Source organism: Amycolatopsis sp. WAC 01375, assembly GCF_003947325.1.
In the GTDB taxonomy this organism is placed as follows: domain Bacteria; phylum Actinomycetota; class Actinomycetes; order Mycobacteriales; family Pseudonocardiaceae; genus Amycolatopsis.
In genome coordinates this window covers 1-230,072 of sequence record NZ_QHHW01000011.1, presented here as the reverse complement: position 1 = coordinate 230,072, position 230,072 = coordinate 1, and the positions used below count along the sequence as shown (strand labels likewise).

Annotated in this window: 212 protein-coding genes and 1 other RNA gene (1 of these 213 running past the window's edge); 86 read left to right on the top strand and 127 right to left on the bottom strand. The window is 68.8% G+C overall.

The features are described from left to right. Nucleotides 1–1,357, bottom strand: the start of a protein-coding gene (lysX, locus tag DL991_RS04365) for a bifunctional lysylphosphatidylglycerol synthetase/lysine--tRNA ligase LysX (protein ID WP_125781148.1). Its footprint begins 1,961 nt before the window's first position; only the first 1,357 of its 3,318 coding nucleotides appear in the window; its start codon is at nt 1,355–1,357; the stop codon falls past the left edge of the window. A 243-nt stretch (nt 1,358–1,600) separates the two neighbouring features. Here lysX and panB point away from each other — a divergent pair, with 243 nt between their 5' ends. The 3 genes from panB (at nt 1,601) to pip (ending at nt 4,906) form a co-directional block, all read left to right on the top strand. After that, entirely contained in the window at nt 1,601–2,476 is an 876-nt protein-coding gene (panB, locus tag DL991_RS04360) for a 3-methyl-2-oxobutanoate hydroxymethyltransferase (protein WP_125781146.1), read from the top strand. Nucleotides 2,477–2,882: 406 nt separating this feature from the next. Then, nucleotides 2,883–3,857 (top strand): right-handed parallel beta-helix repeat-containing protein, encoded by a 975-nt coding sequence (locus tag DL991_RS04355; protein WP_125781144.1) that lies wholly within the window; start codon nt 2,883–2,885, stop codon nt 3,855–3,857. A gap of 89 nt (nt 3,858–3,946) precedes the next feature. Then, nucleotides 3,947–4,906 carry a prolyl aminopeptidase gene (gene pip, locus DL991_RS04350; RefSeq protein ID WP_125781142.1) on the top strand — a complete coding sequence of 320 codons (960 nt, stop codon included), beginning with the start codon at nt 3,947–3,949 and terminating at the stop codon, nt 4,904–4,906. On the opposite strand, the gene DL991_RS04345 is transcribed toward pip, so the two are convergent. Both DL991_RS04345 and DL991_RS04340 read right to left on the bottom strand, forming a co-directional pair. Further along, on the bottom strand, nt 4,903–5,202 hold the full coding sequence (locus DL991_RS04345; RefSeq protein ID WP_125781140.1) for a hypothetical protein: 300 nt from the start codon (nt 5,200–5,202) through the stop codon (nt 4,903–4,905). The genes pip and DL991_RS04345 overlap by 4 nt on opposite strands. Then, nucleotides 5,199–14,666 (bottom strand): RHS repeat-associated core domain-containing protein, encoded by a 9,468-nt coding sequence (locus DL991_RS04340; RefSeq protein ID WP_158634383.1) that lies wholly within the window; start codon nt 14,664–14,666, stop codon nt 5,199–5,201. Before DL991_RS04340 ends, DL991_RS04345 begins: the two co-directional genes overlap by 4 nt. Before the next feature lie 482 nt (nt 14,667–15,148). On the opposite strand from DL991_RS04340, the gene DL991_RS04335 reads away from it, so the two are divergent. Next, the gene (locus DL991_RS04335) at nt 15,149–18,136 is read left to right on the top strand and encodes a PQQ-dependent sugar dehydrogenase (RefSeq protein WP_125781136.1); all 2,988 of its coding nucleotides are present in this window, start codon (nt 15,149–15,151) and stop codon (nt 18,134–18,136) included. Nucleotides 18,137–18,184: 48 nt separating this feature from the next. Here DL991_RS04335 and DL991_RS04330 read toward each other — a convergent pair whose 3' ends face one another. The 5 genes from DL991_RS04330 to DL991_RS04310 all read right to left on the bottom strand — a co-directional run bounded on the left by DL991_RS04330 (nt 18,185) and on the right by DL991_RS04310 (nt 23,730). Then, the gene (locus DL991_RS04330; RefSeq protein WP_125781134.1) at nt 18,185–18,991 is read right to left on the bottom strand and encodes an ABC transporter permease; all 807 of its coding nucleotides are present in this window, start codon (nt 18,989–18,991) and stop codon (nt 18,185–18,187) included. A 9-nt stretch (nt 18,992–19,000) separates the two neighbouring features. After that, nucleotides 19,001–19,885 (bottom strand): ABC transporter permease, encoded by an 885-nt coding sequence (locus tag DL991_RS04325; protein ID WP_125781132.1) that lies wholly within the window; start codon nt 19,883–19,885, stop codon nt 19,001–19,003. Nucleotides 19,886–19,960: 75 nt separating this feature from the next. Beyond that, entirely contained in the window at nt 19,961–21,166 is a 1,206-nt protein-coding gene (locus DL991_RS04320; protein WP_125781130.1) for an ABC transporter substrate-binding protein, read from the bottom strand. Between the two features lie 27 nt (nt 21,167–21,193). Continuing rightward, nucleotides 21,194–22,288 (bottom strand): ABC transporter ATP-binding protein, encoded by a 1,095-nt coding sequence (locus tag DL991_RS04315; RefSeq protein WP_370305550.1) that lies wholly within the window; start codon nt 22,286–22,288, stop codon nt 21,194–21,196. Between the two features lie 20 nt (nt 22,289–22,308). Further along, nucleotides 22,309–23,730 (bottom strand): gamma-aminobutyraldehyde dehydrogenase, encoded by a 1,422-nt coding sequence (locus tag DL991_RS04310; RefSeq protein WP_125781126.1) that lies wholly within the window; start codon nt 23,728–23,730, stop codon nt 22,309–22,311. A 164-nt stretch (nt 23,731–23,894) separates the two neighbouring features. Between DL991_RS04310 and DL991_RS04305 the strand changes: the two genes are divergently transcribed. Both DL991_RS04305 and DL991_RS04300 read left to right on the top strand, forming a co-directional pair. Then, complete coding sequence (locus DL991_RS04305; protein ID WP_125781124.1) at nt 23,895–24,638, top strand: FadR/GntR family transcriptional regulator; 744 nt, start codon at nt 23,895–23,897, stop codon at nt 24,636–24,638. 32 nt (nt 24,639–24,670) lie between these two features. Then, the gene (locus tag DL991_RS04300; protein ID WP_125781122.1) at nt 24,671–25,405 is read left to right on the top strand and encodes a cache domain-containing protein; all 735 of its coding nucleotides are present in this window, start codon (nt 24,671–24,673) and stop codon (nt 25,403–25,405) included. Here DL991_RS04300 and DL991_RS04295 read toward each other — a convergent pair. Then, a complete protein-coding gene (locus DL991_RS04295; RefSeq protein WP_199753811.1) occupies nt 25,389–26,858 on the bottom strand; it encodes a PucR family transcriptional regulator in 1,470 nt (489 codons plus the stop codon). The two genes, DL991_RS04300 and DL991_RS04295, sit on opposite strands and share 17 nt — an antisense overlap. Before the next feature lie 109 nt (nt 26,859–26,967). Between DL991_RS04295 and gabT the strand changes: the two genes are divergently transcribed. Beyond that, nucleotides 26,968–28,299, top strand: a complete 1,332-nt coding sequence (gabT, locus tag DL991_RS04290; protein WP_199753809.1) for a 4-aminobutyrate--2-oxoglutarate transaminase — start codon at nt 26,968–26,970, stop codon at nt 28,297–28,299. After that, nucleotides 28,296–29,726, top strand: a complete 1,431-nt coding sequence (locus tag DL991_RS04285) for an aldehyde dehydrogenase family protein (RefSeq protein WP_125781118.1) — start codon at nt 28,296–28,298, stop codon at nt 29,724–29,726. Before gabT ends, DL991_RS04285 begins: the two co-directional genes overlap by 4 nt. Before the next feature lie 46 nt (nt 29,727–29,772). On the opposite strand, the gene DL991_RS04280 is transcribed toward DL991_RS04285, so the two are convergent. Together DL991_RS04280 and DL991_RS04275 are read right to left on the bottom strand one after the other, a co-directional pair. Continuing rightward, the gene (locus DL991_RS04280) at nt 29,773–30,543 is read right to left on the bottom strand and encodes a helical backbone metal receptor (RefSeq protein ID WP_125781116.1); all 771 of its coding nucleotides are present in this window, start codon (nt 30,541–30,543) and stop codon (nt 29,773–29,775) included. Next, nucleotides 30,540–31,949: an RNB domain-containing ribonuclease gene (locus DL991_RS04275; RefSeq protein ID WP_125781211.1), complete on the bottom strand. Its 1,410-nt coding sequence runs from the start codon at nt 31,947–31,949 to the stop codon at nt 30,540–30,542. Before DL991_RS04275 ends, DL991_RS04280 begins: the two co-directional genes overlap by 4 nt. Nucleotides 31,950–32,083: 134 nt before the next feature. On the opposite strand from DL991_RS04275, the gene DL991_RS04270 reads away from it, so the two are divergent. Beyond that, the gene (locus DL991_RS04270; protein WP_125781114.1) at nt 32,084–33,049 is read left to right on the top strand and encodes an AAA family ATPase; all 966 of its coding nucleotides are present in this window, start codon (nt 32,084–32,086) and stop codon (nt 33,047–33,049) included. A gap of 263 nt (nt 33,050–33,312) precedes the next feature. Here the strand turns inward: DL991_RS04270 and DL991_RS04265 are convergent, their stop codons facing one another. The 14 genes from DL991_RS04265 to DL991_RS04200 all read right to left on the bottom strand — a co-directional run bounded on the left by DL991_RS04265 (nt 33,313) and on the right by DL991_RS04200 (nt 47,606). Then, nucleotides 33,313–33,510 (bottom strand): hypothetical protein, encoded by a 198-nt coding sequence (locus tag DL991_RS04265; RefSeq protein WP_076163388.1) that lies wholly within the window; start codon nt 33,508–33,510, stop codon nt 33,313–33,315. A gap of 34 nt (nt 33,511–33,544) precedes the next feature. Continuing rightward, nucleotides 33,545–34,696 carry a hypothetical protein gene (locus DL991_RS04260; protein ID WP_370305525.1) on the bottom strand — a complete coding sequence of 384 codons (1,152 nt, stop codon included), beginning with the start codon at nt 34,694–34,696 and terminating at the stop codon, nt 33,545–33,547. A gap of 93 nt (nt 34,697–34,789) precedes the next feature. Beyond that, on the bottom strand, nt 34,790–35,788 hold the full coding sequence (locus tag DL991_RS04255; RefSeq protein ID WP_125781110.1) for a C40 family peptidase: 999 nt from the start codon (nt 35,786–35,788) through the stop codon (nt 34,790–34,792). 4 nt (nt 35,789–35,792) lie between these two features. After that, nucleotides 35,793–36,389 carry a hypothetical protein gene (locus DL991_RS04250; protein WP_125781108.1) on the bottom strand — a complete coding sequence of 199 codons (597 nt, stop codon included), beginning with the start codon at nt 36,387–36,389 and terminating at the stop codon, nt 35,793–35,795. Between the two features lie 3 nt (nt 36,390–36,392). Next, nucleotides 36,393–38,558, bottom strand: a complete 2,166-nt coding sequence (locus DL991_RS04245) for a magnesium transporter (RefSeq protein WP_125781107.1) — start codon at nt 38,556–38,558, stop codon at nt 36,393–36,395. Beyond that, nucleotides 38,555–41,515: an ATP-binding protein gene (locus DL991_RS04240; RefSeq protein ID WP_125781105.1), complete on the bottom strand. Its 2,961-nt coding sequence runs from the start codon at nt 41,513–41,515 to the stop codon at nt 38,555–38,557. The genes DL991_RS04245 and DL991_RS04240 overlap by 4 nt, the downstream gene beginning before the upstream one ends. Before the next feature lie 3 nt (nt 41,516–41,518). Then, nucleotides 41,519–41,995 (bottom strand): hypothetical protein, encoded by a 477-nt coding sequence (locus tag DL991_RS04235; RefSeq protein ID WP_125781103.1) that lies wholly within the window; start codon nt 41,993–41,995, stop codon nt 41,519–41,521. Nucleotides 41,996–42,008: 13 nt separating this feature from the next. After that, nucleotides 42,009–42,275, bottom strand: a complete 267-nt coding sequence (locus DL991_RS04230) for a hypothetical protein (RefSeq protein WP_007035338.1) — start codon at nt 42,273–42,275, stop codon at nt 42,009–42,011. Nucleotides 42,276–42,718: 443 nt separating this feature from the next. After that, the gene (locus DL991_RS04225; RefSeq protein WP_125781101.1) at nt 42,719–43,582 is read right to left on the bottom strand and encodes a hypothetical protein; all 864 of its coding nucleotides are present in this window, start codon (nt 43,580–43,582) and stop codon (nt 42,719–42,721) included. Between the two features lie 391 nt (nt 43,583–43,973). After that, nucleotides 43,974–44,374: RNase P RNA component class A (gene rnpB / locus DL991_RS04220), an RNA gene on the bottom strand. A gap of 14 nt (nt 44,375–44,388) precedes the next feature. Beyond that, a complete protein-coding gene (locus DL991_RS04215) occupies nt 44,389–44,949 on the bottom strand; it encodes a hypothetical protein (RefSeq protein WP_233598657.1) in 561 nt (186 codons plus the stop codon). After that, a complete protein-coding gene (locus tag DL991_RS04210; protein ID WP_125781099.1) occupies nt 44,870–46,153 on the bottom strand; it encodes an NAD(P)/FAD-dependent oxidoreductase in 1,284 nt (427 codons plus the stop codon). Before DL991_RS04210 ends, DL991_RS04215 begins: the two co-directional genes overlap by 80 nt. Next, a complete protein-coding gene (locus tag DL991_RS04205; protein ID WP_125781097.1) occupies nt 46,150–46,959 on the bottom strand; it encodes a ferredoxin in 810 nt (269 codons plus the stop codon). Before DL991_RS04205 ends, DL991_RS04210 begins: the two co-directional genes overlap by 4 nt. After that, entirely contained in the window at nt 46,956–47,606 is a 651-nt protein-coding gene (locus DL991_RS04200; protein WP_125781095.1) for a DUF4142 domain-containing protein, read from the bottom strand. Before DL991_RS04200 ends, DL991_RS04205 begins: the two co-directional genes overlap by 4 nt. A 246-nt stretch (nt 47,607–47,852) precedes the next feature. On the opposite strand from DL991_RS04200, the gene DL991_RS04195 reads away from it, so the two are divergent. From DL991_RS04195 to sfnG, 4 genes are read left to right on the top strand one after another with little or no spacing between them, the layout of a single operon-like run. Further along, a complete protein-coding gene (locus tag DL991_RS04195; protein ID WP_125781207.1) occupies nt 47,853–48,407 on the top strand; it encodes a sigma-70 family RNA polymerase sigma factor in 555 nt (184 codons plus the stop codon). Nucleotides 48,408–48,418: 11 nt separating this feature from the next. After that, the gene (locus DL991_RS04190; RefSeq protein WP_233598656.1) at nt 48,419–48,778 is read left to right on the top strand and encodes a zf-HC2 domain-containing protein; all 360 of its coding nucleotides are present in this window, start codon (nt 48,419–48,421) and stop codon (nt 48,776–48,778) included. 31 nt (nt 48,779–48,809) lie between these two features. Beyond that, a complete protein-coding gene (locus tag DL991_RS04185) occupies nt 48,810–51,641 on the top strand; it encodes an AAA family ATPase (RefSeq protein WP_125781091.1) in 2,832 nt (943 codons plus the stop codon). A 33-nt stretch (nt 51,642–51,674) separates the two neighbouring features. Further along, nucleotides 51,675–52,802 (top strand): dimethylsulfone monooxygenase SfnG, encoded by a 1,128-nt coding sequence (gene sfnG / locus DL991_RS04180; RefSeq protein WP_125781090.1) that lies wholly within the window; start codon nt 51,675–51,677, stop codon nt 52,800–52,802. Nucleotides 52,803–52,884: 82 nt separating this feature from the next. Here sfnG and DL991_RS04175 read toward each other — a convergent pair whose 3' ends face one another. The 4 genes from DL991_RS04175 to DL991_RS04160 form a co-directional block, all read right to left on the bottom strand. Beyond that, on the bottom strand, nt 52,885–54,621 hold the full coding sequence (locus tag DL991_RS04175; protein ID WP_125781088.1) for a hypothetical protein: 1,737 nt from the start codon (nt 54,619–54,621) through the stop codon (nt 52,885–52,887). 111 nt (nt 54,622–54,732) lie between these two features. Continuing rightward, nucleotides 54,733–55,851, bottom strand: coding sequence for a bifunctional RNase H/acid phosphatase (locus tag DL991_RS04170; protein ID WP_125781086.1), 1,119 nt, complete (start codon nt 55,849–55,851; stop codon nt 54,733–54,735). After that, entirely contained in the window at nt 55,848–56,585 is a 738-nt protein-coding gene (locus DL991_RS04165) for a zinc ribbon domain-containing protein (protein WP_125781084.1), read from the bottom strand. The genes DL991_RS04170 and DL991_RS04165 overlap by 4 nt, the downstream gene beginning before the upstream one ends. Before the next feature lie 16 nt (nt 56,586–56,601). Further along, nucleotides 56,602–57,423: a Nif3-like dinuclear metal center hexameric protein gene (locus DL991_RS04160; RefSeq protein ID WP_125781082.1), complete on the bottom strand. Its 822-nt coding sequence runs from the start codon at nt 57,421–57,423 to the stop codon at nt 56,602–56,604. 31 nt (nt 57,424–57,454) lie between these two features. On the opposite strand from DL991_RS04160, the gene DL991_RS04155 reads away from it, so the two are divergent. Continuing rightward, complete coding sequence (locus DL991_RS04155; protein WP_125781080.1) at nt 57,455–58,009, top strand: chorismate mutase; 555 nt, start codon at nt 57,455–57,457, stop codon at nt 58,007–58,009. Between the two features lie 185 nt (nt 58,010–58,194). Here DL991_RS04155 and DL991_RS04150 read toward each other — a convergent pair whose 3' ends face one another. After that, nucleotides 58,195–58,515 (bottom strand): hypothetical protein, encoded by a 321-nt coding sequence (locus DL991_RS04150; protein ID WP_125781079.1) that lies wholly within the window; start codon nt 58,513–58,515, stop codon nt 58,195–58,197. A gap of 130 nt (nt 58,516–58,645) precedes the next feature. Between DL991_RS04150 and DL991_RS04145 the strand changes: the two genes are divergently transcribed. From DL991_RS04145 to DL991_RS04135, 3 genes are read left to right on the top strand one after another with little or no spacing between them, the layout of a single operon-like run. Next, nucleotides 58,646–59,107, top strand: a complete 462-nt coding sequence (locus DL991_RS04145) for a low molecular weight protein-tyrosine-phosphatase (RefSeq protein WP_125781077.1) — start codon at nt 58,646–58,648, stop codon at nt 59,105–59,107. 23 nt (nt 59,108–59,130) lie between these two features. Next, nucleotides 59,131–59,952: an SURF1 family protein gene (locus DL991_RS04140; protein WP_125781075.1), complete on the top strand. Its 822-nt coding sequence runs from the start codon at nt 59,131–59,133 to the stop codon at nt 59,950–59,952. Between the two features lie 54 nt (nt 59,953–60,006). Continuing rightward, on the top strand, nt 60,007–60,627 hold the full coding sequence (locus DL991_RS04135; RefSeq protein WP_125781072.1) for an FMN-binding negative transcriptional regulator: 621 nt from the start codon (nt 60,007–60,009) through the stop codon (nt 60,625–60,627). Nucleotides 60,628–60,711: 84 nt separating this feature from the next. On the opposite strand, the gene DL991_RS04130 is transcribed toward DL991_RS04135, so the two are convergent. Then, the gene (locus DL991_RS04130; protein ID WP_199746277.1) at nt 60,712–61,668 is read right to left on the bottom strand and encodes a CobD/CbiB family cobalamin biosynthesis protein; all 957 of its coding nucleotides are present in this window, start codon (nt 61,666–61,668) and stop codon (nt 60,712–60,714) included. A gap of 38 nt (nt 61,669–61,706) precedes the next feature. Beyond that, nucleotides 61,707–62,402 carry a FadR/GntR family transcriptional regulator gene (locus tag DL991_RS04125; RefSeq protein ID WP_125781070.1) on the bottom strand — a complete coding sequence of 232 codons (696 nt, stop codon included), beginning with the start codon at nt 62,400–62,402 and terminating at the stop codon, nt 61,707–61,709. 103 nt (nt 62,403–62,505) lie between these two features. Between DL991_RS04125 and DL991_RS04120 the strand changes: the two genes are divergently transcribed. From DL991_RS04120 to DL991_RS04105, 4 genes are read left to right on the top strand one after another with little or no spacing between them, the layout of a single operon-like run. Next, nucleotides 62,506–63,000 (top strand): gluconokinase, encoded by a 495-nt coding sequence (locus DL991_RS04120; protein ID WP_125781069.1) that lies wholly within the window; start codon nt 62,506–62,508, stop codon nt 62,998–63,000. Next, nucleotides 62,997–64,364, top strand: coding sequence for a gluconate:H+ symporter (locus DL991_RS04115; RefSeq protein WP_125781067.1), 1,368 nt, complete (start codon nt 62,997–62,999; stop codon nt 64,362–64,364). Before DL991_RS04120 ends, DL991_RS04115 begins: the two co-directional genes overlap by 4 nt. Nucleotides 64,365–64,423: 59 nt before the next feature. After that, on the top strand, nt 64,424–64,765 hold the full coding sequence (locus DL991_RS04110) for a helix-turn-helix transcriptional regulator (RefSeq protein WP_125781065.1): 342 nt from the start codon (nt 64,424–64,426) through the stop codon (nt 64,763–64,765). Continuing rightward, on the top strand, nt 64,762–65,286 hold the full coding sequence (locus DL991_RS04105; protein WP_125781063.1) for an SRPBCC family protein: 525 nt from the start codon (nt 64,762–64,764) through the stop codon (nt 65,284–65,286). Before DL991_RS04110 ends, DL991_RS04105 begins: the two co-directional genes overlap by 4 nt. Before the next feature lie 70 nt (nt 65,287–65,356). Here DL991_RS04105 and DL991_RS04100 read toward each other — a convergent pair whose 3' ends face one another. The 11 genes from DL991_RS04100 to DL991_RS04050 all read right to left on the bottom strand — a co-directional run bounded on the left by DL991_RS04100 (nt 65,357) and on the right by DL991_RS04050 (nt 79,720). Further along, nucleotides 65,357–66,361 carry an N-acetylglucosamine kinase gene (locus tag DL991_RS04100; RefSeq protein ID WP_199753807.1) on the bottom strand — a complete coding sequence of 335 codons (1,005 nt, stop codon included), beginning with the start codon at nt 66,359–66,361 and terminating at the stop codon, nt 65,357–65,359. After that, nucleotides 66,346–67,611 carry a 6-phospho-beta-glucosidase gene (locus DL991_RS04095; protein WP_125781059.1) on the bottom strand — a complete coding sequence of 422 codons (1,266 nt, stop codon included), beginning with the start codon at nt 67,609–67,611 and terminating at the stop codon, nt 66,346–66,348. Before DL991_RS04095 ends, DL991_RS04100 begins: the two co-directional genes overlap by 16 nt. After that, nucleotides 67,608–68,501: a carbohydrate ABC transporter permease gene (locus tag DL991_RS04090; RefSeq protein WP_125781057.1), complete on the bottom strand. Its 894-nt coding sequence runs from the start codon at nt 68,499–68,501 to the stop codon at nt 67,608–67,610. The genes DL991_RS04095 and DL991_RS04090 overlap by 4 nt, the downstream gene beginning before the upstream one ends. Continuing rightward, nucleotides 68,498–69,487, bottom strand: a complete 990-nt coding sequence (locus DL991_RS04085; protein WP_199746275.1) for a carbohydrate ABC transporter permease — start codon at nt 69,485–69,487, stop codon at nt 68,498–68,500. The genes DL991_RS04090 and DL991_RS04085 overlap by 4 nt, the downstream gene beginning before the upstream one ends. 4 nt (nt 69,488–69,491) lie before the next feature. Then, nucleotides 69,492–70,874 (bottom strand): extracellular solute-binding protein, encoded by a 1,383-nt coding sequence (locus tag DL991_RS04080; protein ID WP_125781054.1) that lies wholly within the window; start codon nt 70,872–70,874, stop codon nt 69,492–69,494. A gap of 10 nt (nt 70,875–70,884) precedes the next feature. After that, nucleotides 70,885–72,135: an ROK family transcriptional regulator gene (locus DL991_RS04075; protein ID WP_125781201.1), complete on the bottom strand. Its 1,251-nt coding sequence runs from the start codon at nt 72,133–72,135 to the stop codon at nt 70,885–70,887. 484 nt (nt 72,136–72,619) lie between these two features. After that, on the bottom strand, nt 72,620–73,633 hold the full coding sequence (nudC, locus tag DL991_RS04070; protein ID WP_125781052.1) for an NAD(+) diphosphatase: 1,014 nt from the start codon (nt 73,631–73,633) through the stop codon (nt 72,620–72,622). Continuing rightward, a complete protein-coding gene (locus tag DL991_RS04065) occupies nt 73,633–75,009 on the bottom strand; it encodes a pitrilysin family protein (protein ID WP_125781050.1) in 1,377 nt (458 codons plus the stop codon). The genes nudC and DL991_RS04065 overlap by 1 nt, the downstream gene beginning before the upstream one ends. Continuing rightward, entirely contained in the window at nt 75,006–76,310 is a 1,305-nt protein-coding gene (locus tag DL991_RS04060) for a pitrilysin family protein (protein WP_125781048.1), read from the bottom strand. Before DL991_RS04060 ends, DL991_RS04065 begins: the two co-directional genes overlap by 4 nt. Before the next feature lie 21 nt (nt 76,311–76,331). Then, a complete protein-coding gene (locus DL991_RS04055) occupies nt 76,332–77,942 on the bottom strand; it encodes a DUF2207 domain-containing protein (protein ID WP_125781046.1) in 1,611 nt (536 codons plus the stop codon). 62 nt (nt 77,943–78,004) lie between these two features. Continuing rightward, complete coding sequence (locus tag DL991_RS04050; protein ID WP_370305545.1) at nt 78,005–79,720, bottom strand: DUF2207 domain-containing protein; 1,716 nt, start codon at nt 79,718–79,720, stop codon at nt 78,005–78,007. A 155-nt stretch (nt 79,721–79,875) separates the two neighbouring features. Between DL991_RS04050 and DL991_RS04045 the strand changes: the two genes are divergently transcribed. After that, nucleotides 79,876–81,282, top strand: a complete 1,407-nt coding sequence (locus DL991_RS04045) for a neutral zinc metallopeptidase (protein WP_233598655.1) — start codon at nt 79,876–79,878, stop codon at nt 81,280–81,282. A gap of 136 nt (nt 81,283–81,418) precedes the next feature. On the opposite strand, the gene DL991_RS04040 is transcribed toward DL991_RS04045, so the two are convergent. Beyond that, the gene (locus DL991_RS04040) at nt 81,419–82,405 is read right to left on the bottom strand and encodes an RDD family protein (RefSeq protein ID WP_125781044.1); all 987 of its coding nucleotides are present in this window, start codon (nt 82,403–82,405) and stop codon (nt 81,419–81,421) included. Between the two features lie 61 nt (nt 82,406–82,466). Between DL991_RS04040 and DL991_RS04035 the strand changes: the two genes are divergently transcribed. Together DL991_RS04035 and DL991_RS04030 are read left to right on the top strand one after the other, a co-directional pair. After that, complete coding sequence (locus DL991_RS04035; protein WP_125781043.1) at nt 82,467–83,474, top strand: stage II sporulation protein M; 1,008 nt, start codon at nt 82,467–82,469, stop codon at nt 83,472–83,474. 17 nt (nt 83,475–83,491) lie between these two features. Continuing rightward, entirely contained in the window at nt 83,492–84,565 is a 1,074-nt protein-coding gene (locus tag DL991_RS04030; protein WP_125781041.1) for a hypothetical protein, read from the top strand. A gap of 86 nt (nt 84,566–84,651) precedes the next feature. On the opposite strand, the gene DL991_RS04025 is transcribed toward DL991_RS04030, so the two are convergent. The 7 genes from DL991_RS04025 to DL991_RS03995 all read right to left on the bottom strand — a co-directional run bounded on the left by DL991_RS04025 (nt 84,652) and on the right by DL991_RS03995 (nt 91,517). Then, nucleotides 84,652–85,434 carry a hypothetical protein gene (locus tag DL991_RS04025; RefSeq protein WP_125781039.1) on the bottom strand — a complete coding sequence of 261 codons (783 nt, stop codon included), beginning with the start codon at nt 85,432–85,434 and terminating at the stop codon, nt 84,652–84,654. A gap of 86 nt (nt 85,435–85,520) precedes the next feature. Next, the gene (locus DL991_RS04020) at nt 85,521–86,267 is read right to left on the bottom strand and encodes a maleylpyruvate isomerase family mycothiol-dependent enzyme (protein WP_125781037.1); all 747 of its coding nucleotides are present in this window, start codon (nt 86,265–86,267) and stop codon (nt 85,521–85,523) included. A gap of 58 nt (nt 86,268–86,325) precedes the next feature. Beyond that, nucleotides 86,326–87,612 carry a DUF58 domain-containing protein gene (locus tag DL991_RS04015; protein ID WP_125781035.1) on the bottom strand — a complete coding sequence of 429 codons (1,287 nt, stop codon included), beginning with the start codon at nt 87,610–87,612 and terminating at the stop codon, nt 86,326–86,328. Beyond that, a complete protein-coding gene (locus DL991_RS04010) occupies nt 87,612–88,571 on the bottom strand; it encodes a MoxR family ATPase (RefSeq protein WP_125781195.1) in 960 nt (319 codons plus the stop codon). Before DL991_RS04010 ends, DL991_RS04015 begins: the two co-directional genes overlap by 1 nt. 26 nt (nt 88,572–88,597) lie before the next feature. Next, complete coding sequence (locus DL991_RS04005) at nt 88,598–89,722, bottom strand: DUF4350 domain-containing protein (protein ID WP_125781033.1); 1,125 nt, start codon at nt 89,720–89,722, stop codon at nt 88,598–88,600. Next, nucleotides 89,719–90,360, bottom strand: coding sequence for a DUF4129 domain-containing protein (locus tag DL991_RS04000; RefSeq protein WP_125781031.1), 642 nt, complete (start codon nt 90,358–90,360; stop codon nt 89,719–89,721). The genes DL991_RS04005 and DL991_RS04000 overlap by 4 nt, the downstream gene beginning before the upstream one ends. Beyond that, nucleotides 90,354–91,517: a hypothetical protein gene (locus tag DL991_RS03995; protein WP_125781029.1), complete on the bottom strand. Its 1,164-nt coding sequence runs from the start codon at nt 91,515–91,517 to the stop codon at nt 90,354–90,356. Before DL991_RS03995 ends, DL991_RS04000 begins: the two co-directional genes overlap by 7 nt. A 217-nt stretch (nt 91,518–91,734) precedes the next feature. Here DL991_RS03995 and DL991_RS03990 point away from each other — a divergent pair, with 217 nt between their 5' ends. Continuing rightward, nucleotides 91,735–92,823, top strand: a complete 1,089-nt coding sequence (locus DL991_RS03990) for a neutral zinc metallopeptidase (RefSeq protein ID WP_370305503.1) — start codon at nt 91,735–91,737, stop codon at nt 92,821–92,823. Nucleotides 92,824–93,479: 656 nt separating this feature from the next. Here the strand turns inward: DL991_RS03990 and DL991_RS03985 are convergent. Next, entirely contained in the window at nt 93,480–93,887 is a 408-nt protein-coding gene (locus DL991_RS03985; RefSeq protein ID WP_125781191.1) for a hypothetical protein, read from the bottom strand. A 179-nt stretch (nt 93,888–94,066) separates the two neighbouring features. Beyond that, nucleotides 94,067–95,143, bottom strand: a complete 1,077-nt coding sequence (locus DL991_RS03980) for a TrkA family potassium uptake protein (protein WP_125781027.1) — start codon at nt 95,141–95,143, stop codon at nt 94,067–94,069. Nucleotides 95,144–95,231: 88 nt separating this feature from the next. On the opposite strand from DL991_RS03980, the gene DL991_RS03975 reads away from it, so the two are divergent. Then, on the top strand, nt 95,232–95,618 hold the full coding sequence (locus DL991_RS03975; protein WP_125781025.1) for a MauE/DoxX family redox-associated membrane protein: 387 nt from the start codon (nt 95,232–95,234) through the stop codon (nt 95,616–95,618). 266 nt (nt 95,619–95,884) lie between these two features. On the opposite strand, the gene DL991_RS03970 is transcribed toward DL991_RS03975, so the two are convergent. Continuing rightward, a complete protein-coding gene (locus DL991_RS03970; protein ID WP_125781023.1) occupies nt 95,885–99,145 on the bottom strand; it encodes an ATP-dependent DNA helicase in 3,261 nt (1,086 codons plus the stop codon). Further along, complete coding sequence (locus DL991_RS03965; protein ID WP_199753806.1) at nt 99,142–102,357, bottom strand: ATP-dependent DNA helicase; 3,216 nt, start codon at nt 102,355–102,357, stop codon at nt 99,142–99,144. The genes DL991_RS03970 and DL991_RS03965 overlap by 4 nt, the downstream gene beginning before the upstream one ends. Before the next feature lie 54 nt (nt 102,358–102,411). Here DL991_RS03965 and DL991_RS03960 point away from each other — a divergent pair, with 54 nt between their 5' ends. Both DL991_RS03960 and DL991_RS03955 read left to right on the top strand, forming a co-directional pair. Continuing rightward, on the top strand, nt 102,412–102,735 hold the full coding sequence (locus DL991_RS03960) for an MGMT family protein (RefSeq protein WP_125781021.1): 324 nt from the start codon (nt 102,412–102,414) through the stop codon (nt 102,733–102,735). Between the two features lie 14 nt (nt 102,736–102,749). Continuing rightward, nucleotides 102,750–103,580, top strand: coding sequence for a siderophore-interacting protein (locus DL991_RS03955; RefSeq protein ID WP_125781019.1), 831 nt, complete (start codon nt 102,750–102,752; stop codon nt 103,578–103,580). Between the two features lie 366 nt (nt 103,581–103,946). On the opposite strand, the gene DL991_RS03950 is transcribed toward DL991_RS03955, so the two are convergent. The 3 genes from DL991_RS03950 to DL991_RS03940 are packed head-to-tail and all read right to left on the bottom strand — an operon-like array spanning nt 103,947 to nt 107,061. Beyond that, complete coding sequence (locus DL991_RS03950) at nt 103,947–105,236, bottom strand: sensor histidine kinase (RefSeq protein ID WP_125781017.1); 1,290 nt, start codon at nt 105,234–105,236, stop codon at nt 103,947–103,949. Between the two features lie 54 nt (nt 105,237–105,290). Beyond that, nucleotides 105,291–106,100 carry a uroporphyrinogen-III synthase gene (locus DL991_RS03945; RefSeq protein WP_125781015.1) on the bottom strand — a complete coding sequence of 270 codons (810 nt, stop codon included), beginning with the start codon at nt 106,098–106,100 and terminating at the stop codon, nt 105,291–105,293. Beyond that, entirely contained in the window at nt 106,093–107,061 is a 969-nt protein-coding gene (locus tag DL991_RS03940; RefSeq protein WP_125781013.1) for a YafY family protein, read from the bottom strand. The genes DL991_RS03945 and DL991_RS03940 overlap by 8 nt, the downstream gene beginning before the upstream one ends. Nucleotides 107,062–107,121: 60 nt before the next feature. Between DL991_RS03940 and DL991_RS03935 the strand changes: the two genes are divergently transcribed. The 4 genes from DL991_RS03935 (at nt 107,122) to DL991_RS03920 (ending at nt 110,949) form a co-directional block, all read left to right on the top strand. Further along, nucleotides 107,122–107,517, top strand: coding sequence for a DUF3224 domain-containing protein (locus tag DL991_RS03935; RefSeq protein WP_125781011.1), 396 nt, complete (start codon nt 107,122–107,124; stop codon nt 107,515–107,517). A 9-nt stretch (nt 107,518–107,526) separates the two neighbouring features. After that, nucleotides 107,527–108,645 carry a DNA glycosylase AlkZ-like family protein gene (locus DL991_RS03930; protein ID WP_125781009.1) on the top strand — a complete coding sequence of 373 codons (1,119 nt, stop codon included), beginning with the start codon at nt 107,527–107,529 and terminating at the stop codon, nt 108,643–108,645. Between the two features lie 242 nt (nt 108,646–108,887). After that, nucleotides 108,888–110,051 carry a hypothetical protein gene (locus DL991_RS03925; RefSeq protein WP_199746273.1) on the top strand — a complete coding sequence of 388 codons (1,164 nt, stop codon included), beginning with the start codon at nt 108,888–108,890 and terminating at the stop codon, nt 110,049–110,051. 43 nt (nt 110,052–110,094) lie between these two features. Then, nucleotides 110,095–110,949, top strand: a complete 855-nt coding sequence (locus DL991_RS03920; protein ID WP_125781007.1) for a hypothetical protein — start codon at nt 110,095–110,097, stop codon at nt 110,947–110,949. Between the two features lie 77 nt (nt 110,950–111,026). Here the strand turns inward: DL991_RS03920 and DL991_RS03915 are convergent, their stop codons facing one another. Genes DL991_RS03915 through DL991_RS03890 form a run of 6 tightly spaced genes read right to left on the bottom strand, consistent with a single transcriptional unit; the run spans nt 111,027 to nt 119,856 of the window. Then, complete coding sequence (locus DL991_RS03915; RefSeq protein WP_125781005.1) at nt 111,027–112,130, bottom strand: uroporphyrinogen-III synthase; 1,104 nt, start codon at nt 112,128–112,130, stop codon at nt 111,027–111,029. Beyond that, a complete protein-coding gene (nirD, locus tag DL991_RS03910) occupies nt 112,127–112,474 on the bottom strand; it encodes a nitrite reductase small subunit NirD (RefSeq protein WP_125781003.1) in 348 nt (115 codons plus the stop codon). Before nirD ends, DL991_RS03915 begins: the two co-directional genes overlap by 4 nt. After that, entirely contained in the window at nt 112,471–114,975 is a 2,505-nt protein-coding gene (gene nirB / locus DL991_RS03905; RefSeq protein ID WP_125781001.1) for a nitrite reductase large subunit NirB, read from the bottom strand. Before nirB ends, nirD begins: the two co-directional genes overlap by 4 nt. After that, nucleotides 114,975–116,333 (bottom strand): NarK/NasA family nitrate transporter, encoded by a 1,359-nt coding sequence (locus tag DL991_RS03900; RefSeq protein WP_125780998.1) that lies wholly within the window; start codon nt 116,331–116,333, stop codon nt 114,975–114,977. Before DL991_RS03900 ends, nirB begins: the two co-directional genes overlap by 1 nt. Before the next feature lie 29 nt (nt 116,334–116,362). Next, nucleotides 116,363–117,790, bottom strand: a complete 1,428-nt coding sequence (locus DL991_RS03895) for an FAD-dependent oxidoreductase (RefSeq protein WP_125780996.1) — start codon at nt 117,788–117,790, stop codon at nt 116,363–116,365. Continuing rightward, nucleotides 117,787–119,856: a molybdopterin oxidoreductase family protein gene (locus DL991_RS03890; RefSeq protein WP_199753805.1), complete on the bottom strand. Its 2,070-nt coding sequence runs from the start codon at nt 119,854–119,856 to the stop codon at nt 117,787–117,789. Before DL991_RS03890 ends, DL991_RS03895 begins: the two co-directional genes overlap by 4 nt. 247 nt (nt 119,857–120,103) lie before the next feature. Here DL991_RS03890 and DL991_RS03885 point away from each other — a divergent pair, with 247 nt between their 5' ends. From DL991_RS03885 to DL991_RS03875, 3 genes are read left to right on the top strand one after another with little or no spacing between them, the layout of a single operon-like run. Further along, nucleotides 120,104–120,628, top strand: coding sequence for a PadR family transcriptional regulator (locus DL991_RS03885; protein ID WP_125780994.1), 525 nt, complete (start codon nt 120,104–120,106; stop codon nt 120,626–120,628). A 15-nt stretch (nt 120,629–120,643) separates the two neighbouring features. Then, the gene (locus tag DL991_RS03880) at nt 120,644–121,324 is read left to right on the top strand and encodes an ABC transporter ATP-binding protein (RefSeq protein ID WP_125780992.1); all 681 of its coding nucleotides are present in this window, start codon (nt 120,644–120,646) and stop codon (nt 121,322–121,324) included. Further along, nucleotides 121,321–123,555: an ABC transporter permease gene (locus tag DL991_RS03875; RefSeq protein ID WP_125780990.1), complete on the top strand. Its 2,235-nt coding sequence runs from the start codon at nt 121,321–121,323 to the stop codon at nt 123,553–123,555. Before DL991_RS03880 ends, DL991_RS03875 begins: the two co-directional genes overlap by 4 nt. Nucleotides 123,556–123,594: 39 nt before the next feature. On the opposite strand, the gene DL991_RS03870 is transcribed toward DL991_RS03875, so the two are convergent. Beyond that, nucleotides 123,595–124,392, bottom strand: a complete 798-nt coding sequence (locus tag DL991_RS03870) for a TIGR02569 family protein (RefSeq protein ID WP_125780988.1) — start codon at nt 124,390–124,392, stop codon at nt 123,595–123,597. A 105-nt stretch (nt 124,393–124,497) separates the two neighbouring features. Between DL991_RS03870 and DL991_RS03865 the strand changes: the two genes are divergently transcribed. Next, nucleotides 124,498–125,463: a hypothetical protein gene (locus tag DL991_RS03865; protein ID WP_125780986.1), complete on the top strand. Its 966-nt coding sequence runs from the start codon at nt 124,498–124,500 to the stop codon at nt 125,461–125,463. Between the two features lie 322 nt (nt 125,464–125,785). Here DL991_RS03865 and moeZ read toward each other — a convergent pair whose 3' ends face one another. The 3 genes from moeZ to DL991_RS03850 all read right to left on the bottom strand — a co-directional run bounded on the left by moeZ (nt 125,786) and on the right by DL991_RS03850 (nt 129,195). Beyond that, nucleotides 125,786–126,964, bottom strand: a complete 1,179-nt coding sequence (gene moeZ / locus DL991_RS03860) for an adenylyltransferase/sulfurtransferase MoeZ (RefSeq protein WP_125780984.1) — start codon at nt 126,962–126,964, stop codon at nt 125,786–125,788. 116 nt (nt 126,965–127,080) lie between these two features. Beyond that, the gene (locus DL991_RS03855; RefSeq protein WP_125780982.1) at nt 127,081–128,256 is read right to left on the bottom strand and encodes a DUF3152 domain-containing protein; all 1,176 of its coding nucleotides are present in this window, start codon (nt 128,254–128,256) and stop codon (nt 127,081–127,083) included. An 81-nt stretch (nt 128,257–128,337) separates the two neighbouring features. Then, the gene (locus DL991_RS03850) at nt 128,338–129,195 is read right to left on the bottom strand and encodes an alpha/beta fold hydrolase (protein WP_199746271.1); all 858 of its coding nucleotides are present in this window, start codon (nt 129,193–129,195) and stop codon (nt 128,338–128,340) included. A 321-nt stretch (nt 129,196–129,516) separates the two neighbouring features. On the opposite strand from DL991_RS03850, the gene DL991_RS03845 reads away from it, so the two are divergent. Further along, the gene (locus tag DL991_RS03845; RefSeq protein WP_039922912.1) at nt 129,517–130,140 is read left to right on the top strand and encodes a TetR/AcrR family transcriptional regulator; all 624 of its coding nucleotides are present in this window, start codon (nt 129,517–129,519) and stop codon (nt 130,138–130,140) included. A 61-nt stretch (nt 130,141–130,201) separates the two neighbouring features. On the opposite strand, the gene DL991_RS03840 is transcribed toward DL991_RS03845, so the two are convergent. Further along, nucleotides 130,202–130,417: a hypothetical protein gene (locus DL991_RS03840; RefSeq protein ID WP_233598653.1), complete on the bottom strand. Its 216-nt coding sequence runs from the start codon at nt 130,415–130,417 to the stop codon at nt 130,202–130,204. A 122-nt stretch (nt 130,418–130,539) separates the two neighbouring features. On the opposite strand from DL991_RS03840, the gene DL991_RS03835 reads away from it, so the two are divergent. Beyond that, entirely contained in the window at nt 130,540–131,076 is a 537-nt protein-coding gene (locus DL991_RS03835; RefSeq protein WP_125780980.1) for a carboxymuconolactone decarboxylase family protein, read from the top strand. Between the two features lie 77 nt (nt 131,077–131,153). Here DL991_RS03835 and DL991_RS03830 read toward each other — a convergent pair whose 3' ends face one another. Beyond that, entirely contained in the window at nt 131,154–132,077 is a 924-nt protein-coding gene (locus tag DL991_RS03830) for an alpha/beta fold hydrolase (RefSeq protein ID WP_125780978.1), read from the bottom strand. Further along, nucleotides 132,074–132,982: a diiron oxygenase gene (locus tag DL991_RS03825; protein ID WP_199746270.1), complete on the bottom strand. Its 909-nt coding sequence runs from the start codon at nt 132,980–132,982 to the stop codon at nt 132,074–132,076. The genes DL991_RS03830 and DL991_RS03825 overlap by 4 nt, the downstream gene beginning before the upstream one ends. A gap of 50 nt (nt 132,983–133,032) precedes the next feature. Between DL991_RS03825 and DL991_RS03820 the strand changes: the two genes are divergently transcribed. Next, nucleotides 133,033–133,812 (top strand): TetR/AcrR family transcriptional regulator, encoded by a 780-nt coding sequence (locus DL991_RS03820; protein WP_125780974.1) that lies wholly within the window; start codon nt 133,033–133,035, stop codon nt 133,810–133,812. Continuing rightward, complete coding sequence (locus tag DL991_RS03815) at nt 133,809–134,135, top strand: DUF4873 domain-containing protein (protein WP_005167612.1); 327 nt, start codon at nt 133,809–133,811, stop codon at nt 134,133–134,135. The genes DL991_RS03820 and DL991_RS03815 overlap by 4 nt, the downstream gene beginning before the upstream one ends. Before the next feature lie 232 nt (nt 134,136–134,367). On the opposite strand, the gene DL991_RS03810 is transcribed toward DL991_RS03815, so the two are convergent. The 3 genes from DL991_RS03810 to DL991_RS03800 all read right to left on the bottom strand — a co-directional run bounded on the left by DL991_RS03810 (nt 134,368) and on the right by DL991_RS03800 (nt 136,703). Further along, complete coding sequence (locus DL991_RS03810) at nt 134,368–135,645, bottom strand: heparan-alpha-glucosaminide N-acetyltransferase domain-containing protein (RefSeq protein WP_125780972.1); 1,278 nt, start codon at nt 135,643–135,645, stop codon at nt 134,368–134,370. Nucleotides 135,646–135,759: 114 nt separating this feature from the next. Beyond that, a complete protein-coding gene (locus DL991_RS03805; protein WP_005167610.1) occupies nt 135,760–135,990 on the bottom strand; it encodes a DUF3107 domain-containing protein in 231 nt (76 codons plus the stop codon). A gap of 59 nt (nt 135,991–136,049) precedes the next feature. Beyond that, the gene (locus DL991_RS03800) at nt 136,050–136,703 is read right to left on the bottom strand and encodes a ferritin-like fold-containing protein (RefSeq protein ID WP_125780970.1); all 654 of its coding nucleotides are present in this window, start codon (nt 136,701–136,703) and stop codon (nt 136,050–136,052) included. A gap of 548 nt (nt 136,704–137,251) precedes the next feature. Between DL991_RS03800 and DL991_RS03795 the strand changes: the two genes are divergently transcribed. Next, complete coding sequence (locus DL991_RS03795) at nt 137,252–138,859, top strand: DEAD/DEAH box helicase (protein ID WP_125781182.1); 1,608 nt, start codon at nt 137,252–137,254, stop codon at nt 138,857–138,859. A gap of 35 nt (nt 138,860–138,894) precedes the next feature. Continuing rightward, a complete protein-coding gene (locus DL991_RS03790; RefSeq protein WP_125780968.1) occupies nt 138,895–140,292 on the top strand; it encodes a hypothetical protein in 1,398 nt (465 codons plus the stop codon). Nucleotides 140,293–140,332: 40 nt separating this feature from the next. On the opposite strand, the gene DL991_RS03785 is transcribed toward DL991_RS03790, so the two are convergent. From DL991_RS03785 to DL991_RS03755, 7 genes are all read right to left on the bottom strand, one after another. Continuing rightward, the gene (locus tag DL991_RS03785; protein WP_125780966.1) at nt 140,333–140,992 is read right to left on the bottom strand and encodes a hypothetical protein; all 660 of its coding nucleotides are present in this window, start codon (nt 140,990–140,992) and stop codon (nt 140,333–140,335) included. Between the two features lie 117 nt (nt 140,993–141,109). Beyond that, nucleotides 141,110–141,454 carry a hypothetical protein gene (locus DL991_RS03780; RefSeq protein ID WP_125780964.1) on the bottom strand — a complete coding sequence of 115 codons (345 nt, stop codon included), beginning with the start codon at nt 141,452–141,454 and terminating at the stop codon, nt 141,110–141,112. 34 nt (nt 141,455–141,488) lie between these two features. After that, the gene (locus DL991_RS03775) at nt 141,489–142,349 is read right to left on the bottom strand and encodes a PD-(D/E)XK nuclease family protein (protein WP_125780963.1); all 861 of its coding nucleotides are present in this window, start codon (nt 142,347–142,349) and stop codon (nt 141,489–141,491) included. 240 nt (nt 142,350–142,589) lie between these two features. Then, nucleotides 142,590–143,219: a MarC family protein gene (locus DL991_RS03770; protein ID WP_125780961.1), complete on the bottom strand. Its 630-nt coding sequence runs from the start codon at nt 143,217–143,219 to the stop codon at nt 142,590–142,592. Next, nucleotides 143,216–144,079, bottom strand: a complete 864-nt coding sequence (locus tag DL991_RS03765; RefSeq protein WP_199746269.1) for a PHP domain-containing protein — start codon at nt 144,077–144,079, stop codon at nt 143,216–143,218. Before DL991_RS03765 ends, DL991_RS03770 begins: the two co-directional genes overlap by 4 nt. A 177-nt stretch (nt 144,080–144,256) precedes the next feature. Next, the gene (locus DL991_RS03760) at nt 144,257–144,817 is read right to left on the bottom strand and encodes a PH domain-containing protein (RefSeq protein WP_034313292.1); all 561 of its coding nucleotides are present in this window, start codon (nt 144,815–144,817) and stop codon (nt 144,257–144,259) included. Nucleotides 144,818–144,841: 24 nt separating this feature from the next. Beyond that, nucleotides 144,842–145,003 (bottom strand): hypothetical protein, encoded by a 162-nt coding sequence (locus DL991_RS03755; RefSeq protein WP_005167589.1) that lies wholly within the window; start codon nt 145,001–145,003, stop codon nt 144,842–144,844. 186 nt (nt 145,004–145,189) lie between these two features. Here DL991_RS03755 and DL991_RS03750 point away from each other — a divergent pair, with 186 nt between their 5' ends. Beyond that, the gene (locus tag DL991_RS03750; protein ID WP_125780957.1) at nt 145,190–145,618 is read left to right on the top strand and encodes an NUDIX hydrolase; all 429 of its coding nucleotides are present in this window, start codon (nt 145,190–145,192) and stop codon (nt 145,616–145,618) included. Between the two features lie 303 nt (nt 145,619–145,921). Here DL991_RS03750 and DL991_RS03745 read toward each other — a convergent pair whose 3' ends face one another. Together DL991_RS03745 and DL991_RS03740 are read right to left on the bottom strand one after the other, a co-directional pair. Then, complete coding sequence (locus DL991_RS03745; protein WP_199753804.1) at nt 145,922–147,025, bottom strand: DUF2332 domain-containing protein; 1,104 nt, start codon at nt 147,023–147,025, stop codon at nt 145,922–145,924. Nucleotides 147,026–147,058: 33 nt separating this feature from the next. Further along, nucleotides 147,059–147,637, bottom strand: coding sequence for a MaoC family dehydratase (locus DL991_RS03740; protein ID WP_370305480.1), 579 nt, complete (start codon nt 147,635–147,637; stop codon nt 147,059–147,061). A gap of 250 nt (nt 147,638–147,887) precedes the next feature. On the opposite strand from DL991_RS03740, the gene corA reads away from it, so the two are divergent. From corA to DL991_RS03725, 3 genes are all read left to right on the top strand, one after another. Beyond that, nucleotides 147,888–148,976: a magnesium/cobalt transporter CorA gene (gene corA / locus DL991_RS03735; RefSeq protein WP_125780955.1), complete on the top strand. Its 1,089-nt coding sequence runs from the start codon at nt 147,888–147,890 to the stop codon at nt 148,974–148,976. Between the two features lie 178 nt (nt 148,977–149,154). Beyond that, nucleotides 149,155–149,808: a metallophosphoesterase gene (locus tag DL991_RS03730; RefSeq protein WP_125780953.1), complete on the top strand. Its 654-nt coding sequence runs from the start codon at nt 149,155–149,157 to the stop codon at nt 149,806–149,808. Then, on the top strand, nt 149,805–150,644 hold the full coding sequence (locus DL991_RS03725) for a ParB N-terminal domain-containing protein (RefSeq protein ID WP_125780951.1): 840 nt from the start codon (nt 149,805–149,807) through the stop codon (nt 150,642–150,644). Before DL991_RS03730 ends, DL991_RS03725 begins: the two co-directional genes overlap by 4 nt. Before the next feature lie 230 nt (nt 150,645–150,874). Here DL991_RS03725 and DL991_RS03720 read toward each other — a convergent pair whose 3' ends face one another. Next, nucleotides 150,875–152,398, bottom strand: a complete 1,524-nt coding sequence (locus DL991_RS03720; RefSeq protein ID WP_125780949.1) for an MFS transporter — start codon at nt 152,396–152,398, stop codon at nt 150,875–150,877. A gap of 122 nt (nt 152,399–152,520) precedes the next feature. Between DL991_RS03720 and DL991_RS03715 the strand changes: the two genes are divergently transcribed. Next, the gene (locus DL991_RS03715) at nt 152,521–153,198 is read left to right on the top strand and encodes a TetR/AcrR family transcriptional regulator (RefSeq protein ID WP_125780947.1); all 678 of its coding nucleotides are present in this window, start codon (nt 152,521–152,523) and stop codon (nt 153,196–153,198) included. A gap of 72 nt (nt 153,199–153,270) precedes the next feature. On the opposite strand, the gene DL991_RS03710 is transcribed toward DL991_RS03715, so the two are convergent. Further along, nucleotides 153,271–154,194: a hypothetical protein gene (locus tag DL991_RS03710; protein ID WP_125780945.1), complete on the bottom strand. Its 924-nt coding sequence runs from the start codon at nt 154,192–154,194 to the stop codon at nt 153,271–153,273. A 199-nt stretch (nt 154,195–154,393) separates the two neighbouring features. Between DL991_RS03710 and DL991_RS03705 the strand changes: the two genes are divergently transcribed. Beyond that, nucleotides 154,394–154,594, top strand: coding sequence for a PspC domain-containing protein (locus DL991_RS03705; RefSeq protein ID WP_034313416.1), 201 nt, complete (start codon nt 154,394–154,396; stop codon nt 154,592–154,594). A 7-nt stretch (nt 154,595–154,601) separates the two neighbouring features. On the opposite strand, the gene DL991_RS03700 is transcribed toward DL991_RS03705, so the two are convergent. The 8 genes from DL991_RS03700 to DL991_RS03665 form a co-directional block, all read right to left on the bottom strand. Next, nucleotides 154,602–155,363 (bottom strand): NPP1 family protein, encoded by a 762-nt coding sequence (locus DL991_RS03700; protein WP_125780941.1) that lies wholly within the window; start codon nt 155,361–155,363, stop codon nt 154,602–154,604. Between the two features lie 116 nt (nt 155,364–155,479). Beyond that, nucleotides 155,480–156,451 carry a nitronate monooxygenase family protein gene (locus DL991_RS03695; protein WP_125780939.1) on the bottom strand — a complete coding sequence of 324 codons (972 nt, stop codon included), beginning with the start codon at nt 156,449–156,451 and terminating at the stop codon, nt 155,480–155,482. Next, a complete protein-coding gene (locus DL991_RS03690; RefSeq protein ID WP_125780937.1) occupies nt 156,451–158,049 on the bottom strand; it encodes an AMP-binding protein in 1,599 nt (532 codons plus the stop codon). The genes DL991_RS03695 and DL991_RS03690 overlap by 1 nt, the downstream gene beginning before the upstream one ends. After that, nucleotides 158,049–158,816 (bottom strand): enoyl-CoA hydratase/isomerase family protein, encoded by a 768-nt coding sequence (locus DL991_RS03685; protein WP_125780935.1) that lies wholly within the window; start codon nt 158,814–158,816, stop codon nt 158,049–158,051. Before DL991_RS03685 ends, DL991_RS03690 begins: the two co-directional genes overlap by 1 nt. Next, nucleotides 158,817–160,004 (bottom strand): CaiB/BaiF CoA-transferase family protein, encoded by a 1,188-nt coding sequence (locus DL991_RS03680; protein ID WP_125780933.1) that lies wholly within the window; start codon nt 160,002–160,004, stop codon nt 158,817–158,819. Then, nucleotides 160,001–160,726: an enoyl-CoA hydratase/isomerase family protein gene (locus tag DL991_RS03675; protein ID WP_125780931.1), complete on the bottom strand. Its 726-nt coding sequence runs from the start codon at nt 160,724–160,726 to the stop codon at nt 160,001–160,003. The genes DL991_RS03680 and DL991_RS03675 overlap by 4 nt, the downstream gene beginning before the upstream one ends. Next, a complete protein-coding gene (locus DL991_RS03670; protein WP_125780929.1) occupies nt 160,723–161,661 on the bottom strand; it encodes a hydroxymethylglutaryl-CoA lyase in 939 nt (312 codons plus the stop codon). Before DL991_RS03670 ends, DL991_RS03675 begins: the two co-directional genes overlap by 4 nt. A gap of 58 nt (nt 161,662–161,719) precedes the next feature. Beyond that, a complete protein-coding gene (locus DL991_RS03665) occupies nt 161,720–162,205 on the bottom strand; it encodes a MarR family winged helix-turn-helix transcriptional regulator (RefSeq protein WP_125780927.1) in 486 nt (161 codons plus the stop codon). A gap of 118 nt (nt 162,206–162,323) precedes the next feature. On the opposite strand from DL991_RS03665, the gene DL991_RS03660 reads away from it, so the two are divergent. Then, a complete protein-coding gene (locus DL991_RS03660) occupies nt 162,324–163,673 on the top strand; it encodes an MFS transporter (protein ID WP_125780925.1) in 1,350 nt (449 codons plus the stop codon). An 81-nt stretch (nt 163,674–163,754) separates the two neighbouring features. Here the strand turns inward: DL991_RS03660 and DL991_RS03655 are convergent, their stop codons facing one another. The 6 genes from DL991_RS03655 to DL991_RS03630 form a co-directional block, all read right to left on the bottom strand. Further along, nucleotides 163,755–164,933, bottom strand: a complete 1,179-nt coding sequence (locus tag DL991_RS03655; RefSeq protein WP_125780923.1) for an ABC transporter ATP-binding protein — start codon at nt 164,931–164,933, stop codon at nt 163,755–163,757. A 3-nt stretch (nt 164,934–164,936) separates the two neighbouring features. Then, nucleotides 164,937–165,779: a carbohydrate ABC transporter permease gene (locus DL991_RS03650; RefSeq protein ID WP_034313318.1), complete on the bottom strand. Its 843-nt coding sequence runs from the start codon at nt 165,777–165,779 to the stop codon at nt 164,937–164,939. Beyond that, entirely contained in the window at nt 165,779–166,729 is a 951-nt protein-coding gene (locus DL991_RS03645) for a carbohydrate ABC transporter permease (protein ID WP_125780921.1), read from the bottom strand. Before DL991_RS03645 ends, DL991_RS03650 begins: the two co-directional genes overlap by 1 nt. Then, complete coding sequence (locus tag DL991_RS03640; protein WP_125780919.1) at nt 166,726–168,048, bottom strand: ABC transporter substrate-binding protein; 1,323 nt, start codon at nt 168,046–168,048, stop codon at nt 166,726–166,728. Before DL991_RS03640 ends, DL991_RS03645 begins: the two co-directional genes overlap by 4 nt. A 225-nt stretch (nt 168,049–168,273) precedes the next feature. Further along, nucleotides 168,274–168,789 carry a general stress protein gene (locus DL991_RS03635; protein ID WP_125780917.1) on the bottom strand — a complete coding sequence of 172 codons (516 nt, stop codon included), beginning with the start codon at nt 168,787–168,789 and terminating at the stop codon, nt 168,274–168,276. A 60-nt stretch (nt 168,790–168,849) separates the two neighbouring features. Further along, entirely contained in the window at nt 168,850–170,046 is a 1,197-nt protein-coding gene (locus DL991_RS03630) for an acyl-CoA dehydrogenase family protein (RefSeq protein WP_125780915.1), read from the bottom strand. A gap of 157 nt (nt 170,047–170,203) precedes the next feature. On the opposite strand from DL991_RS03630, the gene DL991_RS03625 reads away from it, so the two are divergent. Genes DL991_RS03625 through DL991_RS03615 form a run of 3 tightly spaced genes read left to right on the top strand, consistent with a single transcriptional unit; the run spans nt 170,204 to nt 171,613 of the window. Beyond that, nucleotides 170,204–170,521: a DUF4190 domain-containing protein gene (locus DL991_RS03625; protein WP_125780913.1), complete on the top strand. Its 318-nt coding sequence runs from the start codon at nt 170,204–170,206 to the stop codon at nt 170,519–170,521. 32 nt (nt 170,522–170,553) lie between these two features. Next, nucleotides 170,554–170,910, top strand: a complete 357-nt coding sequence (locus tag DL991_RS03620; protein ID WP_125780911.1) for a DUF4190 domain-containing protein — start codon at nt 170,554–170,556, stop codon at nt 170,908–170,910. Between the two features lie 49 nt (nt 170,911–170,959). Next, a complete protein-coding gene (locus DL991_RS03615; RefSeq protein WP_125780909.1) occupies nt 170,960–171,613 on the top strand; it encodes a DUF4190 domain-containing protein in 654 nt (217 codons plus the stop codon). A 239-nt stretch (nt 171,614–171,852) separates the two neighbouring features. On the opposite strand, the gene DL991_RS03610 is transcribed toward DL991_RS03615, so the two are convergent. After that, nucleotides 171,853–172,692 (bottom strand): slipin family protein, encoded by an 840-nt coding sequence (locus DL991_RS03610; RefSeq protein ID WP_125780907.1) that lies wholly within the window; start codon nt 172,690–172,692, stop codon nt 171,853–171,855. 88 nt (nt 172,693–172,780) lie between these two features. Between DL991_RS03610 and DL991_RS03605 the strand changes: the two genes are divergently transcribed. Genes DL991_RS03605 through DL991_RS03590 form a run of 4 tightly spaced genes read left to right on the top strand, consistent with a single transcriptional unit; the run spans nt 172,781 to nt 176,701 of the window. Next, nucleotides 172,781–173,692, top strand: coding sequence for an aminoglycoside phosphotransferase family protein (locus tag DL991_RS03605; RefSeq protein ID WP_125780905.1), 912 nt, complete (start codon nt 172,781–172,783; stop codon nt 173,690–173,692). A 44-nt stretch (nt 173,693–173,736) separates the two neighbouring features. Then, nucleotides 173,737–175,044: a magnesium transporter MgtE N-terminal domain-containing protein gene (locus tag DL991_RS03600; RefSeq protein ID WP_125780903.1), complete on the top strand. Its 1,308-nt coding sequence runs from the start codon at nt 173,737–173,739 to the stop codon at nt 175,042–175,044. After that, on the top strand, nt 175,037–175,546 hold the full coding sequence (locus DL991_RS03595) for a DUF1003 domain-containing protein (protein WP_125780901.1): 510 nt from the start codon (nt 175,037–175,039) through the stop codon (nt 175,544–175,546). Before DL991_RS03600 ends, DL991_RS03595 begins: the two co-directional genes overlap by 8 nt. Before the next feature lie 9 nt (nt 175,547–175,555). Then, nucleotides 175,556–176,701, top strand: a complete 1,146-nt coding sequence (locus tag DL991_RS03590) for an Mrp/NBP35 family ATP-binding protein (protein ID WP_125780899.1) — start codon at nt 175,556–175,558, stop codon at nt 176,699–176,701. Between the two features lie 72 nt (nt 176,702–176,773). Here the strand turns inward: DL991_RS03590 and tatB are convergent, their stop codons facing one another. Then, the gene (gene tatB, locus DL991_RS03585) at nt 176,774–177,205 is read right to left on the bottom strand and encodes a Sec-independent protein translocase protein TatB (RefSeq protein WP_125780897.1); all 432 of its coding nucleotides are present in this window, start codon (nt 177,203–177,205) and stop codon (nt 176,774–176,776) included. Between the two features lie 56 nt (nt 177,206–177,261). Next, nucleotides 177,262–178,803 (bottom strand): S1C family serine protease, encoded by a 1,542-nt coding sequence (locus DL991_RS03580; protein WP_125780895.1) that lies wholly within the window; start codon nt 178,801–178,803, stop codon nt 177,262–177,264. A 161-nt stretch (nt 178,804–178,964) separates the two neighbouring features. Between DL991_RS03580 and DL991_RS03575 the strand changes: the two genes are divergently transcribed. Then, nucleotides 178,965–179,621: a hypothetical protein gene (locus DL991_RS03575; RefSeq protein ID WP_125780893.1), complete on the top strand. Its 657-nt coding sequence runs from the start codon at nt 178,965–178,967 to the stop codon at nt 179,619–179,621. 9 nt (nt 179,622–179,630) lie between these two features. Here DL991_RS03575 and DL991_RS03570 read toward each other — a convergent pair whose 3' ends face one another. Both DL991_RS03570 and sigE read right to left on the bottom strand, forming a co-directional pair. Then, nucleotides 179,631–180,308, bottom strand: a complete 678-nt coding sequence (locus DL991_RS03570; RefSeq protein ID WP_125780891.1) for an anti-sigma factor — start codon at nt 180,306–180,308, stop codon at nt 179,631–179,633. Next, a complete protein-coding gene (gene sigE, locus DL991_RS03565; RefSeq protein WP_034313360.1) occupies nt 180,305–180,925 on the bottom strand; it encodes an RNA polymerase sigma factor SigE in 621 nt (206 codons plus the stop codon). The genes DL991_RS03570 and sigE overlap by 4 nt, the downstream gene beginning before the upstream one ends. Before the next feature lie 178 nt (nt 180,926–181,103). Between sigE and DL991_RS03560 the strand changes: the two genes are divergently transcribed. Next, nucleotides 181,104–181,754, top strand: a complete 651-nt coding sequence (locus DL991_RS03560; protein ID WP_125780889.1) for an O-methyltransferase — start codon at nt 181,104–181,106, stop codon at nt 181,752–181,754. Between the two features lie 13 nt (nt 181,755–181,767). Here the strand turns inward: DL991_RS03560 and DL991_RS03555 are convergent, their stop codons facing one another. Continuing rightward, nucleotides 181,768–183,012, bottom strand: a complete 1,245-nt coding sequence (locus DL991_RS03555) for an MFS transporter (protein ID WP_125781178.1) — start codon at nt 183,010–183,012, stop codon at nt 181,768–181,770. A 105-nt stretch (nt 183,013–183,117) separates the two neighbouring features. Between DL991_RS03555 and DL991_RS03550 the strand changes: the two genes are divergently transcribed. Continuing rightward, complete coding sequence (locus tag DL991_RS03550) at nt 183,118–184,002, top strand: LysR family transcriptional regulator (protein ID WP_199746291.1); 885 nt, start codon at nt 183,118–183,120, stop codon at nt 184,000–184,002. Between the two features lie 69 nt (nt 184,003–184,071). Continuing rightward, nucleotides 184,072–184,683, top strand: coding sequence for a phosphatase PAP2 family protein (locus tag DL991_RS03545; protein ID WP_125780885.1), 612 nt, complete (start codon nt 184,072–184,074; stop codon nt 184,681–184,683). 7 nt (nt 184,684–184,690) lie between these two features. Here the strand turns inward: DL991_RS03545 and DL991_RS03540 are convergent, their stop codons facing one another. Beyond that, nucleotides 184,691–186,154 carry a M17 family metallopeptidase gene (locus DL991_RS03540; RefSeq protein ID WP_125780883.1) on the bottom strand — a complete coding sequence of 488 codons (1,464 nt, stop codon included), beginning with the start codon at nt 186,152–186,154 and terminating at the stop codon, nt 184,691–184,693. A 90-nt stretch (nt 186,155–186,244) separates the two neighbouring features. Continuing rightward, a complete protein-coding gene (locus DL991_RS03535; RefSeq protein ID WP_005155393.1) occupies nt 186,245–186,412 on the bottom strand; it encodes a DUF3117 domain-containing protein in 168 nt (55 codons plus the stop codon). A 195-nt stretch (nt 186,413–186,607) separates the two neighbouring features. Here DL991_RS03535 and DL991_RS03530 point away from each other — a divergent pair, with 195 nt between their 5' ends. Continuing rightward, nucleotides 186,608–187,402, top strand: a complete 795-nt coding sequence (locus tag DL991_RS03530; RefSeq protein ID WP_125780881.1) for an enoyl-CoA hydratase-related protein — start codon at nt 186,608–186,610, stop codon at nt 187,400–187,402. A gap of 109 nt (nt 187,403–187,511) precedes the next feature. Beyond that, nucleotides 187,512–188,000, top strand: a complete 489-nt coding sequence (locus DL991_RS03525) for a hypothetical protein (RefSeq protein ID WP_125780879.1) — start codon at nt 187,512–187,514, stop codon at nt 187,998–188,000. Nucleotides 188,001–188,107: 107 nt separating this feature from the next. On the opposite strand, the gene DL991_RS03520 is transcribed toward DL991_RS03525, so the two are convergent. The 7 genes from DL991_RS03520 to DL991_RS03490 are packed head-to-tail and all read right to left on the bottom strand — an operon-like array spanning nt 188,108 to nt 191,721. Then, nucleotides 188,108–188,677, bottom strand: a complete 570-nt coding sequence (locus DL991_RS03520; RefSeq protein ID WP_125780877.1) for a DNA-3-methyladenine glycosylase I — start codon at nt 188,675–188,677, stop codon at nt 188,108–188,110. Then, nucleotides 188,670–189,119, bottom strand: a complete 450-nt coding sequence (locus DL991_RS03515; RefSeq protein ID WP_125780875.1) for an SRPBCC family protein — start codon at nt 189,117–189,119, stop codon at nt 188,670–188,672. Before DL991_RS03515 ends, DL991_RS03520 begins: the two co-directional genes overlap by 8 nt. After that, nucleotides 189,116–189,418: a DivIVA domain-containing protein gene (locus DL991_RS03510; protein WP_125780873.1), complete on the bottom strand. Its 303-nt coding sequence runs from the start codon at nt 189,416–189,418 to the stop codon at nt 189,116–189,118. The genes DL991_RS03515 and DL991_RS03510 overlap by 4 nt, the downstream gene beginning before the upstream one ends. Continuing rightward, entirely contained in the window at nt 189,415–190,086 is a 672-nt protein-coding gene (locus tag DL991_RS03505) for a permease prefix domain 1-containing protein (RefSeq protein WP_125780871.1), read from the bottom strand. The genes DL991_RS03510 and DL991_RS03505 overlap by 4 nt, the downstream gene beginning before the upstream one ends. Continuing rightward, nucleotides 190,083–190,736 (bottom strand): permease prefix domain 1-containing protein, encoded by a 654-nt coding sequence (locus DL991_RS03500; RefSeq protein WP_125780869.1) that lies wholly within the window; start codon nt 190,734–190,736, stop codon nt 190,083–190,085. Before DL991_RS03500 ends, DL991_RS03505 begins: the two co-directional genes overlap by 4 nt. Next, nucleotides 190,733–191,398, bottom strand: coding sequence for a permease prefix domain 1-containing protein (locus tag DL991_RS03495; protein WP_125780867.1), 666 nt, complete (start codon nt 191,396–191,398; stop codon nt 190,733–190,735). The genes DL991_RS03500 and DL991_RS03495 overlap by 4 nt, the downstream gene beginning before the upstream one ends. Next, nucleotides 191,395–191,721 (bottom strand): helix-turn-helix transcriptional regulator, encoded by a 327-nt coding sequence (locus DL991_RS03490; protein ID WP_016331437.1) that lies wholly within the window; start codon nt 191,719–191,721, stop codon nt 191,395–191,397. The genes DL991_RS03495 and DL991_RS03490 overlap by 4 nt, the downstream gene beginning before the upstream one ends. A 140-nt stretch (nt 191,722–191,861) precedes the next feature. Here DL991_RS03490 and DL991_RS03485 point away from each other — a divergent pair, with 140 nt between their 5' ends. Genes DL991_RS03485 through cydC form a run of 4 tightly spaced genes read left to right on the top strand, consistent with a single transcriptional unit; the run spans nt 191,862 to nt 197,191 of the window. Beyond that, the gene (locus DL991_RS03485) at nt 191,862–193,040 is read left to right on the top strand and encodes a cytochrome ubiquinol oxidase subunit I (protein ID WP_125780865.1); all 1,179 of its coding nucleotides are present in this window, start codon (nt 191,862–191,864) and stop codon (nt 193,038–193,040) included. Between the two features lie 3 nt (nt 193,041–193,043). Beyond that, nucleotides 193,044–194,036, top strand: coding sequence for a cytochrome d ubiquinol oxidase subunit II (locus DL991_RS03480; RefSeq protein WP_125780863.1), 993 nt, complete (start codon nt 193,044–193,046; stop codon nt 194,034–194,036). Nucleotides 194,037–194,045: 9 nt separating this feature from the next. After that, nucleotides 194,046–195,638 carry a thiol reductant ABC exporter subunit CydD gene (cydD, locus tag DL991_RS03475; protein WP_125780861.1) on the top strand — a complete coding sequence of 531 codons (1,593 nt, stop codon included), beginning with the start codon at nt 194,046–194,048 and terminating at the stop codon, nt 195,636–195,638. Further along, nucleotides 195,635–197,191 (top strand): thiol reductant ABC exporter subunit CydC, encoded by a 1,557-nt coding sequence (cydC, locus tag DL991_RS03470; protein ID WP_125780859.1) that lies wholly within the window; start codon nt 195,635–195,637, stop codon nt 197,189–197,191. The genes cydD and cydC overlap by 4 nt, the downstream gene beginning before the upstream one ends. A gap of 120 nt (nt 197,192–197,311) precedes the next feature. Here the strand turns inward: cydC and DL991_RS03465 are convergent, their stop codons facing one another. Then, nucleotides 197,312–198,211 carry a glucosyl-3-phosphoglycerate synthase gene (locus DL991_RS03465; protein ID WP_125780857.1) on the bottom strand — a complete coding sequence of 300 codons (900 nt, stop codon included), beginning with the start codon at nt 198,209–198,211 and terminating at the stop codon, nt 197,312–197,314. A gap of 52 nt (nt 198,212–198,263) precedes the next feature. Here DL991_RS03465 and DL991_RS03460 point away from each other — a divergent pair, with 52 nt between their 5' ends. After that, entirely contained in the window at nt 198,264–198,938 is a 675-nt protein-coding gene (locus DL991_RS03460) for a 1-acyl-sn-glycerol-3-phosphate acyltransferase (RefSeq protein WP_125781176.1), read from the top strand. 515 nt (nt 198,939–199,453) lie between these two features. On the opposite strand, the gene DL991_RS03455 is transcribed toward DL991_RS03460, so the two are convergent. From DL991_RS03455 to DL991_RS03445, 3 genes are all read right to left on the bottom strand, one after another. Continuing rightward, entirely contained in the window at nt 199,454–200,032 is a 579-nt protein-coding gene (locus DL991_RS03455; protein WP_125781174.1) for a TIGR00730 family Rossman fold protein, read from the bottom strand. Beyond that, nucleotides 200,032–200,817: a TIGR00730 family Rossman fold protein gene (locus DL991_RS03450; protein WP_125780855.1), complete on the bottom strand. Its 786-nt coding sequence runs from the start codon at nt 200,815–200,817 to the stop codon at nt 200,032–200,034. The genes DL991_RS03455 and DL991_RS03450 overlap by 1 nt, the downstream gene beginning before the upstream one ends. Nucleotides 200,818–200,929: 112 nt before the next feature. Continuing rightward, the gene (locus tag DL991_RS03445; protein ID WP_125780853.1) at nt 200,930–202,792 is read right to left on the bottom strand and encodes a glycoside hydrolase family 9 protein; all 1,863 of its coding nucleotides are present in this window, start codon (nt 202,790–202,792) and stop codon (nt 200,930–200,932) included. Nucleotides 202,793–202,975: 183 nt separating this feature from the next. On the opposite strand from DL991_RS03445, the gene DL991_RS03440 reads away from it, so the two are divergent. The 6 genes from DL991_RS03440 to DL991_RS03415 all read left to right on the top strand — a co-directional run bounded on the left by DL991_RS03440 (nt 202,976) and on the right by DL991_RS03415 (nt 212,077). Next, nucleotides 202,976–204,289 carry a tetratricopeptide repeat protein gene (locus DL991_RS03440; protein WP_125780851.1) on the top strand — a complete coding sequence of 438 codons (1,314 nt, stop codon included), beginning with the start codon at nt 202,976–202,978 and terminating at the stop codon, nt 204,287–204,289. A 278-nt stretch (nt 204,290–204,567) separates the two neighbouring features. Then, on the top strand, nt 204,568–206,832 hold the full coding sequence (locus DL991_RS03435; protein WP_125780849.1) for a M4 family metallopeptidase: 2,265 nt from the start codon (nt 204,568–204,570) through the stop codon (nt 206,830–206,832). Nucleotides 206,833–206,916: 84 nt separating this feature from the next. Then, nucleotides 206,917–208,506: a M28 family peptidase gene (locus DL991_RS03430; protein WP_125780847.1), complete on the top strand. Its 1,590-nt coding sequence runs from the start codon at nt 206,917–206,919 to the stop codon at nt 208,504–208,506. Nucleotides 208,507–208,709: 203 nt separating this feature from the next. Beyond that, the gene (locus tag DL991_RS03425) at nt 208,710–209,765 is read left to right on the top strand and encodes a chitinase (protein ID WP_125780845.1); all 1,056 of its coding nucleotides are present in this window, start codon (nt 208,710–208,712) and stop codon (nt 209,763–209,765) included. 174 nt (nt 209,766–209,939) lie between these two features. Further along, nucleotides 209,940–211,193: a helix-turn-helix transcriptional regulator gene (locus DL991_RS03420; RefSeq protein ID WP_125780843.1), complete on the top strand. Its 1,254-nt coding sequence runs from the start codon at nt 209,940–209,942 to the stop codon at nt 211,191–211,193. Further along, complete coding sequence (locus tag DL991_RS03415) at nt 211,190–212,077, top strand: aminoglycoside phosphotransferase family protein (protein WP_199746267.1); 888 nt, start codon at nt 211,190–211,192, stop codon at nt 212,075–212,077. Before DL991_RS03420 ends, DL991_RS03415 begins: the two co-directional genes overlap by 4 nt. Here the strand turns inward: DL991_RS03415 and dapE are convergent. After that, nucleotides 212,070–213,143 carry a succinyl-diaminopimelate desuccinylase gene (gene dapE, locus DL991_RS03410; RefSeq protein ID WP_125780841.1) on the bottom strand — a complete coding sequence of 358 codons (1,074 nt, stop codon included), beginning with the start codon at nt 213,141–213,143 and terminating at the stop codon, nt 212,070–212,072. The genes DL991_RS03415 and dapE overlap by 8 nt on opposite strands. Before the next feature lie 48 nt (nt 213,144–213,191). On the opposite strand from dapE, the gene DL991_RS03405 reads away from it, so the two are divergent. The 3 genes from DL991_RS03405 (at nt 213,192) to DL991_RS03395 (ending at nt 215,851) form a co-directional block, all read left to right on the top strand. Continuing rightward, entirely contained in the window at nt 213,192–213,581 is a 390-nt protein-coding gene (locus DL991_RS03405; RefSeq protein ID WP_233598652.1) for a hypothetical protein, read from the top strand. Between the two features lie 28 nt (nt 213,582–213,609). Further along, nucleotides 213,610–214,596, top strand: a complete 987-nt coding sequence (dapD, locus tag DL991_RS03400) for a 2,3,4,5-tetrahydropyridine-2,6-dicarboxylate N-succinyltransferase (RefSeq protein WP_125780837.1) — start codon at nt 213,610–213,612, stop codon at nt 214,594–214,596. 283 nt (nt 214,597–214,879) lie between these two features. Further along, nucleotides 214,880–215,851 carry a CHAD domain-containing protein gene (locus DL991_RS03395; RefSeq protein WP_125780835.1) on the top strand — a complete coding sequence of 324 codons (972 nt, stop codon included), beginning with the start codon at nt 214,880–214,882 and terminating at the stop codon, nt 215,849–215,851. On the opposite strand, the gene DL991_RS03390 is transcribed toward DL991_RS03395, so the two are convergent. Beyond that, nucleotides 215,827–217,230, bottom strand: coding sequence for an FAD-dependent monooxygenase (locus tag DL991_RS03390; protein WP_125780833.1), 1,404 nt, complete (start codon nt 217,228–217,230; stop codon nt 215,827–215,829). The genes DL991_RS03395 and DL991_RS03390 overlap by 25 nt on opposite strands. 80 nt (nt 217,231–217,310) lie before the next feature. Here DL991_RS03390 and DL991_RS03385 point away from each other — a divergent pair, with 80 nt between their 5' ends. Beyond that, nucleotides 217,311–217,919 (top strand): TetR/AcrR family transcriptional regulator, encoded by a 609-nt coding sequence (locus DL991_RS03385; protein WP_125780831.1) that lies wholly within the window; start codon nt 217,311–217,313, stop codon nt 217,917–217,919. A 108-nt stretch (nt 217,920–218,027) separates the two neighbouring features. On the opposite strand, the gene dapC is transcribed toward DL991_RS03385, so the two are convergent. The 3 genes from dapC to DL991_RS03370 all read right to left on the bottom strand — a co-directional run bounded on the left by dapC (nt 218,028) and on the right by DL991_RS03370 (nt 219,738). Then, complete coding sequence (gene dapC / locus DL991_RS03380; protein ID WP_125780829.1) at nt 218,028–219,119, bottom strand: succinyldiaminopimelate transaminase; 1,092 nt, start codon at nt 219,117–219,119, stop codon at nt 218,028–218,030. Beyond that, on the bottom strand, nt 219,116–219,436 hold the full coding sequence (fdxA, locus tag DL991_RS03375) for a ferredoxin (protein WP_125780827.1): 321 nt from the start codon (nt 219,434–219,436) through the stop codon (nt 219,116–219,118). The genes dapC and fdxA overlap by 4 nt, the downstream gene beginning before the upstream one ends. Nucleotides 219,437–219,546: 110 nt before the next feature. After that, complete coding sequence (locus tag DL991_RS03370) at nt 219,547–219,738, bottom strand: hypothetical protein (protein ID WP_125780825.1); 192 nt, start codon at nt 219,736–219,738, stop codon at nt 219,547–219,549. Nucleotides 219,739–219,791: 53 nt separating this feature from the next. Here DL991_RS03370 and DL991_RS03365 point away from each other — a divergent pair, with 53 nt between their 5' ends. From DL991_RS03365 to DL991_RS03335, 7 genes are read left to right on the top strand one after another with little or no spacing between them, the layout of a single operon-like run. Beyond that, the gene (locus tag DL991_RS03365) at nt 219,792–220,526 is read left to right on the top strand and encodes an N-acetyltransferase (RefSeq protein WP_125781169.1); all 735 of its coding nucleotides are present in this window, start codon (nt 219,792–219,794) and stop codon (nt 220,524–220,526) included. Next, on the top strand, nt 220,523–221,521 hold the full coding sequence (gene cofD, locus DL991_RS03360) for a 2-phospho-L-lactate transferase (RefSeq protein WP_125780823.1): 999 nt from the start codon (nt 220,523–220,525) through the stop codon (nt 221,519–221,521). Before DL991_RS03365 ends, cofD begins: the two co-directional genes overlap by 4 nt. Nucleotides 221,522–221,558: 37 nt before the next feature. After that, entirely contained in the window at nt 221,559–222,896 is a 1,338-nt protein-coding gene (locus tag DL991_RS03355) for a coenzyme F420-0:L-glutamate ligase (RefSeq protein ID WP_125781170.1), read from the top strand. Continuing rightward, nucleotides 222,893–223,438 carry an NUDIX hydrolase gene (locus DL991_RS03350; protein WP_125780821.1) on the top strand — a complete coding sequence of 182 codons (546 nt, stop codon included), beginning with the start codon at nt 222,893–222,895 and terminating at the stop codon, nt 223,436–223,438. The genes DL991_RS03355 and DL991_RS03350 overlap by 4 nt, the downstream gene beginning before the upstream one ends. Nucleotides 223,439–223,468: 30 nt before the next feature. Next, nucleotides 223,469–224,167: a hypothetical protein gene (locus tag DL991_RS03345; protein WP_125798336.1), complete on the top strand. Its 699-nt coding sequence runs from the start codon at nt 223,469–223,471 to the stop codon at nt 224,165–224,167. 22 nt (nt 224,168–224,189) lie between these two features. Beyond that, the gene (locus tag DL991_RS03340; RefSeq protein ID WP_125780817.1) at nt 224,190–224,540 is read left to right on the top strand and encodes a GntR family transcriptional regulator; all 351 of its coding nucleotides are present in this window, start codon (nt 224,190–224,192) and stop codon (nt 224,538–224,540) included. A 51-nt stretch (nt 224,541–224,591) separates the two neighbouring features. Beyond that, complete coding sequence (locus DL991_RS03335; protein WP_125780815.1) at nt 224,592–224,816, top strand: hypothetical protein; 225 nt, start codon at nt 224,592–224,594, stop codon at nt 224,814–224,816. 13 nt (nt 224,817–224,829) lie between these two features. On the opposite strand, the gene DL991_RS03330 is transcribed toward DL991_RS03335, so the two are convergent. After that, a complete protein-coding gene (locus DL991_RS03330; RefSeq protein ID WP_125780813.1) occupies nt 224,830–225,726 on the bottom strand; it encodes a DNA-3-methyladenine glycosylase in 897 nt (298 codons plus the stop codon). A gap of 74 nt (nt 225,727–225,800) precedes the next feature. Between DL991_RS03330 and DL991_RS03325 the strand changes: the two genes are divergently transcribed. Together DL991_RS03325 and DL991_RS03320 are read left to right on the top strand one after the other, a co-directional pair. Then, nucleotides 225,801–226,253, top strand: coding sequence for an adenylyltransferase/cytidyltransferase family protein (locus DL991_RS03325; protein WP_125780810.1), 453 nt, complete (start codon nt 225,801–225,803; stop codon nt 226,251–226,253). 149 nt (nt 226,254–226,402) lie between these two features. After that, nucleotides 226,403–226,900 (top strand): hypothetical protein, encoded by a 498-nt coding sequence (locus tag DL991_RS03320; RefSeq protein ID WP_199753803.1) that lies wholly within the window; start codon nt 226,403–226,405, stop codon nt 226,898–226,900. Nucleotides 226,901–226,926: 26 nt separating this feature from the next. Here DL991_RS03320 and DL991_RS03315 read toward each other — a convergent pair whose 3' ends face one another. The 3 genes from DL991_RS03315 to DL991_RS03305 all read right to left on the bottom strand — a co-directional run bounded on the left by DL991_RS03315 (nt 226,927) and on the right by DL991_RS03305 (nt 229,854). Continuing rightward, nucleotides 226,927–227,709 carry a transposase family protein gene (locus DL991_RS03315; RefSeq protein WP_125780807.1) on the bottom strand — a complete coding sequence of 261 codons (783 nt, stop codon included), beginning with the start codon at nt 227,707–227,709 and terminating at the stop codon, nt 226,927–226,929. Between the two features lie 182 nt (nt 227,710–227,891). Beyond that, entirely contained in the window at nt 227,892–228,932 is a 1,041-nt protein-coding gene (locus DL991_RS03310) for a serine hydrolase (protein WP_125780805.1), read from the bottom strand. A 58-nt stretch (nt 228,933–228,990) separates the two neighbouring features. Next, the gene (locus DL991_RS03305) at nt 228,991–229,854 is read right to left on the bottom strand and encodes a glycosyltransferase family 2 protein (protein ID WP_199749161.1); all 864 of its coding nucleotides are present in this window, start codon (nt 229,852–229,854) and stop codon (nt 228,991–228,993) included. Nucleotides 229,855–230,072: the final 218 nt, after the last annotated feature.

Here is a 230,072-nt window from a genome sequence, read left to right as displayed (position 1 = left end):
ACAGCATGCCGCGAAGCTCGCCCTTGGCGTCGTACGCCTCCACCATCACGCTGCGGCCGTCGCTCGGATCGCCGAGCCTGCCGAGCGCCATCGAGAACCCGCGTTCGGTCTCCGCACCCCGCCACTGCTGCGCTTGCAGCAACAGCCTCGCCATTTCGTCGGCCGGGATTTCGCTGTGGCGCCGGACTTTCGTGGTGTATCCGGCCCGTTCGATCCGTTTGACCGCTTGGCGGACCGAGCGGCGCTCCGGCCCGGCGAGGCTGAAGTCACGCACGTCGAGGACCGCTTCGTCACCGATCTCCAGCGCGCGCAGGCCCGCGTCGGCATAGACCTTCGCGCCGCGTTCGCTCGCGCCGAGCACGCCGGGGGTCCAGCCGTAGGTGCGCGCCTCGTTCAGCCAGGCGCGGACCGCGTCGGGCCAGGCGTCGGGATCACCGATGGGATCCGCGCTCGCGACGCTGGTGCCCGCGAGCACGCGATAGGCCACGGCGGCGCGGCCGTTCGGCGAGAAGACGACACTCTTCTCGCGCCTCGTGGCGAAATAGCCCAGAGAGTCGTCTTCGCCGTGTTCAGCCAGAAGGCGACGAACGCGCAGTTCTTCCTCGTCCGTCCTCAAGCGACGGCTGCGCACGCCGCGGAACAGCGTGTACAACGCCGCCGTGGCGACGGCCGTCGCGCTGAGGTCGAGCACGAGGTCGAGCCAAGCCGGTCCTTCGCCGATGCCGACCCGGCGCAGCTGGATGTTCTCACCGGTCGTGTGGTTGACGACCCAGGCGAACCGCGCCCAGGTGTCGGCGAGCCGGCCGGGAAAGGCTTCGCTCAAGCCCCAGCCGACGAGAATGACCGCGGCCAAACCGCCGAAAAGCACCGTGAAGCCGTCGCGCCAAGCGCCCGGCGCGAGCCTGGCGGGGAACGCGGGACGCAGAATCCAGAGGAAAACGATCATGCCGACCGAGATCAGATCGGCGATGGCCAGCACCCACACCTGGTGCGGAATGTGCCGGACCTGCCACGGCCCCAGTTTCAGCAGCTCGGGCCACCACAGCAGGGCGGCCTGGAAGGCCAGCGTCACCGCCAGTCCGCCGACCTGGAACAGCAGGAGCGTGTAGAGGGCCGCGCGTTTGCGGCGGCGGAGCGCTGCGCCGAGGACGACAAGCAGCAGGACGATCACGAGGCTCGCGTTCGTCGGGATGCTCAAGGCCGAGAAGGCGACGTCACCCGTCCTGAGCACCGGGCCCTTCACGCCGCCGGCGAGCAGGAGGATCACCGAGAACACGGCCGCGAGCTGCACGAGGGTGGCGACGATTCCGCCGGCCCTCGCCTTCCACGGCGAGACTCGGCTCACTGGGTTTCCCATTCTGGCCCTTCGCGCTACACACAGGTGATCGACAGCTGTTCTTACTTGACGTCACACAACCCTGTGTGGTTGTCAACGATCATCATCCTCTGGTCTGAATTTCCTCATCCGGGGGCGTGACGCCGTGGTGTGAAGCTGGTCGCAGGGCCTTGGGACGGCCATATCCGCATGTCACGCTTGGCCTGTTCAGCTCCACGACCCGGGGACCTCTTCGAGGCCTCGAGGGAAGGACGGTCGACAAGGATGTCTGCCACCGAAAAGGATTCCGGCGAGCTCGTCGCTCCGTACGGGACCGGCGCGGCGCCCCAGCCCACATCTGGGAAGAAAGTCCGCGTACATCACCTTCGCGACATGAAGGAGCGCGGCGAAACCTGGCCGATGCTCACCGCCTACGACATGTACACCGCCGCGCTGTTCGACGAAGTGGGCATTCCCGTGCTGCTGGTCGGGGATTCCGCGGCGAACAATGTCTTCGGTTACGACACTTCGCTTCCGGTGACCGTGGAGGAACTGCTTCCGCTGGTCCGCGCGGTGACCCGGTCGGTGAAGCGGGCGCTGGTCGTCGCCGATCTGCCGTTCGGCTCGTACCAGCTTTCGCCGCAGCAGGCGCTGGAGACGTCGGTGCGGTTCATGAAGGAAGGCCGCGCGCACGCGGTGAAACTCGAAGGCGGGCGGAAATTCGCTCCGCACGTCGAGGCACTGACGTCGGCCGGTGTCCCCGTGATGGGACATATCGGATTCACACCGCAGAGTGAACACAATCTGGGCGGCTACCGGGTCCAGGGACGCGGCGAAGCGGCCGAAGCGCTGCTCGCCGACGCGCTGGCTCTGGAGGAGGCCGGCGCCTTCGCGGTCGTCATGGAGATGGTGCCCGCCGAAGCGGCGAAGCGGATCACGCACGAACTGAAGATCCCGACCGTCGGCATCGGCGCGGGGCCGGACTGCGACGCACAGGTGCTCGTCTGGCAGGACATGGCCGGGCTTCGACGCGGGAAGACCCCTCGCTTCGTGAAGAAGTATGCGGACCTCGCCGGCGTGCTGGCCGGGGCCGCGTCAGCGTTCGCGGAGGACGTCCGGCGAGGCGAGTTCCCCGCTCCGGAGCACTCGTTCCACGACTGAGCCGCCTCTGACCTGCGAAAAGAGAGCAAGGGACCTTTGCTATCACTCCCGTTGAGGACGGGCGATAGCAAAGGTCCCTTGCTCTCCTCGGCGGCGACTGTGTGGATTTCGGGGGATCCAACACACCAAAATCCACACAGTCAGTCAGCACCGCTACGCGGCGTACAGGGTGTGTGGATATAGGGACACTCAACGTCCCTATATCCACACACCCCCGCCCGCCGAGGGGCGCGGTAGCAAAGGTCCCTTGCTCTCTCTTCGGGTGGGCCGTGCACGACAACCCTCCTTTAGTCGTTCACGTATATGAACTTCAATCATGTCCTTGACTAGCATTCGTAAAGAGGCTTAACGTCTAGCCCGTCGCCGCCACGACCGAGCTTCGATCCCTCGACGAGGAGGACCACGGATGCGTGTTCGTGAGCGGGTTCTGGCCATCGCGACCGGTGCCGCCTTGCTGTCGACGCTGGCGGCGTACCCCGCACAGGCCGCGACGGTCCGCGTAGGGACTTCGGAGCAGCTGACGGCGGCGCTTGCTTCGGTCACTCCGGGCACCGTCATCGAACTCGCGGCCGACACGACCTTCGCGGGCAACTTCAAGGCGGCGAAGAGCGGGACTTCCAGCAGCCGCATCACGCTGAAGGGGCCGCGAAGCGCGGTCATCAAGGCCTCGGCGGGACGCACGCTCGAACTCACCGGCAGCTACTGGAACCTGACCGGCTTCACCCTTACCGGTGGACAGAAGGGCCTGATGGCGACGGGTGTCAAGAACACCGTCGTCGACGGCATCAGGGTCACCGGCGTCGGCCACGAAGGCATCCATTTCCAGTACACGAGCACCGACAACGTCGTGAAGAACTCCGAGGTGACCGACACCGGCCGCGAGTACGCGGGCTATGGCGAAGGCATCTACTTCGGTTCCGCGAAGGGCAACTGGCCGGGCGGGACGCCCGACCGGAGCGACCGCAACAAAGCGCTGAACAACAAGATCGGCCCGAACGTGCGGGCCGAGTCGATCGACATCAAGGAAGGCACCACCGGCGGCGAACTGCGCGGCAACGTCTTCGACGGGACCGGGCAGAGCGGCGAGCACTTCGCCGACAGCTGGGTGGACATGAAGGGCAACAACTACGTGGTCGCGGACAACCGGGGCAGCAAGGTCTTCGTGCACGACGCGACCTACGGCGGCTTCGAGGTCCATGTCCAGCTGGACGGCTGGGGCCGCGGCAACACCTTCTCCGGCAACACCGCGGACGTGCGGTCCCCCTACGCGTACGGCTTCTATCTCGTGAAGGCCGCGACGGGGAACAAGGTCTGCGCGAGCAACAAGGTGATCGGTGCCGGGAAGGGATTCGCGAACGTGGCCGCCACGGCGGGCTGCTGACGCGACCGAAGACCGGGGGCCCGCTCAGCCCGGCGGCGGGGGCGGGCCCCCACCCTTCGGACACTCGCCGATTCGGGCAGAGTGTCCTTATGGATGACCTGTACCCGCCGATCCACGTGCGCGCCGAGGGCATGCTCGACGTCGGCGACGGGCACCGGATCTACTGCCAGGAAGCCGGGAACCCGGACGGCAAACCCGTGGTCGTCCTGCACGGAGGCCCTGGTAGCGGCATCTCCTCCATGGCCCGGCGGCATTTCGACCCCGATGCCTACCGGATCATCCTGTTCGACCAGCGCGGTGCCGGCCGAAGCACTCCGCATATCGGCAAGCCGGACGTCGACCTGTCGGTCAACACCCTCTGGCACCTCGTCTCGGACATGGAAAAGCTGCGCGAACGGCTGAATCTCGACCAGTGGCAGCTCTTCGGCGGCTCGTGGGGCGCGACCCTCGCCCTTGCCTACGCCGAAACGCACCCGAGCCGCGTCAGCGAGATCATCCTGCGCGGCGTCTTCACCGTCCGCGGCAGCGAGCTCGACTGGATCTACAACGGCGGCGCCGCGAACCTCTTCCCCCGCGAGTGGGAAGCTTTCCTCGCCCCGATCCCTGAAGATCGCCGCGACGACCCGCTGTCGGCGTACCGCGAACTCGTCTATCACCCCGATCAGGCGATTCGGGAGCGCGCCGCCCTCGCCTGGAGTATTTGGGAAGGCGCGATCGTCTGCCTGCGCCCGGATCCGGCCTTTCACCACCAGTACGCGTCGCCGGAGTTCGCGGTCACGTTCGCTCGGCTGGCGCTGCACTACTTCTGCCATGGCGCGTGGCTTGAGGAAGGGCAGCTGATCCGGGAGGCCGGGAAGCTCTCCGGGATTCCCGGCGTGATCGTGCAGGGGCGGTACGACGCGGTGTGCCCGCCTGCGACCGCGTACGAGCTGCACCGGGCTTGGCCCGACTCGAAGCTGGAGCTGGTGGAGGCGGCCGGGCACGCGGTGACGGATCCGGGGATGTTGGCCGCGCTTCGGGAAGCCACGGACTCTTTCCTGTCAATCTAAGACGATGCCTGCTCACCCCGGCCATCCTGGCGCGCTTTAGCCAGCGCCAAGTCTGAATGACACGCACTAAGCCGTAATTGACTGCCCGAAGAGGTATACCCTGCCGAAACGGCGGTCAACTTTTGACCCGGCATAGGCCAGTCAGCCACCTCGACAGGCTCGTCACTGATCTTGACCCGATCGATAACGCCGATCTCACCTGACGGAACCCGAACACGTAGACCGTACGGCATTTGCTTGACCACCTCGACAGTGACAATTTCCCATTTTTCCAATCGCGGAAATCCTTCGATCATCTTCTACCACTCCATGGCGACCTTGGAAACTTGTTCAGCTCCCCGAAGAGCTCCTTATATACGACGTATTCTACCTGCCCTGGCATAAAGTCGCCCATTTCTTCAACCAGACCATCGTCGATGTTCTTTCGCAGCCAAGCATTTGGCACTTCGACCTTGAACCCCACACCATGAGTGCTCGACGAACCCCTGGCCCACAAGGTTGCTGTCAGCTCGTTGCCGAAGTGCGCGGCACCGTCGAATTCGCCGTCGCTGGACCGCGGGAAGTGAGCCTCGTTCAGTCCTTCATCCAACTCAGAGCGACCTCTTTCGATCGGTGACGTCCGGTAAAGAGTGGTGGTCTCACCGCAGTTATGCGTCAAGACGGGTGTCTGGCCTGCGAGGACGTAGTACGTGTGGTCGGTGTCGACGGTCAGGTTGTAGACCCGTCGCGTCTCGGACCAGGACCGGGTGCCGGTGACCGTGGCGTCCCGATGATCCCCGGTCTCCAACCGATGACCAGGCTTCAGATCGACAGCGTTCGACCAGCGTTTCTCCGAAGCCACCCAGAACGGATGCTCATCCGTCGCCACCACAGACCCACGACCGGCCCCACTCGCGACACCGACCTCGACCAACGTCCGCTTACTCGCATGCGACCGCGCATCCGTCACCACCCGAACCGCAGTGCGACCCGTCGTCGGATCCTTCGCCAGGACCTTGTCCCCGACCTTCACATCCTTGATCGGCTTCCGAGACCCGTCACCCATCACCACCAGCGTGTTCGGATCAAAACTGTTGCTGGTAGCACAACTCCCGGCCGCCCCACCAGACGACTCGTCGTGATGCTTACCCCGGCCCTTGTTCCGCCCAGACAAACCACCCAAGCCAGACAGAAGATCATCAGGAGAAGCCCCCGACTGAGCAACCTCCGACACCGCCGACACCGTCTCCGCGACGTTCTGGACGACAGCCCCGTCCCCCACCACCTGCTTCTTGAAAAAGTCCGCCACCTGGCCGGCATCCTGCACATTCGCCTTGAACGACTGCACAATCCGAGCAGGCATCAACGGCGACGACGACACCAGATCCGTACCCTTGAACACCGGCTTCAACGCCGCCTTCAACGACGGAATCGGATTCCGCTTCGCCGTCCGCTCCGCAGCACCCCGCGCAGCCGCAGCTGCAGCCTTCTTCTTCGCCAGGATCGCCGCAGCCCGCCGAGCCGCAGCCGCGGCGGCCGCAGCAGCCGCCTTGCGAGCAGCCGCTACCGCGGAAGCCTTACGAGCGGCGGACGCGGCAGCGTCACCAGCGGTTCGCCGAGCCGCACCGGCGACATCATCGCCATAGCGACGACCGACACCGATCGCATCGTCAGCATGACGGCCCGCTCGCCGGCCATTGCCGATGAAGTCGCCCGCCTTCCGGGCCCACTTCGCCGCGGTCGCGGCGTTGCCACCGAACGGAATCGCGCCCGCCGCCGACCAGGCGGCGTTCTCCCAGTCACCCTCGGCCGCGTAGATCGCGGCGTTCGCGAGGTCGGCGATCTCACCGATACCGGGGATCATGCCCGCCACGTCCAGCGCGGTGTGCACGATGGTGCCCGCCTTGTCCCACAGGTCACTGAACCAACCGTGACCATCCGGGTCGAAGTAGTTCAGCGGGGAACCCAGCACGTACGAGTACCTGTTCGCGCTGATCGACGGCGAGAACGGAAGATCGATGCTGTCGCGAGAGGCGAAGGTGCCGGAACCCGGCTGGTACCACCGCGCCCCCATGTTGACGTTCCCGTTGTCGGGATCCGTCCAGTCGCCCTGGAAGCCGACAGAACGCTGCACACCTGTCGACGCGATCCGCTTGCCGTACGGGTCGTACGCCGTCGAATCGACGACGCCACCCGATGCGGGCGCCAGCGCGCCGACGACATCGCCGTGCCGGTCGGAAAGCGTGAGCCGGGAGTCGGTTCCCTGCGAGAGCGACACCAAGGAACCGTCGGGACCGCGTCCGAAGCGCGAGACACCGTCGCTGACAGCGTCTCGTTCCATGCCCGCGTACGAGAACTTCTGTCCGCCTCGGGTCGCGAGCCGGTCGAAGTCGTCGTAGGTGTACTCGGTCGTGCCGAACTTGGTCAGCCGATCGAAGGCGTCGAAGGAGTACTTCTCCTCCAAGCCGGACGACGTGCGTGAACTCAGTGAACCGCGCGGCGAGTACGCGTAGGTGTAGTCACCATCGGCGAGGACACGGTTCCGCTCGTCGTAGCTCGCGTTCTTGTCGCCGGCTTTGACGCGGTTGCCCGAGTCGTCCCAGCCGTACTCGGTCGCCTTACCCGCCGGATCGGTCCAGGAGAGCATGCGTCCCTGGAAGTCGTACGAGTAGCTGTTCTGACCGGAGCCTGCCAGCCCCGCGGTGCTCTTCGTCTTGACCCGGTCATTCGGATCGTAGGTGTAGGCGATCGAAGAGAGGACCGATCCATTGGCCTCCTTCAGGACATCCGACTTCGGCCGTGCGAGGTTGTCGTAGTCGTAGGTCCGGACCCGACCGGCGCCGTAGTCGACCGTCTTGACCTTGCCGGCTTCGTTGTAGCCGTAGGTCAGTTTGCCGCCGGTCGCGCCGTCGGTGACGGAGTCCAGCCGTCCCTTGAGATAGCCGTAATTGGTGGTACCGGCGGCGTCCTTCCGGGTGATGACGCGCCCGGCGGTGTCGTACTCGAACGACGACGCGCCGGAGGCACCGGTCGCGGTCAGCAGACCACCGCGGTCGTTGTAGGTGTACGCGTTGTTCCCCGCCACCCGCAGACGGCCGTCGGCGTCGTAGGTCCTTGCCTTGCCGACGGTCTGTGCCTCGGCGCCGGAACCGGTCTCCGTGAGCATCCGGTTCAGCGCGTCGAACGTCCGGTCCCGGGTCACGTTTCCGGGCGCGGTCAGCCTGGTCGCGTTGCCCGACGCGTCATAGGACTGCGTCCAAGTCCGATCGGCCTCCGCGGGGTGTGCGGCGGTGGACGGTTCGACCACCGACTCCGGCAGGTTCAAACTGTTGTAGGTGAAGACGGTCTTGTTCGATCGGCCGTCGGTGAACCTGGTGCGGTTTCCTGCCGCGTCGTAGCCGAACGACGTCGTGATCGTCTTCCCGTCCGCGACAGGCTCGATCTGGCCCGACAGCCGGTTCGCCGCGTCGTAGCCGAACGTGGTGACGCGCCTTTCCCAGTCCTCCGCGGTGCGCATGTTGCCGGCGAGGTCATAGGTGAACTTGCGCTCCCGCAGTGCGGGCTGGCTGCCCGTCCACTGTGCGTCAACGTCGAACTCGGCGACCATGCGGCCCGCCAGGTCGTAGTTGAGCCGCTTTGTGACGCCCGCACCGTCGCTTGCCCGGACCAGACGACCCTGCCGGTCATACCCGCGCTGGGTGGTGATCTCCGCCGGGTCGACCACGGCGATCAGCTGGTTCAGCTTGTCGTAGGTGCTCTTGGTCTTCTCACCCGCGGGGTTTTCGACCAGAACGATGTTGCCTGCGTCGTCGTACCGGTACTTCGTGGTGTACGAGGTCAGGTCCGGGAACCGCTCCACCGCGGTCGACGTGACCTTGCGACCCAACTCGTCGTAGGTCGCCTTGACCTCCGCACCGGTCGGCGAAGTGGCCGACAGCGGCAGACCGGTCAGTGTGTACGAGTACTTCCAGACGCCACTGGCCGTGCCCTCGGCCTGCGGGTCCTGCCGCTCCAGCAGCCTTCCCAACTGGTCGTAGCGCAACTCGGTGGCGTGGGTCCGGGCGTCGATCTGCTTGATCACGCGCCCCATCGAGTCGTACCGGATCTCCTTGCTCGGAGTGACCGGCGTCGTGCTCCCGGGTGGCGTGTACGACGGCAGGCTCGATTTGACGAGCTGGCCGAGCCGGTCGTACTGCGCCGTGGTGATCCGGCCGACCGGATCCTTCGTATGCGTGACCGATCCGAAGGTGTCGTACCCGGTGACCATGGTCGCCTGAGTGTCGGTGGCCGCGCCGCCACCGGATTCGGTACGGACTCGCGGCCCGGTGGCCCGGATGGGCCTGGCCAACTCGTCGTACTCCATCTTCGTGGTGAAGGCGTCCAGGGGCGTCTGGTCGGCGTTACCCCGAGGATCGGTCACCGCGATCGGCATCCCGCGCTCGTCGTACCGCCACCGGGTGATCAGCTTCTCTTGACCATTGTGGACAGTCTGTTGGAGCCGCTTCCCCGTGGAGTCGTAGAGGAAATCCGTGGTTTCGGTGACATTCGTCTGTCCGGTGCCGGTATTCGAGGGGTTTCCGGATTTCTCCGATCGGACGACGTTACCGCCGCGGTCGTAGGTGAACTGCGTACGCCGTTCGAGCCCGCCCGAGTCCTCGTTCGTCAGGATGAGCCTGCTGACGGCGTCGTACTCGTAGGTCGTGGCCCGGTTGCCGGCGGTGGTCTGCTTGGTCAGGTTTCCGGCACCGTCGTAGGTGTTGTGCTCCAGCAGGACGTCGCGGACGTTCCCGGTGACCGGATCGCGGTACCCCTCGGCCACCACCTGCGCGATGAGATCGTTGGCGTAGTAGTTGTTCCGTGTCGTCCTGCCCATCGCGTCGACATGCAGGATCTGCCTGCCCGATTCGTCGTACCGGAAGGACTCGAGCACTGTCGGCTCGGAATTCCCGGGATCGGGATCACCCTCACCGTCACCGGGCCTGCCGTCGCCGTCGGCCGGGTCGACCACACCACCGTGCCAGCCGTGAAGCCGGATCTCCGCGACCTCGTTCCGCGCCGTGTACGCGTACGACCTCTTCACACCGCTCGCGTCGATCACGAACGTCCGGTTGCCGAAGACGTCGAAGCCGTACCGGGTTTCCTTGCCTTCGGGGTTCACGACATGGACGAGCCTGCCGTGATCGTCGTATCCGCGTTTCGTGACCCGCGTCTGATCACCGCCGGTGAGGTCCGAGACCTCCTCCTGCTCGACGTTCCCGTCCTTGTCGTAGAGCGTCGTGGTCCGGGCGGTGTGCTTCACACCGGTGACGGGGTTCGTCGTCCCCGGCCCGGTCTCCGCGATCACCCGCGACAGCTCGTCGTACTCGTACGTGGTCTTGATGCCGTCGGGGTGTTCCGGCGTGTAGACCGTGGCCGACGTCTTGCGCCCGCCCGCGTCGTAGCCGAAGCGGGTGCGCATCCCGGCCTGTTCCTGGATCTCGCCGAGGTCGCCTGTGGCGTAGTACCGGTAAACCGTGTTGTCACCGAGTGCGCCACGCGTCAAGGACAGCAGGTCGGCGGGGACAGGACGGAGCGGGTTGTCGAGTGATTGCTCGGTACCGTCGGTGTAGGTGTGCGTGACGGTGCCGCCGTCGGGCATCCGCTGGGTGAGGAGATCTCCCTTGACGGTGTAGGAGTAGGTCGTCAGGTACCGGTTGTCGGTGGCGTCCGTCGACCTGCCGTCCCTGCTCCACGCGACCTTGTCGTTACTCGGGTCCAGCGGATTGTTCGGGTTGAGGAAGTAGCCGAAGTACTCGGTCTGGCACTTCGCCGCCATCAGGCACGTTCGCTTGCTGGTCACGTTGCCGCGCTTGTCGAAACCGAGCACGACCTCGTTGAGGTTCTCGGAAACGATGGTGCTCTGGTTGCCGTCGTCGTCGTAGTCGTAGCTACGGATCCCGTAACCGACCGGCTCACCGGGCTTGTCTTCCGGACGTACGCCGAGTCCCAGCGGCGTGACCATCCGCAGGATGCGACCACGGACGGGGTCGTAGTCGAAGGTGTGGTCGCGGTTCCCCGGATCCGTGAACTTCACGGTCCGGATCAGGTTGTTCTCCTCCCCGGTGATCACCGGGGCACCGAGCCGCCACACCCCGCCGTTGCGGTCGGTGTAGGTCTTCACCCGCTCGTTGACCGTGTCGTACCCGACCTCCGCGGCCGTCTTTCCGCTGGGCAGGACGATCTTGCTCAGCCCTTCCGACGGCTGCGCGGCTTGGAAATGTTCACGGACCACGGTGTCGCTGAGGGGCTTGCCGTAGACCGCGATCTCGTCGATCGCGCCGTTGAAGTACCCGTGGTCGTTGGCTGGCTTCGCCGGCCAGTTGCCCGCGATGAACCCGGCCCCCGCGTACACCTTGGTCTGGTTGCCGTGGTCGATCACGCCCTGCTTCGTCCCGGCCTGGACACCGTCCAGGTAGAGCCACTGTGTCGCCAACGCCCCGGAAAGCACGACATGGTGCCATTTACCGTCGTTGACCGAGGCGGCGGTGCGGATCGGATTGGTCGTGCCGTCGGAGAACTGGCCGTACAGCTTGCCGTCCGTACCGACGTAGAGTGCCGGCGTATAGGCGTTCTGCAGTGCGCCGGTGATCTCGTTCTGCTGGTAGCCCAGCAGTACGCCGGATCCGGTGGTCTTGAACCACAGTTCGACAGCGAGGTCCCTGCTCTTCTTGACCGCCCCGTCTTGAAGCTGCAGTACCGAACTCGAGCCGTTGAACGTCGCGGCGGTGTCGCCCGAGCCCGGCAGCGCGCCGGGGGCGCCGAGGACGACGTTCTTGTACTTCCCGTTGTCCTTGCCCCGGTTGAACGCCACCTGACTGACCGCGACGTCCCCGGTCAGGTCACCGAGCCGCCAGTACGCGTCTGGCGACGCGTCGTTCACGACCGTGCGGAACCTGGACTGGTCCGTGTACTCGTACTGGGTGGCGTTCCCCCGGGGGTCTTCGACCCGCCGCAGCCGGTTTCCTTCGTAGAAGTACCTCCAGTTCCGCACCTGGCCGTTGATCTCGGTCGCGAAGACGCTGGCGACCTTGCCGTCCTGTACCAGGAAGACCAGTTGCCGTTCGCTGGCGATGTCCTGCACGCGGGACAGGTTGTTCCCGTCCCACTTCACGATCGCACCACGTCCGACGCCGTCCGTGTAACCGGTCAGCTTGCCCGACGGGTCGAAGCGGTAGGTGGTCGCGGACTTGTCGATGAGCCGCCAGCCGCCGTCCGGTGTGGACGCGAAATCCGCGAATCGGCCTTGAGGAGGGGCATAACTGCCGTCCGGGTTGAGACCGAAGCGCAGTTGCTGCCCGTCGGGATAGGTGACGAGGGTGTTCCCCGCGTAGTCGCGGACCACCTTCATGTCGAATTTCGTCGCCCAGCCCGTGCCGAACCAGTGGTCGCGTCGCGGGTCCAGCGAGTTGTACGTGCGGGTCACACTCAGTTCGGGGCCGGCCGTCGGAAGCTGGACGTCGACCGCGCTGGAGTAGTAGTTGCCCACCATCGGATCGAAGTCACGGTCGGATCCGCTGTGCGGCGTCATCGCCATATGCGAGGTGATCGCCGGCTGCGGGACCGCGCTGAGGATCGCGCTGAACGGGAGCGGTTCGCTCTCGTTGGCACCGTCGAACGCGAACGACCGCCAGAGATAGATCTTGTTCCAGAACAGTTTCTTGTCCGGCACCGTCCACGTGGGATTCGACTGGTACGCGGAACTGAAGCATTCGACCGGATTGTCGTCGTCGCCCTTCCGGCACACCTCGAACCGGTACTTCAAGGTGCTGCCGGGCGGCGGATCGACGTCGATACCGTTGGCCCACAGTTGCGGCGTCAGCGTCTGGACGGACGCGCCGTTGGGCGGATACTGATGCTTGATGAACGGCGGCACGTCGTAGACGTCGAGCCCGATCCGAGCCGGTGCGACCTGGTGGTCGGTGAAGTAGTCGCCCGGTTTGCGGACCATGCTGAAGTCGAGGAGGTAGCTACCGACGCCGATCCCCTTGATCTCGGCGTCGAGCGTCACGGACGCCCCTCGCGCCACATCACCGGGAAGTTCGGCGGCCAGCTGAGAACCGACCGGCGTCCCGCTCCGGTCGAAGGCGCGGTAACCCAGCGCGAAATCGGCCCGAGTCCACGGCTGGGCACCGCGGTTGGTCACGGTGATCTTGACCTTGCCCGGCGTCACCCGGGTGACCGGCGGTTCGGGGGTCGCGCGGTCGACGCGGTACTCGGCGTTGTACGGCGAATGCGTCACGTACAGCCGGGGCGGGTTCGCCGTGCCGAATCCGGTGAACCGCTTCCACGCGGCCGGATCGTCCGGGGCCCGCAGGGCGAGGCCGTGGTTCGCCGCACCGCCCGCCCACTGCTGGACCAGGTTCCGGCCTTCGGCACCCAGATCGACGAGTTCGTGCGCGGTCGGACAGTTGGACCTGGTCGCCAGCGGGGCCATGTAGCCGTGCGAGAACACGCCGCTGCCGAGCGCGCCGCCGATCGGCGGCGTCCCGGACGAACCCCAGTCGGCGGTGACCGGGTGCACGAACATCGGGCGGGGCGCGCAGGAACCGGACCAGAAGTTGGTCAGCTGCAACTGGGCTCCGAAGATCCGGTTGTCCTTCAGATCTCCGCCGATACCACCGAAACGGAGATAGCTCGAGGCCGTCTTGCCACCGCTGCGGCCGATGCGCAACTCGTCGACGTTGGTGCGGCGCTGACCGTTCTCCACCAGCATGTTGCCGGTACTGACCGACTCCTTGACCACGGTGGGGTCGACCCGGACGGGATAGACCCGGGCCGGATCGCGCAACCAAGCGGAATCCAGTTCGACACGCAGGATCTGGCGGCCGTCACGGGACAAGAGCCGGTAGGTGACACCGTAGGAGGTCGCGGGCTCGCCGCTTTCCTGTCGGCTCGAGTCGAGCATGTAACCGGCCGGGACACGTAGGACCACCGCGCCCGCCTGGTCGACGAAGACCACCGCGCCGTCGACGATTCTCGCTTCGAGTCCCTTCAGATCGAGAGCGAACTCCCAGGAGTGAGGGGCGTCGGGGCGCTTGAGGACGAACCATTCCTTGGCCGCGCCCGCGGAGAACTCGACCTGCAGGTCGGCGTTCGGCAGGACATCGGGGTAGCCGACGGTGTTGCCCTCCGCGCGTCCGGCCGAAGCCCGCGCGCCCAGCAGCGTGAACGCGGCTTCCTGCCCGGCACCCGGACTGACGCGCATCGAGCCTGCCGTCTGCCCCATATGGACCTGAAGCGCGTCGCCAGCCTTGCGCCATCCGCCGGCCTGGTCCGGCACGGCACGCGCGTCGACGGCGCCGTAGCCGCCCTCGGGCAGCGGATAGTTCAGCGGGGCCTGGCCATAAATCGTGGTCTGCGTGCCGTCGGGGTTGTCGTAGACGCTGCTGTGCGAGGTGCGCTGTTGCGGCAGTTCTCGACTGGCTTGCGCGTCGAATCCGCGCACCTGGGTGGCGGGCGGCGGAACGGCCTTGGCGCTGCTGTGCTTGTCCGCCGAGGGTTCGGGGAAGGTAAGAGGCGGGTACTTCGACTGCAACGACGCGGCCGTCGCGCGATTGACCGCGGGAGCGGCGGCACTGTCGAGGGTCGGCCGATCCGGAACATTCTCGGCCGACCCCGACTGCTGCTTGGGCGCGTCGGCCGCGGCCGCGGCACCCGCTTCGCCCGAAGAGGGGAACCTTTGCGAGGCCGCCGGCCCCAGCGTCGCGACCAAGGCGACGATGAGCAGCAACGCGAGCGTCACCCGGAGTCTTGCGCGCAGGACTGGTCTACGACGGATCCGCTTCATGACTTCCCCCCATGGAATGCCCACCCAGGACAGCCCTCGGCTCCTTCAGAGCAGGTCAGCGAGTTGATATTGGTGGGTCACGACGAACTCGGCAAGACCATTTCCCGAAATTGGGCCGAATGGCCGTGACCTTTTGGACACGACCAACTGCCCAGTCAGGAATCGAACTTGCGTTCGACATCGCAGAATGCTTCGCCGACGGATGAGCTTCATCACAAATCAGCGTTGAACGTTGATCGAATCACGCTTTCGGTCGAATGACTCCACGCTGGCCAACCGCTAGCGTCCGGCGTGCTCATAGCCAAAACGAGGGCGCTGGGGGCGGATCGTCGCGTGGCGTTACAGAATGAGCGACTCTGTCGCACCGTCGCATTTTTTGTGCGTTCGTGAGCACTTTCCGCGCATGGCACTCTCCGTATTCGGAGAAGGAAGGTCCAATGCGGACTCGAAGATCCCTGGTCGTCTCTGCGGCCGTCACGGTGCTGGTCGGCACTGTGGTCACGACGGCACCCTCGGCACACGCCGCGCCGGTACTGCCCACGGGGTTCGCCCTGTTCGACACACCCACCGGCCACCAGGCCGGAGATCTCACCGACGCCGCCTACCTCCCGGACGGCAGCGCGCTGACCACCGGCCGCCTGGGAGCCGTCCAGCTGACACCTCAAGGGGGCCAGCCGACCCAGATCGCCTCACTCCCGGTGTACACCGCCGGTTCGCTCGGCCTCACGGGCATCGCGGTGGCGCCGGACTTCACCAGCAGCCGGGCGGTCTACACCACCCGGGCGGTGTCGACCGGTTCCTCCGCGATGTTCCGCCTCAGCAAGTGGCGGGCATCCGGGACCGATGCCCCCACTGCGTTGGTGGACGAGTTCATCGTCCTGGAGTTCCCGGTCAACACCGACAGCAAGGGCATCCAGGACGTGGCCGTGGACCCGTCCGGCGCATCGCTGTGGGTCGCCGTCGGCGACAACGCAGCAGTCCGTTCCCACACTGACGCGACCAAGGACAACGTCGACAAGTTCGCGCTGCGCGCCTTGGATCCGACCCATCCGACAGGCAAGATCCTCCGCGTCGACGACATCGGCCGGGGAGTGCCGGAAAACCCGTTCTACGAATCGGCGGCACCGCTGTCCTGGAAGAGCCGCAATTACGTGAGCGGGCTGCGTGATCCGCGGATCACGCTGGACCCGCGTGGCGGCGTGGTCGTCACCGACATCGGCTGGGCGGCCCGCCACGAGGTAGACCTCGCCTTCCCCGGCCAGAACCTGAAATGGCCGTGCTGGGAAGGCACGACACGAACGCCGGGCTATCGCGACACACCGGAGTGCAAGAATGTCGCGAATGCCGGGCCGCTCGGCGAAACGGTCCACGGCACCACGGATACCCTCGTGGGCGGTGTTCCCTACACCGGAGTCTCCTATCCCGGGGCTTACCGGGGAATTCATTTCGTAGCCAACAAGGGTGCGCAAACCCTTTCCACACTGGGTTTCGACAGCAAGGGCACGGTCACTCAGCCGCTCACCGCCATTGCTTCCGCGATCGGCGAAGCGGTGTCCGTCCTGACCGCTCCGAACGGCGACATCGTGGTGGCCGACGCCGCGACGTCGAAGTTGCGCAGGCTGAGCTTTACCCCCGCCAACAACGCTCCCCGCGCTGCGTTCACCGCCAGGACCGATCCGGCCACGCGCACAGTGTCGTTCGACGCGAGCGCGTCGGACGATCCGGACCGTGAGGCTCTCGGTTACCAATGGACGTTCGGTGACGGAACCACCGGAACCGGGAAGACCGTGAGTCACACGTACGCGGCGGGAGAACCGGTAACGGTGAGTCTCGCGGTCAGCGATCCGCACGGCGCCGTCGCGAACGCCGGCCAGACGGTCGTCCCGGCCGAGGCGAGCCCCACTCTCGATCTTCTCCCGCCGACGTCGACGGTCTTCTCCGCCACTGAAACAGTCCCGGTCGGTGCCAACGCGGAAGATCCGGTCGACGGACCGCTCACCGTGAGCTGGCGCGCGGATCGGGTGCACTGCCCTCGCAACGCCGCTTGCGAGATCAACCAGCTCAAGACCGGCACCGGGCCCGCGTTCTCGATCGGATTCCCGAGCGAGACCGACACCCGCGTCGTGATCACCGCCACCGCGACGAACAACCGCAGTGTCATCACCAGCAAGCAGTACACCGCGAACCCGCGGCTGGCGCGCCTCACCGTTGTCGGGAACCATCCGGCCCAGATCAAGGTCGGCGCGACCGAACAAGGAGAAGCCAGCCGGTTGGTGACGGTAGGGGCCCCGGTTTCCATGACCGCTCCGGCCTCCGCTCTCGACGCTGCGAACTTCGTCCAGTGGGCCGACAATCAGAGCGCACAACCCGTCCGGCAGATCGTCATGCCCGGCGGCGGTCTCGGCCTGCGCGCGGATTATCAGACCCCGATCCAGAAGCGGTACGCCGACGAGGCGCCCCTCCGCACACTGCTGGGAACTCCAGTGGGGTTGGAACTGATCGAAGGTGACGGGCACTGGCAGCTGTACACGTCCGGCCGTCTCTACTGGACGCAGCTGTACGGTGTGAAGACCGTCGCCGGCGAGATCCTGACCAAGTACGTCACGCTCGGGGCGCATTCCTTCCTGGGGTCGCCGAAAACCGACGAACTCGTGGCCAGGGCGGGCAACGGCCGCTACAACGACTTCGTGGGTGGTCCGCTCACCGGTGACGCATCGATCTACTGGAACTCCAGCATCGGTGCCATGGCCATCCACGGGGAGATCCGCGCGAAGTGGCAGGCGACGAACGGCGAAGCCGGGCCACTCGGTTTCCCGACCACCGACCAGCTGACCACGCCGGACGGCATCGGGCGCGTCAATCACTTCAACAACAACAACGCTTCGATCTACTGGACCGCGGCGACCGGCGCGCACTACGTGATGGGCCGGATCTGGCAGAAATGGCGTTCACTGGGCTGGGAGGTGTTCTTCGGCTATCCGACCACCGACGAGGTGGCCACGCCGGACGGCGTCGGCCGGTACACCCACTTCAGCGGCAACGGTTCGATCTATTGGTCACCATCGACCGATGCCTTCGAAGTGCATGGATATGTCCGCGACCGCTTCGCGGCGACCGGCTGGCAAACCGGTGTCGGCTATCCGACCACCGACGAGACCTGGACGCCGGGCAGTAAGGGTAAGTACAACCACTTCGCCCAGGGCGGCTTCGCGCACTCGATCTACTGGCGTGCGGGAACGAACGTCGCATGGGAGGTCAAGGGGATGATCCGTCTTCGCTGGCGGGACCTCGGCTGGGAGACCTCGTATCTCGGCTTCCCGACCAGTGGCGAGTACAACACTCCGACCGGTAAGCGCAGCGACTTCCAGTTCGGTTACATCACCTACAACGGAGCGACAGGAGCGATCGAAGACCGCCGGTACTGAGTGAAAGCGCCGGTGCGGCCCGCAAAGGCCGCACCGGCGTTTCGCTGTCTACAAACGACCACCAGAAGTCGTGTCGCCGGAAAGCCGTTGCGCCAGATAGACCGGAACCGTCGAAGCCAGGATCAGGACCGCCGCCACGACGTTGACGATCGGTGCCTGGTTGGGCCGGAACAGGTTGTTCAGGATCCAGATCGGCAGGGTTTCCAGTCCGGTGCCGAGGGTGAACGTCGTGACGATGATTTCGTCGAACGACAGCGCGAACGCCAGCAGGCCGCCTGCAAGGAGGGCCGACCGCAGCATCGGAAAGGTCACCAGGCGGAACGTCGTGAGGCCGTCGGCGCCGAGGTCCATCGACGCCTCTTCGAGGTTGCCGCCCATTCGCCGCAGGCGCGCGACGACGTTGTTGAACACCACCACGATGCAGAACGTCGCGTGCGCGACGATCGCGGTGAACAGGCCGAGGTCGATGCCGAGGATCGTGCGGAAGGCGTTGTTCAGCGCGATACCGGTGACGATGCCGGGCAGCGCGATCGGCAGGATGATCAGCAGCGACACCTGGTTGCGGCCGAAGAAGCGGTACTTCTGCAGCGCGAAGGCCGCCATTGTGCCTAGCACCAAGGCGATCGCGGTCGCGGCGAGTCCTGCTCGGACACTCGTCCACAACGCGTTCAGCGCGCCTTCGTTCTCGGCGGCCCGGCCCCACCATTCGAGGGTGAAGCTCGACGGCGGCCAGCCGAAGGTGGTGTCGGCGTTGAAAGAATTGAGCAGGACCACCAGCAGCGGGAAGTAGATCACCGCGAGGCCGAGCACCAGCGCCGCGAGCAGAAGGTATTTGGTCGTCCGGGAAAGCCGCATCGCGCGCTCCTACAGGTTGTCCAGCGCGCCCGTGCGGCGCACGGCGGCGAGGTAGGCGAGCATGATCACCACGGGTACGGTCGCGACGGTCGCCGCGAACGGCAGGTTGTTGGCCGCGCCGATGTTGTCGTAGACGACGTTGCCGAGCATCTGCGACGTGCCGCCGACGATCTTCACCGCGATGTAGTCGCCCAGCGACAACGAGAACGTGAAGATCGAGCCGGCGACGACGGCCGGGAACGTCACGGGCAGCACCACCGAGCGGAACGTCCGGAACGGCCGGGCGCCGAGGTCGCCAGAGGCGTCCACCAAGGAGTTCGGCAGCCGTTCCAGGCCCGCGTAGATCGGCAGGATCATGTACGGCAGCCACAGGTACGAAAGGGTGATCACGGTCGCGAGCACGCCGTAGCCGGGGGTGTCGAGGCCGAAGGGGTTCAGCAGCCAGTGCAGGACACCGTTGCCGGACAACATGGTCCGCCACGCGTAGGCCTTCACCAGGTAGCTCGCCCACAGCGGCGTCATGACGGCGATCACCAGGAGCCGCCGCGCCCTCGGTGAGGCGAATTTGGCCATGTAGAACGCCATCGGGAAGGCGATGATCGCGGTGACCACCGTGACCAGCGCGGCGATCCCGACCGTCCGGAGGGTGATCGTGCGGTACACCGCGTCACTGAAGAGGGTGACGAAGTTGTTCAGCGACCACTCGGTCACGACCTGGCCGGTGAAGACGTCGGTGCTCCAGAACGCGGTCACGAACAACGCGGCGAGTGCGCCGAGGTAGGCGAGGCCGAGCCACAGCATCGGCGCGGAGAGCAGGATTCCCAGTCGCAGCTTGGGTTTGCGGTACAGGAAGGCAGAGGTCTTCCGCCGCGGCGAATCGAGGGTGGTCGTCATGTTTTTCCACCTAGGAATGGGACCGGGAGCGGACGGCGTTGGGGGGCACCACCGTCCGCTCCCGGAGTTCGGGAGTCAGCCCTTGATCTCGGTCCAGGCGCGGGTCCACTCGCCGTAGTCCTTGCACTTGACGTCGGTGCGGCCGTCGAGGCACTGCGTGATCGGCGTCGTCCAGTACTGGATCTTCGAGGCGTACGCGGCGTCACCGGCGTGGAAGGTCTCGCAGTGCGCCTTGTTCTTGGTTTCGGCGCACGCCTTGGGGTTCGACGGCGATTCGCCGAAGTACTCGGCCACCTGCGCGTTGGCGTTCGGACTGATGATGTGGTTCAGCCACTTGTAGGAGCACGTCTTGTGCGGCGACTTCGCCGACACCATCCAGGTGTCCGACCAGCCGGTCGCGCCTTCGGACGGCAGCACGGATTCGACCGGCGCGCCCTCGCTCTTGGTCAGGTTCACCGTCACCTGCCAGGCGGTGCCGACGACGGCGTCGCCGCTCTTGAGCGCCTGGCTCTCCTTCAGATAGTCCGACCAGTACTCCGCGACCATCGGGCGCTGCTGCTTGAGCAGGTCGACGGCGGCCTGGAACTGCTTGTCGTCCAAGGCATACGGGTTCTTGATGCCGAGTTCGGGTTTGTGCGTCTGCAGGTACAGCGCGGCGTCGGCGATGTAGATCGGCGAGTCGTAGGCGGTGATCTTGCCCTTGTACGGGCTGTTCGCGTCGAACATGACGGACCACGACGTCGGCGCCGGGGTCACCTTGTCGGTGCGCCAGGTGAGCAGGTTCGCGCCCCAGCCGTGCGGCACGCCGTAGGAAACGTTGTTCACACTGTTCCACGGGCGGTTCTTGAGGAAGTCGAAGACGTCGGCGTAGTTCGGCACGAGCGCGGTGTTCACCGGTTCGACGTCTCCGGACGCGATGAGCCGCAGCGAAGCGTCACCGGAGGCGGAGATGACGTCGTACTGTCCGGTCTTCATCAGGCTCACGGCCTCGTCGGAGGTGCCGAACGCCTTGACGTTGACCTTGCAGCCGGTCTCCTTCTCGAAGCCGGTGACCCAGTCGACGGCCGGGTCGTTGGAGCCGTTCTCCGCGTAGCCGGGCCAGGCCAGCACGTTGACCTGGCCTTCCGGCTGGCCGAGTTGCGCGAGCGCGTCGAGCTTCGGCGGGGTGAAGCCCTGCCCGCCGGGCGCGGCCGCGGTCGAACTGGATCCGGAGGTTCCGCAGGCGGCCACGAGCAGGCCGGCGCCGAGCAGGCCGGCGAGCGCGAGTTTCCTGTTCTTCATTGAACAACCTTTCGGTGCTGGGGAGAACTAACCGGCTTCGGGGACGCGGAAACTGTGTTCGTGCCGCCAGCTCAGGCGGACACGGCCGCCATCGAAGCCCGCGGGTTCGGCGGTGTTCTGCCGGACCACGGAGAGCTGGCCGCCGGCGTCGAGGGTGACCTCGTAGCGCACGGTCGCGCCGGCGTAGACGGTGTTGGTGACGGTGCCGGTGGCGCTGGTTTCGCCGACGTCCGCGGATTTCGAGAGATCGGCGTCGATGCGGATCTTTTCGGGGCGGATGCTGAACACACCGGGTTTGCCGATGATGTTCTCGGCGCCGCCGCCGCTGAGCAGGTTCGAGGTGCCGACGAAGCCGGCGACGAACGGCGACGCGGGCCGTTCGTAGACCTCGACCGGTGAGCCGACCTGTTCGATGCGGCCGGCGTTGAACACCGCGATGCGGTCGCTCATCGTCAACGCCTCGTCCTGGTCGTGGGTGACGAAGATGAAGGTGATGCCGACGTCGCGCTGGATCTGTTTCAGCTCGGTCTGCATGGTGTGGCGCAGTTTCAGGTCGAGGGCGCCGAGTGGTTCGTCGAGCAGGAGCACCTTCGGCCGGTTGACCAAAGCCCTGGCGAGCGCGACGCGCTGACGCTGGCCGCCGGAGAGCTGGTCGGGTTTGCGCTCGCCGAACTCGCCGAGCCGAACAGTGTCGAGAGCGTCCTTCGCGCGTTGACGCCGCTCCGCGCGGGGGACGCGCTTCACCCGGAGGCCGTACTCGACGTTCTGCTGCACGGTCATGTGCGGGAAGAGCGCGTAGTCCTGGAAGACGGTGTTGACGTCGCGGTCGAAGGGCGCGAGGCGGCTGACGTCGCGGCCGTGCAGTTCGATCTTGCCCGCGGTCGGCAGTTCGAAGCCGGCGATCATGCGGAGCACGGTCGTCTTGCCGGAGCCGGACGGGCCGAGCATCGAGAAGAACTCACCGGGCGGGATGTCGAGGTCGACGCCGTCGACCGCGTGGACCTGGCCGAACTCCTTGCGCAGCCCGCGCAGCCGGATGGCCGGAACCGCGCCTCCACCTGCGGAAGTGATAGCAAAGGTCCCTTGCTCCCCCGCGGCGGTCGTTGGCGCTTGATGAGGCATGGCGTGCCTTTCGGTGGTCGTCACAGCGCGCTCATCACGTGCTTGACGCGGGTGTAGTCCTCGAGGCCGTAGAGCGAGAGGTCCTTGCCGTAGCCGGACTTCTTGAAGCCGCCGTGCGGCATTTCGGCGACCAGCGGGATATGCGTGTTGATCCACACGCAGCCGAAGTCGAGCTTCCCCGCCAGCCGCATCGCCCGCTGGTGGTCGGTGGTCCACACCGACGACGCGAGCGCGTAGTCGACGCCGTTGGCCGCGGCGAGCGCTTCGGCTTCGGTCTCGAAGCGCTGCACGGTGATTACCGGGCCGAAGACCTCCGTCTGGCTGATCTCATCGTCCTGCCGGACGCCGGAGATCACCGTCGGTTCGTAGAAGTAACCCTCGTCCCCATGCCGTTTACCTCCACAGTGGACCGTCGCGTGCGCGGGCAGCCGGTCGACGAAACCGGCGACCCGGTCGAGCTGGGCGGCGTTGTTGAGCGGCCCGTAGGTGACCGACGTGTCGTCGGGTTTGCCGGTGGTCGTCGCCCGCGCCTGCCGGGTGAGGGCGGCGACGAACGTGTCGTGGACTTCGTCGGCGACCAGGACACGCGTCGCCGCCGTACAGTCCTGGCCCGCGTTGAAGTACCCGGCGACGGCGATGCCCTCAGCAGCCGCTTCGATGTCCGCGTCCGCGAAGACCACTACGGGCGCTTTGCCGCCGAGCTCGAGGTGTACGCGCTTCACGTCCTTCGCGGCCGAAGCGGCGACTTCGATCCCGGCGCGGACGGAGCCGGTGATGGACACCATCGCGGGGATCTCGTGCTCGACGAGCGCGCGTCCGGTGTCGCGGTCCCCGCAGATCACGTTGAGCACGCCGGGCGGCAGGAATTCGGCGCAGATCTCGGCGAGGAGCAGGGTCGACGCGGGTGTCGTGTCGGCCGGTTTGAGCACCACGGTGTTGCCCGCGGCGAGCGCGGGGGCGATCTTCCAGACCGCCATGAGGAGCGGATAGTTCCACGGCGTAACCTGCGCGCACACGCCGATCGGCTCTCGGCGGACGAAAGAGGTATGCCCTTCCATGTATTCGCCCGCCGACCGTCCTTCGAGGACACGCGCGGCCCCCGCGAAGAACCGCAACTGGTCGACGATCATCGGCAGTTCCTCGGCCGCGGTGAGCGCGATCGGCTTGCCGGTGTTCGCCGATTCGACGAGTACGAGGCCGTCCGCGCGCGCTTCGACGGCGTCGGCGATCTTCAGCAGCGCGAGCTGGCGCTGCGCGGGCGTGGTGCCGCGCCAGGTTTCGAAGGCGGCGGCCGCGACTTCGAGCGCGCGGTCGACGTCTTCGGGGCCGGCGACGGCGGCGGTGCAATACGGGCGGCCGGTGACGGGATCGACGATGTCGGCGACCTGGCCCGACGCGGATCCGCTGTACTCACCGCCGATGAAGTGCTTCAACTGCTGCACGAGAGCTCCTGGCTACTGGGCCTGGGGGCGTGAGGCGATAGCAAAGGTCCCCTGCTCCCTTGTGGGGCGGCGCGGGAGCTAAAACATATAAGTCCAGATGTTAAATGACAAGACGATGGGGCAAGATTGGTTCCATCGGGTAGCGGTACGGGCGAAGGGCCACCATGCGTAAGGGGATGTCGCACAGCGCGCGATCAGCGATGTTCGCGCCGCTCGACCAGATCGGCCGGGCGGAAGCGGTCACCGCGCGGCTGGTCGACGCCATCACTCTCGGGCTGCTGGCCGACTCAGAGCAGCTGCCGAGCGAAGCCGAGCTGGCGTCGCAGTTCGGTGTCTCCACCGTGACGGTTCGCGAAGCGCTCGTGGCCTTGCGGCAACAGGGGCTTGTGGAGACGCGACGCGGCCGAGGCGGCGGAAGCTTCGTGAAGACGCCTGCCAACCCTTCGGCTGCTTCGTGGCGAGAGCGCCTTCGCACGGTTTCGCTGTCCGAACTCCGTGACGTCGGCGATCACTATCTCGCCATCGCGGGCGCCGCGGCCAAACTCGCCGCCGAGCGGAGTTCGCCCGAGGACATCGAGCGTCTCGAATTGGCGACCGAGGACATCCGCACCGCCACCGGCGCGGAGGCATCGCGCGCCGAGCGCCAGTTCCATCTCGAAGTCGCCGCGGCCGCCCAATCACCGCGGCTGACCAGAGAAGAAGTGCAACTGCAGAGCGAACGAGGCGGATTGCTGTGGCTGCCGCTCGAGCCGCACGGCACCCGCGAGAACGCCTACGCCGAACACCGCGCGATCGCCGCCGCCATCGCGGAGGGCGACGGCGAGCTGGCCAGAAAGCTCACCGAGGAGCACATCCTCGAAGCGATAGACCGGCTGGCGGACGTGCATTTAGACCTTCTGGCCCCTTAAGCTGCGGCATCCGCGCATCCGAGGTGAGCATCGTGAACGACACACCGTCCGCCGGTTCCGAGGTCGTGGAACAGGTATCCACCCTGGTCGAGGACGTCTTCGGCCGACTGAAGCCGGTACTGGCCGGCGCCGAAGGGCTCCTGGCCGCATCCGCCGATGCCACCGCCGGAGACCTGACCCGCCTCCGGCCGCAGGTCTTCGACGTCCTCGGCGGCCTGGTCGTCGGTGCCGGGTTCATCAGCGCGCCGAACGCGCTGACCGATCAGGAATTCGCCTTCGAATGGTGGACCGAGACCGGCGACGCCGAGCCGGCGCAACTGGTCATCAGCCTCGATCCGGCCAGTGAGAACTTCCTGGACTACACCCGGCAGTCGTGGTTCACCGTCCCGCGTGACACCGGCCGCCGCCACATCAACGGCCCATACGTCGATTACCTCTGCACCGACGAATACACGTTGACCTTCACGGTCCCCGTCCAGCGCGCCGGGACTTTCGCGGGGGTCGTCGGCGCGGACATCTACGTGCGCGAAGTCGAGCGCCTGCTGGCACCGAAGCTACGCGCGCTCGGCGGCCGCGCGGCGCTGGTCAACGCCCAAGGCCGGGTGATCGTGTCGAACAACGCGCGCCAGGCGACCGGTTCCCTGGTGCGCGACGTCGACGTCCCGGCCTGGTGGTCCGCCGGCGCGGAGCCGGTCACGACGGAGACCGGCACGCACCTGCGACGCTGCGGAGACTCGCCGATCGCCCTGGTCAGGTCCGAGCGCTGACCTGCAGCGCGAGCCAGAATTCGGCGCGCACGCCAGGGGAATCGAGATCACGGCCGGTCAGTTCGGTGACCTTGCGCATGCGATTGCGCAAGGTGTGCCGGTGCACGCCGAGCCGCGCGGACGCCAGATCCCAATGACCGTGGTGTTCGAGCCAGCAGGTCAGTGAGGCGACCAGCTCGCCACGACCGGTCTTGTCATGGTGTCGCAGTGGCGCCAGCAGACTGTCCGAAAACGCTTGCGCCGCTTGGGAATCGACCATCTCCAGAAAACCGCGCCCAGCGTGTTCGGCGAACCGGACCAACGGGGACCGTTCGGCCTTCGCCGCTTCCGCCGCCTGTTTCGCCTGCCGGAGCCCGGCCGGGAAATCCACTGTGGACACCGGATCGGACAGCCCGGCGTGCAGCCCGCCGGTCCGGGACACCAGCAGGGTGACGGTTTCCACGTCGCCGAGCGCGACCACGAACGCCCCGGACTCGCCGAAGAACACCGACTCCCCGGACACTTCGGCGTCGAGCGATTCGGCGAGCGACCGGCGCGCGCCCGCGGCACCGGTGACGGCGAGCACGGACCACGGCGCTTCCGGGACACCGCCCCAGAGTGACTTCATCGTGCGCGTGGCGAGCTCGGTGTGCCCGGCGGCGAGCAGGTCGATCGTCCCCGACCTCAGCCGTCGCAAGGCACCGACGTGCTCGCGGTTCTGTTCCAGGGCAAGGGAAAGCAAGGATACAGCGGTGTTGACGATGTGCTGCCCCGCGGCGTCGAGCGGTTCACGGGTGCCGACGGCGAGCACGCCTCGGGCACGGGTGTCCAGCGTCTGCAGGACGACCTCGTACTCCCCCGCCACCGTCACCAGCGTGCCCGCGCGCAGCCGCGCGAAGTCATCCTGGAGTCCGTCGGCGAAGGGTCTCGCGGATGGCGAAGCCTCAGTGACCGCACCGGACGAGTCGAGCAGGAGCACCCAGCCGTCGACCAGCTTCGCCAGTTTGCGCACCACCCCGCCGGGCCCGCCCTTGCCGACGGCCGTCCTGGTCAGCTCCTGCTGCCCCTTGCCGGTGCGCACGAGCGAGGCGTATTCGTCGGCGGCGACCGCACGGGAGACCGCTCGCGTGATCGCGATGAACGGCGTCTTCCTCGGCACTTCGAGCACCGGCAGCCCGACCTCGTGCGCGGTGTCCACAAGGGACTGAGGGATGCTCTCGTGGCTGAGGCCGACGCCGAAACCGAGCCCCGCCACGCCGGCGTCGACGAGCCGCCGGATGTACCCGGGCGACGTGGTCTCATCGAGGGCAAGGCCGGTGGTCAGCAGCAGTTCACCGCCTTCGAGGAAGGCCTGCGGATCGGTCAGTTCGGTGGGGTGGACCCAGCCGATCGGCCGGTCGAGCCCGGCCTCCGCCGCACGCACCCGCAGGCCGAGCGGGCGTTCGGCCACCAGTGCGGCGAGGGTCAGTGCCATGTTGTCCAACTCTACGCCTCGATATCGACAAGATGTCGAGCTGACGCGGGCCGGGCGGGCTCCCATCCTGGAGGGCGACCCCGTCCCTCGCGTCCGCAGGAGTCTGGCCGTGACCGTCACCACCGAAACCCAGCGCAGGCTGCGCACCGAGATCCCCGGCCCCGCCTCGCGCGCACTGCAGGAGCGACGCGCCGCCGTCGTCGCCGCGGGCGTGAGTTCGGTGCTGCCCGTCTACGTCACCTCCGCCGAGGGCGGCCTGCTCACCGACGCCGACGGCAACGTCCTGATCGACTTCGGTTCCGGCATCGCGGTGACCAACGTCGGCCACGCCGCCCCGGCCGTCGTGGACCGCGTCCGCGAGCAGGTCGGCCGGTTCACGCACACGTGTTTCATGGTCACGCCGTACGAGGGATACGTCGAGGTGTGCGAAGCACTCGACAAGCTGACGCCGGGCACCCACGAGAAGCGTTCGGTGCTGTTCAACTCCGGCGCCGAAGCCGTCGAGAACGCGGTGAAGATCGCCCGCGCCGCGACCGGGCGTCAGGCCGTCGTCGTGTTCGACCACGCCTACCACGGCCGCACCAACCTGACGATGGCGCTGACCGCGAAGTCCATTCCCTACAAGCACGGTTTCGGCCCGTTCGCGCCCGAGGTGTACCGCGTGCCCGGCTCGTACCCGTACCGCGACGGGCTGTCCGGCCCCGAAGCCGCGCGGATCGCCATCGACCGCATCGAGAAGCAGATCGGCGGCGACCAGGTCGCGGCCGTCGTGCTGGAGCCGGTTCAGGGTGAAGGCGGCTTCATCGAGCCCGCTCCCGGCTTCCTGCCCGCGCTTTCCCGCTGGTGCACCGAAAACGGCGTCGTGTTCGTCGCCGACGAGGTGCAGACCGGTTTCTGCCGCACCGGCGAGTGGTTCGCGTCCACGCACGAAGACGTCGTGCCCGACCTGATCGCCACCGCCAAGGGCATCGCGGGCGGGCTGCCGCTCGCCGCCGTCACCGGCCGCGCGGAACTGCTCGACGCCGTCCCGCCGGGCGGGCTCGGCGGAACCTACGGCGGTAACCCGATCGCGTGTGCCGCGGCGCTCGGCTCGATCGAGGTCATGCGCCAGGAGAACCTCGCGGCGTCGGCGAAGCGCATCGAGGACACGGTGCTGCCGCGGCTGCGCGCGCTGGCCGAGGAGACCGGTGTGATCGGCGACGTCCGCGGCCGCGGCGCGATGCTGGCCGCCGAGTTCGTCAAGCCGGGCACCACCGAACCCGACGCCGACCTGACCAAGCGGATCGCGCAGGCCTGCCACCAGGCAGGCGTCGTCGTCCTCACCTGCGGCACCTACGGCAACGTCGTCCGCCTGCTGCCGCCGCTGTCCCTGTCCGCCGAACTGCTCGACGAGGGACTGTCCGTCCTCGAGCACGCTGTCCGCACGGAGGCCTCCAAGTGACTACATTCCCCTTCTGGGTAGCCGGAAAGCCGGTCACCAGCGGCGAGACCGTCGTCGTCCGTCACTCCTTCGACGGGAGCGAGGCCGGGTCGCACCACGTTCCGTCCACTTCGGACATCGAGACCGCCGTGCAGGCGGCGCACGACGTCCAGGAGGAGTTCGCGACGCTGCCCGCGCACGTCCGAGCGGGTGCGTTGGACCACGTGTCCCGAGTTTTGGGTGAGCGGTCCGAAGAGCTCGCACAGCTGATCACCGCCGAGTCGGGCAAGCCGCTGAAGTGGGCGCGCGGCGAGGTCGGGCGCGCGGCGTCGACGTTCCGCTGGGCCGCCGAGGAGGCCCGCCGGTTCTCCGGTGACCTGCAGCGGCTCGACACCGACCCGGGCGGCACCGGACGGCTCGCGCTGGTCCGCCGTGTCCCGAAGGGCCCGGTGCTGGGCATCACGCCGTTCAACTTCCCGCTGAACCTGGTGGCGCACAAGGTCGCGCCGGCGATCGCGGTCGGCGCGCCGATCGTGCTCAAGCCCGCGCCCGCGACACCGCTGACCGCGCTGCTGCTCGGCGAGATCCTCGCCGAGACCGGCCTGCCCGCCGGAAGCTGGTCGATTCTCCCGGTCAGCAACGAGGAATCGGCCAAGCTGGTCTCGGACCCGCGGCTGCCGGTCGTGTCGTTCACCGGTTCCGTGCCGGTGGGCTGGGGCATCCGCGACAGCGTGCCGCGCAAGCACGTCGCGCTCGAACTCGGCGGCAACGCGGCGGTACTCGTCTGTCCTGATTGGACGGATCTGGACTTCGCGGCGCAGCGGATCGCGACCTTCGCCATGTACCAAGCGGGCCAGTCGTGCATCTCGGTGCAGCGCGTCTACGCGCACGCCGACGTCTACGACGAGCTCCGGGCGAAGGTGCTGGAGCAGGTGCGCGCGCTCGGGACCGGCAACCCGCGGACGGACGGCGTGGACGTCGGACCGCTGATCAACACCGCCGCCGCTTCCCGGGTGGAATCGTGGATCACGGCGGCCGTCGAGGCGGGCGGCGAGTTGCTGACCGGCGGGAAGCGCGACGGCGCGACCGTCGAGCCGACGGTGCTCGCGAACGTGCCGGAGGACGCGTCGGTGATGGCCGACGAGGTTTTCGGGCCGGTCGTGTCGATCACGCGCGTGGACTCGGTGGAGGACGGGGTGCGCCGGATCAACGACTCGCGCTTCGGCCTTCAGGCGGGCGTGTTCACACGCGACCTGCCGACGGCGTTCGACGTGTCCGCGAAGCTCCGTGTCGGCGGCGTGCTCGTCGGCGACGTGCCGAGCTTCCGCGCCGACCAGATGCCCTACGGCGGTGTGAAGGACTCCGGCGTCGGCCGCGAAGGCCCCGCGTCGGCGATGGCGGACTTCACCGAAGAACGCGTCACCGTCCTGACCGGCCTGACCCTCTGATCCCTCTCGCAATTCGGCACCTGGTTGCGATGGTTCGTTGCGCGAACTATCGCAACCAGGTGACCAGTTGCGTGAGGTGAGAGTGGGCTTCGACGAGCGAAGGGCCGTACCAGGTCAGATAGCGCCCGGAGACCAGGACGTGCTTCGCGCCGGGGAACGCTTCGGGGCCGTCGTCCGCGGTGAACTCGTAGGGCTCGTCGGGCAGCACGAGCAGGTTCGCGTCTCCGGCCGCGAAGCGCGCTTGGAGCTCGTCGAGCTTCGGACGCGGGTAGCGCGCTTCGTCGTCCGCGTAGACGTTTCCGATCCCGACGCGATGCAGGACGTCGCCGCCGAAGGTGTCCCTGCCGAGCACGATCCACGGCTTCCGCCAGACCGGCACGACCGCCCGGAACCGCTCCGGCAGCGTCTCCCGCCAGATCTCTTCGGCTTCGACCAGCCAATCCGGCTCGGCGAGGTCGTAGGCCTGCGTGAGGATCCGCCGGATCGAGGCGAGCGCGCCGGGCACGGTCGCCGACGCCTCCATCACCCAGACCGGAATCCCGTTGGCACATAAGCGTTCTACGTCCTCCGGCCGGTTCTCCTCGGAGTTGGCCAGCACCAGATCCGGCTCGAGTTCGAGCACCTTGTCCACGTTCGGGTACTTCGAGCCACCCACCCTCGGGACGTCCAGATCGACCGGATGGGTGCAGTAGTCCGTGGCGCCCGCGAGCCTTCCCGGCGCGCTCACCTCGACAGCCTCGGTCAGCGACGGAACGAGCGACACCACCCGCGACGCCGGTTCGCGCAGCGGGACCACTTCGCCGAGATCGTCGATCATGCGCGCTCGAAGGACAGTTTCCGTTTGTCGACGTCCACTGCCGTGAGCCGGACCCGGATCCGCTCGCCTTCCGGCGGCTTCTCGCCCGCGCACTTGCCCATCACCGGCGGATTCTCGATCAGGATCTCCGACTTGGAGTCGTCGGCCCGTAGCACGATCGCGTCGAACTCCTCGCCGATGTGCTCGACCATGACCCACGCCTCGACCTGGTCGATGCAGGCACGTTCGACCTTCGCCGCCAGCGTGTCGGAGGCGGTCATCTGCTCCGGCACCTCCGAAAGCGCCGCGCGAACCCACGCGGGCACTTCACGACCGGCGCTCACGGCGAGGCAGATCTCGGTGGCGAATCGGTCGACCAGCCGCCGGATCGGCGCGGTGACGTGGGCGTACGCGCCGCCGATCCCGGCGTGCGTGGTCAAGGCGGGCAGTTCGCCGTCGAACGCGGTGTATCCGGCGCCGCGCAAAAGCCTGGTGGTGTCGGCGAAAAGTGCCATGGAGGCGGGCTGACCGGGGTCGAGCGCGGCCAGGAACTCCGACACGCTCTTGCCTTCGGGCCAGTCGATGTTCAGCGCCTGCGCGGACCGGCGCAGCCATTCGACCGCTTCGGCGTCGGGCTGGGGCAGCGTGCGCAGGACCCCGATCCCGGCGCCGATCATGATCTTGGCCGCGGCCATGCCGGTGAGCAGCGAGATCTCGGCGTTCCACGCGTCGACGTCGTTGCGCGGCCGCTGGATCAGCGCCCAGCCGCCGTCGGGATCGCCGCTGATCTCCTGCTCCGGCAACTGCAGTTCGACCGCGCCGCGCCGGATCGCGAGCTCGCGGCGAAGGCGGCCCAGCTCCGGCAACGCGGCGACCGACGGATGCGGACTCCCCGCGTCGATCGAAGCCTGGACGGTCTCGTAGTCGAACTGTTCGGTGGACCGGACGAGCGCCCGGCGGACGTTCGTCGCCGTCGGCTCGCCGCCCGCGTCGACGTCGATGGTCCACAGCACCGCCGGCCGGGTCTCCCCCGGCAGCAGGCTCGCCGCGCCCTCGGACAGCACCGGCGGGTGCAGCGGGACGTTCCCGTCGGGCAGGTAGAGCGTCTGCCCGCGGCGACGCGCCTCCTTGTCGAGCGCGCCACCCGGCGGGATGAACGCGGCCAGATCGGCGATCGCGTAGTGGACGCGGAACCCGCCGCCCTCGGCGCGCTCGATCAGCACCGCCTGATCGAGGTCCTTGGAACCGGGCGGATCGATGGTGACGAAGGGCAGACCGGTGGCGTCCTCGCGTTCCCCCGCCGACTCGAGCGGGTCGACGACCGCCGCTTCCGCCTCGGCGAGCACGTCGGGCCCGAACGACTCCGGCAGCGAGAACTCGGCTCGAAGGTGACCGAAGTCCCCTCCTGCCGCGTGTGTCCTGATCACGAGTGGAGGCACCACCCAACCCTATCCCGATCCGGCGCCGTTGATCGCCCGTTCGGGTGCGGGCCGGTCGGGTGTACGTTACGGACCGAAATGAAAACCGATACCCTTTTCAAAACGACAGGAAGGTCCGTGGCGTGAAGATCGCGTTCGTCGGGAAGGGCGGCAGCGGGAAGACCACGCTGGCGTCGCTGTTCACCGCGTACCTGGCCGGCGGCGGGAAACCGGTTCTGGCGATCGACGCGGACATCAACCAGCACCTCGCCGTCGCGCTCGGCGCGAGCGAGGAAGAGGCCATCGCGTGGCCGACGCTGGGCGACAACATGGGCCTGATCAAGGAATACCTGCGCGGCGACAACCCGCGGATCGCCGACGCGGCCTCGATGATCAAGACGACCCCGCCGGGGCGCGGGTCGCGGCTGGTCCGGCCGTTCGAGGACAACCCGATCTTCCAGGCGTGCTTCCGCGAGTTCGGCGGCGTACGGCTGGGCGTCACCGGACAGTTCGACGAGGACGACCTCGGCGTCGCGTGCTACCACTCGAAGGTCGGCGCGGCGGAACTGCTGCTGAACCACATGATCGACGACGCGGGTGAATACGTGGTCATGGACATGACCGCCGGCGCCGACGCGTTCGCGTCCGGCCTGTTCACGCGGTTCGACGTGACGTTCCTGGTGTGCGAACCGACCGTGCGCAGCGTCGGCGTGTACCGGCAGTACGCCGACTACGCGCGCGACTTCGGCGTGCGGCTGGTCGTCGTGGGCAACAAGGTCACCGAAGACGAGGACATCGAGTTCCTGCGCGAAGAGGTCGGCGACGCCCTGCTGGGCTGGATGGAGAACTCGCGGCACGTCCGCGCCGCCGAACGCGGCCGCGCGCGCCCCATCGGCGAACTCGAGACGCACAACCTCGCGACGCTGGACTCGATGCTCGCGACCGTCGACGGCGAGCAGCGCGACTGGGCGCGCTACCAGCGGCAGGGCGTCGAGTTCCACCTCCGCAACGCGCGGGCGTGGGGCAGCGGGCGGGCCGGGGAAGACCTCACGGCGCAGGTGGATCCGGAGTTCACGCTGGGCCCGGCTTTGGCGGGGCAAGACGCCTGACCTGCTGTTTTAGCGAGGAAGAGAGCAAGGGACCTTTGCTATCGCTTGGTTGCCTGCGCTAAGCAACGCTAGCAAAGGTCCCTTGCTGATCACGGGCGAGTGGGGCCGACCGGTCTTGATCAACGGAGGATCGGGGACACTCAACGTCCCCGATCCTCCGTTGATCGAGACCGAAATCTGGCGCACGGGCGAGTGTGGAGGCCTGCTGCGACATCCCCGCGGAAATCCTCGTGAGTACCACTCACGAGGGTGACCTCAGGCGCTCAGTCACCGTTCCATTTGGCGTCCTCGGCGTCGGCCTGCCGCGTGCGTTCCTTGGCGATGTCCAGGGCGCGCCGGGCCGTCGCCTCGTCCGGGTACGGGCCGAGGAGGTCGACGCTCCGGCCGCGTTCCAGGTGCTCGACCTGGTTCGTCTTGGTGTTGAAGTACCAGCCCTGATCCGGGTTCGGGTCGCTCGACATACGACAAGCCTGACATCACCCGGACGTCCTGTCATCACTTGCGATAGCGGTACGGGATCTCCGTCGGATCACCGGTCGGGCCGAACTCGGCGCCCTCGGACCGCGCCACCTTCGAGCTTTCCGGCGCGTTCTCAGCGAGCTCGTCGAACCAGCCGCGGTTCATCGGGACGCCGCGCGGCGGGGTCGCGGGTTCCGGCGGAGGTGAAGCGGGCGACACGGGCTGCGGCAGAGGAGGAGCGATCGCGGACGACGGCGGAGTCGTGACAGGCGGCTCCGGTTCGGCTTGGGACGGCGCGGCGGACTGCGCTTCCGGAGTGGCCGGAGGCACGCTCATCTGCGGAGGCGGAGGCGGCGTCTGGTTCGTCGCCGGAGGCTGCATCCGGGTTGGCTGAGGCAGAGTCGGAGGCGAGGCAGGCGGGGGTGCCTGAGGCCCAGCGGGGGCAGAGGGCTGGGCCGGAGGTACCGCTTGGCCGCCCGGCGACGCCGACCCCCCGGACGAAACAGGCGGAGCAGGAGGCACAGACCCGCCCGGCGGCGCGGCAGGCCCACCGGACGGAGGAGCAGGAGGGGCGGGAGGCACGGACGGGGTGACCGTGCGCCACACCGGTGCGGGTCCGATGTTCATCGGCGCCGGGGCGCGTGGCGGCTGCCCGGTCGCGGGCGGCGCGGCCTGCGAAGGCGGCGGAGGCGCCTGGCGCTGCGCGGGCTTCGGGATCGGGTCGAGGCACGAGACGAGCACCGTGGTGTTCGCCGGGTCTTCGATCTTCCGGCCGCTGCGCTCGCGGTAGATCATCTCGCCTTCGGTGTCCATCTCGACCAGGTAGCCGGCCTCGGCCAACTGTTCCTCGTCGAGGTCCACGAGCTTTTCGTAGCGCGACGGGACGACACGGTAGATCGGCCAGGCGAGACGGGCGTTCTCGTGATGGAACTGGGCCAGCAGTGCGGCCATCTGCTGCTGCCATGGCAGCGACATCCCCTCGGCCAGCGAACGCGGCAACACGACATAACCGGGGTCGACGCCCGGCCAGCCTTGGTTCAGCTGATCGGCCAACGGCGTGCTCGACGCCGGCCGGGCGGCGTGCCGCGCGGGTTGGGCGGTACCGAAAAGGTCGCGGGGATCGACCTCCGGGCCGTTGGCCGCCGCGGGCTTGCCTCGCCTTCCGAATTTCCGTGCCACGTTCTTCATCCTCTGCCAGTGTGCGGCCGCTTGCCGGTGGACAGGCCGCCACTTCGGGTGAATCCGATGGTCCCGCGTTCGCGATACCACGCTTTCACCATGCTAAACGCCAGGACGGACCGCCTGCGCGACCACTTCGGCCTCGTCGAAGGAGAAGTCCCGGATGTGCACCGGCACCCCGGTCTGCTGCGCCTCGACGATCTTGCCCTCGCCCAGGTACATCATCACGTGGTGGATGGTCGCCGGATTCGACGGCACGGTGGCGAGGAACAGCAGGTCGCCCGGCTGCGCCTGGCGGACCGGCAGCATCGCGCCGCCCTTGTACTGGTCCCGCGAAACACGCGGGATGATGATCCCGGCCGACTCGTACGCCCGCAGCATCAACCCGGAACAGTCGTAGCTGTTCGGCCCCGTGGCGCCCCAGACGTACGGCTTGCCCTGCTCGCCGAGCGCGAACTTGATGGCCTGCGCGGCGGCCTGGCTCGGCGGCACCACGCTGCCCACGCTCGACCCACAGCCGACGACGTCGACGATCTGGCCCTCGTTCTGCACGAGGAGGGCCGCCATCGGCTCCCAGTTGTGGTACCGGTCGGGGAAGCCGGACCGCTCCACCCGCTGCGCGGCGTCACCGGGACGCATGTTCTCCCAGTTCGGCACCGCGAGCAGTACGTCGTAGAACTTGTTGACCTGGTACGGCGGGTCGGTGACCTGCGCGACGGTGCCCCAGCCCATCGACGGCCGCATCTGGAAGATGCCGAGCGAGTCGCGGTCGCCGTAGGTCAGGTTGCGCAGCTTGGACTCGGTCATCCCGGCCTGGATCGCCACCTGCCACGCCCGCGGGGACAGCGTCCGCTGCTTGCCGATCGAGATGATCAGCGCGACGATCCCCTTCTGTTCTTCGTCGAGTTTGTTCACGTCCGAAGAACCGCGGTCGGCCTGCCCTGGCAGGGTCGGCCCGATCGACGCGTCGCAAGAGGTCTTGACGACGCCGCCCGCCTGGGCCTCCATGTGGTCGGTCACCACCTCGGTGACCTTGCTCGTGGTGACCACCGCGGCGAAGACCGCGGCGATCAGCACGCCGACGATGATCCCGATCTTCATCGGGTCAGCCCGCTTGCGTGAACTTGGTGACCCGCCATCCCGGGTTCGTCTTGACGACGGTGACCCGGACCTTGGGCCCGTCCGTCGGGACGTCGACCTCCATCGATCCGGTGACCGAGGACGCGACCTGCGGCTCCCCGGAGACCCTGGTCGCGGTGATGTTCGCGGGATCCACGGTCGTCAGTTCCCCGGCCAGGTACTCCTCGGTGGTGTACGGCTTCAGTCCGTTCAGCCACTGGTCTGTCGTCGTGCCGTCGGGATGGTTCGCCCATGCCGTCACCCACTCCTTGGCGACCCGGACCCCGTCCTGGTCGACCGGCGCGGAAGACGGCGGCGGCTGGGTGGTGATCCTCGGCGGCAGCGTCGACGTCACGGTCACCGGCGCCGCGACGCCGGGACGCGAAGTGGCTGTCGCCGAAGCACCCGGCCCGGTGGCCGTCTGTCCCGGTTTTCCGATGGCCTTCGGCAGCACGATGCCCAGCGCGGTGAACAGCACCGCGAGGATCACCAGCGTGCCGATGAGGTGGCGGGGCGAGCGCAGCGGCCAGCCCCACAGTCTGCGGTAGACCGCGGTGCGCCCGCGGTTGGTCCGGATCGGCATGGGTCACCGACCCACTGCGTGGTCTGTATCGCGGACTTCCTCGCGGACCTCGAGCCCGCGCGAAGGGCGGTACAGCACGTAGACCGGCTTGCCCGCGACGACTTCGGGATCGACGCGGCGAGGGCGCGGAGTCGAAGGCCCCGCCTGCGCCGGCACGGTGCCCGAGTGGTCGGGCGTGGTGTAGCCGCCGCCCGCGGTGTTCATCCGTGACGGCACCACGACCGGCTCCGGTTCGTCGCTCCAGCGCCGGTCGGCGACCGGCGAGGTGTCGACCCGGCGGCTCGGTACCTGGATGGGGCTCCGCCCGCCCGAGGTGAACATGGAGTCGCCCGGATTGCCCGCGGACGGGTTGTACTGACCGAACACCGGAACGCCTCCGCCGCCACCGGCGGGAAGCGCGGCCGTGCCGCCACCGCCGCCGACAGCGCCGGGCCACGGCGCTCCCGACCAGGCCGCGGCGGGCCGGATCGCGCCGGAGCCGTTGTCGAGCCGCTGGGAGCTGGCGAAGATCGTCGCTTCGGGCCGGAACCGGCCGCCGCCGACCGTCGCGCCCACGGGGCCGCGGAGGTCGCCGTCGACCACATCGTCGGTGTCGCGGACGTTCTGCCAGAACGCGTCCTGCGGGGTCGGTTCGTTGTTCTTCTTGCGGAAGCGGGAAAAGAGGCCGCCGCGGGGCGAGGGCACCGCGCCGCCGACCATGCCGACGGACATCTCGACCATCTGCCACAGCCGCCGCACGGGGCGGCCGATCATGAACAGCAACACGGTGATGATGCCCGCGAGCGCCATCTTCGTCAGCAGGGAAAGCGAGTTCCCCGCGGTGAAGATCGCCTCGAGCAGGAGCGTGTGCACGCCTGCCAGCACGGAAAGCACCATGAGGTTGAAGGCGACCGCGCCGACGACCTTGAGAATGCGCTGCATGATCTGCGGCTGGAGCAGCGCGATCAGCCCGATCAGCGGGGCCGTCAGGACGAAGATCCTGATCAGCACCTGCGCGAGCAGCACCGTGGCCTTGGCCAGCAACTGGAACAGCGAGTAGAAGATGCCCTGGCCGAGGGAAAGGAAACCGGCGCCCACGCGGCTGCCGTCCTCACCTGTGAAATAGCCCGTCGCCGGGCCGAGTTTGGTGGAGATGTCCTTGAACGCCGCCTTCTTGGAGTCGACCAGCGCGGTGTCGGCGTCGCCGCCCTGCTGGATCTGGCCCCAGGTGAAGGCACGCGCGTCCAGGAGGGCCGGGCCGTACTGGATGGCCTGCGGCGAATCCGGGCTGCCGAACTCCCCGCGGAGCCAGTTGTCGTAGACGACCCGGCAGTGCAGTTCGGTCGGGACCCGGTCCCACGGCTGGCGAGCCGCGACGGCCTCCGGGGTCGCCTGACACGGTTGCGCCGAGGGCGGCGGCGGCTGGGTCGGCGGCGGCGTCTTGGGCTCGTCGATGAAGCCGGCCTGGATGTTGGTGGTGGTCTGCACGATCGCGTTGTCGATCGGATCGAGGAAGCGCAGCAATGCCAAGGAGGACGCGGCCAGCCAGACCGCGGCGAGCCCGTACAGCGCCCGTTTGCTGACCGCCGCGAGATCACCGCGCCAGATGTTGCGGAACAACATGATGGACATGATCAGCGCGGCAAGGCCGAACAACTGGGCGTAGATGTTGTTGTAGACCTTCTCGGCCCCGGCCTTGACGGCGTTGTACAGCGGGCTGAGCAGGCTGCCCTGCAAGACGGTGTAGTGCAGCGAGTTCGTGGCACCGACGAGGTTCTTGCCGATGTTGAACAGCTGGTTGCCCGCCCAGGTGTCGATCGTCGAGTTCGGCGAGGTGATCCCGGCCAGCGGGCCGCAGTCGGTTTCGAACGTGTCCCAGACGTGCCCCGCGTACCCGTAGACGTTGTACGGGCTTCCGCCTTCACCGCGCGCTGTCGCGGGTGGGTCGAGCGCGCCGACCATGCCCGCGCCGGGCCGTTCCGGGTTCGGCGCCTCACCACAGGCGGCGGCCGAAGCCGCCGGGGCGGTCGCCACGGCCTGGAGGCCCAGGATCAGCATGACGACGAACATCGTCGCGCGGCGGCTGGGTCTGGTCTTGCCGGGCCGCGGCCCCTCTTTGAGGCGGCGGCGCAGCGCGTGCCAGCCGGCGGCGAACGCGAGCACGCACGCCAGCGTGATCACCGTGTTCATGCGGCATCCCTGCCGGTGCCGCCCTTGCCGGCGCGCGCGTGCTGCTCGCCCTTTTCCCCGTTCGTGATGTGTCCGTTTTGGACGGCGCCTTGCACTTCCCCGGTCTCGGCCGCCAGCGGGTCCGGAGCGCCGAGCAGTTGCTCCTCGGTCAGCCCGACCTCGAGTTCGGCCGCGAGTTCGAGATCCTCTTCGAGTTCGAAATCGTCTTCCTCCGGCGGAGCGGCCACGAACTGCTTCTCCTCCGGGGCGGCGAGTTCGTTGCCCGGCCTCGATGGTTTGGCGTCCGGCGAACCCGGCGTGGTGTCCATGACCCGGCGCAGGTGCTCCAGGTGCGGGCCGGAGAAGTCGACGCGGATCCGCTCCACGCCACCGGCACCGTCACCGAAGATGAACTGCCGGGGCTCGACGTCCCGCTGGAGATCGCGGGACGAGCCGGGACGGCGGCCCAGCGCCGCGACGACCTGCTCGTAGCCGACGCCGACCGGGACCTTCAGCAGGCGCAGCGCGTCGGCCTGGGCGTCGTCGTCATCGAGACGCCCCACGAACACCGAGTCCAGCAGCGCCACGAAACCCTGGATCTTCAGGAAGTCCGCAGGGATCTGCGAGGACAGCAGCACGCGGACGTTCCACTTACGCGAGTCACGTGCGAAGCGGTTCATCAGCACGCGACCGGTCGGGACCTCGGAGAGGAAGAACGCCTCGTCGATCCAGACGCCCTTGCGCAGTTCCTTCGGCTTCTCGTACACCGACCGCTGCGTCAGCCACGCGGCGAGGTTCAGCATCTCGACGCCGAGCGATTCCGCGTCCGTCCAGTACTCGCGCGGGACGCCGTCCTTGGGCAGGGTCAGGCCCGCCATGGTCAGCACGGTCATCCGGTCGTCGCGGGTCTCGGCGTACGGGTCCGCGTCGGTCTCCGGGATGAGCAGCGCCATCCGCTCGCGCATCTCGTCGAGGAAGTCCGCGACGACGACGGCGTGCTCGTGGTGCTCGCTGGAGTCCCGGCGCAGCGCGTCGATGACCTGGCCGGGGTCGGCTTCGAACCGGCCGCCGACCGCGCGAACGGCGCGCAGCAGCACGATCCGGGTCTGCGCCATCCGCGAGACCTCGTACGGCAGGACACCGGAGAGGACGTCGAGCACGAGACGGCGGCGCGTCGCGCCCGCGAGGGCCTTCTCCCGCCGCCACGAGCGCTCGGGGTCGTCCTCGTCCATGAAGTGCTCGATCTGCGGCTCGGCGACCACCCGGTACGGGTTGAGGATGCCGGGCTGCGCGTTGAGCAGGTTGATGTTCCGCGCGTACGGCCGCAACTCGGGCAGATCGCACAGGCGCGACAGCGGGCCCGACGGGTCGAGGATCGTCCAGTGCGCGCCCGCGCGGAGCGTCTTGTAGACGATGCCGCCGCCGAGGAACGACTTACCGCCACCGAGACCGGCGACCATCGCGGTCAGGCCGGAACCGTCGCGGATCTCCTGCGCCATCCACGGGTCCCAGGCCACCGGGCGCCGCGTCGCGGTCACTGTCTCGCCGAGCAGGATGCCGCGGCGGTCGCCCACCTCGGCCGTCGCCGTCGGCACCGACGACGCCGCCCACACGACCGAACCGCGCCGCATGTACGCCGCCGAAGCCAGCGGCTCGCCGGGGATGAACTCCCTGGCCAGCGCGTACTGGGCTTCGGGATGCTCGACGGCGATCTTCGGCTTGTAGAGGTCCAGGAGCTGCTGGGCCAGGCGCAGCGCGTCCCGCTCCGTCGGCCCGGACACCGCGAGCCGCCACCACGAACGCACCCGGGTGGCCAGCGCGGTGAAACCCGACGTCATCTCGTCGTCGATCTCCAGCACCCGGCCCGCCTGGCGCGCCAGCGACTGCGGCGGCTCCAGCTCGTGCTCGTCGGTGTAGTGCTTGACCTGCGAGCGGACCTTGTTCATCTGGCGTTGGAGCTCACCCGCCACTTCCTCGGGGCGCCGGACGTAGATCCGCGCGGACACCTCGACCGCGGCGGGAAGCCGGTCCGCGTGCTGGATCCACGGGTCGTCGACCTCGGGGATCTGGAGACCGTGCATCTGGCCGACGGTGAGGACGGCGAGATGCCGCGAGACCCCGGCGTTCGACCCGGTGCGGCCGCGGACGGTGACCGTCGGCGCGTACGGCTCGGCGTGGAAATCCGCCGCGTCGGTGAAACTGGCGAGATCCTCGGGCTCCCAGGCGGCGCCGGGGACCGCGGGCATGTTGCGCGGCGCGGGCAGGCCCAGCGAGCACGAGCGGTGCATCAGCCAGGACATCTCCTCGGCGTGCACCGGACGGCCTTCGAGCCCGGCCGAGCCGATCACCTGATCGAGGTGCTCGACCTCGGAGTCGAGCGCGGCCAGCTCGGCGTCGACGGCCTCGGGCAGGATCTTGCGCAGCACCGGGGCGGCACTCTCGACCGCACGGTCGATCATCCGCCTGGTCTGCACCTGGACGCCGAGGTAGACCTCTTTTTCCGCCATCGAGCGGCCCATCAGCTGCTGCTGCTCGCCGATGAGGTAGTCGTCGAAGGACAACGCGCCCTGCACGTCCTGGGGACGGCCGACGGCGTTGTGCACGTGGGCCTCGGCCCACATGCGGATCGGGTACGGCCGGTTGGTCACCCGCAGGTGCAGCCAGCGGCCCTGAAGCTCCGCGTACTGCCCGGCGATGGCCGCGATCAGGTCGCGGCGCTGCGAATCCGACCGGAACGACCAGCGCTGCGGCGCGAGCCGATACCAGGCGTAGACCTCATAACCGGTGCGTAACAGGTGCCCGTCGATGCTTCGCGCCGCGATCGACGGGGTATAGGTGGGTATGGCCGCCTCGCCGGGCAGCCGCCTTCCCTTGCCGGCCTTCTTGGGCTGCGCGGAGCGGACCTGCTGGGGCGGGTTCCAGGCCCCTTGCTGCAGATCTCGATCACGTTTTCCTCGGCTTCCGCCGCGACCGAACAACGACTACCTCCCGGCCCGAGCCGCAGGGCGGCTCCGACGCGCTCGTGGTGTTCCCTGAGCTCCGGCGCCGCCGCCGTAGCCGTGCTGCTGGTACTGCCGTCTCCTGCGCTGCTTCGGTAGCGGGCGGGTCGCCCGTACCCGGACGCGGGACGCGCTGGCGGCGCCCCCCGTGCCCGTGGTCCGTTCTCTAGGAGTGTTGAGCTCTTTCGCCGCCATCCCGGCCACGGCGCCGAGTGGGCGCTCGTGACTGATCTTGGACGTGATCAATCTGGTGATCACGATTGTGGCGACGAAGGCCCAGGCGGTCGAGAAGAACCCGAAGCTCCAGCCCGCCCACCGTTCGACGGTGAGCACGAGCAGGAAGACCGGGATACCGACGAGCCACGCGACGTAGCGGGCTCTCCAGGGAAAAGTCGCTTTCGGCGGGCCGAGCCACACGGCATCGACCCGGTAAACCTCGTCATCGGTGCGGATACGCAACGCGAGCCCTGCCTCAGCCCGTGAAGAGGCCGGCGATCCACTGGCCCACGTTGACTCCGGCGCCGCTCACCGCGAGGCCGATGATCGCCAGCGCGATCACGACACCGGCGAGTCGGCGCATGACACCGGCGTTGTCTCCCTTGCCACCGCCCAGCCACAGCAGGAGGAGCGCGACGGCCAGCAGCACCAGGGGGATGATGTTGTCGATCAGCCAGGTGCGGACGTTGCCGGTGCCGAGCTCGCCGGCGGCCAGCGTGTCGAGGGTGGTCATGGTCATCATCGCATTACTCCCGGTGCGCGGAGAGGGGGTTCGCGCGGTTCTGGCTCGGTGGTGCTTCGAACATCATGGCGTCACGAGGCGTAGTGGTCAAAGCGCGCTCTGTAGATATCGATTTATCCACTGATCACAGAGCGAGGCACAGCACCACGACCATCCTCGGTCTCCATCATCGTTGCAAGGGTCGTCTGGTTTAACCCCGGCCACCCGTATTTCGCAGTGTGCTGACGGCCTCACTCGGTTGCGAGGCATCTTGCTCACTGTGAGTACGGGTCGGTCGCGGAGAATCGGGCCTCGACCAGTGTGACATGACTCGTTCGGTGGCTTCTCCCGAGTCCGCTGGGTGAACACGCATTCGACAAAAATCATGAGTGCCGATCAAGCGAAAGTCACACTTCCGTTACCCAAAGCGAAAACAGGGCGGCCATTTTCGCTACATAGCGTAATTATCGGCCGGTAGAGAACACATTCGCGGGAAAAGCGCCGGCTTCGACGGCCTTGCGGCTCAAAGGCCCGCACAGCTCGTGAAGGCGCTTGGTCTTCTCCTCGCCGAGATGCTCCCAAGGCCCCGCCGACGCCGCGTTCGTCGCGACTTCGAGCCGCTCGCGAAGATCGTTCCCGGCCTCGGTCAGACCGCCCTCGGCGTCCAGGATGCCCTGTTCGCGGAGCTTGGCGGCCGCGTCGTCCCACTGCTCGTCGCTCCAGCCGCGGGACGCCTTGGCGGCGGCGGGCAGGAACCCCTTGCCGGTGGCGGTGTGCGTGACGAGGGCGGCGAGCCCGTCGAGACCGTTGACGACCAGCGCGGCGATGTGGCTGTCACCGCGATGCTCACGCAACAGGGTGATGGCGTGCCAGAGCACGAGATGCGGCTCGCTCGGCCAGTCGAGACCCGCGTGCCCGGCGTACAGCGGCCTGCCGTCGCGCTGGCAGCCCCCGGTCGCCTCGCGAGCCAGCTCGGCAGCCTCGGCGACCTCTTCGGAACCGAGAGTCTCCTTGCCCAGCAGCCTGGTCAACGCCGCGTCGACGGCCTCGAAGCGAGCCTCGATGATCCTGTCCGGGCCGGCCAGCGTCCACGCGCGCGGGATGTGGCGGGCGACCAGCTCGGGATTGAAGTTGTAGAAAGTGGCCGCGACCACGGCGGAACTCACCGCGCCCATGGGCGCCGCGCGGCCCGCGAAATAGGTCATGCGCCCCGGCCGGAGGCCCGCGTCGGTGAGCGCGGCTTCCGTCTCGGGGGCGAAGTAGGTAAGGGAATGCAGTACATCGAACGTCCCGCGGAACCGTCCCGTGACCCGACTCGCTTCACCCATGGGGGCACCCTACCGGCAAGTAGGCGGGGGGCGCAGCGTCCGAAGGGGCGGCGGAGGTGTGCGGCAGGGGCTGGGGTGGGCCGTGGCGGGAGCGGCTGCGGCGGGAGCAAGGGACCTTTGCTATCACTTCGCAGGTGGGGGCGGGTTCGGGAGTCCGTGAAGGCCTCCTTCACTACCTTGAGGGTAGGTAAGGAGGCCCTCACGGACTTTCCTACTCACCCCAGGCCTGGCTGAAGTCCGTGAAGGACTCCTTGAGGGACTCTGGGTCCCTCAAGGAGTCCTTCACGGACTTCGCGGACTTCGCGGACTTCGCGGCCCGGTCCCAAGTGTCAGAACCGGCACGACATATCGGCACAGCACAGCCCAGTGCGGGCCCAACGAAAAAGAAGTACGGACGAGCCGGCGTGTAAGCCGGATCCTGTCCTCGCCTCGCCTTGCGGCTGAGCGAGTGGCGGCCATCCATCTAGGCCCGCCGTCGCCGACGGGCTCGAGCGGCCTACCCGCAGGCTCGGGCGGGCAGCCCTCGATCGCGCCTGCGCAGGAGCCTCGCGGCTCCCTCTTGACCTTGCTCCGGGTGGGGTTTACCTAGCCGTCCTGGTCACCCAGGACGCTGGTGGTCTCTTACACCACCGTTTCACCCTTACCTCCGCCCGCGAAGCGAACGGAGGCGGTCTGTTTTCTGTGGCACTGTCCCGCGGGTCGCCCCGGGTTGCCGTTAACAACCACCCTGCCCTGTGGAGTCCGGACTTTCCTCGAACCGGTCTCCCGGCTCGCGGCCGCCCCGCCGACTCGTCCGTCGGCGAATCCTACTGCACGGGTGCGGGGAGGCAGTTCAGGTTGCGTTGCCCGTCGGGTTTGACGACGAACCAGAGGTGGTCGGTGCCCTGTCCGGTCCATTCGCCGGGGCGCGCGTTGGCGAACTTGTAGAGGGGCCTGCCCGCCAAGGTCACCTGTTCGGCGCCTTCGGGACGTTTGATGGTGTCGATGAGGGCCGGGTCGATGCCGGTCACCTGCGGCGTGCCGGTGGTGGTGATGGGGGTCCACACGACGGCACAGTCCCCGAGACACGCCGAGCGGGCCTTGTGCGGGTTGTCGCGTTCGTAGCGGAAGAGGACGGCGCCGGTCTCGTCGAGGATGGCCTGACCCATTCGTGTCATGTAGACGGCGGTGAGCCGAGTGCCGGACGGAGTGTCCGCGGGGGAGCTGGGCCGCGCGGTGCCGGGCGACGGGACACGCGGGCTGGGGAGGGCTTCGGTCACCGGAGCGCTCGCCGTCCGCGACACGGGATCAGCCGCCTGCCACCACATCGCGGCGCCCACGACGAGCGCCGCGATGACGACGAGCATGGTCAACCGTGATCGGCGCATCGGGCGTCTCCGTTTCTTCCTGCGGGTCGACGGGGTTCTGCTCTGCGATCTCGTTGGTCCAGTGGAGGACGCCGGACGGGCTGTCGAGGCCGACGACGCCGACGAGGCGTCCCTTGCGGACGAAGCCGGTGACGGGCCGTTCGCCACCGACGGGCGAGGCGAGCGCGACGGTGTCGGTGCCGAGCTTCGGGATTCCGCCCGCTTGGATGCGCATGCCGTGCTGTTCGGACCAGAACCGCGGCACCGGCGCGAAGGGCCGCGAAGCCTGCGGGCCGGCGAGGAGGTTCTCGGCTGCCGCCCGGCCCATCTCGACGGCGTTGAGCCAGTGTTCGACCCGTCTCGGTGCCTCGTCGAAACGCAGGTTCGGCCATTGCGCGACATCGCCGGCGGCGACGATGTTGTTCATCCCCAGCACATGACACGTGGGCGAGCAGACGACGCCGTCGTCGAGCGGCAGCTTCGAGCCGCGCAGCCACGAGATCGAGGGCACGGTCCCGACGGCCACGACGACGCACGAGACGTCCAGGATCCAGCCGTCGGACGAGTGCAGCCGCAGACCGTTCGCCGTCGTCTGCCAGTTGTCGATGGACGCGCCCAGCGCGAGCCGCACGCCCCGCGACCGGTGCAGCGCCGAGAGCTTCTGCCCGATGTGCTTGCCGACGACCTCGCCGAGCAGGGTCGCCGACCGGCCGATGATGGTGACCTCGCGGCCGATCTCGCGCAGGCTCGCGGCGACCTCGCAGCCGATGAACCCGCTGCCCAGCACCGCGACGGGCCCGTTGTCGGCGGCGAGGTTGTCGCGCAGTTCCGCGGCGTCGGCCAGTGTCCGGACGACGACCACCCGCGGATGTCCGTGCGGCACACCGGAAAGCCGCCGCGGTTCGACGCCGCTGGCGATGACGAGCCCGTCGTACGGGAGCTCCTCCGCCCCGGGCAGATGGACGATCTGGCGGCCGGGCTGCAAATGCGTCGCCGGGGTGTTGAACCGCCATTCGGCGTCGATCTCGTCGGGCCGCGCGAGCATCATCTCCGCCGGACCGGTGGCGCCGGTCAGCAGCTGCTTGGACAACGCGGGCCGGTGATACGGCAGTTCGGGCTCGTTGCCGACGATGACCAGTTCGCCGTCGAACCGCAGTTCCCGCAACCGTTCCGCGCACCGCAGCCCGGCGAGCCCGCCGCCGATCACGACTATCCGTTCGCTCATTGTCCCGCCCCTTGCAGTCGGATCGCGCGCATCGGACAGGCTCGGGCCGCGGCCTGGACCAGCGGCACCTGTTTGGCGCCGGGTTTCCGGAGGTAGCGCAGCTGACCGTCGCCTTGTAACTGGAAGACCTGCGGAGCTTCGGCCTGACAGATGGCGTAGCGGTGGCATTTCTTGTCGTCGACGGAGATCCGCACCCGTTCGGCCCTGCCGGTTTCGCCTTCGAGCAGTCCCAGCCGGACCAGCGTCCGCGGCGGGAGGACACGGAGCACGGTGAGCACGACGGCGGGGGTGAGCACGGTGATCCCGCCGAGCCAGACGGCCGCGAGCTGCCCGTTCGCGGACGCGCCGAGCCAGGAATGGATCGCCAGCAGCCCGACCGCGAAATAGCCGGCCTGGTGGAACCGCTGCCCGCCGCGACCGTTCGCCCGGCGACCCAGCGCGGCGGTGACCGAGACGGCGATGAACAGTTCCAGCCCGACGACGCCCGCCGCGTGCCGCGCGACCCCGCCGCCGGCGAACGGGATCAGCAGCGCGAAGACGCCGAACGAGTCGTCGTCGAGGAAGAGATAGGACAGACCGTGGACGACACCGGTGGCGAGGCTGAACGTCGCGAGGACCACGTGACCGCCGCGCAGTGCCTCGTGGCCGGTGACGCGCCTGATCCAGCCGGTGGCGCTCAGCACGCCCCACGCCAGTGTCAGGCACATCGTCACGTAGGCGAACCGGCCCGAAAGCGCGGCGATGTCCCGCACCCCGCTGTCGTGCGGCGACGGGGCCGGGATGACCGCCAGGAGCGAGGCCGTCATGCGCGCCTGCCCGACGAGCCGAGAACCCGGACGAGCCCGAAGGTCGCTCCGCCGGCGATTCCCGCCATGAGCACGCCGAGCACGAGGTCACCGCCGTCGAGTTCGTTACCGCCGGTCGGCACGACCATCAGCGACGTGGTCTCGGCGATACCGGTGCTTTCGAGCAGGGTCATATGCCGCATGACGGTGTCGACGGCGGTCTGCGCGAACGAACGCATCGCGTCGTCGCGGGTGGCGGCGCGGACCTGGGAGGCGAGCCCGAAAATGCTCCCGTGCGCGGCGCGGGCGCGATTGACGTAGAGGCGGTCGAAGTCGGCGCCGCCCGCCGCGGTGATCTCGCCGATCCAGGAGCGCTGTTCTTCGGTGGGCTCGGCGGGAAGTTCGACGCGGACCTTCGAAGCGAGTGTGCGGACCTGCGCGTCGAGACGGTCGTGGTCCTCGGCGAGTTTGCGGCCGACCTCCCGCACCCGCTGCCCGCTCCCGCGCTGTTCCGCCTGACGGCCGGCCGGGCCTTCCCACAAACTCCCTTGACGTACTCGCACGAGCAGTTCCCGGTCATGGGCGTCGATTTCCGCGAAGGCAGGGGCAGGCGTTCCCACCCATATCACCAAGCAGGCGATCACCACTCCGAGCAGTCGATAGATCATTTCACCCGTCCCCGTCATGGAAGTGCCTCACTGGAAGTACGGCGAACCGGAGCGGCCGGTTCGATCTCGATACTCGCAGCCAGTGTGATGTGCATCACACGACACATTTAGAACCGTTTCCCACTGGCATACGTACCGGCCGACTAATAGCGAACAGAGCACTACTGCACATGGCTCACGGCGATAGTCTGCGCTACGGTGTACGAACCTGTGAAATCCTCCACCGTTGGGGAGGTAGCGAACTTTATGGAAGCAGTGGGCAGAGGATGCCGGATCGGCGGCGACCACCGGCCGAACGAGCTTTCCGATGAGCTGATTTCGTTGCTGTACAAGGATTTCCGGGAGACTCTGTTCAATCAGGTGCCCTATCTGACGGGCCATGATCAACAATGGACGGAGGATGTCGTCCAGGAAACACTGATCCGCGCCTGGCAGCATTCCGACACGTTGAACCGCGAGCCGGGAATGCTGCGCGGCTGGCTGCTCACGGTCGCCAAGCGGATCGTGATCGACGGCTGGCGAAACCGGCGGGCGCGACCACAGGAGGTGGAGCTGGACAGTTCCGAAAACGCCGAAATAGCGGACCGGACCGAGCAGTCACTGTCCGCACTCGTCATTTCCGAAGCGCTACGATATCTGGATGGCAAATACCAGGCCGTCATCTACGAGACGTATCTGACCGGACATACCGTCCGGGAGGCGGCGGTGATATTGGGAATCCCGGAGGGAACGGTCAAATCACGGCTGTACGCGGCCATGAGGACATTGCGACGGTCGTTAGGAGAACTGGGTTCGCGATGAGGAAGCGAAAGGTGAAACACACCGATGTGGCGGCGTACGTACTCGGTGTGCTCGATCAGGCCGAGGCGTACGCCTTCGAAAAGCATTTGGAGGGCTGCGGGCGCTGCCGCCGCCAGGTCGCGGAATTCACGTCGGTGGAAGTCGCGCTGGCGAGGGCCGATCCGCGCTACCTGTCCCCCGTCGCCACGCGGTGCCGCGGGCGGCTGTCGATGATCGCGGCCAACCTCGTCGTGGTCTTCCTGGCGTGCGTCGTCGCGGCCTTGATGTCGTCGCAACGGTCGGCCCGGCGGGTCTCGTCGGATGCGGACATCTCGACCCCTGCTCCCCTCGACGACCAGCGATTACTCCCGATACCGCTTACGTTGAAGTAGTCTGCCGCAAGCCGACACGAAGGTCTCTACGGTGCATACCGAAGTAAATCCCGAGAGCCCCTTCGGCGGGCCTTCGGTACCGAAGCGCCGAGCCGCCGGGCTACTGGGTCGAGACAGCGAACTCGACACGATCACCGGGCTGTTCCGGGCCGCCCTGCACGGCCGCGCGGTCAGCGCGGTGGTGGTCGGAGAGTTCGGCATGGGCAAGTCGTCGGTGCTGACAGCCGCCGGTGAACTCGCGAAAGCGGCGGGCTTCACCGTCGCGATCGCCACCGCGTCCCGGCTGGAGACGCATCTGAGCGGCGGTGTCGGCCGCCAGCTCCTCGAAGCGCTCACCCACGCGCCCGCCGAACCCGGATCGCCGCGGCCGCGCACGCCGCACGCGGCCGAGATCCTGCCGGACCGCCGTCCCCGGAACGAACAGGAACAGACGGAGGCGCTCGACGCCTTCTTCCGCACCGTCCGCCACGCCGCCGAACAGGGACCGGTCTTCCTCGGCATCGACAACATCCACCTCGCCGATCCGTGGTCGATGCGCTGTCTCGCCTACATCCGGCATCGCGTCGAGCAGTTGCCGGTGATGGTCGTGCTGACGTCGCTGATCGGACATCTGCAAACCGGCGAGGTCGCGCTGCTGGAGATGTCCGGGTGCACGCCGGCGACGATCCGGCTGCGCGGGCTGGGCGCGGGACACGTCGCCGAGTTCCTCCGCGTCTCCCCCGGACGGTTCGCCGAGGAATGCCGTGAGCTCACCGGCGGCAACCCGTTCCTGCTCAGCGCGCTGCGGCGCCGCCTGGTCCCCGGGATGGATCTGGACACCGCGGGGTCGGCGATGATCGGCGAGGTGCTGCGGGTGCGCATGCACGAGTACACCGCCGCGCCGAAGATGCTCGAAGCCGTCGCGATCCTCGGCGAGGACGCGAGCTTCGACCTGCTGGCGCGGCTCGCCGGGGTCGACGAGATCACCGCGCTGGAGGCCATCGACACGATGGTGCGTATGCATCTGCTGACCAACAGCCACCGGCCCGCGCTGTCCTACCGGTTCGTCCGCAACTCGGTGCTCGCCGACATGCCGCTCACCACCAGGGCGGTCAGCCAGTCGCGAGCGGCACGGCTCCTGCACGACTCGGGTGCCGCGCCGGAGCGGGTCGGCGCGCACCTCCTGGAGGCGACCGCGATCAGGATCCCGTGGGCGGTCGACGTGCTGCGGCTGGCCGCGCGGCATTCGGTGGAGGGCAACCCGGAGTTGGCGGTCCGGTTCCTGGTGCGGGCCCTGGAAGAACGGCTCAGCGAACGCAAGCGGATGGCGATCCTGCTCCAGCTCGCGCACGCGGAGTTCCACTGCGACCCGGACCTCGCGCCCGCCCGCGTCCGCGAAGCCATCGATCACATCGACGACCGCGAGACCGCCGCGTTCGTCGCGACGGCCATGATCCTTTCGCTGTGCTGCGGCCCGGACGCGCGGCTGGCGATCAACTCCGCGGGACAGTTCGCCGCGCGGCTCGACGCGGGCGGGCCCGACGCCGTCTGGCCGTTGCTGTGCATGACCTATCTCGCCGAAGCGGGCAGCAGGCTCGGGCCGCCGCCGGACTTCCGCGATTTCGAGCGGCAATGGGCACCGCTGAACGATCCCGCCGCGCGACAGAGCCGATCGGGCTTGCTCGCGCTCGACACGGTGCGGAGCGGGACGTCCTCGGCGAACGCCGTCCGGCATTTCGGGGAGGCGCTGTCCGGCGAACAACCCGAACTGTTCGAACAGCCCTACTTCTTCACGCTCGCGACGGCCGCGCTCGCCGACGAACCCGCGCTCACCGACCGGCTCTGCCAGGTGCTCGACACCAAACGCCTGCCTTGGGACTTCCACGTGCCGAAGGGGGCGCTCGCCACGCTCGCCCGCGGGATCGCCCTGCAAGCGGGCGGCGATCTCGCGCGGGCGAGCGTCCACTACGAATCCCTGGTGCGGCAGTTCGACGAACGCGGCGTCACCGGTCATTGCCCGATCGCGGTGCTGTGCGCGGCGAGACTGATCGAGGTCTCGGTCGACCTCGGCCGCCACGACGTCGCGAACGCGGTGCTGGACAAGCTGGATTTCGGGGCCACCCAAGCACTTTTCACGCACAACTACCTGCTCTACGCCCGCGGCAGGCTCCGGGCGGCCACCGGCGAGCCCGAACTCGGCTACGAAGACCTGCGCGGCTGCGGCCGCCGTCTCGAACACCACGGCATGCGCTTCCCCGGGTTCGCCCCCTGGCGGGCGCACGCCGCCCGCACCGCGCTGGCGCTCGGGCGCACCGACGCGGCGGCCCGGCTCGCCGAGGAGGACCTCGACGCCGCGGAACGCTGGGGAGCGCCGAGGATCCTCGGCGGCGCGCTGACCACGGCAGGCCTCGTCCGCGACGACGGTCTCGGCGAGGAGGCGGAACGCCTGCTCACCAAGGCCGTCGACGTCCTCGGCGGGTCGACCGCGAAACTGGCGCTGGCCGAGGCGCTGACCGAACTCGGCGTGCTGCAGGCCCGGCACGGGCAGGCCGAGAAGGCGGTCGGCACACTGCGGCCGGCGGTGCGGTCGAGCAAGCACTGCGGGGCCCGGCCGCTCGAGCGGCGGGCCACCGAGGCGCTGCGGAACGCGCGAACGAGCCTCGCCACGGCGAAGGACAACGAACACGGCCTCACCAAACAGGAGTACCGCGTCGCGCTGATGGCCGCACAGGGTCTCACCAACCGGGAGATCGCCGAGGCGCTGCACCTGACCCGCCGCACCGTCGAACTCCATTTGTCCGGGGCGTACCGCAAACTGGAGATCACCGGTCGTCCCGAATTGAGTTCCGCGCTCGGCCGTTCCCAGCGCGTGGACGGTGATTGACGGTTTCCGGGGGCGGCGGGTTCACTCCGCGACATGCCGGGAATCGAATCCGAACCACTCAAATTCGCCTATTGGGTCCCCAATGTGAGCGGCGGTCTGGTCACGAGCGACATCGAGCAGCGCACCGACTGGGGATACGAGTACAACCGGGATCTCGCCGTCCTCGCGGAGAACAGCGGGTTCGAATACGCGCTGAGCCAGGTCCGGTACACGGCCAGCTACGGTGCCGCCTACCAGCACGAATCGACCGGATTCAGCCTCGCGCTGCTGCTCGCGACGCAGCGGCTCAAGGTGATCGCGGCGATCCACCCCGGACTGTGGCATCCCGGCGTGCTCGCGAAGTTCATCGCCAGCGCCGACGTGATCTCCGGCGGTCGCGCGGCGGTCAACGTGGTCAGTGGCTGGTTCAAGGACGAATTCACGAACCTCGGTGAACCGTGGCTGGAACACGACGAACGGTACCGTCGTTCGGAAGAGTTCATTCGCGTACTGAAGGAACTCTGGACGAACGACCACGCCGAATTCACCGGTGATTTCTACCGGATCCACGATTTCGACATCAAACCCAAACCGGTCGGCCGTCCGCATCCGGAGATCTTCCAGGGCGGCAACTCCACCGCGGCGCGGAAGCTCGCGGGCCGGGTGTCGGACTGGTACTTCAGCAACGGCAAGGACTTCGACGGTTTCAGCGAGCAGGTCGAGGAGGTCCGCGGTTACGCGGCCCAGAACTACCACGCCGTCCGCTTCGGGCTCAACGGCTTCCTGATCGCGCGGGAGACCGAGAGCGAGGCGAAGGCCGTGCTGCGCGAGATCGTCGAGAAGGCGAACTCGGACGCCGTCGAGGGCTTCCGCAACGCCGTCAAGCAGGCGGGAGGCTCCACTTCGGACAAGAAGGGGATGTGGGCCGACTCGGAGTTCAAGGATCTGGTGCAGTACAACGACGGCTTCCGCACCGGGCTGATCGGCACGCCGGAGCAGATCGCGGACCGGGCCATCGAGTACAAGAAGCGCGGAGCGAACCTGCTGCTGCTCGGCTTCTTGCACTACCTGGAGGACGTCGAGCACTTCGGGAAGCACGTGCTGCCGGTGATCCGGGCGAAGGAAGCGGACCTGGACCGAGGCGCCGCCACCCCGGAACCCCTCGTCACTTCCGCCCCCTGACCCCTGACCCCTACGCAATTCGGCACCTGGTTGCGATCGTTGCGCGTGCAAGGATCGCAACCAGGTGCCGAATTGCGGGGTCTTACGGCAGGTAGACGGTCTGGCCGGGGTGCATCGTCGGGCCGCAGTCCTTGAGCGGGCCGCCGAAGCGCGCCGCCTCGACGTCCGGCAGGGTCTTCGCGGCGTACTCCTGGACGGCCTTCAGCTTCTCGGGGCTGGAGACGGCGTCCTTGCGCACGAAGTCACCGTTGCGCGGCCCGCTGCCCGGGTACACGAAGATCGGCTCGTAGTCGCGGTCGATCCGCGGGTCGACGGTGATGCCGTTGCCCGCGGCCCACGGGCCCCACGAGTGGATGAAGGTCGGCTTGACCTTCTCGAACACGTAGTCGCGCAGCCCCGGCAGATCGCCGTTCTTGAGGAAGTCCGCGACGTCCGCCTCGACCAGCCCGGCCATGTCGACCAGGTGCAGGCGACTGGTCATCGACGAGCCGCCGAGGTCGGGCAGCAGCAGCGACGCCTGCTGGAGGCCGAGGATGTCGGCCATGGTGTTGAAGCCGCGGCCGAAGCGGTCGGCGATGAGGCAGGCGGGCACCGTCGGGACCTCTTGGAACTTCTTCGACGCCGACGCGAAGCCCATCCCGGACGGGATCGCGGCGGCGACCAGCACGAGCACCACGACGATCCGGAGCACGGCACGCGACCGGCGCAGCAGTTCGCCCGCGGCGAGCGTTCCCGCCAGCACGGCGAGGATCCAGATCGGGGTCGCGAACCGGTGCTGGCCCATCCAGTCCGGGACCATCACGCCGTACGCGATGATGCCCAGCGCCAGCGGCACCAGCAGCGCGATCAGGCCGCGCCGCCACTCCGCGCGGATCAGCGCGTATCCGATGGTCAGCGTCAGCAGGATCGTTCCGGCGACACCCGCGTAGCCGACCAGTTCGAAGGGCTGCTTCAGCGCCGAAAGCCCGGGCAGGCCCTGGCCTTTCGCGATGGACGGGTTCGCCAGCAGCCTGCCGAACTCCGTGATCCGCCAGGCCAGGTACGCCCCGAACGGGATCGCGAACGCGACCACCGACACCACGACCAGTTTGACGCTCTGCCCCAGCAGCGGCTTCCGCAGCTGGAACAGGACGACGAGCGGGTACGCGCCGCCGTAGATCAGGCCCTCGGGGCGGGTCAGCGCGGCGAACGCGACCAGCACCCCGGACCAGATGGCGACCTTCGCGGTGAGCACCGTGTCCTTGCGCACGGCCACGAACAGCAGAGCGGCGAGCCAGGCGACGGCCATCCCGAACAGGGAGTTCTCCAGGCCGGAGATCGTCCAGATGACGAACGACGGGATCGCGGCCAGCGTCAGCCCGACGACCAGCGTCGCCAGCCAAGCGAAGCGCGCGAAGATCTGCTTCGCCACGATGTGGCACGCGGCCAGCGTCCCGGCGGTGAACAAGAGCCCCAGCAGCTTCGGGAACAGGACGTAGTCGGGAACGCCGAACAGCATGCCGCTGTCGAAGACTCCGACAAGCTTGCCGAGCACCAGCGCCACCAGCCACGTCGAGTTCGACCAGCCCTCGACCGACGGCTGCCCTTGCTGCAGCACCGGGCCGAGCCCGTCGGCGAAGCTGCGCGCGTACGAGAAGGTGATGGCCGCGTCGTCGACGATCCAGTGGCCGTAGAGGGTGGCGTGCCAGGCGACGGCCGCGACACCGGCGAGCACCGCCAGGTACGGCGCGACACGGGCGGCCAGGCCACGACGGGCCGGCGTCTCCGCCGGGTCGGGCACGTCTTGTTCGGAAGCTTCGCTGAGTGCGCTCGCCGTCATGTCCCCGTCTTTGCCTTTTCGCTCACGTGCCGTCGCCGAAACTGTAGCCAATACCCCATCGGCCGCCTTCGACACGTCATATCCAGGCATGATCCGCGCCACACTCCCCTATCAGGAAAGATGCGAGATGTCGTTCACCAGCCGCACCGACGCGTTGCCGTCCGGGTAGAACTCGACGATCGAGAGCGACGCCAGGTCCAGATGCAGGCGGAACAGCAGCGACGGCCCGGCGTCCAGGCCCATCCGCAGCAGGGCCTTGATCGGCGTGACATGGCTGACCAGCACAAGCGTCCGCCCGCCGTACTTCGCGATCAGTTCGTCGCGGGCCTTGCGGACCCGCCGGTGCACGCCGTCGAAGCTTTCGCCGCCCGGCGCCGCGATCGAGGTGTCGGAAAGCCAGCTGGTCTGGAATTCGGGGTCGCGCTCCATCGCCTCTGTGAAGGTGAGGCCTTCCCAGTCGCCGAAGTCGGTCTCGATCAGCCCCGGGTGGGTCTCGACCCGGCCGCCGAGCGCGTCCGCGATCGCCTGCGCGGTCTGCTGGGTGCGGATCAGCGGCGAGGCGATGATCGGCGCGGCCTCGCCGTCGACGACCAGGCCCTCCATCGCGCCGAGACGTTTCGCGGCGGCGGCCGCCTGCTGTTTGCCGTGCTCGGTGAGGGGCACGTCGCCGCGGCCGGAGTAGCGCTTCTCGACCGACATCGCCGTCTGGCCGTGCCGCACGAGGAGCAGCTTAGTCGGCGTCCCGGTCGCGCCGGTCCAGCCGACCGGGCTGACCCTGTCCTGCTTCACGGTCTTCGGTGCTTCCGGCCGCTTCTCGGCCTCACGGCCCGCGTCCATGGCCTCGTTCGCGAGCCCGTCCGCGTGGGAGTTCTCCGCGCGCGGAATCCACTCGTAACGCACGCGGGAAAACCTGGCGGCCAACTCCTTGGCCTCGGCGTTCAGCGGCTGCATCGACGGGTGCTTGACCTTCCAGCGCCCGGACATCTGTTCCACCACGAGCTTCGAGTCCATCCGGACGTCCACTGTGGACGCACCGAGCTCGGCGGCCGCGGCGAGCCCGGCGATCAGGCCGGAGTACTCGGCGACGTTGTTGGTCGCGATGCCGACGTACGCCTTGCGCTCGGCCAGCACCTCGCCGGTGGTCGCGTCCTTGACGACCGCGCCGTATCCGGCGGGTCCGGGGTTGCCCCGCGAGCCGCCGTCGGCTTCGACGAGTACGTGGTCGGTCACAGGCCGGACTCCAGTGTGCGCACCAGGATGGCGCCGCAGTTCTCGCACTGGATGACGTTGTCCTCGGGGGCGGCCTTGATCTCGGCGATCTCGCGGCGGTCGATGTCGAGCTGGCAGGCACCGCAGCGGCGGGACCGCAGCAGCGACGCGCCGATGCCCTTCTGGGCCCGGACCCGCTCGTAGAGCTTCATCAGATCTTCGGGGAACCGCGGCAGGAGCTTGGCGCGGTCCTCGTCACGGCGCGCCGTCGTGGTGTCGAGGTCGGCGAACTGCTCGTCACGACGGCGGATGGCTTCGGCGACCTCGTTCTCGGCCTTGGCGACCTCCGCGCTGGTGCGCTGGGCGTCGAGCTCCAGCGCCTCGCGACGCTCCATCAGTTCGAGCAGGTCGTCCTCGAGCGCGGACTGGCGCCGGTTGAGGCTGTTCAGCTCGTGCTCGATGTCGGTCATCTGCTTCGCCGCGACGGAACCGGATTCGAGGAGCTTGCGGTCGCGGTCGCCGCGAGCGCGCACCGACTCGATCTCCTTCTCCTGCCGGGCGATCTCGCGGTCGAGGTCGGACGCCGCGGTCTGGACCGAGACCAGCGCGTCACGTCGTTCGCGCACCGTCTTCTCGCCCGCGTCGATCTCGGCGATCTCCGGCAGGGTGCGGCGGCGGTGGGCGGTACGCGAGAGTTCGGCGTCCACCTTCGCGAGTTCGAGCAGCTTGCGCTGGACGGCGGGGTCGGCCTTCACGGTGCTCCTTGGATTCTTAGTGCGCGGTTCGGGTGGCCCGTAGCGTCCACGGGTCGGTGCACCTCGTGGAGACGTGAACATCGACGTTACCCGCTAAGGCGGCCCGGACGACGGCCGAGGCTTGCTCGCACCACGGCCACTCGCTCGCCCAGTGTGTGACGCCGACCAGGGCGGGGACTTCGGCGATCTCGGCGAGGTGCTCGCCGGCGGGATGATGCCGGAGATCCGCGGTGACGTACGCGTCGACACCGGCGGCGGTGGCACGCTTGAGATAGCTGTCGCCGGAACCGCCGGAAACGGCGACGCGGCGGATCGGGCGGGCCGGGTCGCCCGCGCCGTAGACGCCGGGTTCCGTGCGCGGCAAGGCGTTCGCGACGCGTTCGACGAAGACGGAAAACGGTTCGGGCGCGGGCAATTCACCGATGCGGCCGATGCCGGTGACACCGTCTTCGCGGGGGTCGAGCGGGCCGAGGACGGTCAGTCCGATGGCGTCGGCGAGCGCGTCGGAGACGCCGGGTGACGCGGAATCGGCGTTGGTGTGCGCGCAGTAGAGCGCGACGCCCGCGCGGATGAGACGGTGCACGAGACGCCCTTTGGTGCTGTCGGCCGGAACGCCGTGGACGCCGCGTAGCAGCAGCGGGTGATGCGCGACGATCAGCTGCGCGCCGCCTTCGATGGCCTCTTCGATGGTCTCGTCGACCGGGTCGACGCAGAACAGCACCTTGTCCACGTTCTCGGCCGGGTCGCCGCAGACGAGACCGACGGCGTCCCACGATTCGGCGAGTTCGGGCGGGTACGCCTGCTCGAGGGCGGCGATGACTTCGGCTAGCGCGGGCACCCGGCGATTTTCGCATGTAGCGTTTCCGGGCATGCGACTTCGGGTGCTCTGCGCCGCTTCGTTGCTTCTTGCGGTGTTACCCGCGACGGCGTCGGCGTCTCCGGGACTCTGGAAGCTGACCGACCTTGCCGCTCAGCGCGTGCAGATCGCCGACAAGGTCGCGGCCGCGAAGTTCGGCACGCCTTCGCCGATCGACGATCCGGTGCGCGAACAGCAGATCCTCGACTCGATGGCCGCGAAGGCCCCGGGCCTCGGTCTCGACGCGGACGGCGCGGTGCGGTTCTTCCGCGACCAGATCGAGGCGAACAAGGTCGTGCAACGCGGCCTGTACGCGCGGTGGACCGAACACCCCGGCACGCGGCCGCCCGGACGACCCGACCTGGCGACCGAGGTGCGGCCGGTGATCGATCGGCTGAACGCGGGCCTGCTCGCCGAACTCGGCTCGACCCGGGACGCGCGGACGCGACGGTCGTGCGACGTGCGGCTCGCGGTCACGGTGCGGCTGGTCGACGCGCGGTGTGGCCTGGACCGGCTGCACTCGGTCGCGCTCGGGGAGTCCGTACGGTCGGCCTGCTCGCGCGCTTGATCGCGGCGGCGGGAGCAGCGGCGGGAGCAAGGGACCTTTGCTATCACTTCGGCCGCCGCGTGTTGCGAAAGCCACTTTCGCAACCTTCAACGTTGCGAAAGTGGCTTTCGCAACCTCCCGAGATGTCTCACCCGGGCCGCTCACCTGCGGAAAGAGAGCAAGGGACCTTTGCTATCGCCTCCGGGTCACTCCAGCGCCTTCGCGTCCTTGTTGATCGCCCAGCGCCCGGCCGCGCGCATCACGCGGCCCGTCCACAGCATCGCCCGGTAGGCCTTCGCCGGGTGATCGGGGACTTCGGTGTGGCCGACCTGGTACGGCGCGACGGACGCGTTCGACCGGAGGTGCAACGGCATCCTGGTCATCGCCTCTTTCGGCGATCTCGCCTGGACGAAGTGGTGCTCCGACAGGATCCGCCCGACCTCGTAGGGGTGCGGATGCGTGACGGTGATGCGATACCAGCGGAGCCCGGTTGCCGCGGACTCGACGATGGGTGTTGGTGCGCTCATACGCGACCTTCCTGCGTGTTTCTCTCCAGGAGGTCTACTCCCGCTTCGTCCCGGCTTTCCAGCTTCGCGCGCCCGGTAGCCGTTCGGAGCCGGTGAGCGGTCGATCTCCGTCGGCCTTCACACTGATCGGGTGCTGCACATCGTCTTCGTCTGTTCCGGCAACATCTGCCGTTCCCCGATGGCCGAGCTCGTCTTCCGCGCGAAGGTCGAAGAAGCCGGTCTCGATCACCTCGTGCGGGTGTCCAGCGCGGGCACCGGTGGCTGGCACGTGGGCGAGGCCGCGGACAAGCGGGCGCGCACGAAGCTGGCCGAACACGGTTATCCGACCGGTCACGTCGCGGCCGAGGTCGACCGCGGGCATCTTGCCGCCGATCTGCTGCTCGCGGCGGACGAGAGTCACCTGTCGTTCCTCCGGCGCAAGGTCGCGGACCAGGAGAAGGTCCGCCTGTTGCGCGAATTCGATCCGTCCGCACCCGAAGGCGCCGAGGTCCCGGACCCGTACTACGGCGAGGACGACGGTTTCGAGGACGTCCTCGGCATGATCGAGCGGTCTGTTCCCGGCCTGCTCGACTGGGTGCGCGCACACGCCTGAGGCGGACCGCTTACCGTGGTGGGGTGCGGTTGAAGTTCCTGCTGAAGCCCGGGTGGCTGGCGTTGACGTTGGTGGTGTTCACCTTCGCCGTCACCTGCTTCACCCTGCTCGCGCCGTGGCAGTTCTCCCGCAACACCGAACGCGAGCACCAGAACGCGGCGCTGCGGGAGTCGTTCTCCGGGCAGCAGCGGTCGCTGGACCAGCTGCTTCCCCACGGCGCCGCCCCTGATCAGCGCACCGAATGGCATCTCGTGGCGATGAAGGGGACGTACCTTCCCGAAGGCGAGGTCGTGGCCCGTCTGCGCTCCGTACAGGGCGAAGCGGCCTACGAGGTCCTGACGCCGTTCCGCACCGTCGAAGGCACGATCGTGCTGGTGGACCGCGGGTACGTCCGGCTCGACGACAAATCGCGCGCGCTTCCCTTCGCCCCGCCTCCCACCGGCACGGTCGACATCGTCACGCGGGCACGTCACGACGAGAGGGACGGCAAGAACCGCGACGCGTTCGCCGACGAGTCGACGGGCGGGAAGCTGCAGAGCTACGTCGTCGATTCCCAGGTCGTCGCGCGGGCCGCGAAGCTGGACATCCGGCCGGGCTACTTCCAGCTCGACGTGAACCAGCCCGGCGTGCTGGGCGCGCTGCCGCTGCCGCAGACCGACGCCGGACCGTTCTTCTCCTACGCGCTCCAGTGGATCGCTTTCGGGGCCATGGCGTTGATGGGCTGGCTGTACTTCACCGTCCGCGAGCTGAAGCCGGGTGGTGTGCTGACCACGGAACGGCCGCAGCGGCGCAAGAGTGTCGCGGAGATGCTGGCCGAAGACGAACGCTCCGAAGTGGCCACCTGATCCGACGTGAAAATGGCCCTTCTACAGGTCCATTTGGCGTGTTCGGATGCGATCATGCTGATTCACCCGTGGGACGCCGCCCACGACGACGGAGAATGGCAGGCCTGGCTCTCCGCACACGACTTCGGCCAGCTGATCGCCGGAGGCGCGGGCCGTGACCTGCCGATCGTCAACCCGGTTCACTTCGTCTTCGACGGCGACCGGACGGTCCTGCTGCACCTCGCGCGGCCGAACCCGGTCTGGCCGCTGCTGGAGGAACACCCACGCGCGCTGCTGTCGGTGATCGACGACCACACCTACATCCGCTCCGGCTGGAACACCCCCGCCGACCCACCGCACGGCGTGCCGACGTCGTATTACGCGTCCGTCCAGCTCGAATGCGACGTCCGGCTGATCGACGACGCGGCGGAGAAGGCCGCGCTGCTGGACCGGCAGCTCGCGCACTTCGAGCCTTCCGGGGACCGGGTTCCGGTGAGCGCCACCGAGGCGCCGGACAAGCGGCTGCTCCCCGGCATCCGCGGGATCGAACTGACCGTGACCGGGGTGCGGGCGAAGTTCAAGTTCGGCGGCAACAAGCAGCCGGCCGACCGCGCGCGGATCGACGCGGAGCTGGCGCGACGGGACGGCCCGATGGACGCGCGGGCGCGGGCACAGCTGGCGCGGCGGGAGCGATAGCAAAGGTCCCTTGCTCCCTTTTCGCAGGTCAGCGCCCCGGCGATAGCAAAGGTCCCCCGCTCCCCCGACCGCCGAAACCGCAGGTCAGCGCCGCCGTCGCCGAAGCCCGACGAGACCGGCCAGCACGACCGAGCTGATCGCGCCGAGCCAGCCGACCACCCGCGAGAGTTCCACGGCCCGCGTCACGTGCCCGGCGTCCGGGTTGCGGCCGATGCCGAGCACCGGCAGTTCCTCGACGCCGTGCGGGTACACGGTCCGCCCGCCGACGCGGATCTCGAGCGCCCCGGCGAACGCTGCCTCGACGCGGCCCGCGTTCGGGCTCGGGTGTGCGGTCGTGTCCCGGCGCCAAGCGCGCCACGCCCCGCCCGCGGAGCCGCCGACGACCGGGGCAGCGAGGACGGTCAGGCCTGCCGCGACCCGGGTGGGGACGAGATGGACGATTTCGTCCAGCCGCGCGACGAACCAGCGGTAGCGCTCGGGTCGTCCCCTGCCGAGGCCGCGCAGCAGACTGATCGCGCGCGAGCCGAGGAGGCCGGGGACGCCGGCGAGCGCTCCCCACACCAGCGGCGCGATGACGACGTCCGCGGTGTTCTCGGCGAGCGTCTCCACCGAGGCGCGCGAGAGGCCGATGACACCGAGCTCGTCGGCGACGCGGGGGTCCAGTGTGGACAGTGTGCCGCGCGCGGTTTCGAGTTCGCCTTCTTCGAGGTCCCGCGCCAGCGACGTGCCGTGCGCGGCCAGGCCGGCGGCGCCGAGGACGGCCCAGGTGGTCACCGCGGTCGTGGTCGCCTGCAGGACGGGGCTGCGCCGCCCGGCGCGTTCGGCGAGCACGCCCGCCAGCACCGCGGAACCCGCGAGACCACCGGTCCAAAGTACTCCGACCGCCGGATGCTTCGACCGGACCTTCGCGTCCACCGCCGAAGCCGCCCTGGCGAACGCCGTCACCGGACGCCGTGACCGGGGATCCCCGATCGCCCCGTCGGCGGCCACCCCCAACACCAAGCCGATCGCGCGCGCCGCGCTCACCGTCGCCCCCCGCATGCAGTATCCCTCGAAGACCTGCAGAGATTACTCGAAGATCATCCGTCCAGAAGGACGGCCATCTCGTCACGCGCCTGGATGACGATGTCCCGCATCGCGCGTTCGGCCCGGTCAGGGTCACCGGCGTCGATGGCCGCCGCGACCTCGACGTGCAGCGCGACGGCCTCGGGCTGCGGCTCCTCCGGCATCAGCCCGTGCCCGGTGCGCCCGGCGAGCACTTCGGCGACGACCGCCGAAAGCTGCGCGAACATCGGGTTCCGCGACGAGGACAGCAGCAGATCGTGGAAGGCGACGTCGTGCCCCAGGAAGGTCTCGAGGTCCCGCTGGTGCGCCGTCTCCTCCAGTCGCTTCGCCAAGGCCCGGAGACGGCCGCCCTCTTCCGGTGTCGCCCGCAGCGCGGCATACCGGGCGGCGCACGGTTCGACGCCGGAGCGCAGTTCGGTGAGGGTTCGCAGCGCGGTCTTCCGCTCGGATCCGTCGAGTTGCCAGCGAAGCAGCCTCGGGTCGTAATGGTTCCAGTCACGCGGCTCGCGCACGATCATCCCGACCCGGCGCTTGCTGCTGGTCAGGCACATCGTTTCGAGGACGCGCACCACCTCGCGCGCCACCGTGCGGGACGCGCCGAACCGTTCTTGGAGCTCCTCCGAACGCAGCACGGAGCCCGGCGGAAGCCGCCCGTTCGCGATCGCGGAGCCGAGCGCGTCGAGTACTTCGGCATGCCTGTCGTTGCCCACCAGGTGACCCTAACGTTCTGACTCGATTAAGTAGTACTTCATCTTGCTTAAGTAGTACTTTTGAGCTGTACTCGTCCCGGCTACAACGACGTGGGAGGTACGGATGACCGTCATCGTGGTGATGGGCGTTTCCGGCTCGGGCAAGACGACCGTGGGCACGGCACTCGCCGAACGCCTCGGCGTCGACTACGCCGAAGCGGACACGTTCCATCCGAAGGCGAACATCGACAAGATGAGCTCCGGCCACCCGCTGAACGACGAAGACCGGCAACCCTGGCTCGAAGCCATCGCCGCCTGGATCTCCGACCACCAGTCCTCCGGCGGCGTCGTGACGTCTTCCGCGCTCAAGTTCCGCTACCGCGACATCCTGCGTGGCGGCGGCGACGTCTGGTTCCTGCACCTGCACGGCGACCACGACCTGCTCGCCGCCCGGATGAAGACCCGCTCCGGCCATTTCATGCCGGTGTCCCTTTTGGACTCCCAGCTCGCCGACCTCGAGCCGCTGCGCCCGGAGGAGCGCGGCCTCGTCGCCGACATCGCGAAAAAGCCGGAAGAAATCGTCGAAACCGCCCTCTCCGCTTTCGAGGACCGCTCATGACCACCACCCTCGCCGCCGCCTGGACCGGCCACGACACCCGTCTCATCGGCGCGACGGTGCTCGCCATCGCCGTGATCGTCGTCCTGATCACCAAGGCGAAGCAGCATCCGTTCCTGGCCCTCATCCTCGGCTCCGGCGTGCTCGGGCTCGTCGGGGGCATGCCGGTGGACAAGCTGATCAAGAGCTTCAGCTCCGGCGTCGGTTCCACCGTCGCCTCGGTCGGCGTGCTGATCGCGCTCGGCGCGATGCTCGGCAAGCTGCTCGCCGATTCCGGCGGCGCCGACCAGATCGTCGACACCATCCTGCGCCGCGCGGGCGACCGCACCCTGCCGTGGGCGATGGCGCTGGTCGCCGCGCTGATCGGCCTGCCGATGTTCTTCGAGATCGGCCTGGTCATGCTGATCCCGGTGATCCTGCTGGTCGCCAAGCGCACCGGGAAACCGTTGCTGCTGCTGGGAATCCCCGCGCTCGCCGGGCTTTCGGTGCTGCACGGCCTCGTCCCGCCGCACCCCGGCCCACTCGCCGCCGCGGGCGCGCTGAACGCGAACGTCGGCCTCACTCTGGCCTTCGGCCTGCTCGTCGCGATCCCGACGGTGATCATCGCCGGACCGCTGTTCGGCAGGCTGGCCGCGAAGATGGTCCCGGACGCCGTCGCGCCGGAGCGGCTCGTCCCGGAATCGTCCTCTTCGGACGGACGGCGGCCCGGCTTCCTCGCGACGCTGTCCACGGTGCTGCTGCCGGTCGTGCTGATGATGGGCAAAGCACTCGCGGACATCCTGCTGGAAAAGGAAAACCACGTCCGCCGTGTGCTGGACTTCATCGGCGACCCGCTGGTGGCCCTGCTCGCCGCGGTCCTGCTCGGCATGCTCACCCTCGGCAAGTCCGCGGGCTTCACCCGGGACAAGCTGTCGTCCACGGTGGCCGATTCGCTCCCGCCGATCGCCGGCATCCTGCTCATCGTCGGCGCCGGCGGCGGGTTCAAGCAGACCCTCGTGGACGCCGGAGTCGGCAACGTCATCACCAGCCTGGCCACCGGCGCGAACCTGTCGCCGCTGCTGCTCGGCTGGCTGGTCGCGGTCGCGATCCGGCTCGCGACCGGCTCCGCGACGGTCGCGACCGTGTCCGCCGCCGGCATCGTGGCCCCGCTCACCGCGACCATGGACCCGTCGCACAGCGCACTGCTGGTGCTGGCGATCGGCGCCGGTTCACTGTTCTTCTCCCACGTCAACGACGCCGGGTTCTGGCTGGTCAAGGAGTACTTCGGGCTTTCGGTCGGGCAGACACTGAAGAGCTGGTCGATCATGGAGACGGTCATCTCCGTGGTCGCGATCGCGCTGATCCTGCCGCTGGGCGCCCTCCTGTAGCCGAACGCGCGCGAAGGTTCCGGTTGACACGTGACCTTTTGGTCACCTATTCTTTCGAAGTGCCCGACGACGACCTGGTTTTCAAGGCCCTGGCGGATCCGACCCGTCGGTTCCTGCTCGACCGGTTGTTCGCGCGTGACGGCCGCACGCTGACCGATCTCGAGTCCGAAGTGGACATGAGCCGGTTCGGTGTGATGAAGCATTTGAAACTGCTGGAAGAAGCCGGACTTGTCGTCACGCGCAAGGAGGGCCGGGAGAAGAAGCACTTCCTCAACCCGGTACCGATCCGGCAGATCCACGACAGGTGGATCGACAAGTTCACCGAGCGCAACGTGACCGCGTTGCTCGACCTCAAAGCCGAACTCGAAACCCCAGAACCCGAAACCGAGGAGCCGTCATGACCGACACCATCACCGCCGCCACCCAGGTCTACCGCGTCTACATCAAGGCCACCCCGGAGAAGATCTGGGACGCGATCACGAAGCCCGAATGGTCGCGGAAGTACGGCTACACCGGCCTCGTCGACTTCGACCTGCGGCCGGGTGGCAAGCACGCCACCCACCCCACACCGGAATACGTCGAGGCGGGGTTCACGAACGATCTGGTCGACGGCGAGGTCCTCGAGGTCGACCCACCGCGCAAGCTGGTCATCACCTGGAAGCTGCTGATGGACCCGTCCTTCGAAAAGGAGCCGTACACCAAGCTCACCTATGAGATCGAAGAGACGAAGACCGCGGGCACCCGGCTGACCGTCACCCACGACGTCACCGACGCGCCGACGACGGCCGCGCTGGTCAACGGCTCGCAGGAGGACGTCAACGCCGGGCCGGGCGAGAACGCCGGCGGCGGCTGGGCGTGGATCCTGTCGGACCTCAAGACGCTGCTGGAGACGGACGAGCCGCTCGTCCCCGCCGCTTCCTGAGACTTCCGGCAATGCGCGTGAAGGCCTCCTTCCCTCGGCTGAGCCGAGGGAAGGAGGCCTTCACGCGTGTTCAGACCCGTTTGGTCGCGGCCTTAAGGGAGGCCTTCGCGGCGGTAGAAGCACCGATGGTGTCCAGTGCGAACAACGCCGCGCCGACCACGGGGGCCACGTCGACGACCTGGATCGAAGCCTGCGGCGCCACCTTCAGGCACCGCCGCTCGATCTCCGCGATCACCTGCGTGCCGACCCCGGTCAGCACTCCCCCGCCGAGGATGACTTCGGGCGCTTCCCCGGTCAGTTCGAGCCGCCGAAGGATGACCCCGACCAGCAGGGCGACCTCTTCGACGAATCGGTCGACCACGTCCTGCGCCACCTCGTCGCCGTCCGCCGCGACGGCGAACAGCAGCGGGCACAGGCCGTGGATCGCGTCGGAGTGCAGTTCCTCGAAGTGCAGTCGCTGCACCACTTCCAGCACCGAAGACGTCTCGAAGTGCGCGGTGACGGCGGCCTGCAAAGCCGTACCCGGACCACGGCCGTCCTCGGCGCGGACGGCCCACCACAGTGCCTCCTCGCCCAGCCGGTAGCCGCCGCCCCAGTCGCCGGAGATCTTGCCCAGCGCGGGAAACCGGTGCTCACGGCCGTCGGCGCTGACACCGGCGCCGTTGATCCCGGCGCCGCACACCACCGCCACACCCGTCCCGTCGGAACTGCCCGCGCGCAGCAGCGCGAGCGTGTCGTTGCCGACGATCAGCGTGTCGCTCCAGCCGCGTGCGGCCAGCGCGGCGTGCAGGATCTTCTCCTCCCGCGGGAAATCCAGCCCCGCGAGGTAGGCCGACGTATGTGTCGCGAAAGGACGTTCGTCGGGAATCCCCGCCCCGTGAAGGGCTTCCAGTACCAGTTTCTCCAGCGCGCGGACGCTGCCGTCGACCCCGATGTTCTGCGGGGAAGCGCCCGGCCCTCGCGACTGTCCGAGCACCCGTCCGTCCCGGGAGACGATCAGGACGTCGGTCTTGCTGTTGCCGCCGTCGATCGCGACGACGACGTCTCGTGAGCCGGCCGTCATGCCCCCGCCCACGGCAGGAACTCACGGTTGACCTGCACCAGCGTGTCGGCGAGCTGATCCGCCTTGGCGTACTGGCCGACGAGCGGATGCGCGAGCAACGCGTCGGCCACCCGGTCCCGGCCGCCCTTGATCGCCGCGTCCAGCGCGAGGTGCTCGTACGCGGTGACCCCGGCGATGAGCCCGGCGAACCGCTGTTCGACCCGCGGCTGCGCGATCGGGCGAGGACCGTTGCCGTCCACAAGGGACGGAACCTCGATGACGGCGTCGTCCGGCAGGAAGTCGAAAGTGCCTTCGTTGCGGACGTTGACGACGTGCTCCTCCGCGGGCCCGCCCGAGGTGAGCGCGTGCACGAGCTGCACCGCGGCCTCGGAATAGTAGGCGCCGCCCCGCTTTTCCAGTTGCTCCGGTTTGGTCACCACCTCCGGGTCGAGGTACACCTTGAGCAGTTCCTCTTCGACGTCGCTGACGACGTCCGCGCGCGGCCGCTCGGTGCGCTGCTTCATGACCTGCTCGTCGTGCCCGTAGTAGTACTTCAGGTAGTACGACGGCACGACGTTCATCCGCCGCATCCACTCGACCGGCGCGGTGACGTGCTCGCCGAGGAATTCCGCGTGCTCCGCCAGCAGTTCCGGCAGCCGGTCCTCGCCGTTGACGAGCACCTTCCGTTCCCAGCTCAGGTGGTTCAGTCCGGTGTGGACGAGTTTGACCTCGTCGACGCCGGCACCGAGCAGATGCGCGAACGTGCGCTGGAGGTGGATCGCGACGTTGCACAGCCCGACGGCGCGGTGGCCCTCGTTCAGCAACGCGCGGGTGACGATGCCGACCGGGTTCGTGAAGTTCACGATCCAGGTGTCGTCACCGGCGACTTTCCTCACCCTGTCGGCGATGTCGAGCACGACCGGCACGGTGCGCAGCGCCTTCGCGAGGCCGCCCGCGCCCGTGGTCTCCTGCCCGACACAGCCGCAGGCGTGCGGGAACGTCTCGTCCCCGCGCCGCGCGCGCTGCCCGCCGACCCGCAGCTGGATCAGCACCGCCGACGCACCGTCGACGCCCTCTTCGAGACTCGCGGTGGTGCGGACGCGCGCCGGATGCCCGGCGTGGTCCAGTAACCGGTTGCTGAAGTCAGCGACCGCCTCCACCCGGTACGCGTCCGGATCGATCAGCACGATCTCGTCGACGTCCAAAGTGGACCGCCGTCCGGCGATCCCGTCGATCAGCTCGGGCGTGTACGTGGACCCACCACCGACGACTGCCAGTTTCATCCCTTGACCCCTGTGAATGTGATGCCCTTGACGAAGGACTTCTGCGCGAACACGAACAGCACGATCACCGGCAGCATGATCAGCGCGGTGGCCGCCATGGTGAGGTTCCATTCCACGTGGTGCATCCCGCGGAACGACGCGATCGCCAGCGAAAGCGGCCAGCTGTCGCGGGTCTCACCGGTGTAGAGCAGCGGACCGAAATAGTCGTTCCAGGTGAAGAGGAAGCAGAACATCGCGGTGGCCGCGATCCCGGGCTTCGCCATCGGGATCAGCACCTTGAGCATCGCCTGGAACTCGTTGCAGCCGTCGATCTTCGCCGCTTCGAGATAGTCCTTCGGAATGGTGAGGAAGAACTGCCGCAGCAGGAAGATCGAGAACGCGTCGAAGAAGAAGTACGGCACGATCAGCGGGACCAGCGTCCCGGTGAACCCGAGCCGCACCCACAGGTCGTACAGCGGCACGACGGTGACCTGCGGTGGCAGCATCATCGCGGCCACGGTCAGCATGAAGAACAGGTTCTGCCCGCGGAACTTCAGCTTCGAAAGCGCGTACGCCGCCGGGATCGCCGAGATGAGCGCCCCCAGGGTGGCCAGCGTCGAATACAGCATGCTGTTGCCGAAATACTGCAGCAGCGGCGCCTTTTCGAACACCTCGATGAAGTTCTCGAAGTGCCATTCCTTCGGCCAGAAGTTCGACGAAAGCGCCTGGTCGCTGGACATCACCGCGGTGAGGAACACGAACAGGATGGGCAGCATGAAGATCACGCCCATCGCGATGCCCACGCTGTGGGTCGCGATCCAGTACAGCTTCTTGTCCCATTGGCGCCGCACCCGCACCCTCGGCGGTTCGGTCACCGGCTCCCGCCTGCGGGTCTCCGAAAGCGTGATCATCCGCCTTCCTCCTGATGCTGGGACTTGCGGAGCTGACGCACGAGAATCCAGGTGAATCCCGCCGAGACGATGAACAACAGCACCGCCATCGCGGCCGCGTAGCCCATGTTGAAGTACCGGAAACCCTGGACGTACAGCCAAACCGGATAGGTCAGCGTCGAGTTCTGTGGTGCGCCGATGAACTTCGTGTTACCCGCGACGTCGGCCGCTCCCGCGGCCGCGGATCCCGCGACGATCGCCTGGGTGAAGAACTGCAGCGCGAAGATCATCGAGTTGACGATGCCGAACAGCAGCACCGGCGAGATCGACGGGAGCGTGACGTGCCAGAACCGGCGGACCGGCCCGGCGCCGTCGAGCTGGGCGGCCTCGTACTGTTCCTGCGGCACGTCGAGCAGCGCCGCGAGGATGATGATCATCAGCTCGCCCGAACCCCACATCACCAGCAGGGTCAGCGCGGGCTTCGACATCGCCGGATCGTTGAACCACAGGCCGCCGTCGATGCCGACCGCTCCCAGGAACGCGTTGACCGGCCCGTATTCCGGGTTGAACAGGAACACGAACGCCAGGGTCGCCGCGGCGGGCGGGGCCAGCGACGGCAGGTAGCAGAGCGTCCGCACCAGGCCGACACCCGACTTGAGCCGCGAGATGATCGACGCCACACCGAGTGCGAACACGACCCGGCAGAACGTCAGCACGATCACCAGCCACAGCGTGTTGTACGCGGCGGTGCCGACCAGCTGCTCGCTGGTGAACATGCGGATGTAGTTGTCGAAGCCGATGAACTCGGGCGCGTTGATGAGGTCGTACCGGGTGAACGAGTAGTACACCGTGGCGATCAACGGGTAGCCGAAGAAGATCAGGAACCCGAGCATCGCCGGGGCGATGAAGTAGAAGACTGTGCGACGGCGGCGCGCTGCGTTCCCCTTCCGCGTCCGGCTGGACGCGGAAGAGGAACCGACCGCCCTGGAGTCCAGGGTCGTGGTCATGCGATCAGCCGCCGGCGCGTTTCTGGGCCAGCTCGTCGTTGATCTGAGCGTCGACCTGCTTGAGACCCGCGACCATGTCCGGGATGTTGCCCGCCTGCCACTTCTCGGCGAAGTCGTTGACCGCCTTGAGGTGCGCGTCGCCGATCGGGGTCGACGGGTTCGGCGTCAGCTTGCCGCCGTTGTACAGATCGAGGAACGTCTTGAACTCCGGCGTGACCTCGAGCTTCGGGTCGGTCAGCGCGGCCTTGGTGCTCGGCACGTTCTTGAGGCCGTTGGACAGCTCGACCAGCGTCGCCGTGTCGAGGGTGACCTGCTTGATCAGTTCCCAAGCCGCGCCGGGGTTCTTGGCGCCCTTGGGGATCGCGATGATCGTGCCCGTGGTGAACGCGCCGCCGTAGCGGTCCGGCTTGCTGTCGAGCACCGGCGGGGCCGCCGTGCCGAACTTGAGCTCCGGCGCCTGGTCCTTGATGAAGGCCGTGCGGTACTCGCCGTCGATCATCATCGCGAGCTTGCCGCGCTGGAAACCGTGGTCCGCCGAGTACTCCTCGCCGAGACCGGCCTTGAACTGCTCGACCTTGGCGTGGCCGCCGTAGAAGTCGACGAGTTGCTTCTGGAAGTCGAACATCGCCTTCCACTCGGGGCTGTCGGCGATATGAGACTGCCCGTCCGGGCCGAGGTAATTGGCGCCGAAGTTCGGAGCCCAGTACTGCGCCATGTTGGCGTAGAAGGGCATCGACGGCATGAAGCCGGCGACCTTGATCGAGCCGTCCGGGTTGAACTCGGTCAGCTTCTTGGTGGCCTCGAACAGTTCCGAGGTCGTCTTCGGCGGCGACGTGATGCCCTTCGCCGCGAACATGTCCTTGTTGTAGTAGAAGCCGTAGACGTCGGCGAGCAGCGGCATGGCGCACCGCTTGCCCTGGTACTCGGTGTAGCTGCGGACCGCGTCGGGAATCTGCGTCAGGTCGATCTTGTCGCGGTCGATGTAGGGCTTGAGATCCTGGAAGCTGCCCGTGGAGCACCACGCGCCGAGGTTGTCGGTGAAGAACGAGATCGCCACGTCCGGCGGGTTGCCACCGCGGATGGACTGGGTGATCTTGTCGTCGTCCTGCTGACCTTCGTGCTTGATCTCGATGTTCGGGAACTTCGCCTTGAGCTTGTTGAGCCCGGCGGTCACCACGTTGTACTCGCGGTCGGTGAACTTGCTGTAGACGGTCAGCGTGAGCTTCGCGTCCGCGGCCGGGGCGGCCGCCGCGTCGCCCGACCCGCCGTTCGGGCCGCTTGCGGCGCCCGAACAGGCGGACACCAGCGCGGCGACGGTGACCGCGCCGAGCACTATCGAGCCGCGCCAACGGCGGCCACTTCTCCGAACCTGGGTCGTGGAACTCATGACCCTCCTCCTAGTTGGTTGGGGCGGGAGACGGTGGTTCTGTTCGTGAATCCGGGATCGCCACGATCGGATTTGGCTCTCCCGCCCCGGACCGTCTCGGCCCGAGGAGCGAAGGGGTGTTGACGCCGAAGACGTCCCTGCGGACGGTGGCGAGCGCCGATTGGAGCGCGCCCGCGCGGACCGCGTTGCCCTGCACCGAAGCGACCCCGACCGGGGTGCGGGGCAGGACCAGTTCGTGCAACCTTTTCGCGACCAGCGCGGCGAATTCGTCGCCACCGGCACGGCTGGTGTCACCGGAAAGAAGCACGAGTTCGGGGTCGACGACCGCGATGAGGCCGGCCGCGCCACCCGCGACGCGACGGGCCAGGTCGTCGAGAAAAGGTTCGTTGTGGTTCTCGCGGGCCTTGGTGACCGCGTCGGCGCCGTCCTCGGCTTCGATACCGTGCGCGGCGGCCAGCTCGACGACGGCCGGGGACGCGACGAGGTCACCGAAGCGATCTCCGGCGCGGGGCTTTTCGTTCGGTGTGGCGACGGAAACCGGATCGGGCACCCGCATCCAGTCGATCTCGCCACCACCGCCGGTCGCGCCGCGCAACAGCCTGCGGCCGACCACCACCGCGCCACCGACGCCGTCGCTGAGCCAGATCATCACGAAGTCGTCGAGCCCGACGGCCTGGCCGACGGTCATCTCCACGATCGCGACGAGGTTGACGTCGTTCTCGATGGTGACCTCGACGCCCAGTTCGCGGCTGAGCCTGCGCGGCACGTCGAAACCGAGCCAGCCGGGGATGTGCGGCGCCGAGGACAGCAGGCCGGTGCGCGGGTCGAACGCGCCCTGCGCGCCGATGACGACATGGCGGAGATCGGTGGCGGCGAGACCGGCACTGTTCGCGACGCTGGTGAGCGCCGCGCCGAAGGTGCCGACGACGTCCGCGCCCTCGTGGACCGGCAGCGGGACCTGGTACTCGGCGAGCACCGCGCCCGTGACGTCGGCGACCACGAAATCGGCTTGCTGCGGCGTCAGGTCCACGGCCGCGACATAGGCGACGCCGCCGTTGACCTGCCAGAGCTGCGCCCTCGGCCCGCGGCCCCCACCGCGCACGCCCGCCTTGGTGACGACGTCGTCCTGCTCGAGGCGGGTGAGCAGCTGCGCAGTCGCGGGTTTCGACAGGCCGATCGCGACTTCGAGCTCCGAGCGCGTCAGCGGGCCGTCCCTCAGGAGGACCTCGATGGCCGCGCGATCGTTGATCTCGCGCAGCATTCGCGGACTGCCGGCTCGCACTTGGGCTCGCTCCCGACTTCGTTAGGAAACTTTACAGACGGTTTCCGGGGACTGTAGTGAGCCGAACCACAGCCGTCAACGGCGCGGGGAAACGGGGAGGTAACGCTTGGCGTGTTCCGCACAGCGGGTATACGTACCGGTGCGGAGGGTGTCCGGTTCGAGGCAGGCGGGTGGACCTGCTTCGTGAGTGGTAATGCCGCACGGATCGCCGCTCACGGCGCCTCGGCGGGCGGTATCGCGTGATCAAGTGGACGACACGCGTGATCCGGCGGACGACACGCGTGACCAGGTGGACGGCACACGCGTGTCGTCCATCCAGACACGTGAAGGCGCCGCTCACGGCGCCTCGGCGGGCTGACGATGGAGGATTTGGGACGTTCAGCGTCCCAAATCCTCCATCGTCGCGAAGGGGCTTCGATCCTGGGCCTTGTTCAAGCTCAAGCCTGAGCCGCGTGCGCCAGGGTCAGACGCCTGCCCAGGCCGCCAGCATCACGCGCGCGATCGACGAGTTCCCCGGCAGCACCAGCTGCCGCGTACCACCGGCGATCGGGGTCGGCACGGCGCCGGCGTTCCGCAGCTGGCTGTTCGCGAAAGCGGCCCGCACCTCCGCGCGCGAAACCCAGAAGGCCTCTTCGATCTCGCCCTCCGCGGGCACGATCGTCGAGGAGATGTCGGCCCGCGCGGTGAAGCCGAGCATGATCGACCGCGGGAACGGCCACGGCTGGCTGCCGAGATAGCGGATGTCACGCACGTCGACGCCGACCTCTTCGCGGATCTCCCGCTCGACACAGCCTTCGAGCGACTCCCCCGCCTCGACGAAACCGGCGAGGATCGAGTAGCGGTCCGGCGGCCAGATCGGCTGCCGTGCCAGGAGGACGTGCTCGCCGTTGACACCGGCGTCGTCGTGCACGAGGCAGATGACCGCCGGGTCGGTGCGCGGGTACTCCTCACGGCCGCAGCCGGTGCACTTGCTCGCCCAGCCCAGCTGGACGACCTCGGTCGGGCTCCCGCAGCGCGTGCAGAACTTCGCCTGCCGGCGCCAGGCCTGCAACGCCTGCGCGGTGGTGAACAGCCCGGCCGACGCGTCGTCGAGCAGGTCGCCGTAACCGCGCAGGTCGACCCAGATCTCGCCTTCGTACCGCGGGACCTCTTCGACGACACCCCAGCTGCCCGCCATTTCGACGGTCTCGGTCTCCCCGGAGGGGCGGCCGGGCAGCGACCAGTAGTCGATGCCCTGCCACTCCCCGAGGAACACCGCATCGACGGGCGGCTCGGGGCCGACGTCCTGCGTCTTGCGGGTCGCGAGCGTGCCCGAAGCCTCGATCACCGGAGTGCGCGCGTGCTCGTCGAGCAGCACGACCCGGGCGTTCGGCCAGCGCTCGGCGAGCCTGTCCGGGTTGGTGCGCAAGGATTCCTGACGGTCCGCCATGGAGCGCGAAAGCGTCGGGAGCGCACCCAACTCGAACGGTGTCTCCATCAGGAGGGCTCCCCGACCGTCACGTCGCCCAACGCCTCCAGCTTCGGTGCGAGGACGTCGGCGTCACCGACGACGACCCCGGTGAACCGCTTGGGCGCGAAGAACTCCAGTGCGGCGTTCGCGACGTCTTCGGCGGTGACCGCGGCGAGCCGTGCCGGGTGCTCGCCGAGCCACTCGACACCCAGTCCGGTCGCGGCGAGCGCGGCCAGCTGTGCGGCGAGCCCACCCTGCGACGACGCGGACGTGACCAGCGAGCCGATCGCGTACTGCCGCACCGACTCGACCTCGTCGGCGGTCGGCGGCACGAGACCGAGCCTGGCCAGCTCGTACCGGGTCTCCATGAGCGCGGCCGCAGTGGCGTCGGTGGCGGTGTCCGCGTCGATGTTCACCACGGCGGTCTGGTCGGTGAACTCGAATCCGGAGTGCGCGCTGTAGGTGTAACCCTTGTCCTCACGGATGTTCTCGACCAGCCGCGACGAGAAGTACCCGCCGTACACCAGGTTCGCCAGCTGAAGTGCCGGGTACCGCGGGTCCGTGCGCGACACGGTCTGCGCCGACAGCCGGATCTGCGACTGCACGGCACCGGCCCGCGGCACCAGCAGGACGTTGCCGCCGGCGAGATCAGGCAGCACGGGCAGGCGGACGGCTGAGCGGTCCGAAGCCCAGCCGCCGAACGCCTTCTCCAGGTCGCCGATGACGGTCTCCGGGTCGATGTCGCCGACGATCACCAGCACGGATCCCCGCGGCAGCACCGAAGCCCGGTGCAACGCGCGAACCTGTTCCGGCGTCACGACGGCCACGTCTTCGGCCTGCGGGACCTCCCGCACCGCGGGGTGGTCGCCGTAGCGGTGCTTCTGCAGTGCCTCGCGGGCGATCGTCCTCGGCTGCGTGCGGGAGACGGCGATCCGCTCGATGAGCCGCTCACGTTCCCGCTCGACCTCGGCGTCCGCGTACGAAGCGCCGGTGAGCGCGTCGGCGAGGACGTCGAGCATCGTCGGCAGGCCGTCGGCGAGCGAGGTACCGGTGATGGCGAGCCGCTCCGGGTCGACGCCGGACGCGAGGTCGCCGCCGATCAGCGCCAGATCGGCGTCGATCTCGATGCGGTCGCGGCGGGCGGTGCCGGTCAGCAGGGTCTCGGCCAGCACTTCGGCGGTGGCCGGGTGCAGTTTGTCTTCACCGGCGAACGGGATCCACACCCGCAGTTCGACCAGCGGCACGGTGGGCTTGCGGACGGCGAGCACCCGCAGCCCGTTGCTCAGCGTGGTGTCCACATGGGACAGATCGGCGGCGGCGCGCTGCGTCCCCAGCGGCGGGACCGGCCGCGGCCCGGCGGCCGTGCGGCCGATCTCCTCGGCGGTGCGGTGCGGTGCGCTCACTGCTCGGTACCTTCCTGGTCTGAAGATCCACTGCCCGGGCGGACGACGAGCACGGCGCGCGAATCCGGCCGCAGCGCCTTCGCCGCCGCCGAAACGGCCTCCCCGGTGACCGCCGAGATCTTCTCGGCGAGCCGGTACACCAGCGACGCGTCGCCGTACAGCAGCTCGAAAGAGCCGAGCGCGAGCGTCCGGGACACCAGCTTGTCGTGCTCGGAGTGCAGGCTCGCGGCCCAGCGCGCGGTGACCTTCTTGATCTCCTGGTCACCCGGCGGCGTGGCGGCCAGCTTCTCCAGTTCCTCGTCCAGCGCGGTGAGGACCTGGTCGGTGCTCACGTCCGGCGGGTGGATCGCGGTGATGGTGAAGGTGTCCGGGTCACGGGCCTCGAACGGGCCGAACAGCCCGGCGCCCGCGCCGATGTCGACGACCAGCGGCTCGCGGTGCACCAGGCGCTGCTGGAGCCGGGAACCGTCGCCGTCGGTCAGCACGCCGGCGAGCACGAGGTTCGCCAGGTAGCCGTCGAGGTCGTTGATCGGATCCGGCATGCGGTAGCCGACGCCGACCGCGGGCAGCGGGGCGTGCGGATCCACCTGCTCGCCGCGCAGCTCGCCCTCGGGGGCGGGCTCGGCGAACGAGGGACGCTCGGGCGCGGGCCGGTGCGGCACGTCGCCGAAGTGCTTCTCGATCAGCTCGCGGGCCTGCTCGACGGTGAAGTCACCGGCGACGGTCAGCACCGCGTTCGCGGGCGAGTAGTAGGTGTCGAAGAAGGCCGCGCAGTCGTCCAGGGTGGCCTGTTCGAGATCCTCGAAACCGCCGTAACCGTTGTGCGCGTTGGGGAACGTGGAGTACAGCACCGGCGGGAGGGTGATCCACGGGAACCCGCCGTACGGCCGGTTCAGCACGTTGAGGCGGATCTCCTCCTTGACCACGTCGATCTGGTTGGCCAGGTTCTCCTGCGTCAGCTTCGGCGCCCGCATCCTGTCCGCTTCGAGGAACAGGGCGCGCTCGAGAGCCGCGGCGGGGAGGACCTCGAAGTAGTCCGTGTAGTCCGGATGGGTGGAGCCGTTGAAGCTGCCACCACTCGACTGGACGTGCCGGAAGTGCGCGAGCTTCTCCAGGCTCTCGCTCCCCTGGAACATCAAATGCTCGAAGAGGTGCGCGAAACCTGTGCGCCCTTCGGGCTCGGAACGGAAGCCCACGTCGTAGTGGACGCTGACACCCACCACCGGAGCGGTCGCGTCGGGCGCGAGCACCACGCGCAGACCGTTGTCGAGGGTGAATCGGACAAGCTCGGGATCGGCCATGCGCACCACCCTACGGGCTACTCAGGCCTCCAGGCGACGACCCTGGCGGGTCGCGGCGAAGGTTCCCACGAGTGCGGCGGTGAAGTCGCTCACCCGCGAGAGGTCCGCCTCGTCGGCGCCTTCCCTGCCACACCAGTAGATCTTGGGCGGACCCTTCAGTCCGGCGAATCCGGCGACCCAGTCTTCTTGTTCGCCGAGAGCGAGCGCATACGGCAGCGCCCGCGAGAGGAGCACCTCGCGTTCGAGCTTCGGGACGGCCGCCGCCTTGGTCTCCAGCAGCGCGTCACGGACGCCGAGCAGCCGCCGGTGCAGTGTGACGCCGGCCCCGGTGCGCGCCGGGAGCCACCGGGCGGCGACGGCGAGTACCGCGCCCGCGGCGATGACGATCAGCCCGAGCTGGGCGTAGCCGACGGTCAAGGCCAGCAGGACGGTGAGGAACAGCCCGTAGAAGCAGACGCGCAGGCCGATGCCGGTGAGCCTGCCGGGCAGCCGGGAGTACCAGCGGCGTTCGACGACGCTGGCGTCCAACGCGTCTCGCACCCTTTCGATCCCGACCCTCGCGGACTGGAGCTCCGACAGCAGCACCGACTCCCGTCCCTCCGGCAGCAGGACGTCGAACACCGCGCGTTCGTAGGCGGTCAGCTGCTCGTCCGGCGGATTGCGGCGGACGAGCCGCCAGCCGGTCAGCTCGCCGGGCTCCTCGGTCACCCAGAGGTAGTTACGGACGGCGAGGTCGACGACCGTCGCGGCCAGGTCGACGGCGTCGGCACGCCCCGTGAGCACGGTCCCGACCTGCCCGGGCAGCACGCCGTCGGGTGACGAGAACGCGGCCTGGTCGTCCTTCCCGGTGAGCAGCCGGACCGGAAGCGCGTCGCCCGGGTGCTTGTCGCGCCTTCGCAGCAGGCCCAGCGCCACGGCGGCCACGACCAGCGCGAGCGCGAAGCCGCCCCAAGCCCAGCCGACCGGAGAGGTGAGCACGAACGCTCCGGCGAAGGTCTTCGACGGCTCCAGTCGCACGTTCGCCGGGACGGTGCCGCCGGGCAGCTCGACCGAGATCTCCATCCGCTGTCCGGCCGCGAGACTCTGCTGGCTGAACCGGGTCAGCCCGGAATGCGCGATCTGGGCGGCCCCGCAATGCGCGCGCGAACCCTCGGGCCCGGCGTAGCAGGTGACCGCGTTCGGGATGGACGGCGCCGCGAAGCTCGCACGCACGAGTTCGAGCCGGGCGTCCCAGCCGCCCGCGACCTGCCAGCCGACCCGCACCAGGCCGTCCGCTTCGGTGACCGCACCGTCCACTGTGTACCGGACGATCGAGGTGCCGCCCCTGAGCTTGACGGTGAACTCGTCTTCGGTCAGCTCGGAGTTGCCCGCGCCCTCGATGACGACGTCGCGGATGCCGATGATCCGGTCGCGGTCGTGCGGGGCCGCCGTGCGGAGCGGGATCCGGCGGGTCATCGTCGCCTCGCTCGGCACGGACACCGCCTCGACGACCGAAAGGGCGCCGTCGCGTTCCACCTTGAGCGAGATCTCCGCGCTGTTGGGCAGCGAGGGCAGCTGCGGTTCGCCTTGCGCTCCCGCCGGTGCCGCGCTCAGCACCAGCAGAACGAGCGCCAAGACCACGCAATTCGGCACCAGCTTGCGATAGTTGCGCGTGCAAGGATCGCAAGCCGGTGCCGAATCGCGAGTCTTCATGATCAGGCGGGGACCGGTTCCGGGCGGAGCGAGCGCAGGTGCCCGGATTCGGCGAGCAGACCGTCCAAAGCGGACAGGAACGACGGAAGGTGCGCGGCGAACCGGCGCAGATCCCGATCGCCCTCGAGGCCGCCGAACCAGTACAGCCCGGCCGAGCCGTCCGCCGACGGGTCGAGCCCCTCGAACGTGCGGAGCCAGTGCTCGGTGTCGCCGAGCACGATGGCGTACGGCAACGACCGGGAGAACACCAATTCCCGGTCCGCCACGGGGATGTCGGCGACCTTGACGGTGTGCAGGTACTCGAGCAGGCCACGCACCTGCCCGACCAGCCGCCTGCCGCGCGAGGTCCGCGGCGGGAGCCACGAGGCGCCCAGCAACGCGGCGACCCCGGCGAGCACGACCGCCACGCCGAGCAGCGCGTGCCCGGCCGTGAAGGTCAGCACGACGGTGCCCACGAGACCGAGCGCCACCAGGCCGATGCCCGCCCACGTGAGCTTGCTCCTGCCCTTGTCCGGACGGCGGGAGAACCAGGCCTTGCGCACGACGTCCGCGTACATCGCCTCCCCGGCGACGCGGAGGTCGACGGTGCCGCGGCCGCGGAGTTCCGACAGCAGCACGGAATCGGTGCCCTCGGGAAGGAGCGCGGTGTAGATCTCGCGCTCGAAGGCGGCGAGGTGCTCATCGGGCGCGTTGCGGCGACTGATCTGCCAGTCGACCGTGCCCGCGCCGCGCACCTCGGCGATCCACAGATAGTTGCGGACCGCGAGGTCGACCACCGTTCCGCTGACGTCCACGACGTCGACCGTCTCGTCGACGACCGTGCCGACCTGACCGGGCAGGACACCGTCGGGCGAGGCGAAGGAGACCCGATCACCGTCTCGCATGAGGACGTCGACCGGGCCGGTTCCCGCCGTGAGCGCGCCCTTGTCGCGACGGCGCAGCAACCAGACGGCGAGCGCGCCGAGGATCAGCGCCAGCGCCAGCGCCCCGAAACCGAGACCGGCGACGGTGGTGAGGGCGAACGCTCCGCCGACCGAGGCGATCTGCTCGAACCGCGCGTTCGCGGGCACCGTGCCGGCCGGAAGTCCGACGGCGAGGTCGACCCGTTCGCCCGCCGCGAGTTTGTCCTGCTCGACGCGGACGACGCCGCTGTGGTCGATCTCCGCGAGCGAACACTGCCTGTCCGAGCCGAGCGGCCCGGCGAAACAGTCCACTGTGGGCGTTTCCTGTGTCGGCGCGCTGAACGAAGCGGACACGCGGGACAGTTCGCCGTCCCAGCCGCTCGCCACCTGCCAGCGCACCTGCTGCGCGCCGTTGACGTCCGCGACCGCTCCGTCCACTTTGTACTTGAGGGTGGCCGCTCCGCCGTCGAAGGTGGCGACCAGCTGCTCACCGTTCGACTCGGCCTTCCCCGCGCCTTCGACCGAGACGTCACGGACGCCGTAGACACGGTCCTGCTCTTCACCGGCGGGAACCTTCAACGGAATCCGGCGTACCAGGTGCTGTCCACCCGGGACGGTCACCTGCTCGGTGATCGACACCGAACCGTCGCGTTCCACCTTCACCGAGACGTTCGCGGCCGCGCCGCCCGGCGGCTGGAGCAGCCCGAGCTGGCCGCGTGCGCCGATCGGCGGCGGCTTCGGCAACTGCGGCGCGTTCGTCAGCGAAGGGCCCGCTTCGGGCGCCTCCGGAACGTTCGTATCCGACGGCGGGGCCATCAAGGCCGAGCTCGCCGCGACGGCCACGACCGCCGTCCCCCATTTCGTCAACACAGCCACACACCTTAGGGCAGCCGATCTATGCTGACCGCCGAAACGCCGAATCGCCCCACCTGGGCGAACGGCGTTGCCGAACCGCATGGGGGATCCACTCGATGAACCAGCAGCCGCCCGGCGCGCCTGATCCGCGGCGCCGGCCGACTCCGCCGCCACCGCCGCACGGTGGCCGCCCGCTTCCGCCGCCGGGCGCGCGTCCGCTGCCACCGCAAAGCGGCCGCCCGCTCCCGCCACCCGGAGCACGGCCACTGCCGCCGCGCGGCGGTCCGGGCCCTGTCCCGCCCGGCCGCCCCGGACAACCGCCGGTCTCCCGGCCGACGCCGGTCCCGCCGCCGTTCCGGCCGGGTCCGCCGAGCGGCGGGATGCCGCTGCCCCCGCCGGGCGCGGCCCCGCTGCCGCCGCCGCGGATCGGCGCACCTGTCCCGGTCGGCCCGCCGCAGCTTCCGTACGGCCCGCGTTTCGCTCAGCCCGCGTTCACGCCGTACGGCGGATATCGCGCCAAGAAGTCCAACGGCGGGGTGATCGCGGCGGTCGCGATCGTCGCCGTGATGGCGGTCATGGGCGGGTTGCTGATGGTCGTCACCATCGCGAACGGCGACTCGCGTCACACCGCGGATGTCGGGTACTCCAGTTATTCGACGACGTCCTCTTCGGACTACACGACCACCACGTCCAGCGACACGTCGACGGCGACGAGCACCCGTTCACGCGATTCGACCGCCTCGCGCGAAACGTCGGCGGGCTCGACCCGGGAGACCTCGGCCAGCCGTGCCCCGTCCGGCCCGCAACCGCACTACAAGCTGGCGGACAACCCGCTGTGGCTCGATTCCCAAGTCGGCCTGCCGAACCAGCCGTGCAACCTCTCGCGCTGGGCGAACAACCCGGACGCGGCCGCGGCGTTCTTCGAAAGCGCGCGGCCCTGCCTGGACAGCGTCTGGCAGCAGGTCATGAAGTACACGAAACTGCCGTTCCGGGTCCCGACCGTGAAGTACCCGTCCGGCAAGAACTGGTCAAGCCCCTGCGGCGACGCCAGCAACGGCTCGGTAGCGGCGTTCTACTGCTCGCAGAACGAGACGCTTTACATGCCGTACGAAGGCCTTCAGGTCCCCCAGTACGGCAACCGGCCTGGGGTCTATCTGGCCCTCTACGCCCATGAGTACGCGCACCACATCCAGGCGCTCTCCGGTATCTCGAAGGCCTATTGGGACGCGCGATACGAAGCGGGCACCGACTCGGCGGCGGGCCTGGAGATGTCGCGGCGCAACGAACTTTCGGCGCAGTGTCTGTCCGGGACGTTCCTGGGCTCGACGGTCGGCCGCGGCGGTTCGGTCGACCAGGCGATGTACCGCGACGCCTGGCAGACCCAGGACCGCGGCGACCACAACGGCGGCCCGCGCGACCACGGGTCCGACGCGCACGCCGTCTCGTGGTGGCAGCACGGCGCGCAGAAGAACCGGCTGTTCCAGTGCAACACGTGGGCGGCCAAGCCGGCCGACGTCTCCTGACCCGCTCGGGTTTCGCGCGGCTCGGTCCGTGAAGGGCGCGAGCGGGGAATCGAGAGCCGGGCATGCCCCCAATGCGGCATTGGGGACACTGAGCGTCCCCAATGCCGCATTGGGGGCATCGGACCGGGGACGTGGGTCAGCTGGGCGGTGTGAAGGGGTTCTCCGGGGCGGGGTCCGCGGGCGGCTGCGGCGGGGCGATCGGCTGCGGCTGGGCGACCGGCGCGGGAGCGACGGGCTGCGGATAGTGCTGTCCAGGCGCGAAAGGCTGCGCCACAGGCAACACCGGCTGCCCAACAGGCGCCACCGGCGCGAAGGTCTGTACCGCCGCGAAAGGCTGTGCCACCGGCGGCCCGTACTGAACCGCCGGTTGCAGCTTCGCCTGATCCCGCTGCCGCCGCTCCGCCAGCACCGCCGACAGGTACGCCCACGACGGCACTCCCGGCGGCACCGGCGCCCCGATCACCGAAGCGACCTGCTGCGCGAGCCCGTACCCGAGGGCTTCGACCGCTTCGGGGCGAAGCTCGCTCGTGCGGCTCAAGTACTGCCGGACGGCCAGCGCGAGGTCGTTCGGCAGCCGGGTCAGGTCCAGCTGCGAAGCCCAGTGCGCCAGCTGCGGCGGCATCCCGACGTACGGCGTGCGGGAGGCGGGCATGCGTTCCCGGATCACCAGGGTGCCGGCGAGGTAGTCGCCGACGCGGCGGCCGTTGGGCGACAGCAGCGACGTGACCACGGCCACGACGCCGAGCATGCCCAGCGCCCAGAAGTCGACGAAGAAGCCGGCGAGCCCGCGGACCAGCGCGTGCCGGAACCGGACAGGGCCGCCGTCGGTGCGGACCACCCGCAGGCCGAGCGCCATCTTCCCGAGGGTGCGGCCGCGGGTCAGTGTCTCGGAGATCACCGGGTAGCCGACCATGATCAACACGAGGGTCACCAGGAACAGGGTCAGCGCCAGCGCCTCGTCACCGAACGCGGCGACCTGGCTCAGGACCAGCATCGCGACGACCAGCGCGATCAGCTGGAGGGCGACGTCGAGCATCATGGCGAGACCGCGGCTGGCCAGTTTCGCCGCGCGCACGTCCAGGACGACGGCCTCGCCGGTGACGAGTTCGGACTCTTGTTCCACCTGGCAAGCGTAGTGACGAATAGGCTGGGCGACCAAAGACGATCGCCGGGAGGGCTCCGAGTTGGACGTGGACGTGTTCGTCGCCGCGCATCAGGCCGAATGGAACCGGCTGCGTGACCTCGTCGGCCGCGCCGGGAAACTCAGCGGCCCGGACGCCGACGAGCTGGTGACGCTGTACCAGCGCGTCGCGACGCATCTTTCGATCATCCGCTCGGTCGCGCCCGACCCGGTGCTCGTCGCTCAGCTGTCCGGTCTGGTCGCGAAGGCCCGCTCCGCCGTCACCGGCTCGCACAGTCCCGCTTGGCGTGAGGTCGGGCTGTTCTTCACCCAGCGGTTCCCGGCGGCCCTGTACCTGAGCAGGCGTTGGTGGCTGGCGTCGGCGGCGGCGTCGATCGCGGTGATGGCGATCGCGGCGGTGTGGATCGCGGGCGACCCGCAGGTGCTCGCGTCGCTGGCCTCACCCGAGGAGTTCAAGGACTTGACGGCGCCCGGCGGGAAGTACGAGACGTATTACTCGTCCGACCCCGCGGGGTCCTTCGCCGCGCGCGTCTGGACGAACAACGCGTGGGTGGCCGCGACCTGCCTGTTCCTCGGCGTGGTGCTGGGACTCCCGGTGATCTACGCGCTCTGGGCGAACTCGCTGAACCTCGCGATCGGCGCGGCGCTGATGTCCTCGGCCGGACGGCTCGACGTGTTCTTCGGCCTGATCCTGCCGCACGGCCTGCTGGAGCTGACCGCGGTGTTCGTCGCGGCCGGGACGGGGCTGAAACTCGGCTGGACGGTCATCGACCCGGGGCGCCGGTCCCGGACGGCCGCGCTCGGCGAGCAGGGGCGATCGGTCGTGGTGATGGCGCTGGGGCTGACCGTGGTCCTGCTGATCTCCGGCGTGATCGAAGGCTTCGTGACCCCGTCGGGCCTGCCGACCTGGGCTCGCATCGGCATCGGAGTGGTCGCCGAGGTCGCGTTCTTACTGTACGTGTTCGTGGTCGGGCGCCGGGCCGCGAAAGCGGGCGAAGTGGGTGATGTCGACTGGCGATACGCTGGAGATTCTCGACCTGAAGCCGGCTGAACTGGTTAGCTCCTCCCATGGGGAGAAAACGGTTACGCGTTCTGGCGATCGTCGTTTTGTCCGTGCTCGCCTCGACGCTTCTCGTCGGCGCGTCCCAGGCCCGGACCGGATCCGCGCCATCGGGCAAACAGAACTGGGTGGTGAGCGTCGGCGGATTCCGCACCGACGCCGACCGCAACTACATCCGCCTCGGCTACCTCGTGTTCAACCCGGCCGACAACACCGTCGCGCACAACTTCTGGACCTGGAACCAGGCGGATTTCCCCGCCCCCGTCAACAGCGGCGACGTCTATTACTGCGGCGACTGGGCGCCGGGGTCCAATCCCCGCAACAACTGCCCGATCAAGACCGCGCCGGGCTTCACCGGTGAACCGAACGGCCACTTCACCGGCACCTATGCCGAGAACTCCGGGCAGGTGGCCATCACCTGGACGAAGAGCACTGTCAACGGCACCACGACCACTGTGAACCTCGCGGAGACGTGGGCGGTTTCGGAACCCCGGCCGGGCCTCGGCCGATTGCAACTGGTGAGCGACGACTACTCCATCACCAGCGGCATCGCCTATGGCAGCAACGCCTCCCTCGCGCAGACCAGCAAGGCCCCGATGAGTTCGGTCCGCGCGACCCAGCGGTCGTACCTGCTCGAAGGGCAAGGGGTGAACCGCCGCGCGATCACCAACTGGACCAGAGGCGGCAGTGGCGCCCTCGGTGTCGGTCCGGGTTGGAACAAGTGCGACGACGGCTCGTGCCTCGGCTTCGTGCAGTACGACTCCGGCTGCGCCCCGACCTCCTGCTGCCTCCCAGGCGACGGATACGAGGCGTGCGCACAGAAGATCATCGATACCGGCGACAGACGGTTCTACTACCTGAGCGATGCCTTCGGCGGACGGCGCAACAGTTACGAGTTCTGGTGCGAATGCCTGTCCTACAACGGTTGCTACCTCGGCAACAGTCACGTCCGCCCGCTGCTGCAGGTGATCGACGACGCGGGGGCGTTCCAGGGCTGGGTCGGCGCCGAGGTCAGCCCCGACCGGAGCGGTTCGCGGGATCCCGCCGGCGAGTACTACTCGAGTTTCGCTCTGGTGGCCTAGGCCGGAAGCGCGTGAAGGCCCCCTTCCCTCGGCTGAGCCGAGGGAAGGGGGCCTTCACGCGCCGCTCGGCAGGTGCAGCTGTCCGCTCAGCAGGTGCAGCTGCCCTCGAAGGTGATGCTGTTCCCGTCCTCCAGGCTCGCGCTGCCCGCGAACCGGATCTCGAATTCGCCCGGTTCGGTCAGGACGATCTTCGGGCTGGCGGCCGACCCGTCGGCGCCGGTCTTCGCGGTCGCCGTCTCGGCGCCGCCTTCGAAGACCAGCACGTTCTTCGCCCGCGCCGCGCGGACGAAGAAGTTCACCGGCACGTCGGCCGCGGGCTGCCCGCTCTCCCCGATCACGCGCACTACGAACGGCTGACCAGGTGTCTTCGTGGACAGTCGCTGCCCGTTCCCCGACAGGATCGCGAGGGTCCGCACCCCGGCCGCCCAGGTGTTGGACAGTCCTGGCAGTGAACAGACTTCCTGATACAGCCGCGATCCGGCGATCGGCGCCTCCGCGGTGAGGCAGCGCGCGGTCGCCACGTTCGCCAGGAGCACCAGCCCGGGCAGCCCGGCGTTGCGGCGCCACTGCTGGTGACGGTCTTTGCCGTCGCACGCCGCGAGTTTGACGCCAACGCCGTCGACGGGACTGATCGCCGCCAGGCACTGTCCACTCGCGACATGCTTGTACGAAAGCGCCGCCTTGTCGTACACCCATTGCGCGCTGGCGTCCTTCGCGTCGGCGAGGGCGAGCTTGCCGTCGGCCGCGGCCAAGGAGAGGTTCCCGCCTCCGTCGGCGAGGTGGACCGGTGTCCCGGCGGGTTGTGCGGAAGCGGGTGACACGAGCAGCGCCAGCGGGAGCACCGCGAGGAACAGCACGACCTTGCGCAAGCCTGACCCCAATCCTGTCGGTCCGGAACTCCTTCCGAGCTAACCGCCCGCGACACCCGCCGCCAACCGGCACCACTCCATCGGGTTCAGCCGAACCGCACGTGGGTCTGCCACAGCTTGAACAGCTCAAGGTCGCCGACGACGTCCCCTGCGTCCCGACGCTGGTAGAGCGCCAGCAACAACTCCGTCAGCGAGCCACGCACGGTCACCGCGGCATCGCGTCGCCCCCGCTCCCAGGTGACCGCCGAGCCGTCGAGGTCGAGGAACCAAGCGTGCTCCCCCGACTCGAAACCCACCGACCGGCCTGCCCCGAGGATCTCCCGCTTCTCCGGCCTGAACTCGAAGTGCAGCGGCAGCGCTTCGAGCTCCATCCACTCGTCGATCGCGTCGAGCACGACCTCGGGCGTGGCGCGGAACTCCAGCTCCGCGGCCAGGGTCGCGTCAGCGCGGTGGACCAGCGTCTCGTGGGTGAAGCGGCGCGCGTAGAACGACGCGGTCCGGTAGTGGAACGGCACCCAGACCTCGGCTTCCGGTCCCGCTTCCCGCAGCGCCGACGCCAGCCGGGAAGCACCATCCACCAGCCAGGATCCGGGCAGCTGCCCGGAATCGTCGCCGTCCACCCGGCGCACCTGGTCGTCGGGCACCGGCGACGTCGCCCGGCTCCGGACGATCTCGTCCGCCCATCGGTGCCCGGCGCCGAGATGCCGCACCAGCGCGCCCAGCGTCCAGCCCGGACAGGACGGCACGGGTGTGGTCAGGTCGGCGTCGGCCAGTTCCGTCGCGAGCAGTTCGGCCTGGGTGACGATCTCCGCGCAGTGCCGGTCGAAATCCATCGGTTCCTCCTGATGATCGGTTCACCAGGGGGTCGGAGCCGGTTCGCGGCTCTCGACATCAGAGCCGTCCGGCCGCCTTCAGCGCGAGATACCGGTCGGCCAGCCGCGGCGGCAGGTCCTCCGGGACGGCGTCGACGACCTCGACACCGTGCCGCGCCAGCCGCGCGGTGACCTGGCGGCGTTCGGCCAGCACCCGCTCGGCCGCGGCCGCGTCGTAGACGGCTTCCGCGTCGCCGCGGCCCGCCGCCATCTCGGCGACCCGCGGATCCGCCACCGAAGCGATCATCAGCTGGTGTCGCGAGGTCAGTTTGGACAGCACCGGGAACAGGCCTTCTTCCAGCGGCGCCGCGTCGAGCCCGGTCAGCAGGACGACCAGCGCGCGCCGCCGGGTCCGCCGCAGGACCTCCGCGATCATCCCGCGCGCGTCGGTCTCGACGAGTGACGATTCGAGCGGCGCCATCGCGTTCACCAAAGCGGGCAACAAGTCGCTCGAACCCCGGACCGCGGCGTGGACCTGCCGGTCGTAGGCGAGCAGGTCGACGCGGTCACCCGCCCGCGCGGCGAGCACGGCCAGCAGCAGGGCCGCGTCCATCGCCGCGTCCAGCCGCGGCGCGTCCCCGACCCGGCCCGCCGAAACGCGGCCGGTGTCGAGCACCAGCACCACGTGCCGGTCGCGTTCGGGGCGCCAGGTCCGCACCATGACGTCGGACGCGCGCGCCGAAGCCCGCCAGTCGATCGACCGGACGTCGTCGCCGATCACGTACTCGCGCAGGGAGTCGAATTCCGTGCCCTGGCCCCGGATCAGCACCGCGTTGCGACCGTCGAGCTGTTGCAGCCGCGCCAGCCTCGACGGCAGATGCTTGCGGCTGTGGAACGGCGGCAGCACCCGCACGGTCCACGGCACGTCGTGCGAACCCTGCCGTGCGGCGAGCCCCAGCGGGCCTGTCGATCGGACGGTGACCCTGGCCGCCGTCCGGTCGCCGCGCCTGGTGGGCAGGAGCCGGGTGGTCACGACGCGGCGTTCGCCCGCCGGAAGGGTCAAACGGTGCCTGTCTTCCGCGCCGGCGCTGGGCGGCCAGGCATCCCGCAGCCAAGCGCGCACGGGACGGCCACCGGGATTGGCCACGGTCAGCGTGACCTCGCACGCCTCCCCCAGCCGCACGGACGTCGCGCCGGACCGCGCGAATTCCAGCCGCCGCACGCTCCCGGCGAGCAGGAGATCCAGCGCCACCAACGCGAACAGCACCGCCGCGGCCAGCCCGATCCCGGCCCACGAGGGCAGCAGGAAACCGACCACCGGTGCCGCGAGAAGCGCCAGCAGCCCGAGCCGCCCGGTGACGGCCATCAGCGCGGAACGGGCACGGACGCGAGGACGCGGTCCAGCACACCGTCGGCGGTCGCGCCTTCGAGTTCGGCCTCGGGCCGCAGATCGAGCCGGTGCCGCAAAGACGGCCGTGCCAAGGCTTTGACGTCGTCCGGGGTGGCGTAGTCGCGGCCGGCGAGCCACGCCCACGCCCTGGTCGCGGCCAGCAGCGCGGTCGCGCCACGCGGCGAAACGCCGAGCCGCACGGACGGCAGCGACCGCGTCGCCCGGCAGACGTCCACGATGTAGGCGAGCACCTCGGGGCGCACGGTGACCCCGGCGACCGCGCGCCGCGCGGCGTCGAGCTGGGCGACCCCGGCGACCGGGGTGATCCCCGCCGCGCCGAGGTTTCGCGGGTCGAAACCCTGCGCGTGCCGGGAAAGGATGCCGAATTCGTCCTCACGGGACGGCATCGGCATGGTCAGCTTCAAGAGGAAACGGTCGAGCTGCGCCTCGGGCAACGGGTACGTGCCTTCGTATTCGACCGGGTTCTGCGTCGCGATGACGATGAACGGATCGGGCAGCGGCCGCGTCTTGCCGTCGCTGGAAACCTGACGTTCCTCCATCGCCTCCAGCAGCGAAGACTGCGTTTTCGGCGGAGTGCGGTTGATTTCGTCGGCCAGCAACAGATTTGTGAACACCGGACCCTCGCGGAACGAGAACTCGCCGCTGTGCGCGTCGTAGACGATCGAGCCGGTGATGTCGCCCGGCATGAGGTCCGGCGTGAACTGCACCCGGGTGGTCTCCAGCTCCAGTGCCGCGGCCAAAGCCCGCACCAGCAACGTCTTGGCCACGCCGGGAACGCCTTCGAGCAGCACATGTCCCCGGCACAGCAACGCGATGATGAGCCCGGTGACGGCCGCGTCGTTGCCGACCACGGCCTTCCCGACCTCGGCCCGCAGGGCGATCAGCGCCGCCCGCGCTTCGGCCGCACCATCCACGGTGCCCTGCTCGGACTGTTCGGTACTCAAGACCGCTCCACCTCTCGTTCCACGACATCGAGTCCGTCCGCCAGCCGCACCAGGGCGGCGTCATCCGCGGGCGGGTCCCCGTACAACAGCGCGCCGACCTCGGCCGGTGCCCTGCCGGTCCGCACGGCGACGGATTCCACCAGCGCCGCGGGTTCGGCGTCACGGGTGAGCCCCAGCAACGGCCGCAGCCGCGCGCGGGCCGCCTCACGCAGGGTCTCCCCGGCGTGCGCGGCGGCCTTCGCCTTGCGATACAACCTCGCCCGTCCCTCGGTGGCCTCGGCCGCGCGCACCACGACGGGGATCGGTTCGGTCACCACCTGGCCCAGCCGCCGCGAGCGCCACAACGCCAGCAGCACCACCGCGACCCCGGCCTGCAACGCCGCGTACGACCAGCCCGCCGGGATCAGTTCGGACAGCGGCTTCTTCTCCGCTTCGAGCGACGGATCCGCCGGCGTCGGCAGGTACCAGACCAGCCGTTCGTGCTTCCCGAGCAACCGCATCGCGAGCGCCGCGTTGCCTTCGTTCGCGAGCCGTTCGTTGGTCAGCGGCTCGGGGGTGCCGAGTACCGTGACCGTCCCTTCCGGACCGGGCACTTCGAGATACGAGCCGCCGTAGCATTCCTGCGCTCGCGGCTGCGTGGCCGTGTACTTCAAGCCGCCCATCGTCGCGCTGCCCGCCGCGACGGGATCCACTGCCTGGCAGTCCGGGGAACGGGCTTCGGTTTCGAGCTGGCCGGTCGACCGCACACCCGGGAGGATCTCCTCGACCGTGGCAGGACTCGGCCGCACCAGCACGACATGCTTGGCGCTCCGCCGGATTTCGGCGAAGGTGTTCTTGGGCAGGTACGCGGGCTGGGTGATCAAGACGGTCGCGTCCCTCGCGACGCCCTTGGCCGCGGCGGCGGTGCGCACGACCGGGATCTTGACGCCTTCCCGTTCCAGCAAGGTCGCCAGCGCACGGCTGCCACCGGGCTCGTAGGACCCCGGTTCGAGCGCGCCGGTGGTCTGCTCGCCCTGGACGAGGACGAGCAGCGTCCCGGTCAGCACGAGCATGAGGACGACCGCGAGCGGCGACCGCACTCCGCGCCAGATCCGGCGGGCGTCGGGCGAAACCGAGGTCATCCGGCCGCCAAGGCGACCGGCCTGGCACGACGGCAGCGTTCGTCCAGTTCGGACAGTGACCGGTAGCCGGCCTCGGTGGCCGGGAGGCCGCCGTAGTGGACGTCGTCGAACAGCCGGGCGCCGGCGCGCAGGGCCACGGCGACGTCGGGGAGCAGCCGTCCGGCTTCGATGGCGGCCTCGTCGGCGGTCCGGCCGGACTTCTCGTCCAGCAACGCCCGTTCCTCCAAAGACCGCACCACGGCACGGAAGAGCTCACGGACGGCGTCGTCGAAGTCGCCCCGTGACGCGGCCTCCTCGGCCGCCTTGCGATGTTCGCCGGAAGCCTTGCGCTGCCCGGCGAACACGGCGCGGCCGCTCTTGGCCGACGCCGCCAGCGGGCCCGACTTCAGCCGGATCACCACGACCACCACGATCAGCACGACGACCAGCAGCACCACGGCGAAGATCCCGCCGGGCACGGCGCTGTCGACGGTTTCGAGGAGACCGAACAGCTTTTCGAGCACCCAGCTGAACGCCTCGGACAGCCAGCTCGGCTTCGCGGCTTGATAAGCCTGACCCGCGAGCTCCTCGGCGGCACGCAGCCGGGCGGTGTCCCGGTCGATGTCGACCGGGACCTCGGAGAGGAAACGCGTCACCATGCCTGCGGCGGGGGCGGCGTCGCGATCCCGGCCGCGCGGGCCAGTTCGATGTCCATGCCCTCGCGGCGCATCCGCTGATCGATGTAGAGGATCACGGTCACCAGCGCGGAGAACGGTCCGACGATCGTCTGCGCGATCACCGTGCCCACCGACTGCAGGATCAGGTCACCGGTCGAGGGGATGTACACCTGCTCGGGGTCGGTGAACAGGGTCATGAACGCGCCGAAGCTGAACGGCATCGTGATGATCATCGCCAGGAAGCCCGAGATCACCGCGGCCAGCAGCAGGATCCCGAAGATCCGCCAGAACATCCCCGAGACCAGCTTCGCCGATCGGCGGAACGCCTCCCGCACGGTGCCGCGTTCCAGCAGCAGCGCCGGGCTGGCCAGCGCCCAGAAGGTGTAGGGGATGATCGCGGGCACGAAACAGAAGATCGCCGCGACCAAGATCGCCAGCGTGTAGAGCACGGTCAGCCCGAGCAGCGGCAGCAGCCGTCCCGCCGCCTCCTTCACCGCCTCCTTGAAGACGATCGGTTTGCCCAGTGCGGCCTTGCCCATCAAGACGGTCAGGAACCCGGTGAGCAGCGTGGTCCCGATCATCGTGGCGACCAGGCTGACGAAGCTCGCCGCCAGCGATCCGCCGAGCATGTCCAGCGTCTGGTTCAGCAGTTCCTGATCGGTGGCCGCCGGACCGAGATCGCGGAGCCGCTCGAGGTCCTCGGTCGTGTCGACCAGCAGGAACCCGATCAGGTCGATGGCCGCGGTCAGCACGGCGGTCACGGCGGCGGCGCCGAAGACCATCCGCCAGTACCGGCGCATGGTCGTGACCGCGCCGTCGAGGATGTCGGTGAGGTTCAGCGGGCGCAGCGGGATGACCCCTGGCCTGCCGAGACCGACCTTCCAGTTCGGATACTGCTGCTGTTGCTGCGGCGGCTGGTAGGACGGCAGCGGCGGCGGCGTGGCCCCGGACGGGGACTGCCACTGCTGCTCAGGCGCCGGTGACGGCGGAACTTCACCCCGCGGCGGTGTCGGCATGTCCGCCTGCGGCTGTGCCGATTCGCCCGCCTGCGACTGTGCTGGTTCGCCTGCCTTCGGCTGTGCCGGTTTGCCCGGAGTCTCGGTACCTTCCGGCCCGGACGGTCCGCCGGTCTCCGTCATGCGACAGCCCCTCTACCCGTTCACGTTGCTTACGCCCACTCTTCCAGAGGGTCCGACACCCGGCCAGAGCTGGGGTGACGACACTGATGGGTGACCACTCGCCTCATGCTGGATACCCTCTGCAGCCGAGCTGTGGGAAGGGACACCGTTAGCTCGTTATGCTGAACATCGGGCCGGGTACCCCCGGTTCGCCCCTAGAACCACCGGGACCGACTTGATGACGCAACCGCCCCACGGCCAGTGGCCGCCACGCGGCGCCGTCCAGCCACCGCCGGTGCACGGCCAGCACCCTGCCCAGTGGCACGGCGCGCCGCACCAGTTCCCGCCGCCGCCACCGCGTCGGCGGTCCGTGGGCGCGATCGTCGGCATCTGCCTCGGCGCGGTCGCCGTACTGGTCCTCGGCCTCGTCGCGATCATCTCACTCAATCGTGACGGCACCGATCACGTAGCGAACGCGGGCTATTCGACCCTGCCGAACCCGACTTCCCCGGCCGCGTTGCCGCCGAGCGGGTCTTCTTCGCCGTCGTCCTCGACGAACCCGTTCCCCTCGTCGCCGTCCAGGGCGCCGTCGTCGTCGAGCGGGCCGCAGAAGATCCTCAAACTCGGCGACCACCCGATCCTCCAGGACCCCAACGCGGGCCTGCAGAACCGGGTCTGCACCCTGCCGCAGTGGCAGAGCAGCCAGCAGGCCGCCGAGGCGTTCTTCACCGCGGCGGGCAAATGCCTCGACAACGCGTGGGGACCGTTCCTCGACGCCTACGACCTGCCGTTCACCCCGCCCGCGCTGCACTTCCCGACCGGGGCCAGCTTCGAAACCGAATGCGGCACGATCCAGGTGGGCATCGCGACGGCGGCGTACTACTGCGAGAACAATCTCTACGTGCCGTTCCGTGGTCTTCAAACCGACCAGTACGGCAACAACCCCGGCGTCTACCTCGCCCTTTTCGCGCACGAGTACGGGCACCACGTGCAGGAGGTCGCCGGGCTGATGGACGCGGCCTGGCAGAAGATCTACGACGCGGGCCAGAACAGCCCCGCCGGGCTGGAGATGTCACGGCGCAAGGAACTCCAGGCGCAGTGCTTCTCCGGGATGTTCCTCGGCGCACACGTCGACCAGGGCGGCACGGTCAGCCGGGACATGTACAACAAGGCGTGGAACGACCAGGAGACCCGGGGCGACAACACCTCGCGCAGCCAGGACCACGGGACGAACGCGCATTACGCGTCCTGGTGGCGGGCGGGTGCGAGCAACAACCGGATCGCCGACTGCAACACCTTCTCGGCCCCGGGGAGCGCCGTTTCCTGACTTCAGCGCGGTGGGCGTCTCTCCCCCGGCTGAGCCCACGGTGCCGGCAAAGTCGCATATCCGCTGTTCGGTGGCGCTCTTGATGATTCGAACTGGATATCGTCGGCTGTCCGAAGGGGCAGATCTCGTGTGGCGGTTCGGCTTGCTCAAGGGGCGGGGTCACGTTTAGGAGGGTTCTGGTCAAGGGTGTTTAGGCACCCTGCTGGGGGTGAGCCGGGTAGTGGCCGGTCCGTGAAGGACCCCTTGCCTCGGCTCAGCCGAGGAAACTCGACCTTCACGCCTTCCCCAGTACATGAAGGAAGCCGCGGGCCACGCGCAGGCATCCAAGAGACGGTTCTAACCCTCCCAAACACTCACGACCCCTCCGCAAAACACCCGAATCGGGCACTGTCACCGCCGGAACTGTCCCCCCGTGGACAGCCGAGGAGGCGCCACGCCACTGTGACGAGCCCGCCTCCGCCGCTCCGGCACCCGCTTGAGCAGTGGTTATACGACTTTTGCCGGGGCCCTGGGCTGAGCCGGGGGAAGGGCCTTCACGCGAGTTCCGTCTTCAATCACGCGAGTTCCGTCTTCAATCACGCGAGTTCCGTCTTCAATCACGCGAGTTCCGTCTTCAATCACGCGAGTTCCGTCTTCAATCACGCGTGTTCGCGGGATCAGGCCGCCACGAGCCTCCGCGGCCCGCGCAACACCAGGTAGACGTACACCCCGCCGGCGAAGCAGCTGAACACCAGCAGCGCCATCCCGAGCGGCCGCCGCGCGTCGCTGGCTCCCGCTGTCGCGTCGGCCGCGTGCACCGAGACGCCGTCGCCCGAGGCCCCGTCCGGGACGACGACCTCGATGCGCTCGCCCTTGCCGTGGCCGCAGCCGTTGAACGAGCCCTCCATCGGCTTGCCGCCGAATTCGAACTTGACCTTCTCGGTCGCGCCGCCGCCCGTGCAGGGCGCGGGCTCGACGACCTCCGCCCGCACGGTCGTCCCCTTGGGCTCGTTCGTGATGCCGAACAGCCCCGGCCCGGCGAACCAGGCCAGAAAGATCACCAGCAGGCCGGCACCGGCCGCCACGGCCAGGGAGTTCCACCCCGGCGTGAGCCCTCTGGCGGGGTCCGATCGCTTGCGCACGAACGCCATGCTCCCAGAACCCGGCGGCAAAACACAGGAGCCCTCTTGTCCGGGCAGCGCGATACCAGCGGCAGAACAGAAGAACCCTCTTGTCCGGTCAGCGCGATACCAAAGGTCCCCCGCTACCGCTCGATCGTCTCCGCGGAGGTCACCTTCCGGACGTACAGCAGCTTGTCGCCCGGCTCGATGGCGTCGGCCTGCGGGGCGTCCACGCGGTACAGGACGCCGTCGCGGACGACGCCCAGCACGATGTCCGACAGATGCCGCGGCGAACCGCCCTCTTCGGACGGCTCCACCGGGCGTTCGGCGATCGCGAGACCTGACTCGGGGGTGAGGAGGTCCTCGACCATGTCGACCACCAGCGGCGTCGACGTCGCCATGCCGAGCAGGCGTCCGGCGGTCTCGCTCGACACCACGACCTGGTTCGCGCCCGACTGCTTGAGCAGGTGGACGTTCTCCGTTTCACGCACCGAAGCCACGATGTGCGCCTTCGGTGCCAGCTCGCGCGCGGTCAGCGTGACCAGCACCGCGGTGTCGTCCCGGTTCGGGGCGACGACCACGGCCTTGGCCCGCTGCACCCCGGCGACGCGCAGCACGTCGGCGCGGGTGGCCGAACCGTGCACGACCACCAGGCCGAGCGCGGTGGCCGCTTCGAGGGCTTGCTGGTCGGTGTCGACGACGACGATGTGGTCGGGCTCGACGTTCTCGTCCCCGAGCAGCGCGTTGACCGCCGACCGGCCCTTCGTGCCGAATCCGACGACGACCGTGTGGTCACGCACCTTCGTCCTCCACTTTTGGATCTTGAAAGCCTGGCGGGAGCGCTCGGTGAGCACTTCGAGAGTGGTACCGACCAGGACGATGAGGAAGAGCACCCGCAGCGGGGTGATCACCAGGACGTTCACCAGCCGCGCGGACGACGTCGCGGGCGCGATGTCACCGTACCCCGTGGTCGACAGCGACACCGTCGCGTAATAGAGGCTGTCGAGGAAGGTGAGCCCGTCGCCGTTGGCGTCGCGGTAGCCGTCCCGGTCGAGGTAGACGATCAGGACGGTCGCGAGCAGGGCGAGCATCGCGCCGATGATCCGCTTGGAGATGGCCCGCAGCGGGCTGACCGTCAGTTCCGGCATGCGGATCACGCCGACGAGCTCGTGGTCCGGGCGGTCGCTCAGCCGGACCGGGAAGCGCTTGAGAACCTTCATGCACAGGCTCCGGCCTGGTCCGCGTCACTCACGGTCGGGAGGATAGCCGAAGATCCTCACGTTGAGCGCGGTATGCGAAGCTCAGGGCATGTCTTCGGATTCCAAGCCGTCTCAGCGGCCCGCGTATTTCCTCGCCGGCCTGCTCGGCGCGGCCGGTGTGCTGCACTTCGCCCAGCCGAAGCCCTTCGACGCCATCATCCCGAAGCAGCTCCCGGGCTCCCCGCGGGCATGGACCTACGGCTCCGGCGTGGCCGAGCTGGGTGTCGCCGCCGCGATCGCCGCGCCGAAGACAAGGCGGCTCGGCGGGCTCGCGGCCGCGCTGCTGTTCGTCGTGGTCCTGCCGGGGAACGTGAAAATGGCCGTCGACGCCGACCGCCGAAAGGCACCGAAGCACTGGCGGGCGGCGTTCTGGGCCCGCGTCCCGCTCCAGATCCCGTTGGTGACCTGGGCGCTGAAGGTGCGCGACCGCGCCTGACCCCACCCCCGCAATTCGTCACCTACTTGCGGTAGTTGCGCGTGCAAGGACCGCAAGTAGATGACGAATTGCGGCCGGCAGGTGAGGTCACCTCTCGGTCGTGACCGGGCCGGTGATGCGGGCACCGTGTGGATTTCGGGGCGTTGGATGACCAGAAATCCACACAGTCACGGTCGCACCGCGGACCGCCCGACGCCTGAACCCCGCAATTCGTCACCTACTTGCGGTAGTTGCACGCGCAAGGACCGCAAGTAGGTGACGAATTGCTAGATCGTCGGGACGCTCCGTAGGAGCTGTCGCAGGCCTTCGGCGTCCAGCAGGTCCGCCGGGCGGACGGTCTTGTCGTGTTTCACGTAGTGGAACGCCGCTCCCACCTTCTCGACCGGCACCTTCTTGAGCGCCGCCCACGCCAGCCGGTACGCCGCCAGCTGCACGGCCAGCGGCGCGAGCCGGTCTTTCTCCGGTACCGCGCCGGTCTTCCAGTCGACGACGGTCCACCCGCCGTCGGCGTCGGCGAACACGGCGTCCATCCGACCGCGCACCGTCACGCCCACGACGTCCGCCGAAAACGGGACCTCGACGGCGTGCGGCACCCGGTGCGACCACTCGCTCTTCTCGAACGCCGTCTGCAACGCCTCCAGTTCGGAGTCGGGCGCTTCGTCGACGTCCGCCGCGCCCGGCAGGTCGTCGATCTCCAGCAGCTGCTCGCCGCCGAACCGCTGCTCCAGCCAGCCGTGGAACGCCGTCCCCCGGCGCGCGTAAGTGTTGGGGCGCACGGGAAGCGGTCGCCGCAGCCGTTTCGCCAACGCGGCGGGGTCGGCCGACAGCTCGACCAGCTGACTCACCGAGAGATGCGCCGGCAGCACGACCTGCTGAACGCGGTTCTGCGCCCGCGCGCGCTCCTCCAGCAGCACCTTGGTGTCGGAGATCCAACCGTCCGGATCGCCCTCTTCCTCAGTGTCTTCACTGTCTTCCGCGTCTTCCATAGCGCCGACAACCAGATCGACGCCGTTAGTGACGCCTTCGCGCCGCGGCCACAGCGGATCGACCGGCCACCGCGACCGGCGGGAGTCGGCGACCAGCGGGTTCTCCCCGTCGGCTTCCGGCTCGTCGGCCCAGTGCTCGATCCGGCCGACCGAGTTCCCGCGCATCACCTCGCCGATTTCGAGCAGGAACTCCGAAGGCCCCTTCGGCCGCGCGCTGCTCTCGTTCCACCAATGGCCGGAGATCAGCATCGTGTGTTCGGAGCGGGTCAGCGCGACGTAGCAGAGCCGCCGTTCCTCGTCCGCTTCCCGCGCGATGAAGCCCTCTTCGTGCAGTTCCAGCGCTTCCTGCACTTCCTTGCGGTCCGAGCCTTCGGGAATCCTCAGCTCCGGCAGATCCTCCGAGTCACCGCGCAGCGCGGCGGGCAACGAGGTCGACGTCCGCAGCCACGACGACGAACGCCGCCGTCCAGGGAAGACCTCCTTGACCAGATGCGGGATCGCGACGATGCGCCATTCCAGCCCCTTGGCCGAATGCACGGTCAGCACCTGGACCCGATCCGGGACGACCTCCACCTCGCCGGGGGTGAGCCCGTCCTCCGCGTGCGCGGCCGTGTTCAGGTAGTCCACAAAGGACAAAAGAGTGGCCGTCGGCGACGTCTCGGCGAAATCCGTGACGACGTCCGCGAAAGCGTCCAGATGCGCGCGTCCGGCCGGCCCCGGGCGGGCCAGTGATTCGACGTCGAGCAGCATGGTGCGTTCCACGTCGGCGACCAGTTCGGGCAGCGACTGGTCGAGCCGCCGTCGCAACGCCGAAAGCTCGGCGCCGATCTTCCGGATCCGCCGGTAGCCCTCGGACGAATACCGGTCCGGCGTCCCGGGATCGTCGATCGCGTCGGCGAGCCCGGCCTGTTCGACCCGTTCGGTCACCAGCACCGGTTCGTCCACATCGGACTTCCCCGAAGGTGGCACCGGCGAGGACAGTTCGCCCGCGCGGCGCCACAATGCCGCGAGGTCGGCCGCCGCGATCCGCCAGCGCGCCCCGGTCAGCAACCGGGCGGCGGCACTGCCCGCGAGCGGATCGGCGAGCACCCGCAACGTGCTGACCAGGTCCGCGACCTCGGGTTCGTCGAGGAGGCCGCCGAGGCCGACGACCTCGACCGGAAGTCCGCGCGCCCGCATCTCCGCCGCGATCGGCGCCATGTCGGCGCGGCGGCGCACCAGAACCGCCGCGGTCGGCGGCTTTCCGGTCTCCTCCACGGTTTCGAACCAGCGCTTCGCCACCGCGTCGGCCACCCACTCGCGTTCGGCACGGACGTCCGGCAGCAGCGCGGCGGCGATGTCGGCCGTCCCCGCGCCCTCCAGCGCACGCAGCCGCGCGACACCGAGCCCGCGCTCCCGCAGCGGTTCCGAGATCGCGTTCGCGAGTTCGAGCACCTCGGGCGGGTTGCGGAAACTGGTCAACAGCCCGAAATCCAGCGCCGGGACGAGTCGTTCGCCGTTGTCGCGCGGGAAGTCCGTGGTGAACCGGGGCAGGTTCGCCGCGCTCGCCCCGCGCCAGCCGTAGATGGCCTGCGCCGGGTCGCCCACCGCGGTCACCGGCATCGGCGGATGCTCGACGCCGCCGAACAACGACCGCAGCAGGATCCGCTGGGCGTGCCCGGTGTCCTGGTACTCGTCGAGCAGAACGGCGCCGTAGCGCTCCCGCTCCCCCGCGACCACCGCCGGATAACTGCTGGCGAGCTGCGCGGCCAAGGACATCTGGTCGGCGAAGTCGAGCGCGCCCTCGGCTCTCTTCCGCGTGTGATACGCCTCGACCAGCGGCAGCAGCGCGAGCCGAAACCGTTGCGCTGTCATGACTTCGGCCAGTTTCTGCGGCAGCGCCGCACGCTGGCCCTTTGCCCGCGGCGCGTTCTCGATGACCTCGCACAGCCAGGACGTGTACCGCGCCAGCCGTTCGGGCTCGACCAGATGCTCACCGAGTTCCCCGGCCAGCGCCAGCAACTGCGCGGTCACCGTGGCGGGCACGCGATCCGTGTCGAGGTCGTTGTCCCAAGTGGACACCACGCGATGCGAGAACTGCCACGAAGACGTCTCCGAAAGCAGCCGGACCCCCGGCTGGACGGGCAGCCGCAGGCCGTGTTCGGACAGCAACCGCCCGGCGTACGCGTGATAGGTGAGCACCGTCGGCTCGCCGGCCGTCACCGTCATGCGCAGGTCGCCGGTCGGGTCGATCCTGTCGAGCAGCCCCGATCCGACGAGGCGGCGCAGCCGGGTGCGGACGCGTTCGCCGAGCTGGCGGGCGGCCTTGCGGGTGAAGGTCAGGCCGAGGACGCGTTCCGGCGGCACGATGCTGTTGGCCACCAGCCACACCACGCGCGCGGCCATCGTCTCGGTCTTGCCCGCGCCCGCCCCGGCGACCACCAGCGACGGCTCGATGGGCGCGGCGATGACCTCGGCCTGCTCGCCGGTCGGGCTGTGCAGGCCGAGCGCGCGGGCGATCTCGCCCGGTTCGACCTGACGGCGCTGGAGTGCGGAGATCACGGCCCGGTCACCTGCCTGCCCTCGGGCCGCAGCGGACAGCAACCCCTTGCCGGGCAACGATCACAGTCCGGGTTTTCGGTGACCCCGTACTCCGGGCCCGCGGCGGAACCGGCCGCCGAACGCACCAGTTCGAGCCACTGCTTGCCGCCGTCTTCGTCCAACGGCGCCTGCTCGCGCTGGGTGGATCCGGTCTTGTTGTTGGACTTCGCGACATAGACCAGCCGCGCGCCACCGGGTTTCGAACCGCCTTCGACCGCGCCGAGCAGCACGGCGAGCTGGTACGCGGCGAGCTGGGGATGCTGTTCGGCGTCGGCGGCGGAGATCGGGACCTTGCCGGTTTTGATGTCGATGACGACCGGACGGCCGTCCTTGTCCATCTCGACGCGGTCGACGCGGCCGCGCAGGAGCACGCGAACGTCGTCATCTCCGACCGGGAGCTCGACCTCGATGTCCTGCTCGACCCCGGCTTCGATCAGCTCCTTACGGCTGGATTCCAGCCAGGAGATGAAGTTCCGCAACATCTGCTCGACCCGCGACCGCTCGCGGCGCGAGAACCACGGCGCTCCCGCGTCGACCCGCACCCACGCCTCGTCGAGTGCCGCGCGGATCTGCTCGTCGCTGCTGCCGCCCGCGACCGCCTGCGCGAGGCCGTGCACCAGGGTTCCCGTGACGGCCGCGAGTTGCGCCGGATCGCTGCCGCCGTGGCGTTCGATCAGCCACCGCAGCGGGCATTTGACCAGAACCTCCACAGTGGACGGTGAGATGCGGATGAGGTCGCCCGGCCCGTGCACGGGTTCGCCGGTGGAGGGTTCCAGCAGGCCGTACCAGGTGCCCGGATGCGCGCCAGGCACCCCGGCGGCGGCCAGTTTGGCGAGCTGGCGCGCCGCCCGCTGCCGCCTTTCCGGCTCGCTCGATTCGTCGCAGACCACCTCGCGCAGTTCACCGACGAGTTCCGCGAGCACCAGCGAACGTCCGGCAGGCTTCATCCGCGAATCGAGGCCGCCGTCGTCCGCGCCGTTCTCTTCGAGGTCGTCGATGAACCGCGAGGGCTGCTCGTCCTCCCCCGCGACCGCGCTGACCAGCAACGTCTTCCGCGCGCGGCTCGCGGCGAGGTAGAACAGCCGCCGCTCTTCGGCGAGGATCGGCGCGGTGGCGGACACCTTCTCGTCGTCGACGCCGGACATGAGGTCGACCAGCCGCTCCACGCCGAGCACGGAACCACGCAACCGCAGATCCGGCCAGCTGCCCTCCTGCACACCGGCGATGGACACCACCGTCCACTCGCGACCGGCGGCCGCGTGCGCCGTCAGCAGCGAGACGCCTTCGCTCTTCATGGCCGCGGGCGCCAGCGTGCCACCCGCGATGTTCTGCGAGGACAGGTAATCCGCGAACGAAGCGACACTCGCCTTCGGCAATCTGTCGACATAGCGACCGGCCGCGTCGAAGAGGGCGACGATCGCGTCGAGGTCCCGATCCGCCTGCGAGCCGAGCGAACCACCACGATCGACCAAACGCAGTAAGCGCTGTTCCAGACCGCTGGCCTGCCAGAGATCCCACAGCACCTGCTCGACACCGTCGCCGCGCACCACGGCCTGGTGCGCGGCATGCAGCAGACCGCCGACCCGGCGCATCGGCAGCGACTCGGCATCGGCGAGACCGATGAGGACATCGTTGGTACGCAAGGCTTCCACCAGCAGCTCGTCGCTGGACCGCTGCCCGCCGCCGGCGAGTTCCAGCCTGCGCAGACCGCGACGCAGCCTCCGCAGGGCGAGCGGATCCGCTCCGCCCAGCGGCGAGGACAACAGCATCTCGGCGAGATCTACGTCGAGCAGGTCCGGATCCGCGGCGAGCCGCAGCATCGCCAGCAGAGGACGGACCGCGGGCTGCTTCGCGAGCGGCAGTTCCTCGGTGGCCGAACCGATCGGCACCCCTGCCGCCCGCAAAGCGCGTTGCAGGACAAGGAAAGTACGGGCGGGCGACCGGACGAGCACCGCCATCTCCGACCACGGCACGCCGTCGACGAGATGCGCGCGGCGGAGCTGATCGGCGATCCAGCTCGCCTCGGCGGCCGGGGTCGGCATCAGGCGGACGCGGACGGCGCCACCCTCGGCGTCCGGCGCGTCGACGAGTTTGCGCTGCGGCGACGAGCCGGGCAGCACGGAGCCGAGTTTCGTGACGGCCGTGCGGATCACCGGGGCGAGCCGGTGCGCCGTGGTCAGCAGGACCGTGCGTTCGCCGTCCTCGTCCGCGTCGGCGAACAGCCGGGGATCCGCGCCGCGAAAGGAGAACACGGACTGATCGGGATCACCCGCGACGACGAATTCTTCGGCCGCGTGCCCGATGAGCCGGATGAGCTGGGTCTGCAACGGGTCGAGATGCTGGGCGTCGTCGACGAACAGGTGCCGGACGCGGCGCTGCTCGCGTTCGCGCAGTTCGGGGTCGTCCTCCAGCGCGAGCAACGCGGAAGTGACGAGTTCCGCCGCGTCCAGCGCGGGCGCGCTCGCGACGCCGAGCGCGTTGCCGCCCGCGCCTTGCAGCAGCGTGACCTCTTCGTACTGGCTCCAGAAGCGCCCGGCCGCGATCCACTCGTCGCGGCCGCGCCGCCTGCCGAGTTCGACCAGATCCTCCGGGCCGAGCCCGCGTTCGGCGGCGCGGAGCAGAAGGTCTCGCAGTTCCTCCGCGAAACCGGGCACGTTCAGCGCGGGCCGCAGCTGTTCTGGCCAGTCGAGCGCGCCCGCCTCGATGTCGCCGGCGAGCAGATCGCGGACGACGACGTCCTGCTCCGCTCCGGCCAGCAGGCGAGGCGGCGGAAGTTCGTCGGCCTGCGCCTCCATCCGCAACAACGCGTACGCGTACGAGTGCACCGTGCGCACGAGCGGCTCACGGATCGTGCGCGGCAGCGGATCCTCTTTCGGATCGGTCGTGAGCCGGTGGGTGATGTCGGCGCGCAGGACCTCGGCCGCCTTGCGAGAAGTGGTCAGGATGAGCACGCTCTCGGGATCCGCGCCCTCCGCGATGCGCCGCGAAGCCGCCGACGCCAGCAAGGCCGTCTTGCCCGTACCCGGGCCGCCGAGGACCCGGCGGAAGCCGTCCGGGGCGGCCAGCAGGCGCCGGGCGCCGGAATCCCACTGGAACGAGGGCGTGCCGGTGACCGGCGTGCGGACCAGCCGCGCGTCGGTTCCTGCCGCTGTTCGCCGCCCGTTCACGCCCACGATGGAACCACGCCCCGCCGACACAACCTCGCAGCGGCACGGCAAAGTGGTCCCATGGATGACGAACTGCACGAGCGGGTGCGCGAGGTCATCGCGAGCGTGCCTGCCGGCTCGGTCGCGACTTATGGGGATATAGCGTCGGTTTCGGGAGCCCCGTCACCACGGCTGGTCGGGCGGATCCTCGGCGAGGACGGCCAGGACCTGCCTTGGCACCGGATTCTGCGCGCCGACGGGACGCCTGCTCCGCATCTGGTCCACGAGCAGCTGGAGAAGCTGCGCGCGGAGGGCGTCCTTGCCGACGGACAGCGCGTCGACCTGCGAAAATACCGGTGGCAGCGTGATACCGGCGACGACGCTGGCCCCGGCGCTCTCTTTTAGGTTAGCCTCGCCTAATGAGTTTCATCGAGGCGAAGGTGACCGGCGTGCGGCGGCTGACCCCGCATATGAGCAGGGTGACCTTCTCGGGGGCGTCGCTGGTGGACCACGCTCCCGACCAGTACCTGAAGGTGTTCTTCCCGCAGCCCGGCCAGGCGGAACCCGTACTGCCCGCTCCGCTGAGCGGCGACGAAGTGCTGTCCTGGTACCGGACCTACCTCGCGATGCCCGACGACGTCCGGCCGCCGATGCGTACTTACACCGTGCGCGCGCTGCGGCCGTCGGTGCAGGAGGTCGACATCGACTTCGTGCTGCACGGCGACGAAGGCCCCGCCTCGGCTTGGGCGTCGCGCGCTTCAGAGGGTGACCGGGTGGCCTTCCTCGGGCCGCACGGGCTCTACGACGTGCCTTCGGACACGACCTGGCAGCTACTGGTCGGCGACGAGACCGCGATCCCGGCGATCGGCGCGATCGTCGAAGCACTGCCCGCCGGAACGCGAGCGGTGGTCTACGTCGAGATCGGCGATCGCGAGGATCGGCAGGTCTTCGAAACGCGGGGGACGGTGGAGCTGCACTGGGTGGTGCGGGGCTCCGGTCCTGTCGGCGACGCGGTGCTCGAAGCCGTGCGGAAGGCCGAACTACCGGGCGGGACGCCTTACGCGTGGATCTCGGGCGAGGCGAACATGGTGAAGCTGGCGCGACGGCACCTCGTGCGGGAGCGCGGAGTGGACAAGCGCGCGATCTGCTTCACGGGGTACTGGCGGCAGGGCGTGAGCGAAGAGGCCGCCGGGCGGGAAGCGATGCGGCAGGCGGAAGCCGGGGAGACTCCGGCTCCCGACGAGGACTGAGCGCTTTCGGCCGCGTGCTGCGGGACGGGTGCGGGGGTGCGGCCGCCGACGGCATGTCCTGAAGGTGCCCTTTGAGACGTTCAACGTCTCAAAGGGCACCTTCAGGACATCAGCACCCTGCCCCCGACCTGCGAAAAGAGAGCAAGGGACCTTTGCTATCACTTACGTAGGCATGCTAAGCAAGCGATAGCAAAGGTCCCTTGCTACCGCTTTGGCCCCTCCGACTCGGTCACCTCGGTGCCACGCTGGACACGTGCCGTGAAGGCCCCCTTGCCTACCCTGAAGGTAGTGAAAGAGGCCTTCACGGACCGGCCGGTCACCTCAGGCGCCGCAGCCGTCACAGAAACCCCGCTCTGCACTTACAACTCAGTGCGGCACCCAAAGTGTCACCCTGGTCCCTCGCCCCGGATGCGAATCGATCGTCCCCCGCCCGCCGACCTCCGCCAGCCGAGCCATGATCGACTGGCTGATCCCGAACCCCGGCGGCCGGTCCAGCATGCTGAAACCGGTCCCCTGATCCCGCGCGATGACCGCGACGCCGCCTTCGGACTCCTCGACGCGAAGCACGACCTGGTTCGTTCCGGCGTGCTTCACGGTGTTTCGGAGCGCTTCGCGGACGGCGTCGCGGATGGCGGTCCGGCGCGCGTGCGAGAGTCGGTAGTCCTCTTCGGTCTCGGCGGCGACGAGTTGGGTGCGGAGGCCGTCGCGCGCCATTTCGGTGGCGACCTCGGCGAGGTCCGCGGCGAGGCCGCGCGCCGACGGCGCGTCGGGTCCGGCCAGTTCGCGACGCAGTTCGGCGGCCTGTGCACGGGCGGCGGCACGCATCTCGGCGAGCCGTTGCGCGGCGGCGGAGTCGTCGTCGGGCGCCTCCATGCCCATCGCTTCCAGCGTTTGGAGCACCGAGTCGTGCATGACCCGCTGGGTACGCAGGCGTTCGGCGCGCTGCCCTCGGCGCATCCCGATGCCCAGCGCGAACCGGGTCCCGACGCCGAGCAGGATCAGGATCCCGGCCGTGGTCACCATCGCCACGACGAGCGCGACCATGCAGCCGACCGATCGGCTCACCGCGAGCGGATGGTCGATCGGGAGTCCGCCGAGCCAGGTCAGGAACGCGCGGAACGGCAAAGCCGCGATCAACAGCGCGCAAGCGGCGGGCAGCCCGAACGACAGCGTCCACAACGCCACCGTCCCGACCATCCACGTCCACGCGACGTCGACGGCGAACGGCTGGATCTCGGTGGGCGCGGCCACGGCCACGATCGTCGTGAGCACCACGCCCACGGCGAGATCCGCGTACATCAGCCGCCCGGACGTCTTCGCCCGGATCCCGCGGCCCTTCACGACCCACCAGACCGCGAAGACGTTGAGCAGCACCGCCAGTAGCGTCGTGCTCAGCACCGGGACGATCCCCGCCGAACCGTTCGCGACCAGGAAACCGATGTACACCTTGGGAAACGCGGCCACGCGGTAGAAGATCGGGCCGAGGGCGGAGTAACGCATGGCGCGCATCAGCAGCGAGTCCGCGGAGTCTTCCCGATAGCGCCAGTCGGGAACGGAATCGGGGTCGGGTGCTTCGTCGGCGGGGCTCGCGCCCAAGACCGAGGAGCCCTTTCGCAACATCGCGCGCACGAACGTGACCGATTGAGACTCGGACATCCGCCGCCCTCCCCGCGTCCGATGTGTCGAGCCTGGCAAAGCGGGCTAGCCGCGTCAAGACGGCCGAATGCGCAGTTCCGCGACGAGAAGTTTGACGAGCGCGCCGAGTCGCTGACGTTCGGGCTGGACGGTCGGCACCCCGGCGGCTTCCAACGGCGCCGCGGTCACCGGTCCGACGCATGCGCACAACACCGGGCCTCGCAGTGCGGCGAGGAGTTCCTCGCGACGCGAACCCGCCAGCGTGAGCAGATTCGTGGCCGCCGGAGCGGAGGTGAAGGCCAAAGCGTGCACGCGTCCGGAAAGCACACTTTCGACGAGTTCGTGCACAGGTCCGACGTCGGCGGGCGAAAGCCAGCGGTACGGCTGCGCCTGGACGACGTCCGCGCCCGCGTCCCGCAGCGAACCGGTGAGTTCGGGAAGCAGGGTTCCGTGCAGCTGGACGGCGACCCGTGTCCCGCGAACCCCGGCGTCGCGCAAGCCTTCGAACAGTTCGGCGTTGCTCTCTTCGGGCGCGGAGAATTCCTCGCGCAGACCCTCACCGCGCACCGCGCCCGCCGCTTTCGGTCCGCGCACGAAGATCCGTGACGCCGCCAGCCGCTCCAGCAACGGTTCGCGCAGCCCCCAGCCTTCGGCCGCCGAAAGCCAGCCGCGGAACCCGGCGCCGGTGGTGACCGCGGTGAACCCGACCGGTCCGGCCAGCACGGCGTCCGTCGCCGCCCGCAGTTCGGTGTCGTCGGGCAGCGGGACGATCCGGATGGTGGGCGCGTGCAGCACGGTCGCACCATGCCGCATCAGCGCGCCGATGAAGTCTTCCGCCCGCCGTTCCGCGGTGATCCCGATCGTGATGCCGGCCAGGTCAGCCATAACGCGCGCCCATCTTCCTGATCTCCTCCGCCAGCCGCTCGCACAGCTCCGGCGGTTCGAGCACTTCGAGGTTCCCGCCGAACCGCAGCAGTTCGCCGACGGCCGATTCTCCCGGCTCCACGGGCAGTTCCATCGTGAGCCAGCCGTTTTCGTCCGGTTCGGCGTCCGCTTCCCGCAACGCCCGTGCGCCGACGGCTCCGAGATAGAACGGCACCAGTATGCGGGCGAACTCGTTCAGCCGGACCACCGCCACTCGCGAGTACATCCGCTTTTCGAACTGCTCCGACCACTCCTGCCAGTACCGCGCGAGGTCGAAGTCGGACGGCCGTTCGAAGGTCTCGCCGAGATCGTCGAGCTCTTCGATGCGGGAGACCCGGTACGTCCGGTCGGTCCCGTCGCAGCGCGCCGCGAGATACCAGTTCCCCGCCTTGAGGATCAGGCCAAGCGGGTCGAGGACACGATCGACCTTCCGCTGCCCCCAGCGTTCGTATCGGACCTTGATCCGCCGCGCGTGCCAGACCGCGTCGGCCAGTTCGGACAGTCGCGGCAGGCTCTCGATCCCGCGATGCCAGCCGGGAACGTCCAGGTAGAACCGGTCGGAGACCTTGCTCGCCCCGGCGCGCAGTTCCGCGGGCATGGCCGCGTGCAGTTTGAGCTGCGCGGCGGCGAGGACCGTGCCCAGCCCCAGTTCGGCGGCCGCGCCCGGCAGGCCCGCCAGCGAAAGCGATTGCGCCTCTTCCTCGGTCAGCCCGGTCAGCCGCGTGCGATAGCCGTCGATGAGCTGATATCCGCCCGTGCGCCCACGGTCGGCGTACACCGGCACGCCGGCGGCGGACAGCGCCTCGACGTCGCGGTAGACCGTCCGGACCGAGACCTCCAGCTCGGTCGCCAGCTCCTCGGCCGTCATCCGGCCGCGGTTCTGCAGCAGGAGGAGGACCGACAGGAGTCTGCTCGCGCGCATGACTCCAGTATCCCCGAAAACCTGACATGATCTGACAGGTATGGCTGACAGGGTGAACCCATGAACACGTTCGCCATGAAGAACTGGGAAGAAGCCCTCGTCAGCGGCACGGAGGGCGGGCCGCGCGTGGCGCACGCGCACGCCACGTTCGCCTACAGCGGGCTGATCGACGGCGAGGCGGTCATCGACTACCTGCTGTACTACGGGGGCGAGGGCTTCGACGGCGGCGGAACGACGTCCCCCGGCCTCGAACGCATCGAAGGCAGTGTGGACGGGCGCAAGGGAAGCTTCGTGATCAAGCACGACACCGGGTTCGACGCGAAGGGCATCTCGTCGACGTTCACGGTCGTCGAAGGCTCCGGAACGGGTGAACTCGCCGGGATCACCGGCACCGGCACCACGACCGGCGCGCTCGGTGAGCCGACGATGTCGTACACGTTCGACTACTCGCTCTAGGGAGGACCAGTGCTCGAGGTCGATCGCGAGCAGGTGCTGGCGTACCGGATCGCGGCGCACGGACTGCACCGTGAGGAGACGGATCCGGCCGCGGCGGCCGTGTTCGACCTCGGGCTGCAGGATTCCGTGCGGGACACCGCCCTGCTGGGCCTGGCCGCCCGGATCGACGGCGACATCACACCTGAGGTCTGGGACGACGAGCGCTTCGTGCTCGCGTGGACGCATCGCGGCGCGCCGCATTTCCACCGTCGCGCGGAACTCGACGCGATCCGGGCCGCGCTCGTGCCGCTCGACGAGAAGGACGCGATGGCGCGGATCCTCTGGCAGCGCAAGCAGGTCGAGGACGCGGCCATGTCCGCGACGGACGCACTGTTCACCGCCGCGAAGGCGATCCGCGAAGTCGTCACCGGTACGCAGACCAAGGGCACGGTGAGCGGCGCTGTCACGAAACTGATCCCCGAAGGCCTGTCGTACGCCTGCCGCGGCTGCGGCGTGGTGCACATCTACGAGCAGCTGATGCGGGTCGCGTCGATCCACGCCGGAGTCCGGCTGGAGGCGGGCGCGACCCCGGCGACGTTGGCGCCACTGGAAAAGCGCGGCCGGCTCAAGACTTCGCCGGACGTCGAGGCGGCCACCCGCGTGGTCGAGGGCTACCTGCGGATCAACGGTCCCGCCGCCCCCGGTGACGCCGCCGCCTACGTCGGAACGACCCGCACCGGCGTCGACGCGATGTGGCCGGACGGCCTGGTCGAGGTCCGGGTCGACGGCAAGAAGGCATACCTGCCGCAAGACCGGGTTTCGTTGCTCGAAAACCCACCCGAGCCGGACATGGTCCGGCTGTTGCCCCCGCTGGACCCGTTCGTCCAGGCGCGCGACCGTGCCGTGCTGGCGCCGGACAAGGCACGGCAGAAAGAAGTCTGGAAGATCCTCGGCAGTCCCGGCGCACTGCTGGCCGACGGCGAGATCGCCGGCGTGTGGCGGGCCAAGGCGAGCGGCAAGAAACGGCTCGACTTCACCGTCACCCCGTTCGACGCCCTCCGCCCGGCCGTGCGGAAAGCGGCCGAGGAGGAGGCGGCCCGTGTCGCCGCCGCCCGGGAGTTCCCCGACCACCGCGTCACCTTCGCCTAGCCCCGAGCCCGCAATTCGCGCCCAGCCGGAACTTGCCAGCCGACAGGCTTCGAGTAGTCACCACGCCCAGACCTGTACCCCCACGCGCAGCAAGAGTTGCCTCGCAAAGCAGCTTGCGCACGACAGACAATCTAGGATATGTCGCAAACTTGCCCGTAACGCAAACTTGCCCCAGTGGGACAAGTTCCACTTTCGGGCAAGTTTCGTTGACTCTCCGTATCCGTCTGTGCCATCATCGCCACGTGCCCGCCGTCGAAAGCAACCCAGCCAGCCTGGTTGATCAGGCTGTACGCGTCCTACACGCACTACTTGGCGAGAGCTGGTCAGTGACACTCGCACCTTCAGCGGGTGACGACCAAGAAGACGGCAACGCGTTCGACGGCCGGGTGACAATCGCTCCACCCGATGCCAGCCCCTACACGGAGCTGCTGATAACGGCACGACAATCAGTCACGCCTCGCGAGGTCGAGACGCAACTCGGGGCCATCAGGAACATCCTGGCGCACACGCGCGCCTCGCCGACCATGCTGGTGGTCTCGCCATGGATCAGCGCACGAGCCCAACAGGACCTCCGGGACCGCCGAATCGGCTACATCGATCTGACCGGCAACGTCTTCCTGTCGGTCACATATCCTGCGATTCACCTTCAGTTACAAGGTGCGTCCCGCTCTCCTCGCGCGAACCTCGGGACAGCGACCGGCACCAAGCGGGTCACCCTGGCGGGCGAGAAAGCAGGCAGGATCGTCCGTTTCCTCGCGGATTTCAGGCCGCCGTACAAGGCCAAGGACATCGCGAACGCGACACAAGTCGACTTAGGCTGGGTCTCACGCTTGCTGGGCGCGCTCGACGACCAGCGCCTGATCGAGCGCACGAACCGTACGATCACCGACGTCGACTGGGCCGATCTTCTGCACGCTCGGGCCATGACGACCAAGTTGCTCAACGACAATAACTACGTCGGGATGATCGCGCCTGCCGGTACCAAGTCGGTACTGCGCGAGCTGACCACTTTTCCGCACCCTCCCCACGGAAATCCACAGGTGCTGGTGACCGGTCCGTATGCCGCGCGCGCGGTAGCCCCGATCGCCACCGGCGGCCAACTGATGCTCTACGTCGACAATTCTCCCGGCTCCATCGACTTCGTGGCCGACGAGCTTGGGCTGCTGCCTGTAGACCACGGCGCCGAAGTCCTGCTATTGCGCGCACGTGACGCAGTGATCTTCGACCGTTATCGCACGGTCACCGGCATCCCACACGTGGCGCTGAGCCAGCTGGTGATCGACAGCCTCTCCGGTCCTGGGCGAATGCCGGCCGAAGCCGAGGCAGTACTCGACCTTATGCGGGCCACAGAGGAAACCTGGCGACAACCCTGGCTCGCGAAATTCGAATCGAAACCTTCCCGCTAGCCTACTTCGCCATCCCGTTCTCTTCAGGAAGATGAGTCCAATCGTGGCCAAGGTCCCCGACGGGGTCGACGTTCAGGAACTGACCATCGTCGCGCGGAAGGTGCTCCTCGACGGACTGACCGCACTCAAGCAGCACCTAGACGCGCTGACCGTCGTCGGTGCCCAGGCGGTCTATCTGCAAACTGCGGAGGTACCACTAGCCGCCGCTGCCTACACATCCGACGGTGACCTCGGCGTCGACCCGCAACAGCTTGCCGACGAGCCGTTGCTGGAACAGGCACTTCGGAGCGCCGGCTTCGAACGACTTCAGCAGCACCAACCAGGGCTATGGGGCCGTACTGAAACGGTGGGCGGCACCGCCACAAAGGTCGAATTGGATCTGCTCGTCGGCCAAACTCTTGCCGATGGCGGCAGCAGAAGTGTCAAGATCCAGCCTCACGACAAGATGGCCGCGCGGCGTGTGCCAGGCCTGGAGCCCGCAGTGGTCGACCGGATGCCCATGACCATCACCGCGCTGGAGTCCAGCGACGATCGCCAGATCTGTGTACACGTCGCGGGAGCCGGAGCACTCCTGGTCGCGAAAGCTCACAAGATCCACGACCGGCTGAACGACAGTGCTGTCCGCCCGTACCGCTTGACCGACAAGGATGCCGGTGACGTCTATCGGCTCATGATGGGTACTCGCGCGCGGGAGGTCAGCGACACTTTCCGGACACTTCTCGCGGACCCGCGAGTTGGCGACGTGGCAGCCACAGGACTTGCCTATTTGCGCGAGCAGTTCGGTGGTGCGGACACTGCCGGAGTCAGGCTCGCCATCGAGGCCCTGGCCGGATCGGTCCCCGAAAGCACCATTCGTGCCGCGGCGCCCGCCTATGTTCGCGCGCTCCCCATTCCGTGATCTGACCCCGCAATTCGTCACCTACTTGCGCCACTTCCCCGCGCGACCACCCGCAAGTAGGTGACGAATTGCGGGGGTCACGGGTCGATGGCCAGGCGGTAGCCCCGTTTCACCACCGTCTGGACGAGTTTCGGTGACCCCAGAGAACTTCGCAGGCGTCCGATCGCGGTCTCGACGGCGTGCTCCTCGCCGCCGTCGGGCAACGCGGCGACCAGCTCCCGCCGGGAGAACACCCGCCCCGGTGACTCCGCCAGCGCCCGCAGCATCGCCATCGGCGCGGGCGCGATGTCACACCACTCCCCGTCGACCAACGCCGCCTGACCGCGCAGTTCGATACTCCGCCCGCCCGCCCGCAACCGTGGTGAACGGGCTTCGAGCGCGTCGGACACCGTCCGCGCCAACGCCCCGATCCGCGACCGCGCCGGCTGGACCGTCGGGATCCCGAGCGCGGCCAACGGCGCCGCGGTGATCGGCCCGACACAGGCGACCACGACGCGCTTTTCCAGTGCTCGCACGACTCCCGGCAGCTTCCCGGTCCGCTTCGCCACCGCCAGCAGCGACGCGGCCGCAGGCGCGCTGGTGAACGGCAACGCGTCCACCGAGCCGTCGAGGACGGCGTCCAGCAACCGGTCCAGCGGACCGGGATCGGCCGGACCGACCCAGCGGTACACCGGAACCTCGATCACCTCGGCGCCCGCCGCGCGCAGACTGTCCACAAAGTACGGAAGCGGCTCGCCGTGCAGCTGCACCGCGATCCGCTGACCGTCCACACCGGAATCGAGAAGATGCCGCAGCACCTCGGCATTGCTCTCCGAAGTGGGTGAATAGTCCTCCGAGAGCCCGGCCGCGCGGATCGCTCCTTTGGCCTTCGGGCCGCGTGCGAGCAGCGCCGACTTCCCCAGACTGTCCAGCAACTCCTCCCCCAGCCCCCAGCCTTCGGCCGCCTCGACCCAGCCGCGGAAGCCGATCCCGGTCGTCGCGACGGCGACGTCGACGCGGTCTTCCAGCAACCGCATGGTCGCCGACCGCAGTTCGGTGTCGTCGGCGAGCGGCACGATCCGGATGGCCGGACCGTATCGCACGGTCGCACCCTTACGCACGAACAGCGCGCCGAGCTCGTCAGCTCGCCGCGCCGCCGTGATCCCGATGACGAATCCCGCCAGGGGAAGGACTTCTGTCACGGTGAGAACTCCACCTCCACCACTCCCCCGGAGACCCGCACCCGGTACGCCTCGACCGAGACACCCTCGGCGTCGAGACATTCACCGGTCCGCAGGTCGAAGCGTTCCTTGTACACCGGCGACGCCACCACGGGGACTCCGCCCGCGTCGCCGACGATCCCCCGCGAAAGCACCGCGGCCCCGCTGACCGGGTCCATATTGGACAGTGCGTACCACCGATCGCCGGGCAGCCGGAAGATCGCCACCTGCACGCCGCCGTCGAGCAGGGCGGCGACACCGGACCATTCGGGGACCGCGCCCGCCGCGCAGACGACGGTCCAGGTGCGCTCGATCGAGGTCGTCACTGTTTCACCTCCGGGATGCCCAGCAGCACGGGCACCTTCTGGTCGCGTTCGGTGCGGAACGAGATCGTCGGATCCGGCGTGCCCGGCGCGTTGACGAACGAGCTGAACTTCGCCAGCTTCTCCGGGTCTTCCAGCACGCCGCGCCACTCGTCGGCGTAGTCGCCGACGTGTTTGGCCATCGCCGCGTCGAGGTCCTCGCAGATGCCGAGCTTGTCGTCGACGATCACCGCGCGCAAGTGGTCGAGCCCGCCTTCCATCTCCTCGACCCACGGCGCGGTGCGCTGCAGGCGGTCGGCCGTGCGGACGTAGAACATCAGGAACCGGTCGATCGTGCGGATCAGCGTCTCGGTATCCACTTCGGACACCAGCAGATCCGCGTGCCGTGGGGTCGCGCCGCCGTTCCCGCCGACGTAGAGGTTCCAGCCCTTGTCGGTGGCGATGACGCCGAAGTCCTTGCTCCGCGCCTCGGCGCATTCCCGCGCGCAGCCCGAAACCGCGGACTTCAGCTTGTGCGGCGAGCGAAGGCCGCGGTAGCGCAGCTCCAGCTCGATCGCCAACCCGACGCTGTCCTGCACACCGTAGCGGCACCACGTCGAACCGACGCACGACTTCACCGTGCGCAACGACTTCCCATACGCGTGTCCCGACTCGAACCCGGCGTCGACGAGCCGCCGCCAGATCAGCGGCAACTGGTCGACGGTGGCACCGAACAGGTCGATCCGCTGCCCGCCGGTGATCTTGGTGTACAGCCCGAAGTCAATCGCCACCTGCGCGATCACCATGAGCTTCTCCGGCGTGACCTCGCCGCCGGGGATCCGCGGAACCACCGAGTACGTCCCGTTGCGCTGCAGGTTCGCGAGGAACTTGTCGTTGGTGTCCTGCAGGGTCGCCTGCTCGCCGGCGAGGATGTGCCCGTTGCCCAGCGTGGCCAGGATGGACGCGATCGCCGGTTTGCAGATCGCGCAGCCGGTTCCGGTGCCGTAGCGGTCGATCATCTCGCTGAACGTGGTGATCCGCGTGGCCTGGAGGATCTGGAACAGCTCCGCGCGCGACTGCGGGAAGTGCTCGCACAGCGCCTTCGACTGCTCGACGCCGCAAGCCGTCAGCAGCTTGCCCAGCAGCGGGACACACGATCCGCACGCCGTGCCCGCCCGCGTGCAGCCCTTGATCTTGGCGACCGAATCGCAGCCCTCTTCGGTGATCGCGTGTGTGATCGCGCCCTTGGAAACCGCGTTGCAGGAACAGATCTGCGCGGCGTCGGGCAGCGCGTCGACGCCGACCGCCGCCCCGCCACCGGCCGGGGCGAGGATCGCGCCGGGCTCGGCGGGCAGCGGCCTGCCGACCATCGCGCGCAGGGTGTTGAACTCGCTCGCGTCGCCGACGAGCACCCCGCCGAGCAACGTCTTCGAGTCGTCCGAGATGACGAGCTTCTTGTACGTCCCGGCGACGGCGTCGTTGAACGCCACCTCCAACGCGCCCTCAGTGGCCGCGTGCGCGTCGCCGAAGCTGGCGACATCGACACCCATGAGCTTGAGCTTCGTCGACATGTCCGGCTCGGGGAACGTGCCCTCGCCGCCGGTCAGCCGCGCCGCGACGATCTCAGCCATCGCGTAGCCCGGCGCCACGATGCCGTACACCTTGCCGTCCACGGCCGCGCATTCGCCGATCGCGTACACCGCCGGATCCGACGTCCGGCAGGTGTCGTCGACCAGGATGCCGCCCCGCGCGCCGACCTCCAGCCCGGACGAACGCGCCAAGTCGTCACGCGGCCGGATGCCCGCCGAGAAGACGACCAGGTCGACGTCGAGTTCCGTACCGTTGCCGAGCTTCGCGATGTAGCGCTCGCCGTCCGGCTCGATGGCGTCGGTCGACGTTCCCGTGTGGACGGTCACGTCGAGGTCGGTGATCAGCCGACGGAGCAGGCCGCCGCCGCCCTCGTCGACCTGCAGCGGCATCAGGCGCGGCGCCATCTCGACCACATGCGGCGAGAGACCCATGTCCCGCAACGCCTTCGCGGCTTCGAGCCCCAGCAGCCCGCCACCGATGACGACCGCCGAACGCCGTCCGCGCCCGGGCCGCTGAGCGGCTTCCCGGATGGCGTCGAGGTCTTCGATCGTCCGGTAGACGAAGCAGCCCGGAAGATCGTGTCCCGGCACCGGCGGGACGAACGGCCGTGAACCGGTCGCCAGGACGAGCGCGTCGTACGGCTGCTCGTAGCCGGCCTCGGTGACGACGACCTTGCGGTCCCGGTCCACCGAAACCACCGCGTCGCCGAGCCGCAGCTCGACCAGCGAGTCTCCCGCGTAGTCCGCTCCATCGAGAGCGAGGGAAGCCGGCTCCCAGGTGTCCACATAGGACGTCAGGGCGACGCGATCGTAAGCGGGGCGCGCCTCCTCGGCGAGGACCACGACCTGCCACTCGCCCGCCTTGTCCTCCGCGCGCACCGCTTCGACGAGCCGGTGCGCGACCATGCCATGTCCCGCGACGACGAGTTTCCGCATCAGACCTCCGCTCCGGCGAGCGCCAGACCCCGGACGCTCGTCACCTCCGACTGCTGCTTGCGCAGGTACACCGCCCACGTGACGGCGAAGCACAGCCCGTAGAAGACGAGGAAGGCGACGAACGCCGGCACCCCGCTCTTCGTGTCCGCGAACGACTGCCGGAACGCCAGGTTGATGAACAGCCCGCCGAGCGCGCCGATCGCCCCGGCCAGCCCGATCAAGGCACCGGAAAGCTTGCGCGCCTTGAGCATCTCCAGCGTCTCGTCCGCGCCCTCGCTGATCGCGACCTTCGCCTTGGCGCGGAAGATCGCCGGGATCATCTTGTACGTCGAGCCGTTGCCGATGCCGGTGAGCACGAACAACACGATGAACGCGACGGTGAACAACGCCAGCGAGTTCGACGTCGACGCCAGGATCAGCACCACGGTCGCCGCGGCCATGCCGACGAACGTCACGAAGGTGATCTTGCCGCCGCCGATCCGGTCGGCGAGCCAGCCGCCCGTCGGTCGTGAGAACGAGCCGAGCAGCGGGCCGAGGAACGTCACCGCGGCCGCCTGCAGCGGCGTGCGGCCGAACTGGTTCTGCAGCACCAGGCCGAAGGCGAAGCTGTAGCCGATGAACGAACCGAACGTGCCGACGTAGAGGAACGACATCACCCAGGTGTGCGGATCCTTGACGACCTCGCGCATCGCCTTGGTGTCGCCCTTCATCGAGGCGAGGTTGTCCATGTAGAAGTACGCGCAGACCGCCGCGACCACGATGAGCGGGATGTAGATCGCCAGCACCACCCGGGGCGCGGTCGCGCCGACGGTGCCGATCACCAGCAGCCCGATCAGCTGGATCGCCGCCACGCCGAGGTTCCCGCCGCCCGCGTTGAGCCCGAGCGCCCAGCCCTTGTGCTTCTCGGGGTAGAACGCGTTGATGTTGGTCATCGACGACGCGAAGTTCCCACCGCCGACCCCACCGAGCGCGGCGATCAGCAGGAACGTGCCGAGCGAGGTGCCCGGTTGCATCGCGATCGCCGCCAGGATCGTCGGCGCCAGCAACAGCAGCGCGCTGACGATCGTCCAGTTCCGGCCGCCGAACCGCGCCACCGCGAAGGTGTACAGCGGCCGCATCAGCGCGCCGATCAGCGTCGGCGTCGAGACCAGCAGGAACTTGTCCGCGGCCGAGAACCCGTACTGCGGGCCCATGAACAGGACCATGACCGACCACAGTGTCCAGACGGAGAAGCCGATGTGCTCGGCGAGGATGGAGAACCAGAGGTTCCGCCGGGCGATCTTCTTCCCGGTCTCCTCCCAGAACCGCTCGTTCTCCGGATCCCAGTGCTCGATCCAGCGCTTGCCACGAGCGTGCATGAGGTCCTCCTTGGTGGATGCGTTCGGGTTCACTGGGCGGCCAGCCATTTCGCGACCCCGCCGACGGCGTCCTTGCAGCCGCCGCAGCCGGTGGTCGCCCTGGTCGCTCCGGCGAGGGCCGGGACGTCGGTGGCGCCGGCTCGCCAGGCCTCGACGAGCCGTCCCTTGGTCACCGCGTTGCAGCGGCAGATGACCGCCGACGCCGGCAGATCGGCCGGGCTCGCCGCAGACGGCGCGCCGGGCGGAAGGGATCGTCCTAAAAGGACGGCCAGCCGGTCTTCGGGCACCGGAGTACCCCGGTCGTAGAGTTGGCTGATCGTGGCGGCCGCGTCCGGCAGGCCGAGCAGGATCGCGCCGGCCACCCGGTTTTCGCGGATGACGAGTTTGCCGTAGCGGCAGCCCGCCGGGTCGCTGAAAGTGAGTACTTCGGCGGCCGGGTCGTCCGCGCCGGTCGTCGTCTCGCCGAGCGCGGTGAGGTCGATGCCGCGGGCCTTGAGCCGCGTCACCGCCTGGGTGCCGCGATACCGTGACGCGGATTTCGTGCCGGTGACCAGATCCGCGACGACGGCGGCCTGTTCCCATGCGGGTTGCACGAGACCGCCGAACGCGCCCGGATGCTTCGCGCAGTCACCGATCGCGTGGATCCGGCCGTCGCTGGTACGCAGCAGATCGTCGACGACGATGCCGCCCTCGACGGTCAGCCCGGCGTCCACGGCCAGTTTCGTCTCGGGCCGGACACCGGTGGAGACGACGATGAGATCGGCGGGTACGTGCGTGCCGTCGTCGAGTTTGAGCCCGTCGCCGCTGACATAGCGCGCGGCCCCGACACCGAGCCGGAAGCCGACGCCGAGTTCTTCGAGCTTCCTGGTCAGCACCCGCGCGGATTCCGCGTCGAGCTGGCGCTCCATGATGTGCGGCATCGGATGCACGACGGTGACGAGGTTTCCGCGGCCGGCGAGGCCTCGCGCGGCTTCCAGGCCGAGCAGCCCGCCGCCGAGCACCGCGACCGGGGCGCCCAGTTTGGCGGCGTCGAGGATGCGGGCGCAGTCGTCGAGGGTGCGGAAAGCGACGACGTCCGGACCGGGTTCGAGCCCTTCGACCGGCGGCATCCACGGGTTCGCGCCGGTGGCGAGCACGAGCGCGTCGTAGTCCACAGTGGACCCGTCGTCGAGATGCAGCCGCCTGGCCTCGCGGTCGATCGACGTCGCGGCGACGCCCCGCCGCAGGTCGGCACGGGTGCGCGAGGACCATTCGTCGTCGTGCAGCCGGACGGCCTCGGGCCGCATGGTCCCGGCGACCACCGACGAGAGCAGCACCCGGTTGTAGGCGGTGTGCTCCTCCGCGCCGACGACGGTGAGCCGCACGCGTTCGCCTTCGGGGTCGCGGCGCTGGATCTCGTCCGCGAGCCGCGCGCCCGCCATCCCGTATCCGGCGATGACCACCGACCGGGGGCTCACGCGACGGCCTCGGCCGGGGCGAGCGCGACCGCGCACACCTTGAACTCGGGCATCCGGCTCGTCGGGTCGAGCGCCGGGTTGGTCAGCAGGTTCGCCCTGCCCTGACCGGGGAAGTGGAACGGCAGGAACACCAGGTCGGGGCGCAGCGACGCCACGCAGCGGACCCGGGCGACGGTCTCGCCGCGCCGCGAGCGCACGACGGCGAGGTCGCCCTCGGCCAGCCCCGCCCTCGCGGCGGTGTCGGGGTGAACTTCCACGAAGGCCTCCGCTACGACGTCGTTCAGCTCCTTGACCAACCGGGTCTGTGCCCCGGACTGGTAGTGCTGCAGGACCCGGCCCGTGGTGGCCTGCAAGGGGAATTCGGCGTCGGGCAGCTCGGCCGGGCCGACGTGGTCCACCGGGACGAACCGCGCGCGGCCATCCGGGTGGGCGAAGGAGTCGAGGAACATCCGCGGCGTGCCGGGATGCGATTCCGCCGGGACGGGCCAGTAGAGGGCCTCCCCGTCCCGGAGCCTGTCGTAGGTGATGCCCGAGTAGTCGGCGACGCCGCCTTTGGACGCCTGGCGGAGCTCGGTGAAGACGGTCTCGGCGTCCGCCGGGAACCGTCCGTCCGGCTGGCCGAACCGGCGGGCGAGTTCGGAAAGCACGTAGAGATCGGTCTTCGCACCGGGTGGCGGGTCGATCGCCTTGCGCCGCAGCAGGATCCGGCCTTCGAGGTTGGTCATCGTGCCGTCCTCCTCCGCCCACTGGGTGACCGGCAGGACGACGTCGGCCATCGCCGCCGTCTCCGAGAGGACGAGGTCCGAGACCACCAGGAAGTCCAAAGAGGACACTTTGTCCTGGATCTTCCCCGCACCGGGCGCGGAAACGACGAGGTTGCTGCCGAACACCATCAGCGCGCTCGGCCCGTCTTCGGTGCCGAGCGCCTCCAGCAGCTCGACGGCCGACCGGCCCGGTCCCGGCAGGGATTCCGGCGGCACACCCCACACTCCGGCGACGTACTCGCGGGCCGCGAGGTCGTCGATCTTGCGGTAGCCGGGCAGCTGGTCGGCCTTCTGCCCGTGCTCACGCCCGCCTTGGCCGTTGCCCTGACCGGTCAGGCAGCCGAACCCGGAACCCTTGCGGCCGGGCAGTCCGAGGGCGAGCGAGAGGTTGATCCAGGCGTTGACCATCGCGGTGCCGTTGGCGTGCTGTTCGGTGCCGCGCGCGGTGAGGACGTAGGCGTTGCGGGCCGCGGCGAGCTTGGCGGCGACGCGGCGCTGGTCCGCGGCGGAGACCCCGGTGACCTGCTCGACCCGCTCCGGCCACCAGGCCGCGACCGAGCGCCACAGCTGCTCGAAGCCGTTCGTCCGCTTGTCCACATAGGACTGGTCGAGCAGGCCGTCGGCGACGACGGCGTGCAGGATTCCCTGCGCGAGCGCGAGATCGGTGCCCGGCGCGGGGGCGAGGTGCAATCCGGCCAGTTCGGCGGTCGGGGTGCGGCGCGGGTCGACGACGATCAGGTCCGCGCCCCTCAGGTGCTGGGTGAACGGCGGCATCGTCTCGGCCGGGTTCGCGCCGACGAGCAGGACGGCGTCGGCGTCGGCGAGATCCGTGACCGGGAACGGCATCCCGCGGTCGGCGCCGAACGCCTTGATCCCGGCGGCCGCCGCCGACGACATGCAGAACCGGCCGTTGTAGTCGATCTGCGAGGTGCCCAGCGCGACCCGGGCGAACTTCCCCAGCAGGTAAGCCTTCTCGTTGGTCAGCCCGCCGCCGCCGAAGACGGCGACCGAGTCCGCTCCCTTGGCCGCGCGGATCTCGGTGAGCCGCTTCGCGACGAGGTCGAGGGCCTGCGGCCAGGTCGCGGGCCGGAGTTCGCCGTCGACCCTGATCAGCGGGGTGGTCAGGCGGGAAGGCGAGGTGAGGAGCTCCCCCGACGTCCAGCCCTTCTGGCACAGGCCGCCGGCGTTGACCGGGAAGTCACGCGGTGCGACCCGGGCGCCGTCGAGGCTCATCCCGCACTGCAGGGCGCAGTACGGGCAGTGCGTGTCCACCGCGGTCGCGGTGGGGGCGGCGAGCGGCACGGGCACCTCCTCCAGGCGTCGATAGCGCTTGAAGGTAGGTAGGCCGTGTTACCTGGAAAGTCCTGAATGTTTCAGGCGTTTGACATTGACCGCCGCCGATGGACGTCACACCGTGAGGTCACCGCACCCCCGCAATTCGTCATCTACTTGCGGTCGTTGCGCGTGCGACCACCGCAAGTAGATGACGAATTGCGACTATGCGCTAGGTGTATAGCCGCAGGTATACACACTGTGTATAGTCGCTCGCATGTCCATCGGGAACACGCTGCTCGGCCTGCTCGAAGCGGGCCCCAAGCATGGTTACGACCTCAAACAGCTCTACGACAAGCAGTTCCGGCAAGACCGTCCACTGCACTACGGGCAGGTCTATTCGACGCTGAACCGGCTCTTGAAGAACGGCCTGGTCGAGGAGAACGGCATCGAAGCGGGCGGCGGACCGGACCGGAAGCGGTACGCGATCACCGAAGCGGGCGTCACCAACGTCGAGGAATGGCTGAAGAGCCCGGAAAGTCCCTCGGTCTACCTGCAGAACACGCTGTACACCAAGGTCGTGCTCGCGCTCCTGTCCGGCCGGGGCGCCCAGGATCTGCTCGACGCCCAGCGGAGCTCCCACCTGCGCACCATGCGCGAGCTCACCGCCCGCAAGACCGACGGCGACCTTGCCGACCAGCTGATCTGCGACCACGCGCTGTTCCACCTGGAAGCGGATCTGCGGTGGCTGGAACTCACCGCCGCCCGCCTCGACGACCTCGCGCGCCAGCTGACGCGCTGATCTGGGGACCACACAGTGGAAACACCGTTGTTACACGGGCTCGGCCTGCACAAGGCCTTCGGCCCGAATCAGGCGCTGGCCGGGGCCGGGCTGACGGTCGAAGCCGGTGAGATCGTCGCGATCATGGGCCCATCGGGATCCGGGAAATCGACACTGCTGCACTGCCTGTCCGGCATCCTGCGGCCCGACGGCGGCCAGGTGCTGTTCCGCGGGCGCGATCTCGCGACCATGCCCGACGCCGAACGCAGCGCCTTGCGCCGCACCGAATTCGGTTTCGTCTTCCAGTTCGGGCAGCTCGTCCCGGAGCTGACCTGCCTGGAGAACGTCGCGCTGCCGCTGCGCTTGGGTGGGATGAAACGCCGTCCCGCCGAGCGCATCGCGCGCGATTGGCTCGACCGGCTGGAAGTCGGCGACTCGGACGACAGCACTCCCGGCCGGATTTCGGGCGGGGAGAGCCAGCGGGTCGCCATGGCGAGGGCGCTGATCACCGAACCGTCGGTGATCTTCGCCGACGAACCGACCGGCGCGCTGGACTCGCTGAGCGGTGAGCTCGTCATGCGCCTGCTGTCCGAGACGGCGAAACAGACCGACGCCGCCGTCGTCCTGGTCACCCACGAACCGCGGGTGGCCGCCTACTCCGACCGGGAGGTCATCGTGCGAGACGGCCGGACCCGCGAACCGGTGGTCACCCGATGACCGGACGCGAAGATCTGCTGCTCGGGTTCCGGCTGGCCGTCGGGGGCGGCCGGGGCTCGATCATCAGGCTCGTCCTGAGCACCGTCGGCATCGGGCTCGCGGTGGCGATCCTCCTGATCGGCTCCTCCGCGGGCACCGTCAAGGAGAACCGCGACCAGCGGGCGTACGCCGCTTCCCCGCGGAACGAACCGATCCCGGGTGTCACACCGCTGAACTACAGCGCGACCAGGACCGACTTCCGTGGCCAGGCGATCGCGCTCGTCCACCTCCAGCCCACCGGGCCGACCTCGCCGATCCCGCCGGGCGTGGACCGGCTGCCCGCGCCGGGTGAGGTCTTCCTTTCACCGAAACTGGAAGAACTCGTCGCGTCCGACACCAGTGGCCTGCTGCGGCCGCGTCTGCCCGGCAAACCCGTCGGGATCATCGACGCGGCGGCGGTGCTCAATCCGAACGACCTGGTCGCCTACGTCGGCACGGACGAACTGAGCGGTGACATCGCGACCTACGCGTTCGGTTCCGACTACGGCTACGAAACACCGTTCGAACGGGGAATCCTCTCACTGCTGCTGGTCGGCCTTTTCGTCCTGCTCACGCCGGTGTTCATCTTCGTCGGGACGGTCTCCCGGCTCGGCGGTGCGTCCCGTGACCGGAGGCTCGCCGCATTACGGCTGGCAGGCTCGTCCCTCAACCAGCTGCGCCGGATCACTGCGGCGGAATCCCTCGTGGGCGCCGTGGCCGGACTGGTCGCCGGTGGCGCGTCGTTCCTGCTCTTCCGCGGCGCGGTGGCGGACTTCCAGGTGTTCCGTTTCGGGGTGTATCCGAAGGACCTGACGCCGTCGTGGCCGTTGGTGGCGCTGATCGTGCTCGTGATCCCGGCCCTGACCGTCGCGACGGCTTGGGCGGCCCAACGGCACACGGTCGTCGAACCGCTCGGAGTCGTCCGCGAGACCACGCCGCCGCAGCGCCGGTTGTGGTGGCGACTGCTGCCGGTCGTCGCCGGAATCGCTTTGATAGCCCCGGATCTGGGCGTCGCCAGCGAACTCGGCCGGTTCGCGCTCATCGGCGGCGCCGTCCTGCTGATGCTCGGGATCCCGGCGTTGCTGCCGTGGCTGCTGGACCGCGTCGTCTCCAGGATCAAGGGCGGACCGCCGTCGTTCCAGCTCGCGATCCGCCGTCTGCGGAACGACAGCGGGACCCCGTCGCGAGTGGTCGCGGGTCTCTGTGTGGTGCTCGCCGGGGCGATCGGGTTGCAAAGCCTGTTGACCGGCCAAGCGGTGCTGACGGCCGGTTACGAGGACAGAACCGAAGGCCGGGCCAGCGTTCACGCGGACGGCCCGGTGGCCGACCGGGCGGTGGCCGCCGTCCGCGCGGTTCCCGGCGCGGCCGACTTCCAGACCATGCGCTCGATGTTCGTCGACGCGAACAGCGCGCTCGCCTCCTTCGCCGTCGCCGACTGCGTCACGATCGAAGCGGCCACCACCGCGACCGGTTGCCGCGACGGTGACGTGTTCACCGGCACCACGTCCATCCAAAAAGGACAGACGGTGAAACTCGTCGACAACGACAAGCGCGAGCGGCCATGGACCGTTCCGGTCACGCCGCGACCACTCGAGGTGAAACAGTCGGGGCTCGCCGAGCAGCTCGCGGTGCACGTGCTCGCGACACCCGCCGCGGTGGCGGGCGTCGACCTGGCCGCCGCGCCGGTCACGGTGAGCCTGCGCGGGACGACCGGGGATCCGGACTTCGTCGAACTGGTGCGGAACTCGGTGGCGCCGTACAGCGGACAGGTCACCGTGGCGTCCTACAACGGAAAACGGGCCTCCGACGAGGCCCGGATGTTCGACGACGCGCGGAACATCCTGTTCGGCGGCGCCCTGTTGGTCCTGCTGCTGGCCGGGGTGAGCCTGCTGGTGCTCGCCCAGGAACAGGTCCGGGAACGGCGCCGGGCGCTCGGGGCGCTGTCCGCCACCGGTGTCCCGGTGCGCGTGATCGTCCGGTCCCTGTTGTGGCAGAACGGGATTCCGCTGTTGCTGGGCATCGTGGTCGCCACTGCGACCGGGATCGCCCTCGCCGCGCTGGGCAGGCGGCTGTTCTGGGACGGACTGTACGTCGACTGGTCCGCGGTGGGGATGCTCATCGCGGCAGCGGTCGCGATGGTGCTGCTGGTGACGGCGTCGACCGTGCCGTCCGTGCGCTCGGCCGCGAAAGCGGAGAACCTGCGCACCGAGTGATCCGTCCGTGAAGGCCCCTTGCCCGGGGCCTTCACGGACCTACAACACGGCGCTGACGTCGCGGGCGGCGGCGCGGAGCCCGTCGTGCGCCGCTCGCGTCGACCGCGGGTCGAGAGCGTTGGCGGCGAGGCGGAAGAGGATCGCCCGCAGGAGAAGCTGGGGCCATTCGGGCAGATGCGCCCAGCGTTCGAGAAGATCGATGGTGGCGCCGCCCCAGGCCAGCGCGTCGACCGCGACGATCGCGGCGCCCCATTCACCCGGCCGGTAATACGGCACGAAATCGACGATGCCCGGGGCCGCGTCGCCGTCGAACAGCACGCCGGCGAGAAGCTCCCCGTGCACGACCTGGTCCGGCAGTTTGACCGGTCTTCGGGAGCCCGCCAGCACCTCGAACCAGCGGCCGCCCTTGTTCTCGTCGAGCGACATGTCCGCCTCGCCCCAGGCGAGTTTGTCGGCCAGCGCCTCGAGATCGGTGCGCCGCCCCAGGAAATCCGGCCGCGGCAACCCGGCCGTCGCCCGATGCAGTTTGACCGCCGCGTGCACGACCTCGTCGTAGCGGTGCTCGGCCGTACCGGACACGAACCGGTTCGCCGACCAGCCGCCGACCACCCACCGGCCGTCGCTGGACCGAACGGGTTTCGCGACCCGCAACCCCGGCTCGTCGATGGCCTCCAGCGCCCGCGCCGTCCACAGCGTCCGCGACTTGTCCACGACGGGCTTGAGCACGAGACCGTTGTAGCGCCAAGCGGTGGTGCCGGGCAGCGGTTCCGCGTCACCGGTACGTCCGCCGAACGCCGAACAGACGTGTTCCGGAGGGCTTTCAAGGGTGGCACGCACGGCTCGGGACGTTACCCCGTCTTCCGCGCCACGAACGAGAAGACGCGCTGGTGTTGAGTAGCGATACTCAAGACAGGATCGCTTCTGACCTGCCATTCTTCGACCGTGACCCCCCGAACGGCGCAGCGCCGTCTCACCGACGGGCAGCTCGCCGCCCTCGCACTCGGCTCACTGTGGCTGCTCGGCACCCTGGGCTCGGTCACCGTGGGCCTGCTGCTCCCGCTCGCCGCGTTCCTGCACGCTCCCTGGATCGCGTTGCCGGTGCCGCTCGTGTCGATCGGCATGGTCTACCTCGTCGGATTCGCCGCGCCGGAAGCCTTTCCTGCCGTCGCGAAACCCTGGCCCCGGCTGGCGTGGGCTTTCGCGACCGGGATTTCCGGCGTTTTCGGCGCGATCTTCGTGGTGGAGGTGTCGGAGGCGTTCGATTCCTGGTTCGCGGTGCCGTTCCTCGGGGTGCCGGTGCTGCTCGTCGCGGGGCTGTTCGCGTACGACCTCCGGATCCGGGCCGCCGCCGGGATCCTCTTGATCGCGGCGATCGCGGGCGGGATCGCCATCCCCGCGGCCCTGCCCGAAGACACCGCCACCCGGCGGCTGGCCGTGACCGGTGTTCCGCGCGACCGCACCCTCGCGGCCGACCTCGGTCCTCGGCGGCTCCCGACCAAGGCGACCGAAGACTCCGGAGCGCTGATCGTCGAGTACGCACCCCAACTGTGGATCTCGCCCGTCTGGACCTTCGTGACCGACGCCGTCGAGACCTGCGAGACGTCGGTGAAGACCGGCTGGCACCTCTCGAACGCGACGTGCGCCCAAGTCGGCGACGGCGAATTCCTCCGGCGGAACGCGGACCGGATCGAATTCATCCAGCGGCGCGGCGCGCTGTCGGTGCACGTCGCGGGCAACCACAACTGGAAACCCGAGGAACTGCGCGACTTGGCCGCGAAGACCCATCCGCTGACCGACGCCGAGATCATCGCCGCCGTGCCGAAGTCGCCCCGCGGGAACCGGACGGACGTCGTCGCGGGGTTCACGACCTTCGTGCGGGCGATCTTCGCGGGCGGGTCTGGTCCGTGAAGGCCCCCTTGAGGGCCCCAGAGTCCGTGAAGGCCTCCTTCACTACCTTCAGAGTAGGCAAGGAGGCCCTCACGGCACCGCCAAGAAGAGAGCAAGGGACCTTTGCTATCACCGCACCGTGGGCCAGGGCGCACGAGGGGCCGCCGGTCCGCCAGCCCGTGAAGGCCGCCGTGAAGGCCGCGCGTGCAATGAAAGGCTCCTTCCTTGCAAAATTTGCAAGGAAGGAGCCTTTCATTGCATCAGCGGCGAGAGGTGCGCTCGCCGGACCGAAGAGAGCAAGGGACCTTTGCTATCGCCCGCACCCTGGGCCCGGCGATAACCCTCAGTAAGTCGGCAGACTCTGGTCGATCTGCCGCGCCCAGGCAAGCACGCCGCCACCGAGGTGGGTCGCGTCCTTGAACCCGGCCTGGTGCAGCGCCGCGAGCGCCTCCGCCGAACGTGCACCCGACTTGCAGTGCAGCACGATCGGCTTGTCCTGCGGCAGTTCCGACAGCGCTTCGCCCGAGAGGATCTTGTCCTTCGGGATGAGCGTCGCACCCTTGATGTTCACGATCTCGTACTCGTGCGGCTCGCGGACGTCGATGAGGGCGAAGTTGTCGCCGTTGTCGAACTTGGCTTTGAGCTCCGCCGGAGTGATCGTGTGCCCCGAAGCGGCCGAAGCGGCTTCGTCGGACACAACGCCACAGAAGGCTTCGTAGTCGATGAGCTCGGTGATCTTCGGGGTCTCCGGATCCTTGCGGATCTTGACCTCGCGGTACTTCATCTCGAGCGCGTCGTAGCTGACGAGCCTGCCCAGCAGCGGCTCACCGATGCCGGTGATCAGCTTGATCGCCTCGTTCACCATGATCGAGCCGATCGACGCGCACAGCACGCCCAGCACCCCGCCCTCGGCGCACGACGGCACCATGCCGGGCGGCGGCGGCTCGGGGTAGAGGTCGCGGTAGTTGAGGCCCTTGCCGTTCGGCGCGTCCTCCCAGAACACGCTCGCCTGCCCCTCGAACCGGTAGATCGAGCCCCACACGTAGGGCTTGCCGGTGAGCACGGCGGCGTCGTTGACCAGGTAGCGCGTCGCGAAGTTGTCGGTGCCGTCGAGGATCAGGTCGTACTGCTCGAACAGCTCCAGCGCGTTGGACGACTCGAGCCGGTCGGTGTGCAGGTGCACCTTGACGAACGGGTTGATCTCGGCGAGCGACTCCTGCGCGGACGCCGCCTTGAGCTTGCCGATGTCGGACTGGCCGTGGATGACCTGGCGGTGCAAGTTCGATTCGTCGACCTCGTCGAAGTCGACGATGCCGAGCGTGCCGACCCCGGCCGCGGCCAGGTACAGCAGCGCCGGGCTGCCGAGGCCGCCGGCACCGATGACCAGCACCTTGGCGTTCTTCAGCCGCTTCTGCCCGGTCATCCCGACGTCCGGGATGATCAGGTGACGGCTGTACCGGGCCACCTCTTCCTTGGTGAGCTCGGCGGCCGGCTCAACGAGCGGCGGCAGCGTGCCTGACATCGGGTCCTCCATCTCGCGTGGATCGCGGTCGCATCCCAGTATCTACAACACCGACAGGCGGAAACGACTTCCCCTGTTTCAGATCCTGGGAAATTCCAGCAGATGGGATGGCGGGGCTAAGGTGTCTGGTTCGGCCAGGAGCCGGGTTTGCAGACCTTGCCGTCCGCGGGCACCTTGCCGCGGTCGCCGCCGGGAAGGTTGTTCAGCTGCGCCACGAAGTCGTTGGAGACGCCGAACGTCTGCTGCATCATCACCGGCGCGATCCCGCCGTTCTCCTTGCAGCCCACGTGTTTTCCGCCCAGGGCATGCCCGACTTCGTGATTGATGGCGTACTGGCGATATCCGGTCATGTCGCTCTCGAAGGCCATCGCCCCCCGCACCCAGCGCGCGAGGTTGATCACCACGCGCTTGTCGAAACTCGCGCGGTAACACGAGGTCTCGTAGGTGATCTGGAACATGCAGACGTCCGCGCGATGCGTCGTGTTCGGTGTGGTCAGACTCACGCGGAAGGTGGGGTTCGGGTAACTCGCGTCCACGCGCTGGAGTGCCTTCTTGCCGTCCCACGTCCAGCTCTTGGGATTGGACAGGGTGCCCTCCACCATCGTGGCGAAACTGTCGTCACCGAGGTAGCTGGTGGGATCGATGCCGTCCTCGACCTCGACGGTGTACGTGTACAGCTGCCCCGTCCCGACCTTCTCTCCCTTGCCCGGCACCACGTGATACGTGCCCTTGCCGGACTCGGTGAAAGGACCGCCCTTGGGCAGATCCGCGGTCGGGATCTTGAGATCGACCGGTTTGGCCGGATTCTCCGGGAGAACGTCGCCGCCCCCGTCGACACCCGCGCCCGGCTCGCCGCCGTTGCCGGCGGAACCGTCGGATCCATCGGCCGAAGCGAGGCTCGCCCCGTCCGTGGGGATCGGCTCGGGCGGGCCGGTGGCGGTGTTGAACACGACCAGCGCGGTGATCACCACGAGGATCGGCAGCGCGTACACGCGCCAGCCGTAGGTCTTGGCGAAGTGGCCGATGCCGCCCTTGCTCTTGCGCGTCTTGGACTTGGCGGCGCCCGGCTCGTGCGGCTTCCACGACGCGCTGAGCGGCTGGGCGCTGGTCCGGCGGCCGCCGGGGCGGTAGCGGTCCTCGTCGAGCCGCTGCGACGGCGGCGGTGTCGGCCGGTACTGGCCGGTGCGCGGCGCGTCGGAGGTCCGCGGCTGGGTACGCGGCGGACGGCGACCGGAGGCGGAGTACTGAGACCGCCGTCCTTCGCCCTGCGCGCCTTGCTTAACCCGGTCCACGGGAACCAGGGTGCCATAACCGAACTGTGATGTTGTGAGCGACCGGCGCTTCGCGCGGCGTGTCCTGCCCACCCGAATGGGCTACCAGGTGCCCGATTCGACCGATTCCCACATGCCCAAAACGGCCTGCGCTACGACATTCGGGCGTTCCATCTGCGCCACGTGGCCGGTTCGGGGGAGAACGAGCAACCGGGCGTGCGGAAGTAGCCGAGCGGTGCGCTCCGCGCGCCGGACGGAGATCACCCGGTCGTGCTGTCCCCAAACGACGAGTGTCGGCGCGGCGACGTTCGGCGCGACGGCCCACAACGACGCGGGACCGCGCGCGGACCACGTCCGGAAGATGCCGAACGTGCTGCGAGCGAGCGCGGGGGCGGCCCAGGCGAAGGCGGCGCGAGCGCTGTGCTCCTCTTCCAGCTCGTCCAGCCTGCTTTCGGCGAAGCGGCCCGGGTCGGCGAAGCAGAGCTTGATGACCTGCATGGCGCGTTCGCGCGGGCCCAGCGCGGCCAGCTGACGGCGCACCCGCGGGCCGATCAGCGGCAGATACGCGAACGCCATCCGCGGATCGGACAACCGCTTCATGCTGGGACGGAGATCCGGCATCGCCGGCGAGATCAGCGTCAGCGTCTTCACCAGTTCCGGATGCCTGGCCGCGACGAGCAGCGCGACCGCTCCCCCCATCGAGTTGCCGAACAGGTGCACCGGCCCGGCGTCGAGGCTCTTGATGTGGCTCGCGACGATCTCGGCGTGCGCGTCGAGGCTGAAGTCGAAAGCGTCGGGCGGCTCCGAGTAGCCGAACCCCGGCAGATCGACCGAAGTACCTGCCGCTTGGGGCGCCAGGAGGGCGGCGAGATCGGTCCAATTCGTGGACGAGCCGCCGAGCCCGTGGACGTAGACGGCCGTCTCGGGACCCCCAGGGGTCCGGCGGATGTGCAATTTCACCCCGCCGACACCTATTGTTTCCCCGGGCCACGGCGGCGGCGCGGGGTCGAGCGACGGCAACGACCTGCGCGACAGCGGTACGTGGGTCAACGACGGGCGGCCCCCGGCGGCACGGGAAACTGGAGAAGACACAGCACCAAGGATGCCCGACCCTTGGCGGTCCGGCTGTACCGGCGAGTAATCTCGAGGTCACTTCACGCGGCGGTGACCCCGCCCGGCGGAGCCCGCTCGACTGCGCTGATGAGTTCTCGGCGGTAAGGATCGCCTTGAACAAGGCTGATGCGTTCGCGGCGGAGACGAGTGCCTCGAACTGGAGGAACGATGACAGAAATGGCGCGACTGCAGGCACGAGGCGTCCGCCTGCCCAGAACGGAACGCCGCGCCCAGCTGCTGGCCGCCGCTCAGCGGGTGTTCGCCGCGAACGGCTACCACGCCGCCGCGATGGACGAGATCGCCGAAGAGGCCGGAGTCAGCAAGCCGGTCCTCTACCAGCACTTCCCCGGCAAGCTCGACCTCTACATCGCGCTGCTGGAGAGCCACGTCGACGAACTGGTGCGGCGGGTCAAGGACGCGCTCGACTCCACGACGGACAACAAGCAGCGCGTGCCGGCGACCGTCGGCGCGTTCTTCGACTTCGTCAACAACGACGCGGGCGCGTTCCGAATGGTCTTCGAGTCCGACCTTCGCGGCGAGCCCGCCGTGCAGGAGGCGGTGGACCGCGCGACGTCGGCCAGCGTCGACGCGATCACCGAGACCATCACCGCCGACGCGGGCCTCGACGAGGACAAGGCACGGCTGCTCGCGGTCGGCCTCGTGGGCCTCTCGCAGGTCAGCGCGCGGTTCTGGCTGGCGCACCACAAGTCGATGAGCCGCGAAGAGGCCGTCGCCCTCACCGCCAACCTCGCCTGGCGAGGGATCGGCGGTGGCTTCCCGCTGCAGCACTGACCCGCAATTCGTCACCTACTTGCGTTCATCTCGATCGCAAGTAGGTGACGAATTGCGTGGGTCACTGGGCCGACGCATTTGCCGAGTCGGCCGATGAGTTCCTTGTCGGCCGCGCAGCCGCGGATAGCGACTGCCACAGATGGTTGTGCGGGTCGACGAATCCGGGCAGCACGATCTTGCCGCGGCCGGCGCCGGTGAACTCCGCGTCGCTCCCGGCTTCAGTGGTTTCGCCGCCGATGCCGGTGAGCAGGGCCGCGCCGAGGACCACGGCGATCACGCTGGCGCCTCCGGCGAGAGCAAGGGACCTTTGCTACCGCGTTGGGCCATCCAGCGGCACCGGGCAGAGCCGCGATTCGGCTATGAATCAAGCGACCGCGTCCCGATCCGCGAGGAGTCCTCATGCCCCACATCGCGCTCGACGAGAACCTGCCCGGCATCACCGCCCTGTTCGCCTACCGGCCGGAGACGGCGGCACCGCTCGGGCAACTCGCCGAGGTCCTGCTTCGCGGCCCGAGCAGCCTCAGCGTCGGCGAGCGGGAACTGATCGCCGCGGTCGTCTCGCGCGGCAATGACTGCACGTTCTGCTCACGCAGTCACGGCGCCGTCGCCGCCGAAGCGCTCGAAGGGGGCATGCCGGTCGTCGAAGCGGCTTGGAAGGACATCGACGGCGCACCCGTGTCGGCGAAGGTGCGGTCGCTTCTGCACGTCGCGCTCGCAGTCCGCGAAGGCGGGAAGTCCGTGAGCGAAGAGCTGATCGAGATCGCCCGCGCGGAGGGCGCGACGGACGTCGAAATCCACGACACCGTCCTGATCGCGGCCGCCTTCTGCATGTTCAACCGCTACGTCGACGGGCTGGCCACGATCGCCATCGACGACCAGGACGCCTATCGGGAGGCAGGCGTCCGTCTCCTGGAGAACGGCTACACACGCCTCTGAAAAGAGAGCAAGGGACCTTTGCTCCCGCTTATCTCAATGTCGAGAGAAGCGAGAGCAAAGGTCCCTTGCTCCCGCTTTCAGACCCTCGCGGCGCGGCGGACGAGTGCCGCGATGCGGTCCGAAACCTCTTGGGTTCGTTCCTGCGGCAGCATGTGCCCGGCGCCCGGGTAGCGCACGAATTCAGCCTCCGGCAGCGCGTCGGCGATGACCTTGGCGTGCGGGGGCGGGCAGAGCCTGTCCCGCTCCCCCGTCAGCACGATCACCGGTTTGCCCTGCAGCGCGGAGAGGGTGACCCGGCAGTCGTGCCGGGAGATCGCGTCCTGGAATCCGGCGACACTCGCCGGATGCGCGCAAAGCAACTGTTCGGCGACCGAGTCCACGTCGGCCCGCTGAGGCCGCCGCCCGAAGACGAGCAGCCGCGCGCCGGGCCGCACCACCGACAGCGGCAGCGGCAAGGCGTCCCGGCGGTTCTTCGCGAGCAGCTTCGCGAGCCTCCGTTCGAACCTCGCCGCGCCGCTGCCCGCGATCCCCGGCAGGCCGAGGGTGATCCGGTCCATCTCACCGGACGATGTGGCGACGAACGCGACCCCTGCGACGCGCCGGTCCACCAGATCGGGATGCCTGCGGGAAAGTTCCATGATCGTCATGCCGCCCATGGAGTGCCCGGCGAGCACGAGCGGTCCGTTCGGGACGCGGTCCTCGATCAGTTCGGCGAGGTCGTCGGCGAGGGTCGCGATCGTGGCCGTTCCCGGTTTCGCCGGCGCGGAACCGCCGTGACCGCGCAGGTCGTAGCGCAGGATCCGGACGGAGTCGCCGAGCCGCGACGCCACGCCGTCCCAGGTCCGGTGATCCTGCGTCCAGCCGTGCACGAGTATCAGCGTGAGTTCGGAGTCGGCCGGGCCGCTCATCTCGACGTGCAGCGCGGTGCTGTCGCCGGTCACGAAACGGTGTTCCCGCGACGGGTCCCACGAGACGGCGTCGCGCTGTTTGACGCTCTTCATCGCTTCCCCGGCAGCAGGAAGGACTTGCGCCAGAAGTACATGCCGGGCTTGCCGACCAGACCGGATTCCTGCAGGAACGGCATGATCTTCTCGCCCGCCCACTGGATGCTTTCGCGCCAGTTGGGGTTGTTCAGCGCGGCTTCGACGCCGTCGCGCGGCCGGATACCGACGGCCTTGTAGACGTTCGGGTTGATGAAGGCCCGCGTCACGAAGTACGAAATGACCGCGATGATGAACTGCTGGTAGAGGATTTCCTTCTTCGACAGTTTCGCCATTCCGCGAGTGACCTCTTCGCGGGCGAAGGTGACATGCCGGGCTTCCTCGAGCACGTGGATCCGGTTCACCATGCGCACCAGCGGCTGGATGTCCGGATCGTTCATCTGCTCGCGCTGAAGCCGGTCGAGGACCTCTTCGGCGACGAGGATCGCGCCGTACCGCGCGGGGCCGTAGCTGATCGACGGCATCAGTTTCGCCAGCCGCCGCAGCCACGGCACCGGCCCGTAGGACGGGCAGCCGATCCGCGAGGCCATCCGCGCGAACATCGTCGAGTGACGGCATTCGTCCGCGATCTCGGTCAGCGCGTACTGGGCGTGCGAGCTGGTGGGGTCTTCCTCGTAGACCTCCTTGAGCAGCATCTGCATCAGGAGGATTTCGAACCACAGTCCTGTCGTGGCGACGCTCGCGACCTCGTGCTTGCCGAGTTCGATGCGCTGCTCTTCCGACAGCGAGTCCCACAGCTCGGTGCCGTAGAGCGAAGAGCGATGTGCCGGGATGTAGCGCTTCCCGTCCACGAGCGGAGCGTTCCAGTCGATGTCGACGTCGGGGTCGTAGAACTTGTTTGCGGAGGACTTGAGCAGCCGCTCGGCTGTCTTCTCCCGGTCTGTTTCCTTCAGCGCCCGCGTCATTGCCGACACACCCCTATCTGTAACTCGCGGTAACAGTTACCTCTGGTAGCATGACTTGGGTGATCGAACGTGTCAAGCGCAACAGCAAGCAGTCGAGCAAGCACCCCACCGCGGGTGAGGCCGACACGGGTGACGCCCGCCGCGACCGCTGGCGCAAACACCGGATCGCGCGCCGCGCGGAGTTCGTCGAAGCGGCCCTCCGGGCGCTCGACGCGCACGGGCCGGACCTCGGCATGGAAGACGTCGCCGCCGAAGCGGGCGTCACGAAACCCGTGCTGTACCGGCACTTCGACGACAAGGCGGATCTGTACGTCGCACTCGGGCAGCGCGGCACGGAGATCCTCTTCCAGCGGCTGATCCCGGCCATCAACTCCGAACTCGCCCCGATCCCCCGGATCCGGATGGCACTCGACGCGTTCTTCAGCGTCATCGAGGAGCACCCGAACCTGTACCGCCTGCTCGCACGCGGCGGCCTCCAGGAGAAGGTGGTCGTCAAATCCGACGTCGTCGCCGAGGACAAGGAACTGATCGCCACCGCGCTCACCGCGCTGCTCGGCGACTACATGCGGATGTTCAACATGGACTCGGGCGCCGCCGAACCGTGGGCGCACGGCATCGTCGGCATGGTGCAGAGCACCGGCGAATGGTGGCTGGACCGGCGCTCGATGGGCCGCGACAGCGTCGTCGAATACCTGACACAGATCATCTGGGCCGCGATCGACGGCCTCTCCCGGCAGCAGGGCATCGTCATCGATCCCACTCTGCCGCTCGAAGAGAACAAGGTCATCCAAATGCGGAAGACCCAGGAAAAGCAGGCGGAGGGGCAATGAGCGAGCACGACGAAGACGGCTACGCCGGCGAAGCGGTCCTCGTGATCGACGGAACCGAGATCGCCGCGACGGTCGACCTGCGGGGCTACTTCCAGCCCATCGACGGGTACTACCGCTGGTACGGCCGCGTGGCCACCAACGAGCAGGTGTCCGCGGCCGCCGGCGGCAAGAAGACCGCCGTCGAGATCCGCGCGGGCGAGTACAGCGCGAAGGGCGAACTCTCCGACCCGGACCCGTGGGACCGCTACCGCATCATGGGCACCAGCACGCCGCCCTTCCACGTGCCGACCTCACTGGAAGAACTGAACGAACTCAACGCCTGACCGCTGAGGCAGAAGTACATGAAGGCCCCCTTCCTTGCGCTAGACGCAAGGAAGGGGGCCTTCATGTACTTGGGGACCAGCCTGCGGGTGAGCGGCGTTAAGCCGCCGGTTCATGAGCGGCCGAAGGCTGACGATGTAGGAATCGGGACGTTCAGTGTCCCGATCCCTACATCGTCACGAGGTCGCGACCACCGCACCACCGCAGCAGCCCAACCCGCGCTTCAAGAGAACGTCAGCCCTGTCGTTGAGCGGGCACTCGAGTACGCGGGACCAGGTTCGGCCAGCTCGACAGCTTGTTCATCGCCCATTCCAGCGGCCCGCGCCCGACGAACCTCCGCCACAGCACGGCCGCGGTCAGCGCGACCACCGAGAACTCGACGAAGTGCAGCACGCTGAAGATCGAATCGCCGTCGCTCTCGTCCCACAGCAGCGCGATCGCCACGAAATGCAGCACGTACGCGCTCAGCACCCGCCCGCCCAGATCCGAAAGCGGCCGCAGCACGCGCTCGAACTTCGGCATCAGCAGCTGGCAGCCGCCGATCACCGCCGCCGCGATCCCGATCGAGATCAGCAGGTCGAACGGCGTGTACGAGGTGCCTGTCGGCAGCAGTTCCCAGGCCCAGCTGGTGGTCGGCGGGGTGCCGTGGATCCAGGTCTGGTGGAGCCGGAGGAATTCCGGCGGCGTCATCCCCATCTGCGCGGCGGCCGGTTCCAGTGAGCGATAGACGGCCTGCATGCCGCCGAGTGGGCCGGTCGCGAGCCAGGACACGAGGTATCCGCCCACCGCGAGCGCCGATCCGCCGAAGAACAGCCGACGGCACACGCTGCGCGACGTCAGGTCCATCCGCCCGAGCGACATCCCCGCGAACACGTACGCCATCAGCGTCAATGCGGGGAAGGTTCCGGTCAGGACGAGAACGGTCGCGGCTTTCAGCAGCCCGGTCGAGGTGACATCGTCCGCGGTCAGGTCCGGCGCGAAGAAGAGCAGGTCGCGAGGAAGCAGTTGCGCTCTGAGCAGATGTGAGAGCAGCGGGCCCGCCACGGCGACGACGACCGCCGCGATCGCCAGCGCCTTCGCACCCGCGCGCAGCCATGGGATCGCGAAGAGGAAACAGGCCCCGTAGTAGGCCAGGATCACCATGTAGCCGGTCTCAAGGCTGGTCAGCCACAGTCCCAGCGCCACCAGCAGCGGTGCCCGGGTCGCCAGCTTGAGCGCGACGCGCGTCCGGTCGCGGCCCAGTTTCGGGCGGCGTCCGCCGGACATCAGCGCGATGGAGACTCCGGCCAGTACCGCGAACAACGCCGCGGAGTGGCCTTCGAACGGTTTGAACAGCACCCCGACGCCGCCTTTGGCGGGATCGGGGCCGACATGCACCGCGTACATGCCGAGAACGGCCAAGCCGCGGGCGACGTCGATGCCGGTCAGCCGCCCAGCGGCCCGCTTGCCTTGTTCGGGAACTGTACGCACGCCGTCGACCAGCGCGCGGTCCATCACAGTGACGCCGTCCACCTCATTTCTCGGCTAGCCCCCTGCCGTCCCCGCCTTAGCGTGACGATCAAATCTGAGAGCTGGCTGAGACGCGGCGGTGACGCCACTGTGACATCCGACTACAACCCGATCGGGTTAGCCACCAACAGCGAAGCCGACCTTGCGAACGTCTGACGGCGCGATCTCGACGTAGGCGATCCGGTCGGTGGGCACGATGTACTTACGGCCCTTCTCGTCGTCGAGGCGGAAGATCCCGTCGCCGGCCCTCAAGGCGTTCGCGACCAGTTCCTCGACCTCGTCGGGCGACTGGCTGCTGGACACCACGAGCTCTCGCGGCGTGTCCTTGATGCCGATCTTGACCTCCACGTGGGACCTCCGCTTGAAAGTTCGAAACTACTGGCCCGCCAAGGCTAGCCGAAGAGACGTCAGCCGAGCCCCAGCACCTGCATGCGTTTGGTGTGCCCCTGCTGCAACCGGCGGAACAGCGCGGCGATTCCCGAAAGGTCGCCGGAGCCCTCGACGATGAGCTCGGCGAGCCCGTCCCGCTCGGCGACGACGTACTGGGCCTGCGTCAACGCCTCGCCCAGCAGGCGACGGCCCCACAGCGCCAGCTTGTCCCGCGCCTTCGGGTCGGCCTCGATCCCGGCCGCGACTTCGCGTTCGGCGAACGCGGAATGCCCCGTGTCGGCGAGCACGGTGAGCACCAGATCCTTGGTTTCGGGGTCGAGCCAGCTGGCCATCTCGCGGTAGAGGTCCGCCGCGAGCCCGTCTCCGACGTAGGCCTTCACCAGGGACTCGAGCCAGGAACGCGGCGCGGTGGAGGCGTGCCAGGCGTCGATGTGCCCGACGAAGGGCCTCATGGCGTCTTCGATCGCGACGCCGTACCCCGCGAGGTGCTTGGTGAGCAGGTCGTAGTGCCCGATCTCGGCGGCCGCCATGGACGCCAGCGCGGCGCGGCCGGACAGCGTCGGCGCGGTGCGCGCGTCCTCGGCCAGGCGATCGAATGCGGACAATTCCCCATAGGCGAGTACGCCGAGCAAATCGACTACGCCCTCGCTGATCTGCTTTGCCTCCGTCACGGCGGAAAGGGTATCGCCGAACACACCCGCCCGGACGGGAAGAGACCGATCCCACCTCCGGGCGCGGCGGGGATTTCGGCCGGAAAGAGAGCCTTCCCACGTCCGGGCGCGGCGGGGACTTCGGCCGAAAAGAGAGCCTCCCCACCTCCGGGCGCGGCGGGGACTATCAGAAAACCGCAGATCAGGTAGACTGGCGGCCGGATACGACGGATCATCCGTCCCGGATCGGGACGCCGCTGCGGCTGAAGGACAGCCGGTGCGGCCCCGATCAGCGCAAGAATGATGTGCGTGCACGCCATCCTGCGGCATTCCCACGAAGGGCCGCTTCAGCGCCAGTAGCGCGGAGCCCGAGCGAATTTTCGTGGTCGAGTGTCGATCGGTGACCAGGGCAGTGCGCGCTGGTCACGAGAGAGGCGAGCACCCTGACCACGAACGAAAACACGCCCGAAGACAACCCCACCGGCGTTCCGGAGGCCGTCGCGCTGGAGCACAGCGAGTCAGGCCCGGCGGCGCTCGACGTGTCGCACCCGCTGCAGGCGGGCGCACCGGTGGAACCCGAAGCCCCCTCCTTCGCTTCCTTCGGCGTCAAGCCGGAGATCGTGAAGGCGCTCAGCGAGGCCGGGATCGAGCGCACCTTCGCCATCCAGGCACTGACGCTGCCGCTGGCCATGGCCGGCGACGACCTGATCGGCCAGGCCCGCACGGGCATGGGCAAGACGCTGGGCTTCGGTGTCCCGCTGCTGCACCGCGTCGAGGTCCCCGGCGACGGCACCCCGCAGGTGCTGGTCGTCGTGCCGACCCGTGAGCTGTGCATCCAGGTCGCGAACGACCTCAAGGGCGCGGGCAAGCACCTCGGCATCCGCACACTGGCCATCTACGGTGGCCGCCCCTACGAGCCACAGATCGCGGCGCTCCGCAGCGGCGTCGACGTCGTCATCGGCACCCCGGGCCGCCTGCTGGACCTGGCCGAGCAGAAGCACCTGGTGCTGGGCAAGGTCCGCGGTCTGGTGCTGGACGAGGCCGACGAGATGCTCGACCTGGGCTTCCTGCCCGACATCGAGCGCATCCTGCGGATGGTCCCGGACAAGCGCCAGACGATGCTGTTCTCGGCGACCATGCCGGGCCCGATCATCACGCTGGCCCGCACGTTCCTCACGCAGCCGACGCACATCCGCGCCGAGGAGAACGACGCCGGCGCCATCCACGAGCGCACCACCCAGTTCGTCTACCGGGCGCACTCGATGGACAAGCCCGAGCTGATCGCCCGCGCGCTGCAGGCCGAAGGCCGTGGCCTGACGATGATCTTCACCCGCACCAAGCGCACCGCGCAGAAGGTCGCCGACGAGCTCGTCGAGCGCGGCTTCGCGGCCGCCGCCGTGCACGGTGACCTTGGCCAGGGCGCCCGCGAGCAGGCACTGCGCGCGTTCCGCGCCGGCAAGGTCGACGTGCTGGTCGCCACCGATGTCGCCGCCCGCGGCATCGACATCGACGACGTCACGCACGTGATCAACTACCAGACGCCGGAGGACGAGAAGACCTACGTCCACCGGATCGGCCGCACCGGCCGCGCCGGGCGCACCGGTGTCGCGATCACCCTCGTCGACTGGGACGAGACGCCGCGCTGGAAGATGATCTCGGACATCCTCGGGCTCGACATGCCCGAGCCCGCCGAGACGTACTCGTCGTCGAAGCACCTGTTCAGCGACCTGGGCATCCCCGAGGGCACCACCGGGCGCCTCCCGCTGTCGAAGCGGACCCGCGCCGGTCTTTCGGCCGAGGTCGAAGAAGACCTGGGCGGCAAGCGCCGCGGCCGTGGCCAGGGCCAGAGCCAGAGCCAGGGCCCGAAGGACGAAGAAGAAGCGCCCCGCAAGCGCAACCGCACACCGCGCAAGCGGACCCGTGGCGGCGCGAACGCGGCCGCCAAGATCGAGGCCGCGGACGCCGCGGACGCTACGGCGGAAGGCACCGAGGGCGAAGCGTCGTCCGAGGGCCGCACGCGGGCCCGTCGCCGCAGCCGCGGCGCCGCGAAGCCGAGCCCGGAGGTCAGCGGCCCGGCGGTCGAGAAGGAGACAGGCGACAGCGCCGAGCGTCCGGCTCGCCGACGCCGCCGTCGCCGTCCCTCGGCGACTTCTGATACACCTGCGTCGGCAGACTGAGAGCTTCAGACCTCGACGTGGGGAGCTAGGGGCACGTGAGCGAACGCTGGGACGCCGCGCCGGACGACGAACCGGCGCGGCCCGTGCCCGCCGATCCCGAACCGCCGTCGAGCGGTGCCGAACCGCAGACGGCCGAAAACGCGATCGGCACGGAAGACGTGCTGGACGCCGAACCCGCCGCGGCGGTGGCCACCGAGCCACCGCTGGGCGGGAAACGCGCCCGGCGCTCGCCGTGGAACCGCACGAGGGATCGTGTGTTCGCCGCGGCGATCGTGGTGGTCGTCGCCGTCACCGGCGTCGTCATCGGCGTGAACAGCGACAACGCGGCGACCGTCGCGCAGGTCGCCACCACCATGCCGCCCGGGCTCCCGCCCGCGCCGGCGGAGGTACCCGGCTCGCTGACCGAACTGTGGCAGGCACCGAGTTCGTCGACACCCGTCCCGATCGGCGAGGCCAACAGCGTCGTCACCGCGGACAAGGGCGAGGTACTCGGCCGGGATCCACACACCGGCGACGTCCGGTGGCGCTATTCCCGCGATCTCGAACTGTGCACGGTCGCGCTCGCCGGGATCAAGGTGGACGCGGTGTACCGCAAGGACACCGGCTGTAGCGAGGTCACCCAGCTCGACGCCGGCACCGGACGCCGCACGGCGCAGCGCAACGGCGACGCCGAACTCGGGACCCGGCTGGTGGTCGACGGATCGCACGTCACCACGACCGGCAAGAAACTGCTGAACACCTGGCGCGACGACCTGGTCAAGAGCATGGAGTACGGCCAGGTCCCCGCCATCGTGAACCCGAACAAGCAGCCGAGGACCGGCTGCACCTACGGCACGGTGGCCGCCGCGGCGGGCAAGATCGGTGTGATCGAACGCTGCCCCGGCGACCCGGCCGACCGCTTCACCGTCTACCGCGCGACCAACGACGAAGCCGACGACCCGAAGGTCGACTACAGCACCGTGCTCGCCGGCAAGAACGCGAAGGTCGTCGCGATGTCCGGCGATCTGGCGCTGATCGTGCTGCCCGAACAGAAACTGCTGGTCATCTACGGCGGCGACGGCCTCCAGAAGTCGGCGTACCCGCTCGATGTGCCCGACGCGGACATCACGCAGGACCCGGTGGGCGGCGTCACGACGACCGCGTGGACCGCGCAGGGCGTCTACTGGTTCACCGGCTCGAAGACCATGGCGTTCTCGCGCGACGACCTCACGCCACGCTGGACGCTGAACAACTCCGCCGGCCCCGGCGTGACCTTCGGGGAACAGCTGGTCGTGCCCATCCAGGGCGGGCTCGCCGTGCTCGACGAGACGACCGGCGCCACCATCCGCACCGTCGGCGTCGACAGGCGTGGCTACACCGGCCCGGTGGTGCTCTCGTCGGCCGGTCCGGTGCTGCTGGAGCAACGCGGTCCGACCCTGGTCGCGCTCAAGTGACCGGCTGGCGATAGCAAAGGTCCCTTGCTACCGCCGGCCGTCAGCGCGTCGTCGTGGACTTGGTGCGCAGCCGGCCGATTTCCTTCCAGCACCAATTACCGCCCTCGGCGGCGAGCGTGCCGGCGGCGGTGCGGGATCGCCCTTCGACGCTCAGCGTGACAGCCACCGTGTACTTGGTTTCGGAGACCTTCGTGATCTCGCCGAGCGAAGCGTTCGAAACGTCGGCGACTCGATCGATGGCCTGCTCGACGTCCTGTTCCGCGTTCGCGCACTTGAGCGCCGTCAACGCGGCCTTGTCGTGGGCGTTGATACCGTCGACGATCGCGCGCGCGGTCCCTTCGGGGCCGGACGGCTTGTCGGCCTTGTCGTCACCCAGGAAGAACCCGGGAGCGACGAACCCGGTGATACCCAGCGTGAGCACCACCACGGCAGCGGCGGCGATGCCCACCAGGAGGCCGGTCTTGTTGTTCTTCGGCGGCGCGGGCGGCCCGCCGAAACCCTGTCCGTACTGCTGGTTCTGTCCGTACTGCTGCTGGCCGTAGCCGGGGTACTGCTGCTGCGGGTACGCGCCGCTCTGGTCGTAACCACCCTGCGGGTACTGCTGCTCCGGGTAGTGCTGTCCCGGGTGCTGCTGCCCTGGGTACTGCTGCTGTCCGCCGGGGCCCTGGTCGGGCTGTCCTGGCTGGGGTGGGTAGGTCATCGACGGTGCCCTTCGTCCTCGCTGCGGGCAGCGTGTTCATCTACGACGTGCCCAGTAAGCCATAGTTTCGCAGGGACGGGAGGCATTTCGCCGGTCAATGGCACTTTCCTGCCGCGGTCAGCTCCACCAGAACAGGCTCAGGGCGGCCGTCACGCTCACCACAACGCCGAGACCCGCGAAGCCCGCGACGCGGCCAGCGCGCCCATCGACGACCCGCTGCGCCAGCAACGCGAGCGCCGCGGCCACCGGGTGGCCGATCAGCATCAGGAGACCCGGCCCCGGCGAGCCGGTGAACAGACAGACCGCGGCGATCGCGACCACGCACACCGCCAGCACGGCCATCCCGGCCGCGAGCGATCCGGTCAGCCCGCGCCAGAACCGGCCGCCGTCGGTCGCCGCGGGCGCGTTCCGCTCCGCGGGCGGCGGTGTGGTCGCGAGCTCTTCGGTGTCCGGTGACGACACGTCCTCGCCTGTCCAATCGTCGAATCTGGAGAATCTAGGGCGCCAGCAACTCCCACGGCTGAGCCGCGGGCCCGGCCTCTTGGCCTGCCGCGCAGCTGGGCCGGAAGTCGCACCACGAGCAACGGCGACCCGGGCGCGCCGGGAACAACACGTCCTCGTCGCCGCCGGCGTCCAGGGTATCCGTTGCCAGGCGCAGGTCACCGGCGGTCTCGTCGGCGCGTTGGAGATGCCGCTTGAGGCTCTCCTCGGTGTGCTCGGCGGCCGCGATGGTCCCGGTGGGCACGTGGTGCAGCTCGACCTGGTAGCACGGCGTCCGCAGCGTCCGGGCCGCGGCGACCGCGTACAGCGCCAAGGCCTGCGAAGAGCGCGCCTCGTACTCGTCCGGCTCACGACGGCCGGTCTTGTAGTCGATGATCACCAGTTCCCGGCCGCGCTGGTCGATGCGGTCGGCGCGGCCCTCGATGATGAGGCTGGGCCCGCTGCCCGGCTCGAGCGTGACAGGCGCGGAAACCCAGCGCTCCAGCCCGACCGGATCGACGCTGACGTCGTTGTGCTCGACGTACTCCGCGACCCACGCCTTAGCCCTGGCTCGATACCGGGCGGCCTGGTCGGTGTCTTCGAACCCGGCGTCCTTCCAGTGTTCGGCGACGAGCGCCATCGCCCGCTGCGGCACGCGCTTGATCACCGGCAGGTCGAACAACGCCCGCAAAGCGTTGTGCACCACCGCACCGAGCGTGCTGTGCGCCCACGCGCCGGTGCGTGTCGGGGACGGGCGGTCCAGATACGACATGCGATAACGGCGCGGGCAATCTTCGAACGTCGCGAGGCGCGCGGGCGAGACCTTCGTCAGCTTGCGCGGCGCCTCGACGCCGAAGTCGAAACCAATCTGCTCCATCGGATCACCCCGCCCGCAACGCTACGCACCCCCACCGACACTTTTCGAGGGGATCCCCAGGAAGGGAGCAAGGGACCTTTGCTATCGCTTGTGGCCCTCAGCCGAGCGTGCCGGCCCGCCCACGTGCAATGAAAGGCTCCTTCCTTGCAAATTTGGCAAGGAAGGAGCCTTTCATTGCACGCGCGGTGAGAGGCAGGGCACGAGAGGGAGCAAGGGACCTTTGCTATCACCGGCGCCCGGTCACGTACCCGCGATGAAGCCCTTCACCGAGTTCGCCACCAGCTCGACCGCGATCGCGGCCAGCAGCAGACCGGCGATCTTCGCCAGCAGCGTGATCCCGCTCTCCTTGATCAGCCGGATGACCACGCCCGAGTACCGCATGCACAGGTACAGCACGAAGTGCACTGTCACGATCGAAAGCGCGAGAGCCACGTACGCGCCGACGTGCCCGTCGGCCTGCCGTACGAAGACGATGGTCGCGGCGATCGCGCCCGGGCCGGCGAGCAGCGGCGTCCCGAGCGGCACGAGCGCGACGTTGACGTCGTCGCCCGCCGCCTCGGCCTCGCCGCCGGTCTTGCCGGTGAGCAGTTGCAGCGCGATGAGCAGCAGCAACAGCCCGCCCGCACCCTGCAGTGCCGGGATCCCGATGCCGAGATAGGACAGGATCGCTTGTCCCGCAACGGCGAACAACGAGATCACCAGCAACGAGACCAGCACCGCCTGCCGCGCGGCCTTGGCGCGGAGCGCCACCGATTTGCGGCCGGTCAGGCTCAGGAACACCGGCACCGTGCCGGGCGGGTCCATGATGACGATCAGCGTGATCGTCGCGCTCATGAACAGGCGCGCGTCGAAGAAGTCCGTGATCGTCACCGGGTCACGACCTCGTAGCCGGTCGCCCGCGCGACGAGTTCTTCGAAGGCGAGCGGATCGGTGGTCTCGTCGCCGAGATCGATGGTCTTGTTCGTGCCGTGATAATCGCTCGACCCGGTGCGCACGAGCCCCAGTTCCCCCGCCAGCCCGTGCAGCCGGACGCGCGTCTCCTCGTCGTGGTTCGGGTGGTCGACCTCGACGCCGGTGAGGCCGTGCTTCGCCAGCCCGGCGAGCACGTCGACGGTGATGGTCGCGCCGCGCGTGTACGCGAAGGGATGCGCGATGACGGTGACCCCGCCCGCCGCCGCGATCATGTCGATCGCGTCCTCCACGAGCGTGTCCTGCCGCGCCACGAAGTACCCGCTGCCGTTTCCGAGGTAGCTCCCGAATGCCTCGTTCACCGACGAGACGACACCGGCCCGCACCAGTGCCTGCGCTAGGTGGGGCCGTCCGGCCGAACCGTCCTCGGGCAGCAGCGACATGACCTCGTCGGGATCGACCGGCAGGCCGTCTGCGGCCATCCGCTCGGCCATCACGCGCAGCCGCCATCGCCGCTCCGACCGCAGCCGGGTCTGCTCGGCGACGACCGCGGGCGACGCCGGGTCGAAGAGGTACGCGAGCAGATGGACGCTGATATGCCGCCCGGTCACCGGATCGACGGAGATCGTGGACAGCTCGGCGCCGGGCACCAGGGTGAGCCCCGGCGGGAGTGCCTCGGCGGCCGGGGCCCAGCCGGCCGTGGTGTCGTGATCGGTGATCGCGACGACGTCGAGGCCCGCCTTCGCGGCGGCGGCGACCAACCCGGCAGGGCTGTCGGTACCGTCGGAGGCGGTGGAGTGGGCGTGCAGGTCGATGCGCATCGACTGTATTGTCTATCGCGCTGTTCAGAGCCGCGCTGCCAGGGCGCGGCCGGGTGGCCTGCGTTGCGGCTGACGATGACAGCGCCCTGCCATCACGCCTCTGAGGCCTGGCGGCCGGAAGGCGCGCGACCCCAAGGATCAAAGACCTCCTGGGTCGCCGCCGAGTCGGGACCTGCGCTAACCGACCTTCTTCTTGCCGCGTGCCGCACGCTGTGCCTTGATCATCGAGAAGCGCTCGGCCTGCTTCTGCTTGTCGCCGAACACGAGCTCGGAAATCGTGTCGTAGAACTCTTCCGGCTTCGGCAGGTAATCGATGCGGTTCAGCGCCTGGATCTGACCGGCGGACTCGACCACCATGGTCCCGTACCCCATCATCCGGCCCCACGCCGAACGTTCGTAGGTGAGGTCGGTGACCTTGGTGATCGGCATCATCAGCACTTTCGTGGTGAAGACACCGGTGGTCATCACGAACCGCTTGTCCGTGACCACCAGGCGCTCGACCCACCACTCCATCACCACGTACGCGAAGCGCAGGATGATGAGCAACGCGGCATACCAGAGGATGTTCTGGATGACCCACGCGGCGGGCGGCAACAGGTAGGAGACCAGGACACAGACGGCCAGCAACGCGGCCGTCTCAAAGGTTTCCCACAACAGCACAGCCCAGTGCCGGCGGATCCTGATGACCCGCCGCTCGGTGTCGAGGAGATACTCGTCTGGATCGCGTGGGGCGAACATACCGATAGAGTATCCGCTCCCCCGCTAGCTGAAGACGTTGCTGACGAAGGTGATCACCGATTCGGCCGAGTCACGCAGGAAGCCGATGATGTTTCCCACGAGGCCCGCGGCCTGACCTGGCTGCGCGATCACGAAGAACAGCACCAACGCGATTCCTGCGAAAGTGAGGAGCTTTTTCGCGTTCACAGCGATCAATCCTGTCTCTTACGGTGACTGACTGCGGATACTGACTATTCATTTTGTACCGCACCTTCCACCCGCGCGGGAGGGAAGTCCCGCGCTTGGGTCAGCCGGCGAGGGGAAGTGTACCGTACGGCTACTCTCCGTGTACAGGACAGCCATTGTCAGGAAGCCCGCGTCTACCATTCGGGAATGAACACCGTTTCGGACAGCACCGTCCGCTGTGTCGGCGGCATCGTCCATGACGAACTCGGGCGGATTTTGCTGATCCGGCGCGCGAATGAACCCGGACGTGGACTGTGGTCGGTCCCCGGCGGACGGGTGGAACCAGGCGAAACGGACGAAGCGGCCGTGATCCGGGAGATGCGCGAAGAGACCGGGCTCGACGTGATACCGGGCACATACGTCGGCAACGCCCGCCGCGGCCCGTACGACATCCATGATTACGCCTGCGCGGTCGCCGGCGGCACTCTCCGTGCAGGGGACGACGCCGACGACGCCCGGTGGATCGACGCCGGAACCTTGATCGAACTCGACAAAGAGGGCCGGTTGGCCGAACTCCTGTTCGTCACTCTGCGCGACTGGGGAGTGCTGCCGACCGGGGACGTCACGCCGTCTTGACGACCTGCCGTGTCCGATTCGTCGAATGACGCGGTGATAAAGCGGCGCGGGAGGTGAAAGTTATCCTTCCCGATGCTTTGCCGACATCTCCGAAGAGCCGAATGGGTAAACCCGGAAGTCGGGTCGGCCGCCGTCGCCTCTCGCAGGCGGCGTCGCCGGTGAGGCTGCCCGCGCGGTGGTCGTGAGTGGCGTTTCGGGTTCTAACCCGAAACGCCACTCACGACCAGCTCGACCCATGCGCTCCTGTCACGGCTGCGTACCTCGCCCACGGAACGCTCTGGCCCTAAGCGAAGTCCCGCACCGCTAAACCGGGAGCCACGTCATCCGCTGCCCGTGCGGGGCCGTCCTGGCCAGCGCCCGCACGTCCGGGACACCGGCGTCCCAGCGGACGAGGCCGAGCACGGCCTGATCCGCGGGTTCGGCCAGATCGGCCCGGCCGGGCGCCAAGTGCTCCAGCCCGGCGCCGTAGAACTCCTCGCTGACCCACCACAGCGGCCGGTCCGCGGCGAGTTTCCGCAACGCCTCGAGGAAGTCCGCCCGCCGGTCCCCCAGGTACGCGAGCACGTGGCTGGTCAGCACGACGAGTGGCGCGTCGGCGGGCAGGGTGGCGGCCGCCGAGGCGAGATCGTCGACGGCGTCGCCGGCGATCAGCTCCGGCCGCTGTTTGCCCTGCGCCGCCGCGGCCGTACGCAGGAGCCGGATCCGGTCCGGCTGGTCGGCCCAGACGCAGGCTTCGAGCCAGGCCAGTTCGTCTTCGTCGGCGAGGTCCACCGGGGCGCGGTCGAGGCCGGCGCGGGCGGTGATCGTCAGCTTCTTCGGCACCTTCGGCGTGACGGCACCGGGCGCGAGGTCCAGTGCGCAGTGCAGGCCGACCGCGGTCTTCGCGGGACCGGCGGTGAGTTGCTCGCCGCCGTCGCACTGGTAGCGGTAGGCGTACTTGTCCAGGCCAAGGAGCAGCCCCGCGCTGCATCCGACCTCGAGCAGCGCGATCTTGCCGCCCGCTTCCTTCGCCGCCGTCGTCATCGCGGGGTAGAGCAGCGCGGCACGGCGGACCTCGTTGGTCTGCGTGTACCGCGAGGAGATGATCGCCCGCGCCTTGTCCGCCCGCTCCAGCAGGAACGAGCGGAACAGCGGCCACGTCTCCGAGTCCACGCCGTCGAAACCGCCGACGGACGGGTAGTACCGCGAGAGCGGGTGGATCGGGTCGGCCTGGATGAGCCGGTGCGCGGTCGCCAAAAGCAGCGTTCCGCGCGCTTCACCGCCGCGGGCGTCGGTCAGCAGACCGGCCACGTCGTCGTCCTCGGACGCCTTCGTCGCCAGGTGCTCGTACAGCGGCGAAACACCGGCCGCCTCGACCGTCGCGAACTTCCGCAGGCGGCTCTTGATCTCATCCAGCCCGATGGGCATCGACGCGCTCCCTCTTCCCGTTCGTGACACCCATTATTCGTGCGGGACGGGGCGGCCGGGCTGTTCACCGCCCCTGCTGTCACCGTAGGACCGCTTCGGCACCATCACCTTGCGACGGAAGACACACACGATCGTGCCGTCCTGCTTGTAGCCGCGAGTCTCGACGTAAACGACACCGCGGTCGTCCTTCGACTTCGACGGCGTCTTGTCCAGCACCTCGGTCTCGCCGTAGATGGTGTCCCCGTGGAAGGTCGGCTTCACGTGCTTCAGCGATTCGACCTCGAGGTTCGCGATCGCCTTGCCGGACACGTCCGGCACCGACATCCCCAGCAGCAGCGAGTAGACGTAGTTGCCGACCACGACGTTCTTGCCGAAGTCGGTGGTCTCCTCGGCGTAGTGCGCGTCGAGGTGCAGCGGGTGGTGGTTCATGGTGATGAGGCAGAACAGGTGGTCGTCGTACTCGGTGACCGTTTTGCCCGGCCAGTGCTTGTAGACCGCGCCGACCTCGAACTCTTCGTAATAGCGACCGAACTGCACCCATTCCTCCTGCACGAGTAACGCGGCGTGAGCCTGGAACGACAGGCTTTCGTGTTGAGGAGTACCCTCGACCATTGGTGTCGGGTCGTCAACGCGACCCACACCACTGCGTAACCGTCCGCCGAGCTGAAGGAGGTGAGGAACCCGATGTCCAGTGGCGATAGTCCGCTTCCTAGTAGTCGCAGCGTTCCCCCCTTCACGTCTCGCCGGATCCCCACCTGGCAGGGCTGACGAAACCGGGAACGCTGGCCTAGCCGAGCGGCCCCCCGACCGCTTGGCCCGTCGTCTTCGCGCATCAACGCACGACGTCTGCCCAGGAGATCCCATGCCTGCCATTCCCTCGCTCGGCGGCCTTCGCGGCCGGAGCAACGGCCGCGCCAAGAGCGTCCCCGAACGCCCGCTGCCCGTCCCCCTTTCGGCGTACGTCGTCGATTGCGCGGTGTATGTGGAGGGCAAGCGCCTGCCCGGCCGTTGGACGCACGCCGAGGCGATCAAAGAGGTGCGCAAGCGGCACACGGGATTCGTCTGGATCGGCCTGCACGAGCCGGACGCGGTCCAGATCCAGGGCATCGCGGACACCTTCGGCCTGCACGAACTGGCCGTCGAGGACGCGCTGGAAGCACACCAGCGGCCCAAGCTGGAGCGTTACGACGACACGCTGTTCATGGTGCTGAAGACGGTCCGTTACGTCGAGCACGAGTCGCCCGCGACGGCCAACGAGATCGTCGAGACCGGCGAGCTGATGGCGTTCCTCGGCCGCGACTTCGTGATCACCGTGCGGCACGGGAACCACTCGGGGCTCGCCAGGCTGCGCCGCGAACTCGACCAGGACCCCGAGCGGCTCGACCTCGGGCCGTCCGCGGTGCTGCACGCGATCGCGGACCACGTCGTCGACCACTACCTCGACGTCACCACGGCGATCGAGTCGGACATCGACGAGATGGAGACGCACGTCTTCGCGCCGAGGTCCAAGGTGAGCGCCGAGCAGATCTACTTCATGAAGCGTGAAGTGCTGGAGCTGCGCCGCGCCGTCATGCCGCTGGGGACGCCGCTGCAGCGCCTCGCCGAGGGCTACACGCGACTGATCCCGGACGAGGTCCGCTCGTACTTCCGCGACGTCTCCGACCACTTGACGACCGTGGCGGAGCGGGTCGCGAACTTCGACGAACTGCTGACCACCCTGGTGGACGCCACACTGGCGAAGATCACGCTCCAGCAGAACACCGACATGCGCAAGATCACCGCGTGGGCGGCGATCATCGCGGTCCCCACGGCGCTGGCCGGCATCTACGGGATGAACTTCGACTACATGCCGGAACTGCACTGGCGCTTCGGCTACCCGGTGGCGATGACGGTCATCTTCGGCGTCTGCATCCTGCTCTACCGAATATTCAGGAAGAACCGCTGGCTCTGACCCTTCTTCCGCATTCGGCAGTTCTGGAGTTCCCTCATGCCAAGGATCCTGACCAACCTCAAGTTCTGGGCGCTGGCCTTCTGCGTCGTCTGGCTGGGCATCGTGATCGCGATCATCGCCAAGGACCCCGCGTTCGCGCACGGCCCGAAGTAGCGCCTCCGGCATTACGCTGGAGCGCATGAAAGCGCTGGTCGTCGCGGACGAGGTCGAAGAGCGGTTGTGGACGTCCGCCGTCCATCGGCTGCCTGCCGACCTCGGCCTTGTCGTCGGTGCCGGCGACCTGCCGTACGACTACCTCGAGTTCCTGGCCGGCGCGCTCGACGTGCCGTGCGTATTCGTCCCCGGCAATCACGATCCCGACCTGTCCGGTTACACGCGCTACGGCGGACTGTCCATGAAGGACGGTTTCCCCACGGTGTGGCCCGGTCCGGCGGGCGGGGTGAACGCGGACGGCCGGGTCGTCGACGTCGGTGGGCTCCGCTTCGCCGGGCTCGGCGGTTCGGTCCGCTACAACGACGGCCCGAACCAATGGACGCAACGCCAGCAGGCCAGGCGCGCGCGGCGGCTGGTACGCCGGGCCCGGTTCCGGCGCCGGCGGGACGGGCGGGACGTCGACATCCTGCTCACCCACGCGCCGCCGCGGCACTGCGGCGACCGCGAGGATCCGCCGCACCGCGGTTTCGACTGTCTCCATCGCACGATCGAGTTGCTGCGGCCGAAGTGGTTGCTGCACGGGCATATCCACCCGCACGGCGAACCCGTGCCGGACCGGGTGGTCGGCGGGACCACGGTACGCAACGTCGTCGGGCACCGGATCATGGAGTTCTCATGAAGGACACGGGTTTTCCCCGCGCGGACGCGGAACACGACTTCCTTCGCGCGCGACGGCGTCAGGTGCTGTCACGGCTGGCGACCTGGCTGCGCCGCGAGCCCGACGACGTCAACATCATGCTGCCGTTCCACGAGGTGGTGGACGCCCTCGGCTACCTCGGCGAGCGGAAGATCGGGGCGCGGGTGATCCGGCTGGATTCGATCGTCGGCAGCGTCGACCGCGGCCGCGACTTCGACCGCCGCTTCCGCCCGACGTCCGGCCGCGTCCGCGAACGCTGGGAACGGCTGGCGCTCGCCACCAGGCGTGGCGAGTCGATTCCGCCGATCGAGGTGTACCGCGTCGGCGAACTGCACTTCATCATCGACGGGCACCACCGCGTTTCGGTGGCGCACGCGATGCGACTGTCCACAATAGAGGCGATGGTCACCGAGGTGCGGACCAAACTGGACCCGAGCGGGATCCGGTACCGCGGCGACCTGATCGTGAAGGACTACCGGCGGCTGTTCCTGGAACGCGTCCCGCTGTCCGGGCACGCGCGGGCTTCGGTCGTGTTCACCGATCCGTGGGACTACGCGCGGCTCGGCGAGCACGTGGAGGCGTGGGGCTTCCGGCTGATGCAGGACGAAGGCGCGTACTCGGACCGCGCGACGCTCGCGCAGCGCTGGTTCGACGAGGAGTTCGTGCCGGTGGTGGCGATGCTGCGGCAGGCGGACCTGATCGGCGACCGGACCGACGCCGAGGCGTACCTGTGGGTGGCGTGCGAGCGGTACCGGCTGATCCGGACGCACCGGTGGGACGACGAGGTCTTCGAAGCGGTGCGGTCACAGTCCCGCTGACGTCGCCTCACCGTCGGCGCGTGAAGGCCCCCTTCCCTACCCTCAGCGTAAGGAAGGAGGCCTTCGCTACCTCACCGACCGGGCGCGGGAGCGTTCACCACAACCACGCCACGTGCAGGACGCCTTCCTCGCATGCCATGCGGCGAAAGTCCCCTTCAGCCTCGAAAGCTGAGATGAAAGGCCCCTTCATTGCAAATTTTGCAATGAAGGGGCCTTTCATTGCACTCCCCCTACATGTGCACGGCGACCGGAGCACCCTCCGAAGCGCCCTCCGGCGCCTTCGCCGGGGCACCGGACCGCAACAGCAGCCCGCAGATCACCGCACCGATGACGAAGATCCACCCGCCCCACACGAAAGCGGTCGTGTAACTGTGCACAGCCGCTTCAGCCGCGAGCTGCGGCGAAGCGACCTTCCCGACCAGGAACGACGTCGAGGCGTTCCCGGCCAGCGTGCTCAGCAGCGCGGTCCCGATCGAGCCGCCGACCTGCTGCGCGGTGTTGACCGCCGCCGACGCGACACCGGCGTCGCGGGTGTCGACGCCGAAGGTCGCGACGCTCATCGCGGGCGCCATGGCGAGGCCGATGCCGACGCCCATGATCATCAGCGGGAACAGCACCCCGCTGGCGTACGTGCTGGTGGTGTCGATGGCCGAGAGCCAGAAAAGTCCCGCGCCGGCGATCAGCATTCCCAGTGACACCAACGGTTTCGCGCCGAACTTCGGCAGCAGGATCGCGGTCGCCGACGTCGCGCTGATCATCAGGGTGGCGACCATCGGCAGGAACGCGACCCCGCTCTGCACCGGCGTGAACCCGAGGTTCAGCTGGATGTAGAAGGTGAGGAACAGGAAGATCGAGAACATCCCGATGGCGAGCAGGAACATCGCGAGATACGAGCCACCGCGGTCGCGGTCGAGCAGCACGCGCAGCGGCAGGAGCGGGTGTTCGGCACGTTGCTGGATCGCCACGAACGCGGCGAGCAGCACGACACCGCCGGCGAGGAAACCCCAGACCGTGATCGAGGACCACGAGTCACGCTCGGCGTTCGCGAAGCCGTAGACGAGCGCGAAAAGGCCGGCCGACGCGGTGATCGTGCCCGGGATGTCGAGCTTCGGGCGCGGGCCGTCGGTCTCGGAGTTCTTCAGCAGCACGGCCGAACCGGCGAACGCGATCACCGCGAAGACGATGTTGACGTACATCGACCAGCGCCAGTCGAGGTACTCGGTCAGCACGCCGCCGAGCAGCAGGCCGATCGCCGCGCCCCCGCCACCGATCGCGCCGAAGACACCGAAGGCCTTACCGCGTTCCTTCGGGTCGGTGAAGGTCGTGGTCAGCAGCGAGAGGGCCGCCGGGGCGAGAAGCGCGCCGAAGACACCCTGTGCGGCACGGGCGACGAGCAGCATTTCGATGCTGGTGGCGGCACCACCGATCGCCGACACGATGGCGAAACCGGCGAGCCCGACGAGGAACGCGCGTTTGCGGCCGAAGAGGTCCGCGAGCCGCCCGCCCAGCAGGAGCAGGCTGCCGAACGCGAGCGCGTAGGCGGTGACGACCCACTGGCGGGCGTCGTTCGAGAAGCCGAGGTCCTGCTGCGCCGACGGGAGCGCGATGTTCACGACGGTGGCGTCGAGCACCACCATCAGCTGGGCGAGACCGATCATCACCAGGATCAGCCATCTCCTGGCGTGGTGCGGGTTGGCGTGCTGCACGGCCGCGTCCCCCGGCAGCGTGGCGACAGCGGTGGATGAGTCAGACATACGGGCGGTTTCCTCACCGATAGTGACGAAGAAGCTATGTGGAGTAGATGTCTCCCCTTTCCGCGCCCAAGGTACACAAGAAGTGGAGAAGTGTCCTCTACTTCGTTTGTTAAGCTGGACGGATGGCTCGGGACCTCGCTCCCGCCGCACCGGCGCGGCCGCTGCGGCGCGACGCTGAACTCAATCGGCAGCGCATCATCGCGGCGGCACGCGATGTCTTCGGCGAACGCGGGCTCGAAGCGACGCTCGACGACGTCGCGCATCACGCCGGTGTCGGCGTCGGCACCGTCTATCGCCGTTTCCCGAGTAAGGAACACCTGGTCGAGGCCATGTTCGTCGACCAGTTCGAGACGATCCGCGAGTTCGCCGAAGAAGCGCTTCGTGCCGAAGATCCCTGGGAGGGCTTCGCGGGCTTTACGTGGCGCGCGGCCGAACTGCACGCCGGTGACCGCGGGTTACGTGAAGTCATGCTGTCGAACGTCTTCGGCCAGGAGCGCGTCGCCGAGGCGAAGTCCCGCATGGTGCCGTTGATCACACAGCTCGTCGAACGGGCTCAGGCGGCGGGTGCCCTCCGCGCCGATTTCGTGCCGACGGACATACCGCTCCTGCACCAGATGATCGGCTCGGTCATCGAGTTCACGCACGGTATCCAGCCGGACCTGTGGCGCCGGTGCCTCGCCATGCTGCTGGACGGTCTGCGCGCCGAACCCGGCCGCGCCACGCCGCTGCCGCATCCGCCACTGGACTTCGAGACGCTGGACGAGGCGATGTGCTCCTTCCGGCTGCCCAAGCTGCGCTAGCCCCCACGCAATTCGTCACCTACTTGCGACCGGCGAGCGTCCGCAGACGCCGCAAGTAGGTGACGAATTGCGTCAGGGGAGCTTCGGGAACACGGCGACGGCGACCTCACGGGCCGCCGCGCAGGTGGCGTCCTCCGGCGCCCCGTCGACGCCGACCACCGAGAGAGTCGCCTGTTCGACCCGCTCCGGGGTGCCCGGAATCGGCCGGTGCGTGGTCACCTGGCAGAACGCGCCCGACGTGGTGACCTGGACCTGCCGCCCGCCCAGCGCCTCCGTGGCGCCCGGCGTGGTGTCCGCCCCGACCGACAACGAGAAGCTGACCTTGCCGCGGATGCAGCTGTGCCCGGACAGCGCCGGGGCCGGTTTGGTCTCCGCGCCGGCTGCGGCGTCGAGTTCGTGCTGGTCGAGCGGCGCGCACGGGGCGACCCGGCCCCACGAGCGCTGGTCGAGGTTCAGCCGCCCGACCTGGCGCGCGCCGATCACCCCCGCCGCACTGCCGACCGTCGCGTCGGCGATCCGGCAGCGGGCCGTCTGGTCGGCCGGGGACGTGTTGTCGGACGTGACGGCGATGGACAGACGGATCCCGTCGGCGAAGGTCAGCAGCCGCGTGCAGGCGGTGTCCTCGTTGAACGTCGACTGCTGGACGCTGACGCCTTCCGGCAGCGGACCACCGTATTCGTACGGCTGATTGTTCGGATCCTGCCCGGAAGTGATCGGGCCGGTGGTCACGGTGTAGCGATTGGCGCCCTCGACGAATTCGAGGCGGCAGAACTCGAAAGAGCTCAAAGGCGGCTTGACCGCGTTTCCGCCGCCGATCACTTTCCGCTGGTCGACGAGGCTGCAGTAATCGAGCGACGAGTATTCCCCGAGCGCCTCGGAAGCGGTCAGGGCCTCCTCGCCCGCCGTGGTCGACGGCGCCACCGCCGGTCCCGGGGTGGAACAGGCCGCGGCGAGGAACAGGCCGCAGAGTACTGCGCTGAGTCTCTTCGAGGGCACCGGAGCAGTATCGTCAAAAGATCGCGGAACACCAGCCCCTACGGGCGAAGAACACAGGGTCCGCCACGTTTTCCCAGGTGAATGCCTCACCGCGATTTCACGCCCTTAAGGGTGCGTTTCGTTCCGCGGTGGGATGCGGTGCGGCCGTCACGAGACGAGAATGGGTTTCACACAACGTGACGACCGAGAGGGAAGAACCGTGACGAACCCCGTAGCCGCCCGCCTGACCCGACCGCGCCAGGGCCGCATGATCGGCGGCGTCTGCGCCGGTCTCGCCAAACGCTTCGGCACCACGCCGGGCAAGGTCCGCCTGCTCGCCGTGCTGTCCTGCCTGCTGCCCGGCCCGCAGTTCATCGTCTACCTCGTGCTGTGGCTCGCCCTGCCCGAGAGCGAGTACTGAGCCGGCCTCAGGCGTTCGGATCGAAGGGGATGCCCGCCGGTTTGGCCTTGCCGAGGTTGTACTCGAAGGAGCCGTCCTTGATCGCCAGGCTCGCGCTGCCGAAATCGGCGCGGACGAGGGTGTCGCGGATCCCGGGCGGGAATCGGTCCCAGCTGACGAGGTCCGGGTACTGCCAGGCGTTGTAGTGGTTCTCCGGCGGTTCGGTCGCGCTCGCGATGCGGAAGCAGTGGGTACTCGCGCCGTCCTTGTGATAGACGATCTTCGGATGGGTTCCCTCCCACGAGACCTTGGAGCGGTCGTAGGTGGAGTAGTTCCCGTGCGCGGACGTCGAGACGTACCGGGCCTGGCCCTCGTTGACCCAGACGACGACGTGTTCGATGTCGTGCCGGTGCCCGCAACAGTCGAGGATGGGGACGGCCTGGTCCTTCTCGAAGTAGAGGTCGTACAGGTGGGCGCACCAGCCGTTGTTGCACTTCGACCGCGCGTAGGAGTTGGTGTTGTCGAGGTCCGATCGGTCGCGGCACTGACCGTTGAGGGCCCCGGAGTTCTTGAGGCCGGTGGCCACCGCGCCGGTCGGCGAGATCGCGGGCGTCGGGTAGCAGCCGTCGGTGTCGTAGTCGAACGCGGGCTGCCAGGTGCTGTCGGCCTCCGTCGCGTTCGACGGCAGGGCCTGTGGGGGTTCGGCCCAGGCGACCGCCGGGGCGAGTGTGGTGATGAGGACCGCTCCGATGAGGCCCTGCAGGAGACGGCGTGGCAGCTTTTTCGTCAAGGCAGGCGCCCCTTCGCTCGGTCTCGGTGTTCCGCGCGCTGGGCTGAGGGTCCCGGATCGGCCGGTGATCGTAAACCGCCGAAGGTCGGAATCCGGATGTCCGAAGTGGACGAATTCTACGGATCGGTGACGTCGGCACGGGGCAGTTGATCGACGACCGCGCGGTACTCGTCGACGATCCGCCGGATGATGACGGCCGCGGGCAGGACGTCGGTCACCAGCCCCGCCGATTGACCCGCTTCGACCTTGCCGTTCGTCAGATCGCCGTCGAGCGCGGCGTCCCGCAGGGTCGAGGCCGCGAACACGCCGCGTCGTTGTTCGAGATCGGCGGCGCGGTCCTCGAGTTCGGTCATCCGGTCGGTGAAGTCGTTGGCCAGCGCCCTGATCAGGCCGAGTCCGCGGCCGACCGTGCGGGTCGAGCCGATGTCGGCCGCGACCACGGCGTCCTTGTACCCGGGATGCACGGTGGCTTCGGCGCTGGCGAGGAATCGCGTGCCGAATTGGACGGCGCCCGCGCCGAGGGCGAGCATCGCGGCGAGTCCGGCACCATCGGCGAGGCCTCCGGCCGCGACGATCGGGGTGCCCGGCACCGCGGTCGCGACCGCGCGAGTGAGGACCAACGTCGTGACGAGGCCCGGCGGTGGATGTCCCCCGGCCTCGGCGCCGACCACGACGAGCCCGTCGACGCCGGCGTCCACGGCCTTCCGCGCGTGCTCTGTACCGGCGACGACGTGCAGGCAGATCGTCCCGATGTCGTGGAAACGGTCGAGGTAGCGCCGCGGACCGCCCTGCGAGGCGATCAGCACCGGTGGGCGCCGCGCGAGCAGCAACTCGATCACCTCGTCGGCACCCGACCGGTACAGCGGCAGGTTCACCGCCCACGGCGAGTCGGTGCCGTCAGCCATCTCACCGAGGGTGCGGGCCAGGTCCGGCAGCCGCATCGGCCCGGCGGCGACGACACCGAGGCCGCCCGCGTTGCTCACCGCGAGCGGCAACGCCGAGGACGACGACGCCCAGGACATCCCTGCCTGCACGATCGGCAGCTCGATGCCCAGCAGTTCGGTGACGGCGGTCGGGATCCGGCTCATCAGGCAAGCCCCAACAGGGTGCGAGCGTGTGCCGCGAGCTGGTTCTTCCGCACCTTCGAACTCGCGGTCATGCCGATGCCTTCGAAGCCGTCGACGATCCGCAGATGGTGCGGCACCTTGAAGCCCGCCATGTGGACTTTCGCCCAGCGCAGGAGTTCCTCTTCGGTGACCGCGTCGGGCTCGCGGAGCACGACGAACGCGAACGGGACCTCGATCAGCCGTTCGTCGGGCACGCCGACCACGGCGGCCTGCCGGACCGCGGTGTGGCGATGCAGGACGTCCTCGATGTCGGCGGGAGCGACGTTTTCCCCGCCGACGCGGATGATGTCCTTCGTGCGCCCGGTGAAATGGAGCCTGCCGGTGTGATCGAGCAGGCCGACGTCCCCGGTGGACAGCCAGCCGTCGGCGTCGATCGCCGCGGCCGTCTGCTCGGGCGCGTCGAGATAGCCGCGCATGACGTTCCAGCCGCGGACGAGGATCGCGCCGGGGGTGCCGGGAGCGCAGTCCTGATCCCCGTCGAGCGCGCGGATTCGGACCTCCACCCCGGGTTCTACGGCCATCGCGCCGGACGCCCTGATCTCCTCCGCTTCCCACCAGCACGACTGCGCGACGTTCGGCGACGCCTCCGAAAGGCCATATCCCGCAACGCATTCGCGGGCACCGAGCTCGTCGATCACGCGCCGGATCACCGTCGGTGAGGCGGCGACCCAAGCGCCGCGCAGATGGAGTTCCCGTGCGGCGCGGTCGGGATGGTTGAGCAGGAGCATCGCGATGGTGTCGTTGCCGGAGAAGTGCGTGCAGCGTTCCTTTTCCAGCAGGCGCAACGCTTCCCCGGCCTCGAACTTGGCCATGGTCACCAGGGTGGCGGCGTGCTGGAGGCAGGCGAGCACCGACAAGGTGCTTCCGGCGACGTGGAAGAAGGGCCGGGCGCTGAGGAACCGGTCGGCGGCGCGGAAACCGAGCCGGGCGCCCGAAAAGTACGCGTTGGCGCACATGCCGCGGTGGGTCAGCAGGACCCCCTTCGGCCGGGACGTGGTGCCCGACGTGTACTGCACGAGCAGGACGTCGTCCGGTTCCGCGGTGGCCGGGACAGCACCGCCTGCCGCGGCGAGGAACGTCGCCCACGCCGTCACCCCGTCCGGCACGTCCGTGCCGAGTACCACCACGGAGGCAAGGTCGGGCAGCGTGGCGCAGCGCCCATCGGCGCCGAGGCCCAGTTCGCGCAGCATCGCGATGAAGTCGACGCGCAGCACGCGGTCCGCGACGAAGAGCGTGGAGACCTTCGCCTTGGCCAGCATGTACTGGACCTCGTCCGCGGTGCATCGGGTGTTGACCGGCACGGTGACGGCGCCGAGCGAGCCGATCGCGACGAACAGCGCGACCCAGTCGGGCCCGTTGCCGAGGCAGACGCCGACCCGGTCTCCTCGCCCGACACCGTGTGCCACCAGCGCGGCCCTGATCCGCACGACGTGCCCGGCGAGTTCGCCGTAGGTGATCCGCGCGTCGGCGGTGACGACGGCTTCGACATCCGGAGCGGTCATCGCGGCGCGCTCCAGCGCCTCGTGCGCGGTGAGCGGGCAAACGGTGCGCAGGTCCATCACTCTGTCTCCTCGGGCGTGGTGGAGCGGCCGCGGAAGCGGTCAAGACCGGCACGCCAGTCACCAGTGTCCAGATTCTGTTCGATCGCGGCCATTTCGATGCGGATGCCGCGGTCGAGGTCGGTTTCGCCGCCGAGATCCACCGCGCGTTTGGTCAGCGCGATGGCTCCCGGTGGCGCCTTGGCGATGCTCCGCGCCGTCTCGAGGCCGACCTCGGTCAGCTCCTCCGACGGGACCACCCGTACGACCAGCCCGAGCTCGCGGGCTTCCGCCGCGTCCAGCGGGCGGTTGGTGAACAGCAGTTCCTTGGCCCGCCGTGGTCCGATCGCGCGCGGGAGCCGTTGGGTGGCGCCGATCGTGCCCCAATGCGGCTCGGGGAAGCGAAACGTGGTGCCCTCGGCGGCGATGGCGAAGTCGGCGGCCAGGGTGATCTCGCCACCCGAACCGACGACGGCACCGTGCACCAGCGCGACCACCGGACGGCGGCAGGCCTCGATGGCGGCGTAGGCGGCGAACGAGGCCACGCGACGGCGGCGCACCCACGAGGCGTCCTTGCCGACACGCTCCTTGAGGTCGGCACCGGCGCAGAAGACCGGGCCCTCTCCGGACATCAGGACGACGCGGACCGACTCGTCGGCGTCGATCTCCTCGAAAGCCGCGCGTAGCTCAAGGCACAGGGGCAGGTCGACGGCGTTGCGCGCGGCCGCGCGGGCCAGCCGCAGCCGAGCGATCCCGTCGGCGATGTCGAGCCGGATCCGCTCGTCCATTCAGATCACCCCCGCGCCGCGCAGGGCGGCGATCTCGTCCGTGCCGAGGCCCGCCTCCGCGAGCACGGCGTCGGTGTCGGCGCCCAGCATCGGCGGACTGGCCGTGTCCGGTGGCCGCGCGCCCGTCTCCCGCAACGGGGTGCGGAGCGCGGGGAACGTGCCTTCGGTGGGATGGGAGAAGGCACCAACGACGCCACGCGCTCGCGCATGCGGATCGGCCAGTGCCTCGCGTACGCCGCGCACCTCACCGACGGGCACGTCGGCCGCCCGCAGCTCTTCGACCAGCTTGTCGCTGTCACGGCAAGCGATCGCGGTGCGCAACGCGGTCATCACCCGGTCCCGTTGCGCGACTCGTCCCGCGTTGTCCCGGAGCGTGTGGTCGGAGCCGAGTTCGTCGAGGCGGAGCACCCGGCACAGGTCACGCCAGTGCTGGTCGCTGCAGCTGATGTGCACCCAGCGGCCGTCCGCGGCCTGGAACGCGGCGGACGGGACGCGACCGGGGTGCTGGCTGCCGGTCGGCGCGGGGTCCTCGTCGAGGGCGAACAGCCGGGCGGCGTTCAAGGCGTGCAGGCTGAGCTGCACGTCCATCATCGACACGTCCAGGTGACGGCCGCGTCCGGTGACGCCGCGTCCCGCCAGCCCGGTGAGCGCGGCGATGACCACCCAGAGTCCCGAAGTCAGATCCGCCACCGGGATCCCGGTCTTGACCGGCGGACCGTCCGGTTCACCGGTCATCGCCATGATTCCGGACAGGGCCTGGAAAACGGTGTCGTAACCCTTGCGGGCGCTGTCCGGACCGGTCTGCCCGAACCCGGTGGCGGACACGTACACCAGACCGGGATTGTCCGCCGCCAGCTCCGCGTACCCGAGGCCGAGTCCGTCCATGGTGCCGGGCAGGAAGTTCTCCACCACGACGTCCGCGCGGGCCGCGAGGCGGCGGGCGACGTCGCGCCCGCGGGGATCCTTCAGATTGAGGGTCACCGAACGCTTGCCCCGGTTGACGGCGAAGAAGTAGGCGCTTTCCCCGGCAGGGAGCCGGGGTTCGAAGCCGCGGGTCTCGTCGCCGGAGCCCGGCCGTTCGACCTTGATCACCGTCGCGCCCAGTTCGCCGAGGATCTGCGTGGCCATCGGGGCGGCCAGCACGCGGGAGAAGTCGAGCACGGTGATGCCCTCGAGTGGCGGTGTCACCGGCGGAACCCCCGCATCAGCGCGTTGACGTCCTGTCCGGCGCGCATCGCGGCGTCGGTCGGCAGATCGCCGACCCGGTAGAACAGGTCCTTGGCCGCGCTCAGGGCCCGTGGCTCGACGGCCGCCCATGTCCCGGCGATCTCCAGTGCCGCGGTGAGGACGTCCTCGGGAGCGACCACCCGGTTGACCAGGCCGTGTTCGAAGGCCTCGGCAGCGGTGAGCAGCCTGCCGGTGCTGATCAGCTCGAACGCGAGCTTGCGGCCCAGATGCCTGACCAGGCCGGTCATCACCAGGGCCGGGACGAGAGAGTGCCGCAATTCCGGGTAGCCGAAGCGCAGATCGTCGCCCGCGACGACCATGTCGGCGCCGATCGCGAGGCCTGCCCCGCCGCCGACGGCCGCGCCGCGGACCGCGGTGACGACCGGGGTGCCCATCCGCTGCATCCGGGTCTGGAGTCCGGCGGTCAGCGCCGCCCGTTCGAGCACAGCGCCGGGCTGGTCGGGGGTGAGGGCGGAGAACTCGGAAAGGTCCGCGCCGGCACAGAATCCGCGCCCGTTGCCGGTCAGGACGACGGCGCGGACACCGGGATCGCGGTCGGCGTCGTCGAGGGCGTCCCGCAGCGCCAGGGTGAGGGCGGTGTCGAGCGCGTTGAGCTTCTCCGGCCGGTCGAGCGTGAGGATCCGGACCCGGTCGCGGTCTTCGGTGAGCAGGGTGACGGTCATCGGCGGCTTTCTCCTTGTGTGCGGGCGAAACCGGCTCGCGCGACCATGCTGTACAGCGGACGGCCGAGGGCTTCCTCGCAGGCGGCGGACGACTCGGCGAGTGCGTCGAGGTCCAGTCCGGTTCGGACACCCATCGCGTGGAAGAGGTCGACGAGGTCCTCGGTGCAGACGTTCCCGGTCAGCCCGGCGCCGTAGCCGATCGACGACGGGTGGCCGCCGACACCGCCCATCGCGCTGTCGAAGTGGCGGCAGCCCGCGTCCAACGCGGCGACCGCGTTGGCGATACCCGCGCCCCGCGAGTTGTGGAAGTGCGCGATCAGCGGCAGCGCGGGATGGGCCCGGCCGAGCCGTTCGAACAGTGCGGTCACGCTCTTCGGCGTCGCCACGCCGGTGGTGTCGCCCAGGGTCACCGCGTCGGCGCCGAGGTCGGCGAACCGGGCGACGTCCTCGGCGACCCGCCCCGGGTCCACGGCGCCCTCGAACGGGCAGCCGAACGCGACCGACACCACGCCGATCAGGCGGAAACGCTTGTCCGCCAGGCGAACCATCTCCGTGACCCGCTCCCACTGCGCGTCGCGGGTGGTGCGCAGATTCCGCTCGGTGTGGCTCTCGCTGGCGGAGACCAGCAGGCTCAGTTCTTCCGCCCCCGCACCACGTTCGAGGTCGTCCAGCGCGCGCAGCACGGCGCGGGGATTGGGGCACGTCGCCTTGAAGGCGACGCTCGGCCGCCGGTCGAGCGAGGCGAGGACGTCGCTCGCGTCCGAGAACGCCGGGACCCGCTCCGGATGGCTGTAACTCGTCGCCTCGATTCGCGTGAATCCCGCGCGGACGAAACCTTCCAGCAGGGCGACCTTCGTCGCCGTCGGGACGAACTCCGGCTCGTGTTGCAGACCGTCCCTGGCGAAGCACTCACAAACAGTGACCTCGTCGGTCATCGAGTCACCTCCTCTGGTGACTCCACAACTACTCGCCGACAGTTGATAATGTCAACACTTAGGGTTTCTCGTCACGCTCGCGCTCCTCCTGCTCGACGGCGAGCGCGGCGTCGGCGAGTTTGTCGAGGGCGCGCTCGAGAACTTCGGTCTCCTCCGAGGTCAGGATGCCGAGGAAGGCCGCGTCGCGTTCGTTCGCGGCGACGATGAGGCCCCGGTAAACGGCGAGACCGTCCTCGGTCAACGCCAGCCGTGAAGTGCGGCGCGAGGCCGCCGTCCGGCTCACGAATCCGCGCTCGACCAGCTTGGCGACCACCCGGCTCATCTGGGCTTTGTCCAGCCCCGCCCGACGAGCCAGCCGATTCAAGGTGAGCGTCGGGTCGGCCGCGATGAGGGCGATCGCCCGCCATTCGCCGAGACTCACGTCGAACTCCCGGCGATAGCGCAGCGCCGCCGAACGCGACAGCGCGGCCGACGTGCGGGAGAGTCGGTAGGAGAGCAGCCGGGAGATCGGGACGAGCTCGTGTCCATCCGGACGTTCGGTCATGCCGGGCATCCTACCGATCATCATTCGACTGTTGACAGTATCAACACTGGAGCGCATGCTACGCGTCGTCGCCGCACCCCGCGGCGGCACACGCACCTCGACAAGGGAGTCGAACACCGTGGCCGATTCCAGTCCCTCCACCGACCAGCCGGCCGTGCCGGACACCGCGTCGGTCGACCGCCCCGCCACTTACCGCGCGATCGCGCTGCGGATCATGCCCTTGCTCGTGATCTGCTACATCGTCAGCTTCATCGACCGGACGAACATCGGAATCGCGCAGGAGGGCCTCAAACGCGATCTCGGCTTCGGCCCCGCGGTCTACGGCCTCGGCGTGACGGTGTTCTTCATCGGGTTCATCCTCTTCGAGGTGCCGAGCAACGCGTTGATGGCACGCATCGGAGCCCGCAAGTCACTCGTGCGCATCATGGCGTCCTGGGGTGCCGTGACCGTGGCGACGATGTTCATCCAGGACGAGTTCACCTTCTACGTGGCGAGGTTCCTGCTCGGCGTCACCGAAGCGGGCTTCTTCCCCGGGGCACTCTTCTACCTGTCCCGCTGGTTCCCGTCCGCCCGCCGGACCCGCATGACCGCGATCTTCTTCATCGGGGTGCCGGTTTCCGGGATCGTCGGTTCGGTGATCTCCGGCGGGATCATGCATTCGCTCGGCGGCGTCGCCGGCTTGGCGGACTGGCAATGGCTGTTCCTCATCGAGGGAATCCCGCCGATCCTGCTCGCCCTCGTCGTGTTGTTCTGGCTCGCCGACGAGCCAGAGCAGGTTCGCTGGCTCACTCCCGCGCAGAAGGCCGCGGTCCGCGCCGATCTCGACGCCGATCAGCGGCTCAAGGGCGGCAAGGGCGGCACGCAGACCCACGCCGGGCTTCGCGTGGCGCTGAAGGACCCCAAGGTGTGGATCCTCGGGCTGTGCGCTTGCGGCGCGTACACCCTGGCCAACGCCGTTTCGTTCTGGGCGCCGAGGATCATCGCCGACGCCGGGGTGGGCAACGTGCTGAACCTCGGCCTCTTCTCCGCCGTGCCACCGCTGGTCGGCATCGGCGCGATGTTGCTCGTCGGACGGCATTCCGACCGCACCCTCGAACGGCGCTGGCACGCCGCGACGGCGTGGATCATCGCGGCCCTCACGATGTTCGCGATCTCCTTCTCCCACGGCAACGTGGTGGCGGTCGTGATCCTGCTCGCCGTCCTGGCGGCGGCACACTATTCGGGCTTGACGGTGTTCTACTCGATCCCGTCGATCTACCTGTCGGACCGCGCGGCCGCGACCGGCATCGCCGTCGTCACCTCGATGGGCTCCTTCGCCGCCGCCGCGTCACCGTCGCTGCTCGGCTTCATCCAGTCCTCCACCGGCAGTCTTTCCCTCGGGCTGCAGATCAGCGGCGGGATAGTGCTGCTCGCGGTGGTCGTCCTCCTGGTCGGCGTGCGAGCGAGCGACCTGAAGGAGAAGCGCTAGGTACAGGTGGTCGTGAGTGGCGATTCGGGTTAGAACCCGAATCGCCACTCACGACCCACCCGGCCCACCGTGTACCGGCGCCTACTCGGTGTAGGTCAGGTTCTTGCCGCTGGCCCCGTCGAACAGCTTGATCTTGTCCGCGTCGAACCACAGTTCCACGTTCTGGTTCTCCGCCGCCGAGGACGCCGCCGAGAGGCGGGCCACGATCTGCGACTCGGCACCGGGAACGTCCGAGGATCCGCTGTCGGCGGCGAGATCCGCGAGGTCGGACGACGACGCGGCCTCACCTTCGACCGTGAAGTGCGCGAACTTCTCCGAACCCATCGACTCGAGGACGTCGACGTGGGCGGTGAACATCGCACCCTGACGGGCGGCGGCGTCCACCAGCGCGGCGTCCTCGAAGTGCTCCGGCCGGATGCCGACGATGACCTCTCGCGGCGCGTCCGCGGCCTCGACCAGCTGCCGCACCCGGTCGGTGAGCGGGATGTCGCCCAGCGCGCTGCGGGCGGTCCCGTTCTCCAGCGTCGCGGGCACGAAGTTCATCGACGGGCTGCCGATGAACCCGGCCACGAACAGGTTCGCCGGGTTGTCGTAGAGGAACTGCGGCGACCCGATCTGCTGCACGTAGCCCGCCCGCAGCACGACGACCCGGTCGCCGAGGGTCATGGCCTCGGTCTGGTCGTGTGTGACGTAGAGCGTCGTCGTGCCCAGCTGTTTCTGGATCTTCGACACCGAGGTCCGCATCTGGCCGCGGAGCTTCGCGTCCAGGTTGGACAGTGGTTCGTCCATCAGGAACGCCTTGGGGTTACGGACGATCGCCCGCCCCATCGCGACGCGCTGCCGCTGCCCGCCGGACAGGTTCGCCGGCTTGCGGTCCAGATGTCCGGTCAGGTCGAGGATCTGCGCGGCTTCTTCGACCTTCGCACGCACGATCTTGTCGTCGACCTTGGCCAGCCGCAACGGGAACGCCATGTTCTCCCGCACGCTCATGTGCGGGTACAGCGCGTAGGACTGGAACACCATCGCGATGTCGCGGTCCTTCGGCGCCTTCTCGTTGACGCGCCGGCCGTCGATCCGCAGTTCGCCGGAGGAGATGTCCTCCAGGCCCGCGACCATGTTCAAGGTCGTGGACTTCCCGCAGCCGGACGGACCCACCAGGATGATGAACTCACCGTCGGCGATCGTGATGTCCACTTCGGACACCGCGAGGGCGCCGTCGGGGTACTTCTTGGACACTTTTTCGAGAACGATTTCAGCCATGGGTCAGCCCTTCACCGCACCGGACGTCAGCCCCGCCACGATGCGACGCTGGAAGAACAACACGAACAGGATGATCGGGACGGTGATCACCACGGCGGCCGCGGAGATCGTCCCGGTCGGGTCTTCGAACTGCGAGGACCCGGTGAAGAACGACAGCGCCGCCGGGACCGTGCGCGAGGCCTCGGTCGAGGTCAGCGAGATCGCGAACAGGAAGTCGTTCCAGCAGAAGATGAACACCAGGATCGCGGTGGTGAACACCCCCGGTGCCGCCAGTGGCGCGATCACCTTCCGGAACGCCTGCGCCGGGGTCGCGCCGTCCATCTTCGCCGCCTTTTCCAGCTCCCACGGGATTTCCCGGAAGAACGCGGAAAGCGTGTAGATCGACAGCGGCAGCGCGAACGTGATGTACGGCAGGATCAGCCCCGGCCAGGTGTCGAACAGCCCCAGCTCACGTTCGATGTTGAACAGCGGCGTCACCAGCGACACCTGCGGGAACATCGCGATCAGCAGCGACATCCCGACCAGCACCTGCTTGCCCGGGAAGTCCAGCCGCGCGATCGCGTACGCCGCCATCGTGCCGAGGACGACCGCGATCACCGTCGCGATGATCGCGATCCCGATCGAGTTCACCAGTGCCCTGATGAACTCCGTGGTCTCGAAGATGTCCGCGTAGTTCTGCCACGTCCATTCCGACGGGATGAAGTTCCCGTCGTCCAGGGTCTCCTTGGTCTTGAACGAAAGCGAGACCACCCAGAGCACCGGGAACAGCGCGAACACCAGGACGAGGATGTCGACGAGGCCCCATTTGAACTTGCGGCCGGGAGTGACCGCTCCACCGATCGCCATCAGCGCTTACCCCCATTGTCACTGCCGGGTGCGGCCGTGCCGAACACCTTGATGAAGATGAACGCGATGATCGCCACCGTGATGAAGATCAGCACCGCCATCGTCGACCCGATCCCGAGGTTCAACCCCTTGACCAGGTTGTTGTAGGTCTGCATCGACACCGAAGACGTATCTTGCGCGCCGTTGGTGAGCACGAAGATGTTGTCGAAGATGCGGAACGCGTCCAGGGTGCGGAACAACAACGCCACCAGGATCGCCGGTTTCATCACCGGCAGCATCACCTTGGTGAACCGCTGCCACGCGGTCGCACCGTCCATCGCCGCCGCCTTCAGCAGGTCGTCCGGCACCAGCGCCAGCCCAGCCATCAGCAGCAGCGCCATGAACGGCGTCGTCTTCCACACCTCGGCCAGCACGATGATCGCCAGCGAAGGCCAGTATTCGGTCAGCGGCGCGCTGTCCGGGAAGAACAGGTTGGCCAGATAACCAGTGTCCGGCGTCCAGGCGTAGTACCAGGAGAACGCCGCGACCACCGTCACGATGCCGTACGGGATCAGGGCGACCGTCCGCACGAGGCCCCGTCCGACGAGGGTCCGGTGCATGATCAGCGCCAGGCCCATGCCGAGGACGAACTCGATCACCACCGAAACGATGGTCAAGCCCATCGTCGTCCCGAACGCCGTCCACCAGTAGCCGTTGGACAGCACCGAAATGTAGTTGTCGAGGCCGACGAACTCCTGCTGCGCCGGGAACCTGAGGTCGTAGCGCTGCAGCGAAAGCCAGATCGAGTAGATGATCGGATAGCCGGTGACGGCGATCATCACGAACGCCGCCGGGGCACACAGCCAGAGCCCGAGTCTGCGCTCGGCCTTCTTTCCCTCACTGAGCGCGGGTTTCTTCTTCTTGCCCGGTTTGCTCGCGGTCGCCGAACCGGCGGCTTCCTGCACGGTCACGGGATCACTCCCTTCGACTCGAGCGCGTCGGCGAGCTCTTCTTTCAGTTTCTCCGCCGTCTTCCGCGGATCGATTTCAGAAGGCGGGGAAAGCACCTTCGACAACACGGTCGAGGCGTTCTGGTACGCCGGGGTCAGCGGGCGCACCGCCGCGTCCTTGAGCGCGTCCAGGATCGTTTCCCGCATCGGGTACTTCGTGTCCATGCTCGGGTTGTCGTCGCTGACGCCTGCTGTGGCGTCGAGCGGGACCGTGTCGGTGTAGAGCGACTCGATCGTCGGCGGGACACCGTCCTTGAGCGCGGAGAACTTCTGGTTCTTCTCGTTGCGCAGGCACAGCGCGACTTCGTAGGCCTCGGCCTTGTGCTTCGAAGTCGAGCTGACCGCCAGGTTGTAGCCACCGATCGTGGTCTTGGCGGGCTTGTCCGCTTCGAACCGCGGATAGGTCGCCCATTTGAAATGCTTCAGCTCGTCCTTCTTCTCCTTGGCGTAGGAGGCGTAGACGAACGGCCAGTTCAGTTCGAAGGCGGCGTTTCCGCGCTGGAACGCCTGGCGGACCTCGTCCTCCTTCGAGTTGGTCAGCGACGGGTCGGTGATCCCGGCCGTGGTGACCTTCTTGAGCATCTCCAGCGCCTTGACCGCGCCCTCGTCCATCACGACCGATTTTCCGTCGTCGGAAAGGATCTTGCCGCCCGCCGATTCGACGAGCGTGTTGTAGATGACGACGAGGCCTTCGTACTGCGCGCCGGTGAACACGACGTTCGCCGGCTTGCCCTGCGCCTTGAGCGCCTGCGCCTGCTGGATCATCTCGTCCCAGGTCTTCGGCGGCGTCGGGGTCAGCCGGTCGTCGTACCAGAGCAGCTGGACGTTGGTGTTCTTGGTCGCCGCGTAGAGCTTTCCGTTCCACGTGGCGGTTTCGAGCGGTCCCGGCAGGACACCCGCGGTCGCCTCCGCCTTGGCCTCACCCGTCCATTCGTCGACCCAGCCCGCCTCGGCGAACTCGGAGACCCAGGTGACGTCCAACCCCAGTACGTCGAGAGAATCGTCCCCGGCGGCCAGGCGCCGGACCATCTGTTCCCGCTGGCCGTCGGCCGGTCGCGGAAGTTTGTTGTAGACGACCTCGTAGCGTCCGCCAGAGGCCTTGGTGCAATCGTCCACAACGGACTGGAAGTTGTCTTCCGGCGCGTAGTAGACGTTGATCTTGAGTCCGGCATCCGAACCACAGCCCGCCAGTAAACCGGCCGTCAGCGCTGTCGCGCCGAGTAACGAGCCGGCGCGGCCTGGTGAGCGGCCCCTCCGGCTCGCGCTCATCCTCTTCCCCATGAGGCCTCCTCACCCGCGCACGCTCGGGAAGCGGCGGCACTAGGACGCGTTGAAGAAGCCCGCGCGCCAGCACCCCGACGTGCTAGTGCTCGGGCGGACACGCTGGAGTACGCGACCGCCCGACTGGTGTTGTGCAACCTATTCCGGGCGATCACCGCCCGCAAGCAGTATCGGTAACGATTCAGCGGACCGCACGACGAACAGGTGAACGAGTACCGCCGAATGTCATCGCACGGGGCGGCCGCCCAACGCCAGCTGGGCGAGGAGCTCACGCCCCTGTTCGGCCGAACGCGGCTGGCAGAGCACGTCGTAGCGGCCGGCGACCAGTTGGCTCGCGGAGGAGAAGTCGCGGCGGGACATGCTGTAGCTGATCGCCGCGAAGACCGTCCACGCCAGGATGCCGAGCAAGAGCCCGCCGATCATGGGCTGCCAGGCGAAACCCTGGTTGTTGAACATGCCGAGCAGTAGCCCGATGATCAGGCCGAACCACGCGCCCGACACCGCGCCGGTGCCCAGCACGCGGCCCCAGCTCAGCCGGCCGACGACGCGTTCGACGAGCATCAGGTCGACGCCGACGATGGTCACGTCGGCGACCCCGAACTCCTTCTCCGCGAGGAAACCGACGGCTTGCTGGGCTTCGCCGTACGTCGCGTAGGAACCGATCGGCCAGCCTGAAGGCGGTGTCGGCAGCCTGGGCAGCCCACCCGCGGCCCTGCCGCTTCCGCCAAAGGGAGCACTCACGTAATCACCTCTCGCCCGTCCTGGTCCATCTTCTCAAGGACGGGCGAAAGGCGCGAACGTTCAGGAGCGGGACTTGTACTCGCGGAGCAGGCCGCGGCTGATGATGGTCTTCTGGATTTCGCTGGTGCCTTCGCCGATGAGCAGGAACGGCGCTTCACGCATGAGGCGCTCGATCTCGTATTCCTTGGAGTAGCCGTAGCCGCCGTGGATGCGGAACGAGTCCTGGGTGACCTCGGCGCAGTATTCGCTGGCGATGAGCTTGGCCATGCCCGCTTCGACGTCGTTGCGTTCGCCGGAGTCCTTGAGGCGGGCGGCGTTGACCATCATCAGGTGCGCGGCCTCGACCTTGGTGGCCATCTCGGCGAGTTTGAATGCGATCGCCTGGTGCTCGGCGATCGCCTTGCCGAAGGTCTTGCGCTGCTGTGCGTACTCGACGGCGAGTTCGAACGCGCGGATCGCGATGCCGCAGGCGCGGGCGGCGACGTTCACGCGGCCGACCTCGACACCGTCCATCATGTACGCGAAGCCCTTGCCCGGCGCTTCGCCGAGGACCTTGTCCGCACCGATCTTGTAGCCGTCGAACACGGCTTCGGTGGTGTCGACGCCCTTGTAGCCCATTTTGTCGATCTTGCCGGGGATGGTGAGGCCGGGAGCGACCTCGCCGAAGCCCTCGGGCTTCTCGACCAGGAACGTGGTGAGGTTCTGGTGGGCCTTCTCGGCGCCTTCGTCGGTCTTGACGAGCAGCGCGATCAGGTTGGAGCTTCCGCCGTTGGTCAGCCACATCTTCGAACCGTCGATGACGTAACCGTCGTCGGTCTTGCGGGCGCGGGTCTTGATCGCGGCGACGTCGGAGCCGAGATCCGGCTCGGACATCGAGAACGAGCCGCGGACCTCACCGGTCGCCATGCGCGGCAGGAAGTGCTGCTTCTGCTCCGGCGTCCCGTGTTGCTTGATCATGTGCGCCACGATGAAGTGCGTGTTGATGACACCGGAGACGCTCATCCAGCCGCGCGCGATCTCCTCGACCACGAGCGCGTAGGTCAGCAGCGATTCGCCGAGGCCGCCGTACTCCTCCGGGATGGTGAGCCCGAACAGGCCCATCTCCTTCATCCCCTCGACGATGTCGGCGGGATAGGTGTCGGAATGCTCGAGCTCCTGCGCGCGCGGGATGACCTCCTTGTCCACGAACTGGCGGACCGTGGCCAGGATCTCGGACTGCACGTCGGTCAAGCCGGCGGTCTGGGCGAGGCGAGCCATCGCTGCTCCTAAATTCGCGCGCACCGGGCTCCCGGCGCTGGGTTACCGGTGAGTATGACGCCTGAGCGGAGACCTCGCTATGAGCGCAGTCACGCGTACGCCATCCGTGACCATGGCGTAGGCGTGACAAGCCGATCACAGTCCGAGGGGGACGAACATGGCTCAGCAGCCCTTTGGCGGATTCCCGCCGCAACAGCAGTACGTCTTCCCGAATCAGCCACCGGCGCGGAGCAAGGACTCCGGCCTGGCGATGGCCGCGCTGATCTTTTCACTCTTCGGGCTGATCGGACTGGTGTCCGTGATCCCCGGGATCGTCATGGGCCACGTCGCCTTCGCGAAGTCCCGGCGCGGCGAAGCGGGCGGCAAGGGCATGGCGCTCGCCGCGTTCGTCGTCGGCTACCTGATCATCATCCTGTACGCGATCGCGATCCCGGTCGCGCTGAACATCGCCGCGAAACACGGCGCTTTCCGTTAGCGATACGGTCCTCGACCTACGAGGGGACCGACATGACGAATCCGCACGACCCGTACGAGCAGCAGCCCTACGGTCTCCAGCCGTACCAGCCGCCGCCTCAGCAGTACTACGCCCAGCCCTACGCCTACGTTCGGCCGCCGGATCAGGGCATGGCGGTGGCGTCGCTGGTGTGCTCGCTGATCGGGCTGGTCATGTGCTTCCCCGCGATCCTGGGGATCATCTTCGGGCACATCGCGCTCTCGAAGGCCAAACGCGGCGAAGCGGGCGGCCAGGGCATGGCGCAGGCCGGGATGGTCGTCGGGTACGTCGTCACCGGGCTGTGGCTGATCCCCGTCATCCTGTGGTTCGTGTTCGCGGTGCTCGCGCTCGGAGCCGCGAGCGTGTCGTGACCCGTCCCCGGATACGGTGGTGTCCCGCACGAACCAGGGGGCCAACCGGATGAGCAGTTCCGACTCTCAGGACACACCGTCGACGTCGTCCTACACCGACTCGAACACCTTCTCGGACCCGACTGCGGCTTCTTCTGACGCTGCGGCAAGCCCGGTGGAACCGCAGCAGTTCCAGCCGCCGGCGCCCTTCACGCCGCCCCCGCCGTTCGAGCCGCCCGCTCCGTTCGAGCCCCCTTCGGCTGCTGCCCCGGACCCTGTTCCCGCTCCCGAGCCGCCTTCCGTTCCGGTTCCGGCCGAGACGTACGGGCAGGCCATCGACCCGTTGACCGCCGAGCCCGTTCCGCCGCCGTTCGCGGCTCCGGGCCCGCCGATTCCCCCGGTGTACGCGCCCGCGCCGCTGCCGGTCGCGTATCCGTCGCCGCAGCCGTACAACCCGTACGCGATGGCGGCGCCCCCGCGATCGCAGGACAACGGGATGGCGATCGCCGGACTGGTGTGCTCGATCATCGGCCTCTGCTCGTGCGTGACCGTGATCGTCGGCCTGATCCTGGGCCACATCGGGCTGGCGAAGGCGAACCGCGGCGAAGCGGGCGGACGCGGCATGGCGCTCGCGGCGGTGATCATCGCTTACATCGTCCTCGCGCTCTGGGTCGGTTTCGGCGGGACCTTCATCATCCTCGGCATGCGGGGCGAGCTGGATTAGCGACGGAAGCCGGTAGCAAGAACCACGGAATACCACACTGATCCTCGCGAAAATGCTCGCGGAGGCACCGATCCAGAGCGTTACGAAGCAGCACCTCGAGATAGGGAGCCATCCGGGTTCGGACAGCAGGTTCCAGACCGTGGTCTCTTCGGTCTCGACGGACGGCACCTGGATGCCACCGTCAGTGACGAACGCCCCCGTGTGCCTCTGATGCAAGCGCCTGGGGCTTCTCCATGCCCTTAGGGGCGCTGCTCCACATCGCCCGGCTCCCGGGGCGCTGGGGGCGCCACCTGACCGTTGTCCTGCGAAACCGGCGGCGCCTCCCGCTTCGGCGTATTCGCGTCGAGGAAGCGCAGCAGCTCCACCGGGAACGGCAGGACCAACGTCGAGTTCTTCTCCGCCGACACCTGCACGACGGTCTCCAGCAGCCGCAGCTGCAACGCCGCCGGGGTGTCGGCCATGGTCGCGGCCGCCTGCGAAAGCTTGTACGACGCCTGGAGTTCCCCGTCGGCCGAGATGACCCGCGCGCGCCGTTCCCGTTCGGCTTCGGCCTGGCGTGACATCGAGCGTTTCATCGACTCCGGCAGCGCGACGTCCTTGATCTCGACCCGGTCGATGTGGATGCCCCAGTCCAGCGCCGGACTGTCGATCATCAGCTCCAGGCCCTCGTTGAGCCGTTCGCGGTTGGACAGCAGGTCGTCCAGGTCGCTCTTGCCGATGATGGACCGCAGCGAGGTCTGCGCGACCTGGCCGACGGCCGAGCGGTAGTCCTGCACGTTGACCGCGGCCAGCACCGGGTCGATCACCTTGAAGTACACGACCGCGTCCACCCGCACGGTGACGTTGTCGCGGGTGATTCCGTCCTGCGCGGGGACCGGCATCGTGACGATCTGCATGTTGACCTTCTGCAGTCTGTCCGCGAACGGCACCAGCAGCGCGAGCCCGGGCTGCCGGATGTTCGCGCGCACCCGCCCGAACCGGAACACGAGGCCGCGTTCGTACTGTTTCACCACACGAAGGCTGGCCGCGAGCCAAGCACCGCCCGCGACGGCGACCGCACTGAGAATCTCCACCACCATGGCTGCTCCCGGGGTTGTTCTCACTGTTCACGGTACGCCCGGCGGGTCACGGAGGAAACACGGTGGACGCACCTGCCAAGGTGGGTTCGTGACCGGTTTCAAGATCCCGCCCAAGTTCCTCGACCGCGCCGCCGGACTCGGCCCCGGAGCCGCCGAATGGCTCGATTCGCTGCCGTTCCTCGCCGAGGAGTACACCGCCAAGTGGCAGCTCGACTACGACGGCGAGGCCATGCACGGGTTCGTCGGCGTCGCGCAGCCTGTGCGCCGCGCGGACGGCTCCCCCGCGATCCTCAAACTCGGCTGGCCGCACGAGGAATCCGACGACGAACCGCTCGCACTGTCCACTTGGGCCGGTCAGGGCGCGGTCCTGATGTACGACAACGTGCTCGAGGACGGCGTGCTGCTCCTGGAGCGGCTCGACGCCACCCGGTCGCTGGAAACGGAGCCGATCCGGCAGGCCGTCGAGACGGTCGGCGCGATCGCGCGACGGCTGGCCGTCCCCGCTCCCGAGACGCTGCGGCGCTCCCTTCGCGAGGAAGCCGCGGAGCTCGTCACCGAACTCCCGGAGTCCTGGAGCGAACTGGGCGAACCGTTCGACCGGAAGTACCTCGACGCGGCCGTGGAAATCTGCGTGAACCTCGGACCGGAAGCCGGTGAGCTGATGGTGAACGAGGACCTGCACTTCGAGAACGTCCTCGCCGGGGAACGCGAACCGTGGCTGGTGATCGACCCGAAGCCGGTTTCGGGGGATCTCGAGTTCGGCGCGATCTCGATCCTCTGGAACCGGGCGAACGAGTCCACAATGGACGAAAAGATCGCGTGGTTCGCCGCGGCGGCCGAGGTGGACGCCGAACGCACGCGCGCGTGGACGCTCGTCCGCGCGGTGCAGAACTGGATCTGGCTCCACGAAGACCTCGCCGAGGGCGAGTCGCCCGAAACCCTCGCCGAAGACCCGGCCTACGCCGCCGTTCCCGGAATCGCCGCCTGGGCATTGCGGTGATCACACGAATCGTCTCCCGCCCCGGGAGCCGATAACCTTCGGGCATGGCAGCCGTGAACAGGGTATTCGCAGCTCAGCTGGCCGGTTTGCCGGTTTTCGGACCCGATGGCGAATCGATCGGCAAGGTGCGGGACGTGGTGGCGGGCCTGCGCCTCGATCAGCAGCCGCCGCGGATCCTGGGCATCGTGGTCGAACTGACGACCAGGCGCCGGGTGTTCGTGCCGATGTTGCGCGTGACCTCGATCGAGCCAAGCGCGGTCACGCTCGCCACCGGATCGGTGAACATGCGGCGATTCCATCAGCGGCCCAACGAGGTGCTGGTGGTCGGGCAGCTGTTCGACGCGTACGCGACGCTCGCGGGCTCGCAAACCCGCGTCACCGTCGTCGACGCCGGCATGGAGCCGACGCGAACGCGCGACTGGGTGCTCGCGAAACTCGCGATCCGCGAACGGTCGAGCAGACTCGGCCTCGGCAGGCGGCGCGCGCCGATGCAGGTCCTGCCGTGGTCGGAGGTGTCCGGGCTGGGGCTCACCGACCTGACCGGCCAGACCCAGGGCGCCGCTCAACTGTTGATGCTGTTCGACACCATGCGCGCGGCGGACATCGCCGCCACGGTCCGTGATCTGCCGCTGAAACGGCGGCACGAGGTCGCCGACGCGATGGACGACGAGCACCTCGCCGACCTCATCGAGGAACTTCCCGAGGACGATCAGAAGGAATTGATGTCCTACCTCGCCGAGGAACGGGCCGCCGACATCCTCGAAGCGATGAACCCCGACGACGCCGCCGACCTGCTGGCCGAACTGGCACCCGCCGACCAGAACCGGTTCCTGGAACTCATGGAGCCCGAGGAATCGGCGCCGGTGAAACGGCTGCTGGAGTACTCGTCCGACACCGCGGGCGGGTTGATGACCCCCGAACCGGTGGTGCTGACGCCGGACGCCACCGTCGCGGAAGCGCTCGCGCACATCCGCAACGCCGACCTCCCGGTGGCGCTGGCGAGCATGGTGTTCGTCAGCCGCCCGCCGACTGAGACGCCGACGGGCCGCTTCGTCGGTGTCGTCCACTTCCAGCGGCTACTGCGCGAACCACCCGCCGAGATGGTGGCGAGCGCCGTCGACACCCAGTTGCCCGCGCTACGGCCGAACGCGACCTTGTCCGAGGTCACCCGATACTTCGCCGCCTACAACCTCACCTGTGGGCCGGTGGTGGACGCCGAGCACCACCTGCTCGGCGCGGTCACCGTCGACGACGTGCTCGACCACCTGCTGCCGGAGGACTGGCGCGAAACCGGGCTGCACGACATCACCGGCGAGATCGCCGAAGAGAGCGAGGAGGCCGAACGTGCCTGAACTGACCTCCGGGCGACGGCTCGACCAGCCCCGTGGCCAAGGCCGGTTCCGGCTGAACCTGGATCCGGACACCTTCGGCAGGCTCACCGAACGGGTCGCGCGGTTCCTCGGCACCGGCAAGTACCTGTTCTGGCAGACGCTGACCGTCATCGTCTGGATCGTGCTGAACCTGGTCGCGGTCTCCCTGCGCTGGGACCCGTATCCGTTCATCCTGCTGAACCTGGCGTTCTCGACCCAGGCCGCCTACGCCGCGCCGCTCATCCTGCTGGCGCAGAACCGCCAGGACGACCGCGACCGCGTCTCGCTGGAGGAAGACCGGAACCGCGCCGAGCAGACCAAGGCGGACACCGAATACCTCGCCCGGGAGCTGGCGTCGCTGCGGATCGCGCTCGGCGAGGTCGCCACCCGGGACTTCCTGCGGGGCGAACTCGACCGGCTCCGTGAAGATCTTGATGCCAAGCCGCGCAAGGCCAAACCCGACCGCGCCGCTACCGGTACGTAACATGGTGGGGTGACCAGTACGCAGCAACTCCCCAGCGTCGACGATGTCCGCACCGCGCTGAAGGCCGTGTACGACCCTGAGATCAAGAAGCCGATCACCGACCTCGGCATGGTCAAGGGCGTGGAGGTGGGCTCGGACGGTGTGGTCACCGTCGGGATCTACCTGACGGTCGCGGGCTGCCCGTTGAAGGCGACGCTGACCAAGGACACGACCGACGCCGTCGCGAAGCTCCCCGGCGTCAGCGAGGTCAAGGTCGAGCTCGACGTCATGAACGACGAGCAACGTACGGAACTGCGAAAATCGCTGCGCGGCGACGCCACGGAACCGGTGATCCCGTTCGCGCAGCCGGGTTCGATGACGCGGGTCTACTGCGTCGCGTCCGGCAAGGGCGGCGTCGGCAAGTCCTCGGTGACGGTGAACCTCGCGGCCGCGATGGCCGAGCGCGGGCTTTCCGTCGGCGTGGTGGACGCGGACATCTACGGGCACTCGGTGCCGCGGATGCTCGGCACGCACGAGAAGCCGACCAAGGTCGACACCATGATCATGCCGCCGCAGGCGCACGGCGTGAAGGTCATCTCGATCGGCATGTTCACCCCGGGCAACCAGCCCGTCGTGTGGCGCGGACCGATGCTGCACCGCGCGCTGCAGCAGTTCCTCGCCGACGTGTTCTGGGGCGACCTCGACATCCTGCTGCTGGACCTGCCGCCGGGCACCGGCGACATCGCGATCTCGGTGGCGCAGCTCATCCCGAACGCGGAGATCCTGGTCGTCACCACCCCGCAGCAGGCGGCCGCCGAGGTGGCCGAGCGCGCGGGCGCGATCGCGTTGCAGACGCGGCAGCGGGTGGCCGGGGTCATCGAGAACATGTCGTGGCTCGAAACGCCCGACGGCCAGCGGATGGAGATCTTCGGGGCCGGCGGCGGGCAGTCCGTCGCCGACTCGCTGTCGAAGTCGGTCGGCTCGACCGTGCCGCTGCTGGGGCAGATCCCGATGGACCCGCGCGTGGTCACCTTCGGCGACGCGGGCACACCGATCGTGCTGGCCGAACCGGACGCGCCGGCGTCGCTCGTGCTCAAGGAGGCGGCGAAGAAGCTGACCGTCCGGGCGCGCGGGCTGGCCGGGATGATGCTGAACGTCACCCCCGCGGGGCGCTGACCACCCTCTTCGCCATTAGTCACCTACTTGCGGTGTTCATCCATCGCAAGTAGGTGACGAATTGCGGGTTGGTCAGGTGGCGTCAGGGTCGACCGGCGGGCGCTCCCCCGGCTTCAGCGGCTCCGGCTGCGAAGCCGTCGCCGGGTAACCGTTGGGCTTCGCAGCCCCGTTGGCACCGTTGGTCCCATTGGCGGCACCATTGGTGCCGTTGACGTTGTTGAGCCCCAGCGGATCCGTGTCACCGTCGAACAGGTGCTGGGTGACGACCCGCTTCGGGTCGAAGTTCCGCAGGCCCCGCAGGTCCTCCAGCGGCTTGCGCAGCTGATCGAACTCCGGGCCCATTTCCTCGCGCAGTTGCGTCTTGGCCCCGGTCGCGAAATCCCGGACCTTGCGGACACTCTTCGCCATCCAGGCCGCCGCTTCGGGCAGCCGTTCCGGACCGAGGATGAAAAGACCCGCGACGACGATGATGAGGATCTCGCCCCAGCCGACACTCTCGAACACCCGTGTGAACCTCCGCCTCGGCGTCTTCCCCGTTCAGGGTACCCCGGCCGAACTCGCTAGTCCGAGGCCAGTTTCACGTCCACCACAAGCGAAGACCCATCCCGGACAAGGCGGACAGGGACCACTTCGCCGACTTCGCGCGCGCGGACCGCGACGAGCAGTTCCGCCGAGTCGCGCACGAGCCGTCCGCCGACTTCGGTGATGACGTCGCCTTCCTTGATCCCGGCCGAGGCGGCCGGGCCGCCCGGGGCCACATTGCGGACCTGCGCGCCCATGGTGCTGGAGCCCGCGACGGTGGACGAAGCGTTGATGCCGATGTCGGGGTGGACGACCTTGCCGTCCTTGATCAGTGTTTTCGCGATCTTCACCGCGTAGTCGCTCGGGATGGCGAATCCGATGCCGATGCTGCCGCCTTCGGCGCTGGACGAGCGGATCGCGGAGTTGATCCCGACCAGCGCGCCGGTCGCGTCGACGAGCGCGCCGCCCGAGTTGCCGTGGTTGATCGCGGCGTCGGTCTGGATGGCCTCGTAGATCACCGGCGCGCTGCCGCCGTCGCCGCCGGCGGTGACCGGGCGGTTGAGCGCGCTCACGATGCCGGCGGTGACCGAGTTCTGCAGCGCCAGCGGCGAACCGACGGCGATCACCGAGTCGCCGACGGCGAGGTCGGACGACTTCCCGACCTGCAACGCGGTCAGGTTGTCGACGTCGACCTTGACCACGGCCAGATCCGTTTTGGGATCGGAGCCGACGACCTTCGCCTCGACGCGCCTGCCGTCGAAGAACACGGCGGTGACCTTGGTGGCCGAGTCGGCCGTCGCGGCGGAGATCACGTGCTCGTTCGTGAGCACATAGCCCTGGGTGTCGATGACGACGCCGGAACCCTGCTGGCCTGCGTCCGCGCCCGGCTTGAACACCTCGAGCGACACCACGGCGGGCGCCACCCGGTGGGCGATGTCCGCGATCGAACCCCCCGGACGTTCCTTGGCCGCGTCGGCTTCGGAGATGCTGGCCTGGCCGGTCAGTTCGCTGCCGGTGTCGGCGAACCACCAGCCGATCAGCCCGCCGGCGGCGCCGATGACCAGCGCGACGGCGGCGAGCATCGCGAGCGCCTTGGTCTGCACGCGGCGCCCGAAGAGGACCTCCGGAAGGCTCAGCAGCGCACCTTGCGGGCGCTTCGCGTCCTTCTCCTCTTCCGAGTCCTGCTGGACGGCCGGTCCGGCGAGCACCGCACCGGAGCCGGGGTCGCGCCACGGGTCCGAGGTCGTGGTCCAGAGCGGAGCTTCCGAACCATTCACGGACGACTCGGAGCCGTTGGTCCCCTGCGGCCGCTCGAGCACGACACCTTCGGCACCCGGCGGGCGGCGGAAGGCCTCGGCGAGCGATTCCGGCGTCGGGGGTGCCAGGTTCAGACCCGGCGCGGCCTGCCCGTTCGTGCCGGGCTGGTACAGCTTGTCGAAGGCGCCGTCGACGCCACGCGGCCTGCCGAACGTGGCCGCCTGCGCCGGATCGACGGCGGGCCTGGCCAGCGGGCGCGGCGCCAGCCGATTCCCCGCCGGGTCACCAGGCTGCTGCGGATTCGCGTTCGGCTGCTCGGTCATCATTCCCCGGGGCTGAGATCAGGTTGGCCGGACGCGAGAGTACGCCAAGCCTCGTCCTGGATTCTGCCGTGACCACGGTGAAGTGCGCGTTGATTCCCCGGATCGGCCAAGAAGTGTGACACTTGAGGCAACCATGTCTCACGTCTGGCAGTCTAACGGGCATGTCGGAGAACCCGGGGGCTCCTTTTCCGCCCCAGAACGTCCCTCAGCAGCAGCAATGGCCGCAGCAGCAGTGGCCGCAGCACCAGGGCTGGCCGCAGCAGCCGCCCAAGAAGAAGGGCCTGTCCACCAAGGTGAAAGTGCTGCTGCTCGTCGCCGCGCTCGTCGTGGTCGGCGGCGGGATCGGCTTCATCTTCGTGATGAAGGCGGCTGCCGGGCCGGAGAAGCAGGCCAAAGCCCTCACCGAAGGCGATTGCGTGGTACTGACCGGATCCGGCAAGGAGGCCGACGCGGTCAAGACGCCGTGCGATTCACCGCAAGCGCCCTACGCGGTGAGCCTCACCGGCGTCGACAAGGGCGATTGGAACTGCAAGGACGGTTTCTACAAGTACGCCGTCCCGAGGCCGGTACGCGGCGACGGCGTCGCCCTGTGCCTGGCGATCAACGCCAAGGTCGGGTTGTGCTTCGACGACATCGAGACCAAGACGCCGCCGCCTCTGAAGGACTGTGGCTCGGCGCGGCTGAGGATCAGTGAGGTCTTCCCGAAGATGAGCGTGGTGAACAGTCCGTGCGCGGAAGGCACCGCGGAGGTCATCTCCTACGCCAGCTACGGGACTTCGCAGTTCAAGAGCGCGACGATCTGCTTCGTCAAACCCTGACGAAGCAGATCAGCGGGCCGAGACGGGCATGGGCGCGCTCGACGTGCTCGGGCTCGGCGCGGGGCTGCGCGGCGGTTCCGGTTGGGTGCCGCCGCCCAGCTGCGCGGGCAGCAGACCGGCGTTGACCCCCTGCGGCGGGGTGAAGCCGGTGTTCGGCTGTTCTTCGCTGCCGTCACCCGAGGTCGCGACGAGGGCGAGGGCGCTCAGCACCAGCCCCGAAACGACGACGCCGGCGCCTTGCGCGTACTTCCGCCGGGCGACGCCGAAACGTCCGCCGCCGAGGACGTTCGGCGACTGGCCCAGCGGCGCCGATGATCCCAACGGGGTGGTCCCGCCCAGCACTCCGGTGTCACGAAGGCCGGCGACCCTGTCGGGCCGCTGGATGGCCACCAGCTGGCCGTCGGCCGTCATCGCCAGGTTGTCCGGCGTGCCGGGAAGTTCGGTGTTCTGTGGGATGGAGCACAGGCTGGCCAGGAAACCCGCCGACATCGACGGGGCTCCCGCCTGCTTCACGGCGTTGACGGCCTGGCGCTGCGCGGAGACCTCGGCCGCGCACGCCTGGCAGCGGGCGAGGTGCGCCGAAGCCCTGTCCTGGGCGCCGAGGGACAGCTCGCCGTCCACGAAGGCGACGATGGCGTCCGGAAGAAGATGCGACTCGGGGAGCCCCCAACCTCGCGGTGCGGTCATACCCCCACCTTCGCAGACTCCTGCGCCGCGGCGCGACGACGCTCCAAAGAGGCGCGAAGCGCCTGGCGGCCGCGGTGGATCCGGCTGCGCACGGTGCCGAGCTTCACACCGAGGGTGGCGCCGATCTCCTCGTACGAGAGGCCTTCGACGTCGCACAGCACGACCGCGGCGCGGAACTCGGGCGGCAACTCGTCGAGCGCGGCCTGCAGGTCCGGGTCGAGATGGGTGTCCGAGTAGACCTGCTCCGGGCTCGGGTCGTCACCGACGATGCGGTCGGTGTCCTCGGGGAGGCCTTCCATCCGCACGCGCGAGCGGCGGCGGGCCATGTCGAGGAAGAGGTTCGTGGTGATGCGGTGCAGCCAGCCCTCGAACGTGCCGGGCTTGTAGGACGCGAGGGAGCGGAAGACCCGGATGAAGGTCTCCTGCGTCAGGTCTTCGGCGTCGTGGGCGTTACCGGTCAGGCGGTATGCCAGCCGGTACACGCGGTCAGCGTGCTCACGCACGACCTCGTCCCACGAGGGCGGCGTCCATGCGGCCTCGTCCACCGTCACCGGCGTGACCTGGTCCGCGTGCTGGTCCTGCATCGTTTCCTGCATCGGGGAAGTAGGCACCTCCATCAGCGTCTTCTCCCAACTACTCCACCCAACGCGGGCGATGAGCACGGTGTTCCCGTTGTCGAAGACCAGTCTGTCCGGCCTGCTTATGTTTCTAGTGAGACTGGACTGAGAGGAGGCTGAGAAGTCGGTACCAGGGAGTCTTCGCTCTTTTGGCGATAGGCAGCGCTAACCTCCGCGTGTGAATTCCGGGACGCATGCGGGCTCGCCTGCCGAGGCCGCCGACGCCGACCTCGTCGACGGGTACGCCCCCGACGACGAGGTTCTGGCCACCGCGCGGGCGCGGTCGGCCGATCTGGGGTGCGGTCCGCTGAGTGCGGGCGCGGGTGCGACTCTGCGTTTTCTCGCCACGACGCTGCGGGCGAAGGCCGTGGTGGAGGTCGGGACCGGGGCCGGGGTGAGCGGGTTGTGCCTGCTCCGCGGCATGGTCGACGACGGGATCCTCACCTCGATCGACATCGAGCCCGAGTACCACCGGGCGGCGAGGGCGGCGTTCCGCGAGGCCGGTTACCCGCCGGGGCGGACCCGGCTGATCCTGGGGCGCGCGCTCGAGGTCCTCCCCCGGCTCACCCCCGGCGGCTACGACCTGGTGTTCGTCGATTCGGCGCCGATCGAGTACCCGAGTTGCTACGAGCAGGCCGTCGCGTTGCTCCGGCCCGGCGGGATACTGGCGTTCCACAACGTCTCGGGGACGAGGGTGACCGATCCCTCACGACGCGATCCGGACACCCTGGCGCTGCGCGAGGTCGCGCGGGCCTTCCGGGAGGACGAGCGGCTGGTTCCGGCGCTGCTGCCGGTGGGCGGCGGGCTGCTGGTCGCCGCGATCGCGTAGCAAGGGACCTTTGCTATCGCCTCAGCGCCTGTTCCGTGAAGGCCTCCTTGAGAGACTCTGGGTCCCTCAAGGAGGCCTTCACGGACTTGGGGACCACCGCGACCACGGCCACCGCGGCGATGGCCAGCCAGGCGGCGGTGAGCACGATCAGCCAGGTCCACCCCGCATGGCCGTAGACGGTCGCGCCGACGGCGCCGCCGATGCTGCTGCCCAGGTAATACGAAAGCGTGTAGAGCCCGCCGACCTGGCCCCGGGCGTTCTCGGGCGCCTCCGCCGCGGCCCAGCCGTTGGCGACGGCGTGCGCGGCGAAGAACGCGCCGGTCAGCACCACGAAACCGGCGACGACCATCGGCAGCGAGTCGGACAGCGTCAGCGTGGCGCCCGCGATCGTGAGCAGCAGGGCGCCGGCGAGCGCCCCGCGACGGCCGAACCGGCCGACGAGTTTGCCCGCGGTCGCCGACGAGACCGAGCCCATCGCGTAGGCGAGGAAGACGAGCGACGCGATCGCGGGAGAGAGGTTCAACGGCTCGCCGGTCAGGCGGAATCCGGCGGCGTTGTACAGCGCGACGAACGAGCCCATCGCCAGCAGCGCGACCGCGTACTGGACCAGCAGGACCGGCTTCCGGACCGCGGCGCCGAGCCCGGCCAGCACCGCCCGTCCCTGCTCGCGCAGCCGCTCTGACCTGCGCCGATCCGGCGAAGTGAGAGCAAAGGTCCCTTGCTCCCCCGGCGGCAGCGCCAGCACCGTGACCACCGTGCAGACCAGGCCGATGCCCGCGACGACGAGCAGCGCGCCGTGATAGCCGAACGGCCCGGCGGTGAACCCGGCCGCGAGTCTGCCGATCATGCCGCCGACGGTGTTCCCGGCGATCATCGCGCCCACCGCGGCCGCGAGCCCGGCCTTCCCGAGCCGTTCCGCGAGATAGGCGGCGGCCACTCCGGGGAACCCCGCGATGGCGACCCCTTGCAACGCCCGCAGCACGAGCAGCGCCGGGTAGCTGGGTGCCAGCGGCAGCAGGAAGCCGAACACCACCGACGCGACCACCGAAGCGATGATCACCGGACGCCGTCCCACGACCTCGGAGAGCGCCGCGATCGGCAGTACGGCGATGGCGAGCGCGCCGGTCGCGACACTCACCGCGAGCGAGGCACCACCGGGATCGAGGTGGTACTGCTCGGCGAGCTGCGGCAGCACCGGCTGTGGCGCGTAGAGCAGCGCGAACGACGAGATCCCGGCCGCGGCGACGGCGATCGTCACGCGGCGGGTGGTTCCGGTGGCAGGCACGATCCCGAAGCTAAGCCTGGCTAAACGATACGTCTAATACGGTCATCTGCCACAATCGATACTGTGCTGAATGAAAGGATGACCGCCCAGCTAGCCCCCCAGCTCGCGTTGCTCACCGCACTGCGCCGCACGACGAACGTCACACGCGCGGCCGAACTGCTCGGTGTCCCGCAGCCCACGGTAAGCCGCCGGATCTCGGCGCTCGGCGAGGCCCTCGGCGCGCCACTGACGGTCCCCGACGGCCGAGGTATCCGGCTCACCCGTGCCGCCGAGTTGCTGGCCGACGCCGCCGAACGCGCACTCGCCGCTGTCGACGCCGGAGTCCGTCAAGCCCGCGAAGAGGTCGACCCCGAATCAGGGCACGTCGTCCTCGGCTTCCTGCACCTGCTCGGCAGGTCGCTGGTCCCCACGTTGCTCCGCGGCTACCGCGCGGACCATCCGGAAGTCCGGTTCACGCTGGTCCAGGGCTCACGTCAGGACATGGTCGACAGGCTGACCAGCGGCGAACTCGACCTCGCGCTGCTCGCGCCCGCCCCTGTCGACGACCCGTTGCTCGACACCGCCGTGCTCGCCGAACAGGAGATCTTCCTCTCCGTTCCGACATCGCACCGCCTCGCCGACCGGCCCAACGCCGCCATCGAAGACCTCAAGGACGAGGAATTCGTCCTCCTCGAAACCGGCTACGGCCTCCGCACCATCACCGACGACCTGTGCGCCGCGGCCGGCTTCGCGCCGAAGATCGCTTTCGAGGGACAGGAGTCCGACACCGTCCGCGGCCTGGTCGCGGCCGGGCTAGGCGTCGCGCTGCTCCCCCGGTTCGAACCCGGCAGCCCGGCGGGCGTCGCGGAAGTCCCGCTGGTGCCGCCGGTCGGGCGGACCATCGGGCTGGCTTGGCGTCGCGACGTGGTGCTGCCGCCCGCCGTGCTGCGGTTCCGTGAGCGGGTCCGCGCGCAGCATCGGTGACGATCGTCAGGGTCGGTCATTGCCGTTCGTCCATCCCGGCAGGGAAGCATTTTCGCTAACTTCGGGTGAATGTACGACGACATCGTGGAGTTGGCGGGCGCGAGCCCGAGCTGGCTCCAGGCGGCAGGAATCCTGTTCACCGAAGCAGGATTGCTCGCCTTCGCAGCGCTCTTCGCCTGGATGTTGTGGCGGGCCCGCACCTCGCCCGTCCGGCTGGCCGTGGCGTTGCTGCCGCCCGCCGGGACCGCGGTCGCGTACCTGATCAGCGAAGGGATCAAGAGCGTGATCCAGGAGGACCGGCCCTGCCGGGGCCTCGTCACACTCGTCGAATGCCCGCCGACCGGCGACTGGTCCTTCCCGAGCAACCACTCCACGATTGCCGCAGCGGCCGCCGTCGGGCTGGCACTGGCCTGGCGACGGCTCGTGCCGTGGGTGCTCCCGGGTGCTCTGCTGATGGGCTTCTCACGGGTCTTCGTCGGCGCGCATTACCCGCACGACGTGCTCGCCGGACTCGTCCTCGGCTCTGTGACGGCGTGGCTCGTGTTCCGGTATCTGAAAGGCCCGGCGACCAGGATCGCCCGCCGTCTCACCGCGCACGCCGGAGACGCGCCGACGCAGCCCATGCCCAGGGTGCGCCCGCGAGGCGATAGCAAAGGTCCCTTGCTACCGCCCCGCAGGTAACCGCAGGTCAGGCGTAGGACGCGACCAGTTCGACCAGCGTCCGCGCCGCGAAACCGGTGGCTCCCGGGACGACGTCGGCGTAGGTCTTGTCGGCCCGCGCGGGTCCGGCGATGTCGAGATGCGCCCACGGCACGTCGCCGACGAACTCCCGCAGGAACAACGCCGCGACGATGCCGCCGGGACCGCCGGGCGCCTGCCGGACGTCACCGAGCGAACCCTGCACGGACTCGGCGAGGTCTTCCAGCAGCGGCATCCGCCACCACGCCTCGCCGACTCGCTCGCCCGCCTTCGTGACCCGCTCCGCGAGCACGTCCTCGGTGGCGAAGACGCCTCCGGTGCGGACGCCGAGCGAGACCTTCATGGCGCCGGTCAGCGTCGCCGCGTCGATCACCGCGTCCGGTTTGTGCTTCTTGATGCCGTAGACGAGCGCGTCGGCCAGGACCATGCGGCCCTCGGCGTCGGTGTTGCCCACCTCGGTCGTCTTGCCGCCGTAGTGCCGGACGATGTCGCCGGGGCGGTACGACGAACCGGAAACGTGGTTTTCGGCGGCGGGCACCAGCCCGGTCACCTTGACCGGCAGGCGCAGCGCGGCGATCGCTCGGACCGCGGCGATGATCGCCGCTCCGCCGGCCATGTCGGTGCGCATGAGGTGCATGCCGTCGGCCGGTTTGATCGAAAGGCCGCCGGTGTCGAAGGTGATGCCCTTGCCGACCAGCAGCAGATGCGTCGTCGCCCCGCGCGGCCGGTACTCCAGCTCGATCAGCCGCGGCGGCGCGGCCGAGCCGCCGCCGACGGCGAGGACGCCGCCGAAGCCCTGCTCCGCCAGCCACTTCTCGTCCCTGGCCGTCACGGTCAGGTTCGGGATGCCGCCCGCGGCCCGGACGGCCGTGTCGGCGAGCCAGGCGGGGGTCTTGACGTTCGAGGGCGTGTTCGCCAGGTCGCGCGCGAACGCGGCGGCCGCGGCGAGTTCGCTTATCCGCTCCAACGCGCCGGCGGCGCCCTCGTGACGTGTGATCAAGCGCACGGTCCGCAGGCTCGGCTTCGGCTCGTCGGCCGTCACGGTGAACCGGTAACCACCGAGCAGCAGCCCGAACGCGAGCTCCTCGATGTGCTCGGCGCCCGCGTCCTCTGGCAGTTCGACGGCGAAGGCGCGGAACGCCTTCTGCCCCGCCTTGACGTCGTCCTCCAGCGCCGACGTGACGACGCGGACCAGCGCGGCACCGGCCTTGCGGTACTGCCTCGGCTCACCGTCTCCGACGCCCGCCAGCCAGCGGACGCCGCCGGTCGGCACGGTCTGCACGTCACCGGCCTTGCCGGTCGGCCGCACGCCGCCGATCTCCGCGAGTCCGGCGTCACCGTCCTCTTCGGACGGGGCGGCGATCAACGTGGCCAGCGGCGTACCGCGCCGTAGGTCATCCGAGACCTCGAGTTCGAGCAGCTTCCCCGGAACGGGGGGTAGCGGGTTACGCACAGTGAGCGACCTCCGGGCGCAGATGAACCGCGACCCCGGCCTCCGAGGGGAGACCGGGGTGCGGGTGGTTGAACGTTGGTGCGGTCCGGCTCAGCCGGTGACCTCCTGCAAGGCCGCGCCGAGATCCTTCGCTTCTTCCGCGGAGAGTTCGACGACGAGGCGCCCACCACCTTCGAGTGGTACGCGCATCACGAGGCCCCGCCCCTCCTTAGTCACTTCGAGGGGACCATCTCCGGTCCGGGGCTTCATGGCCGCCATAGCGTGCTCCCTCCGTCTCAACCGGCGCGCCCGGGTCGCGCTCGTCAAAGCCAGCCGGGTCTACTGTCCATTGTCCCTCATCAGCGGCCGGGCGCGAACGCGGACCGATCTTTTGCCGCCGTATCGGTGCTGGTATGCGGCTCGCGAGGCTGAAAGACTCTTCTCTGACCGCAGTTTCGCCGACTAGGAGATCCCGTGACCACATCCGACGTTCTGCTGACCGCCGACGCCGATGGCGTGCGCACCTTCACGCTGAACCGGCCGCAGGCGTACAACTCGCTGACCGTCGAACTCAAGGAACTGCTGCTGGCGGGCCTGACCGAGGCTGCGGCCGACGACAGTGTCCGTGCGGTCGTGCTGACCGGTTCGGGCAAGGCGTTCTGCGCCGGGCAGGACCTGAAGGAGCACGTCGGGCTGCTGCAGGCGGGTGACCCGGCGCCGCTACACACGGTCAAGGAGCACTACAACCCGATCGTCAAGACCATCGTCGGGATGCCGAAGCCGGTCATCGCCGCGGTGAACGGCCCCGCCGCCGGCGCGGGTGCGGCCTTCGCCTACGCGAGCGACCTCCGGATCGCCGCGACGTCGGCGAACTTCCTGATGGCGTTCGCGAACGTCGGCCTCGGCCCGGACTCGGGCGCGTCGTGGACGCTGCAGCGGCTGATCGGCCTCGGCCGCGCGGCCGAGCTGATGCTGCTGGCGCGTACGGTCGACTCCGCCGAAGCGCTGACGCTGGGGCTGGTCGGCGAAGTCGTTCCGGACGAGGAACTGGCCGCCCGCGCGCAGAAGGTCGCCGCGAAGCTCGCGGCCGGTCCGACGGTCGCGTACGCGAAGATCAAGAACGTGCTGTCCGTCGCCGCGGAGTCGTCTCTCGAAACCGCGCTGGCGGCGGAGGACGAGGCCCAGACCGCGCTCGGCGCGACGGCCGACCACACGGAGGCCGTCGAGGCGTTCGTCGGCAAGCGCAAGCCGGACTTCCAGGGCAAGTAACCCCTCGCGACGTGCAATGAAGGACGCTTTCATAGCAAATTTTGCAATGAAAGCGTCCTTCATAGCGCTCCCGGGACCGGTACCGAACCACCGCGGCTAGCGTCCGGGAGTGATCCCGACCCCGCCCCACCTCAAGGCGACAGCCGCCGAGCGCGACCTCGGTGACTGTCTCCGCCGCTACCGCCGCAGGCCGGGCGCCATCGGGACCTTCTTCGCCTTCGCGCCACTAGCGGGCGCTCTCGCGCTCGGGATCCGCGAAGGTGATACGACCGGCGCGCTGGCCGTAGTGCTGTTCGTGTGGACGCCGCTCTTCCTGTGTTGGTGCATCTCCACACAGAGGCGCCTCGACGGAGGTCTTTACGTCTTCGACGGCGGTTTCGCCGACGTCCACGGACGCAAGGTCCTGTTCGCGATCACCTGGCCCGAAGTCCGCTCGGTCGAGTTCGAGACCCGTTCCCTCTGGGCTGGCCTGATTCCCGTCGCGGCCACCACGAACTGCGTGATCGAACTGCGGAATTGCCACCGGATCGAGCTCAACGGCAGCTACCGCAAACTGAAAAGACTGGCCGAAGACCTCCACGCCCGCACGATCCATTGAGGGGTGTGGTGCCGGGGGTCGTGAGTGGCGTTTCGGGTTCTAACCCGAAACGCCACTCACGACCGACCCGGGCCACCACGAACACGACACGTTCGACCTTCTTCTCGCTAAGTGGCCCGGAAGCAGTCCTTCACGTGGTCGTCGACCATTCCCGTCGCCTGCATCAGCGCGTAACAGGTCGTCGGCCCGAGGAACACGAAGCCGCGCTTCTTGAGTTCCTTCGCCATCGCCTTCGACTCGTCGGTGATCGCCGGGACGTCCGCCATCCGCCGCGGCCGGGTAGGCGAGGAAGGCGCGAACGACCACAGCAGGTCGTCCAGCGAACCGTCCAGTTCCGAGATCGCCCGTGCGTTGTTGATCGCCGCCAGGATCTTGGCCCGGTTCCGCACGATCGACGCGTCTTCCATGAGACGAGCGACGTCGTCGTCGGTGAAGGCCGCGACCTTCTTCGGCTTGAACCGCTTGAACGCCTTCCGGAACGACTCCCGTTTCCGCAGGATCGTGATCCACGAAAGCCCGGACTGGAACGACTCCAGGCACAGACGTTCGTACAGTTCCTCGTCGCCGTGGAGCGGGACACCCCATTCGGTGTCGTGGTACTCGACGTAGTCCGGGGCCGAGTTGCCCCACGAACACCGCTTGATCCCGTCCGCGCCCAGCAGACCCGCCTCAGCCAACCCGGTACCCCTCCGCGTATTTCACGAATTTCTGCAGGCACAGCCGCAGTCCCAGTTCGAAACCCGGTTTCGCGACCGGCCAGCCGAGCCGTCCGACGACGCCGAACGGCGGCCGCAGATGCTCCGCCCAGACGAACGTCGACGAATGCGGCCCCTTCTCGATCACCTGGAAGACCCCGGTGCCCTGCACGATCTTGCCGGTATGCCGCACGACGCAGCGCAGCGGCGGTTCCCAGCTGGTGATCTCCATGGTGTCGGTGAACCCGACGCCGGCGACGCCGGTGAAGGCCGACAGCTTCGAACCCACACTGCGCCCGTTGCCCTCGACGACCTTGACCTCGGTGCCGAGCATCCATTCGCCCTGGCGTTCCCAGTCGGTCAGCGCGAGCCAAGCCGTCCCGGCCGGTACCGCGACGTCGACGGAGACGACGACATCCGTCACCTGGCACCCTCGCGCTCGGCCTGCAGTTCGGCCACCTTGGCCCGCAGGTCCTCGATCTCGACGCCGAGCCGTCGCATCACCCAGTCCACTTCGGACATCTTGTAGCCGCGCAGCACCATCTGGTAGCGGACGGCGTGGACGTCCTCGGCGGTGATGTCCTCGGCGGGCAGCCTGGTCGGCGAGCTGCCGGGCGGCAGCGGGGCCAGCTCCTCACCCCGGCCGAACACCACGGCGGCCAGCAGAAACACCACGGCGGCCACCAGCAGCATGACTACGAGATAGATCAGGGCGGTCGTCACGCCACGATCGTGGCACACGAACGCCACGATCGTCGCGCCAGCAACGCGAGTCGCACGCTGACCACCACCCAGAGGATCATCAGCAGCCCGCACGGCACGGACAGGAACAGCCTCGACGCGTCGATGACGCCGGTCGCGATCACCAGCAGCCCCACCGAAAGCAGGTTCAGCCCGACCGCCTCGCCGATCAGCACGCCGGCGGTCTTGACCAGCCGGGCACTGTCCATCCGCCGGGACAGCCAGCGCATGGAGACGAGGGCGATCACCCCCAGCACCGGCACGATGAAGACCGAACCGTGGGTGAATTGGGCGATGTACTTGTACCAACCCGGCGTCGGCGCGAGCTGCGACCATTCGCCGAAGGTCCACTTGCGGGCGAACTCCCAGGCGAGCTGCATCAGCGGCACGCCGAGGATCAGTTTCCAGAGGGTGCGGGTGCCGCTGTGCATGCCCAGTTCGGCCTGATAGTCGCGGGCGATGAGGTGCACCGGGCCGAAGTCGGCGACGGCGCGCCGCTGCGCGTCGTGCTCGCTCCAGCCGCCGTCGCGGTACGCGTCCGCCGCGTCGTTGAGCCCGTCCCGCGCCTCGCGCAGCAGATCCCGCTTCGCCGACGCCGGACCGTCCAGCCGGGCACGCAGTTCACCGACGTAGGCCTCGATCACCGTCATGCCGTGGTTCTCCCGAAGTTCCTCGCGGCGACCGTGAGCCGCATGCTGAACAGGATCCAGGTTCCGGACAGCACCGCGCACGGCACGCTGACGAGCATGCGGGCCGGCTCCAGAAGTCCGGTCGCTCCGCCGTACGTCACGACCGCGACGAGGTTCAGCCCCACGGCCGCGGCCAGCGTCCACGAAACCGCGCGGGCGACCGGCGGACCGGCCGTCCGCCGCGAGAGCAGTCGTGCCGCGAGCAGCCCGGCGACCGCGACGGCCGGGGACAGCGCCGCCAGTGTGTCGGCCACACCGATAGCACGGTGGTACCAGGAAGGCGAAGCACCGAGCCGCGACCAGTCGGCGAAGGCCCGCGCCAGATCCCAGGCGAGGATCAGGAGCGGGACACCGGCGATCAGCTCCCACAGCACGCGGATGTCGCGCCGCAGCCCCAGTTCCGCTTGATAGTCACGCGCGATCAGCTCGGCCGGGCCGAAATCGGCGACGGCACGGCGTTCGGCTTCCGCCTCGTCGACACCACCCGCGAGGTAGGCGTCGGCCGCGTCGACCAGACCGTCCCTCGCCTCGGTGAGCAGGTCGGCCTTCGCCGCCGACGGCCCGCGCAGGCGGGCGTCGAGATCGCCGATGTAGGCCTCGATCGCGTTCATGCGGCGAGCACTTGCCGGGTCCGGAAAGCGGGCGCGAGCAGCCAGAAACTGAAGGCCACCCAGCCGAGCGCCACCATGTTGCACACGAGGCTCACGTTCATCCGCGACGGATCGAGGACCGTGGTGCTCACGGTGAGCAGCAGCAGCGCCAGCAGGTTCGTGCTCGCCGCGGCACCCACCGTCCACCGCGTCACCTTCCCCAGGCTCACGCTGTCGAGCCTGCGTCCCAGCCGCCGGGCCCCGAAAAGCGAAACCGCTCCGATCACGGCCGGAACGAGGACCAGGACGCCGAAGACTTCGATGACGGCCGTGTACCACTCCGGATTCGGCTTCCCCGAGCGGCTCCAGTCGCCATAGGTCCAGATCCGCGCCAGCTCCCAGGTCACCTGGATCAGCGGCACACCGACGATGACCTTCCACAACGTGCCGATGTCGGCGCGCAACGCCAGCTCGGCCTGGTACTCACGGGCGATCACGGCGGCCGGACCGAAGTCGGCGACGGCACGGCGTTCCGCTTCCGCCTCGTCGACACCGCCTTCGCGATACGCCTCGGCCGCGTCGACCAGACCGTCCCTCGCCTCGGTGAGCAGATCGGTCTTCGCTCCCGCCGGCCCGTGCAACCGCCTGTCCAGGTCGCCGATGTAGCCGTCGATCGCGCTCATGCCGTGCTCCCCCCGAGGACACCACCGATCACGGTGGTGAACTCCTGCCACTCCGCTCGTTCCGCCGCCAAGGCCTTCTGCCCGGAGCGGGTGAGCTTGTACGTACGACGTTTGCGGCCGGATACGACATCCCATTCGCTGGCGAGGTATCCGGCGCGCTCCAACCGGCGAAGCGCCGGGTAGACGGTGCCCGTCGGCAGGTCGAGCGCGCCGTCACTGCGGAGCTGGAGCGCCTCGATGATGGCGTACCCGTGCAGCTTCCGGCCGTCGAGGACGGCGAGGAGCAACGCGTCGAGGTGCCCGCGCAGGCTGTCGGCCTTCATAAATAGACAGTCTACACATCGCCGCATACCAGGGTAGCCGGGACTTTCCCGGACAGGCCTCAGGGAATGTCCCCGAGATCACCCCGATTTCATAGATTTAGTGGCTACATGTAGCCAGCCTACGTATACAGTGCATCGCCATGGACGCACTCCCGATCGCGAGACTCCAGTTCGCGACGACGACCTCGTTCCACTTCCTGTTCGTGCTGCTCACACTGGGGCTCGTGACACTCGTCGCGGTGATGCAGACACGCTCCGCGTTCGGCGGCAAGCCGGAACTCACGCGGATGACTCGCTTCTGGGGCAAGCTTTACGTGATCAATTACGCACTGGGAATCGTCACCGGAATCGTGATGGAATTCCAGTTCGGACTCACCTGGACCGGCCTGTCCGCGGTCGCGGGCGACGTCTTCGGCGCACCACTGGCCATCGAGACGCTGGTGGCGTTCTTCGCCGAATCGACCTTCCTCGGGCTGTGGATCTTCGGCTGGGGGCGGCTGAACAAATGGGTCCACCTGACGCTGATCTGGCTGGTCACGCTGACCGCGTACGCCTCGGCGCTGTTCATCATGGTGGCCAACTCGTTCCTGCAGAACCCGGTCGGCACGCACGCCGAGAACGGCGTGCTGAAACTCGACGACTTCGGCGCGCTGTTCACCAACCCCGCACTCGTGTCCTCGCTGCCGCACGTGCTGAGCGCGGCGCTGATGACCGGCGGCTTCTTCGTGGTCGGCGTCTGCGCGTACCACTTCATCAAGCGCACCACGGAGATCGAGTTCTTCCGGCGCTCGATGCGGATCGGCGTGCTCACCTCGCTCATCGGCAGCACGCTGGTGATCGGCTTCGGCTTCGCCCAGTTCGGCCCGCTCGGGGAGTACCACCCCGGCAAGCTGGAAGGGGCGGATCCCCTCGTCGGCGTCTCGCTGGGGTTCATGATCCAGATCGGGTTCATCGCCTTCCTGGCGTCGATCCTCGGCACGCTGCTGCTGTTCCGGAACTGGATCACCAAGGTGCGGCCGCTGCTGTACGTGATGGTGCTGGCCATCCCGCTGCCGTTCGTCGCGGCGATCCTCGGCTGGCTGGTGCGGGAGATCGGCCGTCAGCCGTGGCTGATCCGCGGGCAGCTGACCACCGCCGACGCCGTCGCGTCGATCCCGGCGGGCCAGATCCTGTTCTCCTTCATCGCTTTCACGCTGTTGTTCCTGGTGCTGGCGATCGCCGACTGGGTGCTGATGTCGCGGGTCGCGAAACGCGGCCCGGACCCCGTCGAAGAGGCAGCCACGCCTCGCGCCGAACTTCCCGTCCTGAGCGGAGTCTGACCGATGGTGATCCTCTGGTGGTGTGTGCTCGGTTTCCTGACCGCGGGCTACTTCGCGCTGGCAGGCTACGACTACGGCGTCGGGATGTTGCTCGGCAGGATCGGCCGTGACGAGGCCGGGCGACGGCGCGTGCTCGGCGCCTTCGGCCCGTTCTTCCTGGCCAACGAGGTCTGGCTGGTGGCCGCGGTCGGCGTCCTGTTCGGCGCTTTCCCGCATCTGGAAGGAAAAGTGTTCGCCGGGGCGTATCTCCCGGTCGTCACCCTGCTGCTCGGGCTGGTCACGTTCACCGCGGCGGTACAGTTGCGCAGCAGGCGGCCGGACGCGGGCCGCGGCGCCTGGACGCTGGCGATCACCGTCGGCGCGTGGGTGACGGCGGTGTCGTGGGGCGTGTTCCTCGGCAACCTCGTCCTCGGGCTCCCGCTCGACGCGGCCGGGAAACCGACCGGCGGCGTCCTCGCGGTGTTCAGCCCGTACGCGCTGCTCTGGGGTGCGGGGTTCGTCGCGCTGTTCGCCTTGCAGGGGGCGGCTTTCCTCGCCGTGCGGGCACCCGCGGAGTTCACCGCCCGCGCGAACCGGATCGCCAAGGCGCTGCTCGCGCCGGCGCTCGCGTTCCTGGTCGTGGCGGTCGCCTGGGGTGCCTTCGAGACCGCCGCGTCGTGGACCGTGCTACCCGCGATCGTGCTGGCCTTCGGAGCCTTGGGCGTCGCGTACGCGGCTTTGCGCGCGGGGCGGCACAAGACAGCGCTGATCGCCACGATGACCCTGTCCGCGTCGCCGGTGCTGGCCGTCGGCACGGCGCGCCTGCCGGAGGCACTGGTGTCCTCTGTGGACGGCGGGTTCTCGCTGAGCCTCACGGAAGCGGCCAGCAGCACCGAGATACTCGGCCTGCTCACCGTCGTTCTGCCGCCCGCGCTGCTGGCGATCGCCGCCGTGCAATGGGTGACCTGGCGCCGGAACGACGACCGCGTCGACCAGCGTTCGCTGCTGCACTTCTAGGAGCCCCAGATGCCTCCCCTTCCCGGATTGCGACGCCATTTCGGCGTACTGGCCGTCCTCGGAACGCTGACCGCCGCGGCGATCCTCGTCCAGGCGGACGGCCTCGCGACGCTGCTCACCGGCGGCGGTGTGACCTGGACGCTCGTGGCCGCCATCGCGGTACGGGCGCTGCTCGCGGGCGTAATGGGCTCCTTCGGCGGCCGGTTCGCGGCGACGGTCAAGGCCGGGCTGCGCAAACGGCTTCTCGGCGCGGAGGCGGAGAACCCCGGCGAGGTCGCGACACTGGTGACCAAGGGAATCGACGCGGGCGACGCCTACCTGACCGGCTATCTGCCGACGGTGGTGCTGTCGGCGATCGTGCCGGTCGCGGTGCTCGTCCGGCTGTTCGCCGCGGACCTTTCGTCGGCGCTGATCATCCTCGCGACGCTTCCGCTGATCCCGGTGTTCGCGATCTTGGTCGGACAGCACACGAAGGCGAAGACCGCCAAGCAGTGGTCGCTGCTTTCCAAGCTGGGCGGGCATTTCCTCGACGTCGTGCGCGGGCTCGGCACGCTCAAGGTGTTCGGCCGCGCCGAGGCGCAGGCGAAGACGGTGCGGGCGATGGCGGACGCGCATACGGACGCGACGATGCGCACGCTGCGCGTCGCCTTCCTGTCCGCGCTGGTACTGGAACTGGTGGCGACGCTTTCGGTGGCGCTGGTCGCGGTGCCGATCGGTTTCCGGCTGCTGGAAGGCGGCATGGTCGTGCACACCGCGGTGCTGGTGCTGCTGCTCGCCCCGGAGGCCTACCTGCCGCTGCGGGCGGCCGGGGCGAAGTTCCACGCCAGCGCGGAAGGGCTCGCCACGCTGCGGGAGGCGCTGGCCGTCCGCACGGAGGACGTCACCGGTGGTTCGCGGGTGGCGGGCCGCGGTGCGCCGCGGATCATGCTGGAGAAAGTGAGCGTCGCGTACGGCGACGAGACCGTACTGTCCGAAGTGGACATGACGATCGAGCCGGGTGAGCACGTCGCGCTCGTCGGGCCCAGTGGTTCCGGGAAGAGCACGCTGCTGGCGGTCTTGCTGGGTTTCGTCACGCCGACCTCCGGCAGGGTCCTCGTCGACGGCGTCGACCTGCGCGAACTGGATCCGGCGCGGTGGCGGACCGGGACGGCGTGGGTGCCGCAGCGGCCGACGTTGTTCACCGGGACCGTCGAGGAGAACATCGCCATGGGCCAGGTGCCGGACGTCCAGGCCGCGGCTCGTGCGGCGGCGTTCGACGAGGTCGTTCGTGGCCTGCCCGACGGCTACCGGACGCGGATCGGCGAGCTCGGCGCGCCGCTTTCGGCCGGGCAGCGGCAACGGCTCGGCCTCGCCAGGGCGCTGGCCCGCACGGAGGCCGGGCTCGCGCTGCTCGACGAACCGACCGCCAGGCTCGACGCGGAAACCGAGGCGGCCGTGCTCGGCGCGACCCGCGAACTGCTCACCGGCCGGACCGCGGTGCTCGTGGCCCACCGGCCCGCGATGGCCGCGCTGGCCACCCGCGTCCTCGAAGTCCGCGATGGCGCCGTAAGAGCAGTAGGCGGAGCTGAAGATCGAACACTGAGAGAACGGGAACTGGTGTGAACGTCTGGGGTGTGTCCACAAGGGACGCCGTGCGGCTGGTCCGTGCCGGGCTGATCGGCGCCGGAGCCGAACTGGCCGGGCTGGCGTTGATGGCGACCGCCGCGTGGTTGCTGCTGAAGGCGGCCGAACAACCGCCGCTGGCGTCGCTCACGGTCGCGATCGTGGCCGTCCGGACGCTGGCCCTGGCGCGTGGCGGATTGCGGTACGCGGAACGGCTCGCCGGACACGAGGTCGTCCTGCGTTATCTCGGCGCCCTGCGGACCCGCGTGTACACGTCGTTACTGCCGCACCGGGTCTCCCGGCATTCCGGTGGTGATCTCGTCACGCGGCTCGTGTCCGATGTGGACGCCGTGCAGGACGCCATCCTGCGGTGCCTGCTACCCGCCGGGGTCGCCGCGTTCGTGGGCTCGGTGTCGACCGCGATCGCGCTGATCGTCAGCCCGGCGGCCGGGCTCGTCCTGGCGCTCGGGCTCGCGGTGGCGGGGATCGGGTTGCCGTGGCTGTGCGTGCGGATCACCCGCGCGGCCGCGGAGAAGAGCGCCCCGGCGCGCGCCGACCTCGCCGAACGATCGGTCGAGCTGATCACCGGGCGACGTGAGCTGATCGCCTACGGTGTGCATGAGTCCACTGTGGACGCCGCGCACACCGCTGTCGACTCCCTCGCTTCGAGGGACCGGGCGACTGCCAACCGCACGAGCTTGCTGACCGCGGCCGGGATCCTCGTCCAGCTGCTGACCTGCGTCACGATCGCGCTGACCGCCGGGGTTTCCCGGCCGCAGACGGCTGCCTTGGCCTTGGGCGCACTTGCCGTGTTCGAGCTGGTCCTCCCGTTGACCGCGGCCGCCCAGCGCTGGGTCGAGGTCCGCGCGTCGGCCGGGCGGGTGCGCGCACTGCTGACCGAACCGCCGCCCGCGCGCGGGAGCGCGGTGCCGGAACCGGGGCACCTGCGGCTCGAAGGGGTCGGCGTTCGTTTCGAGGGCAGGGCCCCCGCGCTGGACGGCGTCGACCTCGACCTGCCGCCGGGCAAACGGGTCGGCATCGTCGGGCCGAGCGGGGCGGGGAAGACGACGTTGCTGAACGTGCTGCTGGGTTCCGTGGCGCCGACGTCCGGACGTGCCGTTCTGAACGGAAGGGCGCTCGACGAGTACGACCCGGCACTGCTGTCCACGGTGGTCTCCGGCGCGCTCGCGGACGCGCACGTCTTCCACACGACGGTCCGGGAGAACCTGCTGCTCGCGAAGCCCGGCGCTGCTGATTCAGAGCTGCTCTCCGCATGCGCGACGGCTGGTTTCGATCTGCCGCTGGACCGCGAAGTCGGCTTCGACGGCGACACGCTGTCAGGTGGACAGCGTCAGCGGCTCGTGCTCGCGCGGGCGGTGCTGGCCGCGCCGCCGGTGCTCGTGCTGGACGAGCCCGTCGAAGGGCTGGACCCGGAGCACGGCGACGCCGTCCTGGCGGACGTGCTCGCGGCCGCACGCGGCACTGTCGTCCTGGTGACGCATCGTGAGTCGCAGGTGGCCGGGTTCGACGAAGTCGTGCGGCTGGGCTCGTGAGTGTTTTGGGTCGTTGTGGCCAAGGGTGTTTAGGTACCAGCAGCATCACCAGCCACAAACGGCGGCGCGAGCAAAGCCGCACGCCACGCGCAGGTGGTTCGTTCTAACGACCCGAAACACTCACGAGAGGCGGCGCACGTCCCGCATCGGCGGCCGGTCACTCACCGACACCTCGGCCACCTCCGGCAGCCATTCGTCACCTAGTTGCGCGAACTGGGTGAGCTGGGCCGGGTCGTCGGACTTGATGCCGCAGCGCGCGAGCGCCGTCCCGAGGATCTGGCGTGCCATCACACCCAGCTGAAGCAGCGAACGGTTGCGATGCTTGCGTACGCCGAGGTTGACCTGCGCGAGCCCTTCAAGGCCGTAGCGCGCTTCGGCGTCGAGAATGAGCCCGATCTCGACGCCGTACCCGGCCGCGAAGGGCACTGACTCGAGGAACTCCCGCGTCGCGGCGTACTCGCCACCCAAGGGCTGGATGAGTCCCGAGAGCGACGGGCGCAGCGCCGAAAGGACCGGTCGCGCCAGCAGTTCGGTGACCCGGCCGCCGCCGCTGCTCTCCAGCCGCAGCGGCCGCCGGTAGAACCCCTTGACCAGGTGGACGCCGTCCTCGCAGAGCAGCGGTCCGAGCAGCGTGGGCACGAACGCCGGATCCGGGTCGACGAGGTCGGAGTCGAGGAACACGACGACGTCACCGGTCGTCGCGGCCAGCGACCGCCACAGCACCTCGCCCTTGCCCGGCACCGGCGGCAGGTCGGGGAGCACGTCCTCGCGGTGCACCACCCGCGCGCCTGCGCGTGCGGCGAGCTCGGCGGTGGCGTCGGTGGACCCGGAGTCCATCACCACCAGCTCGTCGACGATAGTGCCCAGCATGGGCCGGACCGTGCCGACGACCTCGGCGACGGTGTCCTCTTCGTCGAGCGCCGGTAGCACGACCGAAACCGTCCGGTCACCCTTCGCAGCGACGATGTCGTCGAGTGTCCAATCGGGGTTCTGCCAGGTGCGCCGCTCGAACCAACTCATGAGTAGTGATCGTGCCATGCTGGAGTCCGACACCCTGTCGATGGAGGAACCCTTGCTACCGCTACTCGTCCGATTCGTGCTGGGCCCGCTGGTCAGGGCGCTGTACCGCCCCGAGATCCGCGGCGTGGAGAACATTCCCGCCACCGGGCCGGTGCTGCTGGCACCCAACCACCGCGCGGCCCTGGACACCGGCGTGATCACTTTCACGGCGATGCGGCAGGTCAAGTTCCTCGGCAAGGCGGAGTACTTCACCGGCCGCGGGCTCAGGGGCAAACTGATGGCCGGTTTCCTGGGCGGCCTCGGCTACGTCCCGGTCGAACGCGGCAACGCGCAGGCCGGTCTCGCCGCGCTGGAAGCGGCGCGGAAGGTGCTCGACGCGGGCGGCGCTTTCGCGATCTACCCCGAGGGCACCCGCTCCCTGGACGGACGGCTGCACCGCGGCCACACCGGCGTCGCCGCACTGGCGCTGGCGACCGGCGCGAAGGTCGTGCCCGTCGCCCTTTCCGGCACCGAAGACCTGCAACCCGCCGGAAAGCGCATCCCGCGGCGGGCGAAGATCACCGTCACCTACGGCGCGCCCCTGGACTTCTCGCGCTACGAGGGGCAGGACTCGTCGCCGGCGATCCGGCGCTCGGTGACCGACGAGATCATGTACACGATCCTGGAGCTGTCGGGGCAGGAGTACGTCGACTCGTACCACAAACGGCCTGATCAGAGCGCTGCCTGACGGTCGGCCGGGGTGGGGCGATAGCAAAGGTCCCTTGCTTCCCCGCTGTTCGGGCTCCCTGCATCGCCGCTTGCGCGCCGCTGCCTCGCCGCTGCAATGAAAGGCTCCTTCCTTGCAAAATTGGCAAGGAAGGAGCCTTTCATTGCACGCGCGAGTGGGACTTCAGGGACTAAAGGAGCGTTTCGGGCACGACTGGTCTGGGTGACGTGCCGTGAAGGCCTCCTTCACGGACTCTGGGTCCCTCAAGAGGTCCTTCACGGACTTGGCCGGTCACCTCACGAACCCCAGCTGCACCAGTGAACCCACACGTCACAAGCAGCACGCGTGAAGGCGCCCTTCGCGCCAGCCCAAGTACATGAAGGCCCCCTTCACAACGCTAGGCGCAATGAAGGGGGCCTTCATGTACCGAAGCAGCGCCAGAAAGCGTCGGTCGCGGTGGTCGTGAGTGGAGATTCGGCTTAGAACCCGAAACGCCACTCACGACCCGCCAGACCCAAGACCCAACACTCAAGCCCCTACTTAGCCCACTTGGGCCGCGGAGGAGGCACGTAGTCCGCGAAGGCGTCCAGAAGCACGGAAGCGTCCGAGTCGATCGAGAGCATGTCCCGGTACCCCGCCGACAGGAAGCCCTCCGACACCATGTGGTCGGCGAACTTCAGCAGCGGCGCGTAGTACCCGCCGACGTCGACCAGCCCGATCGGCTTCTCGTGCAGCCCTAGTTGCGCCCATGTCCACACCTCGAACAGCTCCTCCAGTGTCCCGGCCCCGCCGGGCAGCGCGAGGAAGCCGTCCGACAGCGCGGCCATCTTCGCCTTCCGCTGGTGCATGTCGGCGACGACGTGCAGTTCGGTCAGGCCGGCGTGCGCGATTTCGACGCTGCCCAGCGCCTCCGGGATCACGCCGATCACCTCGCCGCCCGCGGCCAGTGCCGCGTCCGCGACGACGCCCATGGTCCCGACCGACGCACCGCCGTAGACCAGCCCGATCCCCCGCGACGCCAGCAACGTGCCCAGGGCACGAGCCTCCTCGGCATACCGCGGGTCGAAGCCCATCGAAGAGCCGCAGAAGACGCAGACCCGGCGCGGCGCCGCCATCAGTGGGTGTCCTCCCATGCCTGGTACGACTCCTGGACGACGCGCACGGCGTCGTCGATGTCGTCGGTGACGTGCAGCAGGTCGAGGTCCTTCTCACCGATTTTGCCCTCGGCGACCAGCGTCTTGGCGATCCAGTCGTACAGGCCGCCCCAGTAGTCGCTGCCGAACAGCACGACCGGGAACTTCGTGACCTTCTTCGTCTGCACCAGCGTGAGCGCCTCGAACAGCTCGTCGAGCGTGCCGAAGCCCCCGGGGAGGCAGATGAACGCCTGCGAGTACTTGATGAACATGGTCTTGCGGGCGAAGAAGTACCGGAAGTTGACGCCGAGGTCGACCCATGGGTTCAGGCCCTGCTCGAACGGCAGCTCGATGCCGAGGCCGACGGAGAACCCACCCGCCTCGTTGGCGCCGCGGTTCACCGCTTCCATCGTGCCGGGGCCGCCGCCGGTCATCACCGCGAAGCCCGCGTTCGCGAGCGCGCCGCCGATCTTGCGGCCGAGTTCGTATTCCGGGTTGTCCCGTTTGGTCCGCGCCGAACCGAACACCGTCACCGCGCGCGGCACCTCGGCCAGCGCACCGAAGCCTTCGACGAACTCCGCCTGGATCCGCAGCACGCGCCACGGGTCGGTGTGCACCCAGTCGCTCGGCCCCCGTGAGTCCAGCAGGCGCTGGTCGGTGGTACTGCCCTGGTCACGGCGATCCCGCCGCAGCACGACCGGGCCCTTGTGGCGCTCGATCGGACGTTCCGGGTACTGGCCGTCGGGGAACTCGCTTGTCTCACTCACCCCGCCAAGCCTACGACGTCGTCACCGTCCGGAGCGGCGGCATCGCCGCGAACAGGAGTTGTCGGCTACGCGAACGCGGGGCCCGCCGGAAAGCGGGCCCCGCGATCACGCCTCAGGAACGTCCGGTCAGCGCGAACGCGAGCATGGCCGTCGAGGTGAAGTCGATGGCGGGCTCGTTGCTCGGCCACGACGCGAGGTCATCGGCGTAGCGGGCCTCGGGGGTGTCGAAGGTATCGAAGGGCTTCCTGCAGTCCTTCGAACCGGGCGGGAGCTCCATGTGCTCGAAGTTCTCCGCTCCGTTGGGGCCGTTCACGACAGCGCCGTAGAGCAGTTTCTCCTCGCCGGCGAGGTTCGCCGCCTGGTGGTGCGGGCACCGCGGGTACGTGGTGCCGACGCCGACGACCAGCGAGATGCCCCACGCGTTCGCGCCGAGGGTGAAGTTCCGCTGCTGCGAACCGAACGCCGCGTACCGGCGGTCACCGGTCAGGTCCGCATACAGCCGCTCGGTCGCGGCGAACCCGAAGCTCTTGCTGGCCGCGTCGAATTCCTTCACCGACACGGCGGTCCGGAAAGGACTCTGCGCCGCGCTCGCGACACCTTCGTCGAGCTGACGGCGGAGGTCGCCGATCAGTTCCTTCGGGCCGAGCACGGCACCCGGGACGCCGTGCCGCAGGAGCTTCGCCAGTTCGGCGTGCGCCAGCGCGCTGGTGTCGTACAGGTTGAGCGTGCTCTTCTCTTCGAGGTCGATGTAGGCCTTCGCCCAGTGCGCCGCCTGCCGCGTCCAGTCGGCCGACCGCGGGTCACGCAGGGCCTTGGCCGCCAGGGCCAGCTGCGTCGCGCCGAGTTCCATGTCGTCCCGCCAGGACGACTCCGGGTAGTACGCGTGCGGGAACGCGGTGACCAGTTCGCCGACGTTCTCGGTCTTGGCCTGCGCGAAGACCGACGAGGCCTCGGCGAGGTATTCCCTTGCCAGCGCGGGGTTCCGCTTCGCCTCGACCTGGGCGCCGAGCGCGAAGGCGGCGGCGACACGGCCGGCGAGGTTCGGGCTCAGCGCCGAACCACCGGGGTTCGCCGGGAAGACCGGCCGGTGCTTGACGAAGTACTTGGGGTCACCGGGTTTCACGTCGAGCGGATCGTCGTCGTGCGGGTTCCGCCAGACGTCGTGGTCGCCGAGGAAGCCGAACTTGTCGCTTCCCGTCCCGATTCCGACCTGGGCGTAGAGCGTCTTGCTCTTCTCGTCCCACATCTTGTCGAGCCAGTCGAGGCCGAGCTTGACCTCCTTGGCCAGCGCCGGGTCGTGGCCCTCACGGAGCACGTAACCCAGCTCCGCCAGCGAGTACGCCGTGTTCGAGGTGAACTTGACGAAGTCGCCCGCGTCGACCCAGCCGCCCTCGACGTCGACCGGCCCGCCTGCCGGCTTCAGCGGTTCGGTGATCTCGTCACCGAATTCACCGCCGAACGCGGGCCATTCGTAGACCGTGGCCTGCTTGTCGGCCAGGTGCGAGGGTTTGCGGTCGAGCCTGCCGGGGATGATGTCGTCGCCGTCGCGCTGCGCCTGGAAGAACTCGTTGGTGGCGCTGACCAGTGGGGTGAAGAGCCGGTTCTTGGTGTCCACCCGGAACGTCGGCGAGGTCGCCTTGGTCTCGCCGCTGACCTCGATCCGGTACTTGCCCGGCAGCCAGACCCTCGACAGGTCGAGCTGGTACACCGCCGGATACTTCGCGTTCCACGCGCCGAGAGAGGCACCGGTCCGTCCACGATGGACGGTCCGGCCGCGTTCGTCGATCACCGAGAACGAACCCGGCGCGCTGGACAGGAGATAAGCGTGCTTGGTCTCGGTGATGCCGTAGCCGACCTGGTCGACCCGGACCTCGCCTTGTACCGCCGCCGCGGCCGAAACCGCCGGAACCGTCAAACCCCCGAGGACCAGTGCCGAAACCGCGGCCACCGCCCGGGACCAGGAACTCACCATCATCGGCGCCCCGTTCCAGAATTAGTTAAGAAACTTTCCTTTTTATGACGCAGGACGCTAGCGTCCGGAACACCACCAGTCAATATGTCCGTTTCGCCGAGAGGAACTCACCGGATCCGGACACTGTTGGCGGGTATCCGTCCAGCTCAGCCGGATCTCCGCCGGGAAATCGTCTACCGTGGATCGATGCCGTCCAGGGCAGAACCACTCGGCGCGCGGATCCGGCGGTTGCGCCGGGCACGCGGGCTGACTCAGCGTGAGCTCGCCGAACCCCGCTACGACCGCGGCTTCCTCGCCAAGGTCGAGTCGGGCGGGCGCCTGCCTTCGGACGACGTACTGACCCATCTCGCGCGACGGCTCGGCCTCACCGCGGACGAACTCCGCTTCGGCAGGCCGCCGGGCGCCGCCGAGGAACTCACCGACGCGCTCGAAACCGCATATCGAGAGTTGCAGAAAGGCGGACTCGAAGCCGCCGAACGCGAATTCACCCGCGTGGAACGGCGAGCGGCGGAGTACCGGCTGCCGGACGTTCAGTGCCATGCGCGGTTCTATCTCGGCGAAGTGCAGTGGCAGCGCTACGACATTCCGTTGGCGGACAAGGGTTTCGCCCACGCCATGGAACTCGCCGGCACCGCGTCGCCCCGGCTGCGCGCGATGATCGTCAACCGTGTCGCCGCCTGCCGCGCACTGTCGGGCGACCTTGGTGCGTCGGTCGCACTCGTCGAAACCGCGCTCGCCGCACTCCGTGCCGAGGAACCCGTCGATCCCGACGCCGAACTGGCGCTGGTGACCGCGCTGATCCACCCGCTCATCGAAATGGGCGCGCTCCGCCGCGCCCGGCGGGCCGCCGAAGAAGGGCATCGCGCGCTCCCTTCCGCCCGGCGCAAGGACATCGCCGCCCGGTACCACCGGCAGGCGGCGCAACTGTGGCAGGAGATCGGCCTGGTCGACCGCGCGGAAAAGGATCTTTCACGGGCACTGCGGCTGTTCACCTCCCTCGGCTACGACCGTGACGCCGCCCGGAGCCGATGGGCACGCGGCTTCCTGTGGCGACGGCTGGGCAAACTCGACGAGGCACAAGCCGAATTGCAACTTGCACGCGACCTCTTGGCCAAGGCGGGTTCACGGGAAGGCGTACTCGGCGCGACCATCGAACTCGCCGACGTCCGCCGCCGCCAAGGGGAACTCGACGAGGCCACCGAACTCGCCGAGGGAATCCGGCCGCTTCTGGATCGATCCCCCGACATCGAAGCCAGGGCGGAGGTTCTCCGGCTACTGGGACTCATCGCGCGCGCCCGCGGTGATCTGCCGGAGGCGACCGCGTTGCTCGAAGAAGCCGCCACCGCACAGGAAAAGTCGGAACTGCGTGGCGCGCTCGTCGCCACCTCGCTGCATTTGGGCGACACATTGCGCGCTCGCGGATTAATCGAAGAGGCTGCGGAGGCGTATCGACGCGGTGTGCGCGCGGCCGCTATGTCCGATTCCGGGCCCACCGGATGAAAACCATACGAAAGTCGCCATATATCGCATATGGCGGGAAAACTCTTACTACACAGGCATTTCATTCCCTGCATGTCGATCTTCACCCGCTCCGCTAGGCCATCCGGCCCATTGACGCCTTCGTGACCGGCCTCCTTTACTCGGACGTGTCCATCGGGATAACTCCAGTTATCCGAATGGGCACGCTCCCCGTCCCCCGCCGTGCACCCGCTCCGGTCCCATTCCCCGCCGCGCCAAGGGCCTGACGGGTACACGGTCCTGCCCATGGAAGGTTTCCCATGACCGTTCAGCGAGGGCTCAGAACAGGGTTGGCGGCTGTCGCCGGCCTTGCCCTGAGCATGACGTTCCCGGTGACCCCGGCGAACGCGACCACCGCCACCATTCAACCCGCGAGCCCCGACGCCGTGGCCGCGAGCGCGGCCGACCAGGCCGCCGCGGCCGGTGTGGACCACTTGCGGAAGGGGGCACAGGAAGGCTTCCGTCGCGTCGGGCTGACCCCGGGTGGCGGCGGACTCTTCTACGCCGCTTACGAACGAACCTACCGTGGCCTGCCGGTGGTCGGCGGGGACGCGGTGGTGGTCGCCGACGGCGCCGGACGCGTCCGCGGCACCAGCGCCGCCGAGACGGCGGCGATCTCGGTCGACACCAAGGCCAAGATCACCGCGGCGAAGGCGACCGAGGTCGCCCGCGGCCAGCTGTCCAAAGTAGACAGTGTCATCGCGCCGAAGCTCGTCGTGCTGGCGGGGAACTCGCCCAAGCTCGCCTACGAGGTCGTCGTCGCCGGGACCAAGGCGACGACCCCGAGCAACCTGCACGTGTTCGTGGACGGTGCCACCGGCGCGGTTCTCGAAACCCGTGACGACGTCAAGATGTCCAACTTCCCGGCCGCGGCGAAGACCACGTCGAACGAGGTCGGCACGCTGGGCGCCGGGAACAGCTACTACGTCGGCAACGTCACCATCGACACGACGAACTCCGGCGGCACGTACACGATGCGCGACCCGCAGCGCACCAACATCAGCTGCGCCCGCCAGAACGGCTCGCCCTACAGCGGACCGGACGACAACTGGGGCAACGGCTCCGGCACCGACCTGGAAACCGCCTGTGTCGACGCGCTCTTCGGCGTCCAGACCGAGTGGAAGATGCTGGGCGAATGGCTCGGCCGCAACGGCATCAACGGCAACGGCGGCGGCTTCCCCGCCTACGTCGGCCTCAACCAGGCCAACGCCTACTGGAACGGTTCCTCGACCACCTACGGCCGCTCGTCGGACAGCCAGCGCCAGGCCACCCCGATGGACGTCGTCGCGCACGAGTACGGCCACGCCATCTTCCAGACCACGCCGGGCGGCGCGGGTAGCGGCAACGAGAACGGCGGTCTCAACGAGTCCACCGGTGACATCTTCGGTGCCATCACCGAGCACTACGCCAACAACGCCAAGGACGTCCCGGACTACGACGTCGGCGAGGGCGTGAACCTGGTCGGCCGCGGGCCGATCCGCTACATGAACCAGCCGAGCAGGATCTCCGGCAACCCCGACTGCTACTCGTCGTCCATCCCGAACACCGAGGTGCACGCCGCCGCCGGCCCGCAGAACCACTGGTTCTACCTGCTCGCCGAGGGCACCGCGCCGGTGGGCAAGCCCGCCAGCCCGACCTGCAACAACACCTCGATCACCGGGATCGGCATCCAGAAGGCAGGCAAGATCTTCTACAACGGCCTGCTGAAGAAGACCTCCAGCTGGAACCACAAGGCGGCCCGCAAGGCCACCCTGGAAGCGGCGCTCGCGCTGTACCCGGGTTCCTGCACCGAGTTCAACACCACCAAGGCGGCGTGGAACGCGATCAGCGTCACCGCGGCGACCGGCGAGCCCGCCTCGTGCACCCCGCAGGGCGACGACTTCTCGGTCGGCGTCACCCCGGCGGCGGGTTCCGTCAAGCCTGGCGAGTCGGCCACGGTCACGGTGAACACCGCGACCACCAACGGTGCGGCCCAGTCGGTTTCGCTGAGCGCCAGCGGTCTTCCCGCCGGGGCGACCGCGACGTTCAACCCGGCTTCGGTGCAGTCCGGCACCTCCTCGACACTCACCATCGCGACGTCGGCGAGCACCCCTGACGGCACCAGCACCATCACGGTGACCGGTACCGGGGCCAGCGGCGCGCGCACCGCGCAGTACAAGCTGACCGTCGGCACCGGCGGTGACGTGCGCACCTACACCAACGACACCGACTACGCGCTGAACGACTACGGCACGGTGAACAGCCCGATCACCTCGACCGCGACCGGCAACGCGGTGTCGCCGGTGAAGGTGACGGTCACCGGGACGCACACCTGCTCCGAGGACCTTCGCATCAGCCTGAAGGCCCCCGACGGCAGCACGTATTCGGTCAAGGCCACCGGTTCCCTGCCCTGCACCGATCTGGGCACCCGGAACTACTCGGTCAACGTGACCAACGAAGTCGCGGCAGGCACCTGGACCCTCGTGGTCTACGACGCCTACGCGCAGGACACCGGCACGCTTTCCAGCTGGTCGATCACCGTCTAGCGCCTCCCGCGCGTGAAGGACTCCTTCCCTCGGCTCGGTCGAGGGAAGGAGTCCTTCACACACCCCTCTCGAAAGGAACCCGGCATGAAGTGGGGAAAGCGATTAGGAGCGGCCGTCGTCGGCATGGCCGCCGTACTGGGTGTCGTCACGGCGCCCGCGCAGGCGGTCACGGCCGCCGCCGCACCGGACATCTCGCTCGCCAACGTCAAGGCGCACCTGAGCGCGTTGCAGACCATCGCCAACCAGAACGGCGGCAACCGCGCCTCCGGGCGACCGGGTTACCCGGCGTCGGTGTCCTATGTGGCACAGAAGCTGCGCGACGCCGGTTACAACGTCACGTTGCAGTCCTGCACGAGCTGCGCGGGTTCGAACCAGAACATCATCGCGGAATGGCCGCAGGGTGACGCCAGTCAGGTCATCATGCTCGGCGCGCACCTCGACAGCGTGAGCGCCGGCCCCGGTATCAACGACAACGGCTCGGGTTCGGCCTCGATCCTCGAAGTCGCGCTGACACTGGCCCGCGAGAACCCCACCATGGCCAAGCGGGTCCGCTTCGGCTGGTGGGCCGACGAGGAGTCCGGCCTGCGCGGCTCCAAGTTCTACGTCAACAGCCTGCCGCAGACCGAGCGCACGAAGATCAAGACCTACCTGAACTTCGACATGATCGGCTCCGACAACTGGGGCTACTTCGTCTATGACGACGTGGCTTCGGTCAAGGCCGTGTTCGACGAGTACTTCAGGACGATCGGCATCCAGACCGAGGGCGACACCGAGGGCGACGGCCGTTCGGACCACGCGTCGTTCAAGAGCGCGGGCATCCCGGTCGGCGGTCTCGCGACCGGTGCCGGATACACGAAGAGCGCCGCGCAGCAACAGAAATGGGGCGGCACCGCCGGAAGGGCGTTCGACAGCTGCTACCACCGCGCCTGCGACACGCTGTCCAACATCCCGGACACCCCGCTGGAGAAGAACAGCGACGCGATCGCGTACGCGCTCTGGAAGCTCGCCGTCGGCACGTCGACGGGCCCCGACTTCTCGATCGGCCTGTCCCCCGCCTCCGGCACCGTCCAAGCGGGACAGTCGGCGACCGTCACGGTCAACACCACGACGACTTCCGGTGCGGCGCAAGCGGTTTCGCTGAGCGCCGCCGGTCTTCCCGCCGGGGCGACCGCGACGTTCAACCCCGCTTCGGTGCAGTCGGGCGGTTCCTCGACGCTCACCATCGCGACGTCGGCGAGCACTCCCAACGGCACCAGCACGATCACGGTGACCGGTGACGGGACCTCGGTGGACCGCACGGCGCAGTACACGCTCACCGTCGGCGACGTCAGCGTGCGCACGTTCACCAACGGCACCGACTACGCGCTGAACGACTACGCGACCGTCAACAGCCCGATCACGTCCAGCGCGACGGGTACGGCGACCTCGCCGGTCAAGGTGTCGATCACCGGGACGCACACCTGCTCCGAGGACCTCCGCATCAGCCTGAAGGCCCCCGACGGCAGCACGTATTCGGTCAAGGCCACCGGTTCCCTGCCCTGCACCGATCTCGGTACCAGGACGTACTCGGTGCCGGTGACCAACGAAGCCGCTTCCGGCACTTGGACGCTCGTGCTTTACGACGCCTACGCGCAGGACACCGGCACGCTCGACAGCTGGACCATCACCGTCTGACCACCCGAATGGCGAAGGCCATCTCACGAGGACACCCGGCCTCGTGAGATGGCCTTCGTGCGTGAGAGGGATTCACGGACAACTTTTCGATATCTGGTCTAGACCACCCGATCGTCGGTAGCGCCACTCGTGCGCGGCGACCTATGTTGAGCCGAACGGCCGCTTCCTGTTCGTTCAAACCGCTTTCGAGATGGGAGCTGGGTATGTTCGGTCGCGTCTCACGGCTGCTCGCAATCACCGGCGCGGCGGTACTCGCCGTCACCACGCTCGTCGTCCTGACCCCGGCGCAGGCCTCGGTGGACGCCGAGGTCTGCGCGGTCAAATCGAAGCCGGCGGGCAAGGTCCTGCAAGGCTATTGGGAGAACTGGGACGGCGCTTCGAACGGCGTCCACCCGCCGCTCGGCTGGATCCCGATCACCGACGCCCGCATCAAGGCCAACGGATACAACGTGCTCAACGCCGCCTTTCCGGTCATCCTGTCCGACGGAACGGCCAAATGGGAGGACGGGATGGACGCGACTGTGAAGGTCGCGACCCCGGCCGAAATGTGCGCCGCCAAGGACGCGGGCGCGACGATCCTGATGTCGATCGGCGGCGCCACCGCGGGAATCGACCTGAACTCGGCCACCGTGGCGGACAAATTCATCGCGACCATCGTGCCTATCCTGAAGAAGTACAACTTCGACGGGATCGACATCGACATCGAAACCGGCCTCGTCGGCAGCGGGAACATCACCACGCTTTCCGCGTCGCAGAAGAACCTCATCCGCATCATCGACGGCGTGCTCGCCGCGATGCCGCCGAACTTCGGGCTCACGATGGCGCCCGAGACCGCGTACGTCACCGGCGGCAGCGTCGTCTACGGCTCGATCTGGGGCGCGTACCTGCCGATCATCAAGAAGTACGCGGACAACGGCAGGCTGTGGTGGCTGAACATGCAGTACTACAACGGAAGCATGTACGGCTGCTCCGGCGATTCGTACCAGGCCGGCACGGTTCAGGGTTTCGTCGCGCAGACCAACTGCCTCGACAAGGGCCTGGTGATCCAGGGCCAGACGATCCGTGTTCCCTACGACAAGCAGGCTCCGGGCCTGCCGGCGCAGGCGGGCGCCGGTGGCGGCTACATGTCGCCGAGCCTGGTCTCCCAGGCGTACCGCAGCATTCCGGGGCTCAAGGGCCTGATGACCTGGTCGCTCAACTGGGACGGTTCGCGGAACTGGACCTTCGGCCAGAACGTGAAGTCCTTGCAGGGCCGCTGACCCCTCGTGTCGTCCGTCTGATCACGTGAGTTACGCCTCCAATCACGCGAGTTACGCCTCTGATCACGTGAGTTACGCCTCTGATCACGCGGGCCGGATGCTCGCTGTGCGGAAACGGCGAACTCGCGTGATCAGGCGGCGAACTCGGCCGGTTCGCCCGTATCGTTCTCGGGCATGGACGACGAGGTCGGCGGACGGTTGCGGCGGCTGCGCGCCGAACGTGGCCTCACCCAGCGTGAACTCGCCGAGCCGCACTACACCGCCGCCTACGTTTCGTCCGTCGAGACGGGTGCGCGGACGCCATCAGGTGACGCGTTGCGCCATTTCGCCGCGCGGCTCGGGGTGGACACCGGCGAACTGCTCGGCGTGACCTCGCCGCGTGACGACGTCCGGCTCGATCTGGACATCGCGTCGGCCGCGTCGGACTTCCTCGCGGGGAAGGGCTCGGCTCCGAAGATGCGGCGGCTGGCTCGGCGAGCCGAGAAGATCGGCCGTGCTCGCCAGGCCGGGCTCGCCTGGCTGTGGCTCGCGCGGTTCACCGAAGGCGACGCCCAGCCGCGATTGGTCGCCGCCGCCGAAGCCGCTCTCGGCGACGACATCCCGCCGTATCGCGAACTGGCCGCCGCGCTGCGGGCGAACGTCCTGATCGGCCGGGGCGAGCCGCATCACGCGATGCACCTGCTCCGGACCGCGCTCGGCGCGAGCCTCGACGGCTATCCGCATCCGCTGCTCCTCCTGACCCTCCGCGCGTACCTCGCCGAAGGACACCTCCGCCTCGGCGAGACCGCTCAGGCCGCGCAGCACGCGAGCGAGGCGCTGCGGCTGGCTCGCGGCGGCGAGGAGATCCTGGCCGAACTCACCGACCACCAGCGTCGGCTGACCGAGGCCTACCTCGATGAAGGACGGGTGGCCGACGCCGTCACCGCCGTGTCGGTGCTGCACGATCTGCTCCACGAGCGCGCCCTGCGGCCGGTGCTGGCCCGGTGTCTGTTCGCGCGGGCGCTGGTCCGTCGTGCCGACGACCTCGAAGGCGCGCTCGCGGACCTTCGCGCGTCGAGGGCGGCCGCGGCCGATCACGCCGTCACCCTGGAACTCGCCGACGTCTGCCGCGAACTCGGTCGTCTCGACGACGCCGCCGCGCTACTCTCCGAAGCGACCGAAGCCATCCCCGCGGACTCGCCGCTCTCCGCGTCACTCACGTTCCAGCAAGGCTCGCTGGCTCTGGCCCGCGGAGACCTCGAAGCAGCCGAAGCGGGCTTCGCGCACGCCATCGACGTGGCCGCGCTCCGTGACGCTCGCGGCGTCTTGGCCGCTTCGGTCGACAAAGCGGGAGAACTGCTTCTCGGCCAAGGGCGCACCGAAGAGGCCGCAGACCTGCTGCGGCGTGGACTACTACTGCTTGGCGCAGAAGAGGACGTTGCGAAGTGACCGAAGTGGACTTGGAAGATCTCAACACCCGCCTGGTGGGCCGATTCGGCTCTGCCGCCGAAGGGTGGGTCGCCGGTGTCCCGGCCCTCGCCGAGCGGCTGGCGTCCCGATGGGGCTTCGTGCCCGGCGAGATTTTCGACAGCGGCGCCTCGTCCGTCGTGCTGCGCTGCCGATGGACCGACGGGACACCGGCGGTGCTCAAACTCAGCCCGGATGGCGCGCTGCTGACCAAACAGCTCCAGATGCTGCGGGTGTTCGCGCCGACGGGCCGGGTGCCCGCCGTGCTGGCCGCCGACGCGGACGCCGGCGCGATGGTGCTGGAGGAGATCCGCCCGGGTACCCCGGCCGAGGACCTGCCGCTGCCGACCCTGCCCGGACTTTGGGGAGAGCTGCTGACCGCGCTGCATTCCGTCGCCCCGCCCGCGGACTGGCCGTGGAGCCTGCGCGGCCGGTTCGAGGAGTCCTTCGCCCGGATCGGCAAGCGGATCACCGAGCCGGCCATCGCCGCCAGGATCGGCACCGACACCTGGCAGCGGGCGATCGAGCGCTGCGAGAAGTTGCTGGACACCCAGGCCGACGTCGTGTTGCTCCACGGCGATCTGCATCTCGGCAACGCCTTGGACGGCGGCTCGCGCGGCCTGATCGCGATCGATCCGAAGGCGTGCGTGGGTGATCCGTGCTTCGACGCCGTCGACTACGTGGTGAGCGGCGCCGGGCACGAAGGCGTCGAGGCCCGTTGCCATTCGGTGGCGAACGCCTGCGGGCTCGACGGGGACCGGTTGTACGCCTGGAGCCGGGTGGTCGCCCCGATGTTCGCCATCGCGCACCTGACCTATGGCGGCCCGGAGCGGGCACTCGACGAGCTGCTCGCCCTGATCAGCTGAGGAACGCGCGCAGCACCGCGGTCACCTGCCGGATCTCGCCCGCGCGGACGTTCTCCTGCCGGGTGTGCGCCAGCGTCGGGTCGCCGGGTCCGAAGTTCACCGCCGGAATCCCGAGAGCCGCGAAGCGCGCGACGTCGGTCCAGCCCAGCTTCGCGACCGCCTTGCCCCCGGCCGCGGCGACCAGTTCGGCCGCCGCCGGGGCGCTCAGACCGGGCAGGGCACCTGGCGACAAGTCGACGACCTTGACGTCGTAGCCCGCGAAGACGTCGCGAAGGTGCGCCTCGGCCTCCTCGGACGAGCGGTCGGGCGCGAACCGGTGGTTGATCGTGAGCACGGCCTCGTCCGGTACGACGTTGCCCGCGACACCGCCGCCGATCTTCGTGGCCTGCAAGCCTTCGCGATAGGTCAACCCGTCGATGTCGACCACCCGCGGCGTGTACTCGGCCAGCCTGCGCAGCGGTTCGGCGAGGCCGTGGATCGCGTTGACGCCCATCCAGCCGCGCGCGGTGTGCGCCCGGACGCCGTCGACGCGGATCTCGATCCGCATCGTGCCCTGGCAACCACCCTCGATCCCGCCGTTCGACGGTTCGCCGAGGATCGCGAGGTCGGCCCGCAACCACTCGGGTAGTTCGCGTTCGATGCGGCCGAGGCCGTTCTTTGTCGCTTCGATCTCTTCGCAGTCGTAGAACACGAAGGTGATGTCGTGCCTCGGCTCACGGAGGGCGGCGGCGAGGTGAAGGAAGACGGCGTCGCCGCTCTTCATGTCGACGGTGCCCAGCCCGTGCAGGATCTCGTCGTCACCGGCCCCCTCACGACGCACGGGCATGTTGTCGTTGACCGGAACGGTGTCGAGATGCCCGGCCAGCAACACCCGCGAAGGGCGGCCGAGGTTCGTGCGCGCGAGGACCGCGTCACCGTTGCGGATCACCTCGAGATGCGGCGCCTGCGCCTGGAGCGCGGCCTGCACGGTGTCCGCGATGACCTTCTCCTCTTCGGAGACACTGAAGATGTCCACCAGCGCGGCGGTGAGGTCGACGGGATCGGCGTGCAGATCGAGCGAAGGCATGCCCGCACCGTACCGCCGTGGGCCCGGGGCTACCGTGAAGGAGTGCGCATGCGAACGATCTTGGTCGCCCTCCTCCTGGTACTCAGCGGCTGCGGATCGGGCGAAGCCCCGGTGAAGGTCCGGCCGACCCAGAGCACCGGGCCGGACGTGCTGCCGATCAAGCTCAAGGCGCTGACCACCGACCAGTGCTATCTGGCGCCGGGGACCGAGTCGCCGAAGGGCTGCCAGAAGTACGTCACCGAACTCTCCAGCGCCGCGGGCACCGTCCGCAAGCGCAGGCCGGACCTGTCGTCGCACGCCGACGTCCTCGATCGCCCGATCGCCGCCTTCCGCACCGCGAACTGCCAGGACCAAGCGGCTCCCGGCGGGCCGTGCGGCCAAGCACTCGCCGACATGGCGACGGCGCTGACCAGTGTGAAGAGCCTCGTCGGCGGTTGACGCGGGTCACTGGGTTACCGTTCAGGACGTGAGCGAGCAGACCCCTGATCCCGAAACGACCGGCGCCACCGGCGTCGGACTGGCCACCGTCACGACCGACGGCACGGTGCTGGACACCTGGTTCCCGCTGCCGAAGCTGATCGACGGCACCGACAGCAAGGCCGGCACGGTGCGGCTGACCGCCGAAGAGGCCTCCGAGGCCCTCGGCGAGGCCGCCGCCGCCCAGCTCGGCCCGGACACCGACCGCGGTGTCGAGGTCGTCGCGGTCCGCACGACCATCGCCCGCCTCGTCGACGCCCCCGGTGACACGCACGACGTCTACCTGCGTCTTCACCTGCTGTCGCACCGCCTGATCCGGCCGCACGGCGCGAGCCTCGACGGCATGTTCGGTCTGCTGGCGAACGTCGTATGGACCAACTACGGGCCGTGCCCCGTCGAGGGCTTCGAGGCAACCCGGCTGCGGTTGCGGGCGCACGGCAACGTCACCGTCTACAGCGTGGACAAGTTCCCGCGGATGGTGGACTACGTCATGCCGACCGGCGTCCGCCTCGCCGACGCCGACCGCGCCCGCCTCGGCGCGCACCTGGCCAACGGCACCACGGTCATGCACGAGGGCTTCATCAACTTCAACGCCGGCACGCTCGGCGCCTCCATGGTGGAAGGCCGGATCTCGGCGGGCGTGGTGGTCGGCGACGGCTCCGACGTCGGCGGCGGCGCGTCGATCATGGGCACGCTGTCCGGCGGCGGCAAGGAGACCATCTCGATCGGCGAGCGCTGCCTGATCGGCGCGAACGGCGGCGTCGGCATCTCACTCGGCGACGACTCGGTCGTCGAAGCGGGCCTCTACGTCACGGCCGGCACGAAGGTCACCTTCGAGGGCAAGGTCGTGAAGGCGCTGGAGCTGTCCGGCATCTCGGGCGCGGTGTTCCGGCGGAACTCCGGGACCGGCGCCGTCGAGGTCGTCGCGCGCACCGGCGTCGGCATCGAGCTGAACGCGGCCCTGCACGCCAACTGACCTGCGGAAAGAGAGCAAGGGACCTTTGCTGTCGCCCGGGTCTCCCTGGGTGACGCTGGGTGTCGCTGGGTGAGCAAGCCCGGGTCACGTGTGCAATGAAAGGCTCCTTCCTTGCGAAATTTGCAAGGAAGGAGCCTTTCATTGCATCGGCAGGGGGCAGGGCGCACGCGCAAAAGAGAGCAAGGGACCTTTGCTCTCACTCTCCCCCGGAGAGCGAGAGCAAAGGTCCCTTGCTCTCTTTTGCGGCCTGGACCACCTTGCCGGTTCACCTAGAATTCATCTTGTGACAGCCGAGGTCCCGCCGCGCAAGAACGCCCCTTCGACCACTCCGGCCGCGCTCGGGCTCGGTGACCGTCCCGCGCAAGCCGGGCCGGACGATCCGGCGGCCACCCACGTCCGGGTCAAACTCGACGTCGAGGTCCGGGCGCTCCTCACGCACGAACCGGGCACCAAATCCGGCACCGACCCCGAAGACCTGCACCAGATGCGGGTCGCGCTGCGTCGCATGCGGAGCGTCCTCAAGCTCTCGGGCCGCCTCGTCGGCCCGGACGCCGAGCCCGTGCGCGCCGAACTCGGCTGGCTCGGCCAGTCCCTCGGTGACGTCCGCGACTACGACGTCCTGATCGGTCATCTCCGCGAGGTCGTCGCCGAATTCGAGGTGCGCGACCAGCCCGCCGCGCGCCGTCTGGTCTCGATGTTCGTCACCGAACGCGGGGGCGCGAAGCGGCGGCTCACCCGCGCGCTCGCCAGCCCCCGGTATGCCTCGATGCTGCTGGACATCGGCCGTCTCGCCCGGCAGCCCGACGCCGAAGAACCACGTTCCGGCGCCGAGTCCACCTCCGCGGATCTCGTCGCCGGTCTCGCGAAGCCGCATCGAAAGCTCGCGAAGGCCGTGAAGGCGCTTCCCGCCGATCCCCCGGACGACGACCTTCACGCGCTTCGCATCTACGGCAAGAAACTCCGCTACGCCGCCGAGATGGCCAAGCCCGCAGCGAAGAAGAAGCAAGCGGAGCGGATCCAGCGGCTGATCAAGGCCACGAAGAACTTCCAGACCGTCCTCGGCGACCACCAAGACGCCTGCGTCGCCGCTGATCGCATGCGAGGAGCCTTGGACACGACCGACACCGAACTCGCCTTCATCGCGGGCCGGGTCGCGGAGAAGGAACTGCTGCGCCGCGCCGAGGTCCGTGCCGTGTGGCGCGACGTCTGGGCGGAGGTCGACGAGGCGGCTCAGGCGGTCATCTCGCGGACGTAGCCGTCCGGGCGGATCAGCACCCGCCGCCCGTTTTCGGCTTCATACGCCGCGAAGGCATGCCCGCCGACGTCCTCGAAGTCCACATCGGACAGTGCGCTGCCCGCGGGCAGGATCCGCCGCGCGCCTTCGGGAGCCGGGCCGTCCCCGAACACCAGCACGGTCGCCTGTGGTCCGCGCAGCAGCTCGAACAGCCGGACGGACTTGCCGTTCGCGTCCTTCAGCGGCGCGTCCGGCGCGCGGTCGCCGGGCCGGATCCGGCCGGTCGCCGCGGGTGCGAGCGGACCGCCGCGATACCCGATGTCGAGCTGACGCGTGTTCTCGCCGCGCTCGTGCGCGTCTTCCGAGCCGTTCTTGTACTTCTCGAGGATTTCGGTGCTGATCTTCAGCACCCTCGCGGCGACCCCGCGTCGCTCGGGCTCGTAGCTGTCGAGCAGCTCCGGTGAACCGTCGGCGAGCTTCCAGCCCAGGTTGTATGCGTCCTGGACGCCGGTGTTGAGGCCCTGGCCACCGGTCGGCGGATGGACGTGCGCCGCGTCGCCGGCGAGGAACACGCGGCCGTCCCGGAACCGCGCGGCGAGCCGGATGTTGGGCCGCCACACCGTCGACCAGGCGAGATCGTGCAATCGGACCCCGCCACCGGACAGCTCGTCGAGCCGGGACTGCAACGTCTCCAGCGACGCCTCGACCTGCTCCTCACCCAGCGAGGCGCCGAACTGGAAGTGCGGCACCCCGGGCAGCGGCGTGAGCACGATCCCCGACATCGGATCCTCGGGCTTCGCGAACCAATGCCCGTACGCGCGATCGAGCCCCTCCGCCTGGACGTCACCCAGCAGCATGCGGATCGATTCGTCGGTGGTGCCCTCGAACGCGATCCCGAGCGCCTTGCGCACGAAGCTCTTCCCGCCGTCCGCGCCGACGAGATGGCCGACCCGCACCCGCTCACCGGGCAGCTCGGCCGTCACACCGTCGGCGTCCTGCTCGAAACCGAGCAGGGGCGTGCCGAGCTCGACCTGAACGCCGAACTCGGCGAGCCGGTCCCGCAGGATCCCTTCGGTCCGCGACTGGCCGAGGAAGTGGCCGTTCGGGTACGGCACGTCCGGGGTCGGGTCGCCGAGTTCGGCCATCATCCGCTCGCCGACGACCTCACCGCCCAGGTGGATCCGAATCGGCACGGGTGCCTGCCCGGCGGCCAGCACCGCGTCCAGCACGCCGAGGTCCTCGAAGACCTCCAGCGTGCGCGGTTGCAGGCCGTCACCGCGCGAGCCCTCGAAGAAGCTCTCGGCCTTCTCCACGATCCGCACGCCGACGCCGCGGCGCGCGAGGTCGATGGCCAGCGTGAGCCCGGTCGGCCCGGCTCCCGCGATCAGTACCTCGGTCATCTTCGCCTCCAGTGAATTAGAATTCAGTGAATCTTGATTCAGTGTGGACGTTGCTAGCCTTCCGTGTCAAGGAGGTGCCGATGACGGCGACGAGCCGCAAGGAGAAAGCGGCGGAGACCGAGGCCGCGCTCAAGGACGCGGCGAAGCGCGTCTTCGCGGCGAAGGGGTACCTGAACACCAAGATCACCGACATCACGGCGGAAGCCGGACGCGCGGCGGGCTCGTTCTACAACCACTTCGCGAGCAAGGAGGAGCTGCTCGAAGCGCTCCTCGCGGACCTCGCGGCGGCAAGCGACGTCAACGCGTCCTCGCCGGAGCACAAAGCCGACTTCACCGACCCGGACGCCGTGCGCTGGCACGTCCGCGAGTACTGGAACTTCCATCGCGACAACGCCGCGACGATGCTCGCGCTGCGCCAGGCGGCGATGGTCAGCGACGACTTCGCACGCACCTTCGCGCGCTTCGGCGCCGATCAGGCGGAGGACATCCTCGGCCACCTCGGGTACATCACCGCGGCGGGGATGGAACTACCGGCGTCGGAACGGCTCTCGCTCGCGATGATGGGCGAGCTCGTCAACGGTTTCGCGCACACGTGGCTGCTGGACCCGTCGTCGGTCTCCGAGGAGGAAGCCGTCGAGGCGCTGACGCGGTTCATCTACCGGGGTTTCACCGGTCGCGACGTGCTCTGAAGTCCCCGTCACCGCTTCCGCGCGTGCAATGAAAGGCTCCTTCATTGCAAATTTTGCAATGAAGGAGCCTTTCATTGCACGCCGCACCGGACGCGAACCGCGCCGAAATCAGGAAGTGAGCCGCTCCACGGCCGCGTCGATCCGCTCGTCCGTCGCCGTCAGGGCGATCCGGACGTGCCGCCCGCCGGTCGGCCCGTAGAACGTGCCCGGCGCGGCGAGGATGCCGCGATCGGCGAGCCAGTCGACCGTGTCGAGCGCGGATTCCCCGCGCGTGGACCAGAGATACAGTCCCGCCTCGGAGTGCGAGATCTCGAAACCGCTGTCCAGCAGCGCCTTCCGCAGCACCAGCCGGCGGCGTGCGTAGCGTTCCCGTTGCACGGCAAGTGCTTCGTCGTCCTTCAGCGCGGCGACCATGGCCTCCTGCACCGGCCGCGGCATGATCAGCCCGGAATGCTTGCGGATCTCCAGCAGTCCGGCGACGAGCTTCGGGTCACCGGTGACGAATCCGGCGCGGTAGCTGGCGAGGTTCGCGGACTTCGACAGCGAGTGGACGGCCAGCAGGCCGTCGAGTGAGCCGCCGTGCACGGACGGGTGCAGGATCGACACGGGCTCGCTTTCCCAGCCCAGCGCCAGATAACACTCGTCGGAGACCACGACGACATCGCGTTCCCGCGCCCATTCGACGACCTTGCGCAGGTGATCGACACCGAGCACCCGCCCCGTCGGATTGGACGGCGAGTTGATCCACAGCATCGAGGGCCGCTGCGGGCCGAGCGCGAAAGTGCTGTCCGCACGCAGCAGAGACGCACCCGCCAGCAGCACGCCGACCTCGTAGGTCGGGTATGCCACCTCGGGGATGACGACGAGGTCACCGGGGCCGAAGCCCAGTTGCCGCGGCAACGACGCGACCAGTTCCTTCGAACCGATCGTCGGCAGCACAGCCGCCTCGGGAACACCTTCGATGCCGTGCCGCCGCGAAAGCGCGTCGATCGCTGCGGCCCTGAGCTCGGGAATCCCGTGCGTGGTCGGGTACCCCGGGATCTCCGACACGGACGTGAGCGCCGCGCGGATGCTCTCGGGGACCGGGTCCACCGGCGTGCCGATCGACAGGTCGACGATGCCGCCGGGATGCGCCTGGGCCTTCGCCTTGGCTTCGGCGAGGGAGTCCCAGGGGAAATCGGGAAGAGCGACCCGGCTCATTCGCCCTGCGGGGGAAGAGCCTTGATGAAGGCGGGGTCGTGGCTGGTCTTGCCGACCTTGGAGGCGCCACCGGGCGAGCCGAGTTCGTTGAAGAAGTCGACGTTGGCCTTGGTGTAGTCGTTCCACTCGTCGGGGACGTCGTCCTCGTAGTAGATCGCCTCGACTGGGCAGACCGGCTCGCAGGCACCGCAGTCGACGCATTCGTCCGGGTGGATGTACAGCATGCGGTCACCCTCGTAGATGCAATCCACGGGGCACTCGTCGATACACGCCTTGTCGAGCACGTCGACGCAGGGCTCGGCGATCACGTAGGTCACTGCGCACTCCTGCTTTATCTCTGCTTCACCAGTCTGCAACGGACATTACGCGCCCACGGGCGCGACCGGCCCGCTTAGGCCACCCTTATTCGTACCCCGGGTACGGGCTTTCAGCGGTCTTTCCGGCGCGGCGGCGGAGTGGCCCTGCTGTCCCCAGTGATGACGAACTTCGGCGCGGCGGGCTTCGCCGCTTCCATGTCCTTCTCGACGACCTCTTCCGCGCCCAAAGCCCGGTTGAAGCCGTCGGAGATCTCGCGGACCAGGTCTTCGTTGTGCCTGTCGTCCTTGCGCGCGATGCTCATCGGGGTCCCTCCACTGCCTTCCTTGGCACAATCTAACCGTGAACAGTGCGGAAATGCTCGAGCTCACCTGTAGCCGGGCTTGGACTCCCCTGCTGGAGAGCCGGATCGGGGACTGGAGGCTGCGCTGGGCGGACGGGTTCACCGCCAGGGCCAACAGTGCCCTGGCCATCGGCGACCCGGGAAAACCGCTGCCAGACGCCCTGCGGACGGTCTGTGACTTCGCCCACGATCATGCCATCCCACCGGTCGTTCAGGTGATCCAGGACACGTCGCTCGAAGACGCCATCGCCTCCCACGGCTGGGTCCACTATGTGGAACACCGGCCCGCGCACGAGGTTCGCGTGCTGACCGGGCCGCTCTCACGCGGGACCACGGCGGGAGCGGTGATTCTCGACGAACCGACGTCCGGATGGTGGGAGCTGACGGCGGGCGGCCCGGATCCGGCGGAGGCGCCACGGCATGTCCTCGGCACCGGCAAGGTCGGCTTCGGCGTGGTGGAAATCGACGGTGTCACGGCCGGGGCGGTGCGCGGCGCCGTCGTCGGCGAGTGGCTGCACATCGCCCGTTTGGAGGTACGGTCCGAGTTCCGGCGGCGGGGGCTGGCGCGCGGGCTGATGAACGCGGCGGGTGGCTGGGCGGCCGCTCAGGGCGCCACCGGCGTCGTGCTGCAGGTCGCGGAGGCGAATTCCGGCGCGCTGAAACTGTACGAAAGCCTGGGCTGTACGGAGCACCACAGGTACCGCTACTGGGCCCCGGCTCCGGGGGCGTGCGAGGATCGCCCGTCGTGAAGGTCGTCATTTTGGTCGGCGGAGTGGGCGGGGCCCGCTTCCTGCTGGGGGTCAAACAAGCACTCGGTCTGCCCGCGATCGGTTCCGCGCCGGAATCGCCGCATGAGGTGACCGCGCTGGTGAACACCGGGGACGACGTGTGGATGCACGGTCTGCGCATCTGCCCGGACCTGGACACCTGCATGTACACGCTCGGCGGGGGGATCGACGAAGAGCGCGGCTGGGGCCATTCCGGGGAGACCTGGACGGTCAAGGAGGAGCTCGCCGCCTATGGCGCCGAGCCGACCTGGTTCGGCTTGGGCGACAAGGACATCGCGACGCATCTGATCCGTTCGCGGATGCTGCGCGCGGGTTATCCGCTCTCGCAGGTCACCGAGGCGCTGTGCGACCGTTGGCAGCCGGGCGTGCGCCTGCTGCCGATGTCGGACGACCGGGTCGAAACGCATGTCGTGATCGACGATCCAGACGATGCGGACCAGCGCAAGGCGATCCACTTCCAGGAGTGGTGGGTGCGCTACCGCGCCGAGCCGAAGGCGCATTCGATCATCGCCGTCGGCGCCGAGGAGGCCAAGCCGGCGCCGGGTGTGCTCGACGCGATCGCGGGCGCCGACATCGTGCTGTTCGCTCCATCCAATCCGGTGGTCTCGGTGGGCACGACGCTCGGCGTCCCGGGAATCCGCGACGCGCTGCGGAAGACGCGGGCAAAGGTCGTCGGTGTCTCGCCGATCATCGGCGGGAAGGCGTTGCGCGGTATGGCCGACGCGTGCCTGAGCGCGATCGGTGTGGAGACCTCGGCCGAGGCCGTCGGGCGGCATTACGGTTCCCGCAAGGAATCCCCGGACGGCGTGCTCGACGGCTGGCTGGTCTCCGAAGGTGAAACCGTCGACGTGCCGGGAGTCGCCGTCCGCGACGTGCCCCTGCTGATGTCCGATGTGGACGCCACGGCGGCCATGGTGCGCGCCGCTTTCGATCTGGCAGGAGTTTCTGTTGCCTGACAAGAATCAGCCGGAGTTTCCCTTGCCTGAAAAGAAGCTGCGTGACCACGCTTCGGCGAAGATCGAGATCCTTCCGGTCGAAGGCCTGCCGGAGTTCCGCCCCGGCGACGACCTGACCGGGGCGATCGTCGAGGCGGCCCCCTGGCTGCGGTCGGGCGATGTCCTGGTCGTGACGAGCAAGATCGTCTCCAAGACCGAGGGCATGCTGATCCGCGTCCCCGCCGACCTGGAAGAGCGCGACGCCGCCCGGCGCAAGCTCGTCGAGGAGGAGTCGGTCCGCGTGATCGCGCGGATCAACCGGACGGTGATCACCGAGAACAAGCTCGGCATCGTGCAAGCCGCCTCCGGGGTGGACGCGTCGAACGTGGCCTCCGGCGAGGTCGCGCTGCTGCCGTCCGATCCGGACGCTTCCGCGCTCGCGCTGCGGAACGGGCTGCGTGAACGGCTGGGCGTCGAGGTCGCCGTCGTGGTCACCGACACGATGGGCCGCGCGTGGCGGGTCGGGCAGATCGACGCCGCGATCGGCGCGTCCGGCCTGCGGGTGCTGCATTCGTACGCGGGCGAGGTCGACAGCCAGGGCAACGAACTCGCGGTCACCGAGGTGGCGATCGCCGACGAACTGGCCGCCGCGGCGGACCTGGTCAAGGGCAAGCTCGGCGGGACACCGGTCGCCGTCGTGCGCGGACTTCGGCTGACCGACGACGGTTCGACCGCCCGCAAACTGCTCCGGCCGACCGATGAGGACCTGTTCCGCCTCGGTACCAACGAAGCCATCGCGCAGGGCCGCCGGGAAGCCGTGCTCGCGCGGCGTTCGATCCGGTCGTTCACCGGCGAACCGGTCGATCCCGAGGTGCTGCGCCGCGCGGTCGGGACGGCACTCACGGCGCCCGCGCCGCACCACACGAAGCCGGTCCGGTTCGTGTGGCTGCGCGAGGAAGGCTTGCGCCGCAAGCTTCTCGACGCGATGAAGGCGTCGTGGCAGGCCGATCTCGAAGCCGACGACTTCACCGCCGAACAGGTCGCGAAGCGCCTCAGCCGCGGCGACATCCTTTACAACGCGCCCGAAGTCGTGGTGCCGTTCCTCGTCGCCGAGGGCGCGCACACTTACCGCGACGACCGGCGAAACGCTTGTGAGCACACGATGTTCACCGTCGCCGGTGGCGCGGCGGTGCAGGGCCTGCTGGTCGCGCTCGCCGCCGAAGACCTCGGCTCGTGCTGGATCGGTTCGACGATCTTCGCGGCGGACGTCGTGCGCGACGTGCTCGGCTTGGACGAGCGCTGGGAACCGCTCGGCGCGGTCGCGATCGGACATCCCGCCGCGCTCCCGCCCGCGCGCGGCCCAGTCGAACCCGGTGAAGGACTTCTCGAACTGTGACCCTGCACGACGACGTTGTGTCCACTTTGTCCGGTTGGCGACCGGCGGACGCCGCCCAGGAATCCTTGCGCCAGGCCTATCTCGGCTTCCTCGCCGCCCGCGAGGACGTCTGCCGCCGCGAATGCGCGGCCGGGCACATCACCGCGTCGGCCGTCCTTCTCGACGCCGACGCGGAAAACGTGCTGCTCACCCTGCATCCGCGAGTCGGACGCTGGTTGCAGCTCGGCGGGCATTGCGAACCCGGCGACGCGACGCTCGCGGACGCCGCTCTTCGTGAGGCACGCGAGGAATCCGGCATCGACGACCTGGTGATCGAACCGGCCCCGGTGCATCTCGACGTCCACCCGATCACCTGCTCGCTCGGTGTGCCGACGCGGCATTTCGACGTGCGTTTCGTGGTGCGCGCGCCCCGGGGAGCGCAACCGGTCCAAAGCGACGAATCGGACGATCTTCGTTGGTGGCCGGTGGATTCCCTGCCGAAAGGGTCGGAAGATCTCGCCGAACTGATGGAAGCCGCCGTGCCCGTGGCGTCCGGCCGTTAGGGTGTCGGCTGACGTCCTAAAGGGGGAATGATGCTGACGGCGCTGACGCCATATCTCGACCGGGTCCGGGTCCACAGCAGCGGTGACGGTGACGGCTTCGGCTGGTTTCTGCTGATCCTGGCGATCATCGTCATCATCATCGTGGTCGTAGTGATCATCGTGAAGGTCAATCAGGCGAAGAAGCCGCCGATGACGTTCCCCCAGAACCCGAACTTCGGCGGTGGCGGCCCGGCTCCGGGCTTCCCGCCGCCTCCGCCCGGCGGCGGCCCCGCCCCGCAGGGCAACTGGCAGCAGCAGCCCGGTTTCCCGCCGCCTCAGCCCGGTTACGGCCAGGCGCCCGGCTTCCCGCCGCCGCCCGCCCCTGCCGGTTTCGCACCGTCGCCCGCCGGCTTCGCACCGTCGCCCGCAGGCTTCGCGCCGCCTCCCGCGGGTTTCGCGCCGCCTCCCGGCGCCCCGGCGCCCAATCCGTTCGGCGCGCCCGGCATGGCCCAGCCCGGTTTCCCGCCGCCTCCCCCGCAGGCCGGGCCGCCGATCGACGGCAGCGCGGACCGCACCCAGGTCGTGTCCCCACAGCAGCAGGCGAACGCCGGCGCCGACCGGACGCAGGTCGTGTCGCCCGCGGGCGCCGACCGCACCCAGGTCGTCTCCCCGGCGGGCGGCGGTGACCGGACACAGGTCGTGTCCGGTGGTGCCGGCGACGCCACCCAGGTCGTCCCGCCCCGTCAGTAGTCCCCAGCAGGGAGAGAACCGCATGGTCAGGGTCGACCCGAACTCCTCGGTCCCGCCCTTCGAGCAGGTCCGCATCGCCTACGCGGAGCGGATCAACGAGGGCACCCTGCCCGTCGGGGCGAAACTCCCGACCGTGCGGAAACTCGCCGAAGACCTCGGCATCGCCCCGAACACGGTCGCCAAGGCCTACCGCGAACTCGAAGAAGCGGGCCTGATCGAGACTCGCGGCCGGGCGGGGACGTTCGTCAGCGCCATCGGCGACGAAACCCGCGAACGCGCGAGGCAGGCGGCCGCCGACTACGCCGCGCTGACCAGGAAGCTGGGTCTCGGCCGCGACGAGGCCAAGGCGATCGTCGACGCGGCGCTCGGCTGATCCGCTCCTCGTGACCGGTCACGAAAATCGTCGACCGGTTAACCTCACCGCATGGGAGTCTCCGTGTTGATGCTGCTGATCATCGTCCTGGTCCTCGCCGGTGTCGGCGTCGGCATCTTTTTCCTGGTGAAGGCACTCAACAAGCCGAAGCCCCCGGTGTACCCGCCGCACCAGTACCCGCCGCACCAGTACCAGCACCAGCAGTACCCGCAGCAGCAGCCGCCGCAGTACCCGAGCCAGCAGCAGCCCTACCCGCCGCAGGGCTGGGGCAACTGACCGGCAGGCGCGATCACATGGCGCGGTAGTCGCGGAGCTCGATCTTCGGCCCGAACCTGGGGCGGCGGAATCCGGCCGTCGACAGGTAGCGCACCGCACGCTGGCGCTGCGGCGAATACGGCGCCAGCACCTCGGACATCCCGACATCGTCGAGTTTCGTGCCGACGAGCGCGTGCCCGACCATCGACGGGATGTTGTAGTCGCCGAAGCTCACCGCGTCCGGGTCGCCCCAGGCGCGTTGCGCGATCTCCGCCGCGGTCCACACGCCGATGCCGGGCACCTTCCGCAGCCAGGCCCGGCCCTCGACACCCCTCAGCTCGACGGCCTTTTCCAGCCGGGACGCGACACGGGCCGCGGCGATCAGCGTCGTCCGCCGTTTCAGGTCCACCCCGGCGCGGTGCCATTTCCAGTCCACAATGGATCGGATGGCGACGGGTGTCGGCGGCACACGCAGCCGTGCGGGCCCCGGCCCCGGTGCCTGCTCGCCGAACCAGCGGCACAGCTCACCCCATGAGCGCAGGGCCTCCGTGCTGGTCACCTTCTGCTCCAGCACGGCGAGCACCAGGGCGTCCCACACCCGGCCGGTCGAGCCGAGCCGCAGTCCCGGGTTCCGTCGCCGCGCCGACGCGATGACGTCGTGATGCGCGACGAATTCGGAGTCGTCGTCATGCGCGCCCAGCATCGCCGGGACGCCGTGGAGCAGCCTGTCCGCGCCGGGCCCCCAGGCCTCCGCCTCGATCTCGCCGTCGGCGCGCCGCAGCAGCGCGAGCGTGCCCGCGCCGTCCTCGGTGTTGGCCGCCAGCCAGGTGACCCCGGCCTCGGTGCGGACGACGTTGGGCGACCGTGACCCACGGCTCAGTGGACCGAGGACCGTGTCCAGGTCCAGTTCGAAGCCGGGGCGGAACAGCACACGCTGAAACTACCCGGCACTCGGCTAGGGTTAGCGGGCCACCTGAAACCGTAAGCCTATGGAGGACACCGACGATGACCGAGCGACCGGCGAAGGCCTCGATCGTCAGCGGGTACTTCAACCCGCTCCACCAGGGCCATCTCGACTTGTTCGAGGACGCGCAGGCACGGTCCGGCTACCTGATCGTCATCGTCAACAACGATCACCAGCAGGTCCTCAAGAAGGGCAGGGTGATCCAGACCGAGGACATCCGGGCCCGGATCGTCCGCGCGCTGCGCATCGTCGACGACGTGTACATCGCCGTCGAGCAGGGGCCGGGCATCAACGAGTCGTTCGACCTGATCCGCGCGGCGTACCCCGACACGGAGCTCGAGTTCTGCAACGGCGGCGACAGGCGCAGCGTCGACGAGCTGCCCGCCGACGAGATCGAGGCCGGAGCACGCAACAACATCGCGTTGCTCTACGGCATCGGCGGCACGGACAAGGCGGACTCCAGCACCCGGATCCTTTCGGACATGGAAGCCTGAGTTCCTCACGGCCTGCCAGGTGCCTGCCAACTTTTGTCGGACGACGTTCGCGGGTCTGCTGACGGCGGCCACTCCCAGGGCCTACCCTGGACATCACACAGTCGGCCCTGAACCCAGAGGGCCCCAGGTCAGTCGGGAGGCCTAGGGGAATGGACCCCCGTGCTCGGGCGGACGCCTTGCTCGCACGCGCAAGCGCGCGTGGAGCCTTCGTCGTGACACCGGACAACGCGACGTCTCCGATGGACTCCGCGAACACCCAGCAGATCCCCCGATCGGTGGTCGCCGAGATCGACCGATCATCGGACCCGGACACGACCACTCAGCTACCGGCTTCGCTGATCGCGGAGAACGACCACCCGCTCGCGGGACCCGAGCCGACGACGCGGCTGGATCTGCCGCCGGCGCGGGGCGAAGGTTCGACTCAGCCGCAGCCTTATCCTCGCCGTCCCGGCACGCAGCCGACCAGACCGCTGCCGCAGGCGACGACCCCGCTCACCCGGCGCCCGCCGGCCGCGCCGGTGCAGAGCCCGCTGATCGAGCGGCCGGAGCCGGAGACCGTCGAGAACGAGGTCGGCGGCCTGGTGCCGACGGTGAAGCAGAACCCTTCGGGACGGTCGAACCTCTCGCGCCGTCTGGACGGCATTTAGCCCTCGACACGTGCAATGAGCCTTTTTCATCCTTGGTGTTCGAGGGTGAGGATGGCTTTGGCGTGGGTGGTGACGTGGTGGGTGCTGCAGCGGGCGCGGGTGAGGATGCGCCAGTTTTTGAGGGTGGCGAAGCCGCGTTCGCCGCGGCCGCGGGTGGCGGCGTGGGCGGTGTTGGCGGCTTTGTAGGCCGGTGCCAGGGGGCGTGGTGTCTGGTGTTTGTTGCGGGTGTTTTTGTAGGGCGTGATCACGCCTGGGGCGATCTGGTGGTAGCCGGTGTCGGCTAGGAGCAGGATCCCGGCCTGCTCGGCGAGGCCGGGAATCTGATGGTGGCGGGCGGCGGCGGTGTCGTTGACGGCGCCGGGCTGTCCGTCGGAGATCCACAACAGGCGGCCGTAGGGATCGGTGAGTCCTTGCAGGTTGATGCCGTGATAGCGGTGTTTGCCGGAGTAGAACGGCCGGTTCGCGGCGATGCGGTCGGTCCGGATCACTGTGCCGTCGAGGATGCCGTAGTTGTTGTGGCTCCACGCGAGTTGCCACAACGCGCCGGTCAGCGTGGGGGCCCGCTCGGCCAGGAGGCGTGTGGTTTCGCGGATATAGCGGAACACCGTGGCGATGCCGACGCCGTATCCCGCGGCGAGCCGGGCATAGGTGTCACCGTTGCGCAGATGGGCCAGCACCAGCACGGCCTGCTGCACCGGGGACAGCCGTCGCCACGGTGATCCGATCCGCTTCAGGTGATCACGGATGACCTTGACGACATACCGCAGCGTGGTGATGGACACCTCGATCACCGACGGGTAAGAAAGCACAGCGAAGCTCCTGGTGGCTCCTGGGTTGATCTTGGTCGACGATCCATCTACCAGGAGCTTCGCCACGTTCACAGCACCAACACACCTACCCCACCACCAGGATGAAAAAGGCTCAATGAAAGGCCCCTTCATAGCAAAATTTGCTATGAAGGGGCCTTTCATTGCACGCGCGGGCACCGGCCTCAGGAAGCCCGGATCACCCGATCGATCTCCTTGATCGTCGCGCCCCCGCCGTACGTGGCGTTCGACAGCATGGCGACGTCCAGCCCCTCGGCCGGATAGTGCCGCATGAGCGAGCAGACGCCGATGTTCCCGCCGTCCTTGTAGTAGTGCCGCACCGAGCCATCCGGCTCCAGGACGAATTCGAGGCCGAAGCCGTACCAGACACCGCTGTTATGGAGCACCTGCGGCGTGAGGAACTCCTTCGTGCGCGCGGGGCTCAAGAGTCGTTCTTCGCGGATCGCGCGCAGAAGCCGGACGAGGTCGCCGACGGTGCAGTACACACCCCCGTCGGGTGACCCGATCGGCGGGTAACTGAAGATGTTCTGCTTCCAGCCGGTGATCCGCTCGCCGTCGAGGATCGGGTCCCAGCCTTCGGCGACCCTGGGCGCCGGATCACGCCGGTCGAAGAAACCCGAATCGGTCATCCCCGCGCGGTCGAGCACGGTCTCCCGGACGTGGTCGCGATACGACCTTCCGGTGCACTCCTCGATCACCAGCCCGGCGAGGACGTACCCCGAATTGCAGTACCGGCAACCCTCGCCCGGCGCGAAATTCGGTGCCCTGTAGGCGAAATTGGGCAGATGGTCGCGTGTGTCCACCACCGAGTACACCGGTTTGTCGACCCACAGCGCCTCATAGCTCTCGCCTGCTTCCTCGTCGGCGTCGTCGGCGATCCCGGACGTGTGCGTGAGCAGGTGCCGCGTCGTCGCACCGGGCGCGATCGCCGTGCCGCCGAGGTCGACGATCTCGCCGATCGGGCGATCGAGGTCCAGCCGTCCCTCGTCGGCGAGGCGCAGTGCGGCGATCGCGGTAACGACCTTGGTGATCGACGCGGTGTCATAGCGGATGTCCGGCGCGTTCGGCACCGACCAGCGGCGGCTGGCCAGGCCGTATCCGCGTTCGAAGAGTGTCTCGTCGCCGCGCCGGATCAGCACGACCCCGGAGAAGCGATCCTCCCCGGCGCGTTCCGTCAGCCAGGTGTCCAGTTCGGCGAAGTCCATGCACCGACGGTAACGACGGCGGGGAGCGGAGTCGCGCGAGTTCCGGCGGCCGGAACGGCTACTTCCGGCGCGTTTCGAGCTTGAGCCGCAGCGCGAGACCGGCCTTCACCGCGAGCATGACCGGCTTCCACAGGAGACCGCGGTGACGGTCCGCGAGGTAGCGGTACGCGCTTTCGTGGTGCACACGCAGCATCTTCTCCGAAGCCTGCGAAGTCGAATGCCCGCCGATGTGCATGACGCTCGACGAAGGGGCGTACACGTTCAGCCAGCCCGCGCGGGTCAGCCGGTCACCGAGGTCGACGTCCTCGAAGTACATGAAGTAGCGCGTGTCGAATCCGTCGACCGAGTCGAATGCCTCGCGGCGCAACAGCTGGCACGATCCGGAAAGCCAGCCCGCCGTGCGCTCGACCGGGGTGCCGGTCTCCTGCCGGTACTGCCGCGTCCATGGGTTGCCCGGCCAGATCTTGCCGAACGCCGCGTGCCCGATCCCGCGGCCGAACGACGGCAGCAGCCGGGCCGACGGGTAGACCGTGCCGTCGAGGTCGTGGATGAGCGGCCCGAACGCGCCACCGCGCGGCCAGCGCTCGGCCACTTCCAGCAGTGCGTCGAGCGAACCGGGTTCCCATTCGAGGTCCGGGTTCACCACGACGACCCAGCCGTAGCTGTCGTCGAGTTCCGCGACACCCCGGTTGGCGGCCGTGCCGTAGCCGACGTTCTCGCCGATGCTGAGCAGCTTGACGTTCTCCCGGCGGGCGGCCTTCTCCGGGGCGCCGTCCGTGGAGGCGTTGTCGGCGACGACGACCTGGACGTCCCGATCCGTCGCCTTCTCGAGCGTGTCGAGGAACTTCTCGAGGGTTTCGCCGGGGAAGTACGTCACGGTCACGACGGCGATCCCGTCGCCGTAGCTGGGGTGCTCAGTCACGGGGCCATTGTCCACCCGTCACCGAACGCGACCGCGCCGCACCCACCCCGAGGCGATAGCAAAGGTCCCTTGCTCCCCCGCTGCTCCGGAGCGCCGAATCCGGCGGACACGCTCCCAATGTGGCATTGGGGACACTCAGCGACCCCAATGCCACATTGGGAGCATCCGCACGGACGCGGGAGCGGGAGCGGCGGGAGCGGAGCGGGGAGACTCAGCTC

Bases quoted from the DNA above. Each gene is read 5' to 3' on its own strand.
- panB (WP_125781146.1), top strand. From the start codon at position 1,601: ATGTCTGCCACCGAAAAGGATTCCGGCGAGCTCGTCGCTCCGTACGGG.
- DL991_RS04355 (WP_125781144.1), top strand. From the start codon at position 2,883: ATGCGTGTTCGTGAGCGGGTTCTGGCCATCGCGACCGGTGCCGCCTTG.
- pip (WP_125781142.1), top strand. From the start codon at position 3,947: ATGGATGACCTGTACCCGCCGATCCACGTGCGCGCCGAGGGCATGCTC.
- DL991_RS04345 (WP_125781140.1), bottom strand. From the start codon at position 5,202: ATGATCGAAGGATTTCCGCGATTGGAAAAATGGGAAATTGTCACTGTC.
- DL991_RS04335 (WP_125781136.1), top strand. From the start codon at position 15,149: ATGCGGACTCGAAGATCCCTGGTCGTCTCTGCGGCCGTCACGGTGCTG.
- DL991_RS04330 (WP_125781134.1), bottom strand. From the start codon at position 18,991: ATGCGGCTTTCCCGGACGACCAAATACCTTCTGCTCGCGGCGCTGGTG.
- DL991_RS04325 (WP_125781132.1), bottom strand. From the start codon at position 19,885: ATGACGACCACCCTCGATTCGCCGCGGCGGAAGACCTCTGCCTTCCTG.
- DL991_RS04320 (WP_125781130.1), bottom strand. From the start codon at position 21,166: ATGAAGAACAGGAAACTCGCGCTCGCCGGCCTGCTCGGCGCCGGCCTG.
- DL991_RS04315 (WP_370305550.1), bottom strand. From the start codon at position 22,288: ATGCCTCATCAAGCGCCAACGACCGCCGCGGGGGAGCAAGGGACCTTT.
- DL991_RS04305 (WP_125781124.1), top strand. From the start codon at position 23,895: ATGCGTAAGGGGATGTCGCACAGCGCGCGATCAGCGATGTTCGCGCCG.
- DL991_RS04295 (WP_199753811.1), bottom strand. From the start codon at position 26,858: ATGGCACTGACCCTCGCCGCACTGGTGGCCGAACGCCCGCTCGGCCTG.
- DL991_RS04280 (WP_125781116.1), bottom strand. From the start codon at position 30,543: ATGATCGACGATCTCGGCGAAGTGGTCCCGCTGCGCGAACCGGCGTCG.
- DL991_RS04265 (WP_076163388.1), bottom strand. From the start codon at position 33,510: ATGTCGAGCGACCCGAACCCGGATCAGGGCTGGTACTTCAACACCAAG.
- DL991_RS04260 (WP_370305525.1), bottom strand. From the start codon at position 34,696: ATGAAGAACGTGGCACGGAAATTCGGAAGGCGAGGCAAGCCCGCGGCG.
- DL991_RS04255 (WP_125781110.1), bottom strand. From the start codon at position 35,788: ATGAAGATCGGGATCATCGTCGGCGTGCTGATCGCCGCGGTCTTCGCC.
- DL991_RS04250 (WP_125781108.1), bottom strand. From the start codon at position 36,389: ATGCCGATCCGGACCAACCGCGGGCGCACCGCGGTCTACCGCAGACTG.
- DL991_RS04245 (WP_125781107.1), bottom strand. From the start codon at position 38,558: ATGAACACGGTGATCACGCTGGCGTGCGTGCTCGCGTTCGCCGCCGGC.
- DL991_RS04230 (WP_007035338.1), bottom strand. From the start codon at position 42,275: ATGATGACCATGACCACCCTCGACACGCTGGCCGCCGGCGAGCTCGGC.
- DL991_RS04225 (WP_125781101.1), bottom strand. From the start codon at position 43,582: ATGGGTGAAGCGAGTCGGGTCACGGGACGGTTCCGCGGGACGTTCGAT.
- DL991_RS04215 (WP_233598657.1), bottom strand. From the start codon at position 44,949: ATGCGCCGATCACGGTTGACCATGCTCGTCGTCATCGCGGCGCTCGTC.
- DL991_RS04210 (WP_125781099.1), bottom strand. From the start codon at position 46,153: ATGAGCGAACGGATAGTCGTGATCGGCGGCGGGCTCGCCGGGCTGCGG.
- DL991_RS04205 (WP_125781097.1), bottom strand. From the start codon at position 46,959: ATGACGGCCTCGCTCCTGGCGGTCATCCCGGCCCCGTCGCCGCACGAC.
- DL991_RS04200 (WP_125781095.1), bottom strand. From the start codon at position 47,606: ATGATCTATCGACTGCTCGGAGTGGTGATCGCCTGCTTGGTGATATGG.
- DL991_RS04195 (WP_125781207.1), top strand. From the start codon at position 47,853: ATGGAAGCAGTGGGCAGAGGATGCCGGATCGGCGGCGACCACCGGCCG.
- sfnG (WP_125781090.1), top strand. From the start codon at position 51,675: ATGCCGGGAATCGAATCCGAACCACTCAAATTCGCCTATTGGGTCCCC.
- DL991_RS04175 (WP_125781088.1), bottom strand. From the start codon at position 54,621: ATGACGGCGAGCGCACTCAGCGAAGCTTCCGAACAAGACGTGCCCGAC.
- DL991_RS04155 (WP_125781080.1), top strand. From the start codon at position 57,455: ATGCGACTTCGGGTGCTCTGCGCCGCTTCGTTGCTTCTTGCGGTGTTA.
- DL991_RS04150 (WP_125781079.1), bottom strand. From the start codon at position 58,515: ATGAGCGCACCAACACCCATCGTCGAGTCCGCGGCAACCGGGCTCCGC.
- DL991_RS04135 (WP_125781072.1), top strand. From the start codon at position 60,007: ATGCTGATTCACCCGTGGGACGCCGCCCACGACGACGGAGAATGGCAG.
- DL991_RS04130 (WP_199746277.1), bottom strand. From the start codon at position 61,668: ATGCGGGGGGCGACGGTGAGCGCGGCGCGCGCGATCGGCTTGGTGTTG.
- DL991_RS04120 (WP_125781069.1), top strand. From the start codon at position 62,506: ATGACCGTCATCGTGGTGATGGGCGTTTCCGGCTCGGGCAAGACGACC.
- DL991_RS04115 (WP_125781067.1), top strand. From the start codon at position 62,997: ATGACCACCACCCTCGCCGCCGCCTGGACCGGCCACGACACCCGTCTC.
- DL991_RS04105 (WP_125781063.1), top strand. From the start codon at position 64,762: ATGACCGACACCATCACCGCCGCCACCCAGGTCTACCGCGTCTACATC.
- DL991_RS04095 (WP_125781059.1), bottom strand. From the start codon at position 67,611: ATGAAACTGGCAGTCGTCGGTGGTGGGTCCACGTACACGCCCGAGCTG.
- DL991_RS04090 (WP_125781057.1), bottom strand. From the start codon at position 68,501: ATGATCACGCTTTCGGAGACCCGCAGGCGGGAGCCGGTGACCGAACCG.
- DL991_RS04085 (WP_199746275.1), bottom strand. From the start codon at position 69,487: ATGACCACGACCCTGGACTCCAGGGCGGTCGGTTCCTCTTCCGCGTCC.
- DL991_RS04080 (WP_125781054.1), bottom strand. From the start codon at position 70,874: ATGAGTTCCACGACCCAGGTTCGGAGAAGTGGCCGCCGTTGGCGCGGC.
- DL991_RS04075 (WP_125781201.1), bottom strand. From the start codon at position 72,135: ATGCTGCGCGAGATCAACGATCGCGCGGCCATCGAGGTCCTCCTGAGG.
- nudC (WP_125781052.1), bottom strand. From the start codon at position 73,633: ATGGAGACACCGTTCGAGTTGGGTGCGCTCCCGACGCTTTCGCGCTCC.
- DL991_RS04060 (WP_125781048.1), bottom strand. From the start codon at position 76,310: ATGGCCGATCCCGAGCTTGTCCGATTCACCCTCGACAACGGTCTGCGC.
- DL991_RS04050 (WP_370305545.1), bottom strand. From the start codon at position 79,720: ATGGCCCCGCCGTCGGATACGAACGTTCCGGAGGCGCCCGAAGCGGGC.
- DL991_RS04045 (WP_233598655.1), top strand. From the start codon at position 79,876: ATGAACCAGCAGCCGCCCGGCGCGCCTGATCCGCGGCGCCGGCCGACT.
- DL991_RS04030 (WP_125781041.1), top strand. From the start codon at position 83,492: ATGGGGAGAAAACGGTTACGCGTTCTGGCGATCGTCGTTTTGTCCGTG.
- DL991_RS04020 (WP_125781037.1), bottom strand. From the start codon at position 86,267: ATGGATTTCGACCGGCACTGCGCGGAGATCGTCACCCAGGCCGAACTG.
- DL991_RS04015 (WP_125781035.1), bottom strand. From the start codon at position 87,612: ATGGCCGTCACCGGGCGGCTCGGGCTGCTGGCGCTTCTCGCGGCACCG.
- DL991_RS04005 (WP_125781033.1), bottom strand. From the start codon at position 89,722: ATGACCTCGGTTTCGCCCGACGCCCGCCGGATCTGGCGCGGAGTGCGG.
- DL991_RS04000 (WP_125781031.1), bottom strand. From the start codon at position 90,360: ATGGTGACGCGTTTCCTCTCCGAGGTCCCGGTCGACATCGACCGGGAC.
- DL991_RS03995 (WP_125781029.1), bottom strand. From the start codon at position 91,517: ATGACGGAGACCGGCGGACCGTCCGGGCCGGAAGGTACCGAGACTCCG.
- DL991_RS03990 (WP_370305503.1), top strand. From the start codon at position 91,735: ATGACGCAACCGCCCCACGGCCAGTGGCCGCCACGCGGCGCCGTCCAG.
- DL991_RS03980 (WP_125781027.1), bottom strand. From the start codon at position 95,143: ATGAAGGTTCTCAAGCGCTTCCCGGTCCGGCTGAGCGACCGCCCGGAC.
- DL991_RS03975 (WP_125781025.1), top strand. From the start codon at position 95,232: ATGTCTTCGGATTCCAAGCCGTCTCAGCGGCCCGCGTATTTCCTCGCC.
- DL991_RS03960 (WP_125781021.1), top strand. From the start codon at position 102,412: ATGGATGACGAACTGCACGAGCGGGTGCGCGAGGTCATCGCGAGCGTG.
- DL991_RS03955 (WP_125781019.1), top strand. From the start codon at position 102,750: ATGAGTTTCATCGAGGCGAAGGTGACCGGCGTGCGGCGGCTGACCCCG.
- DL991_RS03950 (WP_125781017.1), bottom strand. From the start codon at position 105,236: ATGTCCGAGTCTCAATCGGTCACGTTCGTGCGCGCGATGTTGCGAAAG.
- DL991_RS03945 (WP_125781015.1), bottom strand. From the start codon at position 106,100: ATGGCTGACCTGGCCGGCATCACGATCGGGATCACCGCGGAACGGCGG.
- DL991_RS03940 (WP_125781013.1), bottom strand. From the start codon at position 107,061: ATGCGCGCGAGCAGACTCCTGTCGGTCCTCCTCCTGCTGCAGAACCGC.
- DL991_RS03935 (WP_125781011.1), top strand. From the start codon at position 107,122: ATGAACACGTTCGCCATGAAGAACTGGGAAGAAGCCCTCGTCAGCGGC.
- nirB (WP_125781001.1), bottom strand. From the start codon at position 114,975: ATGCGGAAACTCGTCGTCGCGGGACATGGCATGGTCGCGCACCGGCTC.
- DL991_RS03900 (WP_125780998.1), bottom strand. From the start codon at position 116,333: ATGCACGCTCGTGGCAAGCGCTGGATCGAGCACTGGGATCCGGAGAAC.
- DL991_RS03885 (WP_125780994.1), top strand. From the start codon at position 120,104: ATGTCCATCGGGAACACGCTGCTCGGCCTGCTCGAAGCGGGCCCCAAG.
- DL991_RS03875 (WP_125780990.1), top strand. From the start codon at position 121,321: ATGACCGGACGCGAAGATCTGCTGCTCGGGTTCCGGCTGGCCGTCGGG.
- moeZ (WP_125780984.1), bottom strand. From the start codon at position 126,964: ATGTCAGGCACGCTGCCGCCGCTCGTTGAGCCGGCCGCCGAGCTCACC.
- DL991_RS03845 (WP_039922912.1), top strand. From the start codon at position 129,517: ATGACAGAAATGGCGCGACTGCAGGCACGAGGCGTCCGCCTGCCCAGA.
- DL991_RS03835 (WP_125780980.1), top strand. From the start codon at position 130,540: ATGCCCCACATCGCGCTCGACGAGAACCTGCCCGGCATCACCGCCCTG.
- DL991_RS03830 (WP_125780978.1), bottom strand. From the start codon at position 132,077: ATGAAGAGCGTCAAACAGCGCGACGCCGTCTCGTGGGACCCGTCGCGG.
- DL991_RS03825 (WP_199746270.1), bottom strand. From the start codon at position 132,982: ATGACGCGGGCGCTGAAGGAAACAGACCGGGAGAAGACAGCCGAGCGG.
- DL991_RS03820 (WP_125780974.1), top strand. From the start codon at position 133,033: ATGACTTGGGTGATCGAACGTGTCAAGCGCAACAGCAAGCAGTCGAGC.
- DL991_RS03815 (WP_005167612.1), top strand. From the start codon at position 133,809: ATGAGCGAGCACGACGAAGACGGCTACGCCGGCGAAGCGGTCCTCGTG.
- DL991_RS03785 (WP_125780966.1), bottom strand. From the start codon at position 140,992: ATGACCTACCCACCCCAGCCAGGACAGCCCGACCAGGGCCCCGGCGGA.
- DL991_RS03775 (WP_125780963.1), bottom strand. From the start codon at position 142,349: ATGGAGCAGATTGGTTTCGACTTCGGCGTCGAGGCGCCGCGCAAGCTG.
- DL991_RS03765 (WP_199746269.1), bottom strand. From the start codon at position 144,079: ATGCGCATCGACCTGCACGCCCACTCCACCGCCTCCGACGGTACCGAC.
- DL991_RS03760 (WP_034313292.1), bottom strand. From the start codon at position 144,817: ATGTTCGCCCCACGCGATCCAGACGAGTATCTCCTCGACACCGAGCGG.
- DL991_RS03750 (WP_125780957.1), top strand. From the start codon at position 145,190: ATGAACACCGTTTCGGACAGCACCGTCCGCTGTGTCGGCGGCATCGTC.
- DL991_RS03745 (WP_199753804.1), bottom strand. From the start codon at position 147,025: ATGCCCATCGGGCTGGATGAGATCAAGAGCCGCCTGCGGAAGTTCGCG.
- DL991_RS03740 (WP_370305480.1), bottom strand. From the start codon at position 147,637: ATGGTCGAGGGTACTCCTCAACACGAAAGCCTGTCGTTCCAGGCTCAC.
- corA (WP_125780955.1), top strand. From the start codon at position 147,888: ATGCCTGCCATTCCCTCGCTCGGCGGCCTTCGCGGCCGGAGCAACGGC.
- DL991_RS03730 (WP_125780953.1), top strand. From the start codon at position 149,155: ATGAAAGCGCTGGTCGTCGCGGACGAGGTCGAAGAGCGGTTGTGGACG.
- DL991_RS03725 (WP_125780951.1), top strand. From the start codon at position 149,805: ATGAAGGACACGGGTTTTCCCCGCGCGGACGCGGAACACGACTTCCTT.
- DL991_RS03720 (WP_125780949.1), bottom strand. From the start codon at position 152,398: ATGTCTGACTCATCCACCGCTGTCGCCACGCTGCCGGGGGACGCGGCC.
- DL991_RS03715 (WP_125780947.1), top strand. From the start codon at position 152,521: ATGGCTCGGGACCTCGCTCCCGCCGCACCGGCGCGGCCGCTGCGGCGC.
- DL991_RS03695 (WP_125780939.1), bottom strand. From the start codon at position 156,451: ATGAGCCGGATCCCGACCGCCGTCACCGAACTGCTGGGCATCGAGCTG.
- DL991_RS03690 (WP_125780937.1), bottom strand. From the start codon at position 158,049: ATGGACCTGCGCACCGTTTGCCCGCTCACCGCGCACGAGGCGCTGGAG.
- DL991_RS03685 (WP_125780935.1), bottom strand. From the start codon at position 158,816: ATGGACGAGCGGATCCGGCTCGACATCGCCGACGGGATCGCTCGGCTG.
- DL991_RS03675 (WP_125780931.1), bottom strand. From the start codon at position 160,726: ATGACCGTCACCCTGCTCACCGAAGACCGCGACCGGGTCCGGATCCTC.
- DL991_RS03670 (WP_125780929.1), bottom strand. From the start codon at position 161,661: ATGACCGACGAGGTCACTGTTTGTGAGTGCTTCGCCAGGGACGGTCTG.
- DL991_RS03665 (WP_125780927.1), bottom strand. From the start codon at position 162,205: ATGACCGAACGTCCGGATGGACACGAGCTCGTCCCGATCTCCCGGCTG.
- DL991_RS03655 (WP_125780923.1), bottom strand. From the start codon at position 164,933: ATGGCTGAAATCGTTCTCGAAAAAGTGTCCAAGAAGTACCCCGACGGC.
- DL991_RS03650 (WP_034313318.1), bottom strand. From the start codon at position 165,779: ATGGCGATCGGTGGAGCGGTCACTCCCGGCCGCAAGTTCAAATGGGGC.
- DL991_RS03640 (WP_125780919.1), bottom strand. From the start codon at position 168,048: ATGGGGAAGAGGATGAGCGCGAGCCGGAGGGGCCGCTCACCAGGCCGC.
- DL991_RS03630 (WP_125780915.1), bottom strand. From the start codon at position 170,046: ATGGCTCGCCTCGCCCAGACCGCCGGCTTGACCGACGTGCAGTCCGAG.
- DL991_RS03625 (WP_125780913.1), top strand. From the start codon at position 170,204: ATGGCTCAGCAGCCCTTTGGCGGATTCCCGCCGCAACAGCAGTACGTC.
- DL991_RS03620 (WP_125780911.1), top strand. From the start codon at position 170,554: ATGACGAATCCGCACGACCCGTACGAGCAGCAGCCCTACGGTCTCCAG.
- DL991_RS03615 (WP_125780909.1), top strand. From the start codon at position 170,960: ATGAGCAGTTCCGACTCTCAGGACACACCGTCGACGTCGTCCTACACC.
- DL991_RS03610 (WP_125780907.1), bottom strand. From the start codon at position 172,692: ATGGTGGTGGAGATTCTCAGTGCGGTCGCCGTCGCGGGCGGTGCTTGG.
- DL991_RS03600 (WP_125780903.1), top strand. From the start codon at position 173,737: ATGGCAGCCGTGAACAGGGTATTCGCAGCTCAGCTGGCCGGTTTGCCG.
- DL991_RS03580 (WP_125780895.1), bottom strand. From the start codon at position 178,803: ATGACCGAGCAGCCGAACGCGAATCCGCAGCAGCCTGGTGACCCGGCG.
- DL991_RS03575 (WP_125780893.1), top strand. From the start codon at position 178,965: ATGTCGGAGAACCCGGGGGCTCCTTTTCCGCCCCAGAACGTCCCTCAG.
- DL991_RS03570 (WP_125780891.1), bottom strand. From the start codon at position 180,308: ATGACCGCACCGCGAGGTTGGGGGCTCCCCGAGTCGCATCTTCTTCCG.
- sigE (WP_034313360.1), bottom strand. From the start codon at position 180,925: ATGGAGGTGCCTACTTCCCCGATGCAGGAAACGATGCAGGACCAGCAC.
- DL991_RS03550 (WP_199746291.1), top strand. From the start codon at position 183,118: ATGACCGCCCAGCTAGCCCCCCAGCTCGCGTTGCTCACCGCACTGCGC.
- DL991_RS03545 (WP_125780885.1), top strand. From the start codon at position 184,072: ATGTACGACGACATCGTGGAGTTGGCGGGCGCGAGCCCGAGCTGGCTC.
- DL991_RS03535 (WP_005155393.1), bottom strand. From the start codon at position 186,412: ATGGCGGCCATGAAGCCCCGGACCGGAGATGGTCCCCTCGAAGTGACT.
- DL991_RS03505 (WP_125780871.1), bottom strand. From the start codon at position 190,086: ATGACGGTGATCGAGGCCTACGTCGGTGAACTGCGTGCCCGGCTGGAC.
- DL991_RS03500 (WP_125780869.1), bottom strand. From the start codon at position 190,736: ATGAACGCGATCGAGGCCTACATCGGCGATCTCGACGCCCGCCTGCGC.
- DL991_RS03495 (WP_125780867.1), bottom strand. From the start codon at position 191,398: ATGAGCGCGATCGACGGCTACATCGGCGACCTGGACAGGCGGTTGCAC.
- DL991_RS03490 (WP_016331437.1), bottom strand. From the start codon at position 191,721: ATGAAGGCCGACAGCCTGCGCGGGCACCTCGACGCGTTGCTCCTCGCC.
- DL991_RS03485 (WP_125780865.1), top strand. From the start codon at position 191,862: ATGGACGCACTCCCGATCGCGAGACTCCAGTTCGCGACGACGACCTCG.
- DL991_RS03480 (WP_125780863.1), top strand. From the start codon at position 193,044: ATGGTGATCCTCTGGTGGTGTGTGCTCGGTTTCCTGACCGCGGGCTAC.
- cydD (WP_125780861.1), top strand. From the start codon at position 194,046: ATGCCTCCCCTTCCCGGATTGCGACGCCATTTCGGCGTACTGGCCGTC.
- DL991_RS03465 (WP_125780857.1), bottom strand. From the start codon at position 198,211: ATGAGTTGGTTCGAGCGGCGCACCTGGCAGAACCCCGATTGGACACTC.
- DL991_RS03455 (WP_125781174.1), bottom strand. From the start codon at position 200,032: ATGGCGGCGCCGCGCCGGGTCTGCGTCTTCTGCGGCTCTTCGATGGGC.
- DL991_RS03445 (WP_125780853.1), bottom strand. From the start codon at position 202,792: ATGATGGTGAGTTCCTGGTCCCGGGCGGTGGCCGCGGTTTCGGCACTG.
- DL991_RS03440 (WP_125780851.1), top strand. From the start codon at position 202,976: ATGCCGTCCAGGGCAGAACCACTCGGCGCGCGGATCCGGCGGTTGCGC.
- DL991_RS03435 (WP_125780849.1), top strand. From the start codon at position 204,568: ATGACCGTTCAGCGAGGGCTCAGAACAGGGTTGGCGGCTGTCGCCGGC.
- DL991_RS03430 (WP_125780847.1), top strand. From the start codon at position 206,917: ATGAAGTGGGGAAAGCGATTAGGAGCGGCCGTCGTCGGCATGGCCGCC.
- DL991_RS03425 (WP_125780845.1), top strand. From the start codon at position 208,710: ATGTTCGGTCGCGTCTCACGGCTGCTCGCAATCACCGGCGCGGCGGTA.
- DL991_RS03420 (WP_125780843.1), top strand. From the start codon at position 209,940: ATGGACGACGAGGTCGGCGGACGGTTGCGGCGGCTGCGCGCCGAACGT.
- dapE (WP_125780841.1), bottom strand. From the start codon at position 213,143: ATGCCTTCGCTCGATCTGCACGCCGATCCCGTCGACCTCACCGCCGCG.
- DL991_RS03405 (WP_233598652.1), top strand. From the start codon at position 213,192: ATGCGAACGATCTTGGTCGCCCTCCTCCTGGTACTCAGCGGCTGCGGA.
- DL991_RS03390 (WP_125780833.1), bottom strand. From the start codon at position 217,230: ATGACCGAGGTACTGATCGCGGGAGCCGGGCCGACCGGGCTCACGCTG.
- DL991_RS03385 (WP_125780831.1), top strand. From the start codon at position 217,311: ATGACGGCGACGAGCCGCAAGGAGAAAGCGGCGGAGACCGAGGCCGCG.
- dapC (WP_125780829.1), bottom strand. From the start codon at position 219,119: ATGAGCCGGGTCGCTCTTCCCGATTTCCCCTGGGACTCCCTCGCCGAA.
- DL991_RS03370 (WP_125780825.1), bottom strand. From the start codon at position 219,738: ATGAGCATCGCGCGCAAGGACGACAGGCACAACGAAGACCTGGTCCGC.
- DL991_RS03365 (WP_125781169.1), top strand. From the start codon at position 219,792: ATGCTCGAGCTCACCTGTAGCCGGGCTTGGACTCCCCTGCTGGAGAGC.
- DL991_RS03345 (WP_125798336.1), top strand. From the start codon at position 223,469: ATGCTGACGGCGCTGACGCCATATCTCGACCGGGTCCGGGTCCACAGC.
- DL991_RS03340 (WP_125780817.1), top strand. From the start codon at position 224,190: ATGGTCAGGGTCGACCCGAACTCCTCGGTCCCGCCCTTCGAGCAGGTC.
- DL991_RS03335 (WP_125780815.1), top strand. From the start codon at position 224,592: ATGGGAGTCTCCGTGTTGATGCTGCTGATCATCGTCCTGGTCCTCGCC.
- DL991_RS03325 (WP_125780810.1), top strand. From the start codon at position 225,801: ATGACCGAGCGACCGGCGAAGGCCTCGATCGTCAGCGGGTACTTCAAC.
- DL991_RS03320 (WP_199753803.1), top strand. From the start codon at position 226,403: ATGGACCCCCGTGCTCGGGCGGACGCCTTGCTCGCACGCGCAAGCGCG.
- DL991_RS03310 (WP_125780805.1), bottom strand. From the start codon at position 228,932: ATGGACTTCGCCGAACTGGACACCTGGCTGACGGAACGCGCCGGGGAG.